Raw genomic sequence first — 225,982 nt, forward strand, 5'->3', positions numbered from 1 at the left:
GTGCCGGTCGGCCGCGCCGATCAGCGCGGCAAAGAACCGGGCCACCGAGCGGGCGGTACCGATGCCGCCCGCGCCGGGCACCTCGGCGGCCTGCACCGCCGGGTCGTTGAGGTCCACGCTGGTGCGGACGGCGGCGAAGGCCCGCGCGGTGAGCGAGGCCGGGTCGCGGTAGGCGTCGACCACGTTCTGCTTGGGCCGGACCCGCATGCCGTTCGGGCCCACCTTGGCCGCGTCCGGCGCGGGCAGGTCCACCAGCCGGCCGACCCGCGCGCCCGCACCGGCCGGCAGGCCGATCCACAGGTCGAGGCCGAGCGGCCGGGCGAACTCCTCGGCGACGTACTGCCCGATCGAGCGCCCGGCGGCCCGCCGGACCACCTCGCCGACCAGCCAGCCGAAGGTCAGCGGGTGGTAGCCGTGGGCGGTGCCGGGCTCCCAGGCGGGGGCCTGGGCGGCGACGGCGGCCGCGGCCGGCTCCCACGCGAGGACGTCCTCGATCCGCAGCGGTACGTCGAGCACCGGCAGGCCGGCCTGGTGGGAGAGCAGCCAGCGGACCGGGATCCGCTCCTTGCCGGCCGCCTTGAACTCGGGCCAGTACGCGGCGACCGGCGCGTCCAGGTCGAGGTGGCCGCGCTGGGTGAGGTGGAGGGCGGCGGCCGCGGAGACGCCCTTGGTGACCGACCGGAGCACCTGCGCGGTGTCGGCCGTCCACGGGACGGCCGGGGCGGGCCGTGCGCCGACCTCGGCCCGGGCGTCGCCGCCCCACAGGTCGACCACCTTGCGGCCGTCCACGTAGAGGCTGAACGCGGCGCCGAGCTCGCCGTAGTCACGGAAGTTCCGCGCGAACGCCTCCCGCACCGGCTCGAAGCCGCTCGCCGTCTCGCCCCAGATCTCCACCGTCACCGCTTGCCGCCTTCTCCCACGTCCGTGCCGTTTCGAACGATAGTCGGACGATCAACTCCCGGCCGCACGGGTGGCCGAGTGGGCGAAGGCATGGCCGGACGTGCCTTAGCGTGGGACGCCATGACGAACCCCGTGGAAGAACTGTTGGACGTGGTCGACGCGCAGGACCGGGTGATCGGCACCGCGACCCGCCCCGAGGTGTACCGGGACGGCCTGATCCACCGCTGCGTGTTCATCCTGGTCCGCGACCCGCAGGGCCGGATCTTCACCCACCGGCGCAGCGACACCAAGCTGTTCGCCCCCAGCGCCTACGACTGCTTCGTCGGCGGCGTGGTGGCCTCCGGCGAGAGCTACGCCGAGGCCGCCGTCCGGGAGGCCGAGGAGGAGCTGGGGGTCTCCGGGATCGAGCCGAAGCCCCTGTTCAAGTTCCTGTTCTCGGACGGCGACCGGCTCACCTGGTTCTGCGACATGTACGAGGCGGTCTGGGACGGCCCGGTCTCCCCGCAGGTGGAGGAGGTCGGCTGGCACGACTGGCTGACCGAGGAGGAGCTCGCCGGGCGGATGGGCGAGTGGCACTTCGTCCCGGACGGCCTCGAGGCGTGGCAGCGCTACCGGGCGTTCCGGTCGGCCTGAGCCTGCGCCGCGTTCTCGGCCCGGTGGTCCCAGTCCGGGTGCTCGCGGGCGACCCACAGCGGATCGACGCTGCCCGTCCGCATCCCGCGCCGGGCCTCCGGGTCGCGCGCGGCCAGGTACAGGTGCCCGCCGACCACCACCGCGACGGCCACCGCCAGCCAGTCGTGCACGAAGGTGGCGCCGGTGCGCCAGACCAGCGGCGCCAGGTGGGTGAACCACATCAGCAACCCGGTGCCCAGCATCACCAGCACCGCGCCGGCGATCCACGCCGCGTACAGCTTCTGCCCGGCGTTGAACTTCCCGGCCGGCCGCCGGTACGAGCGGCGCAGCACGGCTCGCAGCCAGACCCGGTCGCGCGGGGTGAAGCGGTTGAGCCGGCCGAGGTCGGCCCGCAGCGCCCGGGAGGCGAGGCCGAGCAGCAGCGGGACCGGCAGCAGCAGGCCGCACCACTCGTGCACCACGGCGACCGGCCGGCGGCGGCCGACCAGCTGGGAGATCGGCGGGTAGTACAGCGCCAGCGCGGTGACCAGGCAGACCACCATCAGGACGGCGGTCGCCCGGTGCACCCACCGTTCGGCGCGGGCGAACCGCGGGATCCGTTCCTCAGCCGGTGGGCGCATCGTCGCGTCCGTTCGACCGGCCGACCCAGGCGTCGACGTCATAGCCGTAGTGCTCCCAGTAGCCGCGTTGCACGGAGGGGGTCAGGGTGACGGTGTCGAGCCACTTGGCCGACTTGTAGAAGTACATCGGCGCCACGTACAGCCGCACCGGGCCGCCGTGCTCGTGGCTGACCGGCCGGTCCTCCATCCGCAGCGCGACCAGGACGTCGTCGCGGCGGGCCTGGTCCAGGGTGAGGCTCTCGCTGTAGCTGCCGTCGAAGCAGCCGAACCGGACCGCCGTCGCCGCCGGCTGCACCCCGGCCGCGTCCAGCAGCGCCGAGAGCCGCACGCCCTCGAACGGCACGCCCGCCACCCGCCACCCGGTCACGCACTGCACGTCGTGGACGATCCGGGTCTGCTCCATCGCCTGGAGGTCCGCCAGCCGGAAGGTGACCGCCCGGTCGACCAGGCCGTTCACGGTCAGTGTGTAGTCCTCGGGACCGCGCTCCGGCACCGAGCCGACCACCGAGTAGTAGCGGAAGCCGCCCCCGCCGGGCAGCAGGTCGCTCAGCCCGGTCGGGTCCTTGCTGGTCACGCTGTCGACCGCACGTTGCAGGTACGGCCCGGCCGCCACGGCGGCGGCGCCCAGGCCCAGCATGCCCAGCACCACCCGGCGGCCGACCGGGGTTCCCGAGTTTTCGCTCACCCCTCGATTCGACCAGGTCAGCGCCCGGATGGCCAGGGACTCGCGCCGTCCGTCAGCATTCCGTAAACACCTGTGCGGATAGGGTGGGGCCATGGCATCCCGTACGCCGTCGGTGGCGCCCCGGTCGGAGGATCAGCAAAGCGGTGCGGAGCGTGCGCCGCGGCGCCGGTTGAGCGTGGACGAGCGGCGCGAGCAGCTGATCGCCGTCGCCCTGGAGCTGTTCTCCAACCACGCCCCCGAGGACGTCTCGATCGACGACATCGCGGCGGCGGCGGGCGCCTCCCGGCCACTGGTCTACCACTACTTCCCGGGCAAGCAGGCGCTCTACGAGGAGTCGCTGCGGCGCGCGGGCGAGGAGCTGTCCGGACGGTTCGAGGAGCCCGCCGAGGGCCCGCTCTCGGAGCGCCTGCTCCGGGTGATGGGCCGCTACCTGGACTTCGTGCAGAGCCACGCAGCCGGTTTCACCGCACTGCTGCGCGGCGGCTCGGTGGTGGCCGGACCGAACGCCGGCGCGGTGATCGACCAGGTCCGGCTGGCCGCGGCCGAGCAGATCCTGCACCACCTGGACCTCCCCGAACCGAGCCCCGCCCTGCGCCGCACCGTCCGGGCCTGGATCGCCAACGCCGAGATCAGCTCGCTGGACTGGCTGGCCGACCGCAGCGTCCCGGCCGAGGAGCTCCAGCTGCAACTGGTTCAGGAGCTGGTCGCCGCCCTGGCGGTGACCGCCTCCCGCGAGCCGGCCCTGGCCGCCCAACTGACCGGCTTCTTCGCCGCCGAGAACCCCGACGGCCCCTCAGCCCTCCTCCTGCGCGACCTCATGGGCCTCCTCCACACCCCCGGCCTCGGCGACTCCCTCCTCCGCCTCGCCACCCCCTGACCGAACGCCCACCCGGACCCGGCTGCGGACCGAACACCTCCCCAGGTGCCGCACTGTCCCGCCATCACCGCGCCCCACCTGCGGCCCCGCACCTCCCACCGCCCCCACCACCCCGCCCTCAGGTGCCGTTCTGTCCCCCCGTCACCCCTCCTCGGGTCCCCCACCCAGTCCCGGGTGCCCCTCCACCCACCCCCACCTGCGGCCCCGCACCTCCCACCGCCCCCACCACCCCGCCCTCAGGTGCCGTTCTGTCCCCCCGTTCTGATAGAAAGTGGGCGGACTGTCCACACCGAGAGCGAGGGGGCTCGGCGTCATGACTCAGGACGGCTTCGCGGCCGCAGAGCGGATCGCAGCCACACTGGACGCGGTGGCCGCCGCACTCGTCGGCGCGCCGGCGACGTACTATCCGGCCGCCACCCTGCGGGGCTTCCGCCGCGGCGCCACCCACCCGTCCGCCGACGCGCTGTTCGGTCTGCGGCTGAGCCCGAACGGGCCCGGCCTGCTGACCATCCACGGCCTCGGCACCGTGGTGGAGGCGACCAGCCTGCGCCGCCAGGAGCCGTCCGCCGGCGCCGAGGCGCTGTCGGTGCTGCAGGCGAAGCTGGGCAGCGGCCCGGTCCGCCAAGTGGCCGACGCACCGTCAGCGGCCGCGTTCCAGCTGCCGGTGACGCCGGAGGCGGCGGACGAGAAGCTGCGTCCGGCCTTCGTCCCGCCGCTGGCGGCGCTCGCGTCGGCGCGGGGGACCGCGGCTCCGGAGGAGCTGTCGACCGGGTCCGGCGTGGAGGCACGGCTGATCGTGCCGTCGGTGTTCCACTCGCTCGCGGTCCGGCTGTCGGGTCCGGCTCTAGCCTCGCACCTGACCGAGGTGGCGAGCGAGCTGTTCGCCGGCGGCAGGCCGCCGGTGCGCCGGGAGTGGGCGCTGGTGGCGGCCGCCCTGGCGGACGAGATCGCGGCCGCGGACGTGGTGTACGCGGGTGTCTCGGCGCTGGATGTCGACGGCCGCCGTTCGCGTGCGTCGCTGGTGGTGTCGCTGTCCCGTCGGGCGCTGCCGATCCAGGAGTTGTCGGTCGCGCTGTCGGCCGAGCGCCCGCGCGCCGAGGTGTGGACGGTGCTGCTGCCGGCCGGTCCGGCCGCGCTGCTGGTGGAGGCGCGCACGGCGCCGGTCCCTGCTGCGCTGACGGCGGACGGCCAGCGCGGTTGGGTGGTCAGCTCGGTGGTGGAGGCGTTCATCCCGCTGCCGGACGGCGCGACCGTGCTCACCGTCCAGTTGAGCACCCCTCAGGCGGAGGACTGGGAGCTGTACGCGACCGCCTTCGCCCAGCTGCTGGAGACGGTCCAGGTCGGTTGGGACGGCGTCGCGGCCACCCCGCCCCCGATCGCCGCCCCCGTCCCGGTGCCGGCGGTCGAGGTCCAGCTCCCGGCTGCCACGCCGCCGCCGATGCCGCCGGCCCCGCCGGTGATGCCGCCCGCTCCTGCCCCGGCCCCGGTGGCGGCGCCGTTCGCCGACCGGTCCGAGGCCGGTGTCCCGGCGACCCACCTCGCGTCGGCGCCCGTCCCGGCGCAGGCCGCGCCGCCGGCGGCCGAGGAGGCCCCGCGGCCGAAGGGCACCCCGGTCCGGATCCCGCCGGCCGACTTCGACCCCTTCGCCCCGCCCGCCCCCGCCGCCAACGCCCCGGCCACCGCGCCCGAGGAGACCCCTCGCAGCAAGGGCACCCCGGTGGCCGTACCGCCGGCCGACTTCGACCCGTTCGCCCCGCCCGCTCCCGCTGCCGCTACCGTGGCCGAGGAGGCCCCGCGGCCGAAGGGCACCCCGGTCCGGATCCCGCCGGCCGACTTCGACCCCTTCGCCCCGCCCGCCCCCGCCGCCAACGCCCCGGCCACCGCGCCCGAGGAGACCCCTCGCAGCAAGGGCACCCCGGTGGCCGTACCGCCGGCCGACTTCGACCCGTTCGCCGCGGCCGCTCCGCGCAGCACCGCGCCCGCCGCCGCCCCGGCTGCGCCGCCGGTCGCAGCACCGGTCGCAGCGCCGGCCAAGCCGGCTTCCGCCGATCCGTTCGGAACCACGCTCTCCAGCGAGCCGGCCGACCCGTTCGGCACGGTCACCCAGCCGAAGGCGGCTCCGGCCGCGCCGGTGGTGCCGCCGAAGCCGACCATGCCGCCGACGGTGGCGCCGCCCGCGGCGCCGAGCGGCGGGGAGCCGCCGAAGTCCAAGGGCACCCCGGTCCGGGTCCCGCCGCCGGACTTCGACCCGTTCGCCCCGCCGGCGCCCGCCGCGACCGGGTCGGCGGAGCCGGCGGAGGACGCGCCGAAGCCCAAGGGCACGCCGGTCCGCATCCCGCCGCCGGACTTCGACCCGTTCGGCAACCTGGCGCCCAGCTCGGCCGCCGCTCCGGCGGCCCCCGCGGCGCCGGAGCCGCCGGCGAACAGCCCCTTCGGCTGAGCCGACGCGCTCGACGACGAACGCGCTTCCTGACGGTGGGTCGGTGGTCCTTCGGGACCGCCGGCCCGCCGTCGGCGTTTCCCCTCGTGGGAGGCGTCCGCTCGACACCGCTGCCGGACGGGCTGTCAGGTCCGTGATCCGCGAGTTGGTCCAGACCTATTGCCAGTCCGGGGGACGCTCTTTACCCTCCAAGCAACGGACCTCCGCGGCAACCCGACGGCCCGAGGCCTCTGCTCCGCGCCGCCCCCAATCGGCCCGGGGTGCGCACCGCCTTGCACCTGGCACCTCCCCCACCGGCAGTGGAGCCGCACCGCGAGGCGCGCGCTCCCGGACAGGAGCCCATCCATGCGCAGACGTCGGTACCGCCTCTCCCTGCTCGCCGTCGGAAGCCTGTTCGTCCCGTTGCTCGCCGTCGCGCTGCCCGCGGGCAGCGCGCACGCGGCCGAGCCCACCGCAAGCTTCGCCAAGGACCAGGACTGGGGCACCGGTTACGGCGGCAGCTACACCATCACCAACTCCTCCACCAGCGCGCTGAACAACTGGACGCTGGAGTTCGACCTGCCCGCGAACAACAGCGTGGCGTCGCTCTGGAACGCCACCTACACGACGGCGTCCTCGCACGTCACGGTGAAGCCGCCGAGCTGGCAGACCTCCATCGCGGCCGGCGCCTCGTACAGCGTCGGCTTCAACATCGCCTACTCGGGCGCGTACGCCCCGCTCAAGAACTGCAAGCTGAACGGCAAGCCCTGCGACGGCTCGGGCTCGACCACCGACACCACCGCGCCGTCCGTGCCGACCGGTCTGCGGGCAGCGCTGAGCGGGACCAACGGTGCGGCACTGAGCTGGACGGCCTCCACCGACAACGTCGGCGTGACCGGCTACGACGTGTACGACGGCAGTGCCAAGGTGGCCACCGCCACCGGAGCCTCGATCACCGTGACCGGTCTGTCGGTCGGCAGTCACACCTTCACCGTGGTCGCCTTCGACGCGGCGGGCAACCGCTCGGCCGCCTCCGCGTCCGCCTCGGTGACGGTGCCGAACCCGCCGACGGACAACCAGCCACCGACCGCCCCCGGTACGCCGACGGTCACCGCCACCACCTCCTCCACGGTGGCGCTCAGCTGGGCCGCCGCCACCGACAACGTCGGGGTGACGGCGTACGACGTCTACAACGGCGCCACCATCGCGAGGACGGTGACCGGCACCTCCGCGACCGTCGACTCGCTGGCCGCGGACACCTCCTACACCTTCACCGTGAAGGCCAGGGACGCGGCGGGCAACACCTCCCCCGCCTCCGGCGCGGTCACCGCGCGGACCAAGCCGGGCTCCACCGACCCGGGCGGCTCCACCACCATCGGCTACTTCACCCAGTGGTCGATCTACGCCCGCGGCTACAGCGTGAAGCAGCTGGACACCTCGGGCAGCGCGGCGAAGCTGACGTACCTCAACTACGCCTTCGCCAACATCCACCCGACCACCAAGCAGTGCTTCATCACCAACCACGCGGCGGGCAACGACTCCGACCCCAACGCGGGTGACGGGGCCGGCGACGCCTGGGCCGACTTCGGCAAGGGCTGGGACGCGGGCACCTCGGTGGCCGGCACCACGGACACCTGGGACCAGCCGCTGGCGGGCAACTTCAACCAGCTGAAGCAGCTCAAGGCCAAGTACCCCAACCTGAAGATCCAGATCTCGATCGGCGGTTGGTCGTACAGCAAGTGGTTCTCCGACGCGGCCTCGACCGACGCCTCCCGCAAGGCGCTGGTGAGCTCCTGCATCGACATGTACATCAAGGGCAACCTGCCGGTGATCGACGGCCGCGGCGGCGCCGGCTCGGCGGCCGGCATCTTCGACGGCATCGACCTGGACTGGGAGTGGCCCAACTCCGACGGGCACCTGGGCAACATCTACAAGCCCGCCGACAAGGCGAACTACACCCTGCTGGCGCAGGAGTTCCGCCGTCAGCTGGACGCGCTGGGCGCCACCACCGGCAAGCACTACACGCTGAGCGCCTTCCTGCCGGCCGACCCGGCGAAGATCTCCGCGGGCATCGACGTCCCGGGCCTGTTCGGGGCGTTCGACTTCGCCACCATCCAGGGCTACGACTACCACGGCGCCTGGGAGACCTCGACCAACCAGCAGTCGGCGATCAAGCTGGCGGCGGGCGACCCGAGCCCGGCCAACCGGCAGTTCAGCTCGGAGATCGCCATCAGCGCCTATGTGGCGGGCGGTGCGCCGAAGTCCAAGCTGACCCTGGGCGTGCCGTTCTACGGCCGCGGCTGGACGGGCGTGCCGGCGGGCAGCACGCACGGCCTGTTCCAGACCGGCACCGGACCGGCACCGGGCACCTACGAGAACGGGTACGAGGACTACCACAAGCTCAAGGACATGGCCGCGTCCGGCGGTTACACCATCTACCGGGACCCGGTGGCCGGCTACGCGTACATCTACAACGGCTCGGTGTTCTACACCTACGACGACCCGACCGAGATCGCCCGGAAGGCGGCCTGGATCAAGTCCCAGGGGCTGGCGGGCGCGATGGTCTGGTCGTTCGACGGCGACACCGCCAACGGCGAGTTGATGACCGCGCTGGCCAACGGGCTGAAGTAGCGCGGGCGAAGGGAACGGCGGGTTCAGCGGGCGCGGCGGGCCAGGTGCACCACATCGGGCACGCCGCGCTCCACCGCCACCTCCAGGGTGTCCACCTCCGCGAACCCGGCCGTCCGCAGCGCCTGTTCGAAGGCGGCGGACGGCCGGGCGCTCCACACCGCCAGCACCCCGCCCGGCTCCAGCCGCCGCAGGCAGGCGGCCAGCCCGTCGGGGCCGTACAGGCCGGCATTGCCCTCGGTGACGGTCCAGTCCGGACCGTTGTCGATGTCCAGGCACAGCGCGTCGTACCGCGGGCCGTCGCCGGTCAGGTGAGCGACCAGGTCGGCCCGGACCACCTCGACCCGGGGGTCCGCCAGCGCGCCGGCCGAGAACGCGGCCAGTGGGCCGGTGCGGTGCCAGTCGACGATCGCGCTCTCCCGCTCCACCACGGCGATCCGGCCCCAGCGCGGCTCGGCCGCGGCGTACGCCAGCGAGAAGCCGACGCCGAGGCCGCCGATCAGCACCGAGCGCCCGTCGCCGGTCAGCCGGTCCAGGGCCGCCTGCACCAGCAGCCGCTCGGAGCGGCCGTCCGCGGTGTCCATCAGGAAGCAGCCGTTGGCGATGATCTCGTAGTGCGCGCCCCGGCGCCGCAGCACCACCTCGCCGTACGGGCCCTCGCGGCGGTCGACGGTGACCGGCGCCTCCAGGTCCTCGCGGGAGGGGGTGGCGGTGGTCGGGCCGGCGGTCATCGGGCGTCCCCCTGGGGCAGCGGATCGGGGCTGGCGGTCGGGCAGTCGATCACGAACGATTCGACTCTAGCCCTCCCCCGCCGACCGCCCGGGGTTTTTCCGCGACGTCACCCGGTCGGGCCATCGCGGCCGTCTCCCCGTCCGGCCGTCACCCGGTGAGCAGCACCCCCGCGTACGAGACGCCGGCGACGACCACCCAGGAGGCCAGGCCGAGCGCGGCGGTGCGGGCTCCGGTCCGGGCCAGCGTGGGCAGGTGGACGGCGCTGCCGAGACCGACCAGCGCGGCGGCGAGCAGCAGTTCCTGCGCGTCCTGGGTGAGCCCGAGCAGCCCGTCGGGCAGCGGCAGGGCGGAGCGCAGGGCGACCGCGACCAGGAAGCCGGCCACGAACAGCGGGACGACGGGGAGCCGTCGGCCACCGCCGCCCTGCCCGGAACGGGCGCCCCGGGCGCTGCGCCGGCGGGCCAGCGCCACCCCGGCGACCAGCGGCGCCAGCAGCACCACCCGCATCAGCTTGACCAGCACGGCCTCGCGCAGCGCCGCCGGTCCGCCGGTCTGGGCGGTGGCGACCACCTGGCCGACGTCGTGGACGCTGGCGCCCACCCAGCGGCCGAAGTCGGCGGTGTCCAGGCCGAGCGGGTGGTGCAGCAGCGGGAGGACGGCGATGGCGAGGGTGCCGCAGAGGGTGACCAAGGCGACCGAGGCGGCCGCGTCCTCCTCCTCGCTGCCGGCCGCCTCGCCGACCGCACCGATCGCGGAGGCGCCGCAGATCGCGTAGCCGGCGGCGATCAGCAGCGGCTGGTCACCGGGCAGCCGCAGCCGGCGGCCGAGCCAGAGGGTGCCGCCGAAGGTGGCGGCGACCACGGTGAGCACCACGGCGACGGTGGACCAGCCGAGGCCGAGCACGTCGTCCAGGCTGAGCTTGAAGCCGAGCAGCACGATGCCGATCCGCATCAGCCGCTTGGCGGCGAGCGAGAGCCCGGGGCGGGCGGCGCCGCGGATCAGCGGGCGCAGGCCCGGCAGGTGCGCGGCGGCGATGCCGAGCGCCACGGCGGCGGTGAGCCGCGGGACGGCCGGGACGGCGGCGTGGACGGCCCAGGCGAGCGCGACGCCGAGGGCGGCGAGTGCCAGGCCGGGACCGTTGCGGCGGAGCGGGGCGGGGACCTTGCGGCGCAGTTCGGCGGGGGCGAGCGGCCGGGCGGTGGTGCGCAGGGTGAGGGCCACCGGGGGTCAGTCCTCCTCGGCGGGCAGCCGGTAGGTGCGCCGGATGCTGGTGCCGAGCCGGGACACGTCCGCGCCGTAGACGTGCAGCGAGATGGTGGTGCCGGTGCCGGAGTTGACCACCCGGTGGATGTCGCCGGGCGGGGCGAAGCCGCACACCTCGCCCTGGTGGCTGACCACGTCGGCGGTGGCGATCAGACGGGCGGCGCGGCCGTCCGAGATCAGCCGGTAGCGGCGCTCGCACTCCTCGCCGAGGTGGACGCCGGTGGCGCCCCAGGAGAGGTGGTCGTGGATGCTGGTGCGCTGGCCGGGCAGCCAGACCAGGGCGGCGACCGAGAAGCTGCCGTCCTCCTCGCCGTGCAGCAGGTGCAGCCGGTAACAGTCCGGGTCGCCCTCGCACTGCTCGGGGGTGAGCAGGTCGGGCGCGCCGAGGTGGGGGGCGAGCCGCTCCGCGACCAGGTACGCCGTCAGGTCGGGCGGCAGTCCGCGGCCGACGACCTCGCGGATCTCGCCGACCAGGCGGTGCATGCGCTCGGTGCGCGTCGCGACGGTGGTGGCAGTCATACCGGCAGCGTCGCCGCGATCGACCCATCACGTCCAACGACGGTTCTTTCGCCACCTCCCAACGAATGCTTATGGGTCGTGGACGCACGACGGTTGGGCCCCACGACACCGGGTGTTGCGGCGGGCGCGCGCTCCGGCTCAGCAGCCGACCCGGGAGGCGGCCGCGCGCTTGAGCTCCTCGACCACCAGCGCGGTGGCCGGCACCCGCAGGTGCTCGCGCAGCACGTACGCGGAGACCCGGCGGAACTGGTGCGGCTCGACCAGCCGGCCGGTGACCTTGGCGTGGCACATGAAGGCGAGCACCAGCGCGGGCATCAGCGCGATGCCGACCCCGGCCGCGACCAGGCTCTGCACGGCGAGGTTGTCGTCGGTGGTGAACACCACGTCGGGGTCGAAGCCGGCGTCGGCGCATATGGTGAGCAGGTTGGCGCGGCAGCGCGGGCAGCCGGCGATCCAGCGCTCCTCGGCGAGGTCGGCCAGCCGGACGGCGTGCCGCCGGGCGAGCGGATGGCCGACCGGCAGCAGGATGGTGAGCTGGTCCTCCATCAGCGGGATCTCGACCAGTTCCTCCGGCACCTCGCCCGGTGCGCCGGGGTAGCTGAAGGCCAGCGCGATGTCGCATTCGCCGCGCAGCAGGCGCTGCAGCGACTCCGGCGGCTCGGCCTCCATCAGCTCGACCCGGACGCCGGGATGGTCGGCGAGCAGCCCGGCCATCGCGGGCGGGATCAGCGTGGCGTTGGCACTGGGGAAGGCACAGACCCGGACCCGGCCGGCCCGCAGCCGGGCCAGCGCACCGAGCTGCTGCTGGGCGGCGGAGAGGCTGCCGAGGATCTGCTCGGCGTGCCGGGCCAGCGCCTCGCCGGCCTCGGTGAGCCGCAGCCCGCGTCCGGCCCGGGCGAACAGCGGCACCCCGGCGTCGCGCTCCAGCGCCTTCATCTGCTGGGTGATCGCCGGCTGGGTGTAGCCGAGGGCGCGGGCGGCCGCCGAGTAGGAACCGGTGGAGACCACCTCGTGGAAGGTCCTGATGTGCCGTGAGTCGAACACCCATGAATCATAAGCAGAAGTTGGGATACCCGACGATCCCCCGGACTTTCGCTTGGGTCACTCCGGTCCCGGCCGCCGCTCCTGTGCCTCCGGTGGCAGTCCCATCCCGATGCCGGGCCGGGCCATCGGGGCGCCGCCGCGCACCTTGGGACTGCGCCGGCCGCGCCGCTCCACCCAGCGGGCCGTCCAGGAGAGCAGCAGACACATCCCGATGTAGACCGGCGCGATCACCATCACCACCGGGATGAACGGCAGGTCGTAGTCGAGGTTGGTGGCGATCAGCTTCCCGGCGTGCAGGAACTCCTCGTAGGTGATCAGGAACCCGAGCGAGGTGTCCTTCAGCGCGACCACCAGTTGGCTGATGATGCTCGGCAGCATCGCCCGGTTGGCCTGCGGCACCAGCACGTACGCCATCACCTGGGTCTTGCGCAGCCCGAGCGCGTACGCCGCCTCGCGCTGGCCCCTGGGCACGGCGAGCACGCCGGCGCGGAACACCTCGGCCAGCACCGAGCCGTTGTAGAGGGTCAGTCCGGCGACCAGGGCCCAGAGCGGCTCCACCTTGAGCGCCACGAAGATGAAGAAGATCATCACCAGCAGGGGCATCGCCCGGAAGAACTCCACCACCACGGTGGAGCACCAGCGCACCGCGCGGTGGTCGGACAGCCGGCCGGCCGCGAACAGCGCGCCGAACGGCAGCGCCAGCAGCACCGTCCAGCCGAACGCCTTGAGCGTGTTGCCGAGCCCGCGCAGCAGCAGTTCCTGGACGCCCCGGTACGTGAACGGCGACCACTTGGCCGCGGTGAACTGCTGGGTGTGGAACAGCATGTACACCACCCAGCCGACCAGGGCGGCGACCGCCAACAGCGCCAGCAGCCCGTACAGGCGGTGCCGGGCCAGCGCCCGGGGGCCGGGGACGTCGTACAGCGCGGAGGTCTCGGCCGTCATCGGGACACCGCCACCCGGCGCTCCAGCCCGTTGAACAGGGCGCTGATCGCCAGGGTGATGACCAGGTACCCGACCGCGATCCAGACGAAGGTCCACACGATGCCGTAGCCCAGCTCGTTGATGGTGCGGTAGCTGCCGAGCAGCTCGGCGACGCTGAACGAGCCGGCGATCGCGGTGTTCTTCGCCAGCGCGATCATCACACTGCCGAGCGGCGCCACCACCGACCGGTACGCCTGCGGCAGCACCACCAGGCCGAGCGTCTGGCCGAAGCTCAGGCCCAGGCTGCGGGCCGCCTCGCCCTGCCCGGCGGGCACCGTGTTCACGCCGGAGCGCAGCACCTCGCAGACGAAGGCGGAGGTGTAGCAGCCCAGTGCCAGCACCGCGAAGGTGAAGAACGGCAGCGTGATGCCGAACCGCGGCAGGCCCAGCACCACGATGAAGAACAGCAGCGTCAGCGGGGTGTTGCGCAGCAGCGTCACCCAGGCCGTGCCGAACACCCGCAGCGGCCGCACCGGGGACACCCGGCAGCTCGCCACCAGCACCCCGAGCACCAGCGCCAGCGCCGCGCTCACCAGGGTCAGCCACAGCGTCGCGAGGAAGCCGTGCCAGTAGGTGGACCAGTTGTCGATCAGGACCTTCATCGTGGGCGCTCTCTCAGTACCGGTCGATCGGCGGCGGTTCGGGTGCGGGCTCCCCGGAAAGGCCGAGGGTCGCGTCGTACGCCTTCTTCCAGTCGCCGTTCTGCTCGTGGCGCAGCAGCGCGTCGTCCAGGGCCAGGCGCAGCGCGGTGTCGTTCCTGGGGGTGCCGATCCCGTACGGCTCCTGGGAGAACAGCGGGCCGACCACCTTCAGCTCGTCCGGCACCTTCGCCGCGTAGCCCAGCAGGATGGAGTTGTCCGTGGTCACCGCGTCGACCTGGTTGGTGATCAGGTTGTCCACGCAGGCCGAGTAGGTGTCGTACGTGATCAGCCTGGCCTTGGGGTACTGCTTCTGGATCCGCTGCGCCGGGGTGGAACCGGCCGCCGAGCAGACCTTCTTCCCGGCCAGGTCGTCCGGGCCGTGGATGGTCCGGTTGGTCTTCTGCACCAGCAGGCTCTGCCCGGCGGTGTAGTACGGCCCGGCGAAGCCGACCAGCTTCTTGCGGTTGTCGTTGATGGTGTAGGTGCCGACGTAGTAGTCGACCTGGCCGTTCTGCAGGGCGGTCTCCCGGTTGGCGGAGGCGATGGTGCGGAACTCGATCCGGTCCGGGGCGAAGCCGAGGTCGGCGGCGACCATCTTGGCGATCTCAATGTCGAAGCCGGAGTACTCGCCGGTGGCCGGGTTCTTCTGGCCCAGGTAGGGCTGGTCCTCCTTGGCTCCGACCACCAGGTGCCCGCGGGCCCGGGCGGCGTCCAGGGTGGGCGATCCGGCGACCGCGCCGGCGGACGCCACCTGGTAGCTGGGCAGGGCGGAGGGCTGCGGGCCCTTGGGCGGCGGGGTGCCCTCCTTGCCGCAGCCGGCGGCCAGCAGCAGGACGGCGGCGACGAGCAGCTCGCGGACGGGGACGCGAACGGGGACGCGAACGAGGGTGCGGACCGGGATGCGCTGCACCGGCCGGCCTCAGTGCTCGAGGATCTTGGAGAGGAAGTCCCGGGCCCGCGCGCTGCTCGGCCGGGTGAAGAAGTCCTCCGGCGCCCGGTCCTCGACGATCCGGCCGTCCGCCATGAACACCACCCGGTTCGCCGACGCCCGGGCGAAGCCCATCTCGTGGGTGACGACCACCATCGTCATGCCCTCGCGGGCCAGCCCGCGCATCACGTCCAGCACCTCGTTGATCATCTCCGGGTCGAGGGCGGAGGTGGGCTCGTCGAACAGCAGCGCCTTCGGGTCCATCGCCAGCGCCCGGGCGATCGCCACCCGCTGCTGCTGGCCGCCGGAGAGCTGCGCCGGGTACTTGTCGGCCTGATCGGCCAGCCCCACCCGGTCCAGCAGGTCCAGCGCCCGGCGCTCCGCCTCCTCCTTCGGGCGTTTGCGCACCCGCAGCGGGGCCAGCGTCACGTTCTGCAGCACCGTCCGGTGCGCGAACAGGTTGAAGGACTGGAACACCATGCCCACGTCGGCGCGCAGTCGGGCCAGCCCCTTGCCCTCGGCCGGGAGCGGGCGGCCGTCGATGGTGATCACCCCGTCGTCCACCGGCTCCAGCCGGTTGATCGCCCGGCAGAGCGTCGACTTGCCCGAACCGGACGGGCCGATCACCACCACCACCTCGCCGCGCCCCACCGTGAGATCGATGTCCTGCAGCACGTGCAGCGGGCCGAAGTGCTTGTTGACCCCACGCAGTTCGATCAGCGGCGGGAACGCTGCGGTCACCTGTCGCGCCGCCCCTTGACCAGCCAGCCGAGCGCGAAGCCGGCCAGCAGGGTGGCGGCCAGCGCGATCCACAGGGGTGCGGTCACCGTGAACACCCAGAACTGGATCTGCACCCGGTCGAGGTTGGCGAACAGGAACCACAGGGCGAGCACCACGATCACCACGATCGCGATCACCCGGGTCGGGATGCCGTAGATCTCGCCGGGCTGCTTCTGACCCGGAATACCGCCGCTTGTCTTGGTCACACCGGCAGTCTGCGCCCGGCCCCACCCGCGGGCCCGCCCGCGCCGCCCGGGACTGGGCCGAGCGGCGCAGGCGCAATCACTCCTTCGGGTGAACGTCCCGATGGGCGCACGTCAGCACCCGTCAACACCCGTCAGCGCTCCCGTCAGCGTTCGTCGCGCCAGGAACGCCAGAGCGCGGCGTACGGTCCACCGGCCGCCACCAGCTCGGGGTGCGGCCCGTACTCGCTGATCCGGCCCTGCTCGACCACCGCGATCACATCGGCGTCGTGCGCGGTGTGCAGCCGGTGGGCGATCGCCACCACGGTACGGCCGGCCAGCACCCGGGAGAGCGAGCGCTCCAGGTGGCGGGCGGCGCGCGGGTCGAGCAGCGAGGTCGCCTCGTCCAGCACCAGGGTGTGCGGGTCGGCGAGCACCAGCCGGGCCAGCGCCAATTGCTGCGCCTGGGCCGGGGTGAGCGCGGCGCCGCCGGAGCCGACCTCGGTGTCCAACCCCTCGGGCAGCGCGTCCGCCCACTCCGCCGCGTCCACCGCGGTCAGCGCGGCGCGCAGCTCGGTGTCGTCGGCGTCGGCGCGGGCGAGCCGCAGGTTGTCGCGGAGCGTGCCGACGAAGACGTGGTGCTCCTGGTTGACCAGCGCCACCTCGGCGCGCACCCGCTCGGCGGGCATCCGGGCCAGCGGCGCGCCGCCCAGGGTGACCCGGCCGCGGCCGGGGGCGTAGATGCCGGCCAGCAGCCGCCCCAGCGTGGACTTGCCGGCACCCGAGGGCCCGACCAGGGCGACCCGGCTGCCGGGCGCCACGTCCAGGGTGATCCCGTGCAGCACGTCCGCGCCCTCGCGGTAGCCGAACCGGACGTCCACCGCCTCCACCCGGCGGCCCTCCGGCCGCAGCGCGTCGTCGGTCTCCGGATCGGTGACCTCGCGGACGCCGACCAGCCGCGCCAGCGAGGCCTGGCCGATCTGCAGCTCGTCGTACCAGCGCAGGATCATCGACACCGGGTGCACCAGCGCCTGCGCGTACAGCACCCCGGCGGTGAGCCGGCCGACGTCCACCCAGCCGCGGAAGGCGAACAGGCCGCCGATCAGCAGGGTGCCGAGCACCGCCAGTGCGTACGTCGAGTCGACGGTCGGGAACCAGACGCTGCGCAGCCACAGCGTGTACCGCTCCCAGTCGGTCCATTCCCGGATCTTCCGGTCGGTCAACGCCACCCGCTCGTCGCCGAGCCGCAGCGCCTCCACCGTGCGCCCGGCGTCCACCGTCTCGGCGAGCACGGTGTTGACCGCGGCGTAGCCGGCCGACTCGCTGCGGTACGACTGCGGGGCGCGCCGGAAGTACCAGCGGGAGGTGGCCAGCAGCAGCGGCAGGCCGATCAGGGCGGTGAGCGCCAGCAGCGGCGAGGTGATCACCAACGCGCCGAGGACCAGCACCACCGAGACCATCGCGACGGCGAGTTCGGGCACCGCCTCGCGGACCGACTTGGCCAGCCGGTCGATGTCGGTGGTGCCGCGGGAGACCAGGTCGCCGGTGCCGGCCCGCTCGAGCACGCCGGGCGGCAGCGCGACCGAGCGGACCAGGAAGTCCTCCCGCAGGTCGGCCAGCACCTCCTCGCCGAGCACGCCGCCGCGCAGCCGGGACAGTCCGGTGAAGGCCGCCTGGACGGAAAGCGCCGCCAGGTACCAGGCCACCGCCGAGCCGATCCGGCCCTGCGCCGTCCCGGCCGCCAGCGACTCCACCAGCGAGCCGAGTACGGCGGGCCCGACCAGCCCGGCCAGCGTGGCCACCGTGTGCAGGCCCACCACGGTGGCGAACCCGCCGCGATGCCGCCGGGCCAGCAGCCGCCCGTACGCCCGCACCGCGGGCGAGGAGGCGACCGGCAGCATGGTGGCCGGGCCCTGCTCCTTGATCAGCGGGGGCTTCATCGCACTTCCTCCGAACGGACGCGGGCGGGAGCGGGGGTGATTGCAGGGTCGGGGCCGGTCCCGGTCTCGGTCTCGTCCCGGGTGACCACCGCGCGGTAGCGCGGCTCGGCCGCCATCAGCGAGCGGTGGGTACCGGTGGCCGCCACCCGGCCGTCCTGCACCAGCAGCACCGCGTCCGCCTGGTCGAGCAGCAGCGGGCTGGTGGCGAGGACGACGGTCGTCCGGTCCGCGCGGAGCTTGCGCAGACCGGCGGCGATCCGGGATTCGGTGTGGGCGTCGACCGCGCTGGTCGGCTCGTCCAGCACCAGCACCGGCGGGTCGGCGACCAGCGAGCGGGCGAGCGCGAGCCGCTGGCGCTGGCCGCCGGAGAGCGAGCGGCCGCGTTCGGTGATCCGGGCCCGCATCGGGTCTCCCCCGCATTCGGGCGAGCCGTCGACCAGGGCCTCCAGCACGTCCTCGGCGCGGGCGGCGGCCAGCGCGTCGGCGGGCTCGATCCGCGCCGAGCGGGGTACGTCGAGCAGGTCGGCGAGGGTGCCGGAGAGCAGCACCGGTTCCTTGTCGTGCACCAGCACGGCCGCGCGGGCGTCGGCGAGGACGACCTCGTCCAGCGGGACGCCGCCGAGCCGGACCGAGGGCTCGGGGGCCTCGCCCTCGGCCAGCGCGGGCTGTCCGCCGAGCCGGGCGGCGAGCGCACCGGCCGCGTCCGGATCGCCGCAGACCACGGCGGTCAGCCGGCCGGCCCGGGCGGTCAGCCCGGTGACCGGGTCGTGCAAGTCCGAGCGCTCGGGGTGGTGCAGGGTCGGCGGCACGCCGGCGGGCGCGGCCGAGCGGGCGAGCGCCAGCACCCGGACGGCGCGGGCGGCGGAGACCCGGGCGACGCTCCAGGCGTGCGCCGCCTCGCCGAGGATCCGCAGCGGTGCGGCGAGGAAGGCGGTCGCGCCGTACACCGCGACCAGTTCGCCGACGCCGATCCGGCCGTCGGCGGCCAGCTCGGCGCCGTACCAGGTGACGCCGACCACGAACAGGCCGGGCAGCAGCACCTCCTGTGCCTGCATCAGCGCCCAGGTGCGCGCCGTGCGCACGGCGGCGCCCCGGACCTGCTGGGAGGCGGCGCGGTAGCGCTGGAGGAAGAGCTCCTCGCCGCCGATGCCGCGCAGCACCCGCAGGCCGGCCACGGTGTCGGCGGCCAGCGCGGTGGCCTTGCCGCCGAGGGCGCGCTGGGCGCTGTACCGCCGCTCGAACGGGCCGAGCAGCGGCCAGACGGCGGCCGCCAGCACCGGGACCCCGAGCAGCACGACCAGCCCGAGCAGCGGACGGCGGACCAGCACCACCGCGCTGACGCCCAACCAGACCAGGACGGCGGCGCGGACCCGGGCGACCAGTTCGACGTACCAGCCGATCTTCTCCACGTCTCCGCTGGAGACGGCGACGATCTCGCCGGTGGCGATCCGGTGGGAGAGCCCGGCGCCCAGGTGCGAGGCCTGCCGGGCGACCAGCTGGCGGACGGTGGAGACGGCGCGGATCCAGTTCCACACCGCGCGGCGGTGCAGCAGGACGGTGGCCGCGGACTGGCCGGCCGACAGCAGCGCCACCAGGACGCCGGCCTGCCGGAGCGCGCCGCCGTCGTGGTCGACCACGGCCTGCACGCCGCGGCCGATCGCCAGCGGCAGCGCGGCCAGGCAGCCCATCTCCAGCACTCCCCACAGGGTGGCGAGCAGCTGGCCGCGGCGCTGGCGGCGCTGCAGCCAGCGCAGGAAGCCGAGCGGGGAGGAGAGGTCGGGACGGCCGGGGTCGGCCACCGGGAGGGATTCGAGCGGGAGCGGATTGAGCCGGTGCAGGAGGTGCGGAAGCATGGCGCTCCGTTGCGCGTGGGACGGGTGGTGGGCGAGGGAGGGATCGGGCGCGGCCCGGACACGGGCGCTGGTGGCACGGCATGGTCAGCACGTCATGGCGTGGAGGTTGACCGCCGCGGTGTGACGTACGCAACAGGTTTTCGGGCCCGACCGCGGTATCAAGCCGCGCACGCCCGCCGGAGTCACTCCATCCGGCGAATTGCCCCGGTGTCGGGAATAGCTCAGGAGCCGTCCGGGTTGCGCCCTGACGGAACCATCGGACGACCTGAAGGGCACCCCTTCTCGTGACCAGCATGCCCAGCGTGACCCTCAACAACGGCGCGGCGATCCCGCAGCTCGGATTCGGTGTCTGGCAGGTGCCGGACGCGGAGGCGGCGCCGGCGGTGCGCGCCGCCATCGAGGCCGGCTACCGCTCGATCGACACGGCCGCGATCTACGAGAACGAGGTCGGCACCGGCCAGGCGATCGCGGCGGCCGGAGTGGCCCGCGAGGAGCTGTTCGTCACCACCAAGCTGTGGAACTCGGGCACCCGCGACTGGTCCGGCCAGCAGGGCCGCGACGCGGTCCGCCGGGCCTTCGACGAGTCCCTGGAGCGGCTCGGCCTGGAGTACCTGGACCTCTATCTGATCCACTGGCCGCGCCCGATGCACGGCAGCTTCCTCAACATCTGGCAGACCTTCGAGCAGCTGCTGGAGGACGGCCGGGTCAAGTCGGTCGGCGTCTCCAACTTCGGCCCGCAGCAGCTGGAGGTGCTGCTGAAGGAGAGCTCGGTGGTGCCGGTGCTCAACCAGGTGGAGCTGCACCCGCACTTCCCGCAGCACGAGCTGCGCGCCTTCCACGCCGAGCACGGCATCGCCACCGAGGCGTGGAGCCCGCTCGGCCAGGGCAAGGGCCTGCTGACCGAGCCCGAGCTGGTGAAGATCGCCGAGAAGCACGGCCGCACGGTCGCCCAGGTGGTGCTGCGCTGGCACCTGCAGAGCGGCGTGATCGCCATCCCGAAGTCGGTCACCCCCTCCCGGATCCGGGAGAACTTCGCGGTCGCCGACTTCGAGCTGGACGCGGACGACATGGCGGCGATCGCCACCGTGGAGACCGGCGAGCGCCTGGGCCCGGACCCGCAGGGGTTCGACTGGAGCTGATCCGGCTCCGCGCGGGGCCGGTCGGCGGGACCGGCCGGCTCCGCGAACGGCCTCGGGGCCGCCACCCCGCACGGGTGACGGCCCCGAGGCCTGGTGCCGCACAATGCCTGTGCCGCACCAGGCGAATCGTTACAGCGTTATTTTTCGCGGGCCCCTACAGCCTCGCGGTCTTGGCGAGCAGCGACATCGCAGGCTCGTGCTCGTCCGGGTCCAGCGGCGCGAGCAGCAGCTCCTGGACCTCGCGCACGCCTGCGGCGGAGCGGTGGAGCAGCTCCTGACCGGCCGGCGAGAGCGAGAGCAGGTTGCGCCGCCCGTCCGAGGGGTCGCGCCGACGCAGCACCAGGCTGCGGCGGACCAGGCGGGAGACCATTTCGGCCATCGTCGCCTTGTCCAGCGAGGCCAGCTCACCGACCGTGCGCTGGTCGGCGCCCGGCTCGGTCTCCAGTGCGTCGAGCACCGCGTACTGCGGTGCGGTCAGCTCGGCGCCGACCTTCTCCGACCAGAGCTTGGTGTGCACCTGCTGCGCCACCCGGATCAGGTAGCCGATGGCCCGCTGGGCGTCCAGCGTCGGCCGGGCGTCGTTCATGACGGCCACGGCGGCAGGCTCGAGCCGGGCTATCTTCGACATCACCCGGACAATTTCCAGCTGCTCGTCCGGGCTCAGCGGCTCGAACAGCGTCCGCTGAACGCGGACCACGCCGCCAGTCGCCTCGCGAACGGCCTGCGCGCCGCTCTGCGAGAGGGCCAGCAGCTTGCGCCGGCCGTCGGCCGGATCGCGGCGCCGCAGCACGAGGCCGCGACGCACCAGGCGAGCGACCATTTCGGCCATCGTCGCCTTGTCGAGCGAAGCCCGCTCGCCGACCGTGCGCTGGTCGGCTCCGGGCTCCAGGGCCAGTACCAACAGCACCGCGAACTGCGGAGCCGTGAGCTCGGTACCGACGTATTCGGACCACAAGCGGGTGTGAACCTGCTGGGCCACGCGGATGAGGTGCCCGGGCGACTGCTGCAGTCGGCCGGGCACGCGGGTCGTCGGGATCTCCCCCAGCACCATGAAATCCGTCCCGGTGTCACGCCCGGTGTGTGTGGGACACCCGAGCGGGGCAGTAACGGCGAGTGAGCATCCCGCTATGAGGGAGGACGCGTCAGCCGTGCAGCCGGTGGCTGCTGGCGCACACTATACAAACGGTCGGCCTGTGCTGGCAGGCAGGGGCCAATAGTAGACGCATGTTCGGCAAAGTTGGCATATTTCCGCCGAGTGTCGCGTCCGCGTCGAGGTGACGTTCACCCTCCCGGTCGCGCCCGTTCCTCACCCTCTGTCACCTGCGGAGCTGTCCTCTGGCCCGGAAGGCTACCCGCCGGTAGGGTGGCCGCCGCAACGCGCTGTGCACCATCCGTCGGACGGGCCGCCGGCAGCGCGCCGGCTCGCCCGTCACCCCAGTGAGAGAGACGAGTACGAGCATGACCGAGCAGAGCAGCAGCACCCGGGTCGCGATCGTCACCGGTGGGGCCCGCGGCATCGGCGCCGCCACCGCGAAGCGGCTGGCCGCGGACGGGTACGCGGTCGCCGTGGTCGACCTGGAGGAGTCGGCCGGCAAGGACACCGTGGACGCGATCGTCGCGGCGGGCGGCCGGGCACTGGCCGTCGGCGCGGACGTCTCCGACGCCGAGCAGGTGCAGGCCGCGGTGGACCGGATCGCCACCGAGCTGGGCGCGCCGGTGGTCCTGGTCAACAACGCGGGCGTACTGCGCGACAACCTGTTGTTCAAGATGTCCGAGTCGGACTGGGACACCGTGATGAACGTGCACCTCAAGGGCGCGTTCCTGATGACCCGCGCGGTGCAGAAGCACATGGTGGACGCCGGCTTCGGCCGGATCGTCAGCCTGTCCTCCTCCTCCGCCCAGGGCAACCGCGGCCAGGCCAACTACTCCGCGGCCAAGGCCGGCCTGCAGGGCTTCACCAAGACCCTGGCGATCGAGCTCGGCAAGTTCGGCATCACCGCCAACGCCGTCGCCCCCGGCTTCATCGCCACCGACATGACCGCCGCCACCGCGGCCCGGGTGGGCATGGAGTTCGAGGCGTTCAAGCAGGCCGCCGCCACCGCCATCCCGGTCAACCGGGTCGGCACCCCCGAGGACGTCGCCCACACCATCTCCTTCTTCGCCAGCGAGGGCGCCGGCTTCGTCTCCGGTCAGGTCGTGTACGTCGCGGGCGGCCCGCTCGACTGAACCGCGGTCGGCGGTTCGCATCGCGCAAAGGGCACCCGGAGGTCCACACTCGATGTGCAGAGGCCTGCCGCCCCGCGCGGGCGGCGGGTCATCGGACCGGCGGGGCCGGCGCGGCCCCTCCGGTGCTCCCACCACGGAGGCGTTGATGACCGAATCCCTGGACAGCGAGTCCATGCCGACCCCGGACCACCTGCTGCACACGGGTGCCGAGCACCCGGTCGACCCGGTGGACCTGGTGATGGCCTCCGGCCGCACCCCCACTCCCGAACTCATCGAGAAGGCCCGCCGCGACCTCGAAATGTACGGCGCGAAGGCCGTGGAGCGGCTGCTCCCCTGACCTCGGCGTCCTCCGCCCACCGGGGGCGGCCAATTCCGTGACGTACGTCACGCGAAACGAATTGGTCGCCCCTTTCGTGTCCGCACCACCCGTACCGCAATGGGAGAAACCGCTCGGAAACGGCGCCCGGAGGCACCGTCGGCGCACGATTCCTGACGACTGCTCCGCTATCCGGACACTCCTGACCTGCTCATTTGTGAAGGCCCTGGTCCGCATGTCACCAGCCGGTGACAGATCGCGCGAATCAGCCGGACGCGTCCGACCCAGCCGGTAATGTCGACGCCGTGCCAGCCGAGACCCAATCCGCCGAGATCCGGATAACAGACCAGAAGAGAGCAGGTTCGCTCGAATCCGGTCTTCCACCGATCAGTCGGCGGCACTCGGTCCTCTTCGTCGTCACCGGGCTGGCCTACCTCGCGGTGGTCCTCGGCATCCTCTGCGACACCGCCCTGGTCGACCTCGACTGGTGGCTCCAGCAGCTGCGCCCGTACTACCGCTGGCCCGAGCTGCAGCCGTACCTGGACATCTGGGTGGTCGCGGGCCAGCGCGGTCCCACCGCGATCGCGGCCAGCCTCTGGCTGGGCTGGCGCTCCTACCGGCTGCGCTCGGCCCGTCCGCTGCTGGTGATGGGTATGGCCCTGCTGCTGCTCAACGTCACCGTCGGCGGTGTCAAGATCGTCACCGGTCGGCTCGGGCCGCACTACGCCCACTACGTCGGCTCACCCGAGCTGTTCTCCGGCGGCACCATCTTCCCGTCCGGGCACACCGCCAACGCGGTGGTCACCTGGGGCGTGCTGGCCTACCTCGCCGCGACCTGGCGACGGACCGGCGCGGTGCTGGCCGGGCTGACCGCCGCCTCGATCGGGCTGACCACGGTCTACCTCGGCACGCACTGGATCTCGGACGTCTTCGCCGGCTGGGCCGCCGGCCTGCTGGTGCTGCTCGCCCTGCCGCTCGCCGAGCCCGCGCTGGCCGCGGCCGACGCCAGGCTCACCGCGATCTGGCAGCGGACCGAACCCGCCGCACGGCCGGTCCGGCTGCGCCCGGTCCCGATCAAGGTGCCCGCGCCCCGCCCGTCCTCGCCCCGCCCGTCCGTTCCCCTCCAGCCGGTTCCCGTGCAGGCCGTGCCGGTCCAGGCGATGGCCCAGCCCGTGGCGACTCAGCCGGTCCAGGCCCGCTCGACCACGCCGTCCCGCACGGTGAGGTTGAGCCGGTCCGAGCGGTACTCCATGGTGAGCAGCGCGCCGGGCTCCAGCTCCCGGACCGTCCGCCAGCCCCGGTCGGCCGCCAGCGTGCGGGCCACCTCCACGGGCAGCCCGCGGTAGTCCGCCACCTCGTCGTCCATCGGATCGCCCCCTTGCCGCGGGTCCTACGCTGAAAGAGTAGACCCGCCACGCGGGAGGCGATCCTGATGCGCCCGGCCAGAACCCCTCGCACCTGGCGCAGCGGCACCGAGCCGGCCACCGCCAGGAGCGACCTGAAGCTCCGCTTCCTGCTGTCCGTCCTGTTCACGCCCCTGTTCGCGCTGGCCACCATCGGCTTCGCGGTGTGGGCGGCCGATCCCCCTGCCTCGGGTGTGCCGGGACAGAAGACCCTGGTCGCCTTCGCCCTCGGCTGCTTCGCGCTGTCGCTGTTCGCGCTGGTCGATCTCTGGGTGGTGGTCCGCCGCCGGCGCACCGAGCGGTGAGTCGGACACACCGAGCGGTCGGGTGACAGCGGTCAGGCGACCACGCCGCCGTCGACCGCGATGCCGGCGCCGGTGATGTAGCGGCCGCCGTCCCCGACCAGGTGGGCGACGGTGTCGGCGACCTCGGCCGGATCGCCGTAGCGGCCGAGCGCGGTCAGCGCACGCTGGGCGTCGGCATCGGGCCCGTCGGCCGGGTTCATGTCGGTGTCGGTCGGACCGGGGTTCACCAGGTTGACGGTGATGCCGCGGCCGCCGGCCTCGCGGGCCAGCGCCCTGGTCAGGCCGGACAGCGCGCTCTTGCTGGCGCTGTAGAGCACCGCGCCCGGCGACGGCGACCGCTCGGCGAGGCAGCTGCCGATGGTGACGATCCGGCCGCCGGGGGCGAGGTGGGCGAGGGCCGCCTGGCAGGCGACCAGCACACCGCGCACGTTGACGTCCAGCACCTGGTCGATCTGCGGATCCGTCAGCTCCTCCAGCGGGCCGAGCGCCGCGACGCCCGCGCTGTTGACCAGGATGTCGAGGCGGCCGAACGCGGCGACCGTCCCCGCGACGGCGGCCCGGACGGCCGCCGGGTCGGCGCTGTCGGCGGCCACCGCCAGGGCGCGCCGGCCGAGCGCCTTCACCGCGTCCACCACCTCCGCGGCGAGTGCCGCGTTCTGTCGGTAGGTGAGCGCCACGTCGGCGCCGTCCGCGGCCAGGCGCAGCGCCACCGCCGCGCCGATTCCCCTGCTGCCGCCGGTCACCAGCGCCACCTTGCCGTCCAGTGTCATGGTCGAGCCCTTCCGTCGCGTGTGGATCGCCGAATACCGATCGCCGAGCACCGATCGCCGAGTACCGATCGCCCCGTTCCCGTCGGGCCGGCGTTCCCGGTCCGTTCCGATCCTGCTCGGGGCGGCGCTCCGGGTCCGGCGGCATTCGGACGTGGCGTTCGGCTCTCGACGGCGCCAGCGGGGACATGACATCGTGTCGGCCATGCGTCTCCGTACCCTCGCCCTCGCCGCCGTCCCCCTCACCGCGATGCTCGCGCTCACCGCGTGCTCGAGCTCGTCGACCGGCGGCTCCGCGGCCTCCCCCGCCGCCTCGACCACCGCCGGCGCGGCCACGCCCGGCCAGGACGCCGCCTCGCCGGCGGATTCGGCCGCCGCTTCCGCGCCCGCGTCCAAGGCCGCCCCGCCGGCCGACGCCGGCCTGCCGCCCAAGCCGGACGCCGCCACCACCGCGAAGCTGATCGCCGCGCTGGACGCGGTCGACAAGGACATCGTCGGCGGCAAGCCGGACCAGGCGGTCGAGAACGCCCGCAAGCAGTGCCAGGACATCTACAACACGCCCAAGGACCGCGCCAAGCTGGTCAGCCAGATCAATCAGCGCTTCACCTCGCCGAGCCACCCGAACGGCTTCGGCCCGGACACCGCCGAGAAGATCCTGATCGCCCTGCAGACCACCATCTGCCCCCGGCAGTAGCGGCGGGCGGAGTGACCGCCGGTCAGCCGGCCAGCCGCGCGGCGACGATCCGGGCGCAGGCGGCGGGACCGGCCGCCGCGGTGTCGACCTCCAGGTCGTAGGCGACGCCGCGGTGGACGGCGACCGACTGGGCGGCGGCCATGCCGGGGGTACGGTCCCCGCGGGCCGCCTCCCGGGCGGCGGCGGTCCGGGCGTCGCAGCGGACGCCCACCCAGAGCACCGGGAGTCCGGCCAGCGCGGTGCGCCAGCGCTCCTGCGAGGCCGGGCCGCCGAGGAAGACCTCGTCGACGACGATCCTGGCGCCGGCCCGGGCCATCGCGGCGACGCCCCGGCTCCAGGCCACGTCCAGTTGCCGGAAGGTGTCGCCGACGGCGACCGCGCCGTCGGCGGCAAAGCCGATGCCGTCGCCGCCGTCGCGCAGTGCGGGCGGCAGCGCGTCGACCAGGGTGTCGGTGCCGAGCGTCAGCCAGGGCTCGGGCAGCAGCTCCTGCAGGGCCCTCGCCAGGCTCGACTTGCCCGAGCTGGAGCCGCCGTTGAGCACGATCACCTGTACGGTCACCCGCGCCACTCTACGATCCGGGCCCACGAGTTCCGCCGGCGGGCGGCCCGGTCAGTGGTCAGTGGTCAGTGGTCAGTGCGAGCCGACCGCCCCCTTGACCAGGGTCTTGCCGAAGTCCCACATCAGGCCGCTGCCCTTGTGCGCCTCGTCCATGATCTCGGTGAAGGCGTCGACGAACCGGTCGACCTCCTTCTCGGTGATGATCAGCGGCGGGATCAGCTTGATCACCTCCAGGTGGTCGCCGGAGACCTGGGTGAGGATCCGGTGGCGCTGCAGCAGCGGCACCACCACCATCTGCGCGAACAAGCCCTTGCGGGCGGCCTGGAGCGCCGTCCACCCGGTGCGCAGTTTCAGCGACTTGGGTCGGCCGAACTCGATGCCGATCATCAGTCCGCGCCCGCGCACCTCGGCCAGCATCTCGTACCGGTCGACCAGCGCGGCCAGCCGCTCGCGGAACAGGTCGCCGACCCGGCGGGCGTTGTCCACCACCCCGTCCTGCTCCATCACATGGAGGGTGGCCAGCCCGGCAGCCATCGCCTGGGCGTTGGAGCCGAAGCTGGCGGAGTGCACCAGCACCCGGTCCATTGAGGAGTACACCTTCTCGAAGATCCAGGACTTGCCGAGGGTGGCGCCGACCGGCACGTAGCCGCCGGAGAGCGCCTTGGCCGCGCAGACCAGGTCCGGGACCAGTCCGGGCTCGTGCTGGTAGGCGAAGAAGTCGCCGGTGCGGCCGATACCGGTCTGCACCTCGTCGCAGATCAGCAGCGCCTTGTGCTCGTGCAGCAGAGCCTGGGCCGCGCCGAGCCAGCCGTCCGGGGCGGCGTTCACGCCCTTGCCCTGGATCGGTTCGACGATCAGCGCGGCGACGTCGCCCTTCCTCAGCTCCCGTTTGAGCGCGCCGAGGTCGCCGAGCGGGATGGCGGTGTCGGGGATCAGCGGCCCGAAGCCCTTGCGGAAGCCGTCCTCGCCGTTGACCGAGAGCGAGCCGATGGTGAGCCCGTGGAAGGCGTGGTCGCAGTAGAGGACGCGCTTCTTCCCGCTCGCGCAGCGGGCGAACTTCAGCGCGGTCTCCACGGCCTCGGTGCCGCTGTTGCCGAAGAACACCCGCTCCAGGCCGGGGGCGTGGGAGAGCAGCCGCTCGGCGAGCAGGCCGGGCAGCGGCGGGCACTCGAAGCGGGTGAGGTCGGGCAGGTCGAGGTCCATCACCTGCTTGACCGCCTCGCGGACCACCGGGTGGTGGCGGCCGAGTCCGAAGATGCCGAATCCGGCCAGCATGTCGAGGTACTCGTTGCCCTCGGCGTCGTAGAAGTACGGCCCCTCGGCGCGCTCGTAGTACTTGTCGAACCCGATGGTGTGCAGCATCCGGGGCAGCTGCGGGTTGAGGTACTTGGCGTGCAGCTCGTACCGTTCGGCGCCGCGCTGGGCGAGCAGCGCGGCGAGGTCGAAGGCGTCCGACATGGTGCTGGTTCGCTCCTCGGGTGCGGCGGGATCGGTCATGTCCGGGGCACCCGGGGCCGGTACTCCTGGGCGCTGCCGCGGGTGCCCGGCAGCAGCCTGCGGGCGAACGCGCCGGTCTGGGCGGCGACGCCGGTGCCGGTGAGTCCGATCTCCTCGAGGATCTCGCCGCGCGAGGCGTGGGCGAGGAACTCCTGCGGGACGCCGAGGTCGCGCAGCGGTACGTCCACGCCGGCGTCGCGCATGGCCTGGGCCAGGGCGGCGCCGACGCCGCCGGCGCGGCCGTTGTCCTCGACCGTGACCACCAGCCGGTGGTCGGCGGCGAGCCGGACCAGGGCGGGATCGACCGGCTTGACCCAGCGCGGGTCGACCACGGTGGCGGTGAAGCCGTCGGCGGCCAGCAGGGCGGCGGCGTCCAGGCAGGCGGGGGCCATCGCGCCGACGGCGACCAGCAGGACGTCGGGTGCGGGGCCGGTGCGCTGCAGGACGTCGACGCCGCCGATCCGCTCGATGGCGGGTACGGCGGGGCCGAGGCTGCCCTTGGGGAAGCGCAGTACGGTCGGGGCGTCGTCCACCGCGACGGCCTCGCGCAGCTGTTCGCGCAGCTGGTCGGCGTCGCGCGGGGCGGCCAGCCGCAGCCCGGGGACGACCTGCAGGATCGACAGGTCCCACATGCCGTTGTGCGAGGCGCCGTCGTTGCCGGTGACGCCGGCCCGGTCGAGCACGAAGGTGACGCCGAGCCGGTGCAGGGCGACGTCCATCAGGACCTGGTCGAAGGCCCGGTTGAGGAAGGTCGCGTAGACCGCGACGACCGGGTGCAGGCCGCCGGTGGCCAGGCCCGCCGCGCTGGCCACCGCGTGCTGCTCGGCGATGCCCACGTCGTAGGTGCGGTCCGGGTGGGCGGCGGCGAACTCGGCGAGTCCGACCGGTTGGAGCATCGCCGCGGTGACCGCCACCAGCTCCGGCCGCTCGGCGCCGAGGGCGAGCATCTCGCTGCCGAAGACGGAGGTCCAGGACACCCCCGCCGAGGGCGAGATGGGCAGGCAGGTGTAGGGGTCGATCGGGTTGACGGCGTGGAAGCGGTCGGCCTCGTCCTGCTCGGCGGGGCGGTAGCCGCGGCCCTTGACGGTCAGGCAGTGCACGATCACCGGGCCGCCGAAGTGCCGGGCCTGGCGCAGCGCCTGCTCCACGGCGCCGATGTCGTGGCCGTCGATCGGGCCGAGGTACTTCAGCCCGAGGTCCTCGAACATGCCCTGCGGGGCGAAGGCGTCCTTGAAGCCCTTCTTGGCGCCGTGCAGCGCGTCGAACAGCGGCTGGCCGACCACCGGGGTGCGCTGCAGCGCGTCCTTGCCCCAGGCCAGGAAGCGCTCGTAGCCGCGGGTGGTGCGCAGGGTGGCCAGGTGGTGGGCGAGTCCGCCGACGGTCCGCGCGTACGAGCGCTGGTTGTCGTTGACCACGATGACCAGCGGCCGGTCCTGGGCCTCGGCGATGTTGTTGAGCGCCTCCCAGGCCATGCCGCCGGTGAGCGCGCCGTCGCCGACCACGGCGACGGTGCAGCGGTCGCTGCCGAGCAGCTGGTTGGCCTTGGCGATGCCGTCGGCGTAGCCGAGGGCGGTGGAGGCGTGCGAGTTCTCGATCAGGTCGTGGTCGGACTCGGCGCGCGAGGGGTAGCCGGAGATGCCGTCCTTGGCTCGCAGCCGGGAGAAGTCCTGCCGCCCGGTGAGCAGTTTGTGTACGTACGCCTGGTGGCCGGTGTCCCAGAGGATCCGGTCGTGCGGGGAGTCGAAGACCCGGTGCAGGGCGATGGTGAGTTCGACGACCCCGAGGTTGGGGCCGAGGTGTCCACCGGTGCGGGTGACCGCGTCGATCAGGAAGTCGCGGATCTCGTCGGCGAGCAGGGGCAGTTGCTCGGTGTGCAGGCGTCTGAGGTCCGCGGGCCCCTTGATCTCGGTCAGCAGTGACATGGCTTCACCTCGCGGCTCTTTTCCGGAGCGATGACTGTCGGTGTCCAGCCTGCGGCCACCCGGGCCGCCCCGCCTGTCGGGTCCGGGCCACCGCCACGCGGCCCGGACCATCGGCGTTTCTAGTTGACCTTCCCCGCGGCCAGGGTCTCGCGGGCCGCGCGCAGGGACTCCTTCAGCGAGCCCATGGTGGCCAGCACGGCGGTCGGTTCGTACCCGCAGTGGGCCATGCAGTTGTCGCAGCGCGGGTCCCGGCCGCGGCCGTACTTGGACCAGTCGGTCTTCTCGATCAGCTCCCGGTAGGTGGGGACGTAGCTGTCCGCCATCAGGTAGCAGGGGCGCTGCCAGCCGAACAGCGAGTAGTTGGGGATGCCCCACGCGGTGCACTCGAAGTCGACCTTCCCTTCCAGGAAGTCGAGGAAGAGCGGGCTGTGGTTGAGCCGCCAGCGCCGCCGGTTGCCGCCGGCGAACGCCTTGCGGAACAGCTCCCGGGTCTGCTCGACGCCCAGGAAGTGGTCCTGGTCGGGGGCCTTCTCGTAGGCGTAGGCCGGGGAGATCATCATCTCGTCGACCTTGAGCTCGTCGTTGAGGTAGTCCAGCACCTCGATGACGGTCTGCGGGGTGTCGGTGTTGAAGAAGGTCGAGTTGGTGGTGACCCGGAAGCCGCGCCGCTTGGCCTCCTTGATCGCCTCGACCGCCTCGTCGAAGGTCCCCTCCTTGGCCACCGAGGCGTCGTGCCGCTCGCGCAGTCCGTCGATGTGCACCGCGAAGGTGAAATACGGCGAAGGGGTGAACTTCTCGAGCTTCTTGCGCATCAGCAGGGCGTTGGTGCAGAGGAAGACGTACTTGCGCCGCTCGACCAGCTGCCGGACGATCTCGTCGATCTGCGGGTGCATCAGCGGCTCGCCGCCGGCGATGGAGACCATCGGCGCGCCGCACTCCAGCACCGCGCCGACCGCCTGCGCGACCGGCATCCGCTGCTTGAGCACCCCGGCCGGGTGCTGGATCTTGCCGCACCCCTCGCAGGCCAGGTTGCAGGCGTACAGCGGCTCCAGTTCGACGATCAGCGGGAACTTGTCCTTGCGCTTGAGCTTCTGCTGCATGAGGTACGTGCTGACGCGGATGGTCTGGCGCAGCGGCATGGCCATGGCTAGCTCGCCTCCTGGGGGAGCGTCGAGGACGGGGAGAGAGGTTCCAGGGGAGTGGCGGCGACCTGGCGGTGCCACTCGGTGAGGGCGGGCACGGTGGCGCGCAGCGCCCGCCAGGCGCGCACGCCGGCCGGCAGGGTGCCGGGGCGGATCAGCTCCCGCTCGGGGGTGTCGACGACGATCCGCAGCACCGCGGCGGGCAGGTCGGGGCACAGCTCGGCGCGGGCGGCCAGGACGCCGGCGGCCTCCATGTCGACGGCCAGCGCTCCGGTGGCGTGCAGGGCCCGCCGCTCGGCGCCGCGGACCACATGGTCGGCGGTGTGGTGCAGGCCGGTGTGGGCGGTCAGGCCGCGGGTCTGGAGCGCCTTGACCAGCGGCGGGGCCAGGTCGAGCGGGAAGGACCCGCCGTCCGGGTCGCGCACCCCGTCGGCCACGATCACGTCGCCGGCCCGGGTGCCGGGCCCGACCGAGGCGCCGAAGCCGGCCACCACCAGCGCCCCGTACCCGCCGCTCGCCAGCAGCGCGCCGACGGTGCGCCGGGCCCGACGGCGGCCCATGCCGGTGCGGGCCAGCACCGGGGGCCCGTCCGGCGCGTCGGACCAGTCGCCGCCGCGCAGCGCCCACACCTCGGCCCGCAGTGCGCAGACCACCAGCAGGGGGAGGGTCATGCGGCACCCCCGCCGAGCGGCTCGTCGCGGACGTAGCGGCCGAGCGCGGTGACCGGGAAGACCAGCCGGTAGAGGTGGTAGTTGATGGAGAAGTCCCAGGGGAATCCGGTGCCGGTGAACTGCGGCTCGTCCCAGGTGCCGTCCGGCCGCTGGGCCCCAACCAGCCACTGGACGCCCCGCTCGACCGCGGCGGACTCGCGTTCGCCGGCCGACAGCAGGGCCATCAGCGCCCAGGCGGTCTGCGAGGCGGTGGACTCGCCGCGCCCGGACCAGGCGTCCGGGTCGCGGTAGGAGCGCAGGTCCTCGCCCCAGCCGCCGTCCTCGTTCTGCCGCATCCCCAGCCAGCGCACGGCCCGGCGCACCGCCGGGTGGTCGACGGCGATGCCGGCCGCGACCAGCGCGGGCAGCACCGACATGGTGCCGTAGATGTAGTTGGTGCCCCAGCGGCCGAACCAGGAACCGTCGGCCTCCTGGTTGCGCAGCAGCCAGCTGATGCCGCGCCGGCAGCGGGGGTCGTGGGCGAGGCCGACCGCGGCGAGCATCTCGACCATGTGCGCGGTGACGTCCGCCGAGGGCGGGTCGATCACCTCGCCGAAGTCGCAGAACGGCAGCTTGTTGGGGAGCGGGCTGGTGTTGTCGGCGTCGAAGGCGCCCCAGGCGCCGTTGCGGGACTGCATGCCGAGGGTCCACTCGACCGCGCGCCGCATCGCGCCGTCGACCTTCTCGGGTTCGGGGTGGGCGACGCGGTGCAGGGCGAGCACCACCTCGGCGGTGTCGTCGACGTCGGGGTAGGTGTCGTTCTGGAACTCGAAGGCCCAGCCGCCGGGGGCGAGCTGCGGCCGCTTGACCGCCCAGTCGCCGCGGGTGGTGATCTCCTCGGCGAGCATCCAGTCGGTGGCCCGCACCAGGGCGGGGTGGTCGCCGGGCAGGCCGGCGTCGCGCAGCGCGATGGTGGCCAGGCAGGTGTCCCAGACCGGGGACTGGCAGGCCTCCATCCAGCGGCGGCCGTCCTCGGTGTGCACGGTGAAGCCGTCGAAGGAGGCGATCCCGGCCTTCATCACCGGGTGGTCGAGGGAGTAGCCGAGCAGGCTGAGCGAGATCAGCGAGTAGACGGCGGGCGGCTGGATGCCGCCCCAGCAGCCGTCGGACTCCTGGCGCTCGATGATCCAGCGGGCGGCCTGCTGCATGGCGAGGCGGCGCAGCGGGCGCAGCGCGTACCGGTGGTAGTGGTGCATCAGCCGGTCGAGGCGCTGGAAGAGGCCGTCCCAGCTGGCGGCGGGGGCCAGCGGGCGGGTGGGGAAAGGATTCGCCGGGTCGGTGTGCAGTTCGGTGAGGTCGAACGGGGCCGGGCGGACCGGCCGGTGGGCCGAGACCACGGTCAGCGGGACGATGGTCTGCCGGGCCCACTGGGCGAAGGAGTAGAGGTTCAGCGGTGCCCAGCGGGGCAGGAAGATCAGTTCGGGTGGCAGTTCGGGGAGCTGTTCCCAGGGCCACCAGCCGAACAGGGCGAGCCAGATCCGGGTGAAGACCCGGGCGGCCGCGATCCCGCCGGCGCCGCGGACGTACGCGGCGGCGGCGGCCATGTGCGGCGCCCCGGGGTCCTCGCCGGCCAGCTTCAGCGCGACGTAGGCCTCCACGGTGGTGGAGAGTTCGGGCGGCCCGCCGTGGAAGGTGGCCCAGGTGCCGTCGTCACGCTGCTGGGAGCGGATCCAGGCCGCGGTGGCCCGGGTCTGCTCCTCGGTGCGGATGCCGAGGAACTGGCGCAGTAAAAGGTCCTCGGCGTCCATGGTGACGTTGGTCTCCAGGTCGCCCTTCCACCAGCCGTCGGCGTGCTGAAGGGACAGCAGATGGGCGGTGGCGCGGCTGAGCGCCGCCCCAGGTGAGGAATCGTCAGGTTGTCGTACTGCAACTGAGGCTTTGGGGTCGATCCGGCCGCCTGCTGTTGCTGTCACCTTCACGTCACCTCTCTCGTACCACCACGAATTCGGCGAGTGCGACGAAGTGCTCCCGCACCACGTCGGCCATGGGAACCTCGTCCAGAGCGGCGAGGGCGGTCTCGTACTGGCGGCGGGCCTCCTCCTGCGTCCAGGCCCGGCCGCCGGCGTCCTCGATCAGCGCGGCGCGGGCGGCGAGCTGCTGCTCGCTCTCCTCGCCCCGGCCGGTCGGGTCGGCCAGCTGCTCCGCCAGCTTGCGGGAGGCGGCGCCGCCCTCGGCCAACGCCGCGCAGACCGGCAGCGACTTCTTGCGCGACTGCAGGTCGCTCCAGTGCGGCTTGCCGGTGACCTCGGTGGCTCCCCAGATGCCGAGCAGGTCGTCGACCGCCTGGAAGGCCAGGCCCAGGTGGTGGCCGTAGCGCTGCAGCGCGTCCGAGACCCGGTCGTCGGCCCCGGCCAGCACCGCGCCGATCGCCGCCGAGGCGGCCAGCAGGGCGCCGGTCTTGCCGCCCTCCATGGTCAGGCACTCCTCGACGGTGACCACGTCGCGCTGCTCGAAGGAGACGTCCAGCGCCTGCCCGTCGATCAGCTTGCGGGTGGCGGTGGTGATCAGCCGGACGGCGCGGGCGGCGTCGGCGGGGTCGGCCCCGCCGGTCACGGCGGCGTCCAGCAGCACCTCGGTGCCCAGCGTGGCGAGCGCGTCGCCGGCCAGGATCGCCTGGGCCGGCCCGAAGACCGTCCACGCCGTGGCCCGGTGCCGTCGGGTCTCGTCACCGTCCATCAGGTCATCATGGAGGAGGGAGAAGTTGTGCACCAGTTCAACCGATACCCCACCGGGTACTCCCACCTCGGCGGATGCACCCACGGCCTCGGCCGACAGCAGGGCCAGCGCGGGCCGGACGGCCTTGCCGCCGTCGCCCGCCGCGGGCTTGCCGTCCCGGTCGATCCAGCCGAAGTGGTACGCCGCGACGGTGTCCATCGGTGCGGCCAAACGGGCGACGGCCTGCCGCATCGACGGGGTGCACATGGTCCGTCCGCGGGCCAGCAGGTCCAGCACGGTCGTCGTGTCCTTGACCGGGGAGCCGGTACGAGCCTCCACGTTCGTTCCCTCTCGGTGCGTGGCGCCGGCCGCCGCGGTGGGTCGGCCGGATGCGAAGTCAGTGGTTGAAGGGCGCGCCGTCATCGGGGCCACCTTCCGTCGCCGCGGTCGACCGGCAGCCGTCCGGCTCCGGCCAGCGCGGCGTCGGCCGCGGCATGGCCGCTGCGCACCGCGCTCTCCATCGTCGCGGGCCATCCGGTGGCCGTCCACGAACCGGCCAGCAGCACGCCGGGGATCCGGGTCCGGGCGGCCGGGCGCAGCGCGGCGGTGCCGGGTGCGGGGTCGAAGGTGGCGGTGCGCTCGCGGGTGACGAAGAAGTCCAGCACCTCGGCGCCGCGGGCCGCGGGCAGCAGCCGCTCCAGCTCCGGCAGGTAGCGTGCCCGCAGCTCGGCCACCGGCAGGTCGATCTCGTCCTCGGCCGCGGACTGCGACAGCGCCAGGTACTGGGCCCCGGGCACGGCCAGGCCGGAATGGGCCGTCCGGTCGAAGACCCACTGGACCGGCGAGCCCAGCGCGGCGAAGAACGGGCGGCGCAGCAGCTTGCGGTCGTAGACCACGTGGACGTTGAGGATCGGGGCGGTGCCCAGCTCGGCGAGCCGCTCCTGGCCCTCGATCGCACCGGGCGGCAGCAGGTCCGCCGCCGCGTCCTGGGCCCCGGCCAGCACCACGGTGTCGGCGGTGAGCAGCTCGCCGCTCTCCAGCCGTACGGCGTGCTGGTCGGCGGGCTTCAGCTCGGCGGCCCTGGCCCGCAACAGCACCCGGACCCCGGCCCGCTCCAGCTCGGCGCGGGCCCGGTCGTGGTGGATCTCGCCGAGCGGCACCCGGGCGGTGCCGATGTCGGAGGCGCCCGGGTCGGAGAGCAGGCCGGTCTTGAAGACCATCGCGGCCAGCGCCAGCGAGGTGCGGTCGGCGGTGGCGTTCAGGGTGGCCACGCCGACCAGGTCCCAGAGGGCGGCCAGGGTGGCCGGGGTCTGGCCCTGTCGTCGCAGCCAGTCACCGAAGGAGACCTCGTCCAGCGCCGGGTCGGCCAGGTCGAGGCGGCGCAGCGCGAGCGCCGCCCGGACCACCCGCAGCCGGTCGGCCGGGCCGAGGTGCGGGTAGGTCGCCAGGCTGGCGGCCAGGTGCAGCGGGACGGGCAGCTCGGCGCGGCGCAGCCGGCCCAGCGTGCGGGAGCCGTCGGCTCCGAGGCCGAGCACCGGCACGTCCAGCCGGGGCTGGAGGTCCACCAGGTGGCCCGCGCCCAGCCGGTCGACCAGGCCGCGGTAGGCGGTGCAACAGCGCAGGTAGACGTGCTGGCCGTTGTCGACGGTCAGCTCGCCGCGCCGGAAGGAGAAGGCCAGGCCGCCGAGCCGGGGCCGGCCCTCGACCAGGGTGACCCGCCGGCCGGCCTCGGCGAGGCGCAGCGCGGCGGTGATCCCGGCCAGGCCGCCGCCGACCACCACGGCGGTGGGCTGGGCGTCGTGCACCCGTGCGGTCATCTGCCCCTCCCCGTGCCGTGGTGCCGGTCCGGGCGGAACGCCGCCGGTGTCACCAGTGGATCTCTGTTGACACAGCGTGACATAACTGGCGAGAGAATCAAGAACGCCCTCCGGCGAGCCCGGACAGTGCCACGTACGCCTTCTCCCAGCCGGGCAGCGAGACCCGGCCGCGGAGCACCGACTCCGGGTCGGCGGCGATCCGGCCGAGCAGGCGGTGGTAGATGCCGGCCATCGCGGCGGTGCAGGCCCGGCTGCGGCGGTCCAGCATCGGCAGCAGCCGCAGGCCCTCCTCGAAGGCCTGCTGGGCCCGCGCGGCCTGGAAGGCCACCAGGCCGGCGAAGTCGGCGCCGGCGGGCAGGTCGGTGGCGAAGCCCTGCTGGCAGCCGAACCGCTCCAGGTCCTCCGCGGGCAGGTAGGTGCGGCCGTTCAGGGCGTCCTCGCGCAGGTCGCGGAGGATGTTGGTGAGCTGCAGCGCCAGGCCCAGGGTGTCGGCGTACGCGGCGCCGCGCTCCCAGTCCCGGCAGCCGTAGACGCCGAGGGAGAGCCGCCCGATCGAGCCGGCCACGCAGCGGCAGTAGACCTTGAGCTCCTCGAAGGTGCGGTACTCGGCGCCCTTGAGGTCCATCTCGACGCCGTCGATCAGCTCGTCGAAGCCGTCCAGCGGGATCGGGAAGCGGCGGGCGGCGTCGGCCAGCGCCACCTTGATCGGGTCGGTGTCCTCCTCGGTGACCTCGCCGCGGCGGATCTCGTCCAGCAGGCCGCGGGTGCGCAGCAGCGCCTCGGCCTTCTGCTCGGCCGGCAGCTCGCCGTCGCCGATGTCGTCGACCCGGCGGGCCAGGGCGTACAGCGCGGACATGGCCAGCCGCTTGGGCTCCGGCAGCAGGCGGATGCCGTAGCTGAAGTTGCGGGCCTGCAGGGCGGTGACCGCCTCGCAGTAGCGGTAGGCCGCCAGGACCGGCGCCGACGCCAGTGGTGATGCCGCCACTCGGGCGTTCACCTTCCCTTCACGAAGAGTGCCGCCGCCCGGAGTGCGAGGCGGCGCTTGTCCGGCTTCGGCTGGTGCGCGAGCACGTCGTACCCGGCCGCCTCGATGGCGTCCAGGGCCGCGTACCCGCCGGCGGTGAATCCCGCCAGCAGCAGTCGGAGCCTCCCGTGAACCGTACCCACCAGCGGTGAACCCCGGTCGAGCAGGGTCCGGGCCCGGCCGGCCTCGAAGGCGACCAGCTCGCGCACGGCCGGCCCGGCGGACGGCGCGGCGAGGTCGGCCTCGGTCACCCCGAACCGGGCCATCGACTCCTGGGGGAGGTAGATCCGGTCGCGGCCGAGGTCCTCCGCGACGTCCTGGAGGTGCTCGACGATCTGCAGCGCGGTGCAGACGGCGTCGGAGAGTTCGATCCGCTCGGGGGTCAGCCGGCCGGCGATGCCGAGCACCAGGCGGCCGACCGGGTCGGCGGAGAGCGTGCAGTAGCGCAGCAGGTCCTGGTAGGTCGGGTAGCGGCTGTCGCGCTGGTCCACCCGGTTGGCCTCGATCAGCCGGCGGAACGGCTCGGGGGTGAGGCCGTGCCGGTCCACGGTCGGGACCAGGGCCCGCATCAGGGGGTGGAGCGGCTGCTCGGCGCTGTCGCCGAGGGCGGCGGCGAAGACCCGGTCCAGGTCGCGCTCCAGCCCGTCCAGCAGGGCGAGCCGGAAGCCGGGAGCGTCCTCACCCGCCTCCACCCCGAGCAGCCCGGCCACGGCCGCCGGGTCGGCCAGGTCGCCGTCGCCGGCGTCGTCCACCAGCCGGGCGAAGCCGTAGACCGCCATCAGGTCGGACCGCCAGGCGGCGGGCAGGAAGGAGGGGGCCACCGGGAAGTTCTCCAGGTCCGCCTTCTCCAGCGTGGCACCGTCCGTCTGGTTATCTGATTTGGCTGAAGCCGACACTGCGGTCACTCCCCCGTTCTACACCGGTGCCCGTCGCCCTCGCGGCTCGGACACGCACACGTCACCCGGTCACCCGCACAGCGCAGGGCCGGTACCGGGAGCCCCGGTACCGGCCCTGCCTGCGTGCTCACCCCCAGGTCAGGGGCGCTCACCCTTCTCGTACATCCGGACCACCTCTTCGGTGTGCCCGTCCATCACCAGCTCGCCGTGCTCGATCCAGATGGTCCGCTCGCAGGTCTCGCGGATCGAGTTGTTGTCGTGGCTGACCAGGAAGACCGTACCGGCCTCCTTGCGCAGCTCCTCGATCCGCTTCTTGGAGCGGTTCTGGAACGCCTGGTCGCCGGTGGCCAGCGCCTCGTCGATCAGCAGCACGTCGTGCGCCTTGGCCGCCGCGATGGAGAACCGCAGGCGGGCGCCCATGCCGGAGGAGTACGTGCGCATGGGCAGCGAGATGAAGTCGCCCTTCTCGTTGATGCCCGAGAAGTCGACGATGCCCTGGTAGCGCTCGCGCACCTGGGCCGGGCTCATGCCCATCGCCAGGCAGCCCAGCACCACGTTGCGCTCACCGGTCAGGTCGTTCATCAGCGCGGCGTTGACACCCAGCAGCGAGGGCTGCCCGTGGGTGTAGATCGCGCCCCGCTCGGTCGGCAGCAGGCCGGCGATGGCCGCCAGCATGGTCGACTTGCCCGAGCCGTTGGACCCGATCAGGCCGACCGCCTCGCCCTTGTAGGCGGTGAAGCTGACGCCGCGGACCGCGTGCACCTCGCGGATCGCCGGCGACTTCTTGCGGGTGATGATGCGGCTCAGCGCCGAGGTGGCGCTGCCCTTGCCCGAGCCCGCGCCGTGCACCTTGTACACGATGTGCACGTCGTCCACGACGACCGTCGGAACCTTGGCCTGCTGGGCGTCCACCGGGACCGCCTCCTTGACGTCACTCAGAGCTGTGTCAGCCACGGCCGTACTCCTCCTCCGCCTTCCAGAAGAACACGAAGCCGAGGACGAAGGCGACGACCGCCCAGGTCACGGCCATCATCCAGATGTGGTCCGGCAGGATCAACGCCTTGGGCATCGCGTGGCCGGCCGCGTCGGTGCCACCGGGGTAGATGTGCGGGTTGAAGCTGTCCGGCATGAACGCGTAGCGCATCAGGTCCATGTAGATGGTGGCCGGGTTCCAGGAGTACAGCGTCTGGTAGATCTTCGGCCAGCTCTGGATGTACGGCGAGACGCTGTACATCACGCCCGAGACGTACATCCAGGTGCGCAGCAGGAAGGGCATCAGCTGCGAGATGTCCGAGGTCTTGGCGCCGACCCGGGCCATCACCAGGGCCAGACCGGTGTTGAAGAAGCACTGCAGCAGCAGCGCCGGGATGATCAGCAGCCAGGTCGGGCCGGGCGTCACACCATTCGCCAGGACGATGCCGACCAGCACCACCATCGAGATCAGCAGCTGCTGCAGCTGGATCACGGTGAAGGCGACCGGCAGCGCGGCGCGCGGGAAGTGCAGCGCCCGGATCAGGCCCAGGTTGTCCGAGATGGACCGGGTACCGGCCTGGATCGCGCTCTGCGAGAACTGGAAGACGAAGACGCCGACGCACAGCCACGCGATGTAGATCGGGACCGAGTCCCGGCTGCGCAGGATCATGCCGAAGACCAGGTAGAAGACCGCGCAGTTCAGCAGCGGGGTCAGTACCTGCCAGAGCTGGCCCAGCTTGGCGGTGGTGTACTGCGCCACCAGACGGGCGGTGGCGAAGGCCGTGATGAAGGCCCGCCGGGCCCACAGCTGCCGCACGTACTCGGGCAGGGTCGGCCGCCGGCCGCTGACCGACAGGTGGTACTTGGCCGCCAGTTCCTTGGGCGTCAGGCCCGCGTCGGTTCCCCTCGGCGAGGAGAGGCTGACGGGGTCACTCAGTGTCGACACATTCGTCCTTCACGGGAGGTGCAACCACGGGGGACACGGTTTCGCTGCTCGCGGGATCGGCACGGGGGATTCGCCGATAGGTTGCGATCAGATGATTGGCGGTCTGCCGAGCCTGGTCAAGCGCCAGACGGTGCTCCACCTGATCGGTCGGCGCGGCCCGCAGGGCTCGCTCCAGCCGGCGCGGAAGCCGCCCAGCCACGCCTTCAGTCCGTCGCGGGAGGGGCGGCGGGCCAGGGTGAGCAGCAACCACGTCCCCAGGTAAAGAGGCACCAGGGGGGCCGGAAGGTTCCGTCGGGCCAGCCACACCCGGTTGCGGGCCACGTTGTGGAAGTACGCGCCGTGTCGGGCCGGGGAGGTGGCCGGGTGGTGCAGCACCACGTCGGGGAGGTAGTCGATCGACCAGCCGGCGTCCAGCGCCCGCCAGGCCAGGTCGGTCTCCTCGTGGGCGTAGAAGAACTCCGCCGGGAGCTGCCCGGCCTGCGGGAAGACCGCGGTGCGCACCGCGCTGGCGCCGCCCAGGAAGGTGGTCACCCGCGAGCCGCGCAGGGGGTCGCCGACCCGGACCCGCGGCACGTGGCGCCGCTGGGTGGTGCCGGTCTCCGGGTCCGCGATCCGGAACGAGACGATGCCCAGGCTCGGGTCCTCGGTGAAGGCCCGGCGCAGGTGCTCGGCCGAATCGGTGTTCGGCAGCAGCCCGTCGTCGTCCAGGAAGAGCACCGCGTCGACGTCGCGGCCGTCCGGGCCGAACAGCTCGATGCCGACGTTGCGGCCGCCCGGGATGCCGAGGTTCTCCGGCAGCTCCACGGCCCGCACCCCGGCCGGCAGGGCCGGCAGCGGGGCGCCGTTGCCGACCACGGCGAGCTCGACGGCCGGGCCCTGCTGGGCCCGGACCGACTCGATCAGGGCGTTCAGCTCGGCGGGCCGGTTGCCCATCGTGATGATCACCGCACCGAGCTTGAACCCGCTCATCGCAGCCTGCTCGACAGGACGATGCTCAGCAGGTGCAGGACCGTCTGCAGCATGGCGATCGCGGCCAGCACGACCACCGCCAGACGGGTGAAGAAGAGCCCGCCGTGGACCTGGTCGGCGATGCCGGCGGCCAGGATGAACAGCGAGGCCTCCACGGCGCCGACCAGGCGGTGGAACTTCAGCATCGCGGCGGCCCGGCGGGCCTTGGCCACGCCGGCCGAGCGCGGCACCGAGGCGGCGTCCTCGACGGCGGTCAGGCCGCTGCGGGCGCGGGCCACGTCCACCAGGTCGGTCTCGGACTTGATCAGGATCGCGCCGAGCGCGGCCAGGGTGCCGAGGAAGGCCCACTCCCAGTGGGCCGCGGTGCCCTCGCGGTGGAACAGGTCGACCCCGCGCAGGCCGAGGCCGGTGAGCAGCGCCGCCTCGGACATGTAGTGGCCGACCCGGTCCAGGTAGACGCCGGTCAGCGAGGTCTGCCGCCGCCAGCGGGCCACCTCGCCGTCCACGCAGTCCAGCAGCAGGTAGACCTGGATCAGGAAGGCCGCCAGGACCGCGCCGGCCAGGCCGGGGATCACCAGCGCGGCGCCGGCCAGGATGCCGGTGACCATCATCAGGTAGGTCAGCCCGTTGGGCGTGATCGCGGTGACGGTGGAGAGTATGCGGGTGATCCGCAGCGAGATCTTCCGCATGTAGAGGCGACCGGCCCAGTGCTCCGCGCTGCGGCGCTGGAGCATGCCCTCCGGGTGGATCACGGCGCGCAGTTCCTCGATCGAGGGCCGGCGGGTGAGGTCCACGACGGGGCGTTCAGCTGTTGACGGCTTGGACATAGTCGGCGTACGCATCCCTGATGTCGGATGGGGAGAGGTCGAGGTGCTCGAGGATGGTGAAGCGCCCCGGGCGGGTGTTCGGAGCGTAGTGCACCGCTTCGGTGAACTCCGCTGCCGAGAAGCCGATCTGATCGGCGGTCACCGGCAGGCCGTGGAACCGCAGGCGGTCCACGATCAGGCCGGTCAGCTCACACTCGCCCCGCAGGTGGCTCGCGAACGCGGCCCCGAGGCCGCACTGCTCGCCGTGCTGGGCGGACCGCTTGGGATACAGCACGTCCAGGGCATGCGAGATCTCGTGGCAGGCGCCCGATGAGGGCCGGGTGCTGCCCGCGATGTTCATCGCGATGCCGGACAGTACCAGGGCTTCTGCCAGCGACGTCAGGAGGTCCCGGTCCTCCAGGCTGCCCGGGTGGCGCAGCAGGTTCTCGGCGGCCGAGCGGGCCATCGCGACGGCCAGTCCGTCCAGCGGTTCGCCGGTCACGGCGTGCGAGAGCTCCCAGTCCGCGCAGGCCGAGATGTTGGAGACCACGTCGCCGATCCCGGCCGCGACGAAGCGCTTCGGGGCCTTGGCGACCACGTCCAGGTCGACCACGATGCCGATCGGGCTGGGCACCCCGTACGAGCCCCGCCCGGCGTCGTTGTCGAGGATGGAGACCGGGGAGCAGATGCCGTCGTGGGCCAGGTTGGTGGCCACCGCGACCAGCGGCAGGCCGACCCGGGCCGCGGCGTACTTCGCGGCGTCGATGATCTTGCCGCCGCCGAGGCCGACGATGGCGTCGTAGTGGCCGCCGCGCATGTCGTCGGCCAGCCGGACGGCGGCGTCCAGGGTGCCGTCGGCCACCTCGTACCAGTCGGCGCCCGGCAGCGCCGGCTCCAGGCGCCCGCGCAGCGCGGCGCCCGAGCCGCCGCTGATCGCCACCGCGATCCGCCCGGAGGCGGACAGCCGCTGGTCCGCGAGGATGCCGCCGAGCGCGTCCAGGGCGCCCGGCCGGATCTCCACGAAGAGCGGCGACGGCATCAGGCGGGTCAGTACCGGCACGCGATCTCCCGCGCCTTGTTCAGGTCGTCGTGGTTGTCCACCTCGACCCAGGAGACCTCGCCGATCGGCTGCACGTCGATCCGCAGGCCGCGGTCGACCATCTCCTGGTAGCCGTCCTCGTAGTACAGCTGCGGGTCGCGCTCGAAGGTGGCCTTCAGGGCGTCGGCGAGGGCGTCCTTGGCGGACGGGTTGATCACCGTGACGCCGATGTACTCGCCGGTCGCCTCGAGCGGGTCCATCAGCTTGGTGATCCGGCGCATGCCGAGCGCGGGGTCGACGACGACCTTCATCTCCTCGTCGGCCAGCTTCTTCACGGTGTCCAGCGCGAGCAGGATGCCGGGGGCGACGCCCTCCTTGATCATCCGGTCGTTGCCGTCCAGCATGGTGCGCTGCACCGAGGCGGGGTGCACGGTGTCGCCGTTGGCCAGCAGCAGGCCCTCGCCGAAGAGCTCCCGGGCGCACCACAGGGAGTAGGCGTTGTTCCACTCCTCGGCCTTGTTGTTCTCGACCAGGGTGAGCTTGACGCCGTACTTCTGCTCCAGGGCGTCCTTGCGGTCGTAGACCGCCTCCTTGCGGTAGCCCACCACGATCGCGGCCTCGCGCAGGCCCACCTCGGCGAAGTTGCCGAGGGTCAGGTCCAGCACCGTCCGCTCGCCGTCGACCGGCACCAGCGCCTTGGGCAGGGTGTCGGTGTACGGGCGGAGCCGGCGGCCGGCGCCGGCCGCCAGAACGAGGCCGATCATGCGGTGTCTCCTGATTCGTCGAGTGCTGCGGCCGGCCCGCGAGCCGGCCGCCGGCAGGCCTGCGACCGACCGGAGACCGTGACCCGGCGCGGCGCGCCGATGGCGCAGTTACTGTCCACCGTGTCCTAGTGATGGTAGGCGACCCCGGCGACCAGGCAGAACGGGGGCATGGCTGCCCGGGGCCGGATCCGGAACCCTCCACTACGCATTCCACGGCCCTCCGGTGGGCATTCCGGGGCCCGCGGTGAACAGGCGTGTGAACGTCCGGCGTCCGGAGCGTTCATGTTTCGAACAGATCTGCCAATCATTCGACCGTTACCCACCCCGGAGTGCGTCGGACGGGCACGGACCGTGAACGATGGGGCAGACTGGGGCCCCGACGCCGCCGGTGATCCCTCGTGCCGTCCGCCCGACACCGGCGGGCGCGCGGCCACCGGCGACGAGCAGCCGACCCCAGGACCGGGTGGGCGGCCCCGGGCCCGCACGCCCGCGCGGCGGCCCCGGTCCACGCGCCGAAAGGGGCCCCAAGCCCATGACCGCAGCGACCAGCCGGACCGACGACCGCGAGGCGCGGCTCGCCGCCTCCCCCGGGTCGTCCGCCGCCTCCGCACCGGTACCCGCGCCCGCGCAGTCGCCGGAGATCCTGCTGGAACTGGTCGACGACGAAGGCGTCACCATCGGCACGGGCGAGAAGATGTGGGCCCACCAGCAGCCGGGCCGGCTGCACCGCGCCTTCTCGGTGTTCCTCTTCGACCAGCGCGGGCGCCTGCTGCTCCAGCGCCGCGCGCTCGGCAAGTACCACTCCCCCGGGGTGTGGTCCAACACCTGCTGCGGCCACCCGTACCCCGACGAGCAGCCCTTCGTCGCCGCCGCCCGCCGCACCGCGGAGGAGCTGGGCGTCGCCCCGGCGCTGCTCTGCGAGGCCGGCACGGTCCGCTACGACCTGCCCGACGAGGCCACCGGGCTGATCGAGCGCGAGTGGAACCACCTCTTCGTCGGCCTGGTCACCGCCGATGTCGACCCGAACCCGTCCGAGGTCGACTCCACCCGCTTCGTCACCCCGGCCGAGCTGCGGGCGCTCCAGGAGGAGAAGCCCTTCTCGGTGTGGTTCCAGACCGTCTTCGAGGCCGCGCTGCCCGGCATCCGGGAGATCGCCGGCCGCGACTGGTAGGCGTCCGCCCTGTTGCCCGGGCCTGCCGGGTCGGGCAACAGGGCAGCAGAGCCGGCCGACCCTGATCCGGGGCGGGCGCCGGGGTCACACCCCGGCCGGCCAGGCGGCCCCGGCCGCGTCCGGGCCCTCGTCCCAGCTCCGTCCGGCCTCGTACGACTCCTTCTCGGGTCCGCGCGGGGCCGGCAGCGGCAGCGACGCCCAGATCACCTTGCCGCCCTCCTCGGTCCGCTCCACGTCGCACACCCCGCCGGCCTGCAGCGTCACGCTCTTGACCAGCAGCAGCCCGCGCCCGCCCAGCCGGCCGAGGTCGCTCTCCTGCGCCTTCGGCCGGTACGGGTGCCCGTCGGTCACCGCGACCCGCACCCGGCCCTCGCCGATCGACAACTCGGTGCTGACCTCGGGCGAGAGCACCGCGGCGTGCGTCACCGCATTGCTGACCAACTCGGAGACGATCAGCAGGAGGTCGTCCACCAGCTCCTGGAAGCGCTCGCCCGCCATGCCCTGCGCCAGCAGGCGGTCCCGCACCGCATGTCTGGTGCGCGGCACCGAGGCATCGTTGGAGAGTGCGGAGAACCTCCACACACCCGGCGCCGGCTCCGCCTCGAGCCGCCCGAGCCCCGGGGCCGAACCCTCCGCCGGGCGCCGCACGGCCGACCCCGCCGCCCCGCTGGTCTGTCGCTCCACCACAAGCCGCCCTTCACACGGTGACGGGAGGCTCGGCCGCCGTACCGCTCCGACCTGCCGGAGCGCGGCGAACTCTCGGGAATCGGGCGTTCCGCTCAAGGCTCCCTAGGTCCACAGAGGCTAGGAGAGCACCAGGTGACCACCGGCGTCCGGACTGGAACTAGGCGCCGGGTGAACACTTGCGACCGTTTCCGGCCACCTCCCGCGCGCTTGCGCCCACTCCTGCCGCCCGGACGACCCGGACTGGTCACCCCTCCTCCCACCGTCCCGACCAGCCGAATGTCCGACTTGCCACCATCCGACCCGATCCTCTCCCGCCACCCCCTCCCTCCCCACCTCCCGGGTCACAGAAACGCAGGTGAGAAGCGCTCCGGGGGCCTGGTAATGTTCTCTCTGTCGCCACGGGGCGGACGGAAGGAAACCCCGAGGTGAACACCCGGTCCGGGTGGCGGAATGGCAGACGCGCTAGCTTGAGGTGCTAGTGCCCTTTATCGGGCGTGGGGGTTCAAGTCCCCCCTCGGACACCAGCTGAGACCCCTGTTGATCAGGGGTCTTTTGCCATGTGGAGCCCCGGCGTCAATGGCTCACAGGCCGATCGGGCACGGCACCACGGGGCCGTGAGCCCCACGGGGCGGACACGACACAGCGGCCCGGTGGACGACCGTGCCGGACGGCAGCCACACGGACCGTCGCATCGGTTGCGCTCGGTTGCACTGCTCGGATCATGCGCCGCCGAGTCGGTGCTTGTCAGGGCTTCGCCGAATCTCGGCAGCGGAGAGGCGTGGTCACGTGACCAACCCATGATCGCCGGGGGTCCCGAACGGCCAGAAACGCCCAGGACACATGAACAGCACGGCCGGTCATACGGCATGTCGCAGACGTTCAGGAACCGTTGTGGGTGTCCCGGTCGGCGGCTTCGGCGGCTTCGGCGAGGCGCTTGACGGAGGCGAGTCGGCGGTCCCACTCGGAGGCGAGCGAGGCCATCCAGCGGGCGGTGGCGTCCAGGGCGGCGGGGCGGACCGAGTAGCGGACCTCGCGGCCGGCCCGGCGGCCGGTGACCAGCCCGGCGGCGTCCAGGATCGCGAGGTGCTTGACCACTGCCTGCCGGGAGACGGGCACCTCGGCGGCGAGCGAGGTCGCGGTGACCTCGCCCCGGGCGGCGAGCAGGTCGAGCAGCCGCCGCCGGGTCGGGTCCGCCAGGGCACCGAGGACGCTGTCGACCGGCTCGCCGGCGCCGGAACGCTCCTCGGTCACGCGGCCTGCTCCGCGGCGTGCATGAGGGACTCCTTCGTCGACGTCGTCAGGGTGCAACCCCACAGTTGTACCTCACCCAACCATGCCCGACGGAACACCTGTGCAGGTGGGGGGCAGGTTCCGGGCCTCGATGGGCGGCGGGTCAGACGTAGTAGGTGTGGGGCTCGAGGCCGCACAGGATCCGGCCGTAGATCTCGGCGTTGACGTCCGGGTTCATCATGGCGTGCAGGCCGAGCACGTGCAGGTCGTCGGCGATCCGCTGGATCGGCAGGTGGGTGTACGCAGAGGAGCCGCCGCTCGCCTGGGTGAGGATCTCGGCGGCCTCCTTGGCGAGCCGCACGGCGGCGCCCTCGTCGGCCCGGGTGCGGCCGCGTTCGGCCAGCTCCCACGGGGCGCCGGAGGCGCACTTCTCGTCGATCAGGCCGGCCAGCCGGTGGGCGTGGAACTCGGCCTCGTCGATCTTCATCACCGCTTCCGCCAGCCGCAGGTGGGTGACCGGCGCCTCGGCCTGGCTGGGGTACTCGGTGTAGGTGATCCGCCGGCCGGGCAGCCGCTCGAAGAAGACGTCCCGCAGGGTCTTGACCATGCCGGTGGCCACCCCGACGGTGGCCGCCGCGCCGACCGCGACGAACGGGGCCCGGTACATCGCCAGTTCGGCGTTGCGGATCGAGCGCGAGTGGCCGGCGACCACGGCGGGCGCGGGCAGGACGCGCTCCTGCGGGATGAACAGGTCCCGGGCGGTGGTGGCGACACTGCCGGTGCCGCGGAAGCCGGTGGTGTGCCAGTTGTCGCTGATCTCCAGCTCGGACAGCGCGACCGGGCCCATCACCGGGTACGGGTCGCCGTCCGGGTCCAGCAGGACCGCCGCGATCTGCTGGTACCGGCTGCTCAGCGCACCGCTGATGCACGGCCAGGTGCCGTTGACCAGGATGCCGCCGTCCACCGGGACGGCGGTGGCGGTGCCCGGGCCGATGGTGGTGCAGAACTGGGCGTCCGGGTCGGCGAACACCTCGTCCTGGACCTCGTCCGGGTAGAGGCCGAGTCCGTACGTCGCGATCCAGGAACAGGCCACCACCCAGGCGGCGGACCCGTCGGCCTGCGCGATCGCGTCGGCGACGTCGACCATGGTCCGGGCGTCCGACTCGTAGCCGCCGTGGTGCAGTGGCAGCCGCATCCGGAAGACGCCCGCCTCGGTCAGCGCCCGGAGCGTGTCCTCGTGGAGTCTGCGGTGCTCGGCCGACCAGGCGGCGTTGGCCCGGATCACCGGGGCGATCTCGGCGATCCGTCCGACCATCTCCTCGCGGGACGGGGCGGTGGCAGTGGTGTTGGCGGTGGCGGCGATGGCGGTGGCGGTGGCGGTGGTCATGGTTTCCTCCTCGGTTCGTCGGCGGACGGTGCCCGGATACGCGCCGGGGCCGGGACCGCTGTCACGGTCCCGGCCCCGGACGAGGGACGGTGTGGTGGGGATCAGGCAGGTCGGGCGGGATCAGCCCAGCTTCTTCAGGCCGGCCCCGGTGAGCACGTAGCCGGGCGCGAGCGAGGCGGCGTCGGCCGTCACCAGCTCGACCACGGCGGCGCCGGCGGCCTCCGGGCTGAGCTGCGGGCCCATCTGCTGGATGAAGCGCTCCTCGGGCACCCCGCTGCGTTCCGCGTACGCGCGGGCCGCCTCGAGGCCGAAGTCGGTGAGCGCGGTCATCCGGGGCATCACCACGCTGAAGGAGATGTCCAGGCCGGCCCGCTCGGCCTCCTCCTGGGCGTACGCGGCGATGAAGCGCTGGGTGGCCTTGGCGCCGGCGTAACCGCCGCTGAGCGGCGACCCGTTGAGCGCGGCGCCGCTGCCGAACAGCACCACCCGGCTGCCGGACGGCAGCGGCTTGAGCAGCACCTCGCGCACCCAGTGGAAGGCGATCTTGACATCGGCCTGCCAGTGCGCCGAGAAGCTCTCCCAGGTGTGCAGTTGGAGCGGACGCAGGTAGAGGCCCGCGCCGGCCACCACGACGACGTTCGCGGGCCGGTGGCGGTCGATCAGGGCGCCGACCACGGTCGGGTCGGCGGCGTCGGCCACCTCGGCGGCGATGCTGCCGGCGCCGTTGGCCGGCTCCGGGTACTCGACCGCGGTGCGGGAGACGGCCACCACCGGGGCGCCTGCCTCGGCGAGGGCGGTGGCCACGCCGCGGCCCAGGCCCCGGCTGGCGCCGACGACGATCGTGGTGCGGCCGGACAGGTCGCTCATGGGGTCCTCCAACTCAACGGTGTCTCAGGGACGGTGCAGCCGACGACGGATCGGCTCCCGTAGCGGCATCATGACGGATCGTCAGCTGTCGTGGCGGCCGGCCGGTACGCGCGCCGCCCGCCGATCGGTCCGGCGGGCGGCACTGGTGGTGGTACGGCGGTCACGCCTTGAAGCGGGTGCCGTTCCAGAAGTTCTCGCCGGGACCGCCCGCGGCAGCGTCCTCGTAGCGGTCCTTGAACCGCCACCAGTCCCACGGGTGTTCGAGCTGCTCCTCCTGCCGTCCGAGCACCGTGATGTCGAGGTAGTTGTAGAAGTTCTTGAAGATCTCGCCGCCCCGGTCGAAGACCGAGTAGGTGTGGAACACCTGGTCGCCGTCGCGGACGAAGGCGCTCACGCCCGGGGTCTCGCCCTGGTCGGTGGTGACCTCGTAGTCGCGGTTGAACTGCTCACCCACCGCGGTGTACCAGGGGATGTTCCAGCCCATCCGGGCGCTCCAGGCCTGGAGCTTCTCCTGGCCGGCCAGCGAGACCATCACGAAGGTGGTGTCGCGCGCCCACATGTGGGCGAGCTCGCCGATGCTGTCGGCCTGCATCGAGCAGCCGATGCAGCCCTCCTCGGCGGTCGGCGCGAACATGAAGTGGCGGACGACCAGCTGGGTGCGGCCCTCGAACAGGTCGAGCAGGCTGCGCTCGCCGTCCGGACCGACGAAGCGGTAGTCCTTGTCCACCCGCACCATCGGCAGCCGACGGCGCTCGGCGGCGATGTCGTCGCGCGCCTTGGTGACCACCTTCTCCTTCTCCAACAGCGCCTTGCGCGCCTCCAGCCACTCTTCCCTGGAGACGATTTCCGGAAGACTCATCAGATCTCCTCAGAACTGATTGCGGGCGCGGCGGATTCCGTCGCCCGGATTCCCGATCGGGACCGTTTCCGTGAATTCAGACTGCCAGGGCAGCCGAAGGCTTTCTTCTTCCAGATTGGCGACCGCGCATTCCCGCCGGAACCGGCGGGAACACCACGGCGGTCCGGGCGCTCAGCCCGCGGCGCGCTCGCGCTCCTTGAGGGTGCGGCGCTCGATCTTCCCGACGGGGGTGCGCGGGATCTGCTCGACGAACTCGATCCGCCGGACCTTCTTGTACGGGGCGACGCGTTCCGCCACGAAGGCCATGAGCTCCTCGGCGGTCACCGGCTCACGGACCACCACGAAGCCCTTGGGGAGCTCGCTGGCCTCCTCGTCCGGCACCCCGATGACCGCGGCGTCGGCGACCCTCGGGTGGCTCATCAGGACGGCCTCCAGCTCCACCGGGGAGACCTGCTGGCCCTTGTACTTGATGAGCTCCTTGATCCGGTCGACCAGGAAGAGCTCCTGCTGCTCGTCCATGTAGCCGAGGTCGCCGGTGTGCAGGAAGCCGTCCGGCTCCAGCACCTGCCGGGTGGCCTCCTCGGCGTTCAGGTAGCCCTTCATCACGTGCGGGCCGCGGACCAGGACCTCGCCCCGCTCGTTCGGCCCGAGTTCGGCGCCGGTGGTGATGTCGACGATCTTGCACTCGATGTTGGGGGTGGTCGGGCCGACCGAGCCGTTGGGCTCGGCGCCCGGCAGCTGCATGAAGGAGACCAGGCCCTCGGTCAGCCCGTACCCCTGGCCGATCCGCAGGCCGATCCGGGCCTCCACCTCGCGCGCGGTCGCCGGGTCCAGCGCCGCGCCGCCGGAGACGGCCGAGCGCAGCGAGGTGAGGTCGTACCGGTCCACCAGCGGGCTCTTGGCCAGCAGCACCGCGATGGTCGGCACGATGTACAGCCGGCTGATCCGGTGCTCCTGGATCGCCCGCAGGTACGCCTCGGGGTCGAAGCGCTCCATGGTGACCAGGGTCGCGCCCTGCAGCAGGCTGGCGTTGAGCGTCATGATCAGGCCGAAGGCGTGGTGGAACGGCGGCACCGCAAGCACCGTCTCGCCCTCGGCGAGCGGGGCGACCAGGCTGGTCTGCAGCACGTTGGCGACCATGTTGCGGTGGGTCAGCAGCACCCCCTTGGGGTACCCGGTGCTGCCGCTGGAGTGGAGCACCGCCACCACGTCCGCCGCCGGGTCGACGTCGGGCGCCGGCACCGGCCGGTCGGCGAGCAGCGCGGCGAAGGGCGTGGCGCCGTCCGCCTCACCGAACACCACCACCTCCTCCAGCTTGGTCCGCGCCAGCAGCCCGGCGGCCTTCTCCGCCTCGGCCTCCACGGTCACCAGGACCTTCGCGCCGGTCTCGTCGAGGCGGTCGGCCAGGTCGTCGGCGGTGTCGAGCGGGTTGAGCACCACCACGGCCCCGCCGGCGAGGGCGGCCGCATGGAAGGCGATCGGGTACTCGGGCCGGTTCGGGGAGAGCATCGCCAGCACGTCGCCCCGGCCGAACCCGCGGGCACGCAGCCCGGCGGCGGCCCGGCGGACGGCGTCCGCCAGCTCGGCGTACGTGTAGCGCACGCCGCCGGTCACGTCGACCAGGGCCACGGTGTCGCCGTACTGCTCGGCCCGTTCCAGCACGAAGTCGGTGAACGCGGTGCCGGGGACCGGGACGCGCGGACGGGGCCCGGTGAAGATCATGACTGCTGTTCCGAGCGGGTGTAGGTGCTCAGACCCGGCTGGTAGCTGCGCTTCTCGAACTGCTTGAGCGCCACGTTGATCCACTCGTTGCCGCTGAGCCGGGACAGCTCCCACAGCTTGGCCTGGTCGTAGTCGATGGCGGCCGGCAGGTCCAGCATCGTGGTGCGCTCGTAGACCTGCTTGGCCAGCGCCAGGGTGACCGGGTTCTTCCGGACGATCTTCTTGACTAGGCGGTCGGTCTCCTCGTCCAGCCGGTCGGCCGGCACCGCCTTGTTGACCAGGCCGTACTGCTCGGCCTGGGCTCCGGTCATGGTGTCACCGGTCAGGATGTAGTAGAGGGCCTGCTTGCGGGCCAGGTTGTGGGTGGCCGCCCAGGTGGCGCCGCCGGCCGGGAAGATACCGAAGTTGATCTCCGAGAGGCCGAACAGCGCCGCCTCGTCGGCGATCGCCAGGTCGCACAGGCCGGTGACCAGGAAGCCGCCGCCGAACGCGAACCCGTTCACCTTGGCGATGGTGACCGCGTCGAACGCCTTCAGCCGCTGGAACCACTTCAGCGCCACCAGGTTGGTCCGGTAGAACAGCTGCGGGTCGTCGAACGGCTTGAGGAAGCACTCCTCCAGGTCCATGCCCGAGCTGAAGCTGTCGCCGTTGCCGGTCACCACGACGGCCCGAACGCCCCCGTCCGCCTCGATGTTGTCCAGGACCTCGTTCATGTCCTGGTGCATCTGCGGATTCATCGCGTTCTTCTTGTCCGGACGGTTCAGATAAATCGTGGCCTTCGGACCGTCGATCTCGAGGTTGACCGTTTCCAGCTCGATCATTGTCATGACCCGCTTTCCGCTAGACGTCGAAGGAGACATGCGCACACGCTGAAGCGATCGGCGGAAATGAGCATCACATCAACCGGATCCGCCCGGCTTCTCCTATCGTGCCTAGCGGCCCGGCTACGGACGGGGTTCGGCTTCCTGCCCGGCAGTCGGCTCGATGAGCCGCATCGCCATCTCCCGCATCTCGACCTTGCGGATCTTCCCGGTCACCGTCATCGGGAACTCGTCCACCACGTGCACGTAGCGCGGGATCTTGAAGTGGGCCAGCCGGCCCGCGCAGAACTCCCGTACCGCGTCGGCGGTCAGCGGCGCGGCGCCCTCGCGCATCCGCACCCACGCCATCAGCTCCTCGCCGTACTTGGCGTCCGGCACCCCGATCACCTGGACGTCCAGGATGTCCGGGTGGGTGTAGAGGAACTCCTCGATCTCGCGCGGGTAGAGGTTCTCGCCGCCGCGGATCACCATGTCCTTGATCCGGCCGGTGATCGCCAGGTAGCCGTCCCCGTCCATCACCGCCAGGTCGCCGGTGTGCATCCAGCGCGCCGCGTCCACCGCCTCCGCCGTCTTCTCCGGCTCGCCCCAGTAGCCGAGCATCACCGAGTAGCCCCGGGTGCACAGTTCGCCCGGGACACCGCGCGGAACGGTCCGCCCGGTCGCCGGGTCGACCACCTTCACCTCCAGGTGCGGACCCACCCGGCCGACCGTCGACACCCGGCGGTCCACCGAGTCGTCCGCCCGGGTCTGCGTCGACACCGGCGAGGTCTCCGTCATGCCGTAGCAGATCGACACCTCCGCCATGCCCATTCGCCCGATGACGTCCTTCATCACCTCGATCGGACACGGCGCGCCCGCCATGATGCCGGTCCGCAGGCTCGACAGGTCGTAGCGCTCGAAGTCCGGGTCGGCCAGCTCGGCGATGAACATCGTCGGCACGCCGTACAGCGAGGTGCACGACTCCGCCGCGACCGCCGCCAGCGTCGCCCCCGGCTCGAACGCCGGGCCCGGGATCACCATGCACGCACCGTGCGAGGTCGCCGCCAGGTTCCCCATCACCATGCCGAAGCAGTGGTAGAACGGCACCGGGATGCAGATCCGGTCGACCTCGGTGTAGCCGCACAACTCACCGACGAAGTAACCGTTGTTGAGGATGTTGTGGTGCGACAGCGTGGCGCCCTTGGGGAAGCCCGTGGTGCCCGAGGTGTACTGGATGTTGATCGGGTCGTCCGGCGACAGCCCCGCCTGCCGCTCCGCCAGCGCCCCCGGCTCGGCCCGCCGCCCCCGCTCCAGCAGCGCGTCCCACTCCGGCGAGCCGAGCAGGACCACCTCCTCCAGCGCCGCGCACGACGGCCGCACCTCGGCGATCATCCCGGCGTAGTCCGAGGACTTGAACCGCTCGGCCGCCACCAGCAGCCGGATCCCGGCCTGGTTCAGCACGTACTCCAACTCGTGCGAGCGGTACGCCGGGTTGACCGTCACCAGAATTGCGCCCAGCTTCGCCGTCGCGTACTGGGTCAGCGTCCACTCCGCGCAGTTGGGCGCCCAGATGCCCACCCGGTCGCCCGGCGCGATGCCCAGCTCCAGCAGGCCCAGCGCCAGCGCGTCCACGTCCGCCGCCAGCTCCGCGTACGTCCACCGCCGGCCACTCGCCCGCTCCACCAGCGCGTCCCGCTGCGGGAACGCCCGCACCGTCCGGTCGAAGTTCTCCCCGATGGTGTCGCCCAGGAGCGGCTTCCCGGACGTCCCCGACGAGTAGCTGTGCAGGGCTGACGTGGTCGACACGGGGTGCCTCCTGAAGGGCGCGACATCGCGGAACCCCCATGATCCCGCCCCCACCCCGCAGCCGACCACCCCCGAACGGGGGTACGACAGGGCTGCCGGGCAGCCCGAGGCGGGCGTCTAGCATGGGGCCGGTTCGGTGGGGGTGTGGCGCGGGAGGCGAGGGTCGTGCGGCGGTTGGGTGAGCTGGAGGCGGAGATCATGGACCGGCTGTGGTCCTGGGGACGTCCGGCGACCGTCCGCGAGGTGGTGGACGACATCAACCGGGACCGGCCGGTGGCGTACACGACGGTGATGACGGTCGCGGACATCCTGTACGGGAAGGGCCTGCTGCGGCGCGAGAAGCAGGGGCGGGCGTGGCTGTACGAGCCGACCGGGAGCCGGGAGGCGTACACGGCGGCGCTGATGCAGGAGGCGCTGGGGGCGAGCCAGGACCGTTCGGCGGCGCTGGCGCATTTCATCCGGGAGATCTCCGCGGACGAGGCCGAGGTGATCCGCCGGCTGCTGGACGAGCACCCGGCGGGTGGGGACCGCCCGTGACGGGCACGGCGGGGCTGGTCGGCTATCTGCTGCTGGTCGGGCTGGTGGCGCCGGCGCTGCTGCGGCGGGCGTCGTGGCCGCAGCGGGCGCCCGGGTCGGCGGTGCTGGTGTGGCTGGGGCTGATGCTGTCGTTCGTGACGGCGCTGGGGCTGGTGGCGCACCACCTGGTGGAACCGGAGCGGCATCTGCACACGGGTCTGCTGGGCTTCCTGCACGCCTGCGGGCTGGTGCACGTGGGCGGGCTGGGCCTGTCGGCGGCGAGTGCGGCGGTGCTGCCACCGGCGGCCGTGTTGGGGTGGCCGCTGGGCTGGTACGGGGCGGTGCTGCTGCGGGCGCGGAGGGCGCGGCTGGAGCATCTGGCGGGGCTGGAGCTGGTGGCCCGTCCGGCCGGTGCGGAAGCCGTGGCAACCGTGGCAGTCGGGCGGGTGCGGGCGGTGGTGGTGGAGCACGGCGTCCCGGCGGTGTACTGCCTGCCGGGTCGTCGGCGGCGGATCGTGCTGACCCGGGGCGCGTTGGACGTCCTCTCGCCGGAGCAGCTGCGGGCCGTCCTGGCCCACGAGCACGCCCATCTGACCGGACGGCACCACCTGGTCCGGGCGGCGGTGGAGGCGTTCGCGCGGGCGTTCCCCGGTCTGCCGCTGGGGGCGGCGGCGCGGGTGGAGACGGCGGCGCTGCTGGAGATGGCGGCCGACGACCGGGCGGTTCGGCGGCATTCGGCGCGGGCGCTGGCCGGTGCGCTGGGTGCGGTGGCGGCGGGTCTGGCGCCGGGCGTGGGTCTGGCGGCGGCGGGTTCGCCGGTGGTGGCGCGGGTGCGGCGGCTGCTGCTGCCGGCCCGCGGTCCGCACCGCCTGGTGCGGGTGGCGGTCGCGGCGGCGGCCGCGGTGGCGCCGCTGGTGCCGTTCCTGTTCGCGTGCGGCCCGACCGGGGCCTGAGGCCGCTCCCGACCGCCCCCATCCCGGACCGGGCTTGCACACCCGATTACTAAACTACTAAGTTCCTTCGTCGTAAGGGTCCGGGGGTCCGGCTCGGGAGGGAACAAGCACCATGGGCAGTCACCGCAGGCCGAAGCCGCCGAACCGGGCGCGGATCGCGGTGGTGGCGGCCACCGCCGGAGCCGCCTCGCTGGCCGTGCCGCTCGCCGCCCACGCCGAGCCGGGGCCGACGCCGGGCACGGCCGCGGGAGCGGCCCCGGGCGCGGCCACCGGCTCGCTCGAGCAGGTGAAGGCCCAGGTCGACGCCCTGTACGAGGACGCCGAGGCGTCCACCGAGGCGTACAACAAGGCCCGTGAGCAGCAGGACCGCTTCCAGCGCGACACCGCGCAGCTGCAGGACCGGATCGCCGGCCAGCAGGCGAGGATCAACGAGCTGCGCGAGACCCTCGACGGCCTGGCCGCCGCCCAGTACCGCAGTGGCGGCATCGACCCCACGGTCCGGCTGATGGTCTCCGCCGACCCGGCCGACTACCTCGCCCGAGCGGCCGGCACCGAGCAGCTCACCGCCCGGCAGGCCGACGCACTGCGCCGGCTGCGGGTCGAGCAGCTCAAGCTGGACGCCGACCGTGCCGAGGCCACCGGCCGCCTCGCCGAGCTGGACCGGGCCGCCGCCGACGCCGGGCGCCGCAAGGACGAGGTGAAGGCCAAGCTCGGCCAGGTGGAGCGGATCCTGAACGGTCTCAAGGCCGCCGACCGGGCCCGGGTCCTCGGCGACGGCGGCGCGGCCGCCTCCCGCGGCGCGGCCCGTCCGCAGGCGTACACCGGACCGGCCACCGGCCGGGTGCGGGACGTCCTCGCCTTCGCGTACGCGCAGTTGGGCAAGCCGTACCGCTGGGGCGCGACCGGCCCGGACTCCTTCGACTGCTCCGGCCTGACCCTGCGGGCGTTCGCGGCGGGCGGGGTCACGCTGCCGCGCGTCTCCCAGGACCAGTTCGCGGGCGGGCGGAAGATCGCCCGCGACCAGGTCCAGCCGGGCGACCTGGTGTTCTACTACTCCGACCTGCACCACGTCGGCATCTACCTGGGCAACGGGCAGTTGCTGCACGCCCCGCGCACCGGCAAGAACGTGGAGATCGTGCCCTGGGACGTGATGCCGTACGCCGGCGCCGTCCGCTACTGACGGCGCCGGCGAGGTGGAGGCTAGTCGGCGAGGTCCGCGGCGGCGGCGACCAGGAAGACGTCGCGGAGCGGGGCGGCGCCGTCGGCGGTGACGGTGATGTCGTAGGCGCCGGCCGGGAGGGGCCCGAGCGGCACCTGGGTGGGGCGGCGGGTGAGGGTGACCGGAATGGTCCGCGGTGGGGTGGCGGACGGCGCGGCGGCGGTGTGCGGGGTGATGGTGACCAGCGCGTCGAGCTGCGGGAGTTGGCTCTCGCCGAGGGCGCTCTCCAGGGTGATGCCGACCACCGCTTCCTCGTCGGGGAGGTAGAGGTCGTCGCCGAGGTAGCCGAACCAGGCCTGGGCGGCGTCGCGGAGGTCGCTGACCCGGACGTCGTGCAGCGACTGCAGGATGCCCTTGAGGTGGTGCAGCATCCCGTCCTCGTTCTGCAGGCTGGCGTGGCGCTGCGGGACGAAGGTGCGGGCGTCCTCGGTGCCGGAGAGGGCGGCGGAGAGCTTGGGGACGGTGCCGTCGCCGCCCTCGTCCGAGCCGCCGCGGACCAGTTCGACGACGAGTCGGCCCTCGGCCAACCTGGCGCCCTGGCGGGTGGGTTGGTCGATGCCGACGATGGGGTGGTAGATCACCGGGTTGGTCTCCCAGGCCGGGTCGCGGCGGTTGGCGGCGGCCGCGCGTTCGATCTCGTCCTGGAAGACGGTCAGGTGGTCGCTCCAGGCGGCGTCCCAGCCGGGCAGGCCGGCGGCGGCCGGGGTGAGCGCCTGCTGGTCGTCGGTGTCGCGGTAGACGCAGCGGTAGAGCGGGACCATCTGGTGCAGTGAGGTGAGTGAACGCAGCATCCCGGTCAGGTCCTTGGTGAACGGGCCGATCCCCTTGCGGAAGCCGTTGACCAGGAAGTCGACCGCGTTGAGCGAGCCGTAGAACGGGGTGCCGAAGGTCACCACCGCGCGGGTGTCCTGCCAGCCCTCCAGCGCCTCGACGAAGTAGCGGGCGACCAGGCCGCCCATCGAGTGCCCGACCAGCACGAGTTGGGCGTCCTGGTGGCCGGAGGACTGCCGCCAGTCGCGCAGCCACGCCTTGGAGAGGTCGGCGAGCCGCCGCGCGGAGGCCCGGTTGTCGCGCCGCCAGTCGTACGGGAACGGGAAGAAGTTGCGGCCCTCGACCAGGTCGAACTCGGTCTTGAGGAAGGTCTGCACCGCGGAGTAGCCGTCGATCTTCCACAGGCCGGGCAGGGTGTGGATGTCGGGCATCAGTCCGTCGGCGACGATGCCGTCGCCGAGGTCGTCGACCCGCCAGTCGTCCTCGCGCAGGGTCAGCGCGTCGACCGAACCCCCCAGGGTGACCAGCGCCTTGACGATCGCCTCGGGTTCGGGCGCCCAGATCGGGGTGCCGTTGCGGCTGAGGGTGCTGCCGGTGATGCCGGGCAGCAGGACGACGATGTCGGGCATCGGGATCGGGCTCATCGTGGACTCTCCCGGGGGCTGCGGACTCTGCGGTACACATCGGGGCCGAACACGTCGGCCGGATCGCCGTAGTGCTGGTAGGCCGCCCAGGCGGTCCAGCCCTTCGGCTCGGGCGGCCCGAGGGCGAGCGGGTCGGCTGCGGGGGCGGCGGGGGCAGGGACGGCGACGTGCGGGTCGAGGGCGGCGGCGGGCAGGGCGTCGGGCAGCGCGTCGGGCGTACGGAGGTCGCGGGTGCGGAACATCTGCTCGCGGGCCGCCTTCACCGCGTCGCCGACCCCGACCGGCGCCGAACCGTCGGAGGAGCCGAGCAGGGCGCCGTAGAACGCCCGGGCGAAGGTGATGCCCTGCCGGTCGGGCACCTGCCAGCCGGCGCCGATGAAGTGCGCCACCCCGGCGCGCAGGAACTCGTCGGCCAGGCTGGGGACCAGGGCAACAGGCGCGGCCGGTCCGCCGGTGGCCGCCGGGGACCCGACCGGCGTCGCCGCAGCGCCGTCCGGGCCGCGGCCCAGCCGCGCCGACCAGCAGGCGTTGGCGACCACCATCCGGGGCGGACGGTCGAGTTGGCACAGTTCCTGGGCGCTGAGCAGCCCGTCGGAGAAGACCCAGCCCGAGCGCCGGGACGGTCCGCTGTCGTCGAAGGTGCCGTGTCCGCAGTAGTGGACGATCTGGTACTCGCCGCGCAGCAGGGTGCGCAGCACGTCCAGCCGGGTGGCGGGCTCCACGCCCGGCTCGCCGGTGGCGGCGTCGGCGCCGATGAACAGCCGGGTGCGGACGCCGAGTTCGGCGAGCAGCGCGTTCACGTCGAGGGCCTCCGCCCGGGCGCCGGGCAGGCCCATGCCCTGGTCGGGGTTGCCGGGGTCGCCGATCACCAGGACGCGCAGCTGCTCTCCGGCCCGCACCTCGCCGACCACCCGGGAGTAGGTGGTGCGCAGCCGACGGGCGATCGGGGTCCGGACGGCCAGCGGCGGCAGCGGCTCGGTGCTGCCCTCCTGGAGGTCGGTCAGGAACTCCCAGGGGACGACGGCGGTGTCGCGGTCCAGCTCCAGTTCCAGCGGCACCTCGTCGGAGACCAGACGCTGGAAGTCGAGCGGGACCACCATGCGGGAGAGGAGGTCGGGCAGCGTGGCGGCGTCGTCCAGGCTCGGTCCGGTGAGCCGGGCGACCAGCTGGCGCAACAGGTCGGCGTCGACCGGGACTTGGCGCTCGGGGACGGTGGCCCGCTCGGTCAGCGCCGCCCAGCGCAGCCCGCCGTTGCCGGCCAGGACGGAGATCCGGACCGGCACCACCTCGCCGTACAGGTCGGTGGACTGGCGGACGTTCATCGCCAGGTCGGTGGCGTCGAAGCGGGCGAGGTGGAGGAGTTGGCGGCGGACGCAGTCGCGGACCGCGGGTTCCAGCCCGGCCAGGACGGGGCTCAACGGATCGCCGTCGCCGTCGCCACCGTCCGCGCTACCGCCCTCGTGTCCGTCCGGCGTCCCGGGCACGCTGCCGTCCGGTGTCCCGTCGGTGTCGCGCCGGCCGCGCTTGGAGAGCTTCCGCGCCATCTCCTCACGGGCGGTGACGGTCGCCAGCCGGCTCAGCCCGGTCACCGCGTACACCGCGGCGGAGGAACGGGAGAGCGCGCCGCCGGGGCCGTTCACCAGAGCGGTGGTGACGTGGATGGCGGGCAGGTGGCGGGCGGCGTCCGCGAGGGCGTCGAGCAGCTGCGCCGCGCGTAACCGGTCGAGTTCGACCACGAAGACGTCGGTGAGCGGGGTGGGTGCGGCGCCCGGGGTGGCTGCGTGGTTGCGCAGGGCGGCGCCGAACCCGCCGATCATCGCCCGTGCCACCTGGGCCATCTGCAGGTTGCCCGCGCCGGAGCCGATCGCCGAGGTCACCACGGTCCGGATGTGGCCGAGGGCGAGCAGTTCGGTCAGCATCGACTCGTACAGCTGGACGGAGCGGCGTTCGGTGAAGGTGCCCATCCGGCCCATGCCGATCACCGCCGCCGAACGGACCGTGCCGGAGCGGGCCGGGAAGTAGGTGACCTCGCCGAGCGTGGCGTCGATCCAGCCGTGCCGGGTGTGCTCGGTGATCAGCCGGCGCGGTCCGGCGGAGACGGCGCGGTCGAGGGCGAGTTCGGCGGCGCCGGGGGAGACGTCCTGGTAATGGCCGGTGAGGTGGATGTCCGCCGAATATTCGGCCAGATCGCCCCAGACCACGGTCACGGTCAGGCTCGAGGTCGCCGGCCGGGGCGACGCAGCCGGGTCGGGCGACCGCTCGAATGACGGCTGGGGTGACGGCTGGGGTGACGGGAATGCGGCGGGCCGGGCCGGCGCTGCGGCGGCCGGGGTCGGGTTGGCCGGGGTCGGCGCGTGCTCCAGTAGGTCGGCGATCTCCACGGTGGAGGCGTCCATCGGCCTCTCTCCTCGGTCCGCTCGGTCCGCCGTCCTCCCTCCGGCCGCCGTCGGGTGGCGGGCTTCCCCGGGAGGTGCTCGAATGGCCCGATCACTTTTCAGTGCCTCACGCGGGCCATGGCCTGTCAACTCGGGAGACCCGGCCCGGCCCGGGGGGAACCGGGCCTTCGGCCGGGCCGCCCGAGTACCCGCCCGGACGGGTGGGAAAGGTGGTCCTCGGCAGCCTGTTCCCGCCGCCGGTACCCGCAAGGAGGCGCCCGCCGTGTCCGCAGCGAACCCCCCAGCGAACCCCTCAGCGAGCCAGCCGACCGACCGACCGACGAACCAGCCGTCCGAGCAGTCGGCCAACCCGCCGTCCGAGCGGCCGTCGACCCGGCCGGCAGGCCGTTCGGCCGGCCCGGCGTGGCCGACCGACGCCGTGCTCTACCAGGTCTACCCGCAGACCTTCGCCGACTCCGACGGCGACGGCATCGGCGACTTCGCCGGCCTCACCGAACGCCTGGAGTACCTGGCGTGGCTCGGGGTCGACGCGCTCTGGCTCACCCCGTGCTTCGAGTCGCCGTTCCGCGACGCCGGGTACGACGTGAGCGACTACCTGACCACCGCGGCCCGCTACGGCACCCCCGAGGAGCTGGCCAAACTCACCGACGCCGCCCGGCGGCTCGGCATCCGGGTGCTGCTCGACCTGGTCGCCGCCCACACCTCCGACCGCCACCCCTGGTTCCTCGCCTCGGCGGACGACCCGCACGACCACCGCTACATCTGGGCCGACCACCGGGTCGACGGCTTCGTCGCCTCCCCCGGCCGCCGGACCGGCTGGTACCGGCCCAACTTCTTCGACTGCCAGCCGGCGCTCAACTTCGGCTACGCCCGTCCCGACCCGGCCGAGCCGTGGCGCCAGCCGGTCGACGCGGACGGTCCGCGCGCCAACCGGGCCGCCCTGCGCGCGATCATGGCGCACTGGCTGGCCGCCGGCGTCGCCGGCTTCCGGGTCGACATGGCCTCCTCCCTGGTCAAGGACGACCCCGGCTTCACCGAGACCGGCCGGCTCTGGACCGAGCTGCGCGGTTGGCTGGACGCCGACCACCCGGAGGCCGTGCTGCTCGCGGAGTGGGGCGACCCGGCGGTCTCCGTCCCGATGGGCTTCCACGGCGACTTCTTCCTGCACTTCGGCGGCCCGGACGCCGGTGCGCCCCTGCGCTCGCTGTGGCACAACGGCACCGGCACGGTCGAGGAGCACTGGGCGCCCGCCCCGTGCTACTTCGACGCCGAGGGCGCGGGCTCGATGGACCTCTTCACCCGCGCCTGGCAGGCCGCCGCCGTTGCCACGGCCGGCCGCGGGCACGCCGTCCTGCCCACCGCCAACCACGACTTCTCCCGGCTCGCCTGCGGCCCCCGCACCGCCGAGCAGCTCCCGCCCGCCTTCGCCTTCCTGCTCACCTGGCCCACCCTCCCGGCGATCTACTACGGCGACGAGATCGGCATGCGGTACCTGCCGGACCTGCCCGACACCGAGGGCAGCGTGCTCGGCCCCCGCTACAACCGGGCCGGGTCGCGCACCCCGATGCAGTGGGACGCCACCGCCGACGCCGGCTTCTCCACCGCCCCCGCCGACCGGCTCTACCTGCCCGTCGACCCCTCCCCCGACCGGCCCGACGTGGCCGCCCAGCGGGCCGACGAGACCTCCCTGCTGCACCTGGTCCGGCGGCTGATCGGGCTGCGCCGCGCCCATCCGGCGCTCGGCGCCCACGGCAGCGTCGAGGTCCTGCACACCGGCTACCCCTTCGCGTACGTGCGCGGCGACCGCTTCCTGGTGGTCGTCAACCCGCGCCGCGAGCCCGCCCGGCTCACCGTCCGCCGCCGGCTCACGCCCGGGGCGGAGCTGGTCGGCCACGGCGTCCGGGTCGACGCGGGCGGGATCCACGCGGACGGGTTCTCGTACGGGATCTTCGAGCTGTAGCCGTCCGATCGTCCGGACATCCGCCCGTTGTCGGTGGCTCCGGTTACGGTGTGCGCGTTGATACAGGGGCCGGACGGAGATCGTGAGGGACTCGCGGCCATGGGGGGTGGGTGACGGCCCCCGGGCACTGCCCGGCGGCCCGATCCGGATTCCGTGCCCCACCCCCCACTCAGCTCTCCGCCCGGTCACGCCGGGCCGGTGGTGGTGACCAGCAGCAGCACGTCCACCGCGGCGGCGGCCATCGCGGCCAGGAACGGCAGGCGGCTGCGCGGCGCCGCCAGAGCGGCCGTGGTCAGGACGATCGTCAGCGCCAGCGCGAGCCAGCCCGCCGCGCGGACCGGTCCGGTCGGCCCCACCACCAGCAGAACGGTCGCGGCCGAGGTCAGCACCACCGCGAGCAGGCCGGACGCCGTCCGCCCGAGCCGCTGCGGCAGGCCCAGGACTCCGGCCGCCCGGTCCTCGTCCAGATCCGGCAGGACATTCGCAAAGTGCGCACCCGTGCCGAGCAGCGCGGCGGCCGCCGTCACCCAGGGGTACGGCCACGGCGCACCCGGCAGACCGAGCGTCACGAACGCCGGCAGCAGCCCGAACGCCAGCGCGTACGGCAGCCAGGACAGCACCGTCCGCTTCAGCCACCCGTTGTACGCCCACGCCGCGGCCACGCCGAGCAGGTGGACGGCGCCCGCGAGCAGCCCGCTCGCCAGCGACAGCGGCACGCAGAGGACGAGCGCCGTGACGGCCGCCGCGGCCACCGTCCGAGGGCGGACCGCGCCGGTGGCGAGCGGCTTGTCGCGCCGCCCCGCCACCCGGTCCCGGACGGCGTCGATCCGGTCGTTGCTCCACCCCACCGACAGCTGCCCGGCCCCCACCGCCGCCACCACCAGCGCACTGCCCGCCACCCCGCGACCGGCAGCCACCGCCATCGCCCCGGCGAACACCGTCACCGCCGCCGCCGGTACCGGATGACACGCCCTGACCAGCGCCGAAACGGCCACCCCGGGCGGAACAGTCTCACTCACCACACCCGCGATGCTAGGCCGCCGACCGGTTCCTTCCCCGTCCCGACCCACCGTCAACACCCCCACATCATGACCCACCACGCCGAAGGCCCGTGCCCGACCTGCGGTGACTCGCCCGGAGTATCCGGTTCGCGGTGATGTGTCGACCGGTTCCCTATCCTGGGTCGGTGACACGCATCGCGGCAGTGAGCGGGGTCCTCCCGTCCCATCGGTACGCGCAGCGGGAGTTGGCGGAAGCGCTGGCGGCCCTGCGGCCGGCGGGGTCGGAACGCGCGTTGGCGGACCGGTTGTACGCCTCGGCGGGGGTGGAGACCCGGTACCTGGCGCTGCCCCTGGAGTCGTATCCGGGCCTGACGGGTTTCGGTGCCGCCAACGACGCGTTCATCGCGGCGGCCGTGGAGTTGGGCGAGGCGGCGGTCAACGAGGCGCTGTCCGCGTCGGGGCTGGCGGCGGCGGAGGTCGACCTGGTGCTGTCGACGTCGGTGACCGGGATCGCGGCGCCGTCCGTGGAGGCGCGGTTGGCGTCGCGGGTGGGGCTGCGCGAGGACGTGCGCCGGATCCCGGTGTTCGGCCTGGGCTGTGCGGCCGGCGCGGCGGGGGTCGGCAGGCTGCACGACTTCCTGGCGGGCCGTCCGGACGGGGTGGCGCTCCTGCTGTCCACCGAGCTCTGCTCGTTGACGCTGCAGCGCTCGGACACCTCCACCGCGAACCTGATCGCGACGGCCCTGTTCGGCGACGGCGCGGGTGCGCTGCTGGCGGTGGGAGCGGACCATCCGCGGCACGCGGACGGCCCGGGCCCGCTGGTGCTGGCAGCGCGCAGCCGCCTGTACCCGGGCACCGAGCGGCTGCTCGGCTGGGACATCGGCGACGCCGGTTTCCGCATCCTGCTGGGGGCCGAACTCCCGGAGCTGGTACGGCTGCACGTGGCCGAGGAGGTCTCCTCGTTCCTGGCCGCGCACGACCTCAAGCCCGGCGACGTGGCGACCTGGATCTGCCACCCGGGCGGCCCGCGGGTGCTGGACGCGCTCGGCGAGGAGCTCGGACTCCCCTCCGACGCACTGGCGTTCAGCCGCCGTTCGCTCGCCGGGTGCGGCAACCTCTCCTCCGCCTCGGTGCTGCACATCCTGCGGGACGCGGTGGCGGCGGGTCCGCCGCCGCCCGGCTCGTACGGCCTGATGGTGGCGCTGGGCCCGGGGTTCGCCTCCGAACTCGTCCTGCTGCGCTGGTAGGCGGCGATGGACTGGTATGCGCTGCTGATCGCGCTGGTGGCCGTGGAGCGGCTGGCCGAGCTGGTGGTGGCCCGCCGGAACGCGGCGTGGAGCCTGGCTCGGGGCGGCAGCGAGTTCGGCCGCGGCCACTACCCGCCGATGGTGCTGCTGCACACCGCCCTGCTGGCCGGCTGCCTGCTCGAACCGGCGCTGGCCGACCGGCCGTTCCTGCCGCTCCTCGGGTGGCCGATGCTGCTGCTGGCGGTGGCGGCGCAGGCCCTGCGCTGGTGGTGCATCACCACGCTGGGGCGGCGCTGGAACACCCGGGTGATCGTGGTGCCGGGGCTGCCGCTGGTGGCGTCGGGGCCGTACCGGCTGCTGGCGCACCCCAACTACGTGGCGGTGGTGGTCGAGGGGTTCGCGCTGCCGCTGGTGCACACGGCGTGGGTGACGGCGGGGTGCTTCACGGTGCTGAACGCCTGGCTGCTGGCGGTGCGGGTGCGGTGCGAGGAGCGGGCGCTGCTGGTCTGCCGGGCGGCGGCGTGATCGATCTGCTGGTGGCGGGCGGTGGTCCGGCCGGGCTGGCGACGGCGATCCACGCGGCGCTGGCCGGGCTCGACGTGGTGGTCGCGGAGCCGCGCGAGGCGCCGATCGACAAGGCCTGCGGGGAGGGCTTGATGCCCTCCGCGGTGCGTCCGCTGCGGGAGTTGGGCGTGGCGGTGTCCGGCCGGCCGTTCCACGGGATCCGGTATCTGGAGGCGGACGGCGAGCGCCGGGCGGAGGCCCTTTTCCGCACCGGGCCGGGCCTCGGGGTCCGCCGGACCGAGTTGCACGCGGCGCTGGCGGCGCGCGCCGAGGAGCTCGGCGTGCGCCGGGTCCCGCTCCGGCTCGAGTTCCCCACGCAGACCGAACACGACGTCACGGTGGGTGGTCTGACTGCCCGTCACCTGATCGCGGCGGACGGCCTGCACTCGCCGCTGCGCCGCGCCCTGGGTCTGCACCGGCCCACCCCGCCGGGCCGCCCGGCACGGTACGGGCTGCGCCGGCACTACGCGGTCGAGCCGTGGAGCGACCTGGTCGAGGTGCACTGGTCGCGGTCCTCGGAGGCGTACGTGACGCCGGTGGCGGACGGCCTGGTCGGGGTGGCCGTGCTGAGCGGCGAACGGCTGCCGTTCGAGGCCCAGTTGGCGCGCTTCCCGCAGCTCGCGGCCCGGCTGCCGGCGTCGGCGGCGACCCGGGTCCGGGGGGCCGGGCCGCTGCGGCAGCGGGTGTCGGCGCGGGTGGCCGGACGGGTGCTGCTGGTCGGGGACGCGGCCGGCTACCTGGACGCGCTGACCGGTGAGGGCGTGGCGGTGGCGCTGGCGAGCGCCCGGGCGCTGGTCGCCTGCCTGGTCGAGGGGCGGCCGCAGGCGTACGAGCGGGCCTGGCGGCGCGCCTCGCGCGAGTACCGGCTGCTGACCGCCTCGCTGCTGTGGGCCCGGCGCCAGCCGGTGCTGGCGGAGCGGATCGTCCCGCTCGCGGCCGCCCTGCCGCCGCTCTTCCGGGCGGGCGTCAACCTGCTGGCCTGAGTCGCTCCGCCCCGGTCACTCGAGTTCCGTCGAGGCGTGGACCGGCGGGAGGCGGTTGCCCCAGGGCCGGGCGGCCTCCAGCTGGGCGGCCAGGCGCAGCAGGACGGCCTCGCCGCCGGGGCGGCCGAGGAAGTGGACGCCGATCGGCAGGCCCTCGGCGTTCCACCAGAGCGGCACGGACATCGCGGCGCCACCGGTGATGTTGGCGACCACCAGCGGGTACTGGACGGTGGCCGCGCCGTGGCGCAGCGCCCGGAGCGGGTCGTCGGGTGCGGCGGTGATCTCGCCGAGCGGTGCGGGCGGGGTGGACATGGTCGGGGTGAGCCACAGGTCGTGGCCGGTGAGGAAGTCGGCCACGGTCCGGGCGAAGCGCTGCAGCTCCTCGACGGCGAGCAGGTAGTCGGCGGCGCCGACCTGCCGGCCCTTCTCCAGGTAGTGGCGGGTGAGCGGTTCGAGGTCGTCGGGGCCGGGTTCGCGGCCGGTGCGGCGGATCCAGTAGCGGACGATCCAGGCGGTGGTGGCGTGGAAGACGGTGCCGATCGCGTGGCCGACCGGCTCGTCCAGCCCCGGCAGCTCGGCCTCGACGAGTTCGTGGCCGAGCGCCTCGCACAGGGCCACCGCGTCGTGCAGGGCGGCGACGCAGTCCGGGTGGCCCTGGCCGCCGCCGGGGGTGCGGGCGGTCCAGGCGATCCGCAGCCGGCCGGGGTCGGCGCCGATCTCGGCGGCGAACGGGCGCTCGGGCGGCGGCGCGGGGTACGGGTCGCCCGGGGCGGGGCCGCTGGTGGCGTCGAGCAGGGCGGCGCTGTCGCGCACCGAGCGGGTCAGGGCGTGCTCGGTGGCCCAGCCGCCGACCACGTCGCCGTACTCGGGGCCGAGCGGGTTGCGGGCCCGGGTGGGTTTGAGGCCGAAGACGCCGCAGGCGGAGGCGGGGAAGCGGAGCGAGCCGGCCAGGTCGTTGCCGTGCGCGACCGGGACCAGTCCGGCGGCGACCGCCGCCGCGGACGCCCCGCTGGAGCCGCTGGTGGAGCGGTCGGTGGCCCAGGGGTTGCGGGTGGGGCCGTGCAGCAGCGGTTCGACCGTCGGCACCATGCCGAACTCGGGGGTGTTGGCCTTGCCGACGAGGACCAGCCCGGCCCGGCGCTGGCGCCGGACCAGTTCGCAGTCGCGGTCGGAGACGAAGCCGGCGAGGAAGCGGGACCCCTCGGTGAAGGGGGTGCCGGCGGCTTCGGCGACCAGGTCCTTGAGCAGGTACGGCACGCCGGCGAAGGGACCGCTCGGCCGGGCCCGGGCGGCTGCCGCGGCAGCCTCGTGGAGTGGGGTGACGACGGCGTTGAGCAGCGGGTTCAGCCGTTCGATCCGTTCGATCGCCCAGCCGACCAGTTCGGCGGCGGTCACCTCTCCGCTGCGCACCAGCTCGGCCTGGGCGGTGGCGTCGAGCAGCGCCGTCTCGCGCGCCGTCACCCGCGGGCCCCGGGCCGCGGTCCACCGGAATGCGATCCGCCGGGGCGGGTGGCTGGGGTGCGGGCCATGGCCGGAATCTACGCCACCACCCACCGCGGACCGGTGCGACGCACCGCGCCGCGAGCCGTCCGGTCGCGGCGGCGTACGGTGGGCTTGCGCAGGCCGTACACGGAGCGGTCGCGCACGCACGGCCGCCCACCCACGGAGGACACCATGGCCGAGGGACCGGCTCCTTGCCCGCGCTGCGGCCACGTCGACCTCACCGACCTCTTCGGCGAGGACTTCCAGCAGCGGGCCGCCCGACGGCGCCAGCGGGGCCTGGCGGTGCTGGTGGCGTGCTGCGCGGCGCTGCTGCCGTGGATCGGCTACCTGGCGGTCAGCCTGCCGGCGCACTACGAGTCGAAGCAGTGGCGGGCCGCCTGGGTGGGCTTCGACGTGGCGCTGCTGCTCACCCTGGCGGCGACGGCCTGGTACGGCTGGCGGCGCCGGCAGCTGATGATCCCGTTCGCGATCACGGCGGCGGCGCTGCTGCTCTGCGACGCCTGGTTCGACGTGACGCTCTCCTGGGGGACGGACGACTTCACCGCGGCGCTGGCCACCGCGCTGCTGGTGGAGCTGCCGCTCGCGGCGCTGCTGCTCCTGCGGGTGCGGCAGATCCTGCGGGTGGTGCTGCGGGTGTACTGGCACCTGGCCCACCTGCCCGGCGAGCCGCCGCCGCTGCACCGGGCCCGGCTGCTGACGGCGGTCGCCGATCCGACCGAGCCGGCGCCGATCCGGGGTGAGCGGCGGTTCTGAGGGACACTGGTGGCATGAGCGGCTCGCACGGCGGCAGCACCCGCGGCGGGGACATCTTCTCCCCGCCGGTGGTGGTGCGCCCGCCCACGAGGGGGGCTCGTCCGTACCGCCGGGTGGAGATCTACGGCCGGACGGTCGGCAAGGCGTACGGTCCCGACGACGTGGTGGAGTTCCTGCACCACGCCGGGGTGCCCGAACCGGACCTGGACGATCCCGACCTGGTCGGCTGGCGCGGCGGCGACCGGACGGTCTGGACGGCCGGCGACCACCACCCCGACGAGGACGGCGACCGTCCGGCGGCGGACGGCGACCGTCCCGCGGGCGACAGCGACCAGGACGCCGCCCGCGCCGAGGCCGACTGAGCAGGCCCGGCCGCTCAGACCACCCGCCGGTAGAGCCACACGCCGAGCGGCGCGAAGACCGCGAGGATCCCGACATCCCAGGCCAGCGCGGACCAGACCTGCGAGCCGACCGGTGTGCCCAGCATCAGCGCCCGGACGGCGTCGGCGGTGACGGTGACCGGCTGGTGCTCGGCGAAGGCCTGCAGCCAGCCGGGCATGGTCCGCACCGGGACGAACGCCGAGGAGGCGAAGACCAGCGGCGCCAGCACCGGGAAGGAGGCGGCGAGCGCCGTCTCCGGGTCGCCCACCGCCAGGCCGACCACGGCGAACACCCAGCACATCGCGAAGCCGAAGGCGAGCACCAGCAGCGCTCCCGCCAGGTAGCCCCAGAGGCTGCTGTGCACCCGGAAGCCGACCAGGTAGCCGACGCCCGTGATCAGCGCCACCACGAACACATTGCGGACCAGGTCGGCGGCGGTCCGCCCGGAGAGCACCGCGGAGCGGGCCATCGGCAGTGAGCGGAAGCGCTCCATCAGCCCGGTCTGCAGGTCGGTGGCCAGGCCGATCGCGGTGTTCACCGCGCCGAAGGTGGCCACCTGCACGAAGACGCCGGGCATCAGGTAGTCGACGTAGCTGACCCCGTGCAGGGCCGCTCCGACCACGCCGCCGAAGACGTAGCGGAACATCAGCACGAAGACGATCGGCTGCACCGTGGAGAAGATCAGCAGCCGGGGCACCCGGCGCAGCCCGATCAGGTTGCGACCGGCCACCGCGAGGCCGTCGCGGATCGGAGCGAGCAGCCGGCGGCCGAGCGGTTCGGCGTCGACCGCGGCGACGGCGGCGGAGGCCGAGGAGGCGGAGGCGGTCATGGCGTGTCTCCGGTGCGGTGGCCGGTGAGGGCCAGGTAGACGTCGTCCAGGCTGGCCTCGCGGACGGCGATGGTGTGCGGGGTGAGGTTCTCGTCCTCCAGGGCGTGCAGGACGTCCATCAGCAGCAGTGAGCCGTCGGGGGTGGCCAGTCGCAGCAGGGAGCCCTCGCGTTCGGCGGTGCGGTCGAGGCGGGTGGTGATCACCGCGGCGGCCCGGTGGGCCCGGGGTTCCTCGCCCATGCCGAGTTCGATCACGGTGGTGCCGAGCCGGTCCTTGAGTACGCCGGGGGCGTCGTCGGCGACCACCCGGCCCTCGGCGAGGACGGCCACCCGGTGGGCCAGCCGGTCCGCCTCCTCCAGGTACTGGGTGGTGAGCAGCACGGTGGTGCCGTCGGCGACCAGCTCGCGGATCAGCTGCCACAGGGCGGTGCGGCTCTGCGGGTCGAGGCCGGTGGTGGGCTCGTCCAGGAAGAGCACCGGCGGTTCGGGGACGAGGGCGGCGGCGATGTCCAGGCGGCGGCGCATGCCGCCGGAGTAGGTGCGGACCGGGCGGTCGGCGGCGCCGGTCAGGTCGAAGGCGTCGAGCAGTTCGGCGGCGCGCGGGGCGAGCCGGCCGGTGGGCTGCTGGGTGAGCCGGCCGATCAGCCGGAGGTTCTCCCGGCCGGTGAGGTTGGGGTCGACGGCGGCGTACTGGCCGGCCAGGCCGATCAGCCGGCGGACCGCGGCGGGGTGGGCGACCACGTCGCGGCCGAGCACCTCGGCGCGGCCCTCGGTGGGTCGCAGGATGGTGGTGAGGATCCGGATCGCGGTGGTCTTGCCGGCGCCGTTCGGGCCCAGCAGGCCGAACACGGTGCCGGGCTCCACCTCGAAGTCGACCCGGTCCAGGGCGGTGACCGATCCGAAGCGGCGGGTCAGTCCGGCGACCCGGATGGCGGGCGGGGTCATCGGCACCCCCAGCTCTTGTCGGGCATGTCCCCGCTCACCAGTGTCGCCGGGCGGCCCGGGGTCGACCATCCAGGGCAACCTGGTCACCCCGACCGCCGACCCGGCGGCCGCTGGAGTGGCCGGGTGGCGCGCGGCAGGCGGTAGTGGAGGCAGGAACCAGCCCTGTCCCCCCGCGAGGAGAGCCCCGTGAGCCCGCTCCGTCCGTCCGCCGCCGTCTCGGTGGCCGCCGCCGTCCTGTTCGCCGTAGCCGTCGGCGGCTGTGCGGCCGCCCCGACGCCGACCCCGCTGCCGGAGCTGCCGGCGAACGCCGCCCCGAGCTCCACCGGGAGCACCGCGCCGGACGGCGCCGCCCCGGCGCAGGTCGCCGCCCCGGCCTCGCCGAGCGCTCCGGCGTCCGCCGCGTCACCGGGCGCCGCCGCCTCCCCGGGTGCGTCGGGTGCGCCCGCCGCCTCGGCCTCCCCCGGTGCGTCGGCCTCGCCGGCCGCCTCGGCGGTGCCGAGCGGTCCGGGCACGGCGGTGTCGCTGGCCAGCGTCGGCCGCCTCGGTCCGATCCTGGTGGACGCCCAGGGCCGCACGCTGTACCTCTACGGCGCGGACACCTCGGTGCGCACCACCTGCACCGGCGAGTGCGCGGACTACTGGCCGCCGGTCACCACCACCGGCCAGCCGGTCGCCGGCCAGGGTGTGGACGACGGGCTGCTCGGCGCGGCCCCGCTCGGCAACGGGCTGTTCCAGGTGCTCTACAAGGGCCACCCGCTCTACCGCTGCTCCACCGACCAGGTGTCGGGCGACACCAGCGGGCAGGAGACCGAGGACTTCGCGGGCACCTGGTACACCGTCAACGCCCTCGGGGACGCGGTGCAGGGCGGCTAGCCGACCGACTCCTGGGATGGCGATGTCCGGATCGTGAGACATAGTCCCGGCGAGTAACCAACCGAAGACCGCCCGATTGCACTCATTCCTATGCATGGCTGAGTGAATAGATGCAATCACCGAGCAAGCCTCAAGAGATGCTCAAATTCTCGTGAAACCGTGCACGACCTGCAGCGATGCGAAGATCGCCAGCAATGCGCGAAGGGTGTGCCCGAATATAACTATTCGGATTCGAGGGCTGTTGCACAGGCTTCCCGCCTGCCTAGCCTTGGGCAACTCTCAGCACCCCTGCCATTCATCGAGAGGCTCCCTCCCCCATGGCATCTGTTGACCAGCTGGCCTCATCAGTCTCCCCACCGACCGGTAAGTCCGGGCGCTCCTTGCGCCGGGAGGTCGGGCTGATCGGCCTCCTCTGGGCATCCGTCGGATCGATCATCGGATCCGGTTGGCTCTTCGGCGCGAAGAACGCCGTCATGACGGCCGGCCCGGCCGCGATGATCTCCTGGGGCATCGGCGCGGTCGCGATCGTGCTGCTGGCCCTCGTGCACGCCGAGCTCGGCGGCATGTTCCCGGTCAGCGGCGGCACCGCCCGCTACCCGCACTACGCCTTCGGCGGCCTGGCCGGCATGTCGTTCGGCTGGTTCTCCTGGCTCCAGGCGGCCGCAGTCGCGCCGATCGAGGTCGAGGCAGTGATCGGCTACGCCGGTTACTGGAACTGGGCCAAGGGCTGGCAGAACGCCGACGGCATGCTCACCACCAGCGGCCTGATCGTCGCGGTGATCATGATGGCCGTCTTCGTCGGCGTGAACTTCTTCGGTGTCCGCGCCCTCTCCCTCGCGAACAGCGCCGCCACCTGGTGGAAGATCTTCATTCCGCTCGCCACGATCTTCGTGCTGGCCGTCTTCAGCTTCCACGGCAGCAACTTCACCTCGCACGGCTTCGCGCCGTTCGGCACCAAGGGCATCCTCACCGCGATCAGCTCCAGCGGCATCATCTTCTCGCTGCTCGGCTTCGAGCAGGCCATCCAGCTCGCGGGTGAGAGCAAGAACCCCAAGCGGGACATCCCCCGCGCGGTGCTCGGCTCGGTCGCCATCGGCACCCTGGTCTACGTGCTGCTGCAGGTGGTCTTCATCGCCGCGCTGCCGAGCAGCTCCTTCGCCAACGGCTGGGGCGGCCTGGACTTCGACGGCATCGGTCGGCCGTTCGCCGGTCTGGCCATGGTGGCGGGCGTCGGCTGGCTGGTCCTCTTCCTCCTGACCGACGCCATCATCTCCCCCGGCGGCACCGGCCTGATCTACACCACCGCGACCGCGCGCATCTCCTACGGCCTGAGCCGCAACGGCTACGCCCCGCAGGCGTTCGAGAAGCTCGACAAGCGCGGCGTGCCGTGGGTCGGCCTGCTCCTCTCCTTCGCCTTCGGCATCCTCTGCTTCCTGCCGTTCCCGAGCTGGCAGAAGCTGGTCGGCTTCATCACCTCGGCCAGTGTGCTGATGTACGCGGGTGCCCCGCTCGCCCTCGGTGCGCTGCGCCGCCGCCTGCCGGGCCGCGAGCGCCCGTACCGGCTGCCGCTCGGCGGCATCGTCGCTCCGCTGTCCTTCGTGGTCGCCAGCCTGATCATCTTCTGGTCCGGCTGGGAGACCCTGACGTACCTGGGCTACGCGATCCTGCTCGGCTACCTGCTGCTGGGTGGCTACGCGCTCTACGCGGCCAAGAAGGGCCTGCCGAACGCGCCGAAGCTGAACTGGAAGCCCGCGCAGTGGCTGCCGGTCTACCTGCTCGGCATCGGCCTGATCTCCTGGCAGAGCACCTTCGGCGGCACGGGCAACATCCCGATGGGTGCGGACATCGCGCTCGTCGCGGTCTTCTCCCTGGCGATCTACGCCTGGGCGATCCGCGTGGCGCTGCCCGCCGAGGTGATCGAGCGCAACATCGAAGGTGTCGAGGTGGTCGACGCGGGCGGTCACTGACCCCACTCGCTCCACCCGCGAAGCCCGGCCGGTACCCACCGGCCGGGCTTCGGCGTCTCCGGTCGCTGCGGGTCAGGCCTTCTTGACCACGCTCGACTTGAGCTGCATGGGCCCGAAGCCCTCGATCCGGCAGTCGATGTCGTGGCCGTCGACACCGTCGACCAGGCGGATGTTGCGGACCTTGGTGCCGGCCTTGATGCCCGAGGCACTGCCCTTGACCTTGAGCGCCTTGACGACGGTCACGGTGTCGCCGTCGCTGAGCACGTTGCCGACCGCGTCCCGGATCACCCGCTCACCGGAGGCAGCGGCGTCGGCGACGTCCTCGGCGGGCACCCATTCATGGCCGCACTCGGGGCAGACCAGCAGCGCGTCCATCTCGTAGGTGTACTCGCCGCGGCACTTCGGGCATGCGGGCAGGTCGTTGCTCATGAAATCAGCTTCTCCAAGCAGGTCAGTGGCGGTTGCCGAGGGCGAACAGGAGGATCACGAAGCCGGCGAACAGATGGGTTCCGGCGATGTAGACCGAGGCCCGGATGAACATCGCCCGGCGCCTGTCCTTCTCGTCGTCGCCGGCGTCGCTCATCGGGTCTCCTTCGTCGTCGTGGTGGTGCAGGGGCGGGGAGCCGCGGGTCGGTTGTCCTTCGCGGTCACGGCGGGGAGCGATTCCTTGAGCCGGCGCCGGGCGTACTCGATGGCCTCGGGGGTACCGGCGAAGACGCGGTGGTCGGCGCGCAGGGCATCGAGGACGCCGAGGGCGTCCAGCGTCCTCAGGTGGTCCTCCCGTGCGCCGGAGACCAGCACGAGGATGCCGCGTCGCTCCAGCTTGGCGATCGCGTCACCGAGGACGAGGGCCCCGGTGGCGTCGACGGTGCTGACCCGGGACAGGCGCAGGATGACCGCCTTCACCTCGGCGGTCTCCGCGAGCTCGAGCAGGAAGCGGTGGGCGCCGGCGAAGAAGACCGGCCCGTCGATGCGGTAGGCGACGATGTGCTCGGCGAGCAGCGCCTGTTCCTCGGCGTGGTGGTCGGCCGGGGGCAGCCCCTCGTGCAGCGGCACCCGGGTCAGCGCGGCGGATCGCGCGACCTGTCGCAGGGCCAGCGCGCCGGCCACCAGCAGGCCGACGACGACGGCGGTGACCAGGTCGAAGACCACCGTCGCGCCGGCGGTCAGGACCAGGATCGCGGCCTCGCCGCGGCCGCTGCGGGCCAGCGCCCGCAGCGAGGCGACCTCGACCATGCGCACGGCAGTGGCGATCAGGACGCCGGCGAGGGCGGCCAGTGGAATGCCCGCGACCAACGGTGCGGCGGCGAACACCACCACCGCGAGCACAGCGGCGTGGACCAGCGCGGCGAGCCGGGAGGCGGCACCTGAGCGGACGTTGACGGCGGTGCGGGCGATCGCGCCGGTCGCGGCGACGCCGCCGAACAGCGGGGCGACGAGGTTCGCCAGTCCCTGGCCGAACAGTTCGCGGTCGCTGTCGTGCCGTTCCGAGACGCTCATCGCATCGGCCGCGGTGGCCGACATCAGCGACTCGAGGGCCGCCAGGGCGGCCACCGCGAGCGCAGCGGTCGCCAGTTGAGGTACGTCGGCGAGGCGGAGGAATCCGAGCGAGGGTGCGGGCAGCCCGGCGGGCAGGTGCCCGATCGTGGCCACGTCCAGGCCCGCCAGGCCCGTGACCGCGGTCGCGGCGACGACCGCGAGCAGGGAGAACGGCACGCCCGGGCGCAGCCGGGCGCCGATCAGCATCGCCGCGGCGACCCCGGCGGCCAGGGCGAGCTGGGCCGGGTGCGGGTGCTGCACGAAATCGGTCACCGCGTCCCACGCGGTGACCGCGACGTTCTCCGCGCCCGGCGCCTTCGCTCCGAGCGCGGCCGGTACCTGCTGCAGACCGATCACCCCGGCGATACCCAGGGTGAAACCCTCCACCACCGGGGCCGGCACGTACGCCATGAACCGTCCGCCGCCGGCGAGCGCGGTGGCGATCAGCAGGACACCCGACATCAAGCCCACCGTCAGCACCCCGGCGGTGCCGTACCGGTGGACGATCGGGACCAGGACCACCGTCATCGCCCCCGTCGGCCCGCTCACCTGCAGGTCGGACCCGCCGAAGAACGCGGCCAGCGCACCGGCCACCACCGCGGTCGCCAGGCCCGCTTCGGCCCCCGCGCCGGAGGCCACACCGAAGCCGAGTGCCAGTGGCAGCGCGACGATCGCCACCGTCAGACCCGCCAGGAGATCCTTGCGCGGCGAGCGGCCCATGGTGGCCAGGACCGCTCGGTCCGGCAGCACCGCGCGCAGCCTGGCTCCCGCCAGGCGGGCGAACGCCGGGAGTGCGGACGGGGCGGAGAAGTCGGTGGAAGTCCCGCTCATGCCCGGTGCGCCTGCCGGTCCGGCTCGCGCAGCTCGGCGAGCAGCGACTCCTGGTCGCTGATCATCTCGGTGAGGATCCGCCGGGCGGCGCGCAGCAGCTCGGCCACGTCCGGCGTGCTCAGCGCGTACACCACGGTGTTGCCCTCGCGGGTCGCCGTCACCAGCTGGGTGCGGCGCAGCACCGCGAGCTGCTGGGAGAGGTTCGAGGGCTCGACCTCGATGGCGGCCAGCAGCTCGCGCACCGGGCGCGGCCCGTCCTGGAGCAGCTCCAGGACCCGGATCCTGACCGGGTGGCCGAGAGTGCGGAAGAACTCCGCCTTGGCCTGGTACAGCGGGACCGCCATCGCTCAGCCTTCCCGTATGTCGCGCTTCACAGATCCAGCATCTATGAATGTGAAGAATTCTTCAACTTGCAATCAAAGCAAGTCGCGGTCGACGCGCAGCGGGTCGACCGCGATCACTTGCGGTCACTCCCGCACGCCACCGCGACCCGTTCCATAGCCTCCCGGACACAACACGCCGACACCGCCGTGCAAGGGAGCAGCACCGTGAACGCAGTCGACCGGGCACTCAAGGACGCGATGGCCATCGAGGGTGCGCTCGGCGCAGCCCTCGTGGACCTCGAGAGCGGGATGGCCCTGGGCACCCGCAGCGCCGTCCCCGGCCTGGACCTGGCGCTCGCCGCCGCGAGCCACGCCGACATCGTCCGGGTCACCCATCGCACCCTCGACGCCACCGACCTCGGCACCGAGGTGATCGAATCCATCCTGACCAGCCTCACCACCCAGTACCACCTGGTCCGCCCGCTCGCCCGGACCAGGGGGAGCCGACTCTTCCTCTCCCTCGTCCTCGACCGCAACCGCGCCAACATCGCGATGGCCCACCACCACCTGCGCCGGATCGAGGCGGGGCTCGACGTGTAGACCCCGCGCCCCTTTCCTGCCGGGCGCCGTCGACCTATGCTAAGCAAGCGCTTAGTCACCACCGGTCGACCCTGCGAGGAACCCATGACCGACACCCCCGAGGCGCCGCCCGGCCTCGACCCCGTCCGCCTGCGCGAGCACCTGGACGCCGTACGGCCCGGCCTGGTGGCCGGCCCGCTGCGCGCCCGGCTGTTCCAGGGCGGCAGGTCCAATCTGACCTATCTGGTCGAGGACGGACAGCACGCCTGGGTGCTCCGCCGGCCACCCCTCGGCCACGTCCTGGCCACCGCCCACGACATGGCCCGCGAGTACCGGGTGCTCGGCGCCCTGCACCCCACCCGGGTGCCGGTGCCCGAACCGCTGCTCCTGGTCGAGGACGACACGGTGCTCGGCGCGCCGTTCTACCTGATGGAGTACGTGCCGGGCACCGCGCACCGCGAGGCCGCCGCGCTGGCCGCGCTCGGCGAGCAGCGCGTCCACGCCCTCGGCATCCACCTGGTCGACACCCTGATCGAGCTGCACGGCGTGGACCCCGACGCGGTCGGACTGGCCGGATTCGGCCGCCCCGAAGGCTTCCTGGAGCGCCAGCTGCGCCGCTGGGGCAAGCAGCTGGACGCCTCCCGCAGCCGCGAGGTGGCCGGCATCGACGAGCTGCACGAGCGGCTCGCCAAGTCCCTCCCCGCCTCCCCCGCGCCCGCCCTGGTGCACGGCGACTACCGGCTGGACAACGTCCTGGTCGGCGAGGACGACCGGATCCGCGCGGTGCTGGACTGGGAGATGTCCACCGTCGGCGACCCGCTCACCGACCTCGGCCTGCTGGTGATGTACACCGAACTGGCCCGCCGCTTCGACGGCATCCTGCCGGGCGCCGCCCTCGCCCCCGGCTTCCCCACCACCGCCGAACTGGTCGCCCGCTACACCAAGGGCTCCGGGCGGGACGTCTCCGGGCTCGGCTGGTACGTCGGCTTCGCCTCGTTCAAGCTCGCCGTGGTGCTGGAGGGCATCCACCTGCGGCACAGCCAGGGCCGCACGGTCGGCCCCGGCTTCGACCGGATCGGCGAACTGGTGCCCGCCTTCGTGCAGTTCGGCCTCGACGCGATCAAGGAGCAGTGACCGTGGACTTCGCCTTCGACGCCCGCACCGAGGAGCTGCGCTCCCGGCTGCTCGACTTCATGGACGAGTTCGTGCACCCCGCCGAGCCGGTGCTCGCCGCCCAGCTCGCCGACCCCGACCGGGTCCCGTGGACCATCCCGCCCGTGGTCGGCGAGCTGAAGGCCGCCGCCAAGGAGCGCGGCCTGTGGAACCTCTTCCTCCCCGGCGAGGAGGGCGCGGGCCTGACCAACCTCCAGTACGCGCCGCTCGCCGAGATCACCGGCCGCTCGGTGCTGCTCGCCCCGCCCGCCCTCAACTGCGCCGCCCCCGACACCGGGAACATGGAAGTGCTCGCCCAGTTCGGCGACGAGGCGCAGAAGAAGCAGTGGCTCCAGCCGCTGCTGGAAGGCTCGATCCGGTCCGCCTTCGCGATGACCGAACCCGACGTGGCCTCCTCCGACGCCACCAACATCACCACCCGGATCGAGCGCGACGGCGACGAGTACGTGGTCAACGGCCGCAAGTGGTACATCACCGGCGCGATGAACCCCGAGTGCCGGATCCTCATCGTGATGGGCAAGACCGACCCCGGCGCACCCGCCCACCGCCAGCAGTCGATGATCCTGGTGCCGCGCGACAGCCCCGGCGTCACCGTGGTCCGCGGGATGACCGTCTTCGGCTACGAGGACTCCGACCACGGCGGGCACGCCGAGATCCGCTTCGAGGACGTCCGGGTGCCGGCCGCCAACCTGATCGGCGAGGAGGGCTCCGGCTTCGCCATTGCCCAGGCCCGCCTCGGCCCTGGCCGGATCCACCACTGCATGCGGGCCATCGGCGTCGCCGAGCGCGCCCTGGAACTGATGTGCCGCCGGGCCTCCGAACGGATCGCCTTCGGCCGCCCGCTGGCCGACCAGGGCGTGGTCCAGGAGTGGATCGCCGAATCCCGGGTGCGGATCGAACAGGCCAGGCTGCTGGTGCTCAAGACCGCCTGGCTGATGGACACCGTCGGCAACCGCGGCGCCCACACCGAGATCCAGGCCATCAAGATCGCCGTACCGTCCGCCGTCGAATGGATCCTCGACAAGGCCGTCCAGGCGCACGGCGCCGCCGGCGTCAGCCAGGACACCGTCCTCGCCCAGCTCTGGGCCGGCAACCGCACCCTGCGGCTCGCCGACGGCCCGGACGAGGTGCACCGGCGGTCCCTCGCCCGGCGCGAACTGCGCCGCTACCAGGAGAAGTAGGGAAGGCCGAGCATGGAACAGACCGACGTGAGGGAACGGGTCGCCCGGCTGCTCGCCGAGCACGACCCCGCCCGCACCGACCGGCTCGCCTTCCTGCGGGCCCGCTTCGACGCCGGCCTCGCCTGGGTGCACTTCCCGGTCGGCCTCGGCGGACTCGCCGCACCGCGCGCCCACCAGGTGCTGGTCGACGAGGAGTTGGCCGCCGCCGGCGCGCCCGACAACGACCCCCGCCGGATCGGCATCGGCCTCGGCATGGCCGCCCCGACCGTCCTGCGCTACGGCACCGAGGAGCAGCAGCACCGCTTCCTGCGCCCGCTGTGGACCGGCGAGGAGGTCTGGTGCCAGCTGTTCAGCGAGCCCGGCGCCGGCTCCGACCTGGCCGCCCTCGCCACCCGGGCCGTCCGCGACGGCGACGGGTGGGTGGTCAACGGCCAGAAGGTGTGGACCTCCAGCGCCCACACCGCCCGCTGGGCCATCCTGGTCGCCCGCACCGACCCCGACGTGCCCAAGCACGCCGGTATCACCTACTTCGTCTGCGACATGACCGACCCGGGCGTGGAGGTCCGGCCGCTGCGCCAGATCACCGGCGAGGCCGAGTTCAACGAGGTCTTCCTCACCGACGTACGGATCCCCGACACCCACCGGCTCGGCCCGGTCGGCGACGGCTGGCGGGTCGCCCAGACCACCCTCAACAACGAGCGGGTGGCCATCGGCGGCCAGGCGATGCCCCGCGAGGGCGGCATGATCGGCGTGGTCGCCCGCACCTGGCGCGACCACCCCGAACTGCGCACCCCCGACCTCCACCAGCGCCTGCTGGGGAGCTGGGTCGACGCCGAGGTCGCCCGGCTCACCGGCGAACGGCTGCGCCAGCAACTCGCCTCCGGCCAACCGGGACCGGAGGGCGCCGCGATGAAGCTCTCCTTCGCCCGACTGGCCCAGGAACTGAGCGGCCTCGAGGTCGAACTGCTCGGCGAGGACGGCCTCGAGTACGACGACTGGTCCATGCGCCGGCCCGAGATCGTCGACTTCACCGGCCGCGAGGCCGGCTACCGCTACCTGCGCGCCAAGGGCAACTCCATCGAGGGCGGCACCTCGGAGATCCTGCGCAACATCATCGCCGAGCGGGTGCTCGGGCTGCCGGCCGAGCCGCGCGGCGACAAGGACCTGCCGTGGAAGGAGCTGCCGCGATGAGTGGTGAGGTGGATCTGCTGTACTCCGAGGTCGAGGAGGAGCTGCGGGCGAGCGTACGGGCCCTGCTGGCGCGGAAGGCGTCGGCGGAGGCGGTGCTCGGCCGCTGCGAGTCGGCCGAGCCGTACGACCCGGCGCTGTGGCGGGCCCTCGCCGCGGACCTCGGTCTCGCCGGACTCGCCGTCCCGGAGGCGGACGGCGGGGCGGGCGCCGGCTGGCGCGAAGTCGCCGTGGTGATGGAGGAGTTGGGGCGCAGCGCGGCGCCGGTGCCGTACCTCGGCGGTGCGGTGCTGGGCACCGCGGCGCTGCTGGCGGCCGGTGGCGGCGGACTGCTGCCCGATGTCGCCGGCGGGCGGCGGGTGGCGGTGCTCGCCGTCCCGCTGACCAGCGGTCCGGGCGCCGCCCTCCCGGCGACGGTGGCCGCGGACGGCGCCGGGGTGCTGCGGGGGCGGGTGACGTCGGTGGCCGATGCCCTCGTCGCGGACGTGCTCCTGGTTCCGGCCCGGGACGCGGACGGGGTCGCCGGGCTGTACGCCGTGGCGGCGGGCGACGTGGAGATCGTCCGGCGGACGTCGCTGGACCTGACCCGGCCGGTGGCGCACGTGCTGCTGGACGGCGCGCACGGGCAGTTGGTCGCGGCCGGGGAACTCGCGGAGGCCGCGGTACGGCGGGCGCTGCTGGTCGGGGCCGGGATGCTCGCCTCCGAGCAACTGGGCATCGCGGAGTGGTGCCTGGCGACGACCGTCGCGTACGTGAGGGAGCGGCGGCAGTTCGGCCGGGCGGTGGGGTCGTTCCAGGCGCTGAAGCACCGGCTGGCGGACCTGTGGCTGGAGGTGGTCGGCGCGCGGGCGGCGGCGCGGTACGCGGCCGCCACGCTGGCGGCCGACGATCCGGACGCGGAGGTCGCCGTGGCGGTGGCGCAGGCGTACTGCGGGGCGCTCGCGGTGCGGGCCGCAGAGGAGTGCATCCAGCTCCACGGCGGCATCGGGATGACCTGGGAGCACCCGGCCCACCTCTACCTCAAGCGCGCCAAGGCCGACCAACTGGCCTTGGGCACCCCGGGCCACCACCGGGCCGAACTCGGCCGACTGGTCGGGGTTCACATGTAGGGGGCGCGAAGAACTGCGCGACCGGCCACATGCTCAGGTAGAGCGATGGCTGGTCGCGCAGTTCCCCGCGCCCCTGAATTCGTGGTCGGCGAGAACTGCGAAGCCGGCCGCTCCCGTGGTCGGCCTCGCAGTTCCCCGAGCCCCGGTGGTTGCCCTAGCCGACCAGTTGGCCCTGGGCACGCCGGGAGCGGCTCGGCCGACTGGTCGGGGTTCACATGTAGGGGCGCGAGGAACTGCGCGACCGACCATCGCTCTACCTCGGCGTATGGCTGGTCGCGCAGTTCCTCGCGCCCCTGGTGGTTGCCCCTAAGGAGTGATCACCACGCGGCCCGTGGTCCGGCCGGCCGCCACGCGGGCGATGGCGGCGGGGGCGGCGGTGAGGGGGAGGCGTTCGCTGACGAGGGGTTTGACGGTGCCCTTGGTGGCGATGTCGGTGAGGTCGCGGTGGCAGCGGGCGACGGCGTCGGGGTCGTGGGTGTTGTAGAGGCCCCAGTGCAGGCCGAGGATGGCGTAGTTCTTGACCAGGGCGTGGTTGAGGCCGGGGGCGGGGATCTGGCCGCCGGCGAAGCCGACGACCAGGATGCGGCCCTCGAAGGCGATGCACTTGGTGGAGCCGGTGTAGGCGTCGCCGCCGACGGGGTCGAAGACGACGTCGGCGCCGCGGCCGCCGGTGGCGGCCTTGACGGCGGCGACGAAGTCCTCGGCGTGCCGGTCGATGACCAGGTCGGCGCCCAACGCCCTTGCGGCTTCGGCCTTTTCGGGGCCGCCGACGACGCCGATGACGGTGGCGCCGGCGGCTTTGCCGAGTTGGACGGCGGCGCTGCCGACGCCACCGGCGGCGGCGTGGACGAGCAGGGTCTCGCCGGGCCGGAGGGCGGCGCGGCGGTGGAGGCCGAACCAGGCGGTCTGGTAGCCGATGTGGAGGGCGGCGGCTTCGGCGTCGTCGAGGGCGTCGGGGGCGGGGAAGGCGCCGGCGGCGTCCATCAGGGCGTACTCGGCGAAGGCGCCGGCGGGGACGACGGCGGTGCCGAGGACGCGGGTCCCGGCGCGGTCGCCGGAGGCGATCTCGCCGCAGAGTTCGACGCCGGGGGTGAACGGAAGCGGCGGGCGGACCTGGTAGTGGCCGCGGATCATCAGCGCGTCGGGGAAGTTGACGGCGGCGGCGCGGACCTTGACGAGGAGTTGGCCGGGGCCGGGGACGGGCACGGGGGCGTCGTCGACGAGTCGCAGGACGTCCTCGGGCTCGCCGAGTTCGGGGGTCTGCCAGGCCCTCATGCGGTCGCCTCCCGGGCTTCGACGGTCTGCTGGAGCTTGTTCATGCCGGCGAGCCACCGCTCGGGGGTGGTGGCGCGGGCGGCGTAGTAGTCGGCGACCTCGGGGTGCGGGAGGATCAGGAAGCGGTCCTCGGCCATGGCCTCGAGGGTGGTGTCGGCGACGTCGGCGGGTTCGATGGCGGTGGGGGCGAGCAGGACCTGGCCGTGTTCGCCGGTGCCGTCGAGCATCCGGGTGCGGACGCCCTGGGGGCAGAGCGCGTGGACCTTGAGGCCGCGGTGGCGGTAGGTGGCGGCGAGCCATTCGGCGTAGGCGAGGGCGCCGTGCTTGGAGACGGCGTACGGGGCGGAGCCGAGCATGGTGAGCAGGCCGGCGGCGGAGACGGTGGCGAGGAAGCGGCCTTCGCCGCGTTCCAGCCACTCGGGGAGCAGCAGTCGGCTGGCCCGGACGTGGGCCAGGACGTTGACCTCCCAGGCCTGCGCCCAGGCGTCGGGGTCGGCGTCGGCGCCACCGACCGGGGCGACGCCGGCGTTGGCGCAGTAGAGGTCGATCCGGCCGAGGGCGGTGCGGGCGGCGGTGATCAGGGCGGCGACGCCGTCCTCGCTCGCGGCGTCGCCGGGGACGGCGATGCCGTCGACGGCGGTGGCGACGCGGTGGGCGGCGTCGGCGTCGAGGTCGTTGACGACGACCCGGGCGCCGGCGGCGGCGAGCGCGGTGGCGAGGGCGGCGCCGATGCCGTGGCCGGCGCCGGTGACCACGGCGGTGGTGCCGGCGAAGGTGCTCACAGGCCACCACCGAGGGTGACGCCGCCGTCGACGACGAGGGTCTGGCCGGTGATCCAGCCGGCGTCGGAGGAGAGCAGGAAGGCGACGGCGCCGGCGACGTCCTCGGGCAGGCCGAGGCGGCGCAGCGGGTAGGCGGCGGCGACCTTGTCCTCGCGGCCCTCGTACAGCGCCTCGGCAAACTTGGTCTTGACGATGGCGGGGGCGACCGCGTTGACCCGGATGTCGGGGCCGAGTTCGGTGGCCAGCTCGGTGGTGAGGCGGATCAGCGCGGCCTTGGAGACGCCGTACATGCCGATGCCGCTGGAGGAGCGGATGCCGGCGATGGAGGCGACGTTGACCACGGCGCCCCCGTGCTCGCCCATCCAGGCCGCGTGGGCGCGGCGGGTCCAGGCGAGCGGGGCGAGCACGTTGACGGCGAGGATCTTGGCGGCGGCGACCGGGTCGGTGTCCAGGACGGGCCCGTAGATCGGGTTGATGCCGGTGTTGTTGACCAGCAGGTCGAGCCGGCCGAAGGACTCCAGGGTGCGGGTGACGGCCTCCTCCTGGTGGGCGGCGTCGTCGGACTTGCCGGCCACCCCGATCGCGTGGTCGGGGCCACCCAGGTCGCGTACGGCCTCGGCCAGCGTCTCGGGGGTGCGAGCGGTGATGCAGACCTTGGCCCCGCGCTGGACGAGCTCCCGCGCGATGCCGAGGCCGATGCCCCGGCTGGCTCCGGTCACCACGGCCACCTGGCCCTTGAACGACAGTGTCATCGCCGTACCTTTCCAAAGAGTGCAACCTGTGACTAAGCGCTTGCTTAGCATCTGGGCGACGGGCGACACTGTCAACAGCCCGGCAGCCGGGCGCCTTGATCGATCTGCGAGGATTGGGCCCATGACCGACCACGCGACCGCCGAACTGTGGCCCGGGGAACGCACCGAGGCCGCCCGGCGCCTGCTGCTCGCCGCGGTCGAGTCCTTCGCCCGCCGCGGCTTCCACGCCACCACCACGCGGGACATCGCGACCGCGGCCGGGATGAGCCCGGCGGCGCTGTACATCCACTACCCGTCCAAGGCGGCGCTGCTCGCCGAGATCTCCCGGACCGGACACCAGTCCACCCTGGACCTGGTCGAGCGGGCCGAGGCGTCCAGCACCGAGCCGGTGGAGCAGATGCGACGGCTGGTGGAGGAGTTCACCCGCTGGCACGCCCACGGTCACACGGTCGGCCGGATCGTCAACAACGAGCTGCACGCGCTGCCCGAGGAGGACTTCGCGGCCGTCGCCGAGCTGCGGATCCGGATCGAGGAGACGGTGCTGCGGATCATCGCCCGGGGCGTCGACGCCGGCCGGTTCGAGGTGCCCGACCAGCGGACCGCGGCCCGGGCGGTCACCTCGCTCGGCATCGACGTCTCGCGCTGGTACACCGAGCGCAGCAGCGAATCCCCGGAGGAGCTGGGCCGCCGGTACGCCGTCCTGGTGCTGCGGATGCTCGGCGCGGCGGCCGGCTAGGGCCTCTCGTTCGGGTCACGTCGGATCAGCGGGCGGCGTTGGAGTGCGTGGCTCGGCGGTGCGGAGGAGGGAGTCCATGCGGAGCATCGGCGACCGACGACAAGCCGGCGAGGTGCGTGCTCCGGCGACGGGCGCCCGGCGTGATCCGAACGAGAGGCCCTCATGCCTCTGCGGCGGCGCGGGCGGCCGGCCAGGCCTCTGCGGCGGCGCGGGCGGCCGGGGCGTGCTAGCAATGCCCCGAGGGGCGGGGCCGCACGACTCGAGGACCGGAGACCGCGATGTCGCACCACCTGAGCGGGCCGAACCTGCGCTCCCCGCGCGAGGACGCCCGCCTGGACATGACCGACCTGTACGCCTTCTCGGCTCCGGTCGGCCGGACCGTGCTGATCCTGGACGTCCACCCCCTGGCGACCGCCGACAGCGCCGCCTTCCACCCGGACGCGGTGTACCGGATCAACGTGGACACCGACGGCGACCACCGCGCCGACGTGGCCTTCAGCTTCACCTTCACGGACCCGGCGGCCGGGCCGCAGACCATGACCGTGCACCGCGCCGACGGCGCCGCCGCCCAGGACCACGAGGCCGGCGGGACGGTGCTGGCGACCGGGGTGCCGGTCACCCTGGGCGCCGAGGATCAACCGGTCGAGGCCGGTCCGTACCGGGTCGCGGTGGGGCTGCGCAGCGACCCGTTCTTCGCCGACCTGGACGGCATCGTGAACGGGTTCACCTGGACCGGCGTGGACTGGGGGGCGGACAAGAACGTGCTCGGCATCGTGCTGGAACTCCCGGACGCGGAACTCGCCCCGGGGACGGAGCTCGGCCTGTGGGGCCGGGTGAGCCTGCGGGAGGGCGGGCGGCTGGTGTCGGTCGACCGCGGGGCGCACCCCTCGCTGACCGCCTACTTCAACGCCGAGGAGGTCAAGGACGCCTACAACGCGGGCGAGCCGGCCGACGACTGGGCGACCTACCGGGAGCCGTGGATCGCCGCGCTCGAGCACCTCGGCGGCTACACCGGCGACGCGGCCGAGGCGCAGCTGCGGATCGTGCTGCCGGACGTGCTGCACTACGACCGGTCCCGCCCGGCCGGCTACCCGAACGGCCGCACGCTGACCGACGACGTCACCTCGACCCGGCTGTCGATGATCACCAACGGTGCGGTGCCGACCGACCACATCGGTCCGCACACCGATCTGCTGCCGCACTTCCCGTACCTCGGCCGCCCGCACTGACACCCCGGACCACTGCACCGACGCGGAGCACTTCCCAGCCGGGCGATCATTAGGTTAGGCTCACCTAACTTAATGAGGAGGTCCCGGATGCCCGACACCGAGAACGCGCCCACCCCGGCGGAACGGGTGCGCACCCTGCTGGCGAACGCCTCCTCGGTGGTGCTGGACATCCCCGGCGTCGACCTCACCGCCCGACCCGGCCTCCCGCCGCTGGTCGACTGCGCGGTGCTGCCCGACGGCGCCCTCGCCGTCCTGGTCGAGACCGACTCCCCGCTCCACCGGATCGCCGCCATCGCCGCACTGACCCGGCGGGCAGCGCAGTCCGAAGCCCCACCGCATGGCCGGCACGCAGCCCGGGAGGACGCCTGGCAGGACGAGCCGGCCGCCGAGCTGGAGGCCGTCGACGTCGCCCCGGTCGCCCTCCCCCACCGCATCCGCGGCCGCGCCCTCGCCCAGGGCCGGCTCACCCTCCCGGCGCCCGGCGAGCCCTTCGACACGCTCTTCCCCCGGGTCTCCCCCGCCGGACGGACGCAGCTGCGCCTGGAACTCGACCACCTGGCCGTCGACGACCTCCGGGGCTTCGACTGCTGCATCGACCTCGCCGCCTTCACCGCCGCCGCGGCCGACCCGGTCGCCGCCGAGGAGGCCGGGCTGCTCCAGCACCTGGACGCCGCCCACGCCGACCAGCTGGACGACCTCGGCCGCCGGGCCGTCGGCTCCGGCGCGGCGGCCACCTCCTGGGCCGGCCGCGAACCGGTCCGGGTCCGGCCGGTCGCCCTCGACCGCTACGGCCTGCGGGTGCGGATGATCGGCGCCGACGGGAACGCGGAGCTGATGGACGCCCGATTCGACTTCCCCCGCCCGCTGGACGGCCCCGAGCAGCTCCCGGAGGCCATGCACCGCCTGTTCGCGCAGGTCAGGAACTCGGGCTGATCACCGAGAAGAGCCCGCCCTCGCGGTCCGCGACCCGGGCCACCCGCCCGTACGGGGTGTCCACCGGGTCGCCGGCGATCCGGCCGCCGAGCTCCACCGCGCGCTTCACCGCCTCGTCCGTGTCCGTCACCGAGAAGAACACCTCCCAGTGCGGCGCGATGTCCCTCGCCCCGCGCAGCGCCGCCACGCTCCGGCCCTCCGAACGCAGCACCACCCGCTCGTGCTCGTAGCGGACCTCGAAGTGCGACGGGTCGCGGTCGTCCCAGCGGAACACCTCGCCGTAGAAGAGCGCGGCGGCGAACGGGTCGGCGGTACGCAGCTCGATCCAGACCGGGGCGCCCGGCGTCTCCGTCCAGACGTCCTCGCCCGGCTCGCCCTCCCAGACCCCGAAGACGGCGCCGAACGGGTCCGCCGCCAGCGCGAGCCGACCGGCGTCGAAGCGCAGCGGGCCGACCGCCAGGGTGCCGCCGCGCTCGCGGATCGCCTCGCCCACCCGGTCGGCGCTCTCGGTGCCGAAGTAGGTGGTCCAGGCGACCGGCGGCTGCCAGTCCCCCGCGACCACGCCGAGCCCGGCCACCTCCACCCCGTCCACCACGGCCCGCAGGTACGGCCCCCACCGGTCCGGCCCCGCCTCGAACGTCCACCCCAGCAGCGGACCGTAGAAGGCCCTCGCGGTGTCGAGATCACGGGCCATCAGGCTGACCCAGCACGGCGCGGCCGCAACGCAGCGCACCCGGACCGTCTGCTCACCCATCCGCGAAGTCTCCTTCCGAGGTCACCGTCGGCTCTGCACAGAGCCTAGGCCCTCTCGTTCGGGTCACGTCGGATCAGCGCGCGGGCTGTGCCGGGCCACCGGGCGCCGCTCGGGAGGGCGGACGCGGCGCGGCGGGTGGAGGGGGACGCGGCCCGGGTGCGATCGTCGGCGGGGATTCGGTGGAACCGGGCATTCGGTGGAAGGAGTACGGGTATGGACACCACTCACGTCATCCTGGGGGCGAGCCTGGCCGGCGCCAAGGCGGCCGAGGCACTGCGCGCGGAGGGCCACCAGGGCCCGATCGTGCTGATCGGCGAGGAGCCTGACCGCCCGTACGAACGGCCGCCGCTCTCCAAGGGCTACCTCCTGGGCAAGACCGAACGCGAGAAGATCTTCGTGCACCCGGCCGGCTGGTACGCCGAGCACGGCGTCGACCTGCGGCTCGGCACCGCGGCCACCGCACTGGACCTGGCCGCCCGCACGGTCACCCTCGCCGACGGCGAGCGGGTCGGCTTCGGGAAGCTGCTGCTGGCGACCGGTGCCTCGCCGCGCCGGATCCCGGTGCCCGGCGGGGACGCCGAGCACGTGCTCTACCTGCGCCGGGTCGGCGACAGCGAGCGGCTGAAGGCGGCGTTCCGGCCGGGCGCCCGGGTGGTGGTGGTCGGCGCCGGGTGGATCGGGCTGGAGACCGCGGCGGCGGCCCGCGCCGCGGGCTGCGAGGTGACCGTGCTGGAGGTGGCCGAGCTGCCGCTGCTGCGGGTGCTCGGCCGGGAGGTGGCGCAGGTCTTCGCCGACCTGCATCGGGCGCACGGTGTGGAGCTGCGCTTCGGCGTGCAGGTCGCGGCGATCCGCACCGACGGGGTGCAGCTGGGCGACGGCACCGTCGTCCCGGCGGACGCCGTGGTGGTGGGCGTGGGCATCGCCCCGAACACCGCGCTGGCCGCCGACGCCGGACTGACCGTGGACAACGGCGTGCGCACCGACGCGCACCTGCGCACCTCGCACCCCGACGTGTTCGCCGCCGGCGACGTGGCCAACGCCGACCATCCGGTGCTGGGCCGGCCGATCCGGGTCGAGCACTGGGCCAACGCGCTCAACCAGCCTGCGGTGGCGGCCCGTTCGATGCTCGGACAGGACGCCGTGTACGACCGGGTGCCGTACTTCTTCACCGACCAGTACGACCTCGGCATGGAGTACACCGGGTACGTCGAACCGGGCGGCTACGACCGGGTGGTGTTCCGCGGCGACGTGGCGGGGCGGGAGTTCGTCGCGTTCTGGCTGGACGCCGAACGCCGGGTGCTGGCCGGCATGAACGTCAACGTCTGGGACGTCACCGACCCGATCCGCGCCCTGGTCTCCTCCGGCCGCCCGGTCGACCCGGACCGCCTCGCCGACCCCGCCGTCCCGCTGAACGAACTGCCCTGACCCGGCCGGAGGCCCGCCGACGCACTCGGGCGCCGTACGGAACCGCCTTGCGCCGGCCCGGCCGGACGGGGTGGGATGCGTACGGCGCCCGGGTGGTCGGTCCCCGCGTCGCGCCGGCGTCCTGCCGAACGGCCGACGGGGAACGGGGGGACGCGATGGCGGGCGGATGGCTGCCACCGGCGGGCGCGCCGCGGCTGCTGGCGACGGCGCAGTTGACCAACGCGGTGGGCGACGGCGCGTACCTGGTGTGCTCGGCGCTGTACTTCACCCGGGTGGTGGGGCTGTCGCCGGGCGGGATCGGCCTCGGCCTCACCCTCGCCTGGGCGGTCGGCGCGTTCGCCGGGGTGCCGCTCGGGCATCTCGCCGACCGTCGCGGGCCGCGCGGTACGGCCGCCGCCCTGGCGGTGGCGACGGCGGTCACGGTGGCCGCCTTCCTGCTGGTCCGCTCCTTCCCCGGGTTCCTGCTGGCGGCCGTCGGCTACGCCTGCGCCCAGACCGGTCTCTCCGCCGCCCGGCAGGCGCTGCTCGCCGGCCTGGTGGAGCCCGAACGCCGCACCGGGGTACGGGCGTTCCTGCAGTCCACGGTGAACGCCGGGCTCGCCGTCGGCGCCGCGCTCGGCGGCGTCGCCCTGCACCTGGACACCCGGGCCGCGTACCTGACCGTGCTGGGCGTGGACGCGCTGGCCTTCCTCGGCTCGGCCGCACTGCTGCTGCGGCTGCCCGCCGTGCAGCCGGTGGCGGCGGAGCCGGGCGCGCCGCGGCTGGCGGTGCTGCGCGACCGCCCGTACGCGCTGGTGGCGCTGATCAACGCGGTGATGCTGCTCTACATGCCGCTGCTGTCGCTGATCCTCCCGCTGTGGATCGTCGGGCGGACCGCCGCACCCGACTGGCTCGCCGCCGGACTGCTGGTGCTCAACACGCTGAGCGTGGTGGTCTTCCAGGTGCGGGTGGCGCGCGGGGTGAAGGGACTGGCCTCGGCGGCCCGGTACGTGCGGTGGGCCGGGGTGCTGCTCGGGCTGTCCTGCGCGGGCTTCGCGCTCTCCGCCGCCGGGCACAGCGGCTGGACGGCCGCCGCGGTGCTGCTGGCGGCCGGCGCCGTGCAGGTGCTCGGCGAGATGATGCTGGCCTCCGGCGCCTGGGAGATCGGCTTCGGCCTGGCGCCGGCCGACCGGCAGGGCCAGTACCAGGGCTTCTTCGGCACCGGGGTGGCGCTCGCCAGGATGCTGGGACCGGCCCTGCTGACCACCGTGGTGCTCGGCTGGGGACCGCCCGGCTGGCTGGCGCTCGGCCTGGTCTTCGCGCTCGCGGGCACCGCCATGGCGCCTGCCGTCCGCCGGGCCGAACGCACCCGCGACGCCGACCCGGCCGCGGACCTCGCGGCCGGTCGGGAACGCCTGGTGGGCAGCTGACGGTGCGGCCGCCGGAGCGGCAGGCGGATCAGCCCGCGTTCTCGCTCACGCCGGCGGGTAGTCGGGAACGGTCGCGCCCTCCTTGAGCTCCCCGTGGGCCTTGGTCAGCAGCTGCATGGCGAGGTCGTTCAGCGCCCGCGCGCCGGCCACCTCCTCGCCCACGCGCAGCTGCGGGCTGTCGGCGTGGTGTCGGGTGCTGTAGCCGTGACCGCGGACCTCGGTGCCGTCCGCGAGGCGCACCATCGCGGCGGCCTTGGTCCGGTCGCCGTCCTCCGCGAACTCCATCTCGATGTGCCATCCGACGAGCGTCCTCATGGCCGCCACCTCCTGGGGGTGCGGGTTTCCTGGGCCTTTCCGGCCCTTCCAGCGTGCGCCCGCCACCCCCGGCGGGCCACTTTGCCCCGAGCCCGGCCGGTCAGAGCCTGGGCTCGGGCGGCTGCGCCTCGCGGCCGGCGGCCACCGCGGTCTCCACCGGTCGGCAGCTCTCCTCGCCCGTGTCGGCGTGCACCACCCGCAACGTCTTCTGCGGGCCGCCCGGTTCGACGCGCTGCGCATGGCCGCAGCGCGGGCAGAGCAGCGGGATCTTCGTCATGGCACCGCCCACGCGCCCGCCGGCCGGACCGCCGCGCCGCACGTGGCCTCCTCCCTTCCCAGTGTGCGCCCCGGCCGCCCGGCGCGACGCCCGGGAAAACCGCTCGCCGCGCGGGCCCGGGCCGCGCAGACTGCCGCGATGACCAGCTTCCGCACCCACCGGCGCCGGGTCCTCGACCCCGCCCTGCCCCCGTACCGGCGGCTCTCCGCCCTGCGGACCTGCCTGACCTGCTTCGCCCCGTACGGGCTGCGCGGCACGTACCACCACCTGACCCTGAGCGCCCGGATCCCCCGCGACCTCGGCGACGACCCGCAGTCGCTGGCCCGCGCGGTGGAGGAACTGCACGAGGCACGGGAGCTGTGGCGGGCCCACGCCGAGCGGTGGATCGCCGGGCGCCGCACCGAGAAGCGGCTCGGCCGGCGCGGCACGCGGCCCGGGGAGCCGTGGTGGTCGGCCGGGCCGTTCCCGGTGGCGTGGGCGGACCCGACCGTCCACCCGCCGCTCGACCTGCCCGCGTACGTGCGGCGGCGGATCGCCCTGGCCGACGGTGCGGACCTGCCCGGGTGCCCGCACTGCGGCGACGAGCGGGATCCCGGCCTGCGGGCCACCGGCCACGGCTTCGTCGAATGGTGCCGCGGCTGCCGGGTGGAACGGCGCCCCTGCCCCTGCGGCCGTCAGCACCACCCGGGGGACACGGAGGCGGCCTGGCCGGCGATCTGGCGCCGGGAGCACGTGGGCGGCCCGGGGGACGGGGAGCAGGTCAGGCGTGGGTGGGGACGGTGACCAGGAGCCGGCCGGTGTCGAGGGTGCGGACCTCGAAGTGGTCGATGGCGGACGGCGCGAGGGCGGTGCCGCCGGCGGTGTGCAGGGTGCTGGAGGTGTAGCCGGCGGGCGGGACGGCCCAGGTGGTGACCGTCTGGCGCTCGCCCGCGGGCGAGACCGCGACCAGGTCGCAGGTGAGCGGGCCGTTCACGTTGGAGAGCGCCAGGGTGATCTGGCTGCCCCAGGTCTTCGCGGTGACCCCGACCTGGGCCGAGACACCGGTCGCGGCATCGGTCGCACTGAACTGCTGCGCCGCGACGGCGACCTGGGCCGGCGCCTGGGTGAGCGCCCAGGTCGCGGCCGGACCGCCGAACGCGATCAGCGCGGCGCACGCCGCGAGGACCAGGCGGCGGACGCGGCTGCGCCGCCTGGTGGTACTGACCTCGGCGATCAGCCGGTCCAGCAGCTCGGGTCCGGGCGCGGGTGCGGGCACTGATGCTGATGCGCCGGGGGCGCCGGCCGCCGACTCGGCGCGGGACTCGGCGAGTTCGGCGAGCAGCGGGGTCAGGCCGGAGAGTTCGTCGACCTCGGCGGCGCAGCGCGTGCAGCCGGCCAGGTGGGTCTCGAACCGCTGCCGGTCGTCCGGGTCGAGGACGCCGAGGACGTACGCGCCGACGTCGACGTGGTCGTCGCGGTCGTCCGGGTGCGCGTGGTACGGCGTCACGATGTCACTCCTCGTTCCTCGAGCGCGAGCTTCAACGCTCTCAGCGCATAGAAGATCCGGGACCGAACCGTACCCGGCGGGACGCCGAGCAGGGCGGCCGCCTCGTTGACGGTCCTGCCCTTCAGGTAGGTCTCGACGATCACCGTGCGGTGGGCCTCGGTGAGGTCGTCGAGCGCCTCGGAGATGGTCATCAGCCGCAGCGCCCGCTCGAGTTCGTCCTCGGCGGGCAGCAGCTCGAGCGGGGCCGGGTCGACCTCGTGCGGGCGGGCCCGGCTGCTGCGGTGGTTGTCGATCACGATCCGCCGGGCGACCGTGACCAGCCAGGGGCGCAGGTTGCCCTGCCCGGCGTCCAGGTGGTCGATGTTGCGCCAGGCGCGCACCAGCGTCTCCTGCACCACGTCCTCGGCGCGCTGCCGGTCGCCCGCGACCAGTCGCAGCACGAAGCCGAACAGTGGCCCCGCGTGGTCGCGGTAGAGCGCCCGCATCAGCTCCTCGTCCGTGCCGGCGCCGCTGGGACGGGCGGCCCGGTCGGAGGGGCCCCAGGTACGGGGATGCTCGGCCACGGCGCCATCCTTGCGCACCTGTACCTCCAGGTCGAGACGGTCCGTTCTCGGCCCTCGCGTCCCGCCCGCCACGGCCGGACGCTCCGGGCCGCCGCCTCAAGTCGGAGGCGGTTGCTGTCGATAACCACAGGGGTGCGGCGCGGGCGCCCGCGCCGCACCCACCCGGCCGGCGGATCGGTACCGGCCGGGCCCGGCGGCCCGGTACCGACGGCGCCGGCGGTCTGCGGCCGGCGGCCGGACCGGGCTCTCAGTAGCCGTAGCCGCCCCCACCGGTGCTCGGGCTCGCGGGCTGGGACGCGGCCATCGCCTTGCCGCCGGTGGGTGTCGCGGCGAACCAGATGCCCATGACGCCCTGGCCCTTGGTGTCGCCGGGCTTGCTGTCGGCCCCGTAGCGGTACAACGGCCAGCCGTTCAGGGTGAGTTGCTTGCTGCCGTCGGACCGGGTGACGGTGGACACCAGCTTGCTGTCGATGCCCTTGAGCTGCGAGGTGTCACCGCCGGCCAGGGCCGGCGGCCAGGTACTGGCGCAGGTCCCGGTGCAGTTGGACATGGACGGGCTCGCGGTGTCCTTGTCGAACCGGTACAGCGTGAACCCGTTGCCGTCGGTGACGACGGTGCCGAGCGAGGTCGTGGTCGTGGTCATCAGCGCCGGCTTGCCGCTGTTCGGCGTGGACGGCGTGCCGGTGGACGGAGAGGAGGGCGCGGCGGGCGCGCTGCTCGCCGGCGGGTTGGAGGGCTGGCCGGTCGGCGACGAGCCGGACGAGCCGCACGCCGCGACGAGGGCGGTGGCGGCCAGGCCGGAGGCGACGGCGAGGGCGAGACGGCTGTTCCTGGGCATGGCGGGTTCCCCACGGACCTGGGCGGCAGTGGCTTGGGGAGCCTTCCGGCTCCCCGGGTGGCGCGAACGCCCGTTCCCCCTTGGGTACGGACCGGACGGGCGGAGCGTTCAAGGCGCCGCGGATTTCCTGCGGAATAGCGCGGCGGCCGGTGCGGTTGACGCGTCCGACAGAGCTTGCGAAGGGCAGGTGGAAGCTGTGAGCACGGTCGAGCTGACCAAGGACAACTTCGACGACGTGGTCGAGGGTCCGGACGGCAAGGAGTTCGTCCTGATCGACTTCTGGGCGGCCTGGTGCGGGCCGTGCCGGTCGTTCGCGCCGGTCTTCGAGCGCGCGTCCGAGAAGCACCAGGACCTCACCTTCGCCAAGGTCGACACCGAGGCGCAGCAGGAGCTGGCGGCCGCGTTCGAGATCCGGTCGATCCCGACCCTGGCGATCATCCGCGAAGGGGTGCTGGTGTTCGCACAGCCCGGCGCGCTGCCGGAGCAGGCGCTGGACGACCTGATCAGCCAGGCCCGCGCGCTGGACATGACCGAGGTGCACGCCAAGGTCGCCGCCCAGAAGGCGGCCGGCTGACCCACCGGCCCGCTGTCCGGGTACGCCGTCCGGTCGGGATCATCGGAGCAGGGAGCATGATCGTTCCGTCGTAGACTTCACGGAATGAACGATGCGATCGAACTGGTGATCTTCGACTGCGACGGCGTGCTGCTGGACAGCGAGCGGCTGGCGGTACGGGTGGACGCGGTGGTCCTGGCCGCCCTCGGGTGGGAGCTGACCACCGAGGAGATCGTCCACCGCTTCGTCGGCCGCTCGCACCGGTCGATGGTCGAGCAGATCGAGGCCCACCTCGGCCGGCGCCTCCCGGACGGCTGGGAGGACGAGTTCCAGCACCTCTACGACGAGGCCTTCGCCAACGAACTCGCGCCGGTCGACGGCATCGTCGAAGCCCTGGACCGGATCACCCTCCCGACCTGCGTCGCCTCCAGCAGCAGCCACCCGCGCCTGCGGACCACCCTCGGCAGCACCGGCCTGCTGCCGCGCTTCGAAGGCCGGATCTTCAGCGCGAGCGAGGTCGCCCACGGCAAACCGGCCCCCGACCTCTTCCTGCACGCCGCCGCGCGCATGGGCGTCGCCCCCTCCCGCTGCATCGTGGTCGAGGACAGCCGCCACGGCGTGGCCGCGGCCCGCGCGGCGGGCATGCGAGCCCTCGGCTACGCCGGCGGACTCACCCCGGCCGAGTGGCTCCAGGGCCCGGACACCGTCGTCTTCGACGACATGTCCCACCTCCCCACCCTCCTGGGCCAGGTCCCCGCCCACTGACCCGCCCAGCCCCGGGCCACCGCACCTCCCGCCTCCGGCGGGGTCAGCAGACCGAACCGGAAGCACCGCGGCACCTCCCGCGCGCCCAGGCCGGACAGGAGCAGGCGGAACGCCAGCGCGAAGCCACGGCCCTCGAACGCCGCAGTCGGCGGACGCCGCAGGCCCGCCCGGCGCCACCTCACCCCTGCGGCGTGGCTCAGCAGCCCAGGCCGGACAGGAGCAGGCGGAGCGCCAGCTCGAAGCCGCGGTCGTCGAGGCCCGGGCCGCGGTCGGCGGAGGCTTCGAGGGCGCCGGCGAGGGACGGGTAGTCGGGGCGGTAGGTGGCGGTGTCGCGGGTGAAGCCGGCGGTGAAGGTCTCCAGCGCCGAGCCGAGGACGAGGTAGTCGAGTGCGGCGGCGGCTTCGGCGGCGTCCGCGGGGGCGAGGCCGGCGCGGGTGAGTGCGGCGAGCAGGGTGTCGTAGGTGAGCAGCTGGCGGCCGGCCTCGACGCGGCGGCGGGCGAGCAGCGCGATCGTGTTGGGGTGGCGCAGGAAGACGGCGCGGTAGCCGCGGGCGTAGGCGGCGAGGCCGGTGCGCCAGTCGGGGTCGTCGAGCGGGGTGAGGTCGATCTCGGCGTTGACCAGTTCGGCGACCGCGTCGAGGAGTTCGTCCTTGCCGTCGACGTGGTTGTAGAGCGAGGCGGCCTTGACGCCGAGGCGGTCGGCAAGGGCCCGCATGGTGAGGCCGCCGGGGCCGTCCTCGTCGACCACGGCGAGGGCCGCCCTGGCGATGATCTCCCTGCTCAGCAGTGCCCTGCTCGGTCGCCCCACGCCCCCGCCCTCTCCGGCTCGGCCGCGGCCCGGTCGGCCGCGGGCCCACGTTACAGCCTGGTGTCGACCCCTTCCGTTACCGGTGGGCAGCGACTACGGTCCCCGACTAACAAAGTTAGTTTTAGTCGAACCGCAAGGTGGCCCGACATGAACGACGTCCCGCAGAGGACCGACAGCGACCGGCTGGCAGCCCTCGGCTACCACCAGGAGCTGCGCCGCAGCCTCGGTGTGCTCGGCAACATCTCCATGGGCTTCGCCGTGGTCTCCCCCGTGGTGGGCCTGTACGCCGTGGCCCAGGTCGGCATGGCCGTGGACGGCGGCGCGTGGGTGTGGGCGCTGCCGGTGTGCCTGCTCGGCCAGCTGCTGGTGGTCGGGGTGTACTCCGAGCTGGCGTCGCAGTGGCCGCTGGCCGGCGGCGCGTACCAGTGGAGCCGTCGACTGGCCGGACCGTCGTTCGCCTGGATGACCGGCTGGATGTGGCAGTTCGCGGTGATGTTCGCCAACACCACGGTCGCGTACCTGGCCGCGCCCTGGTTCTTCGCGCTCTTCGGCGCCACCCCGACCCCGCCGCAACTGGTGCTGACGGCGGTCGGGTTCATGCTGTGCTGCACGCTGGTCAACGCGTACGGGATCAACCTGCTGCGCGGGTTCGTGTCGCTGGGCATCGCCGCCGAGGCCGTCGCCTCGGTCGGCGTGGGACTGGCGCTGCTGCTGTTCTTCCGGGTGCACGGCTTCGGGCTGCTGCTGGACACCCTGGACGCGCCGGCCGCCACCGGCAGCAGTGACGTGATGTCCTTCCTGGCGGTGATCGCGGTCGGCGGCTGGGCGTTCATCGGCTTCGACGCCTGCGTGTCCACCGCCGAGGAGACCAAGGACGCGGCCCGCCAGGTGCCGCGGGCGATGCGCTGGGCGCTGCTGAGCGTCGGTGCGGTGGTGGTGCTGAACGCGGTCTCGGTCGCGCTGGCCCACCCGGATCCGGCCCGGGTGGTCGCGGGCACCGACCTCGATCCGGTGACCACCGCGGTCACCACCGGCTTCGGCGACTGGTCGGCCAAGCCGTTCGTGGTGGTGGTGCTGGTCAGTTTCACCGCCTGCCTGATGGCCTCGCAGGGCGGCGCGGCCCGCGGCCTCTACTCGCTCGCCCGGGACGGCGTCTTCCCGTTCGCCGCGCAGGTGCGCCGGATCAACCGGCACAAGGCGCCGATCGGCGGACTGGTGGCGGCGACGCTGATCAGCTGTGCGGCGCTGCCGCTGGGGCTGGAGTCGACCGCCATCGGCAGCCTGATCACCTTCGGCACCGCGGCGACCTTCCTGCCGTTCTTCCTGCTCTGCGTGGCCGCCCTGGTCGCCCGCCTGCGCGGCACCTGGCGTCCGGCCGGCGAGGTCTCGTACGGCCGCTGGGGTACCCCGCTGAACGTGCTGGCGGTGCTGTGGACCGGCCTGGAGGTGGCCAACATCTGCTGGCCGCGGGCCGTACTGGCGCCGCCCGGCGCGCCCTGGTACCAGGTGTGGGCCGCGCTGCTGGGCACCGGCGTGGTGACCGTGGCCGGTGCGGCGTACCTGCTGGTCAAGCGCCCGCAGCGGCTGATGCGCGACGGCGACCCGGGCGAGGGCCGGACCGACGAGCTGGCGCCCGCCGTGCTCTGAGCCCCGCCCCGACCGGACCCACCACGCCGCACCCGCCGCACCCGCCGCGCCGGGCGCCGACAGCCGCGAACTCCGCGGCCGGTGCCCGGCGCGGTGACGTGCGGCGGCGGGGCGGGCGGAGCAGACTGGCGCCCGGGGACCGTCCGTTCGCCGAGCCAGGTGGGAAAACGCCATGCCCGAGGTGCTGTTGGCCGTAGGGACCCAGAAGGGACTCTTCCTGGGGCGCAGCCCCGACCGGAAGGCGTGGGAGTTCACCGGCCCGCACTTCCCGATGAACGCGGTGTACTCGGTGGGCGTCGACCGCCGGGGCGGCCGGGTCCGGCTGCTGGCCGGCGCCGACAGCAGCCACTGGGGCCCGTCGGTGTGGTGGTCGGACGACCTGGGCGCGAACTGGCGGGAGCCAGACAAGCCCGCGGTGAAGTTCCCCGAGCAGACCGGCGCCTCGCTGGAGCGCGTCTGGCAGCTGCACCCGGCGGGGCCGGAGGCGCCGGACGTGGTGTACGCGGGCACCCAGCCGGCCGCGCTGTTCCGCTCGACGGACCGCGGCGAGACCTTCTCGCTGGTCGAGGCGCTCTGGGAGCACCCGCAGCGCTCCGAGTGGAACGCCGGCTTCGGCGGCCAGGGGCTGCACACCATCGTCACCGACCCGCGCGACCCGGCGGCACTCACCGTCGCGGTCTCCACCGGCGGCGTGTACCGCTCGCAGGACGGCGGGGCGAGCTGGGAGCCGTCCAACGCCGGGATCCGGGCGCAGTTCCTGCCGGACGAGTACCCGGAGTTCGGCCAGTGCGTGCACAAGGTCGCGGTGGACGGCGGCGACCACGACCGCCTGTACCTGCAGAACCACGGCGGCGTCTACCGCAGCGACGACGCCGGGCACAGCTGGTCCTCGATCGCCGACGGGCTGCCCGCCGAGTTCGGCTTCGGGCTGGCCGCCCACCCGCGCACGCCGGGCACGGCGTACCTGTTCCCCCTGGAGGCGGACTACGCGCGGATGCCGGTCGGCCACCGCTGCCGGGTCTTCCGCACCCGGGACGCCGGCGGGAGCTGGGAGCCGCTCTCCGTCGGACTGCCCACCGAGGACCACTACGGCGTGGTGCTGCGCGACGCGCTCTGCACCGACGACGCCGACCCGGCCGGGGTGTACTTCGGCAACCGCAACGGCGAGGTGTACGGCTCCGCGGACGAGGGGGACAGCTGGACGCTGCTCGCCTCGCACCTGCCGGACGTGCTGTGCGTACGCGCCGCCGCGCTGCCGTAGGGCACACCCGCCCCCGGGGCATCCCTGCGGGGGCCGATCAGAATGCCGCCGACGAAAGGTGACGAACCGCCATGACCCTCTCCATCCGCAATCAGATCCCCGGCACGGTCTCCTCGGTCACCGAGGGCGCGGTGATGGCCACCGTCCGGGTCCGGGTGGCGGCCGGGCAGGAGCTGACCGCCGCGGTGACGCTGGACGCGGTGAAGGAGCTCGGCCTGGCGCCGGGCAGCGCGGTGCGCGCGCTGGTGAAGGCCACCGAGGTCGCGCTGGCCACCGGGCCGGTCGCCGGGGTGTCGATCCGCAACCAGCTGACCGGTACGGTCGCGTCGGTGTCCACCGGCGGGGCGATGGCGGCGGTCCAGGTCGTGATGGACGGCGGTGGCGAGCTGACCTCGGCGATCACCGCCGACGCGGCCGCCGAGCTGGTGCTGACGGCCGGTACGCCGGTGGTGGCGCTGATCAAGTCGACCGAGGTGTCGCTGGCCTCGGCATGACCGGCTCCGGGGCCGGGCCGAGCCAGACCTCGGTGATCGCGCTGATGTAGCGCGCCCCGCAGTGGTCGGCCGGGACGACCAGCTGCGGCCCGGCCTCGTCCAGCGGGGCGCCGTCGATGCTGGTGGCCAGCAGGATCTGCTGGCCACCGAACTCCGGGTCGATCTCCGCCCAGGAGAGCACCGCGCAGTGCCCGTCCGCGCCGGTGACGGTCAGCAGGAAGCGCAGGCGCTGCTTGCGGCCACTGAGGTCGACCCGGGGCCGCGCGGCGCACAGCACGTCCCACAGCTTCGGCCCCTCGAAGCCGTGGCGCTGCTCGCCGCTGCCCAGGCAGTCGAAGCTGACCTGCACCCGGTGGGCCGGCAGCTCCCGCAGCTGCGCCACGGTCAGCTCCACCGGCTCCTCCAGCCGGCCGTGGATCCGCACGGTGCGACTCCTTCCCGGGCCGCGCCCTGCGACCCGCGAGGGGTGGTACCCACGCCACCTCGCAGATACCCCGATGTCGCGCGAATTTCACCGGCATCTGCGATGAATGGCAGCCATTCCCCCTGGCAGTTGCCACCTCCCGCGCAACCGTGCGGACGACCGGCTCCGACCGGCGGACAGACCTCGCGAACTGGTCGATCACCCAAGGAAACCGTCACCGACTCCCCTGGCATTTACGATGCTTGAGCACACGATTGCCTCGCTTTAGCGAGGGACGGCCAGGAGCGAGAACATATGATCGTCGGAGACCTGCTGGAGCTGGACGACCTGCACATCGGGGTGGCCTGGGCCACGCCCGAGCTGCTCGGCCGCCAGGTCACCGGGGTGACCTCCACCGACCTCCAGGACCCGGCGCGCTACCTGCAGCGCGGCGAGCTGGTCCTCACCGGGCTGGTGTGGTGGCGGCCCGAGGACGCCTCGGCCGCCGTCCGGTTCGCCACCTCGCTGCGCAGCGCCCGGGTCGCGGCCCTGCTGGCCGGCGAGGGCACCCACGGGGCGGTGCCGGCCGAACTGGTCACCGCCTGCCGGACCCACGGCATCCCACTGCTGTCGGTGCCCGCCGGCACCAGCTTCCGCGCCGTCACCGACCGGGTCTACCTGCGACTGTGGGGCGACCTGCAGGCCCGCACCCAGGGCGCCGCCGCGGTGCCGGAGACCGTCCGGCGGGACCTGGTCGGGCTGCTGCACGCCGGGGCCGACGCCACCGAGGTGCTGGCCCGGGCGGTGACCCGGCTGGGCCTGCCCGACTGCTCGCTGACCACGGCCGGCGGCCGGCCGCTGGGCAGTTCCGCCCCGGACACCGCCCGGCCACCGGACACCGCCCGGCCGCCGACCGCGTCCGGCGCAGCGGGAAAGGGCGGGCCGGCCGCGATCCCGGTCGGGCCGCGCGGCGACTCCCCGTTCGACGGCTGGCAGCTGCACCCGCACGCCGAGCCGGACGCCGCCGAGGTGACCCTGCTGCACGGACTGGCCGAACTCCTGGCCCCGCTGGCCGTACGGGCCCGGGCGACGGCGGCGGCGCAGCGCCAGACCGCCGTCCGCGCGGTGGAGCTGATCGAACAGGGCGGCGGGCCGGGCCTGCCGGACGCGCTGGCCGCCTGCGGCCTGCCGGAGGGGCGCCCGCTGACCCCGGTGACCGCGCGGATCTCCGGCGGTTCGGCGACCTGGGCGGCGGCCGCGCTGGCCGAGGCGCTGCACGGCACCGGCGCGCCCTTCGTCGCAGCCCCGGACGGCCGGGGCGGCGCCACCGGCCTGGCGGCGGCACCGGCCGCCGCGGTCACCGCCGCGCTGCGCGCCGCCCGTCCGCAGCTCCAGGCCCGGCTGGGGGCCCGCCAGGAGCTGTGCGCCGGGGTCGGGCCCGCGGCGCCGACCGAGGCGTCAGCACTGCGCGCGGCCCTGGTGCAGGCCGGGTACGCGCTGGAGTCGCGGGTCGGCGGGCCGGTCGGCTGCAGCGGCGAACTGGACTCGCTCGGCGCACTGCTGCGCGGCATCCCGGCCGAGGTGACCGCCGCCTTCCACGGCCGCCTGCTGGCCCCGCTGGCCGCCCACGACCGCGGCAACAGCGTCTCGCTGCTGGGCACCCTGGCGGCCTTCCTGGACCACGACTGCTCCTGGTCGCGGACGGCCGGGGCGCTGCACGTGCACGTCAACACGGTGCACTACCGGGTGCGGCGGATCGAGGAGCTGACCGGTCGCAGCCTGGCCCGGCTCTCGGACCGGCTCGACCTGCGGGCCGCGTTGCTCTGCACCCCTGCGGGCACCCGGTGATCCCCTCCGGGCACCCCGGGTTCAGCCGTCGGTGGCGCGCAGCCGGTCGCTGACCGTGCCGAGGCTGTCGGCGAGGCCGGTGAGCTGTTCGGGGGTGAGCACGTCGATCAGCGCCGCGCGGACGGCGGCGACATGGCCGGGCGCCGCTTCGCGCAGCACCCGCCAGCCCTCCTCGGTGATCTCGGCGAAGACGCCGCGCACGTCGCTGGGACAGGACCGGCGACCCACCAGTCCGGCCTTCTCCAGCTGGGTGATCTGGTAGGTCAGCCCGCTCTTGGAGGTGATCAGCCGGTCGGCCAGGTCGGTCATCCGCAGTGAGCCGTCCGGTGCCGCGGAGAGCTGGACGAGGATCTCGTACTGGGTGTGCGACAGCCCGGCGTCGTCCTTGAGCTGCCGCTCGAGGTGGCGGGCGACCAGGTTGGTGGCGGCGACGAAGCCCCGCCAGGCGGCCATCTCGTTCTCGTTGAGCCAGCGGGGTTCGTCCATGGGGCCATCCTACCCCGGTTGTTCAAATTCGAACTCGGGTGTACCGTCGGAAGCAGAACGGTTCAAATTTGAACCACCAGGAGGACCCGATGAGCACCGCCACCCCGGAGCGCATGCCCGCGCTCTACCTCTCCCACGGCGCCCCGCCGCTCGCCGACGACCCCGTCTGGCCCGGCCAGCTCGCCGCCTGGTCCGCCGAACTGCCCCGGCCGAAGGCCGTCCTGATGGTCTCCGCCCACTGGGAGGAGGCGCCCCTGGCCATCGGCGCCACCACCACCCTCCCCCTGGTGTACGACTTCTGGGGCTTCCCCGAGCACTACTACCGGGTCCGGTACGCCGCTCCGGGCGCGCCCGAACTCGCCGAGAGCGTCCGCAAGCTGCTCCGTACCGCCGGCACGCCCGTGCAGGACGTCCCCGACCGGGGCCTGGACCACGGCGCGTACGTGCCGCTGGTGGAGATGTTCCCCGCGGCGGACGTGCCGGTGCTGCAGATCTCGCTGCCCACCCTGGAGCCGCAGCGGCTGCTGGAGATCGGCCGTCGGCTCGCCCCGCTGCGGGACGAGGGCGTGCTGATCGTCGGCAGCGGCTTCTTCACCCACAACCTGCGGGCCCTCTCCGCCGACGGCCGGGTCACCTCGGTGATGGCCGAGTTCGACGACTGGGGACGGCGCGCGCTGGAGGCCCACGACCTCGACGCCCTGCTCGACTTCGAGCACAAGGCACCGGCCGGCCGGCTTGCGCACCCGCGCACCGAGCACTTCGCCCCGCTGTTCGTCACCCTCGGCGCGGGCGAGGCCGACCTCGGCGCGCAGCGCAGCGTGATCGACGGCTTCTGGATGGGCCTGGCCAAGCGGTCGATCCAACTCGGCTGAGGCGTACGGTCCGTCCTCGGCAGCCGGCAGTCCGTTCTCAGTAGCCGACGGTGAAGCGCTCGCCGAGGTGGCGGGGCTGCTCGATCTCGTCGACCAGGGCCGCCGCGTAGTCGGGGATGGAGATCCGGCTGCGGCCCTCGCCGTCCAGCACCGCGTGGTCGGTGCCGGTGCGGTAGTGGCCGGTGCGCTCGCCCGCCTCCAGCGTCTCGGCCGGGCTGAGCACCGTCCAGCCCAGGTCGGCGACGGTTTCGAGGTAGGCGAGCGCCTCGCCGTGCGCGTGCAGGGTCTGCCGCATCGGCTCCGGCAGCCCCGGCGCGTCCCAGACCCGTACGCCGGGCCGCAGCAGCAGGCTACCCGCGCCGCCGACCACCACCAACCGCGGTGCGTCGCCGCCGAGTTCACGCAGACCGGCGACCAGGGCGTGGGCCGCCGGGGCGACCAGCCGGCCGCCGCCGACCGCGCTCACCAGCACGTCCTGCCCGGCGGCGACGCGGGCCACGTCCTCCGGATCGAGCACGTCCGCGGGCAGGACCGCGATCGCCAGGCCCTGGTAGCGGTCGAGGTCGCGGACCACCGCCGTCACCTCGTGGCCGCGAGCCAGCGCCTCGGTCACGATGCACCGGCCGATGTTGCCGTTCGCCCCGATCACGGCGATCCGCGCCACGAGCTGCCCGCCTTCCGTCTGCCCCCGGCCCCATCACTACCACGCGGACGGTCGGACCGACGGCAGCGGCACGAGCGCGGCCGGACGAGGAGGCGCCGACTGCCCCCGCCGACTGCCTCCGTCCGGGTAACACCCCCGAACGGGGGTGTGCAGGCCGCCCCCGCAGTGGGCACAGTGGCCGCATGCAGACTCCACTCACCGTGATGGACTTCCTCGACCGGGCCGAGCAGGTCTACGGCGACCGGATCGGGATCATCGACGAACCCCTGCAGCCCGCCGAATCCTGGGGCGAGGTCGACTACCGGCGGATGGCCCGGCTGGCCCGCGCCCAGGCCGCCGGACTGGACCGGCTCGGCGTCGGCCCCGGCGAGCGGGTCGCCATCGTCTCGCACAACTCGGCCCGCCTGATGACCGCGCTGTTCGGGGTGAGCGGCCACGGCCGGGTGCTGGTCCCGATCAACTTCCGGCTGCGCGCGGAGGAGGTCGCGTACATCGTCGAGCAGAGCGGCGCCTCGGTGCTGCTGGTCGACCCCGAGGTGGACGAGGCGCTGGCCGGCATCGCGGTCAAGCACCGCTTCGTGCTCGGCACCGAGAGCGACGCGCAGCTGTACGACTTCGAGCACGAGCCGGTGGCGCACCCGATCGACGAGAACGACACCGCGACCATCAACTACACCAGCGGAACCACCGCCCGCCCCAAGGGAGTCCAGCTCACCCACCGCAACATCTGGCTGAACGCGGTGCTGATGGGCCTGCACTTCGGCGCCGGCGACCGGGACGTCTACCTGCACACCCTGCCGATGTTCCACGCCAACGGCTGGGGGCTGCCGTTCGCGCTCACCGGGCTCGGCGCGCAGCACGTGGTGCTGCGGAAGGTCGACGGCGCGGAGATCCTGCGCCGGATCGAGCGGCACGGGGTGACCTTCCTGTGCGGCGCGCCCGCCGTGGTGTCCATGGTGCTGGCCGCCGCCGAGACCTGGGACGGGCCGGTCCCCGGCCGCGACAAGGTCCGGATCATCGTGGCCGGCGCGCCGCCGCCCACCTCCGTGGTGCAGCGCGTCGAGGAGGAGCTGGGCTGGGAGTTCATGCAGATCTACGGCCTGACCGAGACCTCCCCGGTGGTCACCGTCAACCGCTCGCGCGCCGAGTGGGACGCGCTGCCGGCCGCCGAGCGGGCCGAGAAGCTGGTCCAGGCCGGCGCCCCCGCGCTCGGCACCCAGCTTCGGGTGGACGGGCAGGGCGAGGTGGTGGTCCGCTCCAACACCGTGCTGGCGGGCTACTGGAACCAGCCCGAGGAGACCGCCGCCGCCCTGCGCGACGACTGGTTCCACACCGGCGACGGCGGCACCCTCACCGACGGCTACCTGACCATCTCCGACCGCAAGAAGGACGTCATCATCACCGGCGGGGAGAACGTCTCCTCCATCGAGGTGGAGGACTGCCTCTACGACCACCCGGCGGTCGCCGAGGTCGCGGTGATCGGCGTGCCGGACGAGAAGTGGGGCGAGACGATCAAGGCGCTGGTGGTCCGCCGCGAGGGCCACGACGTCGGCGAGGCCGAGCTGATCGCGCACTGCAAGCAGCGGCTGGCCGGCTACAAGGCACCCACCTCGGTCGAGTTCCGCGCGGACCTGCCGCGCACCACCACCGGCAAGCTGCAGAAGTTCCGGCTGCGCGAGCCGTACTGGGCCGGACGGGAACGCAAGGTCAACTGAGCCTGGGTCGACCGAACCGACACCGAGCCGACCGGCTCAGTCGACCAGGCCCGACTCCCGTGCGGTGAGGGTGAGTTCGACCCGGTTGCGGGCGCCCAGCTTGTGCATCGCGCCCTTCAGGTAGCCGGTCACGGTGTTGCGGGTGAGGCCCAGCTGGGCGGCGATCTCCGGATTGGTCCGGCCCGTCGCCGCCCAGCGGAGCACCTCCAGTTCGCGCGGGGTGAGCCGGCGGGCCGACGCCGGCTGCCGCGGCGCCTCCCCCGGGCGCCCGGCGGGCCGATCGACAGGCTGAGCGGTAGGCCGCCCGGCGGGTCGATCGACGGCCGCGGCGCACCAGGCGGCGGCGCCCGCCAGCGCCCGCGTCGCCGCACCCGCCAGCCCCGCCACCGAACCGATCCGGACGTCGCCGAACGGCACCACCGAACGCAGCGACGCGTACACCACGCCGTGCACCACCCCGTCCGCCACCAGCGGCACGGTCAGCATCGCGTACAGGTCCTCGGCGCAGACCGCGGCGTCGTAGTGGTGCGAAATGGTGGTCGCCGCACGGTAGTCCGACACCCACGTCGGCGCCCGCTCCGCCAGCGCCCGGCCGCCGAGACCGGTGCCGATCGGCACGTCCAGATCGTGCAGCAGCTCCGCCCGGGTGCCCGCCCAGTGCCGCAGCACCATCAGGCCCGGCCGCTCCACCCGGTCCGGGACCCCGACCAGACCCACGTCCGCCCCGCACTCGCTCACCACCCGGCGGGCCAGGTCGCCCAGCACCGCGTCACGGACCAGCGCGGCCGCCCGGGCGTCCACGCCCGCCGCGTCCACGCCCGCCGCGCCCGCGGAAACCCGCTCCACTCCGGTGGAAGCCCCGTACACCCCGGTCACGGCGCGATTCTCACACGGAGATCAGCCGCCCACCAGGGTTGCGCCACCCCCTACTCGCCGGTGTTCCCAACTGGTAGGACTGAGCCACCGACAGGAAGGACGACCCACCCATGGCAGACCTCTCCGCCCTGCTCGACGACCTGCGCGCCGAGAACGCCGACCTGGACGCACTGGTGACCCGCCTCGACACCGACGGGCTCGCCACCCCGACCCCCTCACCCGGATGGACCGTCGCCCACCAGCTCTCCCACCTCGCCTGGACCGACCGCTGGTCGCTGCTCTCCGCCCACGACCCGGACGGCTTCGCCGCCGCCCTCGCCAAGGAGTACGCGACCGGCGCCGACGCCGTCGACCGCGGCGCCGCCGAAGGCGCCGGCGAACCACCCGTCACCCTGCTCGCCCGCTGGCGGGCCGGCCGCGAGGAAGTGCTCGCCACCCTCGCCGCCGTCCCCGCAGACACCCGGCTGCCCTGGTTCGGCCCGCCGATGAAGGCCCCCTCCATGGCCACCGCCCGACTCATGGAGACCTGGGCCCACGGCCAGGACGTCGCCGACGCCCTCGGCGCCACCCGCACCCCCACCGCGCGCCTGCGCCACATCGCCCACCTCGGCGTCCGCACCCTCGGCTTCGCCTTCGCCATCAACGGCCACCCCTCCCCCGAAACCCCCGTCCGGGTCGAACTCACCTCCCCCGACGGCGACCTGTGGACCTGGGGCCCCGACGACGCCACCGACCGCGTCACCGCCCCCGCCCTCGACTTCTGCCTCCTCGTCACCCAGCGCCGCCACCGCGACGACCTCGCCGTCACCGCCCACGGCCCGGTCGCCCACGCCTGGCTCCCCATCGCCCAGGCCTTCGCCGGCCCACCCGGCCCCGGCCGCCCGCCCCGCAACGGCTGACCGCACCGGCGTGTATGCCAGAGTGGCCCGATGAAGACCATCGGGTTGATCGGCGGGATGAGCTGGGAATCGACGGCGGAGTACTACCGCCTGCTGAACGTCCTGGTGCGCGAGCGCCTCGGCGGGCTGCACTCCGCGAAGTGCGTGCTGTACTCGGTCGACTTCGCGGAGATCGAGCGGCTGCAGGTTGCCGGGCAGTGGGAGGAAGCGGGCGAGGTGCTCGCCGCCGCGGCGCGGTCGCTTGAGGCGGCCGGCGCCGAACTGCTGCTGATCTGCACCAACACCATGCACAAGGTCGCCGACCAGGTGGCGGGAGCCGTCGCCGTACCGCTGCTGCACCTGGCCGACACCACGGCAGAGGCCGTCCTCGCGGCGGGCCTCGGCAAGGTCGGCCTGCTCGGTACGGCGTTCACCATGGAGCAGGACTTCTACCGCGAGCGGCTCGCCTCGCACGGCCTGGACGTCCTGGTCCCGGACGCTGCGGGGCGGGCCGAGGTGCACCGGGTCATCTACGAGGAACTGTGCCTCGGCATCGTCCGCGACGACTCCCGGGCCGCGTACCGGGCGGTGATCGCCGACCTGGTGGCGTCCGGCGCCGAGGGCATCGTCCTCGGCTGCACCGAGATCGAACTCCTCGTCCGCCCCGAGGACAGCCCCGTCCCCCTCTTCGCCACCACCCGCCTCCACGCCGAAGCCGCCGTCCGCACCGCCCTCACCACCTGACGGCCGCCGTCGTACCGGTCAGTGGTGCTGCTGGTATTCGGTACCCCGTCCCACTCCACGCCCTGCTCCCTCCGCGCCCTGCCGCCGGAGCATTCTCCCTCGCCTACGCCTGCGCGAACCGTCGGGTGGGTGCGTGGACGTCCCAGCCGTCGAGGGTGGCGGTGAGGGCGAAGGCGGGGTCGTCCGCGTGCGGGTTCCAGCCGTGGTCCAGGGCGAGGTCGAGGACGGCGCGGACGGTGCCCGGGGTCGGGTACGAGCTGTCGGTGGCCGCACCCCACGGGCCGAGCGGGCCGGCGGAGACCAGGGTCGCCGCCAGCGTGACGCCGCGCCGCGCGGAGATCCGCAGGTGCACGCAGCGCTGCTCGTCCGGGACGGTCCCGACGTAGCCGATCTGCCCGCTCCACAGGTACTCGGCGTCGCCGATCCTCAGCCGCCGCAGTCGCCGTTTCCCCATCCTCCGAGGGTAGTGCCGCGTCGGGCAACCTTCGCCCCTCGACGGGCAAAGGCTGCCCGACGCGGCACTGGCCGCCCGGTCAGGGGCCGAGGCGGAGGGGGGTGATGCGGGTGGCGATCAGGTTGGTGGCGCCGTGGTGGCGTTCGATGTGGCCGTGGACGAGGAGGCCGGCGCGTTCGAGGACGGTGCGGCGGTTGGACTCCCAGACGGGGCGGCTGCAGACCGCGTTGATCAGGCCGGTCTCGTCCTCCAGGCTGAGGAAGAGCACGCCGCCGGCGGTGGGCGGGCGCTGGCGGTGGGTGACCAGGGCGCCGACCACCACGGAGGTGCCGTGCGGGACGTGTTGGAGTTCGGCGGCGGTGAGGGCGCCGCCGCGGTGCAGGAATGCGCGCAGGTGCTGGACGGGGTGGCTGGTGGCGGAGGTGCCGGTGGCCCACAGGTCGGCGATGGTCTCCTCGATCGGGGTCATCCGGGGCAGTGGGGGCGCCTCGGCGCCGGGTGCGGTGCCGGGGATGGTGCCTTCGTGCGAGGAGGCGAACACCCCGGCGGACCACAGGGCCTGGCGGCGGGTCAGGCCGAAGCAGGAGAAGGCGTCGGCGGTGGCGAGGGCTTCGAGGACGGGTCCGGGCAGGCCGGTGCGGCGGGCGAAGTCCTCCAGGTCGGTGTACGGGCGGCCGGCGGCGACCGCTTCGGCCTGGGCGGGGCCGAGGCCGCGGACGGTGGTGAGTCCGAGGCGGATGGCGGGCTGCGGCTTGCCCGCGGTGAGCGGCGGCGGGGCGGACGGCCGGTCGCCGGGTTCCAGGGTGGGGCCGGGCCCGCTGGCGTTGACGTCGACGCCGCGCACCCGCACCCCGTGCCGCCGGACGTCGGCGACCAGGCTGAGCGGCGAGTAGAAGCCCATCGGCTGGTTGGCCAGCAGTGCGCAGGTGAAGGCGGCCGGGTAGTGGTACTTGAGCCAGGAGCTGGCGTACACCAGGTAGGCGAAGCTGATCGCGTGCGACTCGGGGAAGCCGTAGTTGGAGAAGGCCTCGATCTTGGTGTAGACGTCCTCGGCGACCTCGGGCGGGATGCCGCGTTCGGCCATGCCTTCCAGCAGTCGGGCGCGCAGCACCGCGACCCGCTGGTGGGAGCGTTTGGAGCCCATCGCCTGGCGCAGCCGGTCGGCTTCGTCGGGGCTGAATCCGGCGCAGTCGATGGCGAGTTGCATCATCTGTTCCTGGAACAGGGGCACGCCGAGGGTCTTCTGCAGGGCCCGCTCCATCAGCGGGTGCGGGCAGTCGGAGCGTTCCACGCCCTCGCGGCGGCGCAGGTACGGGTGGACCGAGCCGCCCTGGATGGGTCCGGGTCGGATGAGGGCGACTTCGACCACCAGGTCGTAGAACCGCCGCGGGCGGAGCCGGGGCAGGGTGGCCATCTGGGCGCGGGACTCGACCTGGAAGACGCCGACGGTGTCGGCCCGGCAGAGCATCTCGTAGACGTCGGGGTCCTCGGTGGGGATGTCGGACAGCCGGTAGCGGTCGCCGTGGTGGGCGGCGATCAGGTCGCAGGTGTCGTGCAGGGCGGCGAGCATGCCGAGCCCGAGCAGGTCGATCTTGACCAGGCCGGCGCCGGCGGTGGAGTCCTTGTCCCACTGCAGGACGGACCGGCCGGGCATCCGGGCCCATTCGGTGGGGCAGACCTCGCCGATCGGCTCCCGGGTGAGCACCATGCCGCCCGAGTGGATGCCCAGGTGGCGTGGCAGGCCGTGGAGTTGGGCGCCGAGTTCGAGGACGTCGGCGGGGATGACGGCGTCCTCGGCCGGTGCGGAGCGGAAGTCGACCTGCCGGGTGAACGCCTCGATCTGGCCCATCGGGTAGCCGAGCGCGCGGGCGGCGTCGCGCAGCGCGAGCCGGGGCCGGTAGGTGATGACGTTGGCCACCTGGGCGGCGTGCCGGCGTCCGTAGCGGCGGTAGACGTACTGGATGACCTCCTCGCGGCGGCGGTTCTCGATGTCCAGGTCGATGTCGGGCGGCCCGTCGCGGGCGACGCTGAGGAAGCGCTCGAACAGCAGCCCGTACTCGATCGGGTCGACGGCGGTGATGCCGAGGGCGTAGCAGACCGCCGAGTTGGCGGCCGAGCCGCGGCCCTGGCACCAGATGTCCTCGCGGCGGCAGAAGTCGACGATGTCGTGGACGATCAGGAAGTACCCGGCGAGGTCGCGGGCCTCGATCACGTCGAGTTCGCGGGCGAGTTGGCGCCGGGCGGGCTCGTTGCCGGGCCCGAAGCGGGACGGTCCGGCCTCGGCCACCAGGGCGCGCAGGTGCTCGGTCTCGGTCCGGCCGTCCGGGCAGGGGAAGCCGGGGAGGCGGGGGTTCAGGCCGCCGAAGTCGAAGGCGCAGGCGCGGGCCAGGTCGACGGTGGCCTCCCGCACCCCGGGGAAGCGGGCCAGCCGGGTGGCCGTCTCCCGGCCCGAGCGCAGGTGGGCGGTGCCGGCCGCCATGGTCCAGCCGGCCGCGTCGTGCAGGGTACGGCGGTCGTGCAGGGCGGCCAGGCTCTGTGCCAGCCGGCCCTCGCCGGGGGTGGCGTGGTGGACGTTGTGGGAGGCCACCGCGGTCAGGCCGGTGCGGGCCGCGAGGGCGGCCAGCCGGTCGTTGCGCCGGTCGTCGCCGGGCAGCCGCTGGTCGATCAGTTCCACGAAGACGTTCTCCGGGCCGAACGCCTCGGCGAGGAACCGGAGTTCGTCCTCGGCGTGCCGGTCGTCCGCCGCGGACGGGACGGCCCGCGGCCGGCCGGCGGCCAGCGCGGCGGGCACCCGGCCCTTGCGGCAGCCGGTCAGCACCGCCCACTCGCCGCCGTGCGCCGCGGCCAGCTCGGCGAAGTCGTACGCCGGGCTGTTCTTGGCGCCGCCGCGCAGCTGGGCGGCGCTGATCGCGGCGGACAGGCGGCGGTAGCCGTCGGCGCTGCGGGCGAGCACCAGCAGGTGCTCGTCGGGGGTGAGCGAGAGCTCCGCGCCGAACACCGTGCCCACGCCGAACTCCCGTGCCGCCTCGGCGAACCGGACCGCCCCGTACAGGCCGTCGTGGTCGGTCAGCGCGAGGGCCTCGATGCCGAGCCGGGCGGCCTCCTCGACCAGCAGTTCGGGCTCGCTGGCGCCGTCCAGGAAGCTGAAGGCGGAGTGGACGTGCAGTTCCGCCCAGGGGACGGTGTCCGGGTCGGGGGCGGCGGGCGGGTCCGGGTCGGGGACGACGGGCGGCTCGAAGGGGCCGAGGGGGCCGAGGGGTTCGGGAGGCCCGGGGGGTGCGGTCCCGTCCTCCCCCGGGGCGGGCGCCGGACCGCCGGACAGGCGGCGGTGCAACTCGTGCCAGGGGAGCAAGGGGTGGCTGGTGAATCCCATCGCGGTTCGTGCTCCGTGGTGCAGGCCCCCCTGCGGTTCGGTCGGTCGGTCGGGTCATCAGTCGTAGGCGCCCTCCACGTACCAGGCCCCGTCCTCCAGGGTCAGCAGCAGCGCCCTCCCGTCGGCGACCGTGACCTGGAAGCGGGCGCGGCGGCGGGACCGGCCGGGGTCCCACCAGTACTCGACGGCGGGCCACGGGCCGGTCCAGCCCACCACCGGCAGCCGGCGGCCGCGGAGTTCGAGCACCGCCGGGGCGGCGGACACCTCGGCCCGGCCGCTGACGGCGACCGGCCGACCGGCGGCGTCCAGTACCGCGACCGGGACGGGCGCGGGCGGCACCACCGGGGGCGCCGGGTCCTCCAGCCGTCCCGGCCAGGGGGCGGCCGGCGGCTCGACGGTGCGACGGCGGGCGGGGGCCGCCCCGGTGCCGCGGCGGCGGGGCAGGGGCGCCGCGGCGCCGGTGGCGGCGGTCGGCCGGGCGGACAGCGGCTCGGTCCCGTAGGCCGAACCACCGTGACTCCGGACGCCGTCGGCCGCGCCCGGTCGGCTGCCCAGACCGGCGGAGTCCGCGGACTCGCCCCAGGGGAGACGGGCCGACTCCTCGGCCGGGGAGCGGCCCCCGGCGGCCTCCCCCTGCCGGAGCCCGGCGTACCCGAGCAGCGCCTGCACCCGGGCCACCGCCCGGACCACCCGGTCCTCGGCCACCGCCTCGCCCCAGAGCGCCAACTGCCGTCCCTGGTCCGGCACCAGGCCGTCCGGGACCAGGCGGAGCGCGGTGAAGCCGCCGTCCGCACCGGTGAACGTCCCGGCCGACTGCCACGCCTGCAACTGCCAGCGGACCCGCTCGGCGAGCGCGGCCGCGGTGAGACTGCCTTCGTGCCGCCACAGCCGCGCCGCCGTCCGGCCGCCGGCGCAGGACACCTCGACGGAGACCCGCTGACAGGCCAGGCCGACCGCCGCCAGGCCGGCATGCACCTGGTCGGCGAGCATCCGGGCGACGAACACCAGCGGCTCGGACGACTCCTCCGGCGGGTCGAACAGCTGCTCCGCGCCGAGGTCCGGGCCCTCCGGGCGGGGCGCCAGCGGGCGGGCGTTCAGGCCGCGGGCCAGCCGGTGCGCCGCGATGCCGGTCGGGCCGAAGCGGTCCGCCACCGAGGTGCCGGAGAGCGCCGCGAAGGCACCCACGGTGTGGACGCCCAACCGACTCAGCAGATCGGCCAGTTCCTCGTCGCCCAGCGCCGCCACCGGGTACGGCGCGAGGAACTCCGCCGTCCGCCCCACCGGCACCAACGCCCCCACCCGGGCCGCCAGCACCGCCGCGAACAGCCCGTCGGCCACGCCGAGATGACACCGCGCCGGCTCCGCCGAAGCCGACCGGACAGCGGCCACCTCGGAGCCGGACCCGGCATCGGCCGGCCCGGACGCGGCGGGAGCGTCGGCGGGTGCGGCACCGGCCGAACGGGACGCCTCGGGGGTGCCGGCGGGCAGGTCGGAAGCGCGCCCCGGGACGGCAGCGGCGGGCGCACCATCGGCGGGCCGGCGCGCGGCGGGAGCGTCGGCAGGCACGACACCGGTGGCGAGCCCGAGCACGGCGGGAGTGCCGGTGGATACGGCGCCGCTGGAGGCGCGCCCGGGTACGGCACCGGCCGAACGGGACGCCTCGGGGGTGTCGGTGGGCAGGTCGGAACCGCGCCCCGGGACGGCAGTCGGTGCGGTGGCGTCGGGTACGACGGTCAGGTGCGGCCGGCCCGCCGGGGCGGCGGGGTCCGGACGGCTGTCGGTGGCGGAAGGCGGGACGAGCGCGAGCGCCGGCGGGTCGACCGGCGCGGCTCCGTCGCCGTCGCCGACTCCGTCGGTGCGCGGGTCGAGCAGGACGATCGGGGGGTCCGCGGGCTCGGCGGGGCCGTCCGGCCCGGCGGCGGGGGGCGGTTCGCGGAGGCTACGGGCGAGTGCCGCCGCCACCGCGGCGTGGACCCGGGCGGCCAGCGCCTCCTCGCCGCCGAAGTAGCGGCTCGGTCCCTTCACCGGGATCGCGCACAGGCCGGGGCGCAGCACCTCCACCCGAGGAGTGAACGCCTCCACGGCCGCGACCACCGGTTCGAACCGGCGGATCTCGGCCTCCACGTCGCGTTCGCGCAGGGTCAGCTCCGGGCAGAGCCGTTGCGCCAGTCGCAGCCGCTGCCCGCGGCGGACCCCGGCGGTGCGGGCCGCGTTCGAACAGGCGAGCACCTTGCCGCCGTCCACCACGGCGACCGGTCCGGCCGGGCCGGCTTCCGGGTCGGTCGCCACGACCGGCCAGTCCGGGCACCACACCACCAGGACCCGCGGTACGCCCGCGTCCGTCCCGCTGCCGTCCCGGTCCTTCTCCCGCAGGCCGCTCACGTCACACCACCGCCAGCCCGGCAGCGCCCACGGCACTCGCTGCACCCGCCGCGGCTGCCGGCACGCCGGGTTCGACCGGCAGGACCGCCTCGTACGCCTCGATCGGTCGCGCCGCGCCGGTCTCGTCGGGCAGCCAGAGCCGGGCGGTCCGGGTCCGGGTGGCGGTGCCGCGGCCTTCGGCGGCGACCTCGACCTGGCGTCCGAGCAGCTGCCCGTGCCCCTCCCCCAGGCCGAACCAGCGGCCGGTCCGGACGCTCACCCGCAGGACGGCGCCCGGCCAGGGGCCGGCCACCAGCAGGGCGCAGCCGCCGCGCCGCAGGACGGCGGTGAGCCGGGCGGCCAGCTGGGGTGCGACGGGTCCGCCGGGGCGCAGCAGGATCAGGCCGACCGCGCCGGCGAGGGCGGAGACCACCTCGGGCCAGTGCCCTCCGGGGTGGTCGGCGAGCAGCAGGCGCCGCAGGTCGATGCCGTAGCCGGCGGCGGCCGAGAGGCCGAGTTCGGGCAGTCCGACGGCGGCGGCCCAGGCGCCGTCCGCGACCGCGCCGGCGGCCAGCGCCAGCAGGAGGCCGGTGTCGCCGCCCACCGAGACGGCGCTGCCGCGCCGCAGGCCGCCGCCGGGCAGCAGCGGGGCCAGGGCCGGCAGGACCGGGAGCAGCTCGGCCCCGTCCTGGGTGAGCTCGGACGACCGGACGATCGCGGATTCGAACATGTGCACGATCCAAGGATCGAACATCCGTTCGCCAATATTCAAGTCCGGGAATCTGACTGAGCTGCAGAAACACCCGTTCCGACCACATCGGGTGACCGTACGGTGCCGGGCCGCGCGCTCAGCGCACCCCGCGCGGCCGGAACTGGATGCTGATCCGCGGCCCGACCGGCTTGGCGCTCTTGGGCACCGCGTGCTCCCAGGTGCGCTGGCAGGAGCCGCCCATCACGAGCAGGTCGCCGTGCCCCAGCGCCCGTCGCACCGTCGGCCCGCCGCCGAACCGGGGCCGCAGCAGCAGCGGACGCGCCTCCCCCACCGAGACGATCGCCACCATGGTGTCCTCGCGGTCGCCCCGGCCGATCCGGTCGCCGTGCCAGGCCACGCTGTCCCGCCCGTCGCGGTAGTAGCAGAGGCCGGCGGTGACGAAGGGCTCGCCCAACTCCTCGGCGTAGTGCGCACTCAGTGCGGACCGCGCCCGCTCCAGCACCGGATCGGGCAGTTCGGCGTCCGCCCCGTAGTGCGCGAGCAGCCGGGGTACGTCAACCACCCGGTCGTACATCTCCCGCCGCTCGGCCCGCCACGGCACTCCCGCGACCAGCCGTTCGAACACCACGTCCGCCCCGGCCAACCAGCCGGGCAGCACATCGATCCACGCCCCGGCGCCGAGCACCGTCCGCCGCACCCCGCGCAGCGACCCCAGGCCGACGTCCTCGGCGACATCGAACAGTGAACCCTGCAGCTGGAACTCCATCCCTTCAGCGTACGCGGATTATCGAACATCTGTACGATAGATTTCCCGGGACAAGCGAGCACCATGGGACGGGAGAGGAGGGCGGCGATGGCCGAGTGCATGATCGAGGCGGCGGGCGTCGAGCTCTGCACCGAGTCCTTCGGCGACCCGTCGGACCCGCCCGTCCTACTCGTCATGGGCACCGGAGCCTCGATGCTCTGGTGGGAGGAGGACTTCTGCCGGATGCTCGCCGAGGGCGGACGCTCGGTGATCCGCTACGACCACCGCGACACCGGCCGGTCGACCGGCTACCCGCCGGGCCGGCCCGGATACACCGGCGCGGATCTGGTCGATGACGCCGTCCGGGTGCTCGACGCCCACGGGATCCCGGCCGCCCACGTGGTGGGCGTCTCCGCCGGCGGGGCGTTCGCGCAACTGCTCGCGCTCGAGCACCCGGGCCGCGTCCGGTCACTCGTTCTGATCAGCAGCTCCTGCGCCGTGCCTGACGGACCCGAACTCCCCCCGCCGAGCGAGGCGTTCATGCGGTTCGCCGCAACCGCACAGGTCGACTGGTCGGATCCGGATGCGGTGATCGAACACCACGTCGCCTACGCGCGCCTGCTGGCGGGAGACCAGCGTCCGTTCGACGGGACAGCCGCCCGCGAGCTGGTCCGCCGCGACGTCGAGCGGGCCCGGGATTTCGCCGCGGCCCGCAACCACGACGTGCTGCCGGAGGGCCGACTTCCCCGGGCGTCGCTGTCCTCGATCGCCGTGCCCACGCTGGTGATCCATGGGACAGCCGATCCGCTGTTCCCGCTCCGGCACGGCGAGGCGCTCGCCGAACGGATCCCCGGAGCGGAACTCCTGGTCCTGACGGACGCCGGCCACGGGGTCGAACGGGCGGACTGGGAGACGGTCGTCCGCGCCGTGCTCGGGCACACCGCTGGATCCGGGAGCGCGTGGAGCCGGCGGCCCGGGAGACATGAGTCGCCCGACCCGTGACCGCCCGGGCCGCGAGTCGCCGGACGGGTCAGCGCCGGCGGTTGAACCAGCGTCGCGGGCGCGGGGGTTCGGGATCCGCGGGTGAGCCGGGGAACGGCGGGAGGGCCTTGAACCCGCCGGCCAGACGGACGGTCGGGGTGAGGCGCTCGAGGGTGGCGCGGACCAGGGTGAGCGGGTGGTCCGGGAACCGGTCGTCCCACTCGGGGTGGTCGGCGACGTGGTACGGCAGGCCGCCGCGCAGCTCCGGCGCGTACGGGTGCGGCCGGAAGTAGTCGTCGTAGCCGACCTGGTCGGCGACCATGGCCTCCCGCAGGCCGCTCATCCGCCCCTCCCCCGCCTGGATCTTGAGGACGGTGCTGCACTCGGCCCTGGGGATGGTCCACGAGCCGATGAAGGCCTGACCGGAGCGGCCCGGCAGGGGAATCTTCACCAGCTGCCGCACGGCCGGCACACCGTCCAGTTCGCCGACGACGGCCTCGATCAGACCCGCGCCGGCCAGGGCGGTGGACTCGGCCAGACCACGCTGCAGTTGCTCGGGGCGCTCAAGGGAGGCGGGCAGGTCGGGGACCAGGTCGAAGTGGTGCAGCGAGAGGATCAGCCCCTGCGGATCGGTCCACACGCCGGTTTCGCGTTCGGTGAAGCCGGTGAGGTCGAGGTCGGTGAGCGCCGTCATGTCGGCCATCATCGCGGGCCGGCGGCGGGCCCGCGTCGGCGGGGTGGCGCCACCGGCCCGCACCGCAGGCAACCGGACCGACCCGAACGGCACCGGACGCGAGGTCAGTCCCCGGGTGTTGGTGCCGGGCGGCGGTCCCTGGGGAGCCGGTGGGTGAACAGGAGCCCGGCGGCGGTGATCGCGGCACAGGCGAAGACGGCGGTCTTCAGCCCCTCGATCTGGGCGTCCTGGTAGTGCTCGACGATGGCGGTGGCCTCGGCGGGCGGGATCTCGGGATGCTGGGCGAGGGTCGCGGACAGCTGGTCGGCGGGGATGAAGGACAGGCCCGCCTCGATGTGGACGGTGGCCTGCCCGGCGACGGCCTGCGAGATCCGCGGGTCGGACTCGATCCGGCTGGTGACCGAACCGGCCAGGGCGCCGATCAGGATCGCGCCGATCAGCGCGGTGCCGAGCGAGGAGCCGAGGTTCTGGGCGGTGTACTGCAGGCCGCCGGCCTCGCTGCGGTCCCGTTCCGCCACGCTGGACTGGACGACGTTGCCGAGCTGCGACGCCAGCATGCCCATGCCGAGGCCGAGCAGCGCCATCGACCCGGCGAAGGAGGCACCGTTCAGTTCGGGCCCGATGGTGGTCATCAGCCAGAGCGTGGCGGCCAGCAGGACCAGCAGCCCGATCCGGACGATGGCCCGCGGCGAGGCGATCCGCAGCAGCAGCGAGCCGCACATCGAGGCGATCAGCATGGTCACCGAGACCGGCAGCAGTTTCAGTCCGGTCTCGAAGGCGTCGAGGCCCTGGACGACCTGGAGGTACAGCGGGATGACGAAGAACAGGCCGAGCAGGATGGTGTTCTGGTTGAACAGGGTGGCCAGCCCGGAGCGCAGCGGGTGGTTGCCGAACAGGTCCAGCGAGACCAGGGGTTCGTGCCCGGCCGCCTCCTGCCGCCGCTCCCACCGGCAGAAGGCGTAGAGCAGCCCCACGCCGAGCGCGATCGCGTACAGGGTCGGGGCGAAGCCGAGGACGGTGAACGGCGGGTTGCGCGGTTCGACCCAGCCCCAGGTGCCGCTCTGCAGCACGGCGAGGACGACCAGGGCGAGCCCGCCCGCGGAGAGGACCACGCCGACGGTGTCCAGCCGGGTGCGGCGGGGCGGCGTCCGCTCGGGCGGCACCCAGCGCATCAGCAGCAGGATCAGCGCCACCAGGACGACCTCGCCGGCGAACACCAGCCGCCAGGTGAGGTAGGTGGTGACCCAGCCGCCGAGCAGCGGTCCGACGGCGATGCCGGCCCCGGCCAGGCCGCCGATCACGCCGTACGCGACGGCCCGGTCCCGGCCGCGGTACGCGCCCGCGACCAGGGCCGCGAGGGCGGGCAGCACCAGCGCCGCGCCGAGCCCCTCGATGACCGACCAGCCGAGCGCCAGCACGCCGACGGTGGGTGCCACCGCGGTCAGTCCGGAGCCGACGCCGTACACGGCCAGGCCGACGACGAAGACCCGGCGGCGGCCGAACATGTCGCCCAGCTTGCCGCCGGTGAGCATGAAGGCCGCCATCACCAGGGTGTAGAGGGTGATGACGGCCTGGATCGCGGTCACCTCGGTGTCGAAGTCCTCGACCAGCTGACTGATCGACACGTTCATCACCGAGGCGTCCAGCACCATCAGGAACTGGGCCGTCCCGAGGACGATCAGGGCCCTCCAGCGGTTCACGGTGTCTCCCGGGCGACCGGGACGGGACAGCCGTCCCGTCAGCTGCTGAGGATGCGGGCCTTCTGGGCCGCGAACTCCTCCTCGGTCAGGACGCCCTGTTCCTTGAGCGCGGCGAGGTCCTTGAGCTGGTCGAGCTTGTCCTCCATGGTCGGCGCGGGCGCCGCGGCGGCGGGCGGGGGCGCCGCAGGCTGCGCCGGCGCCTGGACGTAGACGGTCTGGGGCTGCTGCGGCTCCTCCTGAGCCGCCCAGCGGCCGGCCTGGCGGCGGGAGACACGGTTGGAGACGGCGGTGGCCGTACCGGCGACGACCGCGGTGCGGGCGACACCTCGAAGCAGTCCGGGCATGGTTTCCTCCTGAGGAGTGGGAAACGGGGGATCCGGGGTCAGCCGGTGGCCTCGAGCGCGTCCAGCGCCTCGATCACGTCCTCGACCGGGATCCGGCCGCCCGCCACCATGCGGGCACCGGCCCGGCGCAGGGCGGCGGCCAGCGGCGCGGCCCACAGGTTCTCGTAGAGCAGGATCGCGGCGGAGTCGCCCGGGGCGAGCAGCGCACCGGCCTCCCCGATGTCCTCCTGGCCCACCAGCCCCGAGGAGACGCCCTCGAAGACGGTGAGGTCGAGCGCGCCGTCGCCGTTCACGTCGGCCAGTTCGATGCCGACCAGCGACCCGTCCTCCTCCTTCTTGACGAAGGTGAGGTCGAGGAGGCGGATGATGCCGCGGTCGACCAGGTCGACCAGCAGCGGCATCCCCTCGCCGGTCAGCCGGCTGCCGGGGAACTCGATGATCAGGTAGTCGATGGGGCCCGGCTCGGTGGTGCCGCCGGGCGCGTTGGTCAGATCGCTCACGTCAACTCCTGGAAAGTCGGCTCCTGGACGGTGAGACACGGGTACCGGCGGGGCCGGGCGCATGCCGACGGCCGGGTACCGTCTGCGACGCTATCCCGCCCCCGGGGGCCGACGGATCACCTGTTGGGGGTGAGCCTCCGGGGCCGTGACGTGGACCGATCGGCCGGTACGGCGTTTGCACCCCTTCCCCCGCCGCTCCACGATCGAAGGTGGGAACCCGCCGGAGGGACCGTGCGGCATCCGTGGTGGTGATCGTCATGAGCCCCGATCCGAGTCCCCGGCACGACGGCGGCGGCCCCGGCCCCGAACCGCCCGCCGCGGGCTCCGTGCTGGGCGGCCGGCTGCGGGTGCCGCCCGTCCCCGCGACCTTCGTCCGCCGCACCCGGCTGTCCGAACGCCTCACCCTGGGCCTGCGCGAACGCCCGTTGGCCCTGGTCAACGGCCCGGCCGGAGCCGGCAAGACCCTGCTGGTCTGCGACTGGGCGCGCACCGCCCCGCTGCCCGGACCGGCCGCCTGGCTCACCCTCGAACCCGGGGACAACACCCCCGGCGCGCTGTGGGCCTGCCTCACCGAGGCCCTGCGCCGCGCCGGCGCCGTCCCGCCCGGGCGGCTGCCCGCCGCCCCCGGCGCCGCGGCGACCGGCCCCGAGCTGCCCGGCCGGCTGGCCGACGCCCTCGCCGAACGCCCCGAGCCCCTGGTCCTGATCCTCGACGAGGCCGAACACCTCACCGACCCCGGCCTCGCCGCCGACCTGCACACCCTGCTGCGGCACGCCGGCGACGGGCTGCGCCTGGTCCTGATCAGCCGCACCGAACCGCCGCTGCCGCTCCACCGCTACCGGGCCGCCGACGAGATCACCGAGATCCGCGCCGCCGACCTCGCCTTCACCCCGGACGAGGCCGCCGTCCTGCTGCGCCGCCACGGCCTCGCGCTGTCCGCCGAAGGCGTCCGGGCACTGACCGAGCGCACCGAGGGCTGGGCCGCCGGGCTGCGGCTGTCCGCGCTGGCCGCCGAACACGCCCCGGACCGGGAGGGCTACCTCAAGGAGTTCGAGGCCGGGCACTCCACCATCGCGGACTTCCTGCTGGCCGAGGTCCTCGACGCCCAACCCGCCGCCACCCGCGACCTGCTGCTGCGCACCAGCGTCCTCGACCGCGCCCACCCCGCCCTGGCCGACGCGCTCACCGGCCGGCCCGACGGCGAGCGGATCCTCGACGAACTGGCCCACGCCAACGCCTTCGTCACCCCGATGGACCATTCCTGGTACCGGCTTCACCCGCTGTTCGCCGAGATCCTCCGGGTCCACCTGCGCGCCCGCCACCCCGGCCTCCAGCAGGAGCTGCACGGCACCGCCGCCCGCTGGCTGCACGCCGCCGACCTGCCCGACGAGGCACTGCGGCACGCCGCCGCGGCCGGCGAGTGGGAGCTCGCCGCCGGCTGGCTGGTCCGCGACCTCGCGCTCGGACGCTTCCTCACCGACCCCGGCCTCGCCGCCGCCCCGGGCCCTGGCGAATGTGGCCCGCTCTTCGCCGAACTGCCGCCGGACACCGGCGGCCCCGCCACCGAACTCGTCCGCGCCGCCCGCTCGCTGGCCGCCCGCGACGCCGACGCCGCCGTCCGCCACCTCGACCGCGCCGAGCGCCGGTCGACGGCGGGCACCGCGCAGGCAGCGGGGGTCGGGCTCGACGGCGACCGGCCCGACGGGGACGACCTCCGGCTCGGTGCGGCCCTGCTGCGGGTCGCCGCCGCCCGGCTCACCGGGGCCGTGGCCGACGCCGAGCGGGCCGCCGCCACCGCCGAGCGGCTGCTGCCCCGGGCCGCGGACCGCACCCGGCGCGACCGGCCGCAGTTCACCGCGCTGCTGGCGGTCGGGCTCGGCGCCGTCCGGCTCTGGGACGGGCGGATCGATGCCGCGCGCCAAGCGCTCGCCGGCGTGCTGCGGCCGACCGAGCCCGCCGAGCCCGCCGAGCCCGCTCCGACGGCGGGGGCCCCGGGGGTGGCCGCGGCCGCGCTGCCCGGACGGTACGAGGCGCTCGGACTGCTCGCGCTCGCCGAACTCTGGGACGGCGCCCCCGGCCGGGCCGAGGCCCACGCCCGGCGGGCGATCGCCGCGTACGAGCAGCTGGGCCTGCCCGAGACCGCCGACGGTGCCATCGCGCGCCTGGTGCTCGCCGAGGTCGCCGCCGAACGCGACGACCCGGCCGCCGCCCAGCTCGAACTGCAGCGCGCCGAATCCCTCGCCGACCACCCCGGCGACCGTCCCGGCGACCGGCTGCGTCGCACCGTGCTCGCCCTCACCCGGGCCCGGCTCGCCCTCCACCGCGGCGACCCGCACGGCGCCCTGGCCCTGCTCGGGCACACCCCGCCCCGGCCCGACCCCGAGGACGGGCACAGTCCCGAGCCGGACGAACAGCCGTGGACCGGGTCGCCCCGGGCCGAGAGCCGGGTCGCGGCCCTCGTCGCGGCGGCCCTGCTCGCGACCGGCGACGCGTCGGCCGCCCTGCTCGCGGCGGCCCGCGGCGGGAGCGACGGCGCGCTGGTGGCGGCGCGGGCCCACCTGCGGCTCGGGGACCCGGCGGCGGCCGTCGCCGCCCTGCCCCCCGAGGTCGGGCGGACGCCGGGCGCCGCCGTCCGGGCGCTGCTGGTACGGGCCGAGGCGAGCGCGGCGACGGGACACGACGCCGCGGCACAGCGCCCGTTCGCCCGGGCGCTGGCGGTGGCGCAGCCCGACCGGCTGCGGCGGGCGTTCGTGGAGGCGGGACCGTGGCCGGCGGCGTACCTGCGGAGCCGGCCCGGGCTCGGCGGACCGTACGGCTGGCTGCCCGCGGAGTTCCGGCCGCCTCAGGGGCCGGCCGGCGGTGCGGAGCCGCTCCCGGTCGAGCCGCTCAGCGAACGCGAACAGGAAGTGCTGCGCCGCGTCGCCGAGTTGATGTCGACGGTGGAGGTGGCCGCCGACCTCCACCTGTCGGTCAACACGGTCAAGACCCACCTGAAGAGCATCAACCGCAAGCTGTGCACCACCCGCCGCGCCGACGCGGTCCGCCGGGCCCGCCGACTGCGACTGCTGTAGGCGGCGCGGTCTCACCTCTGCCGGGTGATGCACCGAGCGGGTGGGGCCCGGGAGCATGGGAGGCCGGGAGGCGGCCATGCGCTACGAGTTCCGGATCGCGGGGACGGTGTCCGACGTCGTGCTCGACGAGGGCTTCCCCGAGTTCGAGAGCGCCGTGCTGGCCGGCCAGACCGTGCTGGTCGGCCGGATCGTGGACGAGGCCCACCTGTACGGGCTGCTCGCCCGGTTCCAGGCGCTGGGCCTGCGCGTGGTCGAACTGCGGCAGGTGCTCGAGCCGGAGGTCTCGCCGGAAGTCACGGAGTGAGCGCGCGACGTCGATGACGGAGGCCGGACGCCCCGGGTGGGGGTCCGGCCTCCGTCGTTCGTGTCTCCGTACGGGAGTCGGCGGTCCGGCGCGAGGTCACGCCAGGATGCGCGCCTTGGCGCGCTCGTACTCCTCCGGGGTGATGTCGCCGCTGCGCTTCAGCTCGGCGAGACGGGCCAACTCATCGGCGGTACTGGCGGGTTTGGTGTCCGCGGCGGTCTCCCGCACATAGCTGCGGAAGTCCTGCTCCGCCTGCTGGGCCCGGGCGGCCGCGCGCATGCCCATGCCCTTGCCCCGGGCGATCAGGTAGACGAACACACCGAGGAACGGCAGGAAGATCAGGAAGATGCACCAGCCGGCCTTCCCCCAGCCGTTCACGTTGTCGTCGCGGAAGAGATCGCCGAAGATCTGGAACAGCAACATGATCCACAGCACGAAGATGAAGAAGTACAACGTGGTGAGGAAGATGTCGAGCAGCGGATAGTCGTGCATCGCCTGGCTCCCGTCGTCGGAAGTGCGCCGGCCCGGGGTACGGATGGACCGACACCCCTGGCCTCCACGCTCGCCGCCCACCCCCTCCCGCGCACCACCCCGCGCGGGTGATTCCTCTGCCAGGATGCCGTCATGATCACGGAGAATTCGGGCTGCGGGACATGCGGGGGGACGGTCGCACCGGACGGGCACTGCTGGGACTGCGGGGCGGCGCAGCCCGCGTACCGCGCCCACCTGGAGGTGGCCGCCGCGAACGGTGCGGCCGGCGTCAGCGACCGGGGGCGGCGACCGGAGGTGAACGCGGACGCGATGGTGCTCGTCGCGGTCGGCGCCTGGACGGTCGGCGTGGTGTGCGACGGGGTCTCGATGGCGCCCCGCGCCGAGCGCGCGGCCGTGGTGGCGGCGGAGGTCGGGGCCGCCGCGATCGCCGCCGGCCTGCGGGCGGGGGCGCTGCCGGAGACCGTGCTGGCGGATGCCGCCGTACGGGCCGGACGGGCGGTCACCGCGCTGGCCGCGGGGGCGGCGGGGACGGAGGCCGCGGCACCGGCCGGCGTGGGCGGTGCTCCGGCGTGCACGTTCGCCGCGGGCGTGGCCGGTCCGGAGGGCGTGTGGAGCTGCTGGGTCGGCGACAGCCGGGCGTACTGGCTGCCCGACGAGGGGCCCGGGATGGCCCTCACCGCCGACGACACCGGCGAACTCGAGGCGCTCACCGCCTGGTTGGGCGCCGACGCGGGCGATCCCGTACCGGGTGTCCGGAGCTACCGCCCGGCGGTGCCCGGACGGCTGCTGCTCTGCACCGACGGCCTCTGGCGCCACCTGCCCGGCCCCGCCGCCCTCCGCACGGTCCTCCCCGGGCCCGTCCCCCGCGACCTGCTCCCGGACGCCCGCACCCTGGTCGACCACGCCCTCGCCGCCGGCGGCGAGGACAACATCACCGCCGTCCTCGTCCCGGTCCCCGCCTGCGTACGCCCCGCCGCCCCCGCCTGAACCGCGCAGCGCCGGATGAGGACCTAGGGTGGGAGGCCGGGGGACTGCCCGGGTGAAGGAGTGCAGGGTGACCCGAGAGCCGGCGCCGCAGGTGTGGCCGAGTCTGCGGGCGCGGGACGCCCGGACGCTGATCCGTTTCCTGGTCGAGGCGTTCGGCTTCGAGGAGACGGTGGTGTACGGGGACGAGGAGCGGGTGCACCACGCCCAGCTGGCGTGGCCGCCGGGTGGCGGGGTGATGCTGGGGTCGGCGCGGGAGCCGGGCGCGGACGACCCGTGGCCGCTGCGGCCGGGGGCGTTCGGCGCGTACGTGGTGACCGACGAGCCGGACGCGCTGTACGGGCGGGCGGTGGCGGCCGGCGCCGAGGTGGTCGCGGCGCCGCACGACACCGACTACGGTTCGCGCGATTTCACGGTCCGCGACCCGGAGGGCAACCTGTGGGCGTTCGGCACCTACCGGGGCGAGCCGCGGAAGGCGTGAGCAGGGGTGTTGGCCGGTCGATGGGCCGGTCATCTACTCTGGTGGCGTGCTCATTCTCGTCAGCCGTCGCCACGTGGACCTGCTCCGCGTCACGAGCATGTCCTGTCGACGCTCCGGCTGACCCACTCTCCCCTGCCCTTTCTCGGGGCGCACACACCTTTCCCCGGCTCCGCTGACTCCCGCCGTATCGGGCGCGGCAGCGGCAGCGTCCCCGGCGACCGCCGGGCACCGCCGGGGCACCGATCCAGCGGATGTCACCCATGACGCAGCAGTCCCTTTCCACCGGCCTTCCCGTGATCGACCTGTCGCTCGCCGACGGTTCGCCCGAGGACCGGACCCGCCTGCACGACGCGCTCCGCGCGGCCGCCACCGACGTCGGCTTCTTCCAGCTGACCGGGCACGGCGTGACCGCGGCGGAGACGGCCGCCCTGACCGGCGCGATGCGGGCGTTCTTCGACCTTCCGGAGGCCGACCGGCTGGCCGTGAGCAATCTGAACTCGCCGCACTTCCGCGGGTACACCCGGACCGGCGACGAGCGGACCGGCGGCAGCCAGGACTGGCGCGACCAGCTGGACATCGGCGCCGAGCTGCCGCCGCACGTGCCCGGACCGGACGAGCCGCCGTACTGGTGGCTGGAGGGCCCCAACCAGTGGCCGGCGGCGCTGCCGGAGCTGCGCACCGCGGCGCTGAACTGGATCGACCGGCTGAGCGGGGTCGGCCGGCGGCTGCTGCACGAGCTGCTGTCCGCAATCGGCGCCGACCCGGGCTTCTACGACTACGCGTTCGCCGGCCACCCGCACCTGCGGCTCAAGCTGGTGCGCTACCCGGGCACCGCGCCGGACGGCGCCGGGCAGGGGGTCGGCACCCACAAGGACTACGGCTTCATCACCCTGCTGCTGCAGGACACCGTCGGCGGCCTCCAGGTGGAGCGGCCGGACGGGTCGTTCCTCGAAGTGCCGCCGATGGAGGGCGCGTTCGTGGTGAACCTGGGCGAGCTGCTGGAGGTCGCCACGGACGGCTACCTGAAGGCGACCAGCCACCGGGTGGTCAGCCCGCCGGGGGCCCGGGAGCGGTACTCGGTGCCGTTCTTCTACAACCCGCGGCTGGACGCCCACATCGAGCCGCTGGAGTTCCCGAGCGCGCACCACGCGCCGGGGGCGACGCAGGACCCGTCCAACCCGCTGTACGCGGAGTTCGGCCGCAACGAGCTCAAGGGCTACCTGCGCGCCCATCCCGAGGTGACCCGGCGCCACCACGCCGAGCTGCTGCCGCTCGGCTGACCCGCGAACGCCGGCGTCCCAAAGAGGGCGGCCGGCCCCGAAGACCTGTACGCGCCCCGGTTTGGAGAGTGCCGGGGCGCGTACAGCCGTGCCGTGGCGCACCCTTCCGGCGGCGGGCCGTCCCGGGCGCTCTCCCCGCTCCGGGACGGCCCTTCCGGAGTGGACTGCCGTACTGCGACGGTGTCACACTGCTGGTGTCACAGCAATACTGCTGCACCACCACGTTCGGGCACGGGGGCCGACCATGACCGCGACGCCGACCCGGCTGACCGTCGACGAACTGGCCGCCCGGGCCGGGGTGACGGTGCGCACGCTGCGCTTCTACAGCACCAAGGGCCTGCTGCCGCCGCCCGAGCTGGGGCCGCGCCGGGTCGGACTGTACGGGCCCGAGCACCTGGGCCGGCTGGAACTGATCGAGGAGCTGCAGCGCCAGGGCCTGACCCTGGCCGCGATCGAGCGCTACCTGGCCCAGCTGCCCGAGGACATCAACTCGCTCGACCTGGCGATCCACCGCGCCCTGGTCGCCTCCTGGACGCCGGAGACGGCGGAGGAGACCACCCGCGAGCAGGTGGAGCGGCGGGTGGGCCGCCCGCTGTCCGACGAGGACCTGGACCGGCTGGCCGCGATGGGCGCGCTGCACCGCACCGCGGACCCGGAGGTGTTCAAGACCGATCCCGGCCTGCTGCCGCTCGGCCTGCGGATCATGGACGTGCCGATCCCGCTGGAGACCCTGGTGGCGGCCCGTGCGGTGGTGCGGCTGCACAGCCAGGCCACCGCGCACGACCTGCACCGACTGTTCCGCGAGACGGTCTGGAAGCCGTACCTGGAGAGCGCGCCCGCGCCGCAGGAGCTGGAACGGATGAAAGCACTCGCCGACGGGATCCAGCCGGTGGTGGTGCAGGCGCTGGTCACCGCCTTCCAGCGCTCCCTCGCCGACGAGCTGGCCGCCCGCCCGGAGTGAGACCACCCCGACAGGCTCCCCACCGGGTCGGCGGGGAGCCTGTCGGGCACCCGGTCAGTCGCGGAAGGTGCGCCCCTCCTCCGCCATCTGCAGCAGCAGCGGCGGCGGGGTGAAGCGCTCGCCGTACGCGGCGGCCAGCTCACGGGCGCGGGCGACGAAGCCGGGCAGCCCGCCGTCGTAGCCGTTGATGTACTGCAGCACGCCGCCGGTCCAGGCCGGGAAGCCGATGCCGAGGACGGAGCCGACGTTGGCGTCGGCGACCGAGGTGAGGACGGACTCCTCCAGGCAGCGGACGGAGTCCAGCGCCTCGGCGAAGAGCATCCGCTCCTTCATGTCCTCGAACGGGATCTCCTTGCCCGGCTGGGTGAAGTGCTCGCGCAGACCGGGCCACAGGCGGGTGCGGCGGCCGTCCTCGTACTCGTAGAAGCCGGCGCCGCCGCTGCGGCCGGGGCGGTCGAACTCGTCGAGCATCCGGTCCATCACGAGGTCGCCGGGGTGCGGGGTCCAGCTGCCGCCGGACTCCTCGACGGCGCGGCGGGCCTCGTTGCGGATCTTGCGCGGCAGGGTGAGGGTGAGCTCGTCCAGCAGCGACAGGACCTTGGCGGGGTAGCCAGCCTGGGCGGCGGCCTGCTCGACCGAGACCGGGTCGAGACCCTCGCCGATCATCGCCACGCCCTCGTTGATGAACTGGCCGATGACCCGCGAGGTGAAGAAGCCGCGCGAGTCGTTGACCACGATCGGGGTCTTGCGGATCTGCCGGACCAGGTCGAAGGCGCGGGCCAGCGCCTCCTGGCCGGTCTGCGGACCGACGATGATCTCCACCAGCGGCATCTTGTCGACCGGCGAGAAGAAGTGCAGGCCGATGAAGTCGGCGGTGCGCTCCACGCCTTCGGCGAGCAGGCCGATCGGCAGGGTGGAGGTGTTGGAGCAGAGCAGCGCGTCGGGGGCGATGACGTCCTGGACCTCCTGGAACACCTTGTGCTTGAGCTCGACGTTCTCGAAGACGGCCTCGATCACGGCGTCGCAGCCGGCCAGGTCGGCGGCGTCCGCGGTCGGGGTGATCCGGGCGAGGAAGGCCTCGCGCTCCTCGGGGGTGGTCCGGCCGCGCGCCACGGCCTTGTCCAGCAGCCCGGCGGAGTAGGCCTTGCCGCGCTCGGCGGCCTCGATCGTGACGTCCTTGAGCAGCACCCGCATCCCGGCCTGGGCGCAGGAGTACGCGATGCCGGCGCCCATCATGCCGGCGCCGAGCACGGCGACCGTGGAGACGGTCCGGGCGGGGACGTCCTTGGGGCGGCCCGCACCGGAGTTGACCGCCTGCATGTCGAAGAAGAACGCCTGGATCATGTTCTTCGAGATCTGCCCGCAGGCCAGTTCGGCGAAGTAGCGGGCCTCGATCACCATCGCGGTGTCGATGTCGACCTGGGTGCTCTCCACCGCGGCGGCGAGGATGTTGCGGGGCGCCGGGTAGGGGGCGCCGGCCAGCTGCTTGCGCAGGTTGGCCGGGAAGGCGGGCAGGTTGGCGGCGAACGAGGGGTTGCTGGGGGTGCCGCCGGGGATCTTGTACCCCTTGACGTCCCAGGGCTGGACGGCCTCCGGGTTGGCGTCCACGAAGGCGCGGGCCTTGGCGAGCATCTCCTCGCGGGTGGCGGCGACCTCGTGCACCAGGCCGGCCTCCAGGGCCTGGGCCGGGCGGTACTGGCGGCCCTGCAGCAGCACCTTGAGCAGCGCGTCGGTGATGCCCATCAGCCGGACGGTGCGGACCACTCCGCCGCCGCCGGGCAGCAGGCCGAGGGTGACCTCGGGCAGGCCGATCTTGCTGCCGGGCGCGTCCAGGGCGATCCGGTGGTGGCAGGCCAGGGCGATCTCCAGGCCGCCGCCGAGCGCGGCGCCGTTGATCGCGGCGACCACCGGCTTGCCGAGGGTCTCCAGGGTGCGCAGCGCGCGCTTGATCCGCATCGAGTTGGCGAAGACGCCCTCGGCGTCCTCGGGCCCGACGGAGGAGAGCAGGCGCAGGTCACCGCCGGCGAAGAAGGTCTTCTTGGCGGAGGTGACGATGACGCCGCGCAGGCCCTCGGTGGCCGCCAGTCGCTCCACGGTCGCCTCCAGGGCGTCGGTGAAGGCGGCGTTCATGGTGTTGGCGGACTGCACCGGGTCGTCGAGGACGAGGGTGACCACTCCGTCCTGGTCCTGCTCCCAGCGGATGGCGGTGGCTTCGGTCATGGTGGAAGGTCTCCCGGGTCAGATGCGCTCGATGACGGTGGCGATGCCCATGCCGCCGCCGACGCAGAGGGTGGCCAGGCCGTAGCGCAGGTCGCGGCGCTCCAGCTCGTCGATCAGGGTGCCGATCAGCATCGCGCCGGTCGCCCCGAGCGGGTGGCCGAGGGCGATGGCGCCGCCGTTGACGTTCACCTGGTCGGGGCGGAAGCCGAGTTCGCGGATGAAGCGCAGCGCGACGGCGGCGAACGCCTCGTTGATCTCGACCAGGTCGATGTCGGCGGGGGTGAGGCCGGCCTTGGCGAGGGCCTTGCGGGTGGCGGGGGCCGGGCCGGTGAGCATGATGGTGGGCTCGGAGCCGGAGACGGCGGCCGAGACGATCCGGGCGCGCGGGGTGAGGCCGTAGCGCTCGCCGATCTCGCGGGAGCCGATGGCGACCAGGGCGGCGCCGTCGACGATGCCGGAGGAGTTGCCGGCGTGGTGGACGTGGTCGATCCGCTCCACCCAGTGGTACTTCTGCAGGGCGACGGCGTCGAAGCCGCCGGCCTCGCCGATCGCCGCGAAGGAGGGCTTGAGCCCGGCCAGCGACTCGACCGAGGTGCCGGGGCGGATGAACTCGTCGCGCTCCAGCACCACCAGGCCGTTGCGGTCGCGGACCGGCACCACCGAGCGGTCGAACAGGCCGTCGGCCTGGGCCTTGGCGGCGCGGGCCTGGGACTCGGCGGCGAAGGCGTCCACGTCGGTGCGGCTGAAGCCCTCGACGGTGGCGATCAGGTCGGCGCCGATGCCCTGCGGGACGAAGCCGGTCTCGTAGGCGGTCATCGGGTCGGCGAACCAGGCGCCGCCGTCGGAGCCCATCTTCACCCGGGACATCGACTCCACGCCGCCGGCCAGGATCAGGTCCTCCCAGCCCGAACGGACCTTGGCGGCAGCCAGGTTGACCGCCTCCAGGCCGGAGGCGCAGAAGCGGTTCTCCTGGACGCCGGCGACGGTGTCGGGCAGCCCGGCGGCGATGGCCGCGACCCGGGCGATGTCGGAGCCCTGGTCGCCGATCGGGGAGACCACGCCGAGCACGATGTCGTCGATCGCGGCCGGGTCCAGGGTCGGGAAGCGGCGGCGCAGTTCGTGGATCAGGCCGACCACCAGGTCGATCGGCTTGGTGCCGTGCAGCGAACCGGTGGCCTTGCCCCGGCCGCGTGGGGTGCGGATCGCGTCGTAGACGTACGCTTCGGTGGTCACGGTTGGGTGCCTTTCGCAGTGGGGAGACCGGGGGTCAGCCGAGGATGGAGCGGCCGATGATCTCTTTCATGATCTCGGTGGTGCCGCCGTAGATGGTCTGGATCCGGCCGTCGGTGAACGCCCTGGCGACCGGGTACTCGCTCATGTATCCGTACCCGCCGTGGAGTTGGAGGCATCGGTCGGCGGCCCGCTTCTGCAGTTCGGTGGCCCACCACTTGGCCATCGAGGCGTCCACCGGGGTCAGCGCGTACCGGTTCAGCTCGGTGATGCAGCGGTCCACGAAGGTCCGGGTGACCGCGCACTCGGTGGCCAGCTCGGCGATCTCGAAGCGGACGTGCTGGAGCTTGGCGAGCGGCTTGCCGAAGGCGGTGCGCTGCTTGACGTACGCGGTGGTGAGCTCGAGCAGGTGCTCGGCGCCGGCGATGGCGGAGACCGCGATGGCCAGGCGCTCCTGGGCGAGGTTGCGCATCAGGTACAGGAAGCCCTGGTTCACCTCGCCGAGCAGGTTCTCCTTGGGGACGCGGACGTCGTGGAAGAACAACTCCGCGGTGTCCTGGGCCTTCTGGCCGATCTTGTCCAGGTTGCGGCCGCGTTCGAATCCCTCGGTGCCGCGCTCGACCGCCAGCAGGCTCAGGCCGTGCGCGCCGCCCTCCGGGGTGGTCTTCGCGACCACGATCACCAGGTCGGCCAGGATGCCGTTGGAGATGAAGGTCTTGGCGCCGTTCAGCAGGTAGTGGTCGCCCTGGTCGGTCGCGGTGGTGCGGATGCCCTGCAGGTCGGAGCCGGCGTCGGGCTCGGTCATCGCGATCGCGGTGATCAGCTCGCCGCTGCAGAAGCCGGGCAGCCAGCGCTGCTTCTGCTCCTCGGTGGCGAGCGAGGTCAGGTACGGGCCGATGATGTCGTTGTGCAGGCCGAGCGCGAGGCCGCTGGCCCCGGCCCGGACGAACTCCTCCGCCAGCACCGCGGCGAAGCGGAAGTCGGGCGTGCCGCCGCCGCCGTACTCCTCGGGGACGGCGAGGCCGAGCAGGCCGGCCTTCCCGGCGGCCAGCCAGGCGGAGCGGTCCACGATCCCGGCCCGCTCCCAGCGGTCGTGGTGCGGGAGCACCTCCTTGGCGAGGAAGGCCTTGACGGTCTCCCGGAAGGCCTCGTGCTCCTCGGTGTAGAGCTCGCGCTGCACGGTGGGTGGTTCCTCTCGCGGAAGGGGGGCGCTCAGGACGGGTCGAGCCCGGGGACGGCCCAGTCGCGGGCCACCTCGGCAGTGTGCTCGCCCGGCCGGGCGGGTGGGCGGCGCAGCGCGCCGGGGGTGGCGGAGAAGCGCGGCGCGGGGGCGGGCTGGGTGTGGCCCTGCCGGGTGGTGTAGGTGCCGCGGGCGGTCAGGTGCGGGTGTTCGGCGGCCTGGCGCATCGAGAGCACCGGGGCCACGCAGGCGTCGGACCCTTCGAAGACTGCGGTCCACTCGGCCGTGGTGCGGGTGGCGAAGCGGGCGGCGATGTCGTCCCGCAGCCCGGGCCACAGCGCGAAGTCGCCCCGGTCGGGGGCGTCCTTGCCGAGTTCCAGCAGTTCGGTGAACTCGTCCCAGAACTGCGGCTCCAGGGCGCCCACCGCCATGTACCCGCCGTCCGAGGTGCGGTAGGTGCCGTAGAAGGGCGCGCCTCCGTCGAGCAGGTTGACGCCGCGGCGGTCGTGCCACTGGCCCGCCGCGAGCAGGCCCCAGAGCAGCGTGGTGAGGTGGGCGGCGCCGTCCACGACGGCCGCGTCCACCACCTGTCCGGTGCCGGTGTCGCGGGCATGGTGCAGGGCGGCGAGCAGGCCGACGACGAGGTAGAGCGAGCCGCCGGCGTAGTCGCCGAGGAGGTTGGCGGGGATCGCCGGGGGCCCGTCCGGCTCGCCGATCATGCCGAGGACGCCGGCGGTCGCCAGGTAGCCGATGTCGTGGCCGGCCCGGGGGGCGAGCGGCCCGTCCTGTCCCCAGCCGGTCATCCGGCCGTAGACCAGGGCGGGGTTGCGGGCCAGGCAGGCTTCGGGGCCGACGCCGAGCCGTTCGGCGACGCCGGGGCGGTAGCCCTCGATCAGCAGGTCGGCCCGGGCGGCCAGGTCGAGCACCAGGTCCGCGCCGCCGGGCGACTTGAGGTCGACCACCACGGAGCGCTTGTTGCGGTTGGTGAGGTCGTCCGCCGGGGCGGGGCCGAGCGCGGGCGGTCCGGGGCGGTCGACCCGGACCACGTCGGCGCCCAGGTCGGCCAGCAGCATGGCGGCGAACGGGCCGGGCCCGATGCCGGCCAGTTCCAGCACGCGCACCCCGGCGAGCGGGCCCATCGGCTCTCCCTCGATGTTTGACAGTGAAGCTGTCACAGTCGTGATGATAGATAGGTGACCCGCCGGTAACAAGGGCCTCGGGCGACGGGTCGGCCAGCTCTTGCCAACCGCGGCCGGCGGGCGGATTCTGGGGGCTGACGATCTCCTCGCCGAGAAGGTGATCCACGATGCGCAACCACTGGATCGTCGACCTCAACTTCGAAGAGGACGACAACCGCACCACCTGCACCGCCTCGCTGAGCGGCTTCAGCGCCCCCGGCGTCCGGGGGATCGGCATCGCCCGCCGCAACCCCGACGACTCCCCCGACTCCACCATCGGCGAGGAACTCGCGGCCGCCCGGGCCTGCTCCAACCTGGCCCACGAACTGGTCGACAAGGCCGCCGGTGGGATCGAGAACCGCACCCACCAGCAGGCCCACCTGATCTTCTGACCCCCAGCGGGGCGCAGATCCGGCTCCCCCGCGCGAGGGAGCCGGATCGGGACCAGGAACGACGCGGCGCCCGCCGGCCGCCGGGAGAGTCGAGGTCATGGACCTCACCTCCGGCGGCACGGCGCGCCGCCTCCTGGCCGGCGTCGCGGTCGCCGCCACCGCGCCCTATCTGACGCTCAAACTGCTCTGGCTGTCCGGCTCCACCGTCGGCGTGGTCGGCGCCGGCTTCACCGACGACTCCACGCTCTGGGTGCTCAACCTGCTCACCTTCGCCATGGACGCGGTCGCGGTCGCCCTGGCGCTGGCCTTCGTCCGCCCCTGGGGCCGCCGACTGCCCGCCGCGCTGCCGGTCTTCCCGATGTGGGTGGCCACCGGCCTGCTCGCCACCCTGATCGCCGCCCTGGCACTCACCCTCGGCGCCGACGCCCTGCTCGGCCCCGAGCCGTCGCACGGGCAGCAGGCCTGGCTGCGGCCCTGGGTGTACGCGCTGGTGTACGGCGGCTTCGCCGTCCAGGGCGTCACCCTGCTCGCCGGGTTCGCGCTGTACGCCCGCGAGCGGTGGGCGGCGCTGCTGCGCGAGCGGATCGGCGGGCTGCCGCGCACCTCGACGCTGCCCCTGCAGCGCGTCCTGGCCTGCGCGGCGGCCGTCCTGGCGGCGCCGGCGGTCGGCCTCCACCTGCTGTGGTCGGTCGGCGGCACGCTCGGGCTGGCGGCGGGCACCGCGGCCGAGGCCGGGCGGGGGCTGCGGCTCACCCAGGGGGTGTCGGGCCTCGCGGCGGCGGTGGCGTGCGCGGCGGCCCTCGCCCTGGCGTTCCGGTGGCGGCCGGAGCGGCGACTGGCGCCGCTGCTGGCCACCGGATGGGTCACGGGCGGCTCGATGTTCGCCTGGGGCGCCTGGATCTTCCTGGCGGACGCCGTCTCGGCGGGCGCCGGGGCGGAGCGTACCGTCCCCGCCGCCACCCTGCTGGCCGACGCCGCCCAGGTGGCCGGCGGACTGTTCCTGCTGGTGATCGGCGCCCTCACCCTGGTCGAACACGCGTCTGCGCGGGCTGACATAGAGTCAGCCGGGTGAGCGCACTGATCGGACGGCGGGCGGCCCTGCGCTGGGTCCATCTGGTGCTCGGCGGCGCCCTGTTGACGCCGTTCTTCCTGCTGGCCCTGGTCGTGGTGACCACCGCCGCCCCGGGCGGCGGCCCGCGCCACACCGCCCTGCTGCAGTTCGCCGCGTTCACCGTGGCACTGCCGGCGGCCGCCGTCACCGCCCTGGTGCCGGTGGTGCGGGTGCTGGAATCCGCCGCCGCGCGGGCCCTGTGTGCGGGCGCGGCCGGTGAACTCGCGACCGCGCCGGCCCGCTCCTGGTCGGCGCGCCGCCGCACCGCGCTCTGGTTCGTGCTGCACCTGAGCCTCGGCGGGGTGGTCTCCGGAATGTCACTGGCCGTCCCGCCCGCCGTGCTCACCCTGCTGCTGGACCCGGACAACGCCGGCCTGGAACGCTACTTCGGCCCGCACCCGCCCGCCCTGCCCCTGGCGGCCGGCCTGCTGGCCCTGCCCGTCCTGGTCAGCGCGGGCGCCGGGGCGGCCCTGGCCCGCACCGCCCCGCACCTGCTCGGCCCGACCCCGGCCGAGCGACTGGCCGAGGCCGAGCAGCGGGCCGTAGTACTAGCCCAACGCAACAGGCTGGCACGGGAGTTGCACGACTCGGTGGGGCACGCGCTGAGCGCGGTCTCACTGCAGGCCGCCGCCGCCCGGCGGGTGCTGGACCGCGACCCGGCCTTCGCCGCCGAGGCGCTGGCCGCGATCGAGGAGACCGCGCGCGCCGCAGTCGCCGAACTGGACACCGTGCTCGGCCTGCTGCGCGAGGAGGAGGTCACCGGCAGCGGCGGCCCCACCCTGGCCCACCTGGACGTCCTGCTGCGCCAACTCGCCCTCACCGGTGTCACCGTCACCACCGAACTCGGGCCCGGCATCACCGACCTGGCCGATCTGGACGGGACCCTCTCCCGCGAGGCGTACCGGATCGTCCAGGAGGGGCTCAGCAACGTCCTGCGGCACGCCGGGCCGGTGCGGGCCGACCTCAGGATCGACCGAAGGGAAGGACACCTCGACGTGGAACTGACCAACCCGATCGGCGCCGGACGCCCCGGCCGGCCCGGCGGCGGACGCGGCCTGCGCGGGCTCGCCGAGCGGGCCGACGCGCTGCGCGGCCGCTTCACCGCCGGCCCGGTGGACTCCGGCACCGCCTGGCGCCTGGCCGCCGAACTCCCGCTGGACGCCCTGGACGGCCGCCCGTGATCAGCGTGGTGATCGCCGACGACGAGCGACTGGTGCGCACCGGCCTGCGGGTGGTGCTGGAGGCCGAGCCCGACCTGCGGGTGGTCGGCGAGGCCGCGAGCGGCGACGAAGTGGTGCCACTGGTACGCGAACTGCGGCCCGACGTGGTGCTGATGGACGTCCGGATGCCCCGGGTGGACGGCATCCGCGCCACCGAGCGGCTGGTCGCCGGAGACGGACCGGTGCCGCGGATCCTGGTGGTCACCACCTTCGAGAACGACGACTACGTGTACGAGGCGCTGCGCGCGGGCGCGGCCGGCTTCCTGCTGAAGCGGGCCCGCGCGGAGGAGATGGTGCACGCCGTCCGGCTCGCCGCGCACGGCGACTCGCTGCTCTTCCCGGCGGCGGTGCGCGACCTCGCCGCCCACCGCGAGCTCCGCCGGACCGCCGACCACCGGACCGCCGGCCACCGGATCGACCGCCTAACCGAGCGTGAGGGCGAAGTGCTCAGGCTGATCACCGCCGGACTGACCAACGGGGAGATCGCCGAACGGCTGCTGATCGGCACCGAGACGGTGAAGACGCACGTCGGGGCGGTGCTGGCCAAGCTCGGCGCCCGCGACCGCACCCAGGCGGTGATCGCCGCGTACGAGTCGGGATTCGTCCGGCCGCGATGACCCTACGACGCCTCCGGGATGACCACAGAGTGACGGCCGGGTGAACGGCGCCGCTTCCACCCCCCTCCTACCGGCGGGTAGATTGGGCCGATCGATCGTGCCCACGGGGGGCACCGTACGACTGGAACACCGGTGACCGCATGAACGTCTGGACCCGCCCCGCACTCTGGTGGCGCCTGGCCATCGCCCTCTCCGCCGGACTCGGTCTGGTCCTGACCAACAGCTCGCTGGTGTACTTCACCATCGAGAGCAACGTGATCGTGCTCGGCTACTTCCTCGGCGCCGCGTACTGGATGGTCAAGCGCGGCACCGTGGACGCGCCCGCGCCCCGGCTGCGCGGCGCCGCCGTCCTGTTCATCACCATCACCGGCATCGTCGCCCACGTGCTGCTCAACCACGGCGAGAACCCGCTGCCCGGCCTGACCTCGGGCCCGGACCGGCTCGCGCACTGGTCGAGCTTCCTGCTGCACTACACCACGCCGGTCATGGTGATGATCGACTGGCTGTGCCTGAAGCCGCGCAACGCCTCGCGCTGGCGCGACCTGCCGCTGTGGCTGGCCTTCCCGCTCGGGTACGCGATCGTGACCGAGACCCGGGCCATCCTCTTCCCCGGCTTCCCGCTCAAGTACCCGTACTTCTTCCTCGACCCGACCGAGCACGGCTACGCCTGGGTGGCCGGCCAGATCGGCCAGCTGACCGTGGAGTTCGTCGTCCTCGCCGCCGCCGTGGTCGGCCTCGACCGCCTGGGCACCCGGGTCTTCGCCCGCCGGCCGGCCGCCGAGCTCTCCTGAGCCATGACAGCAATGCCTGAGGTAGTGGCTGTCGCGGGCTCGGGCTTGGTGGCGAAGCCCACATCGGCGGGGATGCCAGCCGACGCGCCCCGCTGGCGGTCCTCGGTCCAGGAGCGCGGGACGTACGGCTCCCGGTCGATGGCGGCGTGTCCGGCCTGCGCGGGGTAGACGAGATAGACCGCTACCTACGCGTTCTCGATCCTGCTGCGGTGCCGGCGTATTGGCGCTGGGCGCCGACCGTCGTGGTGCCCTTCTTCAGATCGCCGGTCTCGTCCACAACGAGGCCCGCCTCCTCATCGCGCAGGTGGTCCACCATGTAGGTGCGGATGTCGTCGCGGACCGCGCCGGCATCCCACTTGGCTCGGCCCAGTAGGTGCTTCATCCCGTGTGAGGTAGTGGCCCCGGCGTGCTCGGCGATCGTCCAGCAGTTGTTGCGCGGCAGGTCCGACAGCAGCCCCAGCACGAGCGAGCGGGCCCGGCGGCGGGGTTCCACCCGGGCGAACCGACCTGCGACACGACCCATCAGGCCCTCGAACATCGCCTGCCGTCGTTCGACGTCTACGCTGTGACCCGCAGCCACTGTTTGATCCTTCGTTGTCTTCACAAACCACGATCATCTTCGGTGGCCGCACTGTTGCCCAGGCGAGCAAGATCACGACTCCCGGCCCTGAACTACTGGGCTCCGCCCGAGGATGGAAAGCCCTGATGAGTCGCTACGAGTTGAACGAGCGCGAAGCCTTCGTCGCCATGTCGCGGTTCGTGTGGCAGTTCGCGAACCGCGCCGGGGACGACCTTCTCACGCTCCTGGGCGACATCGACATCCAGGCGGACGGCGGGACGACGGACCCCGCCGCCTGGGAAGACTGGATGAGGTGCGTTCGTTCGGTCGTCGACGGCACAGGGGATCCGGCAGGCGGGTCGGCGGGGTAGACGCCCCAGGGCCACTCGTCGACAAGATCACGATACATCTGCCGCATCAGCCTTCTGGCGCTACATGGATTGACGCGGCGAGCTCGCAAGAAAATGCCGGATCCACTAATTCCGAAGATGCACATCAGGGCAGTACGCGCAAATATCCGGCATGGAGGTTGATCTCTCCCGAATTGGCGAGAGCGAGAGCGCCCTCCCCTATGAAGAATCCTTTCTCTCTGAATGTATGGAGAGTCAGCAGCCTCCACAGTTCTTTGACAAATCCCGCCATGGATGCGTCTGCCTGATCGACCGATGCGGCCCAACGGCCGACCTGCAGAGCTCCCGGTGGACCCTCGACGCTGCGGACCCACTGCACGACCGGGCCGACCTGGGGCCCATAAATCTTCCCGTTCGTTCGAATTTCCGACGGCAGAACGGGGTGCGTATCTGAATTCCAAATGGAAACCAGCTTGCCGCAGTCCGCCATGGACTCTCTCGTCGAGGGAAGGTCGCCCCTCTCCCACGGGACCGAATCGATGATGCGCATCGATTTAAACCTCGACCTAATCGCAGAAATAAGCAACTCCTCATCGTCGACCGTCAGGAATATTTCAGCTACACGCTTCATTCTTCGACATGCCCATCCGGGTTGCCTTTTCGGATACATTGCAATTGGCCTGCTCCCGCACCTCCCGATGAATCAGGATCACGGGGCTCTGCCCACGCGACTTTCGCAAGCTGCTGACAGTCATGCACCGCGAGGGCGCCGACGCGTCCGTCCAGGCCGGCCATGGGGCCTGCCTTTGGAAGACCGGGTTCTGCTGGTCGCCGCCTACTGGCGAACGAACCTGACGCTACGCCAGCTGGCGCTGCTGTTGGGCGTATCCAAGTCGGCGGCTGCTCGACCGCGCTGAAGATCACTTAGCCCTCGATGTCCGCCCAGGCGGCGAAGGCGCGGTGGAAGTCGGGGAAGGTCTTGCGGACGCAGCCCGGGTCGTCGAAGGTGATGCCGGGCGTGCGCAGGCCGGTGACCGCGAAGGACATCACGATCCGGTGGTCGCCGCGGGTGGAGATCTCGGCGGGCTGCGGGGTGCCGGGGCGGATCTCGATCCAGTCCCGGCCGGTGGCCACGTCCACGCCGAGCCGGCGCAGGTTCTCCGCGCAGGCGTCCAGCCGGTCGCACTCCTTGATCCGGGTGTTGTAGACGTCGACGATCCGGATCGGGGCGGTGGCGAACGGGGCGATCGCCGCGAGGGTCGGCATGGTGTCGGAGATGTCCCGCATGGCGACCGTGCCGCCGGTCAGCCGCCCGCCCGGGGCGCCCCCGACCGTCACCCGGTCGGCGCCGAGCTCGACCTTGGCGCCGAGCCGTTCCAGCACCTCGACGAAGCGCAGGTCGCCCTGGAGCGCGCCCCGGCCGAGGCCGGGCACGGTCACCTCGCGGCCGGTCACCGCGGCGGCCGCGAAGAAGTAGCTCGCGGTGGAGGCGTCCGGCTCAACCCGGTACTCGGTCGCCCGGTAGCCGCCCGGCGGCACGGTGAAGACGTTCCCGTCCCGCTCCACACGCACCCCGAAGCTGCGCATCATCGCCAGCGTGATCTCCACGTACGGCGCGGAGACCAGGTCGGTCACGGTGATCCGCAGGCCCTGCCGGGTCAGCGGGCCGAGCAGCAGCAGCGCGGTCAGGTACTGCGAGGACAGGCCCGCGTCCAGGGTCACCTCGCCGCCCGCCACCCCGCGGGCCTCGATCCGCAGCGGGTGGTGGCCCTCGCGTTCCTGGTGGTGCAGTTCCACGCCGAGGGTGCGCAGCGCCTCGGTGAGCGGGCCGAGCGGGCGGCGGCGCATCTGCTCGGAGGCGTCGAAGCGGAAGCTGCCGTGGCCGGCGGCCGCCAGGGTGGGCAGGAATCGGGCGGTGGTGGCGCCGTCCCGGCAGTACACCTCGGCGTCGGTGGCGGGGCCCTGCGGCCGGCCCTCGATCCGCCACTCCCGCTCGTCGCGCGCGACCCGGTAGCCGAGCCGGGTCAGCCCCTCGGCGAAGCCCTCGGTGTCGTCCGAACTCAGCGGCCGCAGCAGGGTGGTGGTGCCCTCGGCGGCCGCGGCGAGGAAGAGTGCGCGGGCCGTGACCGACTTCGATCCGGGTATCTCGACGACCGTCACGGGAGTCCTCTTCACAGGTGGGGGCGGTGGAGTGGTTCGGGCTCATCCTGCCGTGCGGCGGACGCGGGCCACGGTCCGTTCCACCACCTGGACAGCGGCTGCTGCGGGAGCCGATCCACCGACTGTGGCACCACATGGCACCACGTGGCGCCACGTGACCCCCTGGCAGCCGTGCGGCATCGGGCACTCTCCGCACCCACTGCCGCCAGCAGTGACACCACCTGGCGCCAGATGGCACCACATCCCACCTCTCGCTGGCACTGAAACCCGTACGACACCACTGCGGGCTCCACGAATTTCTCCTCATCGCCGCAGCTCAGAGCAGGTGACACCGCGCCAGCGCCACAAGTGGCACCATCAGCGCTTGCCATGGCGCCAATGTGGTGCCACTATCTACGTCATGGACCTCACGCCGTATGTCGACACCCTCCGCCGCGAACTCGCGGTGGCCGCCGAGGCCGGCGGCGAAGACGCCCGCCGGCTGGCCGAACGGCTCACCGCTCCCCTGGAGTCGGCGACCCGGCTGACCATGCTCAACGTGCTCTCCGCCGCGATGGACGAGATCACCCGCGAGCTCGCCCCCGGCTCGGTCGACGTACGGCTGCGCGGACTCGACCCCGACTTCGTGGTGACGCTGCCGCCCGCCGGCACCGGCCCCGCGGAGGCGGCAGCTCCGTCGGCGGAGCCGCTGAGGGCCCCGATTCCCGCCGACTCCGACGAGGGCGGGACCGCCCGCGTCAATCTGCGCCTGCCGGCCCACCTCAAGACGCGCGCCGAGGAGGCCGCGAACCGTGAGGGCCTGTCGGTCAACGCGTGGCTGGTGCGGGCGGTGTCGGCGGCGGTCGACGGCGGTGCGCAGCCGCGCCCGTCGGAGCCGTCCCGCACGGTCGGCCAGAGCTTCACCGGCTGGGTGCGCTAGCCCGCGTACCCGCCCTGCACCGCTCCACCCCACACCACGTCCCACCAGCGGGGACGTCCCAAGGACCCATGAGGACGGTACAGCCATGCCTTCTTTCGACACTCCCGAGCCGATTTCGGTCACCGCCCACGTGGAGGCCGGCTCGATCCGGTTCAGCGCGGCGGACCGCGCCGACACCGTGGTCGAGGTGCGGCCTCGCGACCCGAAGCTCGACCGGGACCTGCGCGCGGTCGAGCAGACCGAGGTCTCGTACGCCGGCGGCCTGCTGACCGTCCGGACGCCCAAGTTCCGCAACACCCTCCGCCGGCCCGGCACGGTCGACGTGACGATCGAGCTGCCCGCCGGCTCGGACGTCGACATGACCGGCTCCTGGGCCCAGGTGCTCGGCGAGGGCCGGCTCGGCGAGGTCCGGGTGAAGACCTCGTCGGGCGACACCCGCCTCGACACCACCGGCCCGCTGCGGCTGACCGCCTCGCACGGCTCGATCACCGTGGACCGGGTCGACGGGTCGGCCGAGATCACCACCAGCTCCGGCAGCATGCGGGTCGGCGTGGTGGACGGGTCCGCCGTGCTGAAGAACTCGCACGGCTCGACCATGGTCGGAGCCGCCACCGGCGAGCTGCGGGTGAGCGGCGCCAACGGCGACATCGACATCCGCCGCGCCGAGGACTCGGTCACCGCCACCACCGCGCACGGCACCCTGCGGGTGGGCGAGGTGGTCCGCGGCACCGTCCAGCTGGAGACCTCCTACGGCGCGATCGAGGTCGGCATCCGCCGGGGTACGGCTGCCTGGCTGGACGTCAGCTCGGGCTCGGGGCAGGTGCGCAACTCGCTCGCAACCACCGACGACCCGGAGCGGAGCGAGGACACCGTCAAGGTCCGGGCCCGTACCCGGCACGGCAACATCGACATCCTCCGCGCCACGTCCTGACCCGGCCGGGGCGCCGGACGCCCCGAGCCCAGCCGCTCCGCTCCAGTCCATTCCACTCGCCCCAGCCTTCGAACGGGAGGGCCACATGCCTTCTTCTGTCATGCCCACGCCCAGGATGACCGGCGGTCCGCAGGCACCCGCCGCCGTCTCCGCCGTCGGACTGCGCAAGTCGTACGGCGACAAGACCGTGCTCGACGGGATCGACCTGCACATCCCGGCCGGGTCCGTGTTCGCCCTGCTCGGCCCGAACGGCGCCGGCAAGACCACCACCGTGCAGATCCTCTCCACCCTGATCCGCGCCGACGGCGGGCAGGCCCGGGTCGCCGGCCACGACCTCACCACCGACCCGGACGGGGTGCGCGCCGCGATCGGCGTCACCGGCCAGTTCTCCGCCGTCGACGGCCTGATCACCGGCGAGGAGAACATGCTCCTGATGGCCGACCTGCACCACCTGCCCAGGAGCGAGGGGCGGCGCGTCGCCGCCGAGCTGCTGGAGCGCTTCGACCTCGTCGAGGCCGCCCGGAAGCCCGCCCAGAGCTACTCCGGCGGCATGAAGCGCCGCCTCGACATCGCCATGACCCTGGTCGGCAACCCGCGGATCATCTTCCTCGACGAGCCGACCACCGGCCTCGACCCGCGGTCCCGGCACGCCATGTGGCGGATCATCCGCGAGCTGGTCGCCGGCGGCGTCACCGTCTTCCTCACCACCCAGTACCTGGAGGAGGCCGACGAACTCGCCGACCGCATCGCGGTGCTGAACGACGGCCGGATCGTGGCCGAGGGCACCGCCGAGGAACTGAAGCGGCTGGTCCCCGGCGGCCACGTCCGGCTCCGCTTCACCGACCCGGACGCCTACCACTCGGCCGCCGCCGCCCTGTCCGGAACGGCCATGTCCGGCGCGGCCCGCGACGACGAGGCACTGGCCCTGCAGATCCCCAGCGACGGCAGCCAGCGCGACCTGCGCGCCGTCCTCGACCGGCTGGACGCCGCCGGTGTCCAGGCGGACGAACTCACCGTGCACACGCCCGACCTCGACGACGTGTTCTTCGCCCTCACCGGCGGCACCACCCCGACCGACCAGACCAAGGAGGCCGTCCGATGAGCTCCCTCACCCTCGCCGCCCGCGACTCGTCCACGATGCTGCGCCGCAACCTGCTGCACGCGCGCCGCTACCCGTCGATGACCCTGAACCTGCTGCTGACACCCGTCATGCTGCTCCTGCTCTTCGTCTTCGTCTTCGGCGACGCGATGAGCGCCGGCCTCGGCGGCGGCCACGCCGACCGCACCGAGTACCTGGCCTACCTGGTGCCGGGCATCCTGCTGATGACCATCGGCAGCACCACGATCGGCACCGCGGTCTCCGTCTCCAACGACATGACCGAGGGCATCATCGCCCGCTTCCGCACCATGGCGATCCACCGCGGCTCGGTGCTGGTCGGACACGTCGCCGGCAGCGTGCTGCAGGCGGTGGCGAGCGTGGTCCTGGTCGGCGCCGTCGGCGTGGCGATCGGCTTCCGCTCGGTGGACGCCACCGCGCTGGACTGGCTCGCGGCGTTCGGACTGCTGGTGCTGTTCGCCCTTGCGCTCACCTGGATCGCGGTCGGGATGGGCCTGATCAGCCCGAACGCCGAGGCGGCGAGCAACAACGCCATGCCGCTGATCTTCCTGCCGCTGATCTCCAGCACCTTCGTGCCGGTCCACGCGATGCCGGGCTGGTTCCAGCCGATCGCCCAGTACCAGCCGTTCACCCCGGCCATCGAGACCCTGCGCGGCCTGCTGCTCGGCACCCCGATCGGCAACAACTGGTGGATCGCCCTGGCCTGGTGCCTCGGCCTCACCGTCCTCGGCTACCGCTGGTCCAAGGCGGTGTACGACCGCGGCGCCAAGTGACACCCACGCCTTCTGCTCCACCCGCTCTGCCCGAGGGCGGCGCACCCCGACCCCCGCGTCGAGGTGCGCCGCCCGTTCCCGTTGCCCGATCAATTTGCATCATTCGATCGAGGTTTGATCGAAACGGTCTCCATGTATTGACTCGATCAGATGGCCAACCTACGGTGCGGGACGGGCGCCCACCCCACCCCTCCGTTCTCGGGAGTCCCCACCATGCTCCTGCACCGTGCCGCGCTCACCGGTCTCGTCACCGCCGCGCTGCTCCTGCCCGGTATCCCCACCGCCGGGGCGACCACCCCGACCAGTTGGTACCTGGACTGCTCCGCCGCCTCGGACGGCGACGGCAGCCAGGCCGCCCCGTGGAACAGCCTGGCCACGGCCGACGCCCATGTCTTCCAGCCCGGTGACCACCTGCTGCTCAAGCGCGGCGCCACCTGCACCGGCACCCTCGCCCCGCACGGCTCCGGCACCGCCGGCGCACCGATCACCCTGGCCGCGTACGGCACCGGCACCGCCCGCCCGGTGGTCGCGGGCGACCCGGCCTCCGCCGAGAACGCCGCCGTCCACCTCTTCGACGTCGAGCAGTGGGAGATCCGCGACCTGGAGATCACCTTCCCGGACACCTCCGCCACCAAGCGCGAACGCAACGGCCTGCTGGTCGAGATCGCCGACCTGCCCGACGGCGTCGGCACCCACTACGTGGTCGACGACGTCTACGTGCACGACGTGAACGGCGACGCCACCAAGTGGTCCAACGGCATCCAGTTCCGCGTCTCCGGCACCACCACACCCACCGACTTCGACGACGTGCTGGTGCAGAACTCGACCATCGCGCACGTCGACCGGGAGGGCCTGACCAACCGCACCACCTGGATGTGCCGGCCGAGCTACGGCACCGGCGACGGCTGCGGCACCACCGTCAACTGGCGGGCCAACACCCGCCTGGTGTTCCGCGGCAACACCGTCAGCGACACCGGCGGGGACGGCATCGTGGTGCGCGCCGCCGACCACGCCCTGGTCGAGCACAACACCGCGTACGACATCGCAATGCGCCCGATGGGCTCCAACGCCGGTATCTGGACCATCAACTCGGACCACACCACGATCCAGTACAACGAGGTCCACCACGTCCGCCGGCTCTCCGACAGCAACGACGGGATGGCCTTCGACTCGGACTACGGCAACAACGGCACCCTGATCCAGTACAACGACAGCCACGACAACGACGGCGGCTTCCTGCTGTTCTGCGGGGCGTGCGGCGCCGGGTCCAGCTCCACCGGGACGGTGGTCCGCTACAACCTCAGCCGGGCGGACCGGAGCCGCTGGCTCTTCGCCGTCGGCGAGCGAGGCGCCCAGGTGTACAACAACACCGTCTACCTGCCGGCCGGTTCGACCACCCCGGTGATCCAGCAGGGCTCCGGCACCTCCACCACCCGGCTCAGCGGCAATCTCTTCGCCAACCTGGGCACCGGCGGATACACCGGCTTCGGCGGCAACGCCTACAAGCCGGGCGACTTCACCTGGGACTCCAACCTCTTCTGGGGCAACCACCCGGCCGACGAGCCCGCCGACCCCGGCAAGGTCACCGCCGACCCGAAGCTGGTGAACCCCGGCGGCACCGCCCCCGTCGAATACGCGCTCGCGGTCGGCTCCCCGGCCCGCGGGGCGGGCGCGAGCGTGCCGGACAACGGCGGCAGCGACTGGTTCGGCGCCGCCGTCCCGCAGGTCTGCCGGCCCGACATCGGCTTCCAGCAGGCGAGTTCCTTCACCGACACCTCCTGCGCACCGGCCGACCCGGTCCGCAACGGCGGCTTCGAGAGCGGCGCGCTCGGCCCCTGGACGTCCTACGGCGGCGTGGTCCTCGACGGTGCGGGCGCCCACTCCGGCAGCTACGCCGTACGGGTCGGCCCGGCCCAGGCGGCGGCCGAGCAGGTGATCGCCGTCAGGCCGAACACCACGTACCGGCTGAGCGGTTGGGGACGGGTGTCGGCCACGGGCAGCGAACTCTCGCTCGGCGTCAAGCAGTACGACGCCGTCGGCTCCACCACCCGGGCGGCGTTCACCGCCACCGGCTACGCGTACGGCTCCACCACCTTCACCACCGGGGCGGGCGCCACCACGGCTCGGATCTACTGCTACGCCCGCAGCGGCACCGGGTACGGCTACTGCGACGACGTCTCGGTCAGCCAGGTCTCCTGAGCGCAGCAGCGCAGCAGCCCGGAACCGCAGCGGCGGCCCGGTCGGAGGTTTCGACCGGGCCGCCGTCGCGCCGGGGAGCGGGTCAGGAGACGCTGACCGCGCTCCAGGCCGCCGCCACCGCCTTGTACTCGGCGCTGTTCGCGCCGTACAGGTCCGTGGCCGCGCTCAGCGAGGCGGTGCGGGCACCCTTGTAGGTGGTGGTGGAGGTCATGTAGACCGTGAGCGCCCGGTACCAGATGGCCGCGACCTTCTGGTTGCCGATGCCGGTCACCGTGGAGCCGTTGCAGGTCGGGCTGTTGTAGGCGACGCCGTTGATGGTCTTGGCGCCGCTGCCCTCACTGGCCAGGTAGAACCAGTGGTTGCCGACGCCGGAGGAGTTGTGCACGTCCAGGCGGCCGACCTTGCTGGACCAGCAGTCGGCCGAGCTGCCGTCCAGCGAGGGCTTGTCGAAGCGGCGCAGCCACGGCGGGGTGGACTGGTCGCTGAACAGGTAGTCCGGCGTGTCGACCGAGTTGTTGGCGTACCACTCGACCATGGTGCCGAAGATGTCGCTGGTCGACTCGTTGAGGCCGCCGGACTCGCCGCTGTAGCGGAGGTTGGCGGTCGCGCTGGTGACGCCGTGGGTCATCTCGTGGCCCATGGTGTCGAGGTCGACCTGCTCGGGGTCGGTGGTGCCGTTGCCGTCGCCGGTCATCATGCAGAAGCAGGCGTCGGACCACTGGGCGTTGTCCCAGTTGGTGCCGACATGCACGAAGACGGTGGCGCCCTTGCCGTCGTTCTTGATGCCGTTCCGGCCGAAGGTGTTCTTGTAGTAGTCGTACGTCCAGGCGGTGTTGGCGTGGGCGTCGACGGCGGCGGTGGCCCGGTCGGTGGAGAACTTCTTGCCGTCGCCCCAGATGTTGTCGGCGTCGGTGTAGAGGGTGCCGGAGCTCGCCTTGACGCTGCCGGCGGCCAGGTTGTGGGCGTCCTTGGTGGTGTGGCCGCGGACCGGGTCGATCAGCGCGTAGGAGCCGTTGGTCTGCTGGGTGGTGGCGATGGAGATGTCACCGGTGTACTCGGAGTGGCCGGTGCCGGTGGCCTCGCGCTCGGAGTCGAAGGCCTCGATCTCCTCGCCGGTGGCGGCGTCGGTGACGATCACCCGACCGGAGGGCTGGCCCTGCTTGCCGAGGCCGCTGACGGTGGTCTGCCAGGCGAGGCGGGCACCGCCGTCGGCCGCCCAGACCACCAGCTGGGGCTCGGAGGTGGCGGAGCTGACGTCCGGGGCGGCGGCCAGCGCCTTGGCGGCGGTGGTCTGCGCGGGGACGGCGGGAACGGTGGTCTTGACGCTGGGGTTGTGGCCCTTGGCGCGGGAGGAGTCCTTGAGCTTGCCGTGGCTGTCCTGGTGCACCACCAGGTCACCGCCGATCACCGGCAGGCCCTGGTAGGTGCGGTCGAAGCGGACGTGCTGGGTGCCGTCCCGGTCGATGATGACGTCCTTGACCTGCAGGTCCTGGCCGCTGCCGAAGCCGAACAGGTCTGCGTTGCGGGACACGTTGGCCTTCGCCTTGGCGATGGCGCTGTCCCGGCCCGAGGCCGCGGTGGCAGTCGAGAACTGCACACCGGCGGCAACGAGGGCGGCGGTAGCCGCCAGGGCGCCGGCCGTGAGGGTGCGGCGGCGCGAAGAGGAGGTGGGGCTCACTCTGTTACTCCAGTCGGTTAGCTGCTGGGTAGCCGACTGCGAGCTTGGCCGTGAACAGCCAAACTTTTCTATGAACAGAATGGAACTTGACCGTTTCGTTGCCGGAACGGCGACGCTTTCCGGTCGAGTTCGACCGAGTTCGATCGAATTGAGTGAGCCCCCCTGGACTCCCGTGGGACGGGGAGCGGTTACTGCGGATCGACCGTGCGCAGCTCGCCGTCCAGCTCCAGCCAGCGGGTGATGCCCAGCTCGCGCAGGAACGGCAGGTCGTGGCTGGCCACGATCAGCGTCCCCTGGAACCCGGCCAGCGCCTGGATGAGTTGACGCACGCTGGCCAGATCCAGGTTGTTGGTCGGTTCGTCGAGCATCAGCAGCTGCGGTGGCGGATCGGCCAGCAGCAGCGCCGCCAGGGTGGCCCGGAAGCGCTCGCCGCCGGAGAGCGTGCCGGCCGGCTGGTCGGCCCGGGCGCCGCGGAACAGGAACCGGGCCAGCCGAGCCCGGATCGCGTTGTCCCCCTGTGCCGGGGCGAGCGCCTTGACGTTGCCGAAGACGGTCAGCCCGTCGTCCAGCACGTCGAGGCGCTGCGGCAGGTACCGCAGCGGCACCGGCGTGGTCACCTCGCCCTCCACCGGGCGCAGTTCGCCCGCGACGGTGCGCAGCAGGGTGGACTTGCCCGCCCCGTTGCGCCCGATCAGGGCGATCCGCTCCGGCCCGCGCAGCTCCAGGTCGGCGCGGGCGCCGTGGGCCAGGCGGACCCGGTCCAGGGTGAGCACCGTCCGGCCGGCCGGAACGGCCGTGCGCGGCAGGTCGATCCGGATCTCGGCGTCGTCGCGGACCGCCTCCTCCGCCGCGGTCAGCCGGTCCTTGGCCTCGTTCAGCCGGTCGGTGTGCATCCCGCGGACCCGGCCCGCGGTCTCCTGCGCCTGCCGCTTGAACTTGCCCGCGATGATCTTCGGATCGTTGCGCTGCGCGGACTTCTTCTTGCCGTACGCGGCACTGCGGTCGAGCTTGATCCGGGCCTCCATCAGGTCGCGCTGCTGGCGCCGGACGTCCGCCTCGGCGGTGCGCACCAGCCGCTCGGCGGTCTCCTGCTCGGCGGCCAGCGCCTCCTGGTACGCGGCGAAGTTGCCGCCGTACCAGGTGACCGAGCCGTCCCGCAGGTCGGCGATCTGGTCGACGTACTGCAGGAGTTCGCGGTCGTGGCTGACCACCAGCAGGACGCCGGGGAAGCCGGCCACCGCCTCGTAGAGGCGCGAACGGGCCCGGCGGTCCAGGTTGTTGGTCGGCTCGTCGAGCAGCAGCACGTCGGGCCGGCGCAGCAGCAGGGCCGCCAGGTGCAGCAGCACCGCCTCGCCGCCGGAGAGTTCGCCGGTGGTGCGGTCGAGGTCGAGCGACTCCAGGCCGAGCCGGTCGAGGGTGGCGCGGGCGCGCTCCTCGACGTCCCAGTCGTCGCCGACGGCGGCGAAGTGCCGCTCGTCGGTGTCGCCGGACTCGATCGCGTGCAGGCCCTCGCGGGCCGCCCGGATGCCGAGCGCCTCATCGACCCGCTGATCGCCGATCAGGGTGAGGTTCTGCGGCAGGTAGCCGACCTCGCCCGCGATCCGGACGGCGCCCGAGGTCGGGGTGAGCTCGCCCGCGAGCAACCGGATCAGGGTGGACTTGCCCGAGCCGTTGAGGCCGATCAGGCCCGTCCGGCCGGGGCCGACCGCGAGGTGGAAGCCGTCCAGCACCGGGGTGCCGTCGGCCCACTCGAAGCCGAGTTCGGTACAGAGGATGGATGTGGTCGGTTGCGCCATGGAAGGCCTCCTGCGGGGTCGCCGTGAGATCGCCGGGTACGGAAGGTGCGACACGGGAGACACCGCAAAGGCGCGAGAACGCAGGAGCCCGCACACGCGGGGCCGCTCACTGCTGAAGTCGCACACCGAGGGAGCACACCCGAAGGAACGGGGGCGTGACGCGCGGTGTCTCGTGACTTCAGAGGAGCAAGGGCCTTCTCCAGACGTGAGCGGGACGGTCCGGGCAGAGCGCTTCGGACACGTCAGACGTTAGGGCCCGGTCCACGTGCCCCGCAACGGAATTAACCGCAGCCGGATCCGTGCGGTCCGATTCAAGCCGTTCCGGAAGAAATCATCAGGCACGTTGGGAGAAGCCCGCCGCGGGGTGGACCGGCCAGGCTGGGGCGCGCGCGTGCTGTTGCGGCACTCGGTGCTGCCCCGCGTGCCTCGACCACTCCCCTGTGCCCCCGTAGGAGACCAGACAGATGACGACCCATGTCGAGCCGGTGAGGACGGCCCCGCAAGGGCCGCTGGGACGGCTGAACCACGGTTCGCACCGCGCCGCGTTGAACATCTTCATGCTGGTGGTGCTCGGCCACTGGGCCGAGCACATCGCCCAGGCGTACCAGATCTGGGGCCTCGGCTGGCCGGTGAAGAAGTCCAAGGGCCTGCTCGGGTACGAGTACCCGTGGCTGGTGACCTCGGAGTGGATGCACTACGGCTACGCGCTGATCATGATCATCGGCCTGTTCCTGCTGCGGCCCGGCTTCGTCGGCCGGGCCCGCACCTGGTGGACGGTGGCCCTGGTCATCCAGTTCTGGCACCACATCGAGCACCTGCTCCTGCTGCTGCAGGCGCAGACCGGCCACTTCCTGTTCGGCAAGGCCGTGCCGACCTCGATCCTGCAGCTGGTCTTCCCCCGGGTCGAGCTGCACCTCTTCTACAACACGATCGTCTTCATCCCGATGGTGATCGGCATGTACTTCCACCTGCGGCCCAGCCGGCAGGAGCTGCAGGAGATGACCTGCAGCTGCCAGGCGGTCCACCGGCACGAGGTCGCGGCGACCGCGTGAGCACCACCGGATCCCCCCGGTCGGTCCGGCGGACGCTCGCGATCGGCGTCGCCGTGGTCGTGGTGCTGCTCGCCGGACTGGCCTGGATCAGCGCCCGCGAGCCGGTCCGGCTGGCGGGCGCCGCCCCGGCCGACGGCGGCGCCCTCGCCGAGGCCCCCAAGGAGGTCGCGCTGACCTTCGCCGGTGACGACTTCCGCCCCCAGTCGCTGTACCTCCAGGTCAACGGCCCGGACGGCGCACCGGTCACCCAGGGCACCCCGGAACTGGACGGCCGCAGGCTGGTCGCCCCGGTGCGGATCACCGCCACCGGCAGCTACCTGGTCACCTACCGGCTCACCCTCGGCGGCGGCCGGGAGGTCTCCGGGACGACCGCCTTCGCCGTCGGCCCCGGGGCGGTCGGCCGCCCGGCCGGCGAGAACGCGGACGACGGCCTGCTGCCGCACGACCACGCGGTCGACGGGGTGTGGAACCTGCTGCTGATCTGCGTCGACGCCGTGCTGCTGCCGGGCGCGGTGCTGCTGATGCTGCGCCGTCCCCGGGTCCGCCGGGAGCGCTCGCCGGGCTGAGCGCCGACCCGGGTCCACTAAAATCGGGCCCATCATGACTGCCACACTCGTCGCCAAGGACCTCAGCGCCGCCCACGGCGACCGCACCCTCTTCTCCGACCTGGACCTGGTCGTCGCCCCCGGCGAGGTGATCGGCCTGGTCGGGGTGAACGGCGCGGGCAAGTCCACCCTGCTGCGGCTGCTGGCGGGCCTGGACACCCCCGAGGACGGCACGCTGCGCCTCAGCCCGGCCACCGCCACCGTCGGCCACCTCCCGCAGGAGCCGGAGCGGCGGCCGGGCGAGTCGGTGCGCGACTTCCTGGCCCGCCGCACCGGCGTGGCCGCGGCCCAGGCCGCGCTGGACGAGGCGACCGAGGGCCTGGTGGAGGGCCGGCCCGGCGCGGACGACGCGTACGCGGCGAGCCTGGACCGCTGGCTGGAGCTGGGCGGCGCCGACCTGGAGGAGCGGGCCGAGGAGGTGGCCGACTCGCTCGGCCTCAAGGTCTCCCTCGACCTGCCGATGACCGCGCTGTCCGGCGGGCAGGCCGCCCGGGCGGGCCTGGCCTCGCTGCTGCTCTCCCGCTACGACGTCTTCCTGCTGGACGAGCCCACCAACGACCTCGACCTGGACGGCCTGGAGCGGCTGGAGTCCTTCGTCAAGGGCCTGCGCGCCGGCACCGTGCTGATCAGCCACGACCGCGAGTTCCTGGCCCGCACCGTCACCCGGGTGCTGGAGCTGGACCTGCACCAGCGGCAGGTCAACCTGTACGGCGGCGGCTACGAGTCGTACCTGGAGGAGCGGGCCATCGCCCGCCGCCACGCCCGCGAGGAGTTCGACGAGTACGCCGACACCAGGGCCGGGCTGGAGGCCCGGGCCCAGATGCAGCGCACCTGGCTGGAGCACGGTGTGCGCAACGCCCGCCGCAAGGGCGGGGACAACGACAAGAAGGCCCGCGCGACCCGGGCCGAGTCCACCGAGAAGCAGGCCGCCAAGGCCCGGCAGACCCAGCGGATGATCGAGCGGCTGGACGTGGTGGAGGAGCCGCGCAAGGAGTGGGAGCTGCGGATGGAGATCGCCACCGCGCCCCGTTCCGGCTCGGTGGTGGCCACCCTGCGGGCGGCGACCGCCCACCGCGGGGAGTTCGCCTTCGGACCGGTGGACCTGCAGATCGACTGGGCGGACCGGGTGGCGATCACCGGCGCCAACGGCGCGGGCAAGTCCACCCTGCTGGCCGCCCTGCTCGGCCGGCTCGACCTCGACGGCGGCAGCGCCTCGCTGGGCTCGGGCGTGGTGGTCGGCGAGGTCGACCAGGCCCGCGGGCTGTTCCTCGGTGAGGAACCGCTGTCGGACGCCTTCCAGACCGCCGTCCCGGAGTCCACGCCGGAGGACGTGCGCACCCTGCTGGCCAAGTTCGGGCTGAAGGCCGCCCACGTGCTGCGCCCGGCCGCCACCCTCTCCCCCGGCGAGCGGACCCGCGCGGCGCTGGCGCTGCTGCAGGCCCGCGGGGTCAACCTGCTGGTGCTGGACGAGCCGACCAACCACCTCGACCTGGCCGCGATCGAGCAGCTGGAGTCGGCGCTGGCCTCGTACACCGGGACGCTGCTGCTGGTCACCCACGACCGGCGGATGCTGGACACGGTGACGGTCAACCGGCGACTTGCCGTCGAGAATGGTCTGGTCCACGAGCGCTGAGACCCTTCCCCCGACGGTCCGTCATGTGCTGTGCTGGGGGCCATGGTTGACAGTGCACCGGTGACGGACCACCCGACCGTCCCGCTCCGGCCCATGACGGTGCCGGCCCACGAGGCCGAGGGCCGCTGCCGCTCCTTCCACCAGGTGATGGACCGGCGGCGGACCGTCCGCGACTACTCCACCGAGCCGGTCCCGGACGGGGTGATCGAGTGGGCGGTCCGGACCGCCGCCACCGCGCCGAGCGGGGCGCACGTCCAGCCCTGGCGGTTCGTCGTGGTGACCGATCCGGAGCGCAAGCGGCGGCTGCGCGAGGCGGCCGAGGCCGAGGAGCGGGAGTTCTACGGCCACCGGGCCTCCGAGGAGTGGCTGGCGGCGCTCGCCCCGATCGGCACCGACTGGCGCAAGCCCTTCCTGGAGGACGCGCCGGCCGTGATCGTCGTCTTCGAGGTGCACAAGGGCCCGAACTCGCCCCGTCCCTATTACACGAAGGAGAGCGTCGGCATCGCGGTCGGCCTGCTGCTGGCGAGCCTGCACCAGGCCGGGCTGGCCACCCTGACCCACACCCCGAGCCCGATGCGCTTCCTCAACGAGGTGTGCGAGCGCCCGCCGGAGGAGCGTGCGGCGTACGTGATCCCGGTCGGCTACCCCGCCCCCGGCGCGCGCGTGCCCGACCTGGCGCGCAAGGCGCTGGAGGAGGTCATGGTCCGACTCTGACCGGCGGAAATGCGCTGGTTGGCGCCGCCGCTCCTGGGCCATACTCCGATCATGAGCCACTCCACCGACGCCCCTGACAGCACCCCCGTCCCGGTCACCACCGGCCGGCCGCCCGAGCTGTTGCCGCTCTTCGACGGGCTGCGGCTGCGCCGGCGCCGGGTGGGCGACGCCGCCGGGCTCAACGCCGCCGTCACCGCCAACCTGGCCCACCTCCGCCCGTGGATGCCCTGGGCCAGGACCGCACCGGCGATGGCGTACAGCGTCGAGATGGCCGCGGCCGGCGAGCGGATCTGGGACGAGGGCACCGACTTCATGTACGTCGTCGGCCTGGAGTCCGACCCGGCCGTGGTGCTCGGCGCCTTCGGCCTGCACGGCCGGATCGGCCCGGGCGCGCTGGAGATCGGCTACTGGGTGGACGCCGCCCACACCGGCCGCTCGATCGCGACCAGAGCCGCCGCGGAGCTCACCCGGGCGGCCCTGGCCCTGCCCGGCATCACCCGGGTGGAGATCCACTGCGACGAGGCCAACCTGGCCAGCGCCGCCATCCCCCGCAAGCTCGGCTACCGCCTCGACCGGATCCAGGACGCCGAGATCACCGCGCCGTCCGAGACCGGCCGCAAGCTGATCTGGGTCACCGAGCGCTGAGCCGCGGCGGCTCCCGCTTCCGCCTGCGGGAGCCGTCAACAGCGGAGCCGTCAGTAGCGGGAGCCGACCGCCGGCGGGAGGGCGTCCAGCTCGGCCAGGTCGGCGGCGGTGAGCCGCAGCTCGGCCGAGCCCGCGTTGTCGGCCAGGTACTTCGGCGTCTTGGTGCCGGGGATCGGCAGCACGTAGCGGCCCTGGGCCAGCACCCAGGCCAGCGCGACCTGCGCCGGCGTCGCGCCGTGCCGCTCGGCGATCGCCCGGACCCGCTCCACCAGCGCCAGGTTGGCCGCCAGCGCCTCGGCCTGGAAGCGCGGCAGGGTGGCGCGCCAGTCGTCGGCCGGCAGGTCCTCGGCGGAGGCGAAGCGCCCGGTCAGGAAGCCCCGGCCGAGCGGGGAGAACGGCAGGAAGGCGATGCCCTGCTCCTCGGTGTAGGGCAGCACCTCGGCGAGCGCCTCGCGGGTCCACAGCGACAGCTCGTTCTGGACCGAGGCCACCGGGTGGACCGCCTGGGCCCGCCGGATCTGCTCCACGGTCACCTCGGAGAGGCCGATCCGCCGCGCCTTCCCGGCCGCCACCGCCTCGGCCATGGCACCCCAGGTCTCCTCGATCGGCACCGCCGGGTCGACCCGGTGCAGCTGGTACAGGTCGACGTGGTCGGTGCCGAGACGCCGCAGGCTGGCGTCGATCGACTGCCGCACATGCTCGGGCCGCCCGTCGTTGCCGACCCGGGCGCCGCCGGTACCCGGCACCAGGCCGACCTTGGTGGCCAGCACCGCGCGCTCGCGGAACCCGCCGGCCAGCGCCGCGCCGACCAGTTCCTCGTTGTCGTACGGGCCGTAGATGTCGGCGGTGTCGATCAGCGTGACGCCGAGGTCGAGGGCGGTGCGGATGACCTCGGTGGAGGTGGTGTCGTCGCGGCCGCTCGGGTCGTACGCCCAGGTCATGCCCATGCAGCCGAGTCCGACCACGCCGACCTCGGGTCCGCCGTCGCCCAGTGTGGTGGTACGCATCGCTGTCACTCCTTCAGTTCGCAACCGGCCGTGCGGAGATCAGCCTGCCCCTTGGAGTGCACTCGAGGTCAAGCCGGAACCTTAAGGCGGGTTCAAGAGCGGCCGGAGGCGCTTGACGTGCCCAGTTGGTCTAGTCCATTTTGAGGTCAGGGCCTCCCGACCCGGCACCGCGTACAGGACCACCCCCACACCCGCACCGCCCGCCGAACCCCACGTCCGGCACCGGCGGTACGGGCACGTCCGAAAGGCACCCCGCATGCCACGCGCGCTCCACCGTCACGCCGCCAGGCGGCGCTCCGCACTCGTCCCGGCGCTCTGCGCCGCCACGCTGGCGGCCGGCGCCCTCGCCGCCGTCGCCGCCGGCGCCGACGCCGCCAGTACCAACCTGCTCGCCAACGCCGGTTTCGAGTCCGGCTCGCTCGGCCCCTGGAGCTGTTCCGGCGCCACCGAATCGGTCGTCAACTCCCCTGTCCACAGCGGCTCGTACGCGCTGCACGGAGCCGTCGGCAACAGCGACACCGCCCAGTGCAGCCAGACCGTCGCGGTCCAGCCCAACACCGCCTACACGCTGAGCGCCTGGGTCCAGGGCCAGTACGTCTACCTCGGCGCCACCGGCGCCGGCGTCACCGACCCGGCCACCTGGACGCCCGGCGGCAGCGGCTGGCAGCAGCTCTCCACCGGCTTCACCACCGGGCCGTCCACCACCAGCGTCACCGTCTACCTGCACGGCTGGTACGGCCAGGGCGGCTACGGCGCCGACGACGTGGTGCTCTCCGGCCCCGGCGGCGGACCCAGCTCCCCGCCGCCCACCTCGTCCTCGCCCTCCCCCACCGCCTCGTCCTCGCCCTCGTCCTCGCCGACCGGCTCCCCCACCGCCACCACCCCGCCGCCGAACGTCGCCGTCCCGGTCGCCCCGTACGTCGACATGGGCGCCTGGCCGACCCCGGTGCTCAAGGACATGGCCGCAGCCGGCAACCTCAAGTCGCTGACCCTGGCGTTCGTCACCTCCGTCGGCTGCAAGGCCAGCTGGTTCAACGCCTATGACCCGCGCAGCGGTTGGGGCAAGGACCAGATCGACGCGATCCGCGCGGCCGGCGGCGACGTCAAGGTCTCCTTCGGCGGCGCCTCCGGCACCGAACTCGCCCAGGCCTGCTCGACCGTGGACGCGCTGTTCGCCGAGTACGACGCCGTGGTCAAGGCCTACAACCTGAAGTACGTCGACTTCGACATCGAGGGCGCCGCGGTGGTCGACACCGCCGCCAACGACCGCCGCTCGGCCGCCCTCGCCAAGCTCCAGCAGGCCCACCCCGGCCTCAAGGTCTCGCTCACCCTGCCGGTGCTGCCCGAGGGCCTGACCGCCGACGGCGTCGCCGTCGTCCGCTCCGCCCGCGACGCCGGGGTGGCGCTCGACGTGGTCAACGTGATGGCGATGGACTACAACCGGCCGAGCACCGACTACGGCGACGACGCCGTCCAGGCCGCCCAGTCCACCCACGACCAGCTGAAGACGCTCTACCCGGCCAAGTCCGACGCCCAGCTGTGGGCGATGACCGGCGTCACCCCGATGCTCGGCGAGAACGACGACCACGGCGTCTACAACCAGGCCGACGCCCAGCAGCTGGTCGCCTTCGCCAAGCAGCACCACCTCGGCGAGCTGGCGTTCTGGGAGCTGACCCGCGACGCCAACGCCTGCACCGGCGCGCTCTACAAGTGCACCAACATCGCGCAGGCGCCGTACGAGTTCGCCAAGATCTTCGCCCAGTACGCGGGCTGATCAACGATCATCGGCGGTGGACAGCGCCGCACCGGGTGGTGTTCGATCGGTGACCGCACCGACGGACACCACCCGGGAGGCACGCCCCGATGGACCGCGCCCTGCCCCGCCGCGCCTGGCACCACTTGGAGCCGGTGCACGCCGCGCTCTACTTCATGCCCGAGGCCTTCACCCAAGCCGCCGTTCTCGGCTACGACGTCAGCGACCGCTGGCCCAGCTACTTCGCCTGGCGGGCCGCCCCGCTCGGCGCCGCCGGCCCCGAACTGACCTGCGCGACCTTCTACAGCTTCAGCCCCGCCGCGGTCGCCCGGCACGTCCCCGCCGTCTGGACGGTCGCCGACCCGCCGACCGTCCTGGCCGCCCGGCTGCGGGCCGTCGACGCCGTCTTCCGCTCCCTGCACCGCGAGCACCTCGCCACCCCCGAGTTCGCCGAACTGGTCGCCCTCGCCCGGCGCGCCGCCGATGCCGCCGACACCGCGGGCCGACCGCTCGCCGCCGCCAACGCCGGCCTCGACCCCGCCGACGAACCGCACCTGGCGCTCTGGCAGGCGCTCACCGTGCTGCGCGAACACCGCGGCGACGGCCACCTCGCCGCGCTGCTCGCGCACGGCCTCGACCCGTGCGAGTCGCTGGTCTCCTTCGCCGCGATCGGCGCCGCGCCGGTCGAGAACTTCGCCGGCCGCGGCTGGACCGCCGAGGAGTGGACCGCCGCCCGCGAACGACTCGCCGCCCGCGGCTGGGTCGACGCCCACGGCGCCGCCACCGACGCCGGCCGGGCCGGCCGCAACGAGGTCGAGAAGCTCACCGACCGGCTGGCCGCCGGCCCCTGGGCGGCGCTCGGCGCCGAGCGCACCGAGCGGTTCATGGAGCTGATGCTGCCGCTGTTCGCGGCCGTCATCCAGTCCGGCCGGCTGCCGATGCGCAGCACCCTGGGCATCGCCACCGTCCCGCCGCCCGTCTGGTGACGCCGTCGCTATGATCAACGGGCCGTCGGGCGTAGCGCAGAGGCAGGCGCGCCGTCTTGCCAGGATGGAAACGCCGGTTCGAATCCGGCCCCCGGCGGTCTCCGGACCCGGTAGCGCAGAGGCAGGCGCAACCACTTCCTCATGGTGGAGGACGCCGGTTCGAATCCGGCCCGGGTCACCTCCCACCCCGCATCCGCAGGCCGGTAGCATCCGTACCGTCCGACCCGGCCAGGTAGCGCAGAGGCAGGCGCGACCACGTGAACAGCGTGGAGGACGCCGGTTCGAATCCGGCCCGGGCCACCTCCCTACGCCGCAGCCGGGAATCCGGTTGCCGGTGCCCGGCCGCAGGCCAGTAGCATCCGTACCGCCATTCGGGTGTAGCGCAGAGGCAGACGCGCCGGTCTCCAGAACCGGAACAGGCCGGTTCGAATCCGGTCCCCGGATGGTGCACGGGCCCTGTAGCGCAGAGGCAGGCGCGCCACCCTCTCAAGGTGGAAACGCCGGTTCGAATCCGGCCGGGGCCCACCCGTACCAGAGAGGCACTTCGGAGGGGCGATGGCACAGGTCGGGCTGGACGAGCAGGAGCTGGCCGCCTTCGCCCGCACGGTGGGGCGGCTGCGGGCGCTGCCCGCGGACGATCCGGTGCGGCTGCGGGCCGAGCGAGTGGCCGAGTCGTTCGTACGCGAGGGCCGTCGGGGCCGGCGCAAGGAGCGGCGGGAGGCGACCGCCGACGCGGACGCGGCGCTGATCGCGGCGACCGCGACCGGTGGCGGGGAGCGCCGGGAGGACGCGCCGCTGGCGCTGCGCACCGAGACCGCGGTCCTCGGCGAGCTGCACCGCTCCCAGCGCTGCTATGTCTGCAAGTCGACCTATCGCCAGGTGCACGAGTTCTACCACCGGCTGTGCCCGGCCTGCGCCGAGGACAACTCGGCCCGCCGGGCGCTCTCCACGGACCTGCGCGGGCGCCGGGTGCTGCTCACCGGCGGCCGGGTGAAGATCGGGTTCCAGCTGGCCCTGATGATGCTGCGGGACGGCGCCGAGCTGATCGTCACCAGCCGTTTCCCGCACGACACGGTGCGCCGGTTCCAGGCCGTCGAGGACAGCGGGCAGTGGATGGACCGGCTCGGCGTGGTCGGCATCGACCTGCGCGACCCGCGCCAGGTGCTCGGCCTGTGCGAGCGGCTGCGCGCCGAGGGGCGTCCGCTGGACATCCTGGTCAACAACGCGGCCCAGACGCTGCGCCGCCCGCCGGAGGCGTACGCCCTGCTGATCGCCGGCGAGGACGGCCCCGCGCCGCTGCCGGAACTGGTCTCGCACGCGCCGGGCTTCCGTCCGATGCCGGCGCTGACCGCCGCCTGGCCGGCCGCCGAGCTGGACCCGGCGGCGATGGCGGGCGAGGTGCTGCCCGCCGTCGACGAGGCCGGGCTGCTGCCGGACGCGGCGCCGGAGAACTCCTGGTCGGCCACGCTGGGCGGGCTCGACCCGGCGGAGGTGCTGGAGACCCAGCTGGTCAACGCGCTGGCCCCGGCGCTGCTCTGCGACCGGCTGCTGCCGCTGCTGCTGGCCTCGCCCCACCCGAACCGCTACATCGTCAACGTGACGGCGGTGGAGGGCCGGTTCGCGGTGCGCAACAAGATGCCCGGACACCCGCACACCAACATGGCCAAGGCCGCGCTCAACATGCTGACCCGCACCAGCGCCGCCGAACTGGCCGAGCGGGGCGTCCACATGTGCGCGGTGGACACCGGCTGGATCACCGACGAGAACCCGGCGCCGAAGAAGAGCCGGCTGGCCTCGCACGGCTTCCGCACCCCGCTGGACATCGTCGACGGCGCGGCCCGGGTGTACGACCCGATCGTCCGCGGCGAGGCCGGGGACCCGCTGTCGGGGGTCTTCCTCAAGGACTACCGGATCGCCGAGTGGTGACGGCCGCTAGACTGCTCGGCCGGGGGGCCGTAGCACAGAGGCAGATGCGTCGGACTGCACATCCGGAGGACGCCGGTTCGAATCCGGTCGGCCCCACTTCCCGTCAGGAGAGCCTGCGTTGACCGGGTTCGCCGGAGTGCCGGGCGTGGTGCCCCGCCCGGCCGCCGACCTGGCGCCGCTGCTGGCCTGGCTGCGCGCGGGCGTGCCCGCCGACCGCCGGATCGACTTCCCCGCCGGGACCGCCCTGCCGGACGGCCGGCTCGACCTGTGCAAGCAGCAACTCGGCCCGGACGGCGCCCGGCTGGTGGCCGAGGCGGTCGCCGAGACAGCCGGGGAGCGGGCCGGGCAGGACGGGCCGCGGCCGGTCAGACACCTGCTGCTGGGCACCGACGGGCTGGGCGACGAGGGCGCGGCCGAGGTGTCGTCCCGGGCGGCGGGCGCCGAGGTGCACACCCTCTACCTCGGCTGCAACGGCATCACCGCCGCCGGGGCCTGCCGGATCGCCGATTCGCTGCGCGCCTCGCCGCAGACCGTGCAGGCGCTCTGGCTGAAGCGCAACCCGCTGGGCGTACGGGCCGGGCAGGCGGCCGCCGAGCTGATCGAGGCGGCCGAGCGGCTGCGCACCCTCGACCTGGTGCAGACCGGCCTGGACGCGGCGGGCCTGGCCCTGCTGGTGGACGCCGCGCTGGCCGGCGGCCGCGGCTTCGAGCGGCTGTTCCTGGGCGGCAATCCGCTGGGCCCCGAGGGCGGACGGCAGCTGGCCCGGCTGGTCGTGGCCGGGACGGCGGAGGAGCTGTACGCCTCCGCGGCCGGGCTGGGCGACGAGGGTGCGTCCGCGCTGGCCGAGGCGCTGGCCCGGGCGCCGTACGGGCGGCTGAAGCGGCTCTCGCTGGCGAGTTCGGGCATCGGCCCGGCGGCCGCGGCCCGGGTGGTGGCGGCCGCCGCCGCGGCCGGGGTGGAGCTGCTGGACCTCGGCCGGGTCCGGGCCGCCGCCGTCCTGGCGGCGCCCGACAACCGGATCGACCTGGCCGCGGCCGGGGCGATCGGCGAGGCGCTGGCCGCCGCCCCGCACCGGCTCGGCCACCTCGTGCTGACCGACACCGGCATCCGCAGCCGCGAGGCGCACCGGCTGCTGGACCTCGCGCCGGGTGCGGCCGCCGCCACCCGGTACGTGTTCGGCAAGGGGGTGGCCGGCTCGGTCCGCCGCCGCCTGGCGGAGTTCAGCGCCCACCTGCCGCCACCGGCGGTGGCCCCGGACGTGGCGGCGGTGCGCAGCGTGCACCGCACGGCGCCGCCGGCCTGACGGACGGCGGCACCCGGCCCAAGCCCCGGCCCCGGCCGGTCAGCGGCGCAGCTCGGCGAACACCTTCACCCAGTAGCGCTGCTGCTCGGCCGTGGCGCCGACCAGGTAGGTGGAGCGCAGCTTGGGCGGCAGCAGCGCGACCAGCCGGGCCACCGCCTTGCGGTGCCGCTCCAGTTGGGAGAGTTCGGCGTTGGCGATCGCCTGGTGCACCAGGTCGGTGTCGTCGCTGCCCTCGCCGGACGCCTCGGCGGCGCGGCGCAGCCGTCCCAGCCAGCCGTCCAGGTCGGCGGCGATCTCCTTGAGGCCGGTCACCCGGCGCCCGGCGAGCCGGTCGGTGAGGGCGGTGAGCGAGACCGGGGCGTACTCGCCGTCGCCGAGGTAGACGGTGCCGAGGTGCAGCGGCAGCCCGCGCCGGTGGAGCTTGATCAGGCGCTCCATGGTGCGCTTGGTGATCCAGCCGCGGCCGTCCTCGTCGAGGTCGTTCTTCCACCACTCCAGGACGGTCTCGGCGTCCTGGCCGTAGCGGGCGATCAGCCACTCGTTGGCCGGGATGTCGGCCGGGGTGATGTCGAGCGAGGCGGTGAACCGGGTGGCCTGGGCGATGTTGTTGCGGGCCACCAGGAGCTTGCGGCCGAGGTGGTACGGCGGGTTCTGCAGGGCGATCTGGGCGCGCAGGCCCTCGATCCGGTGGCCTGCGATCGACCACTCCTGGGTGATCTCCATCAGCTTGGCGAACGCGGCCTTGTCCTTGGGGCGGTTGTACTCGTCCCAGATGATCGCCTTGGGTCCCGGCTCGCTGAAGTTGGCGGCGAGCAGGTTCTCCAGCGCGCCGTCGGGGGTGGGGATCGGCGCGCAGAGGTCCTCGACGTTGGTGACCGGCATGGAGAAGTAGAGCGCGTCGCGGCCCAGCTGCTCCCGGGTCAGTTCCCGGACCAGCTCGGTCTTGCCGCAGCCGGGCGGGCCCTGCAAAAGGACCGCCCAGCGGTTGGCCAGGGCCGCCCGGACCACCCGGCGGACCGGGTCGGCGATCCGGTCGGGGTTGCGCACGCCGAGGGCGTCGGCGATCCGGTCCAGGGTCTCCGCGGTGCGGTCCGGGCCCGGCTTGCCGTCCGGCCGGGGCTCGGCCAGGCGCAGCCGCTCCCCGTTGACCAGCGGCAGCCCCCACACCAGCGGGAATCCCTCGCGGGCCATCGCCAGCACGTGCTCCAGGGTGCGCGGGGAGAGCAGTTCGCGCATCGTCGGCGTCAGCGCGGCCCAGATCCGGAACACCTTGGTGAGGTCCCGGTCCGGGTGCAGGGCGGCCAGCCGGTGCCGCCAGGAGGTGTCGTTGGCGGTGATCCGGACGGTCACCATGCGGTCCAGGATGGCCAGGTCGCTGCGGCGGGCGCTGGTCTCGGCCAGCGACTCGTTGTCGGTGAGGAAGACGCCGATGCAGCCGAGCGCCCGCAGGTCGTACTCGCCGAGGGTCCAGTTGCAGGCGATCTGCATCAGCTGCGACTGGATGGTCTCGCCGGCCTGCAGCGAGTCGTCGATCAGGAGGACGAACGGGCGGCCCGGCCTGAGCTGGCTCATCACCAGCTGCCGGAGCACCAGCTCGCCGCTGTGCTCGTCCCGGACCGGCGCGTTGGCCAGCAGGTCGTCCGGGGTCAGGTTGGCCGCCGGGACGACCACCAGCTCGGCGTCCGGGTACGCCTCGGCCAGGTACGAGTGGAAGGTCGAGGTCTTGCCGATGCCGTGCTCGCCGAAGACCTGGCCGGTCTGCCCGAGGTCGATCATCGCGTCGATGAACGACTCCAGCGCGGACGTGCCCGGCCAGCCCTCCGGTGCGACGGGGTAGGTGGCGTTCGGCCGCCACGGTCGGGCCCGGTTCTCGGTGACAGTGCTCATGACGCTCCTGTGGTGACCCGGTGGCAGGCCATCGGCGGGGTGTGGTGGTCGGGCCAGTCGTCCCCGCCCTCGGTGATCAGCCAGATCCACTTGTCGGGCTCGGCGGGGGTGATGTGCGGCGCGTAGCCGTCGGTGAGGACGATCACCGCGTCCGGCCGCTCCTCGAACGGCCGGCCGTCCGCGGTCGGGCTGCGCCCCTCGACGTGGTCGGCGACCGCCTGGAAGCTGGTGCCGCCCCCGCCGTACACCCGCTCGCCCGGCCGGAACGGCATCACCACGCCGTCGAAGGAGAGCCAGTGCGCCTCCACCCCGTCGATCCGGCCGACCAGCTCGGTGAGCCACTCGACCACGTGCCCGGGCATCGAGCCCGAGGTGTCGTACGCGACCACCAGCACCTTGCGGCGCACCGGGCCGCGCCGGGAGAGCATCGGCGGCTGCCCGAGGGCGGCCAGCAGCGCGCCGCGCTTCTTCGGGTACACCAGCCGCTCGCCCTCGGCCAGCCTGCTCGCCAGCACGTCGACCAGCCAGCGCTGCCACCAGTCGACCCGGCGGGTCCGGCTGGTGGTGCCGCGCAGCGCCCCGGCGCCGAGCCGGCCCCACAGCCGGGACGCCGCCTCGGAGGCGCCCTCGGTACGGCCCATCAGGTCCAGCAGCTCTCTCTCGGCGAGGCGCTGGCCGCGCCGGGCCGCGAGCAGGGCGTTGAGCAGCACCGAGGAGCCGATCCGGTCGACCGTCTCCTGATCGGCCGGTACGCCCTCCGCCAGGTGCAGGCAGTGGCACTGCGGCACCGGCGGGTCGGTCATCCGGCGCAGCTCGGCGTAGACGCTCTGGTCGGTCTCCACGAACTCCGGGTAGTCCAGGGCGGGCAGCCCCTGCGCCGCCAGGTCCGCCTGATAGAGCCGGTGGATCGCGTGCGGGTCGATGCCCACCGGCTCGCCGTCGAGCAGCGGCAGCCCGGTCCGGCCGAGCCGCACCAGGGCGACGTGGTTGATGGTCACCTCGGTGGCCAGCCGGTACACCGGGTCGGCCCGCAGCTCGGGCTCGGCGAACAGGTGGCGCTGGACCAGGTGCCGGGCCTCGTGGAACAGCACGAACTTCACGCCCTCGATGCCCAGGCCGACGAAGAAGTGCGGGTTGTAGAGCAGCAGGCAGCTGCCGTCGCCGGAGGCCACCACCGCCGCCGTGTCGACCGCGGTGGTGGCCAGCTGGTGGCGGCACTTGGCGTACAGCCAGGAGGCGACCGCCGACTCGGTGAGGCCGAAGTCGAGCAGCGCCGCCTCCTTGAGCCGGTGCGCCTCGGCCAGCACCTCGGCCGGGGCCGGGTCCCACTCCCGCAGCGCCCGGCGGTCCGTCAGCTCGACCACCGGGGTGCGCGGCGCCCCGTACGTCATGAGTGCCGCCCGGACGACGGGGCCAGCAGCCCCCGTACCGCGCCCAGGACCCGCCGGAACGGCTTGGGCACCACCGGGGGCGCCGCGGGGGCGACGACGGGCACGGGGGTCTGCGCGACCGGTGGGGGCCTGCGGGGCAGCGTCCGCAGGTGGGCGGCGTCGAACTCGGCGTGGGTGAGGTACGCGGGGGCGGGCTCCACCGGTGCGGCGGGCGACTCCCCGGGTATGTCGTCGGCCGGTGCCGGGTCGTCGGCCGGGCCCGCGATCGCGGCGGCCAGCGGCACCAGCTCGGTGACCGTCCCGACGAAGTCCGGCAGCAGCTGGGCGAGCACCGCCCACGCCTCGGTGTTCCCGCCGAGTTCGGTGCGCACCAGCGGGCGCAGCACCGCCTCGCTGTCGGCGACCGCCCGCGGCTGCACCCGGTGGACCATCCCGAGCAGCGGCAGCGCGTCGACGGCCGCCCGGTGGCCGACCACGTCGTCCAACTCCCCGACGATGCCCGCCGCACGGAGCCGGTGGCCGAACTTGGCGTGCGACCCGAACGACTCCCGCAGCTGCGTCGGGCAGTCGATCCGCTCAGCGAGCGCCCAGCGGGCGAAGCCGGGCAGCGGGTCCTCGCGGTGCGCGCGGGCCACCTCCGGCCAGTGCGCGGTCCGGATCTCCCGGGCGGCCCGCCGGGCCCGGCGCAGGCCGTTGGTGCCCTGGCCGCGGTAGAGCAGCGCGAGGATCTCCGCCGCCGTGAAGCCGTCGCCGAGCCGCGGGTCCTCGGGATGGACCCGCAGCTGGGGGCTGAGCGGGACCCGGCGGTCGTCCGTGTCCGGGAACGTCCGCTCGACCGGCGCGAACGGCACGCCCTGCACCACGTCCCTGGCCAGCCCCGGCGGGAGCAGCCCCAGCCCGTACAGCGCCGCGTTGACCGCCGGGTCGTCGGCGCGCAGCAGCCAGTACCTGACCGACGCCGGCGCGGACTGCAGCTCGGCCCGGAAGCGGTTGTCCGCCGCCGTCCCCGCCGTGGCCGCCGCCACCCGCTCGGCGTCGAGGCCCAGCCGTACGCGGACCCGCCGCGCGGTGCCCCCGTCCGTCAGCCGCAGCAGGTAGCCGACCGCCTCGGCGGTCCGGTCGTCCAGCGCCATGATCCCCCCTCGTCCTCCGCCCGGACATGATGCCAGTCCAGGTCGGCGCCCCGATCGACAATTTCCGCCACCGCCGATCACCCGTCAGCCGACGGTCCGACGGACTACAATCGATCAATGACGGACACCACGGACAGAGCAGCGGAACTCGCGGCCCTCGCAGCCCGGTTCCCGATCCTGCACGCGCCCCAACGGTGGGCCTGGGGCGGTATCGACGCGCAGTTCTCGGCCGAACTCCCGCCGGACCGGTTGATCACCAACATCCATGTCGTCGGGTTCACCGACGGCCGGGTGGTGCTGTGCCGCGACGCCCGCGGGCACTGGTTCCTGCCGGGCGGCACCCGCGAGGCCGCGGAGACGGTGGAGTCCTGCCTGGTGCGCGAGTTGCGCGAGGAGGCCGGCGCCCGCCTGGTCGGCCCGCCGACCTGGATCGGCGCCCACCGCGCCGTCACCGACCGCCCCGAGCCGTACCGCCCGTGGCAGCCCCACCCGGAGAAGGCCTGGCTCTGGGGCTGGGCCGAGATCGCCGTCGACTCCCGGCCCACCAACCCCGACGACGGCGAACAGGTCGTCGAGGTCCGCCCGATGTCCCCCGAGGAGGCGAGCCGCCTCCTCACCCGCGGCCGCGAACCCTGGTGGGGGGAGCTTGTCGCCCTCGCGGTGGAATCGTACGGCTCGCGCTAACTGTCCAGGGGCGCGAGGAACTGCGCGCCCAGCCATCGCTCTGCCTGAGTGCATGGTCGGTCGCGCAGTTCTCCCCCAGCCTTCGGCCGGGAGGTGCCCCCACGCGCCCCTCAGGGGTAACCCTTACTTTGTGAGGCCGGCCCGGCGCAGCGCGTCCGCCATCGCGCTGTTGGCAACAGGCGCCTGACCGGTACTTCCGCTCTTGCGGTCCTGCCGCGGCGGACGCGGCCCACGGTCGCTCCGCTCGCGACGGCCGCCACCCGTACCGGTGCCTGCCGCGACCTCGTCGTCGAGTCGCAGCGTCAGCCCGATCCGCTTGCGCGGCACGTCCACCGAGGTGACCCGGACCTTGACGATGTCACCGGGCTTGACCACCTCCCGCGGGTCCTTGACGAAGGTCTTCGACAGCGCGGAGACGTGCACCAGGCCGTCCTGGTGGACGCCGATGTCGACGAACGCGCCGAACGCCGCCACGTTGGTGACGACGCCCTCCAGCACCATGCCGACCTCCAGGTCGCCGATCTTGTCGACGCCCTCCTTGAAGGTGGCGGTCTGGAAGGCGGGTCGCGGGTCGCGGCCGGGCTTGTCGAGCTCGCCGAGGATGTCGGTGACGGTGGGCACGCCGAAGGTGTCGTCGGCGAAGTCGCCGGGCTTGAGCGCGCGCAGCGCCGAGCCGTTGCCGATCAGCGCGCGGAGGTCGCCGCCGGTGGCGGCGAGGATCCGGCGGACCACGGGGTACGCCTCGGGGTGGACGGCGGAGGCGTCCAGCGGGTCGTCGCCGTCCGGGATGCGCAGGAAGCCGGCGCACTGCTCGAACGCCTTCGGCCCGAGCCGCGCCACGTCCTTGAGCGCCTTGCGGGTGCGGAACGGCCCGTTGGCGTCGCGGTGGGCGACGATGTTGTCGGCGAGCGTGCCGGTGATGCCGGAGACGCGGGTGAGCAGCGGGGCGGAGGCGGTGTTGACGTCGACGCCGACGGCGTTGACGCAGTCCTCGACGACGGCGTCGAGCGAGCGGGAGAGCTTCACCTCGCTGAGGTCGTGCTGGTACTGGCCGACGCCGATCGACTTGGGGTCGATCTTGACCAGTTCGGCCAGCGGGTCCTGCAGTCGGCGGGCGATGGAGACGGCGCCGCGGATGGAGACGTCCAGGCCCGGCAGCTCCTGCGAGGCGAACGCGGAGGCGGAGTAGACCGACGCGCCGGCCTCGCTGACCATCACCTTGGTGAGCCCCAGCTCGGGGTGGCGGGTGATCAGGTCGCCGGCCAGCTTGTCGGTCTCGCGGGAGGCGGTGCCGTTGCCGATCGCGACCAGGTCGACGTGGTGCTTCTTCGCCAGCGCGGCCAGGGTGGCGATCGCGGCGTCCCACTTGTTGGCGGGCTGGTGCGGGTAGATGGTGTCGTGGGCGACGACCTTGCCGGTGTCGTCGACGATCGCGACCTTCACGCCGGTGCGAAAGCCCGGGTCGAGGCCCATGGTGGCGCGGGTGCCGGCGGGCGCGGCGAGCAGCAGGTCGCGGAGGTTGGCGGCGAAGACGCGGACCGCCTCGTCCTCGGCGTCCTGGCGCAGCCGGGTGCGCAGGTCGATGCCGAGCCGGACCAGGATGCGGGTGCGCCAGGCCCAGCGGACGGTGTCGGTGAGCCACTTGTCGGCCGGGCGGCCGTGGTCGGCGATGCCGAAGCGGGCGGCGATCCGCTGCTCGTAGGCGTTCTCGCCGGGGAGGTCGGTCTCCTCGGAGCCGTCCAGCGGGGAGAGTTCGAGGTCGAGCACCTCCTCCTTCTCGCCGCGCAGCATTGCCAGGATGCGGTGCGAGGGGAGCTTGGTGTAGGGCTCGGCGAAGTCGAAGTAGTCGGCGAACTTGGCGCCGTCCTGCTCCTTGCCGTCGCGGACGGTGGCGACCAGGCGGCCGCGGGTCCACATCCGCTCGCGCAGCGAGCCGACCAGGTCGGCGTCCTCGCCGAAGCGCTCGACCAGGATGGCGCGCGCGCCGTCCAGGGCGGCGGCGGGGTCGGCGACGCTCTCGCTCAGGTAGCCGGCGGCGAGGGCGGCCGGGTCCTGGCGGGGGTCGGCGAGCAGGGTGTCGGCGAGCGGTTCCAGGCCGGCCTCGCGGGCGATCTGCGCCTTGGTCCGCCGCTTGGGCTTGAAGGGCAGGTAGATGTCCTCCAGCCGGGCCTTGGAGTCGGCGGCGAGGATCTGGGCCCGCAGGGTGTCGTCCAGCTTGCCCTGGGCGGCGATGGACTCCAGGACGGCGGTACGGCGCTCCTCCAGCTCGCGCAGGTAGCGCAGGCGCTCCTCGAGGGTGCGCAGCTGGGCGTCGTCGAGCGCGCCGGTGGCCTCCTTGCGGTAGCGGGCGATGAAGGGGACGGTCGCACCGCCGTCCAGCAGGTCGACGGCCGCCTTCACCTGCCCTTCGCGTACGCCCAGCTCATCGGCGATCTTGCGTTCGACTGGCATGGTCACGAAGCCGGTCACCTTCTCTGGTCTGCTCCACGGTCCCGGCCATTCTGGCAGGTCCCACCCGTGTGACGGGTCGGACCGTGTCCCCGGGGCGTCGTGGCGCGTTGTGCTGACGGCCGGTGCCGCGCCGCTACGCCGCGACCGCCGCACCGGACCCGTCCGACCCGAGCGTTATCGCACGAGCACTTTCCTGTGGAGGCGACGGTGGCCCAGGCCCCGACCCCGGTGACCCAGTGGGGCATCCCGCAGGCCGGCCCGTTCCGCTGGACCCGGCCCGCCACCTGGCCGCGCGAGGCCCTGGCCCTGGCGGGCTACTGGGCGGCCAGCCGGCTGGTCATGATCGGCATGCTCCGCTCCGGCAAGGCCGAGCAGGCCGTCGAGGTGCACCGGACCTACCACGGCTGGTACGAGGTGCTGCGCACCGGGACGTTCCCGGTCGGCGACGTCACCTGGCAGTACCCGCCGGGCGCCGCCCTCCCCATGCTCGCCCCCGGCCTGCTGCCCTTCCTCACCTATCTGCAGGCGTTCGCCGTCCTGATGCTGGCCACCGACGCGGTGACCCAGGCCGCGCTGGTCCGGGTGTCGCTGCGGCGCAGCGGCGGCCTGCACCGCGGCCGCTCGACCGCCGGGGCCTGGCTGTGGGCGCTGGCCCTGCCGCTGCTCCTCGGCCTGCCGTACGGCCGCTACGACCTGCCGGTGACCGCGGTCGCGATGGCCGCGCTGCTGCTGATGCCCAGCCGTCCCGGCATCGGCGGGGTGTTCGCCGGGATCGGCGCCCTGGTCAAGGTGTGGCCGGCGCTGACCGTGCTGGGTGCGCCGCGCGGGCGCGGCACCCGGCGGGCGTGGACCTCGATGGCCGCCTCGGCGTTCGCCCTGCTGCTGGTCCTCGCCGTCCTGTTCCACAACACCTTCGGCTTCCTCGGCGCGCAGCAGGGCCGCGGGGTGGAGATCGAGTCGCTCGGCGGCACCGTGCTGCAGGTCGCCCGGCTGTACGGCTGGCCCGGGGAGGTCGAACAGCACTACGGTTCGCTGGAGTTCCTCGGCCCGCACGTGCACGCGATCGCCAAGGCCTCGCTGCTGCTCACCGTGGCGGCGTTCGGCTGGCTGCTGCTGTGGCGCTTCCGGGCCCGGCACTGGAACCCGGCGACCCCGTACGACGCCGCGCTGACCGCGGTGCTGCTGTTCACCGTCACCAGCCGGGTGATCAGCCCGCAGTACCTGATCTGGCTGATCGGGCTGAGCGCGGTCTGCCTGACCGTCCGCGGCTCCTGCCAGCGGCCGGTCGCGCTGCTGGTCCTGCTCGCGACCGGGGTGACCACGGTGGACTACCCGCTGTTCTTCGACGCGATGATCCACGGCGGCTGGCAGCCCACGGTCGTGATCGTCTCCCGCAACGGCCTGCTGCTGGCCGCCTCGGTGGTGTCCGCCGCCCGGCTGTGGCGCACCGCGGTGTCGCCGGCGCCCGCGCTGCAGGAGGCCCCGACGCTGGCCCGCCGCGGACCGGTCCGGGTGGCCTGAGCGCGCGACCGCGCGGCGGGACGAACCGACCGAACTCGCCAACCCGGCCTGAAAGCGCCGGTGTTGCGCATAGCCTGGTCGACGGCAGGTGACACACCGTCAATATCCTTGCGCCCGGCGCAGGACAGCGGAGCCGGGCATTCCCATCGCTTACCGAAGAGGCTTGACCATGAGTCGCACAGCCCTGCGTCCACGAGTGCTCATAGTCGGGGCCGGCCTGGCCGGCACCGCCACCGCGATCCGACTGCTCCGCTTCGCCCGCTCCCCGCTCGAGATCGTCCTGCTGGAGCGGCACTCCGCGTACCGGTCCGCCGGGGTCGCCTACCACCGCGACGGCAACCCCTGGGACCACGTGTTCAACATCCAGGCCGGACGGATGTCGGTGTTCCGCGAGGACGTCCTGGACTTCGTCCGCTGGGCCAACCACGAGGCCGACCGCCGGGACTGGCCGGAGCCCTGGGCCGGGCTCGAGTTCGTCGAGCAGGGCCCGGCGCCGCGGCGGATCTTCCAGGACTACCTGGACGACCGGCTGGCGGAGGCCCGGCGGGAGGCGTGTCCCGGCGTCGTGCTGGTCGAGGCCGACGGCGAGGCCGTCGACCTGAAGGTCGTCCCGGGCGGCGTCGAGGTGACCGTCGACCGGCTCTCCGCCCCCGACCTCGACACCGCTGCGGACGGCGGGTCCACCGTGCTCCCCGCCGCCCACGTGGTGCTGGCCACCGGCCTGGAACTGCGGGAACCGGCCTTCGCCGCCGAGGTGGCCGACCACCCCGCCTTCGTCCGCAACCCCTACTCGGCGGCCGGCGTCCGCACGCTGCAGGCGCTGGCCCCGGAGGCGACCGTCGCCATCGTCGGGTCGGTGCTGAGCGCGTACGACGCGGCGGGCCTGCTGCTGCGCGGCGGCCACACCGGACGGATCCACCTGATCTCCCGGTCCGGCACGATCTTCCGCACCTACCCGGGCGGCCACGAGCACGGAGTGGTCGCCCTGCCCTGCCCGAAGAGCCTGCTGGAGCCGTACCGCGGCCGCGAGGAGTTCCTCGACCGGGTGCGGACCGAGTGGACGGCGGCCTGCGCCGCGGTCGGCCGCGAGCACCCCGACGTCGACCCGGTGGTGGTCGCCGAGCGGGTGGCCAAGGCGTGGGAGCCGCACCTGCCGGAGGCGATCGAGCGGATCCCCACCGCCGAGCTGCGCGGCCTGCTGGACGAGTACGGCACCGCGATCGCCGCGGTCCGGGTCGGCGCGGTGGAGTACACCATGGCCGTCATCGAACGCGCCATGCGCCCGGCGGACGGCCCGGTGCGGCTGCTCGTCGGCGGGGTCGCGGCGATCACGCCGACCGCGTCCGGGCGGCTGGTCGTCCACGTCGCCGGGCCGGACGGGAAGCGGGCCGTCGAGGCCGACCTGGTGGTCTCCAACTTCGGCCGGGAGCCGGACTACCACCGGGTCGTCCAGCCACTCTGGCGCAACCTGCTGCGCCACGGGATCGCCGTCCCGCACGGACGCACCGGGCGCGGACTGGAGGTCGACGCGCACGGGACGCTGCTCGGCGCCGACGGCGATCCCGCCGGACCGGTCTCGGCGGTCGGCGTGCTGCGCGAGGGCGACGAGATCGTCCGCAACGGCCGGACCGGCGCGTTCGCCTTCAATCTCGCCGCCATCAAGAACCACTCCATCGCGGTCGCCGCGCACGTGGTCGAACGGCTGGAAATGGGCGACGACGATTCCGCTCGAAAATTGGCTCGAATCCACAGCCGGCTCGGCAATTCCGAGGAAGTGGACGGTCCCGGATTCGAGGAGGCTGTGGTTCTGGAGGTGAGGAGGCTGGCCACCCGTGGCCGAGCGGAGCGGGAAATGCTGGATTCCCTGCTGGAAGCCGGCATTCGCTCCCTCGGCGAGGGGCCCGCCACCTCACCGAACGACGCACACCGGCACGATCGCCTGCTGCGGGCGGAGGTCAACCGGGCCGCCGTCCGACGGCTCACGGACGTCTCCGTGACGCCGCGGCAACTGCGCCGGCAACTGGGAATTGCGAAGGCCGACCATCTGGAGGATTAGGTGAACGGGCGACGGATCCAGGGAAACCTCTTGACCGGTGGTACCGGGAGCACGGTGCGCGGCACCTGCAACCGCAGCAGACGCGCGGTCGAGGGATCCATTCTCGTCGCCCCCTCCCTCGAAGCGGCCCTGTACGAGGCGATCGTGACGGCGCGCGCGGTGATCTGCGGCACCGGCGGGAGCACCGGGCACATGCAGTCGCTCTGCCGCGGCCGGGGCATACCGGTGCTCCGCGTCGACCGGGCGGACCTCGACCACCTGGTGGGCGAGGTCACCCTCGACCTGGACAGCCAGTCGGTGCTCATCGGGGCGGACCAGGACCTTGCCGCCCCCGACGCGGAGGCCGGGAACCCCTCGGTGGAGGACCTCGGCTCCGCGTGCGCCGTCATCGCCGACCTCCAGGACATCCGGACCATCAACGAGTCCGGGCCGAACGCCAAGCGCGTCGACTGCTTCTTCATCCGCGAGGAGTTCCTCTGCCTGGCGGCCGGGCTGCGCCCGCTGGACGCCCTGGACGGCGGCCCCGCCGCGATCGCGGAGTACGGACTGGCCGTCGCCGACCGGCTGGTCGCCTTCGCCGAGGCGCTGCTGCCCGACCAGCGGCTGGTGCTGCGGCTGCTCGACCTGCGCTCCGACCACGCGGCCGGCGTCACCGAGCTGGCCCCGGTCGCGGTCGAGCCCAACCCCGAACTGGGCCTGCACGGCGCCCGCTGGTTGCTGGGCTCGCCCGCGTACCGGGCCGCGCTGCACACCGTGCTCGGCTCCCTGCGCGAGCGGCTCGGCGAGGACGCGGGCCGGGTCCACCTCTCCATCCCGTTCCTCAACGACGCGGAGGAGTTCAGCCGCCTCCGGGAGTTCCTGGAACTGCCCGCCGACGTACCGCTGTCCGCGTTCATCGAGACCCCGGCGGCGGTGCACGCCACCCCGGCGATCTGCGCCGCCGGAGCGGCCGAGATCTTCGTCGGCGTGAAGGACCTGGTGCAGTTCTACCTGGCCGCCGACCGCAGCAACCACCTGGTCGCCGACTCCTACCGGACCCGGCACCCGGCGGTCCTGGACGGCGTGCGGCGGGTGGTGGAGTCCGCCCGGGCCGCGGGCACCCCGGTGCGGGTGTTCTCGCTCGGCACCGACCTGGCCCACTACCTCGACCACCTGCCGACCCCGGACGGCTACATGATGTGCACCGCCGAGCTCCGGCAGGTCATCCTGGAGCGGTTCTGAACCGTCCGCCCGTTGTTCGGCGGCCAGGCCCCCGGTCAGCCCTCGTACGGGGCCAGGGCCGGGCGCTTGGCCGGGCGGCCGTCGCCGGAGGAGCGGCCGCGCAGCCGGCGGCCGATCCACGGCACCAGGTGGATCCGCAGCCACCGCAGGTCGTCGCGGACCTTCTCCGCGCGGCCGCGCGGTGCGGCGGCGGGCAGCGGGGCGCGCCAGTCCTCGGCCGCCGGGCGGCCGAGCGCCTCCAGCACGGCGGCGGCGACCCGGCGGTGGCCCTCCGGCGAGAGGTGCAGCCGGTCCTCGGCCCACATCCGGCGGTCGTCGAAGCAGGGCGCCGAGTACAGGTCGACCACGGCCACCCGGCCCGGGTTGTCCCGGGCGACGGACTCCACGAACGCCTTCATCCGCAGGATCGCCGGGAGCAGCCGGGTGGAGCCGGCGAGCCGGCGGGTCGGGTCGGTGCTGGTGAACATCACCACGGTCCGGCCCTCGGCGACCAGTTCGGCCGCTGCCTTGCCGAGCTTCTCCTCGACGTCCTCGATGTCGCAGCCCGGCCGCAGCACGTCGTTCAGGCCGCCGGCCAGGGTGACCAGGTCGGCGCCCATCGCGGCGGCGGCCCCGACCTGCTCCGTGCAGATCTGGCCGATCAGCTTGCCGCGGACGGCGAGGTTGGCGTACCGGAACTCCTCGCCGGGCCGCTCGGCGGCGAGCGCCGCGGCGACCCGGTCGGCCCAGCCCCGGTACTGGCCGTCGGGCAGCAGGTCGTCGCACATGCCCTCGGTGAACGAGTCCCCGACGGCGACGTAGCTGGACACGGTGGATGCGGTGGTCTTCTCCATGGCCCGACGATCGTACGCGCACGCGCGACGCCCGCACCGCTGGGCCTACCCTCCGGTAGCCACCACCGCGCTGACCTGCGCCGCCGCCCGGGCCGGTCAGGCGGGAAGCGGTTCGCGGAGCACCAGGCGGACGCCGTGGGCGCGGTATCCGGCCCGTTCGAACGCGGCGGCCATCGGGGTATTGCCGAGGTCGGTGTCGGCGCCGATGCGGCTCGCGCCGCGCTCGGCGTGCGAGCGGGTGATCTCGGCGAGGAGCCCGTCGACCAGTCCGCGGCCACGCAGTTCGGGGACGACGCCGAGGTAGCCGACCACCGGGCCGCCCTGGTTGGCGGAGGGCAGGGCGACGCCGGCCAGGGCGCCGTCCGGCGTGCGGGCCAGGCGCCACCAGGCGCGGTCGCCGGGCATCGACAGGTAGTCGGCGAGGGTCTCCCGGGCCTGGGTGAGGGGGTCGGTGCGGGCCAGGCCCCGGCGGGTGTCGTCGTCCAGGCTGCCGGCCGCGACCCGGCGGAAGGCCTCGACGAAGTCGGCGTCGGAGGCGGGGGCGAACACCAGCGCCCCGGAGGCCGGCGGGACCGGGGCGTCCGCGGTCCACGCGTACCGCACGCGCTCCAGCGCGTCGCCGAGCCCGGCCCGGCGGGCCGCCTCGCGGCGCCGGTCGACGGCGTCGGCCACGGCGGGGTCCGCGCGCCAGTCCGGCGGCAGGAAGAGGTGGTACTCGGGCAGTTCGCCGGGGCCGAACGCCGCGTGGGCGGCGCCCAGCAGCTCCGCGGCCAGGGCGGCCGGGTCGGCGACCGAGTCGTCCACCCAGACGCAGTCGAGGGCCAGCGGGCGCTCGCCGTCCGGGAAGGTCCACCAGACCGCCCGGGCCAGCAGCCGCCCGGACGCGTCCTCGGCGATCCAGGTGTGGGCGGGCCGGTAGCTGCCGTCCGCGAGGAAGCGCCGGTAGCGGTCGGGGTCGGCCCAGCTGACGGGCTCGGTGACGGTACAGGACAGGACCCGGTCGAGGTCGGCCTCGACGGTGGGGCGGAAGAGCAACACGGCCTCCGTGACGGTCGGGAGGCCTCGCCCCCCAGCGGACCGCGACGCTAACCGGGTACGTCCTGACGCGTCAACAGATGATCACTGCGGCGCGGGTGCGGCGGTCGGGGCCGGGAAGCGCTCCCGGAGGGTGAAGGCCTCCGGGGTCGGGCCCTGCTCGCGCAGGCGGGTGAGCCGGTCCTCGGCCTCGGCGACGGTCGGACGGTGGCCGGCCTCGACCCACCACAGGACGGTCATCGCCTCGGCCACCCGCCCGAACCACTCGCGCCGGCGGCGCAGCACCGCCCGGTGCTCCTCGCCGTAGACGTACGCCTCGAGCGCCTCGGGGTCGCGCCACACCGACATGTTGACGAGCAGCCAGTCGTCGCCGTAGATCCGGGCGTCGGTGGCGTTGCCGTCCTCGCCCTCGACCAGCCGCCAGACGAAGCCGTCGGCCCGGTCGGCGACGGCGTTGACGGGGTCGAGGGCGGCGACGAAGTCGGCGAGCTGCGGGCTGTCGAGCGGGGCGAGCAGGCGGGCGATGTTGAGCTGGGCGAGCTGGTGGCCGGCGGTGGTCGTCATGCCCCGACGGTAGTCACCCCGGCGGCCGGACCGAAGGGCGGTTCCACCCCTCGGACGGTTTCCGACCGGCCCGACCGACCGGCCGTCAGACCCGGGCGGCGGCGGTGTACCAGTGGCCGCGGACGGCGTCGGTCGGCCGCGGCTCGCCGAGGTCGGCGGTGCCCCAGGCGGCCAGCGACTCGACCACCGGGCGCAGCGCGAGGCCGCGCTCGGTCAGCTCGTAGACGGTGGCGTTGGCGGGCCGCTCCAGGCGGCGGCGTTCGACCAGCCCTTCGCCCTCCAGCTGCTTGAGCCGGGCGGCCAGGATGTCGGTGGAGACCCCGGGGAGGTCGGCGTGCAGGTCGGTGTACCGGCGCGGGCCGACGAGGAGTTCCCGGACGATCAGGAGGCTCCAGCGCTCCCCCACCGCGTCCAGGGCGCGGGCGACGGCGCAGTACTGGTCGTAGCTTCGGCGTGGCATGGGGTCAGCATAGCCAAGAGGTTGGACTTTCCAAGTCCTTACTTGGTAGAACAAAGCATTGCCAGCCACGGTGGTGTGGTGACGGTTCGGGAGGCCGCTGATGGAGTTTCGCCAGTCCAGCAAGCTGAAGGACGTGTGCTACGAGATCCGCGGCCCGGTCGTCGACCAGGCCAACGCGCTGGAGGAGGCCGGGCACAGCGTCCTGCGGCTGAACACCGGCAACCCGGCGCCGTTCGGCTTCGAGGCGCCGCCGGAGATCCTCCAGGACATCATCCGCAACCTGCCCAACGCGCACGGCTACAGCGACTCCCGCGGCATCCTGCCGGCCCGCCGCGCGGTGGTGCAGTACTACCAGCAGCGCGGGGTCGCGGGGGTCACGGTGGACGACGTCTACCTGGGCAACGGCGTGTCCGAGCTGATCCAGATGGCCGTCCAGGCCCTGGTGGACGACGGCGACGAGGTGCTGGTGCCGATGCCGGACTACCCGCTGTGGACCGCGGTGGTGCGGTTCGCCGGCGGAAAGGCCGTGCACTACCTCTGCGACGAGGAGTCGGACTGGTACCCCGACCTGGCGGACATCGCCGCCAAGATCACCGATCGCACCAAGGCGATCGTCGTCATCAACCCCAACAACCCGACCGGCGCGGTCTATCCGAAGGAGCTGCTGGAGGGCATCCTCGACCTGGCCCGCCGCCACGACCTGCTGGTCTTCGCCGACGAGATCTACGACAAGATCCTGTACGACGACACCGAGCACCACTGCCTGGGCGCGCTCGCCGACGACGTCCTCACCCTGACCTTCAACGGCCTGTCCAAGGCGTACCGGGTGGCCGGCTTCCGCAGCGGCTGGCTGGTGGTCTCCGGCCCCACGCAGGCGGCCAAGGACTACCTGGAGGGCCTGACCATGCTGGCCGGCATGCGGCTGTGCCCCAACGTGCCGGCCCAGTACGCGGTGCAGGCGGCGCTCGGCGGCCACCAGTCGATCAACGACCTGGTCCTGCCCTCCGGGCGACTGACCGAGCAGCGGGACGTGGCCTGGCGCGCGCTCAACGACATCCCGGGCGTCAGCTGCGTCAAGCCCAAGGGCGCGCTGTACGCCTTCGCCAGGCTGGACCCGGCGGTGCACAGGATCGTCGACGACGAGCGCTTCGTCCTGGACCTGCTGCTCCGCGAGAAGATCCACATCGTCCAGGGCACCGGCTTCAACTGGCCCCGCCCGGACCACTTCCGCTTCGTCACCCTCCCCCGGGCCGACGACCTGGAGACGGCGATCAACCGGATCGGGCGCTTCCTGGCCACCTACCGGCAGTAGCCGACGGTAGCGAGGGAATTGCCGAAGGGTAACGGTTCGGCGCATGCCCGGCGCCGGACCGGCCCGCTCGCCAGGATGGCCGTCGTCCCCGTCCCGTCGGACGAAAGCCGAAATGATCCCTCACCCCACCCGCCCGGCCTTCCGCGGTGCGCGGAAGGCGTCGGCGGTCGGCGCCCTGCTGGCGCTGCTGCTGTTCACCGCCGCCTGCGATCCGGACGACACCGGTACCCCGCCGCCGGCACCCGCCACCTCGGCGGCCGCGGCGGCGGTGCAGAGCCCCTCGCCGAGCCCGTCGCCCACGCCGACACCCACGCCGACCCCGAGCCCGACGCCCACGGTCGCGCCGGTCGCCGAGACCCCGGCCGCCGAGGCGCCGGCTGCTGCCGCGACGCCCACCAGGCCGGCCGCGGCGCACACCACCGCGGCGCCCGCCCGGACCACCCAGGCCCCGGCGCAGCCGACCCAGCCGCAGGCCCAGGGCTGCCATCCGCTGTCCAACGCGGGCAACTGCTACAAGGCCGGCCAGTACTGCCGCAGCTCCGACCACAACGTGGCCGGGACCGACGCGAGCGGCCGCGCCATCACCTGCCTGGACAACAACGGCTGGCGCTGGACGTACGCCTGACGCCGGCGGCGCTGCTCACCGGCGTGGTGCGGACATGATGACGGCCACGCCGGCCAGGCAGAGCAGCGCACCGGCCACGTCCCAGCGGGTCGGCCGGAAGCCGTCCACCAGGACGCCCCAGAGCAGTGATCCGGCCACGAACACGCCGCCGTAGGCGGCCAGCACCCGGCCGAAGTGGCTGTCCGGCTGGAAGGCCGCGACGAAGCCGTAAGCCCCCAGCGCCACGACGCCCAGGCCCGCGAACCACCACGGGCGCGACTCGCGCACGCTCTGCCACACCAGCCAGCAGCCGCCGATCTCGGCGACTGCGGCGAGGGCGAACAGGACGGCGGAGCGCAGGACGGTCATGGCCGGGAGCTTACGGCCAGGTCACCCGGGGATCAGACCGCGCCGTGGCACTCGCCCGCGCGGCGGGCGACGGTGTAGTGGTCGATCCGGGTGCCGTCCTCGGCGAGGGCGGTCACCGTCATGGTCGTGGTGCGGCCGCGGTGGGCCGGGGCGACGTCCACCTTGATGAAGGAGTAGCCGGTGTAGCGGACCCGCGACCACTGGACCTTCTCCGGCACCTTCACGCCGCCCTTGGCGAAGTGGAAGGTGTCGACCTCCTCGACCCGGTGCTCGTGGCCCTCGTAGGTGTCGGGGGCGTCGAAGCTGTACAGGCTGCGCCCGGCCGCGCCCGCCGTCACGTACACCACGCCGTCGCGGGCCGGCTCGACGGTCGCGCCGCTCGGCACCGCCTTGGCGACCTTGTTGCCGAGGATGGCGTCGGTGCGCTCGTAGACGTGGTTGTGACCGTTGATCACCAGGTCGACCCGGTAGCGCTCGAACAGCGGCACCCAGGCCTCGCGGACACCGCCCTCGGAGGCGTGCTGGTGGGTGGTGGAGAAGGCGCAGTGGTGGAAGAAGACCACGACGAAGTCGACGCTCTCGTCCGCCCGCAGCTCGCGCAGCTTGCGCTCCAGCCAGGCGGTCTGCCGGCCGGCGGTGAGGCCGAGGTTGGCCGGGATCTCGTACGAGACGTCGTTGGCGTCCAGCGAGATCACGCCGACGTTGCCGTACTTGAAGGCGTAGACGCCCGGGGCCAGCCGCGGGTCCGGGCCGTTGGTCGGCAGGAAGAAGCGGTCGTTGTCGCCGCCGTAGCCGTTGTGCGAGTACCAGGCCTCCATGTCGTGGTTGCCGTAGGAGACCATCCACGGGATCTTCGCGGCGACCGTCTCGGTCTGCGCCAGGAAGGCGTCCCAGGTGGTGGCGTTGTAGGCGACCTTGTCCGCGTCCTGGCCCTGGCCCATCGGGTCGGCGTAGCAGATGTCGCCGGCGTGCAGGTGGAAGGACGGGTTCTGGGCGAGGATCACGTGGTCGTTGCCGGCCGCGTGGGAGCTGACGCCCTGGTCGCCGAAGGCGGTGAAGGTGAACGGCGCGAACGGCCGGTTGGTGCGGCCGTGCCGGGACGGCGCGGTGCGGAAGGTGGAGAGGGTGGAGATCTTCTGCTGCGAGGCCGGGTCGAAGCCCTGGTGGCCGACACCGTAGTAGTAGGTGGTGTCGGGCTGGAGGTGGTTCAGCTCGACGTGCAGGTAGTACTGGTCGACCGGGGTGCCGGTCGGGGTGAGCGCGGGGGTGTGCAGGGCGCGCACCTCGGCCTCGATCTTGTGGCCGAGGTCCCAGGGGTGGCGGCCGAAGCGCAGGAACGGCTTCTTCACCGGCGCCGGCACCTGCCAGGAGACCCGGATCTGGGTGTCCGGCTCGGCGCCGAAGCCCAGGTGACGGCCGATCGGGGAGACCATGGCGCCGTCGATGTCCGCGGTGGTGTCGACCGGTGCGGCGACCGCGGTGCCGGAGCCGAGCGCTCCGCCGACGGCCAGGGCGCCGACCACCACGGCGCTGCTGCGCAGCATGCTGCGACGGGAGAGCCTGCTGCGCAGGTACTCGTGCTGCTCGGCCATGCTCATCCGGTCGGCGAGCTTCTCGGGCACGCCCATGCGTGGGATATCCATGCGCGGGAGATTGTCAGCGGCGGGTGGCGCGTACACGGATGTTCGGTGAACGGGCGTCGTCGCGCCGACCTGTCGAACCGTAAGTTTCGCCCATGTGTTCGTAAAGTCGGCCACCGCGGCCGGGACCGCACCCCACCCTTCGGCAATCCCGTTGACACCCCGCCGCCGCACCGCCGATCCTCGTCTGACGGGCGCCGTGACGCGCCAACGATTCGGGGGGATCTGCAACATGACGATCAATCAGCCCTATCCCACGCCCATGTCCATGCCCCGCTCGCTGAAGATGGCGATCGCCGGGCTGGTCTTCCAGGCGCTCGCCAACGGACTGGTCGGCCTGCTGCTGGTCGGCACGGCCGGCGGGGAGGACGACACCGCCGGCCCGCTCAAGGTCATCGGCGTGGTGGCGCTGCTGTGGACGGCGGTGCTGGCCGTCACTGCGGCACTCGTCGGCCGCCGCTTCCGCTGGGTGCGCACCGCGGTGACGGTGGTCGAGGCGCTGACGATCCTCAGCGGGCTGGTGGCGCTGCTCAACGGTTCGGTGCCGGGGATCCTCGGCATCGCCATCGCGATCGGCATCATCAGGGCCGTCAACTCGGCCGAGGGCAAGTCCTGGTTCACCGCCTGACCGGCCCCCCTCGTACACGCACCGGCCGCTCCGCGCACCGGCGCGCCGGTTATGCCTGATTCGTCCGCTCCTGTGTCATGCTGGCCGCGGCACCCGGCCCACGAGGAGCAGAGCGGATGTACGGAATCAAGAGCCCCCTGCCCGACTCCGACCGCAAGGTGGTCGGCGAGGCGCTCCAGGGCGCGCTGGTCGACCTGGTCGACCTCTCGCTGGTGGCCAAGCAGCTGCACTGGAACGTGGTCGGCCCGCGGTTCCGCTCCGTCCACCTCCAGCTCGACGAGGTGGTCGCGCTCGCCCGGCTGCACGCCGACACGGTCGCCGAGCGGGCCGCCGCGATCGGCGTCTCGCCGGACGGGCGGGCGGTGACGGTCGCCGCCACCAGCGGCATCGCCACCGCGCCGGAGGGGTCGGTCTCCGACTCGGCCACCGTCGGCGCGCTGGTCGCCGGCCTCGGCGCGGTGATCACCCGGATGCGCGGGCGGATCGACGCCACCGCGGCGGCCGATCCGATCAGCCAGGACATCCTGATCGGCCTCACCGCCGACCTGGAGAAGTACTCGTGGATGGCCCAGGCGGAGAACACCGCCTGATCCCGTCCCCGGGCCCGGCCTTCACCGGGCCGTCCCACCGTCGCCCCGGCGGGGAGCCGCCCCACCGCCTCCCCGCCGGGCGCACCAATGTCTAGAGCGGCTCCCCCGGCAGTGCCGTGTACGCCTCGCGCAGCCGGGCCACCACCGGGTGGTCCACCGCCAGCGCCGTGGAGTCGATCGCGGCCAGTGCCCGGACGCCGACCGCCGCGTTGGTGGCGAACGCCGCCTCGAACCCCTCCGGGCCGGCCACCTCCTCCGTGACACCGGTCGGCTCCAGGTCCTGCAGCAGCCGCAGGGTGGTGCCGGGCAGGTACGCGCCGCGCGGCCACACCACCTCACCGCCGCGGACCAGCCCCAGGTTCCAGGTGCCGCCCTCGGTGAGCCGCCCCCGCGGATCGGTGAACAGCACGTCGTCCCAGCCGGCCAGCCGCGCCTCGCGCCGCAGCCGCAGCGCCCCGTACAGGCCGACCCCCTTCACCTGCGGCAGGTCGCGGACGTACCCGGCGGTGCGGACCCGGATCGGCCCGAGCGCCGGCGGGCCCGCCGGGCGGGTGGTGACCAGGACCCGCGGCTCGGCGGCCGCCCCGATCGAGCCGACGTCCAGCGCCGGGTCGAACAGCGTCACCCGGACCACCAGCGCGCCGGAGTCGGGCAGCGCCCGGCGGGCGTACGCCCGGATCCGCTCGAGGTCGGGCGCGACCCCGAACAGCGTGCGGCAGTCCCGGTCCAGCCGCTCCAGGTGCAGGGCGAGACCGCGGACCCGCCCGTCCTCCACCCGCATGGTGGTGAAGTGGCCGTAGTTGGTCAGGGCGAGCGCCTGGAGGTCCGCCGGGTCCACCGGCCGGCCGTCGAGTTCAGTCATGGGCCCAGCATGGCAGCCGCCCCCGGACGGCCCGGGACGGCCGCGACGGCCGGGCGCTCAGCCCGGCAGGCCGTCGCGGACCCGCCGGGAGACCTTGATCTCCTGGAGGTCGAGCACGCCGGGCGCGGGCACCACCCCGGGCCCGCCGGAGCGGACCCACGCGGTGATGTCGTCGACCATGTCGTCGGAGAGCACCCAGCCCAGCCAGACCGGACGGCCGCCGGCCCGCCGGCCCTCCGCCGAGGGGCCGACCACCACGACGTTGGAGTGGCCGCAGACGTCGAGGCAGTCCACCGCCCGGACCCGGCCCGCCCCGCCGACGCCGGCGCGCAGCCGCTCCAGCTGACCCGCATGGTCCACCCCGGGGTGCTTGTCCGCCGAGCCGCAGCAGCAGCCGCGGCAGACGGTCACCGTCACCGGGGCGCTCGGGGCGGCGGCGGGTTCCTGGCGGGGACGACGGGCCATCAGTTTCCTTCCCAAGGGGGCCCGCCGCCGTCGTCGGCCGCAGGCCGGTCGGAGGTCGGGCCGCCGCGGACGTGCACGGGCGGTCACCAGATTCTGCCCCACCGGCCACCGGCCCCGGCCCGGCGGGCGGGGCGAGCGGCGCCGCGCTCCCCGCGCGGACCGCCCGGGATCGACCTACCGTGTGACCACGACCACAGGCCGCGCACTGCCGCGCGGACGAGGAGAGGACTGGCTGTGATCACAGCGCGTGACATCATGCACTCCGGCGCTCAGTGCGTCAACGCCGACCAGACCCTGATGGACGCGTCGAAGATGATGCGGGACATGGGCGTCGGCGCCCTTCCCATCTGCGGCCCGGACGGGAAGCTCAAGGGCATCATCACCGACCGTGACATCGTGACCCGATGTATCGCGATGGGCAAGGACCCCTCGATGATGAAGGCCATGGAGCTGTCCGACCACCTGCACTGCGTGCGGGCCGACGACGACATGGACACCGTGCTGAAGAAGATGGAGCAGCACCAGATCCGTCGCATCCCGGTCATCGACGGCGAGCGCCTGGTGGGCATGATCAGCGAGAAGGACCTGGCCATGGGCCACCGCGAGGGCATGCGGGTGACCGACCGCCAGATCATCGAGTTCATGGACAGCATGTACGTCGACCGCTGACCCGCTCCGGCGGGACGAGGTGGCGCCGACCGGACGCGGTCGGCGCCACCTCGGCGCGTTGTCCGCCCCGTATTCCCCGGCCGCCGTTCGAGTACGGAGGCTAGACTCGGCCGACCCTCGGGTCGTCCGTTGATCTTCCGTACTGATGGAGTGACAAGATGGTGAGCAGGCGCGGCCTGTTGGGTGGGGCGACCATCGTCGGGATGGGTGCACTGATCGATCTGGCGGGGCCGGGCGCGGTGGCGCAGGCCGAGACGCTGGACACGCCGTTCACACCCGTCCTCGTCCCGCACCTGGCGCAGGCGGAGCTGATGGTGCAGTACCAGCGGATGCTGGCGGCCGGCGCGGTACCCGCGGGCCTGGCCGGGCACTGGCCGCTGGACGGCAACGGCGCCGACCTCTCCGGGCTGAACCGCCCGGTGACCGCGGGACCGGACGCCACCTGGTCCACCGCCCGGGCGGGCGGGGCGCTCGCGCTGGGCGGCACCGCCGGCGCCTACGCCTCCGGCCCGAGCGTGGTGGACACCACCGCCCCGTTCACCGTCGCCGCCTGGGTCCAGCTCGGCGACACCACCGCGATCCGCACCGCGGTCAGCCAGGACGGCGCCACCACCAGCCGCTTCCTGCTGCACTTCGACCCCACCGGCGGCGGCTGGTCGTTCAAGGTGCGCAGCGCCGACCAGGCCCAGAAGGTGGCGGCGGTGGCCGGCACCCCGGTCACCGCCAACACCTGGACCCACCTGACCGGCGTCTGGGACGGCGCGAACGTCCGGCTCTACGTCAACGGCGCGCTCGCGGGCAGCGCCGCCGACACCACCACGCCGTGGGACTCGCCGCAGGGCCTCAACATCGGCCGGGCCAAGTGGGACGGCGCCCCGGCCAACCGCTGGATCGGCTCGGTCGACGACGTCCGGCTCTGGGGCCGGGCGCTCACCGCGGCGGAGATCGCCGTGGTCGGCGGGCTGACCGCGCGCCAGAACAACCAGTACAGCTTCGCCACCGCGAACGTGGTCTGGGGGCAGCCCTCGGACCCGGCCACCTGGTTCTCCCAGGCCCGGTGCGCCTCCTTCCTCACCAAGGTCCTGAAGTACACCTACCCGTGGGCGGCCGACGGGTCGTACCACCAGCAGTGGTTCGGCGCGAGCAGCCCGGAGGCGGCCGACTACCAGGCCGGCTTCGCGGGCAACCCCGGTCCGCACTTCCGGCCCGTGCTCCGGCCCGCCGACCTGCGGCCGGGCGACCTGATCGCGGTGAACTACAACGGCAGCGACACCAGGAACACCGGGCACATCGTGATGGTCCGCTCGGTCAAGGGCGTCTACACCGGCTCGGCGGTCTACCCGACCGAGACCCAGTACGCGGTGGAGATCATCGACTGCACCAGCGACGCGCACGGCGTCTTCGGCGTGGGCAACTACGGGACGTACCCCGACACCCGGATGGTCGGCGCGGTGGACGCGGACAACCTCCAGGGCGTCGGGATCGGCCACATGATGTTCTACGCCGCCAACGACACCGGTTACTTCTCCCGGTACCGATGGAGCGTCAACACCGCGTCGGACAAGACCTACACCGTGACGCAGCGGCCGATCGCCGCCGCCCGAGTGGTCTGACGGGCCGCCCCGCAGGTCAGGCGGTCGCCTCGGCGGCCGCCCGGCCCGCGGCGCGGCCGGAGAACAGGCAGCCGCCGAGGAAGGTGCCCTCCAGCGAGCGGTAGCCGTGCACCCCGCCGCCGCCGAACCCGGCCGCCTCGCCGGCCGCGTACACCCCGTCCAGCACCGTGCCGTCCGCCGTGAGCACCCGGGAGGACAGGTCGGTCTCCAGCCCGCCGAGCGACTTGCGGGTCAGGATGTTCAGCCGGACCGCGATCAGCGGACCGGCCTTGGGGTCCAGCAGGCGGTGCGGGGCGGCGGTGCGGATCAGCTTGTCGCCGAGGTAGCGGCGGGCCCCGTGGATGGCGGTGACCTGGAGGTCCTTGCCGAAGGGGTTGGCGATCTCGCGGTCGCGCGCCTCGATCTCGCGGCGCAGCCCGGCCTCGTCGATCAGCGGCTCGGGGGTCTTGGCGTTCATGCCGCGCACCAGCTCGGTGAGACTGTCCGCGACCACGAAGTCCGCGCCGTGGCGCTTGAACGCCTCGACCGGGCCGGGGGCGCCGGGCAGCGCCCGGCCGAGCACGTGGCGGACCGACTTGCCGGTCAGGTCCGGGTTCTGCTCCGAGCCGGAGAGGGCGAACTCCTTCTCGATGATCTTCTGGGTGAGCACGAACCAGGTGTGGTCGTGCCCGGTGGTCATGATGTGTTCGAGGGTGCCCAGGGTGTCGAAGCCGGGGAAGAGCGGGACGGGCAGCCGGCGGCCGCGGGCGTCCAGCCAGAGCGAGGACGGGCCGGGCAGGATCCGGATGCCGTGCTGCGGCCAGATCGGGTCCCAGTTCTCGATGCCCTCGGTGTAGTGCCACATCCGGTCGCCGTTGATCAGGTGGCCGCCGGCCGCGCCGGTGATGTCCAGCATCAGTCCGTCCACGTGGGCGGGGACGCCGGAGAGCATCCGGGCCGGCGGGGTGCCGAGCCGGGCCGGCCAGGCCTTGCGGACCAGCTCGTGGTTGCCGCCGATCCCGCCGGAGGCCACCACCACGGCCTGGGCGCGGAGTTCGAAGTGCCCGGCGACCTCGCGGGAGCTGGCCTCGCCGCGCCGGACCTGACTGGCCACCAGGACTTCGCCGCTCACCGTGTCGGTACGTCCGGCGGTCGCGGTGAGCGCGGTGACCCGGTGGCGGAAGCGCAGGTCGACCAGGCCGCGTGCGACGGCGGTCCGCACCCGGCGGGCGAACGGCTCGACCAGGCCTGGCCCGGTGCCCCAGGTGATGTGGAAGCGGGGCACCGAGTTGCCGGGGCCGCTGGCCAGCAGTCCGCCGCGCTCGGCCCAGCCCACCACCGGGAAGAACCGGACGCCCATGCCGTGCAGCCAGGAGCGCTTCTCGCCGGCCGCGAAGTCCACGTACGCCTCGGCCCAGCGGCGCGGCCAGGCGTCCTCCGGCCGGTCGAAGCCGGCCGAGCCCTGCCAGTCCTGCCAGGCCAGTTCGCGCGAGTCGCGGATCCGCAGCCGGCGCTGCTCGGGCGAGTCGACCAGGAAGAGCCCGCCGAAGGACCAGTGCGCCTGGCCGCCGAGCGAGGCCGCGGGCTCCTGGTCCAGCAGGATCACCTTCCGTCCGGCGTCGGCGAGTTCGGCGGTGGCGACCAGGCCCGCGAGGCCGGCCCCGATCACGATGACGTCGGCGTCCAGGGCCATGCGGCGGTCCTCCAGGGTCTGCGGGGTGTCATGATCCTGCGCTCTTCGGGCCCCCCGGTCAACCGTCCGCGCGGAATTCCGCTCCACGGTGTATCAGAATTCCCATCGCTCCACGGTGGAGCGGAATTCCGAATACCGCTGACAGACTCTCAGGAATTCCTGCCGAATATCTGGACAGCGCATTAACCCGTCGGTAACTTACCGATCAGTACTACCCCCACCCACCCAGGTTCTGGCCCCCAGGAGGAACCGTGCTCAGCCGTGCCCTGAAACGATCGTCCGTCCTGGTCAGCGGCGCCCTCTTGGCCGCCGCGCTCACCGCCGCCGGGTCCCCCGCCCAGGCCGCGTCCCCCACCACGGGAAAGTACGTCGCACTCGGCGACTCGTACGCCGCCGGCGCCGGAGTCCCCCACTCCTCGGCCGGCCTCTGCCTGCGCTCCGACCACAATTACGGCCACCTGGTCGCAGCCGCCCTCGGCAGCAACTCGTACACCGACGTCACCTGCGCGGCCGCCAAGGTCGAGGCGATGACCGAGCCGCAGTACGACGCCTTCATCAAGGTGAACGACCCCCAGCTGAACGCGGTCACCCCCGACACCTCGCTGATCACCCTCGGCATCGGCGGCAACGACCTCGGCACCTCCGACCTCGGCGTCGGCGACGTCATCGCCACCTGCGTGGCGGGCGCGGTCGTCAACCCGTTCGGCACCCCGTGCAAGGACCACTACGCCGACGGCCACTGGAGCTGGAGCCAGTGGGCCTGGGTGTGGGGCGAGGACACCCTCGCCGACCGGATCGACGCCGCCGAGCCGCAGCTCGCCGCGGCCCTGCAGAAGATCCACGCCAAGGCGCCGAACGCCAAGGTCCTGCTGGTCGGGTACCCGTCGGTGCTGCCGGAGAACGAGTGGGACTGCGCCGGCCGACAGCCCGTCACCGTCGGCGACGTCGCCTACCTGCGCGGCGTCCTCAACCGGCTGAACACCATGCTCGCCACCACCGCCAAGGCCAACAACGCCACCTACGTCGACACCCAGACCCCGACCCGGGGCCACGACGCCTGCTCCGACGACCGCTGGATCGAGGGCGCGCTGCCGGGCTCGCCCGCGGTGCCCTTCCACCCCAACGCGACCGGCGAGCAGGTCATGGCCACCGCGGTCCTGCACGCGCTCGGCCGCTGACCCCCGGACCACTCCCGCACCCCGGCGTCCCGGATCCTCCCCACCCACCCGGATCCGGGACGCCGGCCTCCATCCGCAGTGAAAAACGGCCGGGCCGGCCGGAGGCGCATCGCCTCCGGCCGGCCCGGCTCCGTCACCGCGGTCACGGCTTGATGCGGACCACCTGCGGGTCGTGGTCGCTCGCCTGCTGGGCGAACTCGCTGTTGATGTGCACCACGTCGTACTCGACGTGCTGGCGCTTCAGCGCGGGGCTGACCAGGATGTGGTCGAGCACCTGGGAGTTGCCCTGGTAGACGTAGGAGTAACGCTCCCTCGCCGGCAGCTCGTTGACCAGGTCGCGGAGCACGCCGCCCTGGGTGAGCGTGGTCAGCGCGGTCGAGAACTGGTAGTCGTTGAAGTCGCCGAGCGAGACGATCCGGGCGTCCGGGTCGGCGGCCAGCAGCTTGGCGACGAAGTCGTGCTCGACGGTCGCCTGCTTGACGCGCTGGACCTCGGAGGAGCGGGTCGGCGCCTGGAAGCGGCTGTCCAGGCCCTGGTCGCCGCCCTTGCTGTTGAAGTGGTTGGCGATCACGAAGACCGGCTTGTTGTGGAAGCTGAACTGGCCGACCAGCGGCTTGCGGCTGGTGGTCCAGGCCTCGTTGTTCGGGTCGATGCGGCCCGGGGAGGCGGTCAGCGCGGTGTGCTTGCCGGTGCCGGTGACGTCCACGGCGGTGGTGGAGTCGCCGCCGGCGATGTCGGTGAAGGAGACCCGCGCCGGGTTGAACAGGAACACCTGGCGGATGTTGCCGCCGGGCTCGCCGCCGTCCTTGCCGTCGACCGGGTTGATCGAGCGCCACTCGTACGCCGGGCCGCCCGCGGCCTTGACCGCGTCGATGAACTTGTTGATCGTCACATCGGCGGCGACGGTGCCGTCGTTGGTCGGCCCGTTGTTGTCCTGGATCTCCTCCAGGGTCACGATGTCGGGCGAGCGCAGGTTGGTGACGACGCCGGTGGCCAGCTGGGCGAACTTGTCGGCCGGGTCGCCCGGGTCGAGGTTCTCCACGTTGTAGGTGGCGACGGTCAGCTCGCTGGGCTGCGCCCGGTCGGTGACCTCGCGCTTGAGGCCGTTGTCCTGGACGGTGCCGAGGCCGGTCGCGGCGATGGTGTAGCCGCCGAACTGGTTGTAGTCGAGCGGGCCGCTGGTGGCGCCGAGCAGCTGGTCGCCGACGTTGGCGGTGGGGAAGTCGGCCGCGGCGCCGAGCGACTGCACCATGATCCGGCCGGTGTTGGGCCGGTCGTAGCCGAGGTAGACCACGCCGCCGCGCCCGGAGCGCGGGTCGGCGCAGCGGGCGTCCACCCACAGCTCGTGGTACTGGTCGGTGGCCTGCACCACGGGGACGTTGCGGACCTCGACGTTCATGCCCTCCAGCGACTCGAAGCGGTCGAGGGCGTAGCTGCCGGGCTGCAGCGGCAGGTTCTCGATCGAACCGCCGGCGGCGTCAGGGGTGTACGCGGCGGGGATGGTGGAGGCGTCCAGCACGACCGGGGCCGGCACGGCGTTGCCGGAGGAGACCACCGTCACCTGCGGGTTGCTCAGCTCGGTGACGGACTGGCCGCCGCCGGAGTAGGCCGGGTAGTACTCGGTGACCTTGGCGGTCACCAGCACCGAGTCGCCGACCTTGACGGCCGGGGCGGCGCTGCCGGTGTAGACGAACACGCCCTCGCTGGTGGCCGGGTCGGCGTCCGGGTTCGGGTCCTGCATCCAGAAGCCCTTGGAGCCGTAGGTGCGCACGCCGGTCACCACGCCGGGTATGCCGGCGATGGTCTTGCCGACCTTGGGCGAGGTGCGGGTGTTGCCCTGGATGTCGTGGATGCGGACGCTGCCGGGCTCGGTCGGGCCGGTGGAGCCGCTGCCGCCCTCGGCGGCCTCGCCCTTGCTGTTGACCGGGGTCGGCGCGCCGGCCTTCAGGTCGGCGGCGTTGTCGTCGGTGTCGGCCAGCGCGGCGGAGCGGGCGACCGAGGCGGTGTTGGAGGCGCCGGCGGCGGAGGCGCTGCCCTCGTGGACCACGGCGGTGCCGAAGCCGACCAGGTCGACCACGCGCGGGTCGGCGGCGCAGTCGGCGGCGGTCTTGCAGGTCAGCGCGGTGGTGCCGGAGACCAGGGCGACGGTGCCGCTGGTGCCCGAGAGGGCCAGGTTGCCGCTGGCGTCCGGGGTCGGCAGGTCGACGGTGCCGCCGGCGCCGGCCGCCTCGGCGACCAGGAAGCGGCCGCCGGGGGCGATCGAGCCGGTCAGCTGGGTGACGCCCCACTGGCTGGAGGCGCTCGGGCTGCCGGTCAGGTACTGGACGCTGTAGCCGGTGAGGCCGAAGGCGCCGCCGCCCTTGTTGGCCAGCTCGATGAAGTCGTTCTTGAGGGTGGCGCCGGAGTTGCCGCCGCCGCCGTACACCTCGGCGATGACCGCGCCGGTGGAGGGCGCGGCGAAGGCACCGGGCAGCGGGACGAGCACCAGCGAGGCCGCGACGGCCGCGGGGACGGTCGCGCGCAGCAGGGTGCGCGAGCGGGGGCGGGCGGCGGTGGGCTTGGTCACCGTTCAGGACTCCTTCGTGGGCGGCTGCGGGCAGCCCGGACACCCGGTCGCCGTGGGGGCGCCGGGAGGGGGTGAGGGTGCGTCAGAGTGCGTTCGTCGCACGGCCTACTCGCGTAGATGACCAGCCGAAGATACGCGCGTAGAAGATGACACGACAAGACACCGGGCGTTAACAGTTGATGCCACAGGGCGAGGCTTCAGGCCGAAATCCGGCCGAACCGGACGGCTCCTACAGCCACCCGCGCTGGGCGGCCTTGAGGCCGGCCTCGAAGCGGCTGGCGGCGCCCAGACGTTCCATCAGGGCGGCCATCTGCCGGCGCACGGTGCGCAGCGAGACGCCGAGCCGCTTCCCGGCGGCCTCGTCGGTCAGGCCGGTGGCCAGCAGGCGCAGCAGCTCGCGCTCGCCCGGGCTGAGGCCCGTGTCGGCGTCCTCGCCGCGGCCGGCGCCCAGTGGCACCGCGGTGGTCCAGGTCTGCTCGAAGAGGGCGACCAGGGAGGCGACGATGCCCGGCTCGGAGGTGCAGAGCGCGCCGCGGCGGGTGTTGGCCGGGTCGATCGGCACCACGGCGACCCGCCGGTCGAAGATCAGCAGGCGCGGCGGCAGGATCGGCGCGGTCCGCACCTTGCCGCCGAGCGAGGTCATCCACTGCGCGTAGGCGAAGGTCGCCTGGTCGTTGCGGACGCTGTCCTGGTAGAGCGTCATGATCCGTACGCCGCGCTCCATCGCGTCCTGGTCGAGCGGCTTGGACGCCTCCAGGCTGGCGGCGGACTGGGCGCCGCCCGGCATCACGGACAGGCACTCCTCGGTGAGCTGCTGGGTGAGCACCTCCAGCTTGGCCTGGATGGCGTCCAGGCCCTCCAGCCGCTCGGGGGCGCCGGGGGCGGCCTCCGGCCGGAGGTCGGCGTACTCGGCGACGGCGCGGGCGGCGGCGGCCCGGCTGAGCGTCAGCTCCTGCTGGCGGCGGGCGAGTTCCTCCTCCTGGCGGCGCAGGATCAGCTCCAGGCCGCGCTCGGGGCTGACCGGGCGCAGCCGTCCGGGGTCGTCGCGGGAGGCGCGCAGCAGGGTCAGGTCGGCGAGCTTGTCGAGCGCCGCGCGGACCGCCTTCTCGGACAGCCCCAACCGGAGGCGGAGTTCGTCGACCCCGCCGTGCGGGTCGGCGAGCATCTGGCGGTAGACCGCCTCCGACTCCGGATCCAGCCCCAGCAACTCCAGCACGTCAGCGGCCCCCGCCCTCGGGTTGTTCGACAGCCACACCAGACACTTGACCAGCCGTCACGATCTTCACACCTTTGATCGTGAACGTGCAAGCCTCAACTTCACGACGGCCGAGTGACGGCGGGCACCAAGCTGCCAGGCCACATGGTGCCGCGCCCGGGATCTCCCGGGCGCCGCAGCGCCTCGGCAGGATGACGTCCCGACAGACGCGATCCCGTGCAAGGTAAAGGAACCACCGTGCCGAAGACCCCCCGCCTCCTGGTCACCGCCGCCCTGATCGCCGCCGCGGCCGCCGTGCTCGCACCGGCCGCGCAGGCCCTCGCCGGTCCGGCGACGGCCGCCGCCCGGGCCGCCGGCGGCATCACCGAGCCCCCGACCGGCGGGATCGGCTGGGACGACTGGAAGTAGACCTCCCCGGTAGTCCCGATCAGCGCGCGCTCCGAAGCAGCTCCGTGTTCGCCATCCATCTGGCCGTGCGCGACCCCGCCGCGGGTCCGCCGGCGGCGGCCGACGCCCATGCCGTGCAGGACGGGCTGTGGGCGCACGCCCGGCCCGAGCACGGTCTGGAGCACGTACGGGCCGGCGTGACCCCCGAGGGGATCGGCGTCGTCCTGTACGTGCAGGCGGCCTCCCACCGCGAGGCCGCCGCCCGGGCCCGGGAGCTGCTGGAGCGCGCGCTGACCGCGAGGGGCCGTTCCGGCTTCTCGATCACCTTGCACCCCTGAGCCCGCGGCGGGCCGCCGCCCGCCGCCCCCGACCTCTCCCCCTTCCCCGTCGCGCCGGATCCGCCGATCCGGAGCGTTGTCATATCCACAACAAGGAGTCCCCATGGCACGCCGCCTCGGCGTTCCCGCCCGGCCCCCGGCCGGACGCCAACACCCGCCCGCACCGGGCCGGGGCATGCTCTCCAAGCTCGCCGTCGCCCTCTCGGTGGTCCTCGCCGCGGAGTCCGCCGCCGTCCTGATGACCACCGGCCAGGCCGTCGCCGTCACCCCGGCGAGCGCCGCCTCCGCCAAGCCCAAGGCGGCCCCGAGCGGACCGGCCAGTGCCCAGGACGCGGCCTCGGCGTTCCTCAAGGCCCGCCTGGAGAAGCGCCCGATCGAGATCCTGGACGCCCGCACCGAGTCCACCACCAGCTGGGCCAACCCGGACGGCACCACCACCCAGGACCTGGCGAGCGGCCCGCTGCGCTTCAAGGACCGGGACGGCCACTGGCAGGACGTCGACGTCTCGCTGGCCAAGCAGCCGGACGGCTCGGTCAAGGCCAAGGCCCACCCGTACGGCCTGACCCTGGCCGGCCCGACCGGCAAGGCCAAGGCCAAGGCCGACGCCGCGCAGGCCGGCAAGGACGTCCCGGGCGGCAAGGACACCCCGGCCTCGCCGCTGATCTCCCTGCAGAACGCCGACGGCCACCAGGTCTCGGTCGCCTGGCGCGGCGCCCTGCCCGCCCCGACCGTGGAAGGCACCAAGGCCCGCTACGCCGACGCGCTCACCGCCACCGACCTGGTGATCGAGTCCACCAGGACCGGCTTCGAGCAGTACCTGGAGCTCAAGGACCGCTCCGCCGTGGACGCCAACGGCACGGTCACCCTCACCCTGAACGCCAAGGGCCTCCAGGCCCGTGCCAACGCCGACGACTCGGTCTCCTTCGTGGACCCGAAGACCGGCAAGGAGGCCGGCCTGCTGCCGGCCCCGGTGATGTGGGACTCCCAGGTCGACGCCCACACCGGCGACCGCAAGCACACCGCCAAGGTCGGCCTGAAGGTCACCCAGAACGGCGACGACGTCGATGTGACGCTGACCCCGGACAAGGCCTTCCTGAACGACCCGAAGACCCAGTACCCGGTCACCGTCGACCCGGCGGTCAACATCGGCGTCGGCTTCGACACCTTCGTCCAGCAGGGCTACACCACCGACGTCTCCACCCAGACCGAGCTCAAGATCGGCAACAACGGCACCAGCCAGGTGGCGCGCTCGTTCCTGCAGTTCCCGATGGGCACCATCACCGGCAAGCAGGTCACCGCCGCCAAGCTCAACCTGTACGAGTTCCACTCCTGGTCCTGCTCCGCCCGCAGCTGGGAGGTGTGGGACACCGGGACGGCCACCACCGCCACCCGCTGGACGGCGCAGCCCGGCTGGAACCACAAGTGGGCCACCACCACCCAGACCAAGGGCTACTCCAGCACCTGCGCGGACGGCTGGACCAACACCGACATCACCTCGCTGGCGCAGGCCTGGGCCGGGAACGGCAACGCCAACAACACCCTCGGCATCCGGGCCACCGACGAGACCGACGAGTACGCCTGGAAGAAGTTCAACTCCGGCAACGCGGCCTCCAACACGCCGTACCTGTCGGTCACGTACAACACCAAGCCGAACGCGGCCACCGCCCTCTCGCCGCTCTCCGGCGCGGTCACCAACGACGCCACGCCGACCCTGACCGGCAAGGCCACCGACCCGGACGGCAACACCGTCCAGCTGACCTACGAGATCTGGGCCGCCAACGGCACCGCGGCGCTGCAGACCGGCAAGTCGGCCTTCGTCGCCTCCGGTTCCAACGCGCCCTGGACGCCGACCACCGCGCTGGCCGCCGGCGCGTACAAGTGGCGGGCCGCCGTCTCCGACGGCCTGACCTCGAACGGCACCTGGTCGGCCTGGCAGAACTTCACCGTGGACACCACGGCGCCGGCCGCCACCACCGTCTCCTCCGGCGACTTCCCGGCCGGCCAGTGGGCCGGCACCCCGGACGGCAGCGGCAACTTCACCGGCGGCTTCACCTTCACCCCGCCGACCTCGGACGTGAAGGACATCCAGTACCGGCTGGACGGCGGCACCTGGGTGACCGCGGCGACCACCGGCGCGCCGGTGAGCGCCTCGCTCACCTTCAAGGGCGGCCGGCACACCCTCGCCGTCCACACCCGGGACGCGGCCGGCAACGTCTCCGCCGACACCTCGTACGTGTTCAACGCGGGCAAGGGCGCGGCGATCACCTCGCCGGGCGCCGGCGAGCGGCCGGCCCGCCGCACCGCGCTGCAGGCCGAGGGCCAGATCACCGCGACCGGAGTGCGCTACCAGTACCGCCGCGGTGAGACCGACGCCTGGACCGACGTCCCGGTCGGCAACGTCACCACCGCCTCCGGCGGCGCCGTGGCGGCCTGGCCGCTCCAGGTCACCGGCGGCAAGCCCGCGCCGCTGACCTGGAACATCACCGACACCCTGGCCACCGACGGCCCGGTGGACGTCCGGGCGGTGTTCACCGACGGCACCTCCACCGACGCCTCCGAGCCCAACACCGTCACGGTGGACCGCAACGGCGGCAACGCCCCGGACACCGAGGTCGGCCCGGGCCGGGTGAACACCGTGACCGGTGACTTCACCCTCACCGCCACCGACGCCTCCGCGTTCGGCCTGAGCACCACCCGGACCTACTCCTCGCGCCGCCCGGACAACGGCTCCGCCCAGGAGGGCCAGGCGGCGATCTTCGGTCCGCAGTGGAGCGCCGGCAACATCGCCGAACTCACCTCCTCGGACTGGGCGTACATCCGGCAGACCTCGGCCACCTCGGTGTCCGTGGTCGACGGCACCGGCCAGGAGACCGGCTTCACCGCCACCACCGGCGGCGGCTGGAAGTCCGAGCCCGGTGCGGAGACGCTCACCCTGACCGGCTCGCTGGGCGGCACCTTCACCCTGAAGTCCACCAACGGCGCCACCGCCACCTTCGGCAAGGTGGACCCGGCCGCCACCACCTGGCAGGTCACCGGCTCCTCGACGGCCACCGACAACTCCACCACCACCGTGGTCTCGGAGAAGGTCACCGTCGGCGGCAGGACCCTGGCCCGCCCGAGGTTCGTGGTCGCGCCCACCTCGGCGGTCTCCAACGCGGTCTGCGCCGCCAACCCCGCGGCCAACGGCTGCCGGGTGCTGGAGTACGTCTACGCGGACGCCACCACCGCCACCACCGCCGCGCTCGGCGACGTGGCCGGCCAGGTGAAGCAGGTCCGGCTGTGGTCCAACGCCCCGGGCGCCTCCGCGGCCACCGCGGTCGCCATTGCCGAGTACCGCTACGACGACATGACCCGGCTGCGCGAGAGCTGGGACCCGCGGATCAGCCCCGCGCTGAAGACCGCCTACAGCTACGACGCCGGCGGCCGGGTCGTCACCCTGACCCCGCCCGGCGAGCTGCCGTGGACCTTCACCTACGGCAAGGCCGGCAACGCCGCCACCGCCGGTGAGGGCATGCTGCTGGCCGTCTCCCGGCCCGCCCTCCAGCAGGGCAGCACCGACGTGGTGAGCGGCACCGCCGCCGTCAACCTCGCCTACGACGTGCCGCTCAGCGGCACAGGCGCGCCGTACAAGCTCGGCGCCGCGGACGTCGCCGCCTGGGGTCAGAGCGACGCGCCCACCGACGCGATGGCGATCTTCCCGGCGGACGCCCCGCCGGCCAGCCACGACGGCCGGGTGCTCGGCTCGGGCGACTTCGCCAAGGCCCTGATCACCTACACCAACGCCTCCGGCCGCCAGGTGAACTCGGCCGCCGCGGGCGGCGTCACCACCACCGAGTACGACTCCTTCGGCAACACCGTGCGCCAGTTGACCGCGGAGAACCGGGCGCTCGCCCTGGCCGGCTCCGGTGACGGCCTGGCCCGGCTGCGCGAGCTCGGCCTCGACAAGAGCTCCACCGCCGACCGCGCCCAGGCGCTGTCCACCACCACGGTCTACTCGACCGACGGCGAGCGGCAGACCGAGCAGTTCGGCCCGCTGCACACCGTGACCCTGGAGCACGCGGCGGCCGCCTCCGGCACCAGCCCCGCGCTGCCCGCCGGCTCCGAGATCCCGGCCCGTACCCACACCGTGACCGCCTACGACGAGGGCCGTCCGGCCGACGCCGCGGTCAGCAACCAGCCCACCACGGCCACCGTCGGCGCCCGGATCGACGGCTACGCCGCCGACGCGGACGCCCGGACCACCACCACCGGCTACGACTGGGCCAAGGGCCTGGCCACCCAGGCGGTCGAGGACCCGGCCGGGCTGAAGCTCACCAAGACCACCGCCTACGACAGCCAGGGCCGCGCGGTGCGGACCTCGCTGCCCAAGTCGGGCGGCAGCGACGTCGGCACCACGGTCGTCACCTACTGGTCCGCCACCGGCACCGGTGCCTGCGCCGGCCGCCCGGAGTGGGCCGACCTGCCCTGCTCCACCGGCCCGGCCGCCGCGGCCGCCGACGCGGGCACCAACCCGGCCGAACTCCCGACCACCACCACCGAGTACGACCGCTACGGCCACCCGGCCGTGGTCCGGGAGACTGCCAACGGCACCACCCGCACCACCACCACGACCGCCGACGACGCGGGCCGCCCGGTCACCGTCGCGGTCACCGGCGGCACCGGCACCGCCGTGCCGGACACCACCACCGCGTACGACGCCTCCACCGGACGAGTCGTCAGCACCACCGACGGCACCGCCACCGTGAAGACCGGCTACGACCGGCTCGGCCGCACCGTCAGCTACGACGACGGCGCCGGCAACGTCACCACCACCGAGTACGACCTGCTGGACCGCCCGGTCAAGCGCACCGACTCGGCCCCGTCCACCACCGCCCTCGGCTACGACGCCTACGGCCGGCCGCAGTCGCTCACCGACTCGGTCGCCGGCGCCCTGAGCGCCGAGCACGACACCGACGGCAAGCTCACCAAGCAGACCCTGCCGGGCGGTTACACCCTCACCAACACCTACGACACCCAGGGCACGCTGACCGGCAAGGTGTACACCGCCGCCGACGGCACCGTGGTCCTGGCCGACTACGCCGACTTCACCGTGCAGGGCCAGCAGGCCGGGCACGCGCTGACCGCCGGCGCCACCACCGAGTCCGCCTTCGGCTACGACTCCTCCGGCCGCCTCACCTCGGCCGCGGACAAGACCCTGGCGGGCTGCACCACCCGCGCCTACGGCTTCGACAAGAACAGCAACCGGACCTCGCTGACCACCACCACGGAGGACTGCGACCCGGCCACCAACGACGCCGTCAGCACCACCGCGACCTACGGCTACGACTCGGCCGACCGCCTGACCGGCGCCGCGTACGACGCCTTCGGCCGCACCACCACCCACCCCAGGGGCAGCCGGTTCGGCTACTACGCCAACGACCTGGTCCGCACCGAGACCTCGGGCACCCAGCGCAACACCTGGGCGCTGGACGCGGCCGGCCGCCTGGCCTCCCGCACCACCGAGACGCAAGCGGCGGACGGCACCTGGTCCACCACCGCCACCAGCGTGAACCACTACGGCTGCGGCTGTGACAGCCCGACCTGGTCCAAGGCGGGCAACGGCGCGATCGCCCGCAGCGTGACCGACCTGGCCGGCTCCCTCGGCGCCATCACCGGCGTCGACGGCGGGACCGTCCTGCAGCTCACCAACCTGCACGGCGACGTCTCGGTCCAGCTGCCGCTGGACCAGTCGCAGCCGCTGACGGTCCGCAGCTACGACGAGTACGGCGTCAACCTGGGCGACCCGGCGACCGGCTACGGCTGGGTCGGCGGCGAGCAGCGCGACTCCTCCACCGCCAGCGGCGTGGTCCTGATGGGCTCGCGCCTCTACGACCCGGGCCTCGGCCGGTTCCTGCAGATCGACCCGGTCCGGGGCGGCAACGCCAACGCGTACGTGTACCCGACCGACCCGGTCAACATGTACGACCTGGACGGCCGGTGGAGCTGGTCCAAGACCCGCTGGTACTCCTGGGGCCACGTGTGGGTGCACCTGGAGGCGCACCTGGGCTGGCGCGGGCTGAAGTACGGCGCGAAGATCGTCTTCTACTTCAACCGCGCGTACACCGGGAAGATCGGCCGCAACGCGCACTACATCTACGGCCCGATCTGGGTCGGCGTGGGCCTGCTCGGCCCGGTCGGCGCGGGCTTCGCCCTCGCGGCCGGCGCCTACTCCGGCTACGTGCAGCACATGGCGAGCAAGGCGTACTACTACCACCGGTGCCTGGCCATCGGCCTGGCGGCGGTCGGCTGGAACTCGCTCCCGTTCCCGGGGGTCTGGGCCTGGCAGACCTCCTGCTGACCCGTACCTCCCCCTGAAGTGAACCGGGGCCCGTCCGACCCAGCGGTCGGGCGGGCCCCGGCCCGTCAGCCCGCCACCGTACGGAGACCCACGTGAACCGCATCGCCAGGACCTGGCAGTCGGCCCTCGCCGCCGTCCTGCTGCCCACCGCCGCGCTCGCCGCCGCCACCCCCGCCCACGCGGACGTCACGGTGACCACCTCCGCCGTCTTCAACGACCCGGACGGCACCGCCGCCGAGCAGAACCGCATCCGCGACCACCTCGTCTCGCTGATCGACGCCACCCCCGCCGGCGAGCAGATCACCGCCTCCGTCTACACCTTCACCGACTCCGTCGCCGCCACCGCCCTGGTCGCCGCCAGGCAGCGCGGGGTGAAGGTCCGTCTGATCGTCGACGACACCACCGTCACCATGAGCGGCGGCCAGTACCCCGCGCTCGCCGTGGGCCTCGGCACCGACCGCGGCCAGGACTCCTGGGTCACCGCCTGCCCGGCCGGCCGCGGCTGCATCGGCAGCCGGGTGGTCTCCGGCGACGACCCGGCCATCAACCACAACAAGTTCTGGCTGTTCTCGAAGGTCGGCGGCGCGAGCGACGTGGTCGTCCAGACCTCGGCCAACCTGACCACCGCCCAGCGCACCGGCTACTTCAACAACGCGGTCACCATCCCGGACCCCGGCCTGTACGCGATCTACCAGGCCTACTTCGCCGACCTGCTGCACTACGGCACCGCCACCGCCGGGCTGAGCGACTACTACAAGACCCCGACCAGCACCACCGGCCCGTACAAGGCGTACTTCTTCCCCCGCCACGAGGCGGCCGGCACCGCCTGGAACGCCGACCCGAGCACCGACACGGTCAAGCTGATCCTGGACAACGTCAGCTGCTCCGGCGGCACGCAGATCCGGGTCGGCATCAACCTGTTCAGCCGCGAGGAGGTGGCCCGCAAGCTGGTGTCGCTGGCCGGCTCCGGCTGCTCGGTGTACCTGGCCGCCGACGGCGCGCCCGGCTCGATGAGCGCCGGCGTCACCGACATCGTGTCCGGCAGGCTCACCAAGCGGGTGGAGTGCTACGAGAACGGCGCCGACGGCACCAGGAAGGGCCTGCACTCCAAGTACCTGCTGATCGAGGGCACCTACGACGGCGCGGCCGACCGCAAGCTGGTGTGGACCGGCAGCCACAACTACACGTACTCGGCGCTGCGCGCCAACGACGAGACCCTGCTCAAGATCGACAACGCGGCCGTCTACGACCGGTTCAAGGCCAACCACGACAGGCTGATGGCCTACTGCGCGGGCAGCTGAGAACGCGTCGAGGGCGACCGCCGGCAGGTGGTCGCCCTCGCTCGGGGGCGGTTCAGTCCGCGTCGGCCGGGGCGGCCTCGCGGATGCCCGCCGACCACTTCTGCTCGACCTTGCCGAACTTCCAGAACGCCAGCGCGCCGAGCCAGGTGACCACGAACAGCACGACGACGGCGTAGCCGACCATGTTGAGGTCGAGCTCGGCGATCCAGCCGATCGGGCCCGAGGTGATGTCCAGCTTGTCGGCCAGCAGGCCGACCAGCTCGATCACGCCGATGACCAGGGCCACCAGCACCGACAGGCCGGTGACGGTCAGGTTGTAGTAGATCTTGCGGACCGGCTTGGAGAAGGCCCACTCGTAGGCGAAGTTCATGAACGAGCCGTCGATGGTGTCCAGCAGGCTCATGCCGGCCGCGAACAGGATCGGCAGCACCAGCAGCGCGTACCAGGGCAGCGAGAAGGCCGCCGCGCCGCCCGCCAGCACCAGCAGCGAGACCTCGGTGGCGGTGTCGAAGCCGAGGCCGAAGAGCAGGCCGACCGGGTACATGTGCCAGGGCTTGGTGACGGCCCGGGTGACCCGGCCGAGGATCCGGTTGAGGAAGCCGCGCCGGTCCAGCTGGCGCTCCAGCTCCGCCTCGTCGTACTCGCCCTCGCGCATCCTGCGGAACACCTTGAGGATGCCGTTGAACGCCCCGAGGTTGATCAGGCCGATCAGCACCAGGAAGGTGCCGGAGACGGAGACGCCGATCAGTCCGGTGGCGGTGTGCAGCGCGGAGTCGTCCGACTCGACCTGGCCGGCCAGCGAGCGGATGCCGAAGGCGAGCAGCGCGCACAGGCCGAAGACGATCGAGGAGTGGCCGAGCGAGAACCAGAAGCCGACCGACAGCGGCCGCTTGCCCTGGCCCATCAGCTTGCGGGTGGTGTTGTCGATGGCGGCGATGTGGTCCGCGTCGAAGGCGTGCCGCATGCCGAGGGTGTAGGCGGTCAGGCCCATGCCGGCGCCGAAGACCTGGCCGCCGACGTCGTAGTGCTTGGGGGCGATGACCGCGAGCAGGGTGAACCAGCCGATCACGTGCAGCGCGAGGACGAAGCCGCCCATGCCGGCGAGACGGATCCACTCCTCCCGGGTGAGCCGGTCGCGCAGACGACTTGGCGCTGGCATGAAGAGTCCTCCCGAGTGGCGTGGGCCGAGCTGGGCCAGCTTTCCCCATGCGCGGACGCAATTGCAAGTCATTCGCAACTGAGAGCCGGGGGCGCACTCCGCCCGCCCCTCGAACCGGCCGACGGGGGAAATCAACCTGTATTTCCGATATGGTCGATTTTCTGTGCTCTTGTGACCGGGGCGGAGAGGCAGGCCGCCCCCTCCCCGGGAGGCGTTCATGCGGCACCCCGACCCGTACCCCTTCCCCACCGTCCGGGAGGACCTGCGCATCCCGCTGCCGGACGGCATCCGGCTGCACGCCCGGGTCTGGCGGCCGGTGTCCGACACTCCCGTGCCGACGCTGCTGGAGTACCTGCCGGACCGCCTGGGCGACCGGACCGCGCAGCGCGACGCCGAACGCCACCCCTGGTACGCGGGCCACGGCTACGCCTCGGTCCGGGTCGACGCCCGCGGCTACGGCAGCTCCGACGGGCTGCCCGCGCTCGCGGCCGGCGACCCGCCCGGGGAGCCGTCCGGGGAGCCGTCCGGGGAGCCGTCCGGGGAGCAGGGGTCGGCCGACGGCCTGGCGGTGATCGCCTGGCTGGCCGCGCAGCCGTGGTGCACCGGACGGGTCGGGCTGCTCGGCCTCGGCGAGGGCGCCGCGGGCAGCCTGCGACTGGCGGAGCTCGCCCCGCCCGCGCTCGGCGCGGTGGTCGCGGTCTGCCCCGTCGACGGCCCGTACGCGCCCGACAGCCGGCACCTCGGCGGCGCGCTGCCCGCCGCCGACCTGCACGCCCGCTCGGCCGCCGCGCTGGCCCTCGCCGCCCTGCCCCCGGATCCGCGGGACGTCGGCGACGACTGGCGGCCGCGGTGGCGGGAGCGGCTGGCCGCGATCGAACCGCCGGTGCACGCCAGGCTCGCCCACCCGGCCCGGGACGCCGCCGCGGCGCGGAACGGCCCGGCGAAGCGCCCGGGGATCCGGGCCGCGGTGCTGGCGGTGGGCGGCTGGGCCGACCCGGGCCGGGACGCCGTCCTGGACCTGATCGAGCGGCTGGACGCGCCGGTCCGCGGCCTGATCGGACCCTGGCCGCACCAGTACCCCGACCAGGGCCGGCCACCGGGCCCGGCCATCGGCTTCCTCCAGGAGACCCTGCGCTGGTGGGACCACTGGCTGAAGGACCGGGACACCGGCGTCCTGGCCGAGCCCGTGCTGCGGTGCTGGATGAACGAGTCCGTCCCGCCCGCCACCTCCTACGTCAACCGGCCCGGCCGCTGGATCGGCGACGACGGCTGGCCCTCCCCCGACGTCCGCGAGGTGCACTACGGCCTGGACGAGGCGCTGCGCACCGCGGGCACCCCCTCGGACGACCGCTTCGTCCCGGTCCGCTCCCCGCAGCACACCGGGGTGGACGCCGGGCCCTTCCGCCCGCGCGGCGGCGCCGCCGACCTGCCGCCCGACCAGCGCGGCGAGGACGGACGCTCGGTCTGCTTCGACTCCGGGCCGCTGCCCGAACCGGTGGAGGTGCTCGGCGCGGCCGGCCTTCGGCTGCGGCTGCGCAGCCGGGGGCGGCGCGGGCAGGTGGCCGCCCGGCTGTGCGACGTCGCCCCGGACGGGGCCTCCACCCTGGTCACCCGCGGGGTGCTCGACCTGACCGCCCACCAGGACGGCGACCGGGTGGTGGAGTGGCGGCCCGGCACGGTCGAGGACGTCGACCTGGAGCTGGCCGCCGTCGCCCACGCCTTCCCCGCCGGGCACCGGATCCGGCTGGCGCTCTCCTCCGCATACTGGCCGTGGGTCTGGCCGCAGCCCGACTCCGGCGGGTTCGAGGTGGACCCGGGCCGCAGCGTGCTCACACTTCCGGTCCGGCACCTGGCGGCCGACGCGGGCAGCGCCCCGATCTCCTTCGACGAACCCGAGCAGGCGGCGGAGCTCGCCGTCCGGGAGGTGGAACCGCTCACCGCCCGGCCCGAACGGCAGGTGGTGCACGACGTCGCCGCGGGCGAGTGGCGGCTGGAGGTCGACCCCGGCTCCGGCACCCGCACCCACCCGGACGGGCTGGTCGAGGAGGAGCACGCGGTGGAGGCGTACGCGATCCGGGGCGACGACCCGCTGAGCGCCCGGGCCCGCGCCGACCGGACTGTCCGGCTGGAGCGGCCCGAGATCGGCTGGGACGTCACCGTCCAGACCCGGTCCGAGATCACCTGCGACGCCGGGCACTTCACCACCCGCGACCACCTGCGGGCGCTGGAGGGCGGCGACGTGCTGTTCGAGCGGCACTGGGAGCGCCGCTTCCCGCGCAGCGCGACCTGACGACCGCGGGGGCGAATGGCGTTGACGCCCCGTCGGCCGGGACGGTTGGCTGCCTCCATGTCGAAGCTCCGCCTGCTCCAGCCCCAGGACGACGCCGCCCTCGAGGACTGGCGGCACGTCCACAACGTGATCATCCCGACCGACCCGCTGTCGCCCGAGGCGGTCCGCGAGCGCTCCGGGCGCAACCACCTGGAGGTCGCCTACCTCGGCGACCTCGCGGTCGGCTGCAGCACCGTCCGCCCGCCCGCGGACGGCACCGCCACCGTGATCGCCCGGGTGCTGCCCGACCACCGCGGGCAGGGCTTCGGCGAGCGGCTGTACGCGAGCGGCCTGGCGCGGGCCCGGGCGCTCGGCGCCGAGCGGATCGCCACCGTGGTGCTCGCCTCCAACGAGGACGGCCTGCGCTTCGCCCTGCGGCGCGGCTTCACCGAGGTCGAGCGCTACCTGCTGCCGGGGGACACCGTCCCGTACGTCGACCTGCTGCTGGGCTGACCTCCCCCGACCGGGAGTAGACACTGTCCACCAGGCACTGGTAGACAGTGTCTACTATGGATGACCAGGACTCCGGGCTGCGCGCCCGACTGATCACGGCCGGCACCGAACTTCTCGCCGCCGAAGGACCGCAGGCCCTCACCCTGCGCGAGATCGCCCGCCGGGCCGGGGTCTCGCACGGCGCCCCGCGCCGGTACTTCCCCACCCACCTCGACCTGCTCTCCGCCATCGCCCGCGAGGGCTTCACCCGGCTCGCCGCCCGGGCCGCCGAGGCCGAGGCCGCAGCCGGGTCCGGCGCCCCGCGCGAGCGGCTCACCGCACTCGCCCGGGCCTACCTCGACTTCGCCCGCACCGAGCGCGGCATGTTCGAGCTGATGTTCCGCCACGACCTGCTGGAGAGCGGCCGGCTCGGCCTGCGCGAGACCAGCCTCCCGCTGTTCGCCCTGTTCACCGGCCTGGTCGCCGAGGTCCGCCCCGGCACCGACCCCCGGCACGCCGCCGCCGCGCTCTGGGCCAACCTGCACGGCATCGCCCAGCTCTCCGCCTGGGGCAGCCTCCGCCTGGCCCTCGGCGAGGACTCCACCGAGGCGCTGCTGCGCGCCGCCCTCGACGCCCACCTCGGACCGGAACGCCCGTGACCGGAACGATCGCGACGGGACGGCCGGTGACCGGAAAGCCCGTGCCCACGGTCGTGCGTCGCAGGCTCACCCTCGCCTGCAGCGTCACCGGCGCCGCGCTGGTCGCCATGGACGGCACCGTGCTCACCGTCGTCCAGCCCTCGCTCCAACGCGACCTGCACGCCACCCTCGCCCAGGTGCAGTGGACCGGCACCGGCTACCTGATCGCCGTCGCCGGGCTGCTGGTGCTCGCCGGCCGCCTCGGCGACCTGTACGGGCACGGCCGCCTCCTCACCCTCGGCGCCCTCGGCTTCGGCGCGACCTCCGCCGGTATCGGGCTCGCCCCCGGCATCGGCTGGGTGATCGCCCTCCGGGTCGCCCAGGGCGTCTTCGGCGCCCTGCTGCAGCCCGCCACCCTCGGCATGCTGCGGGCCGCCTACCCGCCCGACCGGCTCGGCCCGCCGATCGCGCTGCGCACCAGCGCCATCGGCCTCGCCGCCGCCACGGGCCCGCTGCTCGGCGGCGCCCTCGCCGCCCACCTCGGCTGGCGCGCCGTCTTCTTCCTCGGCATCGCCCCGGCACTCCTGGTCGCCGTCCTCGGCCGGGCGGCGGGCAGCGGCCGCACCGACGGGCCGCGCCCGGTACCGGGCGGACGGCCGGACCTCGCCGGGGCGGGACTGCTGGCGTTCGCGCTGGTGTGCCTGGTGCACGCGCTGGTGGAGCTGCCACGCGACGGCTGGACGGCGGCGACCGGGCCGGTCCTGGCAGTCGGGCTGGCGGCCGGGGCGGGCTTCGGATGGCACCAGCGGCGCACCGAACATCCCCTCGTACCGCCGCGGGTGGTGCGCTCCGCACCGGTCGCGCTCTCGCTCGGCATCCTGGTCGCGGTCTCCGCCGCCCTGCTCGGGGCGCTCTTCCTGGCCACCTGGTTCCTCCAGGACGTCCAGGGCCTGGACCCGCTCCGGAGCAGCATGCGCGGCCTGCCGCTGGCCGTGATGATGGTGCTCGGCGCCCCCGCTGCGGCCTGGCTGCTGCGCCGGACCGGCGCCCGCTGGACCGCGTCGGGCGGGGTGGTCCTGCTGGCGCTGGGGGTCGCCCTGCTCTCCCGGCTGGACGCCGGGTCCTCGGCGGTGGCCGTCGGCACCTGCTTCGCCTCGGCCGGCGCTGGCTACGTCGCGGTGATGGTGACCGCGACCGCGGTGGTGGTGCGGCACGCCGCGGCGGAGGACGCCGGGGTGGCCGGCGGGCTCAAGCAGACCGCGCTCAACATCGGCCCGGTGCTCGGGGTGGCGGCCGCCACCATGCTGGTCGGGCTCGACCCCGGCGGCGGCTTCGTCCACGCGATGCGCCCCGCCCTGGCGGCGCTGGCCGCCCTCGCCGTGCTCGCCCTGCCCGCGGCGCTGCGACTGCCCGGCGCGAGGGCCTGACCGGGAGTTCCCGGCTCGGGGCGCCGGGCGGGGAGTTCCGAGCGGCCCCGTGCAGCCCGAGCAGCCTCGCGCTGGGAGGCGGCTGGGAGGCCGCTGACAGCGTCCTTTACGATCAACGGGTGCCCAGTCTGACCGGACTTACCCTCCAGATCATCGCCGTCGTGGTGGCCGTCGCCGCGTTCGTTGCCACGCTGTGGCTGTGGCCCCGACTCGGCGGTCGGGGCTGGAAGGCGTGGCTCGGCCGCCTCGGCGCGTTCTTCGGCACCCAGGTCGCGGTGCTGGTCGCGATGGGCCTGGTCGCCAACTCGTACTTCGGCTTCTACTCGACCTGGAGCGACCTGCTCGGCCTGGACGGCAAGCCCGGCACGGTGGTCGACCACCAGCCGGGCGGCAAGGCGATCTCGGTCACCGGCGAGCAGAAGATGTACTCGTCCCAGGGTTCGGCGCAGGACCGTTCCGGCTTGATCCAGAAGGTGACGATCAGCGGCGCCACCTCCGGCCTGGTCGGCACCCCGGCGTACGTCTACCTGCCGCCGCAGTACTTCCAGCCGGCGTACGCCTCCGCCCGCTTCCCGATGGCGCTGGTGCTCAGCGGCTACCCGGGCACCCCGGAGAAGCTGATCTCGCTGCTGCAGTACCCGGCGTCCACGCTGAAGGCGATCGAGGCGAAGCAACTGCCGCCGATGATCCTGGTGATGATGCGCCCCACGCTGGTCGGCAACCGGGACACCGAGTGCATGGACGTGCCGGGCGGCCCGCAGGTGGAGACCTTCTTCACCGAGGACCTGCCGAAGGCGATGGCCGCCTCCTACCGGGTCTCCGACCGGCCCGAGGCGCGGGCTGCGATGGGCGACTCGACGGGCGGCTACTGCGCGCTCAAGTTCGCGCTGCGCAAGCCCGACGCCTACCGCTCGGCGATCTCCCTGTCCGGCTACTACGAGGTCGGCAACGACCCCACCACCGGCGACCTGTTCGCCGGCAGCGCGGACGTCAAGCGCGACAACAACCTGCTGTGGCGCCTGCAGAACAAGCCGGCCCCGCCGGTCTCGCTCCTCCTCGCGACCAGCTACAACGAGGAGAACTACCACGCCACCCAGCAGATGGTGGCCTCGTTCAAGGCGCCGACCCAGCTGTCGACGATCACCCTGAACACCGGCGGCCACAACTTCCACACCTGGACCCGGGAGATCCCGCCCGCCCTGGAGTGGCTCGGCAAGCGCCTCGACACGGTGAACCCCGCCTGAGCGGTCCCGGTATCGGCGCGCATCCCGGTCCGAACGGGTGATCCGAAGATCACAGGGCGCTCATAGCCGGGCCTCATGAGAATCTCAGCGGGACGCCCGAGCGTAACTGCCATGACCAGTTCCCCTCCTCCCACCAGCGTCCCGTGGCCCGAGGCTGCGAACTATCCGCCGCCGGAGCCCTCCGCGCAGCCGGCTCCGCAGGCCACGGTCGAACCGCTCTTCCCCCCGGTCCCGCTCCCGGCGACCGGCCCCAAGGGCCCGTCCTCCTGGGCTGACCGGCTGCGCACCCTGCCGGCCCGCGCCTGGCGCGGCCGCCCCGACGACCCGCGGTGGGCCCGCCCGGCCATGCTCGGCCTGCTGGCCGCCACGGCCGCCCTCTACTTCTGGAACCTCACCGCCTCCGGCTGGGCCAACTCCTTCTACTCGGCGGCCGTGCAGGCCGGCAGCCAGAGCTGGAAGGCGATGTTCTACGGCTCCTCGGACGCCGCCAACTTCATCACCGTCGACAAACCGCCGATGTCGCTCTGGCCGATGGCCCTGTCGGTCCGGCTGTTCGGTCTCAGCACGGGCAGCGTGCTCGCCCCGCAGGTCCTGATGGGCGTGGCCACCGTCGGCACCGTGTACGCCACCGTCCGCCGGCGCTTCTCCCCGCTCGGCGGCCTGGTCGCCGGCGGCGCGCTCGCGCTCACCCCGGTGGCGGCCCTGATGTTCCGCTTCAACAACCCCGACGCGCTGCTGGTGCTGCTGCTCACCCTGGCCGCGTACGGCCTGGTCCGCGCGACCGAGACAGCGAGCACCCGGTGGCTGCTGTTCACCGGCGTGATGTTCGGCTTCGGCTTCCTGACCAAGACCCTCCAGGCCTTCCTGGTCCTGCCCGCCTTCGCGGTGATCTACCTGGTGGTCGCGCCGACCGGGCCGGCCCGCCGTTTCCGCCAGGTGCTGTACGCCGGGCTGGCGATGGTCCTGTCCGCCGGCTGGTGGGTGGCGATCGTCGAGCTGGTGCCCGCCTCCGCGCGGCCGTACATCGGCGGCTCGCAGGACAACGACTTCCTCTCGGTCACCTTCGGCTACAACGGCTTCGGCCGGATCACCGGCGACGAGACCGGCAGCGTCGGCGGTGGCGGTGGTGGCCGCGGGGGCGGTCAGGGTGGCGGCATGTGGGGCAGCACCGGCCTCACCCGCCTGTTCGACGGCGACATCGGCGGGCAGATCGCCTGGCTGATGCCCGCCGCCCTGATCCTGCTGGTGGTCGGCCTCTGGGCGACCCGCCGCTACGGCCGCACCGACAGCGCCCGCACCGCCTTCCTGGTCTGGGGCAGCTGGCTGCTGTGCACCGGCCTGACCTTCAGCTTCATGTCCGGCATCTTCCACCAGTACTACACGGTCGCCCTCGCCCCCGCCGTCGCCGCCCTCGTCGGCATGGGCGCCGACGGCCTCTGGCGGGCCCGCCGACGGCTCCCGTACGCCGCTCTGCTCGCCGGCACCGTCGCGGTGACCGCGATCTGGGGGTACGTGCTGCTCGGACGCAGCTCCACCTTCCTGCCCTGGCTGCGCTGGGCGGTCCTGCTCGGCGGACTCGGCGCCGCGGCCGCCCTCCTGCTCGCCGGCCGGCTCGCCGGCGCCCTCGCGGGCCGCGTCGCCGCGGTGGCGGGCCTGGCGGCACTCGCCGCCGGACTGGGCGGCCCGGCGGCGTACGCGGTGCAGACCGTGTCCACCGCGCACACCGGTTCGATCGTGACGGCCGGCCCGCGGGTCGAGGGCTCGACGGGCTTCGGTCCCGGCGGCGGTCGGGGCGGCTTCCCCGCCGGCGGCCGGGCGGGCGGCCTCCCCGGCGGCGGGTTCCCCGGCGGCACGCAGAACGGTACCCAGAACGGCGGCCGGGCCGGAGGCCAGAACGGCTTCCCCGGCGGCGGGTTCCCCGGCGGAGGCTTCCCCGGCGGCACCCAGAACGGCGCCGAGGCGCGCACCGGCCGTGGCGGCATGGGCGGCATGGGCGGCGGGATGGGCGGACTGCTCGACGGCGCCCGGGTCAGCAGCGAGCTGGCCGCCCTGCTGAAGCAGGACGCCGGCTCCTACACCTGGGTCGCGGCGGCGGTCGGTTCGCAGAACCAGGCCAGCTACCAACTCGCCACCGGTAAGCCGGTGATGGCGCTCGGCGGCTTCAACGGCACCGACCCGTCGCTGAGCCTGGCCGACTTCCAGCAGTACGTGAAGGACGGGAAGATCCACTACTTCATCGGCGGCGGTGGCATGGGGGGCGGTCGCGGCGGCGGCATGGGAGGCTCCTCGGACTCCTCCGAGATCACCGCCTGGGTCGAGGCCAACTTCACCGCCAAGACCGTCGGCAGCACCACCGTCTACGACCTCACGACTGGTACAAACTGACGTCAACCACCAGGGGCGCGTGGGGGTACCTCCAATGCCGTCAAGTTATGGCGGGTTGGGGGTATGGGCTGGTGTTTCGCCGGTTTTGGGGACAACGAGGGCAGGGCCCCGCTACGGATTTGGGTGTCGAGTCCGTTTCCGTGGAGGAGCCCTGCCGGTGTCCAAGTCTGTCATCACGCGCACGCTGTCCGCAGCTGTTGGGTGTTTCGCGCCGGGGCATCTGGGCCCGCTGACCTGGTTGCTGCCGTTCTCGGCGGTGGATGACGCGCTCGCGCGGACCGGCACGGTGCAGCGTCGGGTGCGTGACCTGCCGGCCCGGGTGGTGGTCTACCTGCTGGTCGTCCAGGGGTTGTGCGGGTCGGCACCCTTGAGTGCGGCCTACCGGATGCTGTGTGCCGCGTTGGTCGGGCCGGGGCTGCCCGACCCGACTCGGCAGGGCCTGCACGCCGCACGGGCCCGGCTGGGAACAAGACCGCTGCGACTGCTGCTCGGCGAGTTGTGCCGCCACCCCGACACGGTGCCGGGCCTGTGGCGCGGCCTTGAGGTCTGCGCGATCGACGGCACGGTCCTCGACGTCCCCGACTCCGGGGCGAACCGGGCCTGGCTGGGTAAGCACGCGCACCGCCACGGCACGGCCGGCTATCCGCAGGTACAGGTGATCGTCCTGGTCTACTGCACCACCCGAGCCCTGATCGACGCCGTGTTCGGTCCGGTGGCCGGCCGCGAGTTCGTCCCGGCCAGGCGTCTGCTGCGCAGCCTGCACACGGGGATGCTGGTCCTGCTGGACGCGGGCTTCGACGCGGCCGGGTTCCTGTCGGACGTGGCCGCCACCGGCGCCGACTTCGTCGTCCGGCTGCCTCGCACCGCCCGTCTGGTCGCCCTGGAGCGCTACCCGGACGGCTCATGGCTCACCGTCCGGGCCGGACGCAAGGTCCGCGCGATCGCCGTCACCGTGCAGATCACCACCGGCGAAGGCACCCGCACCAGCACCTGGCTGTTCGCCACCACTCTTCTCAACTGGCGCACCCACCCCGCCGACCAGGTCGTGGCCTGCTACCACGACCGCTGGGAAGTCGAGGAAGCGTTCTGCTCGATCAAGTCCACGATGCTCGACGGGAAGGTCCTGCACTGCACCGGCCCCGCCGGCCTGGCCCAGGAACTGCACGCCCTGCTCATCGCCTACCAACTGCTGCGACTGGTCATGGCCCGCGCCGGGGCCGCAGCCGGACTGCGCTGCACCGCCATGGGCTTCACCCTCGCCCTGCGCGAAGCCGTCAACGGCATCACCGCCGCGGTACAGATCGAGGGCCCCACCGATGCCCACCTGCTGGGGGCGGTCGGCACCTATCTGCGCGACCACCCCCTACCCGAACGCCGCCTACGGATCTACAACCGCCTGGTCAAACGACCCCTGTCCAAATACGCGGCCGGAAAGATCGGGAACGGCAAGAAGCGACAGATCATCCCCGCCGGCAGAGCCACCCTGACCGCCACCATCGACCACAACAGCCCGAACTCCCACCCCTACCAGCCCCAACACCAAACTTGACGGCATTGGGGGTACCTCCCGGCCGAAGGCTGGGGGAGAACTGCGCGACCGGCCATGCACTCACGTAGAGCGGTGGCTGGTCGCGCAGTTCCTCGCGCCCCCAGGGGTCAGCCCCCGCACTGCTGGAGCATCGTCCTCTTGTCCGCCGGCGTCACCGGCAGCTGGTACTTGAGCGAGACCTGGGCCCACCGCACCGCGTACGCACAGCGGACGGCCGGGTTGGCGGGCAGCCAACTGGCCGGGCCGGAGTCGCCCTTGGAGGCGTTCTGGGAGCCGTCCGCGGGGATCAGGTTGAGCGGGTCGTTGGCGATCTGGACGCGCTTGGCCTTGTCCCACTGGGCGGCGCCCTGCTGCCAGTCGTACGAGAGCGGCATCACGTGGTCGATCTGGATCTTCGACGCCTGCTGCTTGGTCCACTTGACGGTCTTGCCGGTGTACGGGTCCCAGATGGTCATCGCGGTGACGACACAGGCGGCGCTGTCCTTGTGCTCGACGGAGCGGCCGTCGCGGGCGAGGACGTCGTCGCGGGTGCCGCAGTTGTTGTGGCCGAGCGGGATGCCGTCGACGTTGTCGGTCCAGGCGGGGCCGAACTGGTCGCGGTCGTAGCCGGTCCTGGGGCCGGGGTCGGCGGTCTTGACCTTGGTGATGAGGTCGACGCCGGCCTTGCGGTCGGTGGCGGAGGTGATCGGGAGGAGGCCGGGCTTGGTGCCGTCGGGGTTCTGCAGCGGGTTGGTGCCCTGGGCCGCGCCGGGCTTGGCGGAGTCGGAGGAGGACGTGGCGCCGGTGCAGGCGGTGAGGGTGAGGAGGGGTAGCAGCAGGACGGACAGGACGGCGGTACGGCGGGCGCGCACGGAGTTCCCCCGGAGGTGGTGAGGACTGACGGCGCACCAGGAGACCAGTCGGCCCCCATCGGGTCAAGCGGGCACAACACCCATGACGAAGCTCACCGCAGGGGCGCCGCGCGCCGGTCGCTCGGTTCGACGGCGAACTCCCGCTCCCGTCCGCCCGGCTGAGCCGGCTCAGCCGGCTCAGCCGCCGATCGCGGACATCGGCCGGGCCGGCTGCACGAAGTCGGCGGAGGAGATGTCGTGGCCCGGCCCCTTGCGGGCGATGGTGTCGCGCCAGGCGCGTTCGATCCGGTCGTCGTCGGCGCCGCCGCGCAGCAGGGCGCGCAGGTCGGACTCGCGGGTGGCGAAGAGGCAGTTGCGCAGTTGGCCGTCGGCGGTGAGCCGGACCCGGTCGCAGCCACCGCAGAACGGGCGGGTGACGGAGGCGATCACGCCGACCACGGTGTCGGTGCCGGCGATCCGCCACTCCTCGGCGGGGGCGTTGCCGTGGCGGCCGACCGGGACCAGGTCCCAGCGGGCGCCGAGGATGTCCAGGAGTTCGTCGGCGGTGACCATCCGGTCGCGGTCCCAGGCGCCCTGGGCGTCCAGCGGCATGGACTCGATGAAGCGCATCCGGTAGCCGTGGGTGGCGGCGAATTCGACCAGGTCGAGGATCTCGTCGTCGTTGACGCCGCGGACCGGGACGGCGTTGATCTTCACCGGGTCCAGACCGGCGGCCTTGGCGGCGGCGAGTCCGGCGAACACGTCGGCGATCCGGTCGCGGCGGGTGATCTCGGCGTAGCGCTCGGGGCGGAGGGTGTCGAGGCTGACGTTGACCCGGCGCAGTCCGGCGGCGCGCAGTTCGGTGGCGGTGCGGGCGAGGCCGATGCCGTTGGTGGTGAGCGAGAGCTCGGGGCCGAGGGCGGCGAGGCGGGCGATCAGTCCGGGCAGGCCGCGGCGGAGCAGGGGTTCGCCGCCGGTGAGGCGGACGGTGCGGATGCCCAGCCGGTGGACGGCGATGTCGGCCAGCCGGACGATCTCGTCGTCGGTGAGCACCTCGGCCCTGGGCAGCCAGGCGAGTCCTTCGGCGGGCATGCAGTAGGTGCAGCGCAGGTTGCAGCGGTCGGTGAGGGAGACCCTCAGGTCGGTGTGGACCCGGCCGTACCGGTCGACCAGCGGGGTGGGGGCGCCGTGGGTGTGCTCTGTGCTGCGTGCCATCTGCCCAGTACAGGTGCCCGGGGGCGGAAGGTGAAGCGGTCGAACGGCCGGGGTGTCCCGCTGACCTGCGCCCTCGCCTTGTTCGATCATCCAACTGTGAGGCCGCGCGGGAACCCGGGAGACTGGCCGCATGGCAGATCGACCGATTCCCGCGCTGGTGCTGGCGGCCGGCGGCGGCCGGCGGCTCGGCGGGCGGCCCAAGGCGCTGCTCCCCTATCGCGGCCGCCCGCTGGTCGAGCACGCCCTCGGGGTGGTGCGGGCGGGCGGCTGCGGGCCGACGGTGGCGGTGCTCGGGGCGGCGGCGGCCGAGGTGCGGGAGCGCGCCGAGACCGGGGACTGCCTGCTGGTCGACAATCCGGACTGGGCGGGCGGCATGGGCTCCTCGCTGCGGGCCGGACTGGCGGCGCTGCCCGCGGACGCGCCCGCGGTGCTGGTGATGCTGGTCGACACGCCGGGCGTGACCGCGGCGGCGGTCCGGCGGCTGCTCGCCGCGCACCGGGCGGGTGCCGGCCTGGCCGCCGCGGCGTACGGGGGCCGGCGCGGCCATCCGGTGCTGATCGGGGCCCGGTTCTTCGCCGAGGCCGCCGCCGGGGCGGTGGGTGACGCGGGCGCCCGGGCGCTGCTCGCCGCCCACGCCGGGGAGCTGACGCTGGTCGAGTGCGGGGATGTCGCCACCCCCGACGACCTGGACACGCCGGAGGATCTGGCGCGCTGGACCGGTGCGGACCCGAAGCAGTCCTAAGCGCCCCTGAAGTCTCCCTGAGGATTGCCGCATTCCGCACCCGGCACCCCGCCGATCAGCAAGGATGGAGGCGGCCCTGCCCCCAGCAGACCAGGAACGGACGGTGTCAGCCATGCCCGACGACCTCAGTGGTACGCCCATCCGCTGCCCCGCCTGCCGCCGCGAGCACGTGTACGAGCCGGCCAGCCTGCCGTGCCCGTGCGGGGCGCAGTTGCGCGTGCCGCTGCTGCGCGGCGGTGTCCCGGTGCAGGTGCGGTTCCGCTCCTGGGAGGACTCCTGGTTGAGCATGCGCTGCCCGCACTGCGGGCGCAACGACCAGTGGCCGCAGCCGGAGTTCACCTGCAACTGCGGGGCCACCGTACGGCTGCCGGTCGACCGGGCGCCGCGGCTGCAGTCCACCGGCCATCCGGGCGGCCGCCACGCCGCCGGGCCGGGCGGGGCGCGGCCGTACACCACCGCGGTGCCGTCCGGGCCGCTGGAGCAGCCGCTGCCGGGCGGCGGCGGGCCGGCCCGGCTGATGCGGCCGCCGTTCCGCCCGCAGCCGGTGCACGGGTCGGCGGACGCGGTGGTGACCGCGGCCCGCTACCTCCAGTGGCTGGGCTTCGACGACCTGGAGGTGACGGAGGGTCAGGAGCGTGACGCGGTCACCCTGTTGGGTGGTCGTCTGGTGGCCCGGGTGGACACCTGGGCGGAGCCGGCGGACGTCCGCGCGATCGAGTGCCTGTGGCTGGAGACGCTGCACACCGAGGAGGTCGCGGCGGCCATGTTCACCCTGTCCGGGTACTCACGACAGGCCGTGGTGCGCGGCGAACAGCTGCTGGTGGCGCTGTTCACGCTGGACGCGGCCGGCATACCGCAGCCCGCCAACGGCGCCGCCGAGGCCCTGATGGAGACCGGCTGGACGTCCTGACCGACCCCGCCGCGGACGCCCCGGTTCCGGAATCCGTGCCGCTCGTGATCTGGTGCACAAGCTCGCCCCCGTGTTGAATTGCCGCCACACAGCACTCCGTTTACTGGATGGCGCACACAAGGAGGTGGCGTTGTCGGTGCACGGTACGGCCTCGGGGGGCATGGCGGACGCCGTATGGCGGCTGAGGTCGCGCGGATGTTGGCAGGAGGCTGCGGACCTGCTCCGGCCGCAGGCCGGGCGGGACCCGGCGGCGGCCCTCGTCCGGGCCGAACTCCTCATCGAACAGTGCCTGTTCACCGCGGAGCACTGGGAGCGCGCGGAGGACGCGCTGCGCCAGGCGGAGGCCGGGGTGGCGGGCGCGGAGCACCGGGCGGCGGCGTCCTGCGCCCGCGGGTTCCTCGCCTACACGGCGAGCGTGATGGGCCGCCGGGACCGGCTGGACGAGGCGCAGGCCGCGCTCGGCCGCACCTCGGCGCTGCTCCCGCCGGACGCGCCGGGCCGCCCGCTGCTGGACTTCCGGCGCGGCCTGGTCGCGGAGAACCTGCTGCACGACCCGGTGGCCGCGCGCAGCGCGTACCGGCGGGCCCACGCGGCGGCCGAGGAGCGCGGCGACCGGCTGCTGCACTCCTCCACCTGGCGGCACCTGGCCGGGCTGGCGCAGGGTGACGGCGACCTGGAGCAGGCCCGGGAGGGCTTCCGGGCCTCGCTGCAGCTGCGCGAGGACCTCGGCTTCACGGTCGGCGTGGCCCCGGCGCTGGCCTCGCTGGCCGAGGTGTCCGACCCGCCGGAGGCGACCCGGCTGCGCGCCGAGGCGTCCCGGCTGGTGCAGGCGTTGGGCGGGGTACCGGTGTGGCTGGCGCAGCGGCTGAACGCGGTGCCGGCGCCGGCGGCTCCCCCGGACGGCCGCGTCGGTGCGGACGCCCGGGACGGCATCAGCTAAGGTGAGCCTAACCTGTCCGGGGGGAGCAGCACTCCGGACAGGTCCACCGTGCCGTCCCCGGGCTCCGCCGAGTTCCGGTCGTCCTCCCGCAGGGGGCCCCGCATGACCGCGAGCAGCCTCGAACCCTGCCCGCCCGCCCCGCGCACCCCTCCCCTGACCGGCAGCTACGCCCGACTCGCCGACGCCTTCCCGCAGTTGCGGATCCACTGCGCCCCGCCGCGCTCCGGCGACGGCTGGGTGGCCGGCGCCGACCTGGTCCGCGGCGGCAGCGCGCTCGGCGAGCTGATCGCCTTCGACGAGCGGCTGGGGCTGCGCCTGTACGGCCGCGCGGCCCGCCCCGACGTCACCGCCGGCTTCTGCCTGCACCGCTACACCTGGCCGGTGGCGCTGGCCTTCACCGTGCCCTGGTTCCTGGAGCGCCGGGTGCCGCACCTGCCCGCCGAGCGGGTCTCGATCAACCGCGCCACCGGCGAACTCACCGTCCGCCCCACCGGCTTCAGCTGCCTCCCGGACGATCCGGCCGCCACCCTGCCGCAGGCCCGGGTGGTGCCGGACGAGTCGGCGCTGCGGGCCGAACTGCTGGCCGCCCTCGCCGAGCACATGGCCCCGGTCCTGGCCGCCTTCCGCCCCCGGGTCCGGCGCGGCCCGCGCACGCTCTGGGGCATGACCACCGACGACGTCGTCGAGGGCCTCTGGTACGTCGGCGGCCTGCTCGGCGAGGAGGAGCGCGTCACCGCCGAACTGGCCGCACTGCTCCCGGGCAGCGGCCCGGCGCCGTTCACCGGCGGCGCGGACTTCCGGGCCGCCCGGGGGCCGGACGGCACGTGCGGCCGGACCCGGATCAGCTGCTGCCTGTTCTACACCGTGCAGCCGGACGAAGCGTGTTTCAGTTGCCCACGCCAGAAATAGATCTGATAATCGATCGATATCCCGTTCGGAATTCCCTCTCAGTGGTGTATTGACCGCAAACCAGTCATCGGAATCCGATTTCTCCGCCATGATGGTCCCCGCCGTCACGACGTGGAAAGCGAGGCTGGTTCAAGCATGAGACTGTCCGACATACCGCTGGGCTGGGCCGGTCTGGCCCTCGCCGCGCTGCTGGTCACCGCCGCACTGGTCGCGTTCGCCCGCACCCGCGCCGCCGTCACCGCAGCCCGCGGATCGGATTCCTGGGAGCGCTCGGAAGAACGCCGCCGCCGCAAGGAGTCCCTGTACGGGGCCGCCTCGTACGTGCTGCTGTTCTGCTGCGCCGCCGTCGCCGCCGCACTCTCCTTCCACGGCCTGGTCGGATTCGGGGTGCAGAACCTCAATCTCTCCGGCGGCTGGGAGTACCTGGTGCCGTTCGGCCTCGACGGCGCGGCGATGTTCTGCTCGGTGCTCGCCGTCCGCGAGGCCAGCCACGGCGACGCCGCCCTCGGCTCACGCCTGCTGGTCTGGCTGTTCGCCGGCGCCTCCGCCTGGTTCAACTGGGTGCACGCCCCGCGCGGCTTCGGCCACGCCGGCGCCCCGCAGTTCTTCGCCGGGATGTCGCTGTCCGCCGCCGTACTCTTCGACCGGGCCCTCAAGCAGACCCGCCGGGCCGCCCTGCGCGAGCAGGGCCTCGTCCCGCGGCCGCTGCCGCAGATCCGGATCGTCCGCTGGCTGCGCGCCCCGATCGAGACCTACGCCGCCTGGTCGCTGATGCTGCTGGAAGGCGTCCGGACCCTCGACGACGCGGTGGAGGAGGTCCGCGACGAGAAGCGGACCGCCGCCGAGAACCGCGAACGGCGCCGGATGGCCAGCCGACGGGAGCGGGCCGAGATCCGCGCGATCGGGCGGCAGCCCGGTGGCTGGCGCCAGCGCGGCGCCGCCCGGCAACTGGAGGCCGCCGCCACACCCGCCGCCGTCGCCGGCGCGACGGAGCCCGCCATAGCCGAGCCCCCCGCCCCGGCCGGCCTCCCGGTCCGCCGCAGCGTCGACCTCACCCCGGAGGAGGACACCATCACGCTGCCGCGACTCGACTCGCTCGAGCAGAAACTCAAGGACCTGGAGCAACAGTTCGGCTGATTTGGGCTCACCCCAGGGGCGCGAGGAACTGCGCGAGGCGGAAGGCTGCGACGTGTGCCCTCCCGCTGCGCGCAGTTCCTCGCGCCCCCAGTGGTTCACGCCAATTCGTTCACGTATCCGCGGAGAGCTCGAACCACATCCGCTTGCCGGTCCCCCGCGGTTCGACGCCCCAGCCGTCGGCGAGGGCCTCGACCAGCATCAGGCCGCGCCCGGAGGAGGCCTGCTCGCCGGGGGTGCGGCGGGTCGGCCACAGGTCCGACTCGTCCTCGACCTCGACCCGCAGGCGGGCCCGCCCCTCGTCGTGGTAGAGCCGCGTGGTGAACATCGCGTCGCGGTCGGTGTGCCGGATCGCGTTGGTGACCAGCTCGGAGGAGAGCAGTTCCGCGGTGTCGATCAGCTCGGGCACGCCCCAGCGCCGGAGGGCGTCCCGCAGTTCGCCGCGCAGCTCGGAGATCCGGGCCAGGTCGGCCTGGCCGATCCGGCGGCGCAGCTGCTGGGCGGCGCGGCCGCCGGCGGGGCCGTCCCAGCGGAGCAGCAGCAGCGCTATGTCGTCCTCGCGTTCGGCGGTGTCGGCGGCGGGGGCGGTGATCCGGTCGGCGAGGTCCTCGAGGGGTTCGCGGGCGGCTTCGTCGACGGCGGGCAGGTGCCCGGCGACGGAGTTGCAGAGCCGCTCGTACCCGGTGTCGAGGTCCATGTCGCGGGCTTCGACCAGGCCGTCGGTGCAGAGCACGACGGTCTCGCCGGGGTCGAGGCTGAAGCGGGTGACCCGGTACTCCTCGTCGGGGGCGACACCGAGCGGGAGGCCGCCGGCGACGGGGACGGTGTGGGCGGTGCCGTCGGCGCGGCGGACGACCGGGTCGAGGTGGCCGGCGCGGACGGCGTAGACCACTCCGTAGTCGACGTTGACCTCGGCGTAGGTGCAGGTGGCGAAGTGGTCGGTGTCGAGGTCGGCCAGGAAGCGGGAGGCGCGGGCCATCACGGCGGCGGGCGGGTGGCCCTCGGCGGCGTACGCGCGCAGGGCGATCCGGAGCTGGCCCATGATGCCGGCGGCGTGCACGTCGTGGCCCTGGACGTCGCCGATCACCAGGCCGACGTGGCCGCCGGGCAGCGGGACGACGTCGTACCAGTCGCCGCCGATCTGCAGTCCCGAGCCGGCGGCGAGGTAGCGGACGGCGGTGGTGACGCCGGGGACGGCGGGGACGGTGCGCGGCAGCATCACCCGCTGCAGGCCGGCGGCGAGCTCGTGCTCGGCGTCGTGCAGGCGGGCGCGGGCGAGGGACTGGGCGACCAGGCCGCCGAGGGTGGAGAGCAGGGTGCGCTCGTCGGGGTCGAGGCGGCGGTCGTCGTCGAAGGAGATGACGCAGACGCCGATCGTCCGGCCGCTGGCGACCAGCGGGAGGAAGGCCCAGGCGGAGCGGCCGCTCTCGTTGGCGAACGGCGCCGATTCGGGGTAGCGGGCGCGGTACTCGTCGAGGCTGGCGATGAAGACCGGCGCGCGGGTGCGGATCGCCTCGGCGGCCGGGTGGTTGGGGTGCAGCGGGGTGCGGTCGAAGCGCTCGCGCAGGGCGCCGCCGTAGCCGCTGGCGCCGAGCAGGGCGATCCGGCCGGCTTCCAGGGAGGCGAGGGCCAGGCCGTCCGGCGGGAGGCCGGGCAGCGGGAGCTCGGTGAAGACCCGGGCCACGTCACGGACGGTGACCGCCTCGGAGAGGGCGCGGGCGGCTTCCTTGATGAAGCGGGAGCGCTCCTCGCGCAGCAGGGCCAGCTCGTCGGCCCGCTCGCGCTTGTGCAGCTCGACGGTGGCGTCCCAGACGAAGCCGACCATCCGGGAGGGGCGGCCGAAGGCGTCGGCGAGGACGCGGCCGCGGAAGCGGACGGCGTGCAGCTCGCCGTTGGGGAAGACGGTGCGGTAGTAGGCGCCGCACTGGCCGAGCTCGGCGACGGCGCGCTCGACCCGGCGCCTCACCACGGGGGCGTCCTCGGGGTGGAGCATGGCCAGGAAGGAGGCGGAGCTGCGGTCGAAGCGCTCGCCGTCCAGGCCCAGGATGGCGCAGGCCCGCTGGTCGCCCTCGAGGAGGTCGCGGCGGATGTCCCAGTCGAACGAGCCGATGCCGTTGGCGGCCATCGCGGGTTCGAGCCAGTCCGGGGTGGAGTCGCCGCCGCGGCTGGACAGGCCGCGGGTGACCGCGGGCACGATCCGGCCTGCGGCCAGCCCGGGGGCGGTACGCAGCGGGTTGGCTGCGGCGATGCTCCTGGTGACCTGGGCCGGCGGGGTCCGGCGGGCGGGCCCAGGCGGCTCGGGCTCTGTCGCCATGCTTCTCCTGCCGCTGCCGTGCCGGGCGGGCCCGGTTCGGGCCGCCGTGGGGTGCGTGTGCCTCCTGGCACACATTCTCACTAGCCTCTCGTATGTTCGGCAAGGCGGCAATGGCATGCACCCGGTGGTGTGGGTCGCATTCGACGGTGCGGATCGCACACGATTCCGGGATCGGCCGCGGATCCCGCCCGGGAGGCGGCTCAGGCCGCGCCGAGCTCGAACCAGGTCACCTTGCCGTCACCGCGCAGCTGGACCCCCCAGTCGTCGGCCAGCGCCTCCACCAGCAGCAGGCCGCGGCCCGAGGTGGCGGACTCGCTCGGGTGGCGGCGGCCGGGCAGCCGGGTGGTGCCGTCGTGCACCTCGATCCGCAGCCGCTGCTCGGCGGTGAGCACCGCGTCGAACACCGCGCCGTGGCCGGTGTGCACCAGCGCGTTGGTGACCAGCTCGGAGGCGAGGAGTTCGGCGGTGTCGGCGAGCTCGGGCACCCCCCAGCGGTCGAGCGCGGCGCGCAGCCGGTGGCGGATCGCGCCGACCGCGACCAGGTCCGCCGGGTCGAGGGCCGCGTGCAGTCGCCGGTGCAGGGCGCAGCCGGGTTCGTGCACGGGCGGTGGGCCTTCCACCGGGCGGGTCCGGGCGGGCGTCTCCTCGTGCGAGCCCGACCGCTGCCGCGGGAAACCTGCCTGACCATCCATCAACGTACGCCCCCGCACCTTGTTCCGGACGGCCGCCCGGGTCCCCCACCCGTTCGACGGCCGCTTGTCGACCATCCTCATGCCCACTTGAAGCGGTTCGCAACAGTGAATCCCCGGTCACGTGGGGTGAAGGAGGGCTCGAAGGGCGTGCGAATGATCCGGCCGGGGCCGCCGCGGAGGTTTGCGGCGGCCCCGGGTGCGACTCGGGGTGCGGGTGTCAGCGGCCGAGGGCGGCGGTGGCGCGCTGCAGGAAGGCGCGGAACAGCTCCCGCTCGGCGTCGTCGAAGGCCGACCAGAGCGCCGCCTCGACGCCGACCGCCCGGGCGTCCGCCTCGGTGAGGAGGTCGCGGCCCGCGTCGGTGAGCCGGGTGACCAGGACCTTGCCGTGCACTTCGGAGGGCTCCCGCGCGATCAGGTCCTTGGCCTCCAGGTTGGCGAGCACGCCGGCCATGGTCTGCGGGGTGACGGCGGCGCCGCGGGCCAGCTGCGCGCCGGACCGGCCGGGCCGGTCGGCGAGTTGCAGCAGCACCGCGTACTGCGGCACCGTCAGGCCGAGGTCGCGCAGCGCCTCCGCCTTGGCGGCCATCATGGCCTGCTCGGCCTGCTTGAGCGCCAGGCCCAGGCGCTGCCCGCTGCCGGCGGCGCCGGCCAGCAGCGCGGACGGGTCGGTGGTCATGGCCGGGGCCTCCTCGGGAACGGTCCAACCAGCCCAGTATCCCCGGCACCGCCCCCTGCCTGGGGCCTAGGCCTGTCTGACCATTCCCGTCGGATCAGCGGGCGGCGTTGATGGGCCCCTCCTGCCCGCTGGCGGGCAAGGAGGGAGCGTAGCTCGGCGGTGCGGAGGAGGGAGTCCATGCGGAGCATCGGCGACCGACGACAAGCCGGCGAGGTGCGCGCTCCGGCGGCGGCCGCCCGGCGGGAATGGTCAGACAGGCCTTAGCGGACCCGCAGCACGTACGCCCCGCTGCCGCGCCGCTCCTCCAGCAGGGCGTGCGCGCGGGCGACGTCGGACCAGCCGATCTCCTCGACCTCCTGTCGCAGGGTCCCGTCGGCGACCAGGCGCAGCCCCTCCTCCAGGTGGGCGCGGAACAGGTCGGGCCGGCGGGCGGCAACGCCGCCGAGGTTGTAGCCGGCCAGGGTGAAGCTGTCGTACCAGACCTGATTGGCCGCCAGGGTGAGGTCGTGGTCGGCGGCGTTGCCGATGACCACGTGTCGGCCGAGGACGGCGAGCAGCGGCGCCACCTGCCCGCGCAGGTCGCCGCCGACCGAGTCGATCACCACGTCGAAGCCGGCGCCGCCGGTCAGGTCGGGGGTGTGCCGGGCGAGTTCGCCGTACGGGAGGCCGTGGTCGAAGCCGCCGGCGGCGACCGCGCGCTCGGCGCGTTCAAGGGTGCTCGCGGCGCCGACGACGAGGGCGGCGCCGAGGGCGCGGGCGAGCTGTCCGAGCAGGGTGCCGAGTGCGCCGGAGGCGGCGGTGACCAGGACCCGGTCGCCGGCGGTGATCCGGGCGGCGCCGCGCAGGGTGCCGACGGCGGTGGTCGCGTTGACGGCCGTGGCGGCGGCCGTGGCGGGTGCCAGTGCGGCGAGTTCGCCCTCCAGCGGGACGGTGGTGAGGGCGCCGGCGACGACCCGTTCGGCGTGGCCGCCGAAGCCGAGCGGGACGGCGGCGACCGGCTGGCCGACCCGCAGGCCGGTCACGCCCTCGCCGAGGGCGGCGACCGTGCCCGCCACCTGGAGGCCGGGCACGGCGGGCAGGTCAATCGGGAACTGGCCGCGGCGGAACATCACGTCGGCGAAGTGGACGCCGGCGTGGGTGACGTCGACGGCGACCTCGCCGGGGCCGGGCTGCGGTTCCGGGAGCTCGACGGTCTCCAGGACCTCGGGGCCGCCGGTTCGGGTGTAGCGGACTGCTCGCATGACGGGTCTCCCCCAGAGAGTACGAAGCCTGATCGACATCAGGTCCCATATGTATATCAGGTTCCTGATACATCCATCAGGGACCTGATACTCGATTGCGACGCCCACCTCGCCGACGACCACGCCGCGAGCAACGCTGGACACGGCGGCCGGGCCCGGGTTCAATGGGCCCCAGATGTTTGAACGACGTTCTAACCACATCCACCCCGCCCCCGGCCCCCGGTCCGGGGGACCCCTGGCACCCGCGAGCGAGGAACCGTGCGACTGACCCCCACCGAACGGGACCGGCTGCTGATCTTCACAGCGGCCGAACTGGCCCGCGCCCGCCGCGCCCGCGGCGTGAAGCTGAACGTGCCCGAGGCCACCGCGCTGATCGCCGACACCGTCTGCGAGGCGGCCCGCGACGGTCGGCGCCTCGCCGAGGCGATCGAGGCCGGCCGGACCGTGCTGAGCGCCGACGACGTCCTGCCCGGCGTGGCGGACGTGGTCACCGTGGTCCAGGTGGAGGCCGTCTTCGACGACGGCACCCGGCTCGCCGTGGTCAACGACCCCTTCCGCGGCGCCGGATCGCTCGGCGACGACGCGCCCGGCGCCGCCCTGCCCGGTACCGGCGAGGGCTACGACCCGGTCGAGGAGAGCGTGGTCCTGCCGGTCCACAACACCTCCGCCGTGCCGATCTCGGTCACCTCGCACTTCCACTTCTTCGAGGCCAACCCGCGCCTGGCCTTCGACCGGGCCGCCGCGTACGGCACCCACCTCGCGGTACCGGCCGGCTCGTCAGTCCGCTTCGACCCGGGCCGCACCGTCGAGGTCGGGCTGGTCCCGATCGGCGGCGAGCGGGTCGCGATCGGCTTCGCCGGCCTGGTGGACGGCCCGCTGGACGCCCCCGGTGCCAAGGAGGCCGCCCTGGAGAAGGCGCGCGCCACCGGATACCTGATCGACTTCGACGACACGGAGGTGGAGTCATGACCTCCATCACCCCTCATGACTACATCTCGGTGCACGGCCCCCGGGCCGGCGACCGGATCCGGCTCGGCGACAGCGGTCTGATCATCCGGATCGAGCACGACTCCCAGGCGCCCGGCGACGAGTTCCTGGCCGGTTTCGGCAAGACCGCCCGCGACGGCCTGCACCTCAAGGCCGCCGCCGTCCGCGACACCTGCGACGTGGTCATCTCCAACGTGGTGGTGATCGACGCGATCCAGGGCATCCGCAAGACCTCGATCGGTCTGATCGACGGCCGGATCGCCGCCGTCGGCCGGGCGGGCAACCCGGACACCATGGACGGCGTCGAGGTGGTGGTCGGCACCGGCACCACCATCGTCTCCGGCGAGGGCATGATCGCCACCGCGGGCGCCATCGACACCCACGTCCACCTGCTCTCGCCGCGGATCATGGAGGCCTCGCTCGCCTCCGGTGTCACCACCATCATCGGCCAGGAGTTCGGCCCGGTCTGGGGCGTCGGCGTCAACTCGCCCTGGGCGCTGCGGCACGCGTTCAACGCCTTCGACGCCTGGCCGGTCAACATCGGCTTCCTGGGCCGCGGTTCGTCCTCCGACCCGGCCCCGCTGGTGGAGGCGCTGGCCGAGGGCGGCGCCTCCGGCTTCAAGGTGCACGAGGACATGGGCGCCCACACCCGGGCGCTGGACACCGCGCTGCGGGTCGCCGAGGAGTACGACGTGCAGGTCGCCCTGCACACCGACGGCCTCAACGAGTGCCTCTCCGTCGAGGACACCATCGCCGTCCTCGAGGGCCGCACCATCCACGCCTTCCACATCGAGGGCTGCGGCGGCGGACACGTGCCCAACGTG

General features: G+C 73.6%; 204 protein-coding genes, 7 tRNA genes and 4 pseudogenes (2 of these 215 only partly in view). 107 read left to right on the forward strand and 108 right to left on the reverse strand.

What is annotated here, in order from left to right; all coding sequences use genetic code 11:
- A protein-coding gene (locus tag FHR36_RS27385; protein WP_253801320.1) for a serine hydrolase domain-containing protein crosses the window boundary here: on the reverse strand, positions 1–900 show its 5' portion. The gene continues 324 nt to the left of window position 1, outside the view; the window shows 900 of its 1,224 coding nt (coding positions 1–900); it begins with the start codon at positions 898–900; the stop codon falls past the left edge of the window.
- 120 nt (positions 901–1,020) lie between these two features.
- Here FHR36_RS27385 and FHR36_RS27390 point away from each other — a divergent pair, with 120 nt between their 5' ends.
- The gene (locus FHR36_RS27390) at positions 1,021–1,533 is read left to right on the forward strand and encodes an NUDIX hydrolase (protein WP_253801323.1); all 513 of its coding nucleotides are present in this window, start codon (positions 1,021–1,023) and stop codon (positions 1,531–1,533) included.
- Here FHR36_RS27390 and FHR36_RS27395 read toward each other — a convergent pair.
- Entirely contained in the window at positions 1,509–2,153 is a 645-nt protein-coding gene (locus FHR36_RS27395) for a cytochrome b/b6 domain-containing protein (protein ID WP_253801325.1), read from the reverse strand. The genes FHR36_RS27390 and FHR36_RS27395 overlap by 25 nt on opposite strands.
- Positions 2,137–2,790 carry a molybdopterin-dependent oxidoreductase gene (locus FHR36_RS27400; RefSeq protein ID WP_253801938.1) on the reverse strand — a complete coding sequence of 218 codons (654 nt, stop codon included), beginning with the start codon at positions 2,788–2,790 and terminating at the stop codon, positions 2,137–2,139. Before FHR36_RS27400 ends, FHR36_RS27395 begins: the two co-directional genes overlap by 17 nt.
- Positions 2,791–2,929: 139 nt before the next feature.
- Here FHR36_RS27400 and FHR36_RS27405 point away from each other — a divergent pair, with 139 nt between their 5' ends.
- The 3 genes from FHR36_RS27405 to FHR36_RS27415 all read left to right on the forward strand — a co-directional run bounded on the left by FHR36_RS27405 (position 2,930) and on the right by FHR36_RS27415 (position 8,765).
- On the forward strand, positions 2,930–3,715 hold the full coding sequence (locus FHR36_RS27405; RefSeq protein WP_253801327.1) for a TetR/AcrR family transcriptional regulator: 786 nt from the start codon (positions 2,930–2,932) through the stop codon (positions 3,713–3,715).
- A 313-nt stretch (positions 3,716–4,028) separates the two neighbouring features.
- On the forward strand, positions 4,029–6,155 hold the full coding sequence (locus FHR36_RS27410; RefSeq protein WP_253801328.1) for a hypothetical protein: 2,127 nt from the start codon (positions 4,029–4,031) through the stop codon (positions 6,153–6,155).
- A gap of 345 nt (positions 6,156–6,500) precedes the next feature.
- On the forward strand, positions 6,501–8,765 hold the full coding sequence (locus tag FHR36_RS27415; RefSeq protein ID WP_253801329.1) for a glycoside hydrolase family 18 chitinase: 2,265 nt from the start codon (positions 6,501–6,503) through the stop codon (positions 8,763–8,765).
- 23 nt (positions 8,766–8,788) lie between these two features.
- Here FHR36_RS27415 and FHR36_RS27420 read toward each other — a convergent pair whose 3' ends face one another.
- The 11 genes from FHR36_RS27420 to FHR36_RS27470 form a co-directional block, all read right to left on the reverse strand.
- Positions 8,789–9,493 (reverse strand): spermidine synthase family protein, encoded by a 705-nt coding sequence (locus FHR36_RS27420; RefSeq protein ID WP_253801330.1) that lies wholly within the window; start codon positions 9,491–9,493, stop codon positions 8,789–8,791.
- A 148-nt stretch (positions 9,494–9,641) separates the two neighbouring features.
- Positions 9,642–10,715 (reverse strand): YeiH family protein, encoded by a 1,074-nt coding sequence (locus FHR36_RS27425; protein ID WP_407660863.1) that lies wholly within the window; start codon positions 10,713–10,715, stop codon positions 9,642–9,644.
- A 6-nt stretch (positions 10,716–10,721) separates the two neighbouring features.
- Complete coding sequence (locus FHR36_RS27430) at positions 10,722–11,276, reverse strand: cysteine dioxygenase family protein (RefSeq protein ID WP_253801331.1); 555 nt, start codon at positions 11,274–11,276, stop codon at positions 10,722–10,724.
- A 138-nt stretch (positions 11,277–11,414) separates the two neighbouring features.
- On the reverse strand, positions 11,415–12,320 hold the full coding sequence (locus FHR36_RS27435) for a LysR family transcriptional regulator (protein WP_253801333.1): 906 nt from the start codon (positions 12,318–12,320) through the stop codon (positions 11,415–11,417).
- A 57-nt stretch (positions 12,321–12,377) separates the two neighbouring features.
- Positions 12,378–13,265, reverse strand: a complete 888-nt coding sequence (locus FHR36_RS27440; protein ID WP_253801335.1) for an amino acid ABC transporter permease — start codon at positions 13,263–13,265, stop codon at positions 12,378–12,380.
- Positions 13,262–13,906 carry an amino acid ABC transporter permease gene (locus FHR36_RS27445; protein ID WP_253801337.1) on the reverse strand — a complete coding sequence of 215 codons (645 nt, stop codon included), beginning with the start codon at positions 13,904–13,906 and terminating at the stop codon, positions 13,262–13,264. Before FHR36_RS27445 ends, FHR36_RS27440 begins: the two co-directional genes overlap by 4 nt.
- A gap of 13 nt (positions 13,907–13,919) precedes the next feature.
- Positions 13,920–14,795: a glutamate ABC transporter substrate-binding protein gene (locus FHR36_RS27450; RefSeq protein WP_253801943.1), complete on the reverse strand. Its 876-nt coding sequence runs from the start codon at positions 14,793–14,795 to the stop codon at positions 13,920–13,922.
- Between the two features lie 69 nt (positions 14,796–14,864).
- Entirely contained in the window at positions 14,865–15,593 is a 729-nt protein-coding gene (locus tag FHR36_RS27455) for an amino acid ABC transporter ATP-binding protein (protein WP_253801969.1), read from the reverse strand.
- Positions 15,594–15,610: 17 nt separating this feature from the next.
- Positions 15,611–15,859: a LapA family protein gene (locus FHR36_RS27460; protein ID WP_253801339.1), complete on the reverse strand. Its 249-nt coding sequence runs from the start codon at positions 15,857–15,859 to the stop codon at positions 15,611–15,613.
- 143 nt (positions 15,860–16,002) lie between these two features.
- Positions 16,003–17,775: an ABC transporter ATP-binding protein gene (locus FHR36_RS27465; RefSeq protein WP_253801341.1), complete on the reverse strand. Its 1,773-nt coding sequence runs from the start codon at positions 17,773–17,775 to the stop codon at positions 16,003–16,005.
- Positions 17,772–19,628 (reverse strand): ABC transporter transmembrane domain-containing protein, encoded by a 1,857-nt coding sequence (locus FHR36_RS27470; protein ID WP_253801343.1) that lies wholly within the window; start codon positions 19,626–19,628, stop codon positions 17,772–17,774. The genes FHR36_RS27465 and FHR36_RS27470 overlap by 4 nt, the downstream gene beginning before the upstream one ends.
- Positions 19,629–19,912: 284 nt before the next feature.
- On the opposite strand from FHR36_RS27470, the gene FHR36_RS27475 reads away from it, so the two are divergent.
- Complete coding sequence (locus FHR36_RS27475; RefSeq protein WP_308199648.1) at positions 19,913–20,767, forward strand: aldo/keto reductase; 855 nt, start codon at positions 19,913–19,915, stop codon at positions 20,765–20,767.
- A 154-nt stretch (positions 20,768–20,921) separates the two neighbouring features.
- Here FHR36_RS27475 and FHR36_RS27480 read toward each other — a convergent pair whose 3' ends face one another.
- Entirely contained in the window at positions 20,922–21,722 is an 801-nt protein-coding gene (locus FHR36_RS27480; protein ID WP_253801347.1) for a MarR family winged helix-turn-helix transcriptional regulator, read from the reverse strand.
- Between the two features lie 503 nt (positions 21,723–22,225).
- Between FHR36_RS27480 and fabG the strand changes: the two genes are divergently transcribed.
- The 3 genes and pseudogenes from fabG to FHR36_RS40065 all read left to right on the forward strand — a co-directional run.
- Positions 22,226–22,993, forward strand: a complete 768-nt coding sequence (gene fabG / locus FHR36_RS27485) for a 3-oxoacyl-ACP reductase FabG (protein WP_253801349.1) — start codon at positions 22,226–22,228, stop codon at positions 22,991–22,993.
- Positions 22,994–23,138: 145 nt separating this feature from the next.
- The gene (locus tag FHR36_RS27490; protein WP_253801351.1) at positions 23,139–23,330 is read left to right on the forward strand and encodes a hypothetical protein; all 192 of its coding nucleotides are present in this window, start codon (positions 23,139–23,141) and stop codon (positions 23,328–23,330) included.
- Positions 23,331–23,962: 632 nt separating this feature from the next.
- A pseudogene (locus tag FHR36_RS40065) lies at positions 23,963–24,223 on the forward strand (phosphatase PAP2 family protein); the annotation flags it as partial.
- A gap of 266 nt (positions 24,224–24,489) precedes the next feature.
- Here the strand turns inward: FHR36_RS40065 and FHR36_RS27500 are convergent.
- Positions 24,490–24,675, reverse strand: a complete 186-nt coding sequence (locus tag FHR36_RS27500) for an I78 family peptidase inhibitor (protein ID WP_253801353.1) — start codon at positions 24,673–24,675, stop codon at positions 24,490–24,492.
- A gap of 66 nt (positions 24,676–24,741) precedes the next feature.
- Between FHR36_RS27500 and FHR36_RS27505 the strand changes: the two genes are divergently transcribed.
- Positions 24,742–25,017 carry a DUF6343 family protein gene (locus FHR36_RS27505; RefSeq protein WP_253801355.1) on the forward strand — a complete coding sequence of 92 codons (276 nt, stop codon included), beginning with the start codon at positions 24,742–24,744 and terminating at the stop codon, positions 25,015–25,017.
- A 32-nt stretch (positions 25,018–25,049) separates the two neighbouring features.
- Here the strand turns inward: FHR36_RS27505 and FHR36_RS27510 are convergent, their stop codons facing one another.
- The gene (locus FHR36_RS27510) at positions 25,050–25,787 is read right to left on the reverse strand and encodes a 3-oxoacyl-ACP reductase family protein (RefSeq protein ID WP_253801357.1); all 738 of its coding nucleotides are present in this window, start codon (positions 25,785–25,787) and stop codon (positions 25,050–25,052) included.
- A 202-nt stretch (positions 25,788–25,989) separates the two neighbouring features.
- Between FHR36_RS27510 and FHR36_RS27515 the strand changes: the two genes are divergently transcribed.
- The gene (locus tag FHR36_RS27515; RefSeq protein WP_253801359.1) at positions 25,990–26,478 is read left to right on the forward strand and encodes a hypothetical protein; all 489 of its coding nucleotides are present in this window, start codon (positions 25,990–25,992) and stop codon (positions 26,476–26,478) included.
- Between the two features lie 22 nt (positions 26,479–26,500).
- Here FHR36_RS27515 and cpt read toward each other — a convergent pair whose 3' ends face one another.
- The 16 genes from cpt to FHR36_RS27595 all read right to left on the reverse strand — a co-directional run bounded on the left by cpt (position 26,501) and on the right by FHR36_RS27595 (position 44,196).
- Positions 26,501–27,037, reverse strand: coding sequence for a chloramphenicol phosphotransferase CPT (gene cpt / locus FHR36_RS27520; protein ID WP_253801361.1), 537 nt, complete (start codon positions 27,035–27,037; stop codon positions 26,501–26,503).
- 72 nt (positions 27,038–27,109) lie between these two features.
- Complete coding sequence (locus FHR36_RS27525; protein WP_253801363.1) at positions 27,110–28,534, reverse strand: aspartate aminotransferase family protein; 1,425 nt, start codon at positions 28,532–28,534, stop codon at positions 27,110–27,112.
- Positions 28,531–30,456 (reverse strand): 1-deoxy-D-xylulose-5-phosphate synthase, encoded by a 1,926-nt coding sequence (gene dxs / locus FHR36_RS27530; RefSeq protein WP_253801365.1) that lies wholly within the window; start codon positions 30,454–30,456, stop codon positions 28,531–28,533. The genes FHR36_RS27525 and dxs overlap by 4 nt, the downstream gene beginning before the upstream one ends.
- A gap of 119 nt (positions 30,457–30,575) precedes the next feature.
- Positions 30,576–31,601: an adenosyl-hopene transferase HpnH gene (gene hpnH / locus FHR36_RS27535; protein ID WP_253801367.1), complete on the reverse strand. Its 1,026-nt coding sequence runs from the start codon at positions 31,599–31,601 to the stop codon at positions 30,576–30,578.
- A gap of 2 nt (positions 31,602–31,603) precedes the next feature.
- Positions 31,604–32,269, reverse strand: a complete 666-nt coding sequence (locus tag FHR36_RS27540; RefSeq protein WP_253801369.1) for a phosphorylase family protein — start codon at positions 32,267–32,269, stop codon at positions 31,604–31,606.
- Complete coding sequence (gene shc, locus FHR36_RS27545; protein WP_253801371.1) at positions 32,266–34,221, reverse strand: squalene--hopene cyclase; 1,956 nt, start codon at positions 34,219–34,221, stop codon at positions 32,266–32,268. Before shc ends, FHR36_RS27540 begins: the two co-directional genes overlap by 4 nt.
- Positions 34,222–34,228: 7 nt before the next feature.
- Positions 34,229–35,386, reverse strand: coding sequence for a polyprenyl synthetase family protein (locus FHR36_RS27550; protein WP_380231635.1), 1,158 nt, complete (start codon positions 35,384–35,386; stop codon positions 34,229–34,231).
- Complete coding sequence (gene hpnE / locus FHR36_RS27555; protein ID WP_253801373.1) at positions 35,383–36,780, reverse strand: hydroxysqualene dehydroxylase HpnE; 1,398 nt, start codon at positions 36,778–36,780, stop codon at positions 35,383–35,385. Before hpnE ends, FHR36_RS27550 begins: the two co-directional genes overlap by 4 nt.
- Positions 36,781–36,877: 97 nt before the next feature.
- Positions 36,878–37,765 (reverse strand): presqualene diphosphate synthase HpnD, encoded by an 888-nt coding sequence (gene hpnD / locus FHR36_RS27560; RefSeq protein WP_253801376.1) that lies wholly within the window; start codon positions 37,763–37,765, stop codon positions 36,878–36,880.
- Between the two features lie 8 nt (positions 37,766–37,773).
- On the reverse strand, positions 37,774–38,700 hold the full coding sequence (hpnC, locus tag FHR36_RS27565) for a squalene synthase HpnC (RefSeq protein ID WP_253801378.1): 927 nt from the start codon (positions 38,698–38,700) through the stop codon (positions 37,774–37,776).
- A gap of 138 nt (positions 38,701–38,838) precedes the next feature.
- Entirely contained in the window at positions 38,839–39,654 is an 816-nt protein-coding gene (locus tag FHR36_RS27570; RefSeq protein ID WP_253801379.1) for an ABC transporter ATP-binding protein, read from the reverse strand.
- A complete protein-coding gene (locus tag FHR36_RS27575) occupies positions 39,647–40,618 on the reverse strand; it encodes an ABC transporter permease (protein WP_253801380.1) in 972 nt (323 codons plus the stop codon). The genes FHR36_RS27570 and FHR36_RS27575 overlap by 8 nt, the downstream gene beginning before the upstream one ends.
- An 87-nt stretch (positions 40,619–40,705) precedes the next feature.
- Complete coding sequence (locus FHR36_RS27580; RefSeq protein ID WP_253801381.1) at positions 40,706–41,587, reverse strand: glycosyltransferase family 2 protein; 882 nt, start codon at positions 41,585–41,587, stop codon at positions 40,706–40,708.
- Complete coding sequence (locus FHR36_RS27585) at positions 41,584–42,321, reverse strand: CDP-alcohol phosphatidyltransferase family protein (RefSeq protein WP_253801973.1); 738 nt, start codon at positions 42,319–42,321, stop codon at positions 41,584–41,586. Before FHR36_RS27585 ends, FHR36_RS27580 begins: the two co-directional genes overlap by 4 nt.
- A gap of 70 nt (positions 42,322–42,391) precedes the next feature.
- The gene (locus FHR36_RS27590; RefSeq protein ID WP_253801382.1) at positions 42,392–43,453 is read right to left on the reverse strand and encodes an iron-containing alcohol dehydrogenase family protein; all 1,062 of its coding nucleotides are present in this window, start codon (positions 43,451–43,453) and stop codon (positions 42,392–42,394) included.
- Positions 43,441–44,196: a phosphocholine cytidylyltransferase family protein gene (locus FHR36_RS27595; protein WP_253801383.1), complete on the reverse strand. Its 756-nt coding sequence runs from the start codon at positions 44,194–44,196 to the stop codon at positions 43,441–43,443. The genes FHR36_RS27590 and FHR36_RS27595 overlap by 13 nt, the downstream gene beginning before the upstream one ends.
- A gap of 532 nt (positions 44,197–44,728) precedes the next feature.
- Here FHR36_RS27595 and idi point away from each other — a divergent pair.
- Positions 44,729–45,367, forward strand: coding sequence for an isopentenyl-diphosphate Delta-isomerase (idi, locus tag FHR36_RS27600; protein ID WP_253801384.1), 639 nt, complete (start codon positions 44,729–44,731; stop codon positions 45,365–45,367).
- Positions 45,368–45,451: 84 nt separating this feature from the next.
- Here the strand turns inward: idi and FHR36_RS27605 are convergent, their stop codons facing one another.
- Complete coding sequence (locus FHR36_RS27605) at positions 45,452–45,913, reverse strand: ATP-binding protein (protein ID WP_380231632.1); 462 nt, start codon at positions 45,911–45,913, stop codon at positions 45,452–45,454.
- 577 nt (positions 45,914–46,490) lie between these two features.
- On the opposite strand from FHR36_RS27605, the gene FHR36_RS27610 reads away from it, so the two are divergent.
- A tRNA-Leu gene (locus FHR36_RS27610) sits at positions 46,491–46,578 on the forward strand.
- A 355-nt stretch (positions 46,579–46,933) separates the two neighbouring features.
- On the opposite strand, the gene FHR36_RS27615 is transcribed toward FHR36_RS27610, so the two are convergent.
- From FHR36_RS27615 to FHR36_RS27645, 7 genes are all read right to left on the reverse strand, one after another.
- A complete protein-coding gene (locus FHR36_RS27615) occupies positions 46,934–47,305 on the reverse strand; it encodes an ArsR/SmtB family transcription factor (protein ID WP_253801387.1) in 372 nt (123 codons plus the stop codon).
- Between the two features lie 142 nt (positions 47,306–47,447).
- Positions 47,448–48,671: an acyl-CoA dehydrogenase family protein gene (locus FHR36_RS27620; RefSeq protein ID WP_253801390.1), complete on the reverse strand. Its 1,224-nt coding sequence runs from the start codon at positions 48,669–48,671 to the stop codon at positions 47,448–47,450.
- A 120-nt stretch (positions 48,672–48,791) separates the two neighbouring features.
- Positions 48,792–49,538 (reverse strand): SDR family NAD(P)-dependent oxidoreductase, encoded by a 747-nt coding sequence (locus FHR36_RS27625; RefSeq protein WP_253801392.1) that lies wholly within the window; start codon positions 49,536–49,538, stop codon positions 48,792–48,794.
- 160 nt (positions 49,539–49,698) lie between these two features.
- A complete protein-coding gene (locus FHR36_RS27630) occupies positions 49,699–50,397 on the reverse strand; it encodes a DUF899 domain-containing protein (RefSeq protein WP_253801394.1) in 699 nt (232 codons plus the stop codon).
- 171 nt (positions 50,398–50,568) lie between these two features.
- Positions 50,569–52,119, reverse strand: a complete 1,551-nt coding sequence (locus FHR36_RS27635) for an AMP-binding protein (protein ID WP_253801396.1) — start codon at positions 52,117–52,119, stop codon at positions 50,569–50,571.
- Positions 52,116–52,946, reverse strand: a complete 831-nt coding sequence (locus tag FHR36_RS27640) for a p-hydroxycinnamoyl CoA hydratase/lyase (protein ID WP_253801398.1) — start codon at positions 52,944–52,946, stop codon at positions 52,116–52,118. Before FHR36_RS27640 ends, FHR36_RS27635 begins: the two co-directional genes overlap by 4 nt.
- Positions 52,947–53,063: 117 nt before the next feature.
- A complete protein-coding gene (locus FHR36_RS27645) occupies positions 53,064–54,725 on the reverse strand; it encodes an AMP-binding protein (protein WP_253801400.1) in 1,662 nt (553 codons plus the stop codon).
- Between the two features lie 165 nt (positions 54,726–54,890).
- Here FHR36_RS27645 and FHR36_RS27650 point away from each other — a divergent pair, with 165 nt between their 5' ends.
- The 3 genes from FHR36_RS27650 to FHR36_RS27660 all read left to right on the forward strand — a co-directional run bounded on the left by FHR36_RS27650 (position 54,891) and on the right by FHR36_RS27660 (position 57,374).
- Positions 54,891–55,262: a BlaI/MecI/CopY family transcriptional regulator gene (locus tag FHR36_RS27650; RefSeq protein ID WP_253801402.1), complete on the forward strand. Its 372-nt coding sequence runs from the start codon at positions 54,891–54,893 to the stop codon at positions 55,260–55,262.
- The gene (locus tag FHR36_RS27655; protein ID WP_253801404.1) at positions 55,259–56,194 is read left to right on the forward strand and encodes a M56 family metallopeptidase; all 936 of its coding nucleotides are present in this window, start codon (positions 55,259–55,261) and stop codon (positions 56,192–56,194) included. The genes FHR36_RS27650 and FHR36_RS27655 overlap by 4 nt, the downstream gene beginning before the upstream one ends.
- A 112-nt stretch (positions 56,195–56,306) precedes the next feature.
- Positions 56,307–57,374, forward strand: a complete 1,068-nt coding sequence (locus FHR36_RS27660; RefSeq protein ID WP_253801406.1) for a C40 family peptidase — start codon at positions 56,307–56,309, stop codon at positions 57,372–57,374.
- A gap of 20 nt (positions 57,375–57,394) precedes the next feature.
- Here FHR36_RS27660 and FHR36_RS27665 read toward each other — a convergent pair whose 3' ends face one another.
- The gene (locus FHR36_RS27665; RefSeq protein ID WP_253801407.1) at positions 57,395–58,828 is read right to left on the reverse strand and encodes a lipase/acyltransferase domain-containing protein; all 1,434 of its coding nucleotides are present in this window, start codon (positions 58,826–58,828) and stop codon (positions 57,395–57,397) included.
- Positions 58,825–61,224 carry a CHAT domain-containing protein gene (locus FHR36_RS27670; protein WP_253801408.1) on the reverse strand — a complete coding sequence of 800 codons (2,400 nt, stop codon included), beginning with the start codon at positions 61,222–61,224 and terminating at the stop codon, positions 58,825–58,827. Before FHR36_RS27670 ends, FHR36_RS27665 begins: the two co-directional genes overlap by 4 nt.
- 418 nt (positions 61,225–61,642) lie before the next feature.
- Between FHR36_RS27670 and FHR36_RS27675 the strand changes: the two genes are divergently transcribed.
- Complete coding sequence (locus FHR36_RS27675; protein WP_253801975.1) at positions 61,643–63,184, forward strand: alpha-amylase family glycosyl hydrolase; 1,542 nt, start codon at positions 61,643–61,645, stop codon at positions 63,182–63,184.
- Between the two features lie 185 nt (positions 63,185–63,369).
- Here the strand turns inward: FHR36_RS27675 and FHR36_RS27680 are convergent, their stop codons facing one another.
- Positions 63,370–64,203 carry a UbiA family prenyltransferase gene (locus tag FHR36_RS27680; protein WP_253801409.1) on the reverse strand — a complete coding sequence of 278 codons (834 nt, stop codon included), beginning with the start codon at positions 64,201–64,203 and terminating at the stop codon, positions 63,370–63,372.
- Between the two features lie 167 nt (positions 64,204–64,370).
- Between FHR36_RS27680 and FHR36_RS27685 the strand changes: the two genes are divergently transcribed.
- From FHR36_RS27685 to FHR36_RS27695, 3 genes are read left to right on the forward strand one after another with little or no spacing between them, the layout of a single operon-like run.
- Positions 64,371–65,432 (forward strand): type III polyketide synthase, encoded by a 1,062-nt coding sequence (locus FHR36_RS27685; protein ID WP_253801410.1) that lies wholly within the window; start codon positions 64,371–64,373, stop codon positions 65,430–65,432.
- A 6-nt stretch (positions 65,433–65,438) separates the two neighbouring features.
- Positions 65,439–65,957, forward strand: a complete 519-nt coding sequence (locus FHR36_RS27690; protein ID WP_253801411.1) for an isoprenylcysteine carboxyl methyltransferase family protein — start codon at positions 65,439–65,441, stop codon at positions 65,955–65,957.
- Positions 65,954–66,979 carry an NAD(P)/FAD-dependent oxidoreductase gene (locus FHR36_RS27695; RefSeq protein WP_253801412.1) on the forward strand — a complete coding sequence of 342 codons (1,026 nt, stop codon included), beginning with the start codon at positions 65,954–65,956 and terminating at the stop codon, positions 66,977–66,979. Before FHR36_RS27690 ends, FHR36_RS27695 begins: the two co-directional genes overlap by 4 nt.
- A gap of 15 nt (positions 66,980–66,994) precedes the next feature.
- Here FHR36_RS27695 and FHR36_RS27700 read toward each other — a convergent pair whose 3' ends face one another.
- On the reverse strand, positions 66,995–68,440 hold the full coding sequence (locus tag FHR36_RS27700; protein WP_253801413.1) for an amidase: 1,446 nt from the start codon (positions 68,438–68,440) through the stop codon (positions 66,995–66,997).
- 77 nt (positions 68,441–68,517) lie between these two features.
- The gene (locus FHR36_RS27705; protein ID WP_253801415.1) at positions 68,518–68,655 is read right to left on the reverse strand and encodes a hypothetical protein; all 138 of its coding nucleotides are present in this window, start codon (positions 68,653–68,655) and stop codon (positions 68,518–68,520) included.
- On the opposite strand from FHR36_RS27705, the gene FHR36_RS27710 reads away from it, so the two are divergent.
- On the forward strand, positions 68,654–69,235 hold the full coding sequence (locus tag FHR36_RS27710; RefSeq protein ID WP_253801417.1) for a hypothetical protein: 582 nt from the start codon (positions 68,654–68,656) through the stop codon (positions 69,233–69,235). The two genes, FHR36_RS27705 and FHR36_RS27710, sit on opposite strands and share 2 nt — an antisense overlap.
- Before the next feature lie 14 nt (positions 69,236–69,249).
- Positions 69,250–69,597, forward strand: coding sequence for a hypothetical protein (locus FHR36_RS27715; protein ID WP_253801418.1), 348 nt, complete (start codon positions 69,250–69,252; stop codon positions 69,595–69,597).
- Positions 69,598–69,611: 14 nt separating this feature from the next.
- Here FHR36_RS27715 and FHR36_RS27720 read toward each other — a convergent pair whose 3' ends face one another.
- Both FHR36_RS27720 and FHR36_RS27725 read right to left on the reverse strand, forming a co-directional pair.
- Complete coding sequence (locus tag FHR36_RS27720; RefSeq protein ID WP_253801419.1) at positions 69,612–70,445, reverse strand: ABC transporter permease; 834 nt, start codon at positions 70,443–70,445, stop codon at positions 69,612–69,614.
- Positions 70,442–71,389: an ABC transporter ATP-binding protein gene (locus FHR36_RS27725; protein ID WP_253801421.1), complete on the reverse strand. Its 948-nt coding sequence runs from the start codon at positions 71,387–71,389 to the stop codon at positions 70,442–70,444. The genes FHR36_RS27720 and FHR36_RS27725 overlap by 4 nt, the downstream gene beginning before the upstream one ends.
- 186 nt (positions 71,390–71,575) lie before the next feature.
- On the opposite strand from FHR36_RS27725, the gene FHR36_RS40070 reads away from it, so the two are divergent.
- Together FHR36_RS40070 and FHR36_RS27735 are read left to right on the forward strand one after the other, a co-directional pair.
- Positions 71,576–72,262 carry a COG4315 family predicted lipoprotein gene (locus tag FHR36_RS40070; RefSeq protein ID WP_253801423.1) on the forward strand — a complete coding sequence of 229 codons (687 nt, stop codon included), beginning with the start codon at positions 71,576–71,578 and terminating at the stop codon, positions 72,260–72,262.
- Between the two features lie 317 nt (positions 72,263–72,579).
- A complete protein-coding gene (locus FHR36_RS27735) occupies positions 72,580–74,229 on the forward strand; it encodes an APC family permease (protein ID WP_253801425.1) in 1,650 nt (549 codons plus the stop codon).
- 72 nt (positions 74,230–74,301) lie between these two features.
- On the opposite strand, the gene FHR36_RS27740 is transcribed toward FHR36_RS27735, so the two are convergent.
- From FHR36_RS27740 to FHR36_RS27755, 4 genes are read right to left on the reverse strand one after another with little or no spacing between them, the layout of a single operon-like run.
- Entirely contained in the window at positions 74,302–74,658 is a 357-nt protein-coding gene (locus tag FHR36_RS27740; RefSeq protein WP_253801426.1) for a zinc ribbon domain-containing protein YjdM, read from the reverse strand.
- Between the two features lie 22 nt (positions 74,659–74,680).
- The gene (locus FHR36_RS27745; RefSeq protein ID WP_253801428.1) at positions 74,681–74,812 is read right to left on the reverse strand and encodes a DUF6126 family protein; all 132 of its coding nucleotides are present in this window, start codon (positions 74,810–74,812) and stop codon (positions 74,681–74,683) included.
- A complete protein-coding gene (locus FHR36_RS27750; RefSeq protein ID WP_407660864.1) occupies positions 74,809–76,599 on the reverse strand; it encodes a SulP family inorganic anion transporter in 1,791 nt (596 codons plus the stop codon). Before FHR36_RS27750 ends, FHR36_RS27745 begins: the two co-directional genes overlap by 4 nt.
- A complete protein-coding gene (locus FHR36_RS27755) occupies positions 76,596–76,943 on the reverse strand; it encodes an ArsR/SmtB family transcription factor (RefSeq protein ID WP_253801430.1) in 348 nt (115 codons plus the stop codon). Before FHR36_RS27755 ends, FHR36_RS27750 begins: the two co-directional genes overlap by 4 nt.
- Positions 76,944–77,180: 237 nt before the next feature.
- Here FHR36_RS27755 and FHR36_RS27760 point away from each other — a divergent pair, with 237 nt between their 5' ends.
- The 5 genes from FHR36_RS27760 to FHR36_RS27780 all read left to right on the forward strand — a co-directional run bounded on the left by FHR36_RS27760 (position 77,181) and on the right by FHR36_RS27780 (position 82,152).
- On the forward strand, positions 77,181–77,522 hold the full coding sequence (locus FHR36_RS27760) for a hypothetical protein (RefSeq protein WP_301330833.1): 342 nt from the start codon (positions 77,181–77,183) through the stop codon (positions 77,520–77,522).
- Between the two features lie 84 nt (positions 77,523–77,606).
- The gene (locus FHR36_RS27765) at positions 77,607–78,635 is read left to right on the forward strand and encodes a phosphotransferase family protein (protein ID WP_253801434.1); all 1,029 of its coding nucleotides are present in this window, start codon (positions 77,607–77,609) and stop codon (positions 78,633–78,635) included.
- A gap of 2 nt (positions 78,636–78,637) precedes the next feature.
- Positions 78,638–79,855, forward strand: a complete 1,218-nt coding sequence (locus FHR36_RS27770) for an acyl-CoA dehydrogenase family protein (protein ID WP_253801980.1) — start codon at positions 78,638–78,640, stop codon at positions 79,853–79,855.
- A 12-nt stretch (positions 79,856–79,867) separates the two neighbouring features.
- A complete protein-coding gene (locus FHR36_RS27775; protein ID WP_253801436.1) occupies positions 79,868–81,046 on the forward strand; it encodes an acyl-CoA dehydrogenase family protein in 1,179 nt (392 codons plus the stop codon).
- The gene (locus FHR36_RS27780) at positions 81,043–82,152 is read left to right on the forward strand and encodes an acyl-CoA dehydrogenase family protein (protein ID WP_253801438.1); all 1,110 of its coding nucleotides are present in this window, start codon (positions 81,043–81,045) and stop codon (positions 82,150–82,152) included. Before FHR36_RS27775 ends, FHR36_RS27780 begins: the two co-directional genes overlap by 4 nt.
- A 306-nt stretch (positions 82,153–82,458) precedes the next feature.
- On the opposite strand, the gene FHR36_RS27785 is transcribed toward FHR36_RS27780, so the two are convergent.
- From FHR36_RS27785 to FHR36_RS27795, 3 genes are read right to left on the reverse strand one after another with little or no spacing between them, the layout of a single operon-like run.
- Complete coding sequence (locus FHR36_RS27785) at positions 82,459–83,427, reverse strand: NADPH:quinone oxidoreductase family protein (RefSeq protein WP_253801440.1); 969 nt, start codon at positions 83,425–83,427, stop codon at positions 82,459–82,461.
- On the reverse strand, positions 83,424–84,209 hold the full coding sequence (locus FHR36_RS27790) for an SDR family oxidoreductase (protein ID WP_253801441.1): 786 nt from the start codon (positions 84,207–84,209) through the stop codon (positions 83,424–83,426). Before FHR36_RS27790 ends, FHR36_RS27785 begins: the two co-directional genes overlap by 4 nt.
- A complete protein-coding gene (locus tag FHR36_RS27795) occupies positions 84,206–84,961 on the reverse strand; it encodes an SDR family oxidoreductase (RefSeq protein WP_253801443.1) in 756 nt (251 codons plus the stop codon). Before FHR36_RS27795 ends, FHR36_RS27790 begins: the two co-directional genes overlap by 4 nt.
- A gap of 121 nt (positions 84,962–85,082) precedes the next feature.
- On the opposite strand from FHR36_RS27795, the gene FHR36_RS27800 reads away from it, so the two are divergent.
- From FHR36_RS27800 to FHR36_RS27810, 3 genes are all read left to right on the forward strand, one after another.
- Positions 85,083–85,697, forward strand: coding sequence for a TetR/AcrR family transcriptional regulator (locus FHR36_RS27800; RefSeq protein ID WP_253801445.1), 615 nt, complete (start codon positions 85,083–85,085; stop codon positions 85,695–85,697).
- A gap of 278 nt (positions 85,698–85,975) precedes the next feature.
- Positions 85,976–86,926: a DUF4331 family protein gene (locus FHR36_RS27805; RefSeq protein ID WP_253801447.1), complete on the forward strand. Its 951-nt coding sequence runs from the start codon at positions 85,976–85,978 to the stop codon at positions 86,924–86,926.
- Between the two features lie 87 nt (positions 86,927–87,013).
- Positions 87,014–87,859 (forward strand): DUF2470 domain-containing protein, encoded by an 846-nt coding sequence (locus tag FHR36_RS27810; protein WP_253801448.1) that lies wholly within the window; start codon positions 87,014–87,016, stop codon positions 87,857–87,859.
- On the opposite strand, the gene FHR36_RS27815 is transcribed toward FHR36_RS27810, so the two are convergent.
- Complete coding sequence (locus tag FHR36_RS27815) at positions 87,843–88,613, reverse strand: VOC family protein (RefSeq protein WP_253801450.1); 771 nt, start codon at positions 88,611–88,613, stop codon at positions 87,843–87,845. The two genes, FHR36_RS27810 and FHR36_RS27815, sit on opposite strands and share 17 nt — an antisense overlap.
- 213 nt (positions 88,614–88,826) lie before the next feature.
- Between FHR36_RS27815 and FHR36_RS27820 the strand changes: the two genes are divergently transcribed.
- Together FHR36_RS27820 and FHR36_RS27825 are read left to right on the forward strand one after the other, a co-directional pair.
- Complete coding sequence (locus FHR36_RS27820) at positions 88,827–90,038, forward strand: NAD(P)/FAD-dependent oxidoreductase (RefSeq protein ID WP_253801451.1); 1,212 nt, start codon at positions 88,827–88,829, stop codon at positions 90,036–90,038.
- 155 nt (positions 90,039–90,193) lie between these two features.
- A complete protein-coding gene (locus tag FHR36_RS27825; protein ID WP_253801453.1) occupies positions 90,194–91,447 on the forward strand; it encodes an MFS transporter in 1,254 nt (417 codons plus the stop codon).
- Between the two features lie 45 nt (positions 91,448–91,492).
- Here FHR36_RS27825 and FHR36_RS27830 read toward each other — a convergent pair whose 3' ends face one another.
- Positions 91,493–91,762: a DUF1876 domain-containing protein gene (locus FHR36_RS27830; RefSeq protein WP_253801455.1), complete on the reverse strand. Its 270-nt coding sequence runs from the start codon at positions 91,760–91,762 to the stop codon at positions 91,493–91,495.
- Positions 91,763–91,862: 100 nt separating this feature from the next.
- Entirely contained in the window at positions 91,863–92,039 is a 177-nt protein-coding gene (locus FHR36_RS27835; protein ID WP_253801457.1) for a hypothetical protein, read from the reverse strand.
- A 138-nt stretch (positions 92,040–92,177) separates the two neighbouring features.
- Between FHR36_RS27835 and FHR36_RS27840 the strand changes: the two genes are divergently transcribed.
- Positions 92,178–92,822 (forward strand): hypothetical protein, encoded by a 645-nt coding sequence (locus tag FHR36_RS27840; RefSeq protein ID WP_253801459.1) that lies wholly within the window; start codon positions 92,178–92,180, stop codon positions 92,820–92,822.
- Here the strand turns inward: FHR36_RS27840 and FHR36_RS27845 are convergent.
- The 3 genes from FHR36_RS27845 to FHR36_RS27855 form a co-directional block, all read right to left on the reverse strand.
- On the reverse strand, positions 92,800–93,525 hold the full coding sequence (locus FHR36_RS27845) for a zf-HC2 domain-containing protein (RefSeq protein WP_253801462.1): 726 nt from the start codon (positions 93,523–93,525) through the stop codon (positions 92,800–92,802). The genes FHR36_RS27840 and FHR36_RS27845 overlap by 23 nt on opposite strands.
- A complete protein-coding gene (locus FHR36_RS27850; RefSeq protein WP_253801464.1) occupies positions 93,522–94,106 on the reverse strand; it encodes a sigma-70 family RNA polymerase sigma factor in 585 nt (194 codons plus the stop codon). Before FHR36_RS27850 ends, FHR36_RS27845 begins: the two co-directional genes overlap by 4 nt.
- Before the next feature lie 229 nt (positions 94,107–94,335).
- Positions 94,336–94,926 carry a hypothetical protein gene (locus tag FHR36_RS27855; protein WP_253801466.1) on the reverse strand — a complete coding sequence of 197 codons (591 nt, stop codon included), beginning with the start codon at positions 94,924–94,926 and terminating at the stop codon, positions 94,336–94,338.
- A 196-nt stretch (positions 94,927–95,122) separates the two neighbouring features.
- On the opposite strand from FHR36_RS27855, the gene trxA reads away from it, so the two are divergent.
- Both trxA and FHR36_RS27865 read left to right on the forward strand, forming a co-directional pair.
- Positions 95,123–95,500 (forward strand): thioredoxin, encoded by a 378-nt coding sequence (gene trxA / locus FHR36_RS27860; RefSeq protein ID WP_253801469.1) that lies wholly within the window; start codon positions 95,123–95,125, stop codon positions 95,498–95,500.
- An 84-nt stretch (positions 95,501–95,584) separates the two neighbouring features.
- Positions 95,585–96,244, forward strand: coding sequence for an HAD family hydrolase (locus FHR36_RS27865; protein WP_253801471.1), 660 nt, complete (start codon positions 95,585–95,587; stop codon positions 96,242–96,244).
- A gap of 196 nt (positions 96,245–96,440) precedes the next feature.
- Here the strand turns inward: FHR36_RS27865 and FHR36_RS27870 are convergent, their stop codons facing one another.
- Positions 96,441–97,052, reverse strand: a complete 612-nt coding sequence (locus tag FHR36_RS27870) for a TetR/AcrR family transcriptional regulator C-terminal domain-containing protein (RefSeq protein ID WP_253801473.1) — start codon at positions 97,050–97,052, stop codon at positions 96,441–96,443.
- Positions 97,053–97,199: 147 nt separating this feature from the next.
- On the opposite strand from FHR36_RS27870, the gene FHR36_RS27875 reads away from it, so the two are divergent.
- The 3 genes from FHR36_RS27875 to FHR36_RS27885 all read left to right on the forward strand — a co-directional run bounded on the left by FHR36_RS27875 (position 97,200) and on the right by FHR36_RS27885 (position 100,454).
- Positions 97,200–98,699, forward strand: coding sequence for an APC family permease (locus FHR36_RS27875; RefSeq protein ID WP_253801476.1), 1,500 nt, complete (start codon positions 97,200–97,202; stop codon positions 98,697–98,699).
- A gap of 172 nt (positions 98,700–98,871) precedes the next feature.
- Entirely contained in the window at positions 98,872–99,960 is a 1,089-nt protein-coding gene (locus tag FHR36_RS27880; RefSeq protein ID WP_253801479.1) for a WD40/YVTN/BNR-like repeat-containing protein, read from the forward strand.
- Positions 99,961–100,031: 71 nt separating this feature from the next.
- Entirely contained in the window at positions 100,032–100,454 is a 423-nt protein-coding gene (locus FHR36_RS27885) for a TOBE domain-containing protein (protein ID WP_253801481.1), read from the forward strand.
- On the opposite strand, the gene FHR36_RS27890 is transcribed toward FHR36_RS27885, so the two are convergent.
- Positions 100,420–100,878, reverse strand: a complete 459-nt coding sequence (locus FHR36_RS27890) for a molybdopterin-dependent oxidoreductase (RefSeq protein ID WP_308199652.1) — start codon at positions 100,876–100,878, stop codon at positions 100,420–100,422. The genes FHR36_RS27885 and FHR36_RS27890 overlap by 35 nt on opposite strands.
- Before the next feature lie 294 nt (positions 100,879–101,172).
- Here FHR36_RS27890 and FHR36_RS27895 point away from each other — a divergent pair, with 294 nt between their 5' ends.
- Positions 101,173–102,705 (forward strand): PucR family transcriptional regulator, encoded by a 1,533-nt coding sequence (locus FHR36_RS27895; protein ID WP_253801484.1) that lies wholly within the window; start codon positions 101,173–101,175, stop codon positions 102,703–102,705.
- Between the two features lie 21 nt (positions 102,706–102,726).
- Here FHR36_RS27895 and FHR36_RS27900 read toward each other — a convergent pair whose 3' ends face one another.
- The gene (locus tag FHR36_RS27900; protein ID WP_253801486.1) at positions 102,727–103,191 is read right to left on the reverse strand and encodes a MarR family winged helix-turn-helix transcriptional regulator; all 465 of its coding nucleotides are present in this window, start codon (positions 103,189–103,191) and stop codon (positions 102,727–102,729) included.
- Between the two features lie 89 nt (positions 103,192–103,280).
- Between FHR36_RS27900 and FHR36_RS27905 the strand changes: the two genes are divergently transcribed.
- The gene (locus FHR36_RS27905) at positions 103,281–104,063 is read left to right on the forward strand and encodes a dioxygenase family protein (RefSeq protein WP_253801489.1); all 783 of its coding nucleotides are present in this window, start codon (positions 103,281–103,283) and stop codon (positions 104,061–104,063) included.
- Positions 104,064–104,100: 37 nt separating this feature from the next.
- On the opposite strand, the gene FHR36_RS27910 is transcribed toward FHR36_RS27905, so the two are convergent.
- Positions 104,101–104,727: an NAD(P)-dependent oxidoreductase gene (locus FHR36_RS27910; RefSeq protein ID WP_253801492.1), complete on the reverse strand. Its 627-nt coding sequence runs from the start codon at positions 104,725–104,727 to the stop codon at positions 104,101–104,103.
- 182 nt (positions 104,728–104,909) lie between these two features.
- On the opposite strand from FHR36_RS27910, the gene FHR36_RS27915 reads away from it, so the two are divergent.
- A complete protein-coding gene (locus tag FHR36_RS27915) occupies positions 104,910–106,442 on the forward strand; it encodes an AMP-binding protein (protein WP_253801494.1) in 1,533 nt (510 codons plus the stop codon).
- A 36-nt stretch (positions 106,443–106,478) separates the two neighbouring features.
- Here FHR36_RS27915 and FHR36_RS27920 read toward each other — a convergent pair whose 3' ends face one another.
- Positions 106,479–107,318 (reverse strand): LuxR C-terminal-related transcriptional regulator, encoded by an 840-nt coding sequence (locus FHR36_RS27920; RefSeq protein WP_253801497.1) that lies wholly within the window; start codon positions 107,316–107,318, stop codon positions 106,479–106,481.
- A gap of 110 nt (positions 107,319–107,428) precedes the next feature.
- Here FHR36_RS27920 and FHR36_RS27925 point away from each other — a divergent pair, with 110 nt between their 5' ends.
- Positions 107,429–108,217, forward strand: coding sequence for a TIGR03084 family metal-binding protein (locus tag FHR36_RS27925; protein WP_253801498.1), 789 nt, complete (start codon positions 107,429–107,431; stop codon positions 108,215–108,217).
- Positions 108,218–108,247: 30 nt separating this feature from the next.
- Positions 108,248–108,940 carry an aspartate/glutamate racemase family protein gene (locus tag FHR36_RS27930; RefSeq protein WP_253801501.1) on the forward strand — a complete coding sequence of 231 codons (693 nt, stop codon included), beginning with the start codon at positions 108,248–108,250 and terminating at the stop codon, positions 108,938–108,940.
- Positions 108,941–109,043: 103 nt separating this feature from the next.
- On the opposite strand, the gene FHR36_RS27935 is transcribed toward FHR36_RS27930, so the two are convergent.
- The 5 genes from FHR36_RS27935 to FHR36_RS27955 form a co-directional block, all read right to left on the reverse strand.
- The gene (locus tag FHR36_RS27935; RefSeq protein WP_253801504.1) at positions 109,044–109,394 is read right to left on the reverse strand and encodes a hypothetical protein; all 351 of its coding nucleotides are present in this window, start codon (positions 109,392–109,394) and stop codon (positions 109,044–109,046) included.
- A 79-nt stretch (positions 109,395–109,473) separates the two neighbouring features.
- On the reverse strand, positions 109,474–112,767 hold the full coding sequence (locus FHR36_RS27940; RefSeq protein ID WP_253801506.1) for an error-prone DNA polymerase: 3,294 nt from the start codon (positions 112,765–112,767) through the stop codon (positions 109,474–109,476).
- Positions 112,768–112,824: 57 nt separating this feature from the next.
- Complete coding sequence (locus FHR36_RS27945; RefSeq protein ID WP_253801508.1) at positions 112,825–115,149, reverse strand: Y-family DNA polymerase; 2,325 nt, start codon at positions 115,147–115,149, stop codon at positions 112,825–112,827.
- Position 115,150: 1 nt separating this feature from the next.
- Entirely contained in the window at positions 115,151–115,858 is a 708-nt protein-coding gene (locus FHR36_RS27950) for a DnaE2-dependent mutagenesis accessory factor ImuA' (protein ID WP_253801510.1), read from the reverse strand.
- 118 nt (positions 115,859–115,976) lie between these two features.
- Complete coding sequence (locus tag FHR36_RS27955) at positions 115,977–116,606, reverse strand: alpha-ketoglutarate-dependent dioxygenase AlkB (RefSeq protein ID WP_253801511.1); 630 nt, start codon at positions 116,604–116,606, stop codon at positions 115,977–115,979.
- An 87-nt stretch (positions 116,607–116,693) separates the two neighbouring features.
- On the opposite strand from FHR36_RS27955, the gene FHR36_RS27960 reads away from it, so the two are divergent.
- The gene (locus tag FHR36_RS27960) at positions 116,694–117,587 is read left to right on the forward strand and encodes an alpha/beta fold hydrolase (protein ID WP_253801512.1); all 894 of its coding nucleotides are present in this window, start codon (positions 116,694–116,696) and stop codon (positions 117,585–117,587) included.
- A 28-nt stretch (positions 117,588–117,615) separates the two neighbouring features.
- Here FHR36_RS27960 and FHR36_RS27965 read toward each other — a convergent pair whose 3' ends face one another.
- From FHR36_RS27965 to FHR36_RS27980, 4 genes are all read right to left on the reverse strand, one after another.
- Positions 117,616–118,260 (reverse strand): hypothetical protein, encoded by a 645-nt coding sequence (locus tag FHR36_RS27965; protein WP_253801513.1) that lies wholly within the window; start codon positions 118,258–118,260, stop codon positions 117,616–117,618.
- A gap of 104 nt (positions 118,261–118,364) precedes the next feature.
- On the reverse strand, positions 118,365–119,960 hold the full coding sequence (locus FHR36_RS27970) for an MFS transporter (RefSeq protein WP_253801514.1): 1,596 nt from the start codon (positions 119,958–119,960) through the stop codon (positions 118,365–118,367).
- 38 nt (positions 119,961–119,998) lie between these two features.
- Entirely contained in the window at positions 119,999–120,304 is a 306-nt protein-coding gene (locus FHR36_RS27975; protein WP_253801516.1) for an SHOCT domain-containing protein, read from the reverse strand.
- A 38-nt stretch (positions 120,305–120,342) separates the two neighbouring features.
- A complete protein-coding gene (locus FHR36_RS27980) occupies positions 120,343–120,705 on the reverse strand; it encodes a DUF6325 family protein (protein WP_253801984.1) in 363 nt (120 codons plus the stop codon).
- 356 nt (positions 120,706–121,061) lie between these two features.
- Between FHR36_RS27980 and FHR36_RS27985 the strand changes: the two genes are divergently transcribed.
- Together FHR36_RS27985 and FHR36_RS27990 are read left to right on the forward strand one after the other, a co-directional pair.
- A complete protein-coding gene (locus tag FHR36_RS27985; protein WP_253801517.1) occupies positions 121,062–123,875 on the forward strand; it encodes a helix-turn-helix transcriptional regulator in 2,814 nt (937 codons plus the stop codon).
- A 76-nt stretch (positions 123,876–123,951) separates the two neighbouring features.
- Entirely contained in the window at positions 123,952–124,179 is a 228-nt protein-coding gene (locus FHR36_RS27990) for a DUF8691 family protein (RefSeq protein WP_253801520.1), read from the forward strand.
- Between the two features lie 96 nt (positions 124,180–124,275).
- Here the strand turns inward: FHR36_RS27990 and FHR36_RS27995 are convergent, their stop codons facing one another.
- Positions 124,276–124,671, reverse strand: a complete 396-nt coding sequence (locus tag FHR36_RS27995) for an SHOCT domain-containing protein (RefSeq protein ID WP_253801522.1) — start codon at positions 124,669–124,671, stop codon at positions 124,276–124,278.
- Between the two features lie 132 nt (positions 124,672–124,803).
- On the opposite strand from FHR36_RS27995, the gene FHR36_RS28000 reads away from it, so the two are divergent.
- The 4 genes from FHR36_RS28000 (at position 124,804) to FHR36_RS28015 (ending at position 128,377) form a co-directional block, all read left to right on the forward strand.
- Positions 124,804–125,658 (forward strand): PP2C family protein-serine/threonine phosphatase, encoded by an 855-nt coding sequence (locus FHR36_RS28000; protein WP_253801524.1) that lies wholly within the window; start codon positions 124,804–124,806, stop codon positions 125,656–125,658.
- 67 nt (positions 125,659–125,725) lie between these two features.
- Entirely contained in the window at positions 125,726–126,136 is a 411-nt protein-coding gene (locus FHR36_RS28005; protein ID WP_253801525.1) for a VOC family protein, read from the forward strand.
- Positions 126,137–126,396: 260 nt separating this feature from the next.
- Positions 126,397–127,416 (forward strand): isopenicillin N synthase family dioxygenase, encoded by a 1,020-nt coding sequence (locus FHR36_RS28010; protein ID WP_253801526.1) that lies wholly within the window; start codon positions 126,397–126,399, stop codon positions 127,414–127,416.
- 244 nt (positions 127,417–127,660) lie between these two features.
- On the forward strand, positions 127,661–128,377 hold the full coding sequence (locus FHR36_RS28015) for a MerR family transcriptional regulator (protein WP_253801527.1): 717 nt from the start codon (positions 127,661–127,663) through the stop codon (positions 128,375–128,377).
- Positions 128,378–128,431: 54 nt separating this feature from the next.
- On the opposite strand, the gene FHR36_RS28020 is transcribed toward FHR36_RS28015, so the two are convergent.
- The 4 genes from FHR36_RS28020 to FHR36_RS28035 are packed head-to-tail and all read right to left on the reverse strand — an operon-like array spanning position 128,432 to position 134,146.
- Positions 128,432–130,597: a 3-hydroxyacyl-CoA dehydrogenase NAD-binding domain-containing protein gene (locus tag FHR36_RS28020; protein WP_253801529.1), complete on the reverse strand. Its 2,166-nt coding sequence runs from the start codon at positions 130,595–130,597 to the stop codon at positions 128,432–128,434.
- Between the two features lie 18 nt (positions 130,598–130,615).
- Positions 130,616–131,830 (reverse strand): acetyl-CoA C-acetyltransferase, encoded by a 1,215-nt coding sequence (locus FHR36_RS28025; RefSeq protein WP_253801530.1) that lies wholly within the window; start codon positions 131,828–131,830, stop codon positions 130,616–130,618.
- A gap of 34 nt (positions 131,831–131,864) precedes the next feature.
- Positions 131,865–133,007 carry an acyl-CoA dehydrogenase family protein gene (locus tag FHR36_RS28030; protein WP_253801532.1) on the reverse strand — a complete coding sequence of 381 codons (1,143 nt, stop codon included), beginning with the start codon at positions 133,005–133,007 and terminating at the stop codon, positions 131,865–131,867.
- A 32-nt stretch (positions 133,008–133,039) separates the two neighbouring features.
- On the reverse strand, positions 133,040–134,146 hold the full coding sequence (locus tag FHR36_RS28035; RefSeq protein ID WP_253801986.1) for a CaiB/BaiF CoA transferase family protein: 1,107 nt from the start codon (positions 134,144–134,146) through the stop codon (positions 133,040–133,042).
- A gap of 167 nt (positions 134,147–134,313) precedes the next feature.
- On the opposite strand from FHR36_RS28035, the gene FHR36_RS28040 reads away from it, so the two are divergent.
- From FHR36_RS28040 to FHR36_RS28060, 5 genes are all read left to right on the forward strand, one after another.
- Complete coding sequence (locus FHR36_RS28040; RefSeq protein WP_253801534.1) at positions 134,314–134,577, forward strand: DUF1876 domain-containing protein; 264 nt, start codon at positions 134,314–134,316, stop codon at positions 134,575–134,577.
- Positions 134,578–134,674: 97 nt separating this feature from the next.
- Positions 134,675–135,649 (forward strand): hypothetical protein, encoded by a 975-nt coding sequence (locus FHR36_RS28045; protein WP_253801536.1) that lies wholly within the window; start codon positions 134,675–134,677, stop codon positions 135,647–135,649.
- A complete protein-coding gene (locus FHR36_RS28050; RefSeq protein ID WP_253801538.1) occupies positions 135,646–136,869 on the forward strand; it encodes a sensor histidine kinase in 1,224 nt (407 codons plus the stop codon). The genes FHR36_RS28045 and FHR36_RS28050 overlap by 4 nt, the downstream gene beginning before the upstream one ends.
- Positions 136,866–137,525 carry a response regulator transcription factor gene (locus FHR36_RS28055; protein WP_253801541.1) on the forward strand — a complete coding sequence of 220 codons (660 nt, stop codon included), beginning with the start codon at positions 136,866–136,868 and terminating at the stop codon, positions 137,523–137,525. Before FHR36_RS28050 ends, FHR36_RS28055 begins: the two co-directional genes overlap by 4 nt.
- 140 nt (positions 137,526–137,665) lie before the next feature.
- Positions 137,666–138,316 (forward strand): Pr6Pr family membrane protein, encoded by a 651-nt coding sequence (locus tag FHR36_RS28060; RefSeq protein WP_253801544.1) that lies wholly within the window; start codon positions 137,666–137,668, stop codon positions 138,314–138,316.
- 29 nt (positions 138,317–138,345) lie between these two features.
- On the opposite strand, the pseudogene FHR36_RS28065 reads toward FHR36_RS28060, so the two are convergent.
- Positions 138,346–138,839 (reverse strand): annotated as a pseudogene (locus FHR36_RS28065) (IS701 family transposase); the annotation flags it as partial.
- A gap of 182 nt (positions 138,840–139,021) precedes the next feature.
- Between FHR36_RS28065 and FHR36_RS28070 the strand changes: the two are divergent.
- Positions 139,022–139,246, forward strand: coding sequence for a hypothetical protein (locus tag FHR36_RS28070; protein WP_253801547.1), 225 nt, complete (start codon positions 139,022–139,024; stop codon positions 139,244–139,246).
- 124 nt (positions 139,247–139,370) lie between these two features.
- Here the strand turns inward: FHR36_RS28070 and FHR36_RS28075 are convergent, their stop codons facing one another.
- Positions 139,371–139,775: a DUF8467 domain-containing protein gene (locus tag FHR36_RS28075; RefSeq protein WP_253801549.1), complete on the reverse strand. Its 405-nt coding sequence runs from the start codon at positions 139,773–139,775 to the stop codon at positions 139,371–139,373.
- 152 nt (positions 139,776–139,927) lie between these two features.
- Here FHR36_RS28075 and FHR36_RS28080 point away from each other — a divergent pair.
- Positions 139,928–140,133 (forward strand): annotated as a pseudogene (locus FHR36_RS28080) (transposase family protein); the annotation flags it as partial.
- Positions 140,134–140,149: 16 nt separating this feature from the next.
- On the opposite strand, the gene aroA reads toward FHR36_RS28080, so the two are convergent.
- Positions 140,150–141,385, reverse strand: a complete 1,236-nt coding sequence (aroA, locus tag FHR36_RS28085; RefSeq protein WP_253801554.1) for a 3-phosphoshikimate 1-carboxyvinyltransferase — start codon at positions 141,383–141,385, stop codon at positions 140,150–140,152.
- Between the two features lie 400 nt (positions 141,386–141,785).
- Here aroA and FHR36_RS28090 point away from each other — a divergent pair, with 400 nt between their 5' ends.
- The 5 genes from FHR36_RS28090 (at position 141,786) to FHR36_RS28110 (ending at position 147,324) form a co-directional block, all read left to right on the forward strand.
- Positions 141,786–142,304 (forward strand): hypothetical protein, encoded by a 519-nt coding sequence (locus FHR36_RS28090; protein WP_253801557.1) that lies wholly within the window; start codon positions 141,786–141,788, stop codon positions 142,302–142,304.
- Positions 142,305–142,389: 85 nt separating this feature from the next.
- Positions 142,390–143,235: a DUF4097 family beta strand repeat-containing protein gene (locus FHR36_RS28095; protein WP_253801561.1), complete on the forward strand. Its 846-nt coding sequence runs from the start codon at positions 142,390–142,392 to the stop codon at positions 143,233–143,235.
- Between the two features lie 85 nt (positions 143,236–143,320).
- The gene (locus FHR36_RS28100; RefSeq protein WP_253801563.1) at positions 143,321–144,337 is read left to right on the forward strand and encodes an ATP-binding cassette domain-containing protein; all 1,017 of its coding nucleotides are present in this window, start codon (positions 143,321–143,323) and stop codon (positions 144,335–144,337) included.
- Positions 144,334–145,125, forward strand: a complete 792-nt coding sequence (locus tag FHR36_RS28105; protein WP_253801566.1) for an ABC transporter permease — start codon at positions 144,334–144,336, stop codon at positions 145,123–145,125. Before FHR36_RS28100 ends, FHR36_RS28105 begins: the two co-directional genes overlap by 4 nt.
- A 213-nt stretch (positions 145,126–145,338) precedes the next feature.
- Complete coding sequence (locus FHR36_RS28110) at positions 145,339–147,324, forward strand: carbohydrate binding domain-containing protein (protein WP_253801568.1); 1,986 nt, start codon at positions 145,339–145,341, stop codon at positions 147,322–147,324.
- An 82-nt stretch (positions 147,325–147,406) separates the two neighbouring features.
- On the opposite strand, the gene FHR36_RS28115 is transcribed toward FHR36_RS28110, so the two are convergent.
- On the reverse strand, positions 147,407–149,002 hold the full coding sequence (locus tag FHR36_RS28115; RefSeq protein ID WP_308199656.1) for a M4 family metallopeptidase: 1,596 nt from the start codon (positions 149,000–149,002) through the stop codon (positions 147,407–147,409).
- 188 nt (positions 149,003–149,190) lie between these two features.
- Positions 149,191–150,798, reverse strand: a complete 1,608-nt coding sequence (locus tag FHR36_RS28125) for an ABC-F family ATP-binding cassette domain-containing protein (RefSeq protein ID WP_253801570.1) — start codon at positions 150,796–150,798, stop codon at positions 149,191–149,193.
- 464 nt (positions 150,799–151,262) lie between these two features.
- Between FHR36_RS28125 and FHR36_RS28130 the strand changes: the two genes are divergently transcribed.
- From FHR36_RS28130 to FHR36_RS28150, 5 genes are read left to right on the forward strand one after another with little or no spacing between them, the layout of a single operon-like run.
- Entirely contained in the window at positions 151,263–151,850 is a 588-nt protein-coding gene (locus FHR36_RS28130) for a hypothetical protein (RefSeq protein WP_253801572.1), read from the forward strand.
- The gene (locus tag FHR36_RS28135) at positions 151,847–152,416 is read left to right on the forward strand and encodes a copper resistance protein CopC (RefSeq protein WP_253801574.1); all 570 of its coding nucleotides are present in this window, start codon (positions 151,847–151,849) and stop codon (positions 152,414–152,416) included. Before FHR36_RS28130 ends, FHR36_RS28135 begins: the two co-directional genes overlap by 4 nt.
- A gap of 34 nt (positions 152,417–152,450) precedes the next feature.
- Entirely contained in the window at positions 152,451–154,088 is a 1,638-nt protein-coding gene (locus FHR36_RS28140; RefSeq protein ID WP_253801576.1) for an ABC-F family ATP-binding cassette domain-containing protein, read from the forward strand.
- Positions 154,089–154,130: 42 nt separating this feature from the next.
- The gene (locus tag FHR36_RS28145; protein WP_253801578.1) at positions 154,131–154,802 is read left to right on the forward strand and encodes a nitroreductase family protein; all 672 of its coding nucleotides are present in this window, start codon (positions 154,131–154,133) and stop codon (positions 154,800–154,802) included.
- 51 nt (positions 154,803–154,853) lie between these two features.
- Positions 154,854–155,447, forward strand: a complete 594-nt coding sequence (locus tag FHR36_RS28150; RefSeq protein WP_253801580.1) for a GNAT family N-acetyltransferase — start codon at positions 154,854–154,856, stop codon at positions 155,445–155,447.
- Positions 155,448–155,497: 50 nt separating this feature from the next.
- Here FHR36_RS28150 and FHR36_RS28155 read toward each other — a convergent pair whose 3' ends face one another.
- A complete protein-coding gene (locus tag FHR36_RS28155; protein WP_253801582.1) occupies positions 155,498–156,454 on the reverse strand; it encodes an aldo/keto reductase in 957 nt (318 codons plus the stop codon).
- Between the two features lie 256 nt (positions 156,455–156,710).
- Here FHR36_RS28155 and FHR36_RS28160 point away from each other — a divergent pair, with 256 nt between their 5' ends.
- The 10 genes from FHR36_RS28160 (at position 156,711) to FHR36_RS28205 (ending at position 162,422) form a co-directional block, all read left to right on the forward strand.
- On the forward strand, positions 156,711–158,228 hold the full coding sequence (locus FHR36_RS28160; RefSeq protein ID WP_253801584.1) for a carbohydrate binding domain-containing protein: 1,518 nt from the start codon (positions 156,711–156,713) through the stop codon (positions 158,226–158,228).
- A gap of 89 nt (positions 158,229–158,317) precedes the next feature.
- Positions 158,318–159,193, forward strand: a complete 876-nt coding sequence (locus FHR36_RS28165; protein WP_253801586.1) for an SCO6745 family protein — start codon at positions 158,318–158,320, stop codon at positions 159,191–159,193.
- A gap of 24 nt (positions 159,194–159,217) precedes the next feature.
- Positions 159,218–159,290, forward strand: a tRNA-Gly gene (locus tag FHR36_RS28170).
- Positions 159,291–159,297: 7 nt separating this feature from the next.
- Positions 159,298–159,371 (forward strand) — tRNA-Glu (locus FHR36_RS28175).
- A 48-nt stretch (positions 159,372–159,419) separates the two neighbouring features.
- Positions 159,420–159,493: transfer RNA gene (locus tag FHR36_RS28180), tRNA-Val, on the forward strand.
- A gap of 70 nt (positions 159,494–159,563) precedes the next feature.
- Positions 159,564–159,637, forward strand: a tRNA-Trp gene (locus FHR36_RS28185).
- A gap of 8 nt (positions 159,638–159,645) precedes the next feature.
- Positions 159,646–159,717, forward strand: a tRNA-Glu gene (locus tag FHR36_RS28190).
- Between the two features lie 31 nt (positions 159,718–159,748).
- Positions 159,749–161,119: an SDR family NAD(P)-dependent oxidoreductase gene (locus FHR36_RS28195; RefSeq protein ID WP_253801588.1), complete on the forward strand. Its 1,371-nt coding sequence runs from the start codon at positions 159,749–159,751 to the stop codon at positions 161,117–161,119.
- Positions 161,120–161,142: 23 nt separating this feature from the next.
- Positions 161,143–161,215, forward strand: a tRNA-Cys gene (locus FHR36_RS28200).
- A 22-nt stretch (positions 161,216–161,237) separates the two neighbouring features.
- Positions 161,238–162,422 (forward strand): leucine-rich repeat domain-containing protein, encoded by a 1,185-nt coding sequence (locus tag FHR36_RS28205; protein ID WP_253801589.1) that lies wholly within the window; start codon positions 161,238–161,240, stop codon positions 162,420–162,422.
- A gap of 39 nt (positions 162,423–162,461) precedes the next feature.
- Here the strand turns inward: FHR36_RS28205 and FHR36_RS28210 are convergent, their stop codons facing one another.
- The 3 genes from FHR36_RS28210 to FHR36_RS28220 are packed head-to-tail and all read right to left on the reverse strand — an operon-like array spanning position 162,462 to position 166,833.
- Positions 162,462–164,309, reverse strand: coding sequence for an ATP-binding protein (locus FHR36_RS28210; RefSeq protein WP_253801591.1), 1,848 nt, complete (start codon positions 164,307–164,309; stop codon positions 162,462–162,464).
- The gene (locus tag FHR36_RS28215) at positions 164,306–165,700 is read right to left on the reverse strand and encodes a DUF2201 family putative metallopeptidase (RefSeq protein WP_253801593.1); all 1,395 of its coding nucleotides are present in this window, start codon (positions 165,698–165,700) and stop codon (positions 164,306–164,308) included. The genes FHR36_RS28210 and FHR36_RS28215 overlap by 4 nt, the downstream gene beginning before the upstream one ends.
- A complete protein-coding gene (locus FHR36_RS28220) occupies positions 165,697–166,833 on the reverse strand; it encodes a hypothetical protein (RefSeq protein ID WP_253801595.1) in 1,137 nt (378 codons plus the stop codon). Before FHR36_RS28220 ends, FHR36_RS28215 begins: the two co-directional genes overlap by 4 nt.
- A 117-nt stretch (positions 166,834–166,950) precedes the next feature.
- Here FHR36_RS28220 and FHR36_RS28225 point away from each other — a divergent pair, with 117 nt between their 5' ends.
- Positions 166,951–167,517 (forward strand): NUDIX hydrolase, encoded by a 567-nt coding sequence (locus tag FHR36_RS28225; RefSeq protein ID WP_253801597.1) that lies wholly within the window; start codon positions 166,951–166,953, stop codon positions 167,515–167,517.
- 123 nt (positions 167,518–167,640) lie between these two features.
- Here the strand turns inward: FHR36_RS28225 and FHR36_RS28230 are convergent, their stop codons facing one another.
- Positions 167,641–169,968, reverse strand: a complete 2,328-nt coding sequence (locus tag FHR36_RS28230) for a Tex family protein (RefSeq protein WP_253801988.1) — start codon at positions 169,966–169,968, stop codon at positions 167,641–167,643.
- A gap of 207 nt (positions 169,969–170,175) precedes the next feature.
- Here FHR36_RS28230 and FHR36_RS28235 point away from each other — a divergent pair, with 207 nt between their 5' ends.
- From FHR36_RS28235 to FHR36_RS28245, 3 genes are all read left to right on the forward strand, one after another.
- A complete protein-coding gene (locus tag FHR36_RS28235; protein ID WP_253801599.1) occupies positions 170,176–171,489 on the forward strand; it encodes a glycosyltransferase 87 family protein in 1,314 nt (437 codons plus the stop codon).
- Between the two features lie 169 nt (positions 171,490–171,658).
- A complete protein-coding gene (locus FHR36_RS28240) occupies positions 171,659–173,545 on the forward strand; it encodes an FAD/NAD(P)-binding protein (RefSeq protein ID WP_253801601.1) in 1,887 nt (628 codons plus the stop codon).
- Positions 173,546–173,575: 30 nt separating this feature from the next.
- A complete protein-coding gene (locus FHR36_RS28245) occupies positions 173,576–174,766 on the forward strand; it encodes a putative PEP-binding protein (RefSeq protein WP_301330742.1) in 1,191 nt (396 codons plus the stop codon).
- A 35-nt stretch (positions 174,767–174,801) separates the two neighbouring features.
- Here FHR36_RS28245 and FHR36_RS28250 read toward each other — a convergent pair whose 3' ends face one another.
- From FHR36_RS28250 to FHR36_RS28265, 4 genes and pseudogenes are all read right to left on the reverse strand, one after another.
- Positions 174,802–175,599, reverse strand: coding sequence for an SGNH/GDSL hydrolase family protein (locus tag FHR36_RS28250; protein ID WP_253801605.1), 798 nt, complete (start codon positions 175,597–175,599; stop codon positions 174,802–174,804).
- A 96-nt stretch (positions 175,600–175,695) separates the two neighbouring features.
- Entirely contained in the window at positions 175,696–176,634 is a 939-nt protein-coding gene (locus FHR36_RS28255; protein WP_253801607.1) for a GNAT family N-acetyltransferase, read from the reverse strand.
- 84 nt (positions 176,635–176,718) lie between these two features.
- Complete coding sequence (locus tag FHR36_RS28260) at positions 176,719–177,198, reverse strand: DUF3291 domain-containing protein (RefSeq protein ID WP_253801609.1); 480 nt, start codon at positions 177,196–177,198, stop codon at positions 176,719–176,721.
- Between the two features lie 106 nt (positions 177,199–177,304).
- Positions 177,305–177,658: pseudogene (locus FHR36_RS28265) on the reverse strand (winged helix-turn-helix transcriptional regulator); the annotation flags it as partial.
- Positions 177,659–177,758: 100 nt separating this feature from the next.
- On the opposite strand from FHR36_RS28265, the gene FHR36_RS28270 reads away from it, so the two are divergent.
- Together FHR36_RS28270 and FHR36_RS28275 are read left to right on the forward strand one after the other, a co-directional pair.
- Positions 177,759–178,970 (forward strand): pyridoxal phosphate-dependent aminotransferase, encoded by a 1,212-nt coding sequence (locus FHR36_RS28270; protein ID WP_253801611.1) that lies wholly within the window; start codon positions 177,759–177,761, stop codon positions 178,968–178,970.
- Positions 178,971–179,082: 112 nt separating this feature from the next.
- On the forward strand, positions 179,083–179,595 hold the full coding sequence (locus FHR36_RS28275; RefSeq protein WP_253801613.1) for a hypothetical protein: 513 nt from the start codon (positions 179,083–179,085) through the stop codon (positions 179,593–179,595).
- A 15-nt stretch (positions 179,596–179,610) separates the two neighbouring features.
- Here FHR36_RS28275 and FHR36_RS28280 read toward each other — a convergent pair whose 3' ends face one another.
- Complete coding sequence (locus tag FHR36_RS28280; RefSeq protein ID WP_253801615.1) at positions 179,611–179,943, reverse strand: YnfA family protein; 333 nt, start codon at positions 179,941–179,943, stop codon at positions 179,611–179,613.
- Between the two features lie 32 nt (positions 179,944–179,975).
- Entirely contained in the window at positions 179,976–181,586 is a 1,611-nt protein-coding gene (locus FHR36_RS28285) for a purple acid phosphatase family protein (RefSeq protein WP_253801617.1), read from the reverse strand.
- A 229-nt stretch (positions 181,587–181,815) separates the two neighbouring features.
- Here FHR36_RS28285 and FHR36_RS28290 point away from each other — a divergent pair, with 229 nt between their 5' ends.
- Positions 181,816–182,211 (forward strand): hypothetical protein, encoded by a 396-nt coding sequence (locus FHR36_RS28290; protein ID WP_253801618.1) that lies wholly within the window; start codon positions 181,816–181,818, stop codon positions 182,209–182,211.
- A 116-nt stretch (positions 182,212–182,327) separates the two neighbouring features.
- Positions 182,328–182,801 (forward strand): Dps family protein, encoded by a 474-nt coding sequence (locus FHR36_RS28295; RefSeq protein ID WP_253801619.1) that lies wholly within the window; start codon positions 182,328–182,330, stop codon positions 182,799–182,801.
- 91 nt (positions 182,802–182,892) lie between these two features.
- Here the strand turns inward: FHR36_RS28295 and FHR36_RS28300 are convergent, their stop codons facing one another.
- Entirely contained in the window at positions 182,893–183,663 is a 771-nt protein-coding gene (locus FHR36_RS28300) for an aminotransferase class IV (protein WP_253801621.1), read from the reverse strand.
- A 57-nt stretch (positions 183,664–183,720) separates the two neighbouring features.
- A complete protein-coding gene (locus FHR36_RS28305; protein WP_253801623.1) occupies positions 183,721–184,128 on the reverse strand; it encodes a (2Fe-2S) ferredoxin domain-containing protein in 408 nt (135 codons plus the stop codon).
- A 234-nt stretch (positions 184,129–184,362) separates the two neighbouring features.
- On the opposite strand from FHR36_RS28305, the gene FHR36_RS28310 reads away from it, so the two are divergent.
- Together FHR36_RS28310 and FHR36_RS28315 are read left to right on the forward strand one after the other, a co-directional pair.
- Complete coding sequence (locus tag FHR36_RS28310; protein WP_253801625.1) at positions 184,363–184,797, forward strand: CBS domain-containing protein; 435 nt, start codon at positions 184,363–184,365, stop codon at positions 184,795–184,797.
- 203 nt (positions 184,798–185,000) lie between these two features.
- Entirely contained in the window at positions 185,001–186,410 is a 1,410-nt protein-coding gene (locus FHR36_RS28315) for a LamG domain-containing protein (RefSeq protein ID WP_253801627.1), read from the forward strand.
- Between the two features lie 16 nt (positions 186,411–186,426).
- On the opposite strand, the gene FHR36_RS28320 is transcribed toward FHR36_RS28315, so the two are convergent.
- On the reverse strand, positions 186,427–188,082 hold the full coding sequence (locus FHR36_RS28320; protein ID WP_253801628.1) for an FAD-binding dehydrogenase: 1,656 nt from the start codon (positions 188,080–188,082) through the stop codon (positions 186,427–186,429).
- Positions 188,083–188,333: 251 nt separating this feature from the next.
- Here FHR36_RS28320 and FHR36_RS28325 point away from each other — a divergent pair, with 251 nt between their 5' ends.
- Entirely contained in the window at positions 188,334–189,260 is a 927-nt protein-coding gene (locus FHR36_RS28325) for an SGNH/GDSL hydrolase family protein (protein ID WP_253801630.1), read from the forward strand.
- 142 nt (positions 189,261–189,402) lie between these two features.
- On the opposite strand, the gene FHR36_RS28330 is transcribed toward FHR36_RS28325, so the two are convergent.
- Both FHR36_RS28330 and FHR36_RS28335 read right to left on the reverse strand, forming a co-directional pair.
- Positions 189,403–191,826, reverse strand: a complete 2,424-nt coding sequence (locus tag FHR36_RS28330; RefSeq protein WP_308199659.1) for a DUF8508 domain-containing protein — start codon at positions 191,824–191,826, stop codon at positions 189,403–189,405.
- A 229-nt stretch (positions 191,827–192,055) separates the two neighbouring features.
- Positions 192,056–193,042: a helix-turn-helix transcriptional regulator gene (locus tag FHR36_RS28335; RefSeq protein ID WP_253801632.1), complete on the reverse strand. Its 987-nt coding sequence runs from the start codon at positions 193,040–193,042 to the stop codon at positions 192,056–192,058.
- Positions 193,043–193,279: 237 nt separating this feature from the next.
- Here FHR36_RS28335 and FHR36_RS28340 point away from each other — a divergent pair, with 237 nt between their 5' ends.
- From FHR36_RS28340 to FHR36_RS28365, 4 genes are all read left to right on the forward strand, one after another.
- A complete protein-coding gene (locus tag FHR36_RS28340; protein ID WP_253801633.1) occupies positions 193,280–193,450 on the forward strand; it encodes a hypothetical protein in 171 nt (56 codons plus the stop codon).
- A gap of 44 nt (positions 193,451–193,494) precedes the next feature.
- Positions 193,495–193,767: a hypothetical protein gene (locus FHR36_RS28345; RefSeq protein ID WP_253801634.1), complete on the forward strand. Its 273-nt coding sequence runs from the start codon at positions 193,495–193,497 to the stop codon at positions 193,765–193,767.
- A 103-nt stretch (positions 193,768–193,870) separates the two neighbouring features.
- Positions 193,871–200,104, forward strand: coding sequence for a DNRLRE domain-containing protein (locus tag FHR36_RS39565; RefSeq protein WP_301330743.1), 6,234 nt, complete (start codon positions 193,871–193,873; stop codon positions 200,102–200,104).
- 92 nt (positions 200,105–200,196) lie between these two features.
- The gene (locus FHR36_RS28365) at positions 200,197–201,405 is read left to right on the forward strand and encodes a phospholipase D-like domain-containing protein (protein ID WP_253801635.1); all 1,209 of its coding nucleotides are present in this window, start codon (positions 200,197–200,199) and stop codon (positions 201,403–201,405) included.
- 52 nt (positions 201,406–201,457) lie between these two features.
- Here FHR36_RS28365 and nicT read toward each other — a convergent pair whose 3' ends face one another.
- Positions 201,458–202,564 (reverse strand): Nickel transporter NicT, encoded by a 1,107-nt coding sequence (gene nicT / locus FHR36_RS28370; RefSeq protein WP_253801636.1) that lies wholly within the window; start codon positions 202,562–202,564, stop codon positions 201,458–201,460.
- 217 nt (positions 202,565–202,781) lie between these two features.
- Between nicT and FHR36_RS28375 the strand changes: the two genes are divergently transcribed.
- The 7 genes from FHR36_RS28375 (at position 202,782) to FHR36_RS28405 (ending at position 212,568) form a co-directional block, all read left to right on the forward strand.
- Positions 202,782–204,854, forward strand: a complete 2,073-nt coding sequence (locus tag FHR36_RS28375; protein ID WP_253801637.1) for a CocE/NonD family hydrolase — start codon at positions 202,782–202,784, stop codon at positions 204,852–204,854.
- 57 nt (positions 204,855–204,911) lie between these two features.
- A complete protein-coding gene (locus FHR36_RS28380) occupies positions 204,912–205,346 on the forward strand; it encodes a GNAT family N-acetyltransferase (RefSeq protein ID WP_253801638.1) in 435 nt (144 codons plus the stop codon).
- Between the two features lie 56 nt (positions 205,347–205,402).
- Complete coding sequence (locus tag FHR36_RS28385) at positions 205,403–205,984, forward strand: TetR/AcrR family transcriptional regulator (protein ID WP_253801640.1); 582 nt, start codon at positions 205,403–205,405, stop codon at positions 205,982–205,984.
- Positions 205,985–206,025: 41 nt separating this feature from the next.
- Positions 206,026–207,390, forward strand: a complete 1,365-nt coding sequence (locus FHR36_RS28390; protein ID WP_308199661.1) for an MFS transporter — start codon at positions 206,026–206,028, stop codon at positions 207,388–207,390.
- Between the two features lie 119 nt (positions 207,391–207,509).
- Entirely contained in the window at positions 207,510–208,634 is a 1,125-nt protein-coding gene (locus tag FHR36_RS28395; RefSeq protein ID WP_253801642.1) for an alpha/beta hydrolase, read from the forward strand.
- A 111-nt stretch (positions 208,635–208,745) separates the two neighbouring features.
- The gene (locus FHR36_RS28400; protein WP_253801644.1) at positions 208,746–211,019 is read left to right on the forward strand and encodes an ArnT family glycosyltransferase; all 2,274 of its coding nucleotides are present in this window, start codon (positions 208,746–208,748) and stop codon (positions 211,017–211,019) included.
- A gap of 157 nt (positions 211,020–211,176) precedes the next feature.
- Positions 211,177–212,568 (forward strand): IS4 family transposase, encoded by a 1,392-nt coding sequence (locus tag FHR36_RS28405; protein ID WP_253793771.1) that lies wholly within the window; start codon positions 211,177–211,179, stop codon positions 212,566–212,568.
- 107 nt (positions 212,569–212,675) lie between these two features.
- Here the strand turns inward: FHR36_RS28405 and FHR36_RS28410 are convergent, their stop codons facing one another.
- A complete protein-coding gene (locus FHR36_RS28410; protein WP_253801646.1) occupies positions 212,676–213,419 on the reverse strand; it encodes an HNH endonuclease family protein in 744 nt (247 codons plus the stop codon).
- 177 nt (positions 213,420–213,596) lie between these two features.
- Positions 213,597–214,613 (reverse strand): GTP 3',8-cyclase MoaA, encoded by a 1,017-nt coding sequence (gene moaA, locus FHR36_RS28415; RefSeq protein WP_253801648.1) that lies wholly within the window; start codon positions 214,611–214,613, stop codon positions 213,597–213,599.
- A 130-nt stretch (positions 214,614–214,743) separates the two neighbouring features.
- Between moaA and FHR36_RS28420 the strand changes: the two genes are divergently transcribed.
- The 5 genes from FHR36_RS28420 to FHR36_RS28440 all read left to right on the forward strand — a co-directional run bounded on the left by FHR36_RS28420 (position 214,744) and on the right by FHR36_RS28440 (position 219,251).
- Positions 214,744–215,355, forward strand: coding sequence for a nucleotidyltransferase family protein (locus tag FHR36_RS28420; RefSeq protein WP_253801650.1), 612 nt, complete (start codon positions 214,744–214,746; stop codon positions 215,353–215,355).
- Between the two features lie 112 nt (positions 215,356–215,467).
- Positions 215,468–216,265, forward strand: a complete 798-nt coding sequence (locus FHR36_RS28425) for a hypothetical protein (protein WP_253801652.1) — start codon at positions 215,468–215,470, stop codon at positions 216,263–216,265.
- A 160-nt stretch (positions 216,266–216,425) separates the two neighbouring features.
- Entirely contained in the window at positions 216,426–217,205 is a 780-nt protein-coding gene (locus FHR36_RS28430; protein WP_253801654.1) for a tetratricopeptide repeat protein, read from the forward strand.
- 102 nt (positions 217,206–217,307) lie between these two features.
- Positions 217,308–218,114 carry a (2Fe-2S)-binding protein gene (locus FHR36_RS28435; protein ID WP_253801655.1) on the forward strand — a complete coding sequence of 269 codons (807 nt, stop codon included), beginning with the start codon at positions 217,308–217,310 and terminating at the stop codon, positions 218,112–218,114.
- A 135-nt stretch (positions 218,115–218,249) separates the two neighbouring features.
- Entirely contained in the window at positions 218,250–219,251 is a 1,002-nt protein-coding gene (locus FHR36_RS28440; RefSeq protein ID WP_253801657.1) for a DUF2637 domain-containing protein, read from the forward strand.
- A gap of 109 nt (positions 219,252–219,360) precedes the next feature.
- Here FHR36_RS28440 and FHR36_RS28445 read toward each other — a convergent pair whose 3' ends face one another.
- The 4 genes from FHR36_RS28445 to FHR36_RS28460 form a co-directional block, all read right to left on the reverse strand.
- Positions 219,361–221,562: a SpoIIE family protein phosphatase gene (locus tag FHR36_RS28445; RefSeq protein WP_253801659.1), complete on the reverse strand. Its 2,202-nt coding sequence runs from the start codon at positions 221,560–221,562 to the stop codon at positions 219,361–219,363.
- 200 nt (positions 221,563–221,762) lie between these two features.
- Positions 221,763–222,164, reverse strand: a complete 402-nt coding sequence (locus tag FHR36_RS28450) for an ATP-binding protein (RefSeq protein ID WP_253801661.1) — start codon at positions 222,162–222,164, stop codon at positions 221,763–221,765.
- A 307-nt stretch (positions 222,165–222,471) separates the two neighbouring features.
- Positions 222,472–222,930: a MarR family winged helix-turn-helix transcriptional regulator gene (locus FHR36_RS28455; RefSeq protein WP_253801663.1), complete on the reverse strand. Its 459-nt coding sequence runs from the start codon at positions 222,928–222,930 to the stop codon at positions 222,472–222,474.
- 260 nt (positions 222,931–223,190) lie between these two features.
- A complete protein-coding gene (locus tag FHR36_RS28460; RefSeq protein WP_253801665.1) occupies positions 223,191–224,171 on the reverse strand; it encodes a quinone oxidoreductase family protein in 981 nt (326 codons plus the stop codon).
- Positions 224,172–224,429: 258 nt separating this feature from the next.
- Between FHR36_RS28460 and FHR36_RS28465 the strand changes: the two genes are divergently transcribed.
- Together FHR36_RS28465 and FHR36_RS28470 are read left to right on the forward strand one after the other, a co-directional pair.
- Positions 224,430–225,140 (forward strand): urease subunit gamma, encoded by a 711-nt coding sequence (locus FHR36_RS28465; protein ID WP_253801667.1) that lies wholly within the window; start codon positions 224,430–224,432, stop codon positions 225,138–225,140.
- Positions 225,137–225,982: the 5' end (the start) of an urease subunit alpha gene (locus tag FHR36_RS28470; RefSeq protein WP_253801669.1), read on the forward strand. 876 nt of this gene lie beyond the right edge of the window; 846 of the gene's 1,722 nt are visible here — the first part of the coding sequence; it begins with the start codon at positions 225,137–225,139; the stop codon falls past the right edge of the window. The genes FHR36_RS28465 and FHR36_RS28470 overlap by 4 nt, the downstream gene beginning before the upstream one ends.

Source organism: Kitasatospora cinereorecta, from assembly GCF_024172095.1.
Lineage (GTDB): Bacteria > Actinomycetota > Actinomycetes > Streptomycetales > Streptomycetaceae > Kitasatospora > Kitasatospora cinereorecta.

Bases quoted from the DNA above. Each gene is read 5' to 3' on its own strand.
- FHR36_RS27390 (WP_253801323.1), top strand. From the start codon at position 1,021: ATGACGAACCCCGTGGAAGAACTGTTGGACGTGGTCGACGCGCAGGAC.
- FHR36_RS27395 (WP_253801325.1), bottom strand. From the start codon at position 2,153: ATGCGCCCACCGGCTGAGGAACGGATCCCGCGGTTCGCCCGCGCCGAA.
- FHR36_RS27400 (WP_253801938.1), bottom strand. From the start codon at position 2,790: ATGCTGGGCCTGGGCGCCGCCGCCGTGGCGGCCGGGCCGTACCTGCAA.
- FHR36_RS27405 (WP_253801327.1), top strand. From the start codon at position 2,930: ATGGCATCCCGTACGCCGTCGGTGGCGCCCCGGTCGGAGGATCAGCAA.
- FHR36_RS27410 (WP_253801328.1), top strand. From the start codon at position 4,029: ATGACTCAGGACGGCTTCGCGGCCGCAGAGCGGATCGCAGCCACACTG.
- FHR36_RS27415 (WP_253801329.1), top strand. From the start codon at position 6,501: ATGCGCAGACGTCGGTACCGCCTCTCCCTGCTCGCCGTCGGAAGCCTG.
- FHR36_RS27420 (WP_253801330.1), bottom strand. From the start codon at position 9,493: ATGACCGCCGGCCCGACCACCGCCACCCCCTCCCGCGAGGACCTGGAG.
- FHR36_RS27430 (WP_253801331.1), bottom strand. From the start codon at position 11,276: ATGACTGCCACCACCGTCGCGACGCGCACCGAGCGCATGCACCGCCTG.
- FHR36_RS27440 (WP_253801335.1), bottom strand. From the start codon at position 13,265: ATGACGGCCGAGACCTCCGCGCTGTACGACGTCCCCGGCCCCCGGGCG.
- FHR36_RS27445 (WP_253801337.1), bottom strand. From the start codon at position 13,906: ATGAAGGTCCTGATCGACAACTGGTCCACCTACTGGCACGGCTTCCTC.
- FHR36_RS27465 (WP_253801341.1), bottom strand. From the start codon at position 17,775: ATGAAGCCCCCGCTGATCAAGGAGCAGGGCCCGGCCACCATGCTGCCG.
- FHR36_RS27470 (WP_253801343.1), bottom strand. From the start codon at position 19,628: ATGCTTCCGCACCTCCTGCACCGGCTCAATCCGCTCCCGCTCGAATCC.
- fabG (WP_253801349.1), top strand. From the start codon at position 22,226: ATGACCGAGCAGAGCAGCAGCACCCGGGTCGCGATCGTCACCGGTGGG.
- FHR36_RS27490 (WP_253801351.1), top strand. From the start codon at position 23,139: ATGACCGAATCCCTGGACAGCGAGTCCATGCCGACCCCGGACCACCTG.
- FHR36_RS27500 (WP_253801353.1), bottom strand. From the start codon at position 24,675: ATGGACGACGAGGTGGCGGACTACCGCGGGCTGCCCGTGGAGGTGGCC.
- FHR36_RS27505 (WP_253801355.1), top strand. From the start codon at position 24,742: ATGCGCCCGGCCAGAACCCCTCGCACCTGGCGCAGCGGCACCGAGCCG.
- FHR36_RS27510 (WP_253801357.1), bottom strand. From the start codon at position 25,787: ATGACACTGGACGGCAAGGTGGCGCTGGTGACCGGCGGCAGCAGGGGA.
- FHR36_RS27515 (WP_253801359.1), top strand. From the start codon at position 25,990: ATGCGTCTCCGTACCCTCGCCCTCGCCGCCGTCCCCCTCACCGCGATG.
- FHR36_RS27525 (WP_253801363.1), bottom strand. From the start codon at position 28,534: ATGACCGATCCCGCCGCACCCGAGGAGCGAACCAGCACCATGTCGGAC.
- dxs (WP_253801365.1), bottom strand. From the start codon at position 30,456: ATGTCACTGCTGACCGAGATCAAGGGGCCCGCGGACCTCAGACGCCTG.
- hpnH (WP_253801367.1), bottom strand. From the start codon at position 31,601: ATGGCCATGCCGCTGCGCCAGACCATCCGCGTCAGCACGTACCTCATG.
- FHR36_RS27540 (WP_253801369.1), bottom strand. From the start codon at position 32,269: ATGACCCTCCCCCTGCTGGTGGTCTGCGCACTGCGGGCCGAGGTGTGG.
- FHR36_RS27550 (WP_380231635.1), bottom strand. From the start codon at position 35,386: ATGACGGCGCGCCCTTCAACCACTGACTTCGCATCCGGCCGACCCACC.
- hpnE (WP_253801373.1), bottom strand. From the start codon at position 36,780: ATGACCGCACGGGTGCACGACGCCCAGCCCACCGCCGTGGTGGTCGGC.
- FHR36_RS27580 (WP_253801381.1), bottom strand. From the start codon at position 41,587: ATGAGCGGGTTCAAGCTCGGTGCGGTGATCATCACGATGGGCAACCGG.
- FHR36_RS27585 (WP_253801973.1), bottom strand. From the start codon at position 42,321: ATGCTCCAGCGCCGCAGCGCGGAGCACTGGGCCGGTCGCCTCTACATG.
- FHR36_RS27595 (WP_253801383.1), bottom strand. From the start codon at position 44,196: ATGATCGGCCTCGTTCTGGCGGCCGGCGCCGGCCGCCGGCTCCGCCCG.
- idi (WP_253801384.1), top strand. From the start codon at position 44,729: ATGACCGCAGCGACCAGCCGGACCGACGACCGCGAGGCGCGGCTCGCC.
- FHR36_RS27620 (WP_253801390.1), bottom strand. From the start codon at position 48,671: ATGACCACCGCCACCGCCACCGCCATCGCCGCCACCGCCAACACCACT.
- FHR36_RS27625 (WP_253801392.1), bottom strand. From the start codon at position 49,538: ATGAGCGACCTGTCCGGCCGCACCACGATCGTCGTCGGCGCCAGCCGG.
- FHR36_RS27630 (WP_253801394.1), bottom strand. From the start codon at position 50,397: ATGAGTCTTCCGGAAATCGTCTCCAGGGAAGAGTGGCTGGAGGCGCGC.
- FHR36_RS27635 (WP_253801396.1), bottom strand. From the start codon at position 52,119: ATGATCTTCACCGGGCCCCGTCCGCGCGTCCCGGTCCCCGGCACCGCG.
- FHR36_RS27640 (WP_253801398.1), bottom strand. From the start codon at position 52,946: ATGACAATGATCGAGCTGGAAACGGTCAACCTCGAGATCGACGGTCCG.
- FHR36_RS27660 (WP_253801406.1), top strand. From the start codon at position 56,307: ATGGGCAGTCACCGCAGGCCGAAGCCGCCGAACCGGGCGCGGATCGCG.
- FHR36_RS27665 (WP_253801407.1), bottom strand. From the start codon at position 58,828: ATGAGCCCGATCCCGATGCCCGACATCGTCGTCCTGCTGCCCGGCATC.
- FHR36_RS27670 (WP_253801408.1), bottom strand. From the start codon at position 61,224: ATGGACGCCTCCACCGTGGAGATCGCCGACCTACTGGAGCACGCGCCG.
- FHR36_RS27690 (WP_253801411.1), top strand. From the start codon at position 65,439: ATGGACTGGTATGCGCTGCTGATCGCGCTGGTGGCCGTGGAGCGGCTG.
- FHR36_RS27710 (WP_253801417.1), top strand. From the start codon at position 68,654: ATGGCCGAGGGACCGGCTCCTTGCCCGCGCTGCGGCCACGTCGACCTC.
- FHR36_RS27705 (WP_253801415.1), bottom strand. From the start codon at position 68,655: ATGGTGTCCTCCGTGGGTGGGCGGCCGTGCGTGCGCGACCGCTCCGTG.
- FHR36_RS27715 (WP_253801418.1), top strand. From the start codon at position 69,250: ATGAGCGGCTCGCACGGCGGCAGCACCCGCGGCGGGGACATCTTCTCC.
- FHR36_RS27720 (WP_253801419.1), bottom strand. From the start codon at position 70,445: ATGACCGCCTCCGCCTCCTCGGCCTCCGCCGCCGTCGCCGCGGTCGAC.
- FHR36_RS27725 (WP_253801421.1), bottom strand. From the start codon at position 71,389: ATGACCCCGCCCGCCATCCGGGTCGCCGGACTGACCCGCCGCTTCGGA.
- FHR36_RS27735 (WP_253801425.1), top strand. From the start codon at position 72,580: ATGGCATCTGTTGACCAGCTGGCCTCATCAGTCTCCCCACCGACCGGT.
- FHR36_RS27740 (WP_253801426.1), bottom strand. From the start codon at position 74,658: ATGAGCAACGACCTGCCCGCATGCCCGAAGTGCCGCGGCGAGTACACC.
- FHR36_RS27745 (WP_253801428.1), bottom strand. From the start codon at position 74,812: ATGAGCGACGCCGGCGACGACGAGAAGGACAGGCGCCGGGCGATGTTC.
- FHR36_RS27750 (WP_407660864.1), bottom strand. From the start codon at position 76,599: ATGAGCGGGACTTCCACCGACTTCTCCGCCCCGTCCGCACTCCCGGCG.
- FHR36_RS27755 (WP_253801430.1), bottom strand. From the start codon at position 76,943: ATGGCGGTCCCGCTGTACCAGGCCAAGGCGGAGTTCTTCCGCACTCTC.
- FHR36_RS27760 (WP_301330833.1), top strand. From the start codon at position 77,181: ATGGCCATCGAGGGTGCGCTCGGCGCAGCCCTCGTGGACCTCGAGAGC.
- FHR36_RS27765 (WP_253801434.1), top strand. From the start codon at position 77,607: ATGACCGACACCCCCGAGGCGCCGCCCGGCCTCGACCCCGTCCGCCTG.
- FHR36_RS27775 (WP_253801436.1), top strand. From the start codon at position 79,868: ATGGAACAGACCGACGTGAGGGAACGGGTCGCCCGGCTGCTCGCCGAG.
- FHR36_RS27780 (WP_253801438.1), top strand. From the start codon at position 81,043: ATGAGTGGTGAGGTGGATCTGCTGTACTCCGAGGTCGAGGAGGAGCTG.
- FHR36_RS27785 (WP_253801440.1), bottom strand. From the start codon at position 83,427: ATGAGGGCCTGGCAGACCCCCGAACTCGGCGAGCCCGAGGACGTCCTG.
- FHR36_RS27795 (WP_253801443.1), bottom strand. From the start codon at position 84,961: ATGACACTGTCGTTCAAGGGCCAGGTGGCCGTGGTGACCGGAGCCAGC.
- FHR36_RS27800 (WP_253801445.1), top strand. From the start codon at position 85,083: ATGACCGACCACGCGACCGCCGAACTGTGGCCCGGGGAACGCACCGAG.
- FHR36_RS27805 (WP_253801447.1), top strand. From the start codon at position 85,976: ATGTCGCACCACCTGAGCGGGCCGAACCTGCGCTCCCCGCGCGAGGAC.
- FHR36_RS27810 (WP_253801448.1), top strand. From the start codon at position 87,014: ATGCCCGACACCGAGAACGCGCCCACCCCGGCGGAACGGGTGCGCACC.
- FHR36_RS27815 (WP_253801450.1), bottom strand. From the start codon at position 88,613: ATGGGTGAGCAGACGGTCCGGGTGCGCTGCGTTGCGGCCGCGCCGTGC.
- FHR36_RS27820 (WP_253801451.1), top strand. From the start codon at position 88,827: ATGGACACCACTCACGTCATCCTGGGGGCGAGCCTGGCCGGCGCCAAG.
- FHR36_RS27825 (WP_253801453.1), top strand. From the start codon at position 90,194: ATGGCGGGCGGATGGCTGCCACCGGCGGGCGCGCCGCGGCTGCTGGCG.
- FHR36_RS27830 (WP_253801455.1), bottom strand. From the start codon at position 91,762: ATGAGGACGCTCGTCGGATGGCACATCGAGATGGAGTTCGCGGAGGAC.
- FHR36_RS27835 (WP_253801457.1), bottom strand. From the start codon at position 92,039: ATGACGAAGATCCCGCTGCTCTGCCCGCGCTGCGGCCATGCGCAGCGC.
- FHR36_RS27840 (WP_253801459.1), top strand. From the start codon at position 92,178: ATGACCAGCTTCCGCACCCACCGGCGCCGGGTCCTCGACCCCGCCCTG.
- FHR36_RS27855 (WP_253801466.1), bottom strand. From the start codon at position 94,926: ATGCCCAGGAACAGCCGTCTCGCCCTCGCCGTCGCCTCCGGCCTGGCC.
- FHR36_RS27865 (WP_253801471.1), top strand. From the start codon at position 95,585: ATGAACGATGCGATCGAACTGGTGATCTTCGACTGCGACGGCGTGCTG.
- FHR36_RS27875 (WP_253801476.1), top strand. From the start codon at position 97,200: ATGAACGACGTCCCGCAGAGGACCGACAGCGACCGGCTGGCAGCCCTC.
- FHR36_RS27880 (WP_253801479.1), top strand. From the start codon at position 98,872: ATGCCCGAGGTGCTGTTGGCCGTAGGGACCCAGAAGGGACTCTTCCTG.
- FHR36_RS27885 (WP_253801481.1), top strand. From the start codon at position 100,032: ATGACCCTCTCCATCCGCAATCAGATCCCCGGCACGGTCTCCTCGGTC.
- FHR36_RS27895 (WP_253801484.1), top strand. From the start codon at position 101,173: ATGATCGTCGGAGACCTGCTGGAGCTGGACGACCTGCACATCGGGGTG.
- FHR36_RS27900 (WP_253801486.1), bottom strand. From the start codon at position 103,191: ATGGACGAACCCCGCTGGCTCAACGAGAACGAGATGGCCGCCTGGCGG.
- FHR36_RS27905 (WP_253801489.1), top strand. From the start codon at position 103,281: ATGAGCACCGCCACCCCGGAGCGCATGCCCGCGCTCTACCTCTCCCAC.
- FHR36_RS27915 (WP_253801494.1), top strand. From the start codon at position 104,910: ATGCAGACTCCACTCACCGTGATGGACTTCCTCGACCGGGCCGAGCAG.
- FHR36_RS27925 (WP_253801498.1), top strand. From the start codon at position 107,429: ATGGCAGACCTCTCCGCCCTGCTCGACGACCTGCGCGCCGAGAACGCC.
- FHR36_RS27930 (WP_253801501.1), top strand. From the start codon at position 108,248: ATGAAGACCATCGGGTTGATCGGCGGGATGAGCTGGGAATCGACGGCG.
- FHR36_RS27935 (WP_253801504.1), bottom strand. From the start codon at position 109,394: ATGGGGAAACGGCGACTGCGGCGGCTGAGGATCGGCGACGCCGAGTAC.
- FHR36_RS27940 (WP_253801506.1), bottom strand. From the start codon at position 112,767: ATGGGATTCACCAGCCACCCCTTGCTCCCCTGGCACGAGTTGCACCGC.
- FHR36_RS27950 (WP_253801510.1), bottom strand. From the start codon at position 115,858: ATGTTCGAATCCGCGATCGTCCGGTCGTCCGAGCTCACCCAGGACGGG.
- FHR36_RS27955 (WP_253801511.1), bottom strand. From the start codon at position 116,606: ATGGAGTTCCAGCTGCAGGGTTCACTGTTCGATGTCGCCGAGGACGTC.
- FHR36_RS27960 (WP_253801512.1), top strand. From the start codon at position 116,694: ATGGCCGAGTGCATGATCGAGGCGGCGGGCGTCGAGCTCTGCACCGAG.
- FHR36_RS27965 (WP_253801513.1), bottom strand. From the start codon at position 118,260: ATGACGGCGCTCACCGACCTCGACCTCACCGGCTTCACCGAACGCGAA.
- FHR36_RS27975 (WP_253801516.1), bottom strand. From the start codon at position 120,304: ATGCCCGGACTGCTTCGAGGTGTCGCCCGCACCGCGGTCGTCGCCGGT.
- FHR36_RS27980 (WP_253801984.1), bottom strand. From the start codon at position 120,705: ATGCCGCTGCTGGTCGACCTGGTCGACCGCGGCATCATCCGCCTCCTC.
- FHR36_RS27985 (WP_253801517.1), top strand. From the start codon at position 121,062: ATGAGCCCCGATCCGAGTCCCCGGCACGACGGCGGCGGCCCCGGCCCC.
- FHR36_RS27990 (WP_253801520.1), top strand. From the start codon at position 123,952: ATGCGCTACGAGTTCCGGATCGCGGGGACGGTGTCCGACGTCGTGCTC.
- FHR36_RS27995 (WP_253801522.1), bottom strand. From the start codon at position 124,671: ATGCACGACTATCCGCTGCTCGACATCTTCCTCACCACGTTGTACTTC.
- FHR36_RS28000 (WP_253801524.1), top strand. From the start codon at position 124,804: ATGATCACGGAGAATTCGGGCTGCGGGACATGCGGGGGGACGGTCGCA.
- FHR36_RS28010 (WP_253801526.1), top strand. From the start codon at position 126,397: ATGACGCAGCAGTCCCTTTCCACCGGCCTTCCCGTGATCGACCTGTCG.
- FHR36_RS28015 (WP_253801527.1), top strand. From the start codon at position 127,661: ATGACCGCGACGCCGACCCGGCTGACCGTCGACGAACTGGCCGCCCGG.
- FHR36_RS28020 (WP_253801529.1), bottom strand. From the start codon at position 130,597: ATGACCGAAGCCACCGCCATCCGCTGGGAGCAGGACCAGGACGGAGTG.
- FHR36_RS28035 (WP_253801986.1), bottom strand. From the start codon at position 134,146: ATGGGCCCGCTCGCCGGGGTGCGCGTGCTGGAACTGGCCGGCATCGGG.
- FHR36_RS28040 (WP_253801534.1), top strand. From the start codon at position 134,314: ATGCGCAACCACTGGATCGTCGACCTCAACTTCGAAGAGGACGACAAC.
- FHR36_RS28045 (WP_253801536.1), top strand. From the start codon at position 134,675: ATGGACCTCACCTCCGGCGGCACGGCGCGCCGCCTCCTGGCCGGCGTC.
- FHR36_RS28060 (WP_253801544.1), top strand. From the start codon at position 137,666: ATGAACGTCTGGACCCGCCCCGCACTCTGGTGGCGCCTGGCCATCGCC.
- FHR36_RS28070 (WP_253801547.1), top strand. From the start codon at position 139,022: ATGAGTCGCTACGAGTTGAACGAGCGCGAAGCCTTCGTCGCCATGTCG.
- FHR36_RS28075 (WP_253801549.1), bottom strand. From the start codon at position 139,775: ATGCGCATCATCGATTCGGTCCCGTGGGAGAGGGGCGACCTTCCCTCG.
- FHR36_RS28090 (WP_253801557.1), top strand. From the start codon at position 141,786: ATGGACCTCACGCCGTATGTCGACACCCTCCGCCGCGAACTCGCGGTG.
- FHR36_RS28095 (WP_253801561.1), top strand. From the start codon at position 142,390: ATGCCTTCTTTCGACACTCCCGAGCCGATTTCGGTCACCGCCCACGTG.
- FHR36_RS28100 (WP_253801563.1), top strand. From the start codon at position 143,321: ATGCCTTCTTCTGTCATGCCCACGCCCAGGATGACCGGCGGTCCGCAG.
- FHR36_RS28105 (WP_253801566.1), top strand. From the start codon at position 144,334: ATGAGCTCCCTCACCCTCGCCGCCCGCGACTCGTCCACGATGCTGCGC.
- FHR36_RS28110 (WP_253801568.1), top strand. From the start codon at position 145,339: ATGCTCCTGCACCGTGCCGCGCTCACCGGTCTCGTCACCGCCGCGCTG.
- FHR36_RS28125 (WP_253801570.1), bottom strand. From the start codon at position 150,798: ATGGCGCAACCGACCACATCCATCCTCTGTACCGAACTCGGCTTCGAG.
- FHR36_RS28130 (WP_253801572.1), top strand. From the start codon at position 151,263: ATGACGACCCATGTCGAGCCGGTGAGGACGGCCCCGCAAGGGCCGCTG.
- FHR36_RS28140 (WP_253801576.1), top strand. From the start codon at position 152,451: ATGACTGCCACACTCGTCGCCAAGGACCTCAGCGCCGCCCACGGCGAC.
- FHR36_RS28145 (WP_253801578.1), top strand. From the start codon at position 154,131: ATGGTTGACAGTGCACCGGTGACGGACCACCCGACCGTCCCGCTCCGG.
- FHR36_RS28150 (WP_253801580.1), top strand. From the start codon at position 154,854: ATGAGCCACTCCACCGACGCCCCTGACAGCACCCCCGTCCCGGTCACC.
- FHR36_RS28155 (WP_253801582.1), bottom strand. From the start codon at position 156,454: ATGCGTACCACCACACTGGGCGACGGCGGACCCGAGGTCGGCGTGGTC.
- FHR36_RS28160 (WP_253801584.1), top strand. From the start codon at position 156,711: ATGCCACGCGCGCTCCACCGTCACGCCGCCAGGCGGCGCTCCGCACTC.
- FHR36_RS28165 (WP_253801586.1), top strand. From the start codon at position 158,318: ATGGACCGCGCCCTGCCCCGCCGCGCCTGGCACCACTTGGAGCCGGTG.
- FHR36_RS28195 (WP_253801588.1), top strand. From the start codon at position 159,749: ATGGCACAGGTCGGGCTGGACGAGCAGGAGCTGGCCGCCTTCGCCCGC.
- FHR36_RS28210 (WP_253801591.1), bottom strand. From the start codon at position 164,309: ATGAGCACTGTCACCGAGAACCGGGCCCGACCGTGGCGGCCGAACGCC.
- FHR36_RS28215 (WP_253801593.1), bottom strand. From the start codon at position 165,700: ATGACGTACGGGGCGCCGCGCACCCCGGTGGTCGAGCTGACGGACCGC.
- FHR36_RS28220 (WP_253801595.1), bottom strand. From the start codon at position 166,833: ATGGCGCTGGACGACCGGACCGCCGAGGCGGTCGGCTACCTGCTGCGG.
- FHR36_RS28225 (WP_253801597.1), top strand. From the start codon at position 166,951: ATGACGGACACCACGGACAGAGCAGCGGAACTCGCGGCCCTCGCAGCC.
- FHR36_RS28230 (WP_253801988.1), bottom strand. From the start codon at position 169,968: ATGCCAGTCGAACGCAAGATCGCCGATGAGCTGGGCGTACGCGAAGGG.
- FHR36_RS28240 (WP_253801601.1), top strand. From the start codon at position 171,659: ATGAGTCGCACAGCCCTGCGTCCACGAGTGCTCATAGTCGGGGCCGGC.
- FHR36_RS28250 (WP_253801605.1), bottom strand. From the start codon at position 175,599: ATGGAGAAGACCACCGCATCCACCGTGTCCAGCTACGTCGCCGTCGGG.
- FHR36_RS28260 (WP_253801609.1), bottom strand. From the start codon at position 177,198: ATGACGACCACCGCCGGCCACCAGCTCGCCCAGCTCAACATCGCCCGC.
- FHR36_RS28270 (WP_253801611.1), top strand. From the start codon at position 177,759: ATGGAGTTTCGCCAGTCCAGCAAGCTGAAGGACGTGTGCTACGAGATC.
- FHR36_RS28275 (WP_253801613.1), top strand. From the start codon at position 179,083: ATGATCCCTCACCCCACCCGCCCGGCCTTCCGCGGTGCGCGGAAGGCG.
- FHR36_RS28280 (WP_253801615.1), bottom strand. From the start codon at position 179,943: ATGACCGTCCTGCGCTCCGCCGTCCTGTTCGCCCTCGCCGCAGTCGCC.
- FHR36_RS28285 (WP_253801617.1), bottom strand. From the start codon at position 181,586: ATGGATATCCCACGCATGGGCGTGCCCGAGAAGCTCGCCGACCGGATG.
- FHR36_RS28290 (WP_253801618.1), top strand. From the start codon at position 181,816: ATGACGATCAATCAGCCCTATCCCACGCCCATGTCCATGCCCCGCTCG.
- FHR36_RS28295 (WP_253801619.1), top strand. From the start codon at position 182,328: ATGTACGGAATCAAGAGCCCCCTGCCCGACTCCGACCGCAAGGTGGTC.
- FHR36_RS28300 (WP_253801621.1), bottom strand. From the start codon at position 183,663: ATGACTGAACTCGACGGCCGGCCGGTGGACCCGGCGGACCTCCAGGCG.
- FHR36_RS28305 (WP_253801623.1), bottom strand. From the start codon at position 184,128: ATGGCCCGTCGTCCCCGCCAGGAACCCGCCGCCGCCCCGAGCGCCCCG.
- FHR36_RS28315 (WP_253801627.1), top strand. From the start codon at position 185,001: ATGGGTGCACTGATCGATCTGGCGGGGCCGGGCGCGGTGGCGCAGGCC.
- FHR36_RS28320 (WP_253801628.1), bottom strand. From the start codon at position 188,082: ATGGCCCTGGACGCCGACGTCATCGTGATCGGGGCCGGCCTCGCGGGC.
- FHR36_RS39565 (WP_301330743.1), top strand. From the start codon at position 193,871: ATGGCACGCCGCCTCGGCGTTCCCGCCCGGCCCCCGGCCGGACGCCAA.
- nicT (WP_253801636.1), bottom strand. From the start codon at position 202,564: ATGCCAGCGCCAAGTCGTCTGCGCGACCGGCTCACCCGGGAGGAGTGG.
- FHR36_RS28375 (WP_253801637.1), top strand. From the start codon at position 202,782: ATGCGGCACCCCGACCCGTACCCCTTCCCCACCGTCCGGGAGGACCTG.
- FHR36_RS28380 (WP_253801638.1), top strand. From the start codon at position 204,912: ATGTCGAAGCTCCGCCTGCTCCAGCCCCAGGACGACGCCGCCCTCGAG.
- FHR36_RS28385 (WP_253801640.1), top strand. From the start codon at position 205,403: ATGGATGACCAGGACTCCGGGCTGCGCGCCCGACTGATCACGGCCGGC.
- FHR36_RS28400 (WP_253801644.1), top strand. From the start codon at position 208,746: ATGACCAGTTCCCCTCCTCCCACCAGCGTCCCGTGGCCCGAGGCTGCG.
- moaA (WP_253801648.1), bottom strand. From the start codon at position 214,613: ATGGCACGCAGCACAGAGCACACCCACGGCGCCCCCACCCCGCTGGTC.
- FHR36_RS28420 (WP_253801650.1), top strand. From the start codon at position 214,744: ATGGCAGATCGACCGATTCCCGCGCTGGTGCTGGCGGCCGGCGGCGGC.
- FHR36_RS28425 (WP_253801652.1), top strand. From the start codon at position 215,468: ATGCCCGACGACCTCAGTGGTACGCCCATCCGCTGCCCCGCCTGCCGC.
- FHR36_RS28430 (WP_253801654.1), top strand. From the start codon at position 216,426: ATGGCGGACGCCGTATGGCGGCTGAGGTCGCGCGGATGTTGGCAGGAG.
- FHR36_RS28435 (WP_253801655.1), top strand. From the start codon at position 217,308: ATGACCGCGAGCAGCCTCGAACCCTGCCCGCCCGCCCCGCGCACCCCT.
- FHR36_RS28440 (WP_253801657.1), top strand. From the start codon at position 218,250: ATGAGACTGTCCGACATACCGCTGGGCTGGGCCGGTCTGGCCCTCGCC.
- FHR36_RS28445 (WP_253801659.1), bottom strand. From the start codon at position 221,562: ATGGCGACAGAGCCCGAGCCGCCTGGGCCCGCCCGCCGGACCCCGCCG.
- FHR36_RS28455 (WP_253801663.1), bottom strand. From the start codon at position 222,930: ATGACCACCGACCCGTCCGCGCTGCTGGCCGGCGCCGCCGGCAGCGGG.
- FHR36_RS28460 (WP_253801665.1), bottom strand. From the start codon at position 224,171: ATGCGAGCAGTCCGCTACACCCGAACCGGCGGCCCCGAGGTCCTGGAG.